The sequence below is a fragment of the Bradyrhizobium sp. i1.15.2 genome (genome assembly GCF_040548425.1).
Classification (GTDB): Bacteria; Pseudomonadota; Alphaproteobacteria; order Rhizobiales; family Xanthobacteraceae; genus Bradyrhizobium; species Bradyrhizobium canariense.
Genome location: NZ_JBEPRQ010000001.1, coordinates 70,001 through 296,739, shown reverse-complemented (window position 1 = coordinate 296,739; position 226,739 = coordinate 70,001). Strand labels below are relative to the sequence as shown.

The window sequence follows — 226,739 nt, the reverse complement described above, 5'->3', positions numbered from 1 at the left end:
TGGCGAGATGACTGATCATGCGCAGCTGCTCGATGAACTTGCGGCCCGCGGGCCGCCCGCCCTTGATGCCGAAGGAGACAATCGAGCCGGCGCCGCGCGGCAGCAACTGTTTTGCCAGCTGGTAGTCCGCGTGATCTTCCAGCGAGGGATGCTGCACCCAATCCACGGCCTTGTTGGACTTCAGTGCTTCCAGCACGAGGTGCGTGTTTTGCATATGGCGGTCCATGCGCACCCCGAGTGTCTCAACGCCCTGCAACAGCTGGAACGCGTTGGTCGGGGATAGACAAGCGCCGAAATCGCGCAGGCCTTCGGTGCGCGCACGCATGATGAAGGCCGCGGTGCCGAACTGCTCGTCGAAGACGATGCCGTGATAACCGCCATAGGGTTCGGTCAGCACGCCGAATCTTCCGGATGAGCGCCAATCAAACCGGCCGCCGTCGACGATGGCGCCGCCGATCGCGATGCCGTGGCCGCCGATCCATTTGGTCGCCGAATGCATGACGATGTCGGCCCCGAGTTCGATCGGACGGCTGAGATAGGGCGTGGCAAAGGTGTTGTCGATCAGCAGCGGAATCTTCGCGTCATGCGCGATCTGCGCGACCTTCGGAATGTCCAGCACCTCGAGCCCGGGATTGCCGATGGTCTCACCGATCACCAGCTTCGTGTTCGGCTTGATCGCCGCGCGGAACGCATCGAGATCGCGCGGTTTCACGAACGTTGTGGTGATGCCGAAGCGCGGCAGCGTGTGCGCGAGCAGGTTGATGGTGCCGCCATAGAGCGAGCTCGATGCGACGATATGGTCGCCGGCGTTCAGAAGCGTCGCGATCGCCAGATGCAGCGCCGCCATGCCGCTCGCGGTGCAGATCGCGCCGACGCCACCCTCCAGCGCCGCGAGCCGCTCCTCGAGCACGCCGGTGGTCGGATTGGAGATGCGCGTATAGATGTGGCCGGCGCGCTCGAGGTTGAACAGCGCGGCGGCGTGATCGGAGTCCTGGAACACGTAGGACGTGGTCTGGTAGATCGGCACCGCGCGGGCGCCGGTCGCGGGATCCGGATGCTGGCCCGCATGCAGGCTCAGGGTTTCGAAGGCGGGCGGTTTTGGCGCGGGCATGCGTGGCCTCGTTGCTCAGTCGGCGGAGGCGGCCCTTGTGCCACAAAAATGCGCGCTGCGTCAGCCCATTGACTGCGTTGTCTAACCCCGGATCGCCTGCTCGATGATCCGCGCCTCCCGCAGCAGGATCTCCGCGGCCTCCTGCTCGCGGCGCGGGCCGAGCCTCGTCCGAACGGCGGAGACGGTCATCGCGGCGGCGGGGCGGCCGTCCGGGGTCTTGATCCAGGTGGAGATCGATTTCGTGCCCTGCACGAGACCAATCTCTCTCATGCCATATCCTAGCCGTCTTGCGGCGGTGACCTGGCCCAGCACCGTCGCAACATCGGTCCGGTAGGCCTCCAGTCTCTTCTCATTGGCAGCGACGATTTTCCGCGCGTCCTGGGCCGGCATCGCGGCGAGGATGGCAACGCCCGCGCTGGAGACGCCGAGTGGTCGGCGCGCGCCGACCTCGATCGACAGCACCTGGATCGGATAGACACCGATCCTGCGGTCGACGCACAGCGTGTCGTTGCCGGTCCGCACCGTCAGGAACAGCGTGTCGCCGATCTCGGTCGACGCACGTTGCAGCGACGGATTGGCGGCGATCAGCAGCCGCGACGGCCGAGCCCGTGCGAGCGCAAGCTCCGGCACCTGGTTGCCGATCGCGTAGCGGCCGGTTTTGTCATGCCGTTCGACGATACCTTCCTCGATCAGCACGTGGACGATGCGGTGCACGGTCGGGCGGGTGAGGCCGGTCGCCCGCACCACCTCTGCCAGCGGCACGCCGTCCTCGCGGCCGGCGGCAAGAATGCGCAGCACCGCGAGCGCGCGGCGGATCGCCTGCGCACCCTGTCGCGGTTCGGTGATGCGGCGGGTGGATTTCGCGGAAGCGGTCTTGTCCATAATATGGACAAGAACGCCACAATTCACTCGACAGGTAAAGCGCGCATCTGGAGATTGCGCTCCGAATCGAGATGCCGTGTACGACGTCAGGCAAATCGACGTAAAATTGGAAGCGCCGCCGGGAGGTTAACATGAGATTAATCTGGATTGCCATAGCTGCCGCAGCGGCGATGCTGGCGGGACCGGCGTCGGGCCAGCAATGGCCGTCGCGCAACGTCAAGCTGATCGTGCCCTATCCGGCCGGCGGCAATGTCGACAGCGCCGCGCGCATCATCGCCGACAAGCTCCAGGAAAAGCTTGGCCAGCCCTTCATCATCGAGAGCAAGGCGGGCGCCGGCGGCATGATCGCGGGCGAGGCTTTCGCGAAATCCGCGCCCGACGGCTACACGCTGTTCGTCGGTGCCAACGGCCCGGTGCTGTTCGCGACCGAAATCAACAAGCGCGACGTCTACAGCTGGAAGAAGGACTTCCTGCCGATTACGACGATCTCGATGACGCCGCTGGTGCTCGAGGTGCATCCGTCGGTGCAGGCGACGAATTTCAAGGAATTCATCGACCTTGCCAAGCGCGAGCCGGGCAAGTTGACGATGGCCTCGCCCGGTCCCGGCACCACCAACCATCTGCTCAGTGAGCTGATGCAGTCCAGCCTCGACCTGCAATGGGTCACCGCGCACTATCGCGGCAATGCGCCTGCGGTCAACGATCTCTTGGGCGGCCAGGTACAGTTCGCGTTCGACCAGCTCACGGTCAGCCTGCAGCACATCAAGGCCGGCCTGTTCCGGGCGCTGGCCGTCACCAGCCCGCACCGCCTGAAGTCGCTGCCCGATGTCCCGACGTTTGCCGAGCTCGGCTACAAGGATTTTGACGGCCAGACCTTCACCGGCCTGTTCGCACCGGCAGGCACGCCGGCGCCCGTGATCGACAAGCTGCACGACGCGTTGACCGCGATCCTGAAGGACCCCGCCGTGGTCGACAAGTTCGAGAAGCTCGGCGGCGAAGCCGTCGCGATGACGCCCGATGAATTCAGGGCCTATCTCGAGCGCGAGGACGCCAAATGGATTCCGATCGTGCGCAAGGCCAACATCAAGGCGGATTGATCGATGCGGATCGACCCCACCGAGCTCGGCGCCGAGCGCATCTACCGGCTGATGACCGGCATCGTGGTGCCGCGTCCGATCGCCTGGGTGACGAGCCTGTCCCGCGCAGGCGTGCTCAACCTCGCGCCATTCAGCGCCTTCACCTTCGTCTCGCAGAAGCCGCCGATGCTGGCCATCAGCGTCGGCCGCAAGGGCGCCGACTACAAGGACACCGCGCACAACATTCTCGACACCGAGGAATATGTGATCCACATCGCCGATACCCCGCTGATGCAGGCCGTGCACGACTCGTCGGTAGAGCATCCGCCTGAGATCAGCGAGGTCGCGGAGCTTGGCCTCGAGACGCTCCCGAGCGAGCGCATCAAGGTGCCGCGGCTCAGCATTGCACCGGTTGCGATGGAATGCCGCTTCCGGCAGTGCCTGGAATTCGGCGACGCCCGCAGCCGCCTGATCGTCGGCGAAGTCGTGATGTTCCACCTCCGCGACGGCCTCGTGAACGACGGCAAGGTCGAAACCGCGGCGCTCGATCCGATCGCGCGCATCGGCGGACCGCGCTACGCCCGTCTCGGCGAGATCGTGACGCTGCGCGGCGTGTTCCAGACTCCCAAATCGAAAGACTGAGCGCGCTGCCCCGGCAGCACCTCAAGACCATTGGAGAACGACCATGCGACTCCTAAGCTATCTCCTGGACGGAGAGCCGCACTATGGTGCCGCCATCGAAGGCGGTGTCGTCGATCTGACCCGGCGGGTCGGCCGCGACTTCTCCGATTTGAGGGCGCTGATCGCAGCCAATGCGCTGGCCGACGCGCAGGAAGCCGTCGCCGGACAAAAGCCGGATTATGCGCTCGACGAGCTCGTGCTGCTTCCGCCGGTGCTGGCGCCGGAAAAGCTCTGGTGCATCGGCGTCAATTATGCCGAGCGCAATGCCGAGTATAAAGACAGCTCCGACCTGCCCAAATATCCCAGCCTGTTCGTGCGCAGCATGTCCTCGATGACGGGCTCCGGTCAGCCGCTGGAGAAGCCCACGGTATCCGATCAGCTCGATTATGAAGGCGAACTCGTCATCGTGATCGGGCAGGGCGGCCGTCACATTCCGCGCGAAAAGGCCTGGTCACACATTTTCGGCATGACGCTGTGCAACGAGGGCACGATCCGCGACTGGCTGCGCCACGGCAAGTTCAATGTCACGCAAGGCAAGAATTTCGACCGCTCCGGCAGCATCGGTCCGTGGATCGTCACGTCGGACGAGCTCGATCCGCGCGGCCCTCATGACATCGTCACGCGCGTCAACGGCGAGGTCCGGCAGCAGGACACCACCGAGCGGCTGATGTTTCCGTTCGACTTTCTGATCTCCTATCTCTCCACGTTCGCCACTCTCAAGCCCGGCGACATGATCGTGACAGGCACGCCGACCGGCGCCGGCGCCCGCTTCGACCCGCCGCGCTGGCTGAAAGTCGGCGATGTCGTCGAGGTCGAATCCAGCCGCATTGGCGTGCTGCGCAACACCGTCGCGGCGGAGAGTTAAACCATGCTGGATACCGCCACGATCGAACGCCTTGCCGCGCGCCTTGACGAGGCCGAGCGCACCAAGACGCTGATCACGATGTTCACCAAAGACTATCCCGATTTCAGCATGGAGGATGCCTATGCCGTTCAGCGCGCCTGGACAAAACTCCAGCTCGGACGCGGCCGGGTTATCAAGGGCCACAAGATCGGCCTGACCTCGAAGGCGATGCAGAACGCGGTCGGCATTTCCGAGCCGGATTACGGCGTGCTGTTCGCCGACATGTTCTATGCCGATGCCACGCCGATTCCGTTCGACCGTTTTCACGCGCCCCGCATCGAGGTCGAGCTCGCCTTCGTGCTGAAGGCGCCGCTGCGCGGGCCGGATTGCACCATCTTCGACGTGCTCAACGCCACCGACTACGTCACCCCGGCGCTGGAGATCCTGGAGACGCGCATGCACCGCGTCGATCCCGACACCGGCAAGGCGCGCAAGGTGATGGACACGATCTCGGACAACGCGGCGAATGCCGCGCTGGTGCTCGGCGGCCGGCCGTTCCGCCCGATGGACGCGGACATGCGCTGGATCGGCGCGCTGTTGTTCCGCAACGGCGAGGTCGAGGAGACCGGGCTTGCGGCCGGCGTGCTCAATCATCCCGCCAACGGCATCGCCTGGCTCGCCAACCGCCTCGCGCCGCATGACGAGCATCTCGCCGCCGGCGAGGTGGTGCTGGCGGGGTCGTTCACGCGTCCGGTCGATATCCGCCGCGGCGACACGTTTCATGCCGACTACGGCGCGTTCGGCTCGGTGTCCTGCCAGTTCGTCTGAACCAACAATAAACGGGAGCGCATCATGACAGGCCAAACGCGGCGCAAGAGCATCCACATCGGCGGCTTCAAGCACGCCAACCCGATTCCGAACGCCTGCCGCATCGGCAATCTCGTGATGTCAGGCGTCATCCTCGGCCGCGATGCCGCCGGCGCGATGCCCGAGAGCCTCGATGCGCAATGTGCCAACATGTTCGCGCATATGAAGGCCACGGTCGAGGCCGCCGGCGGCACCACCGACGACATCATCAAGATGACCGTGTGGTTGAAGGACCGTACGCAGCGCGGCCCGGTCAACGTCGAGTGGCTGAAGATGTTTCCGGACGAGCATTCGCGCCCGGCGCGCCACGCGCTGCCGATGGACAACATGGACGGCGGCGCACTGGTGCAGTGCGACTTCACCGCCATGATCGACTAAAGGAGTTTGCGCATGCCGACCTATCTGCCGTTCGACCCGAACCCGCGCCGCCCGGTCAAGGCGCCGCCGCCCAAAACCGTCGACAGCCAGTTTCACGTGCTCGGCCCCATCGACAAATATCCGGAACGTCCCGGCGCGGCCTATCGGATGCCGACCGCGACCTGGGAAGCGGCGCTGCGCGTGCACAAGACGCTCGGCATCGAGCGCGGCATCATCGTGCAGACCACGACCTACGGCGCCGATCATGCCGTCGTGCTCGACGGTCTCGCCGCGATGGGCCCGAACTATCGCGGCTGCGCCAACGCGCTGGTGTTCGCGGAGGCGAACGACACTTATCTCGCCAAGCTGCATGATGCAGGTGTCCGCGGCGCGCGCTTCAGCTTCCGCCAGGAGCTCGGCGCCGTGCTGTCGGATGCCGATTTCGCCCGCGCGATTGCGCGCATCCGCGAGCTCGGCTGGTACGTCAAGATCCAGCCCGAGAAGGACGGCATCGTTTCCAGCGTCGCCAAATACGAGAATCTCGACGTGCCCGTGCTGATCGACCACATGGCGCGTCCCGATCCGGAAGCCGGCAGGAACGATCCGAATTTGCGCAAGATGCTCGAACTGCTCGCCAGGGGCAATTTCTGGGTGATGCTGTCGCTCGGCGAGAAGACCTCGAAGCGCGGTGCTCCTTACGACGACGTCATCCCGATCGCGCGCGCCTATATCGAGGCCGCAGTCGACCGCTGCGTCTGGGCCAGCGACTGGCCGCATCCGGTCTCGGTCAAGCAGCCGCCCAACGACGCCGATCTGCTCGAGCTGATGTACCGCTACGCGCCTGATCAGTCGACGCTGGAGAAGATTTTGGTGCACAATCCGGCCAAGCTGTTCGGCTTTCCGGATTAGGGCGAGATGAGCTGAAGCCGAGTCGAGTTTAACCGCGAATACCGCTCTCTCCGTTCCCTCCCCCCTTGTGGGGGAGGGGCAGGGAGGGGGGGTGCCACGCGGGGATTCTTTCCTTCGCGCACCGGCCCTGAGCGCATCATCTACAACCAGCACCTTTTCCTGGGCTACCCCCCTCCCTAGCCCTCCCCCACAAGGGGGGAGGGAACGCACCTTTGTCGGGCGACAAACTCTGCGCTCACCCCGCCAGCCGGTCCATTACCCCAGCCGCGATCTCGAACGAGTGCAGTCGCGCAACGTGATCGTAGATCTGGCCCGTGGTCATCAGTTCGTCCGCGCCGGTCTCGGCGATCAGAGCCTTCAGCTTCGCTTCGACCATGTCAGGCGAGCCGACCGCCGAGCAGGACAGCGACTGCCCGACCATGGCCTTTTCCGCCGGCGACCACAGCGCGTCCATGTCGTCGACCGGTGGCGGCAGCGGGCCGGGCGTGCCGCGGCGAAGATTGATGAACTGCTGCTGCAGCGAGGAGAACATGCGTTGCGCGTCCGCCTCGCTATCGGCGGCGAACACGTTGACGCCGACCATTGCATAGGGCTTGTCCAGCTGCGCCGACGGCTCGAACCGCGCGCGATACTCGCGCAGCGCCGGCATCATCATCTGCGGCGCGAAATGCGAGGCGAACGCGAACGGCAGACCGAGCATGCCTGCGAGCTGCGCGCCAAAGGTGCTGGATCCCAGGATCCACAGCGGCACCTTCGTCCCCATGCCCGGCACGGCGCGGATGGTCTGGTTCGGCTTGACGTCGCCGAGCAGCGCCTGCAACTCCAGCACGTCCTGCGGAAAATTCTCGGAGCTGGTGGCGAGATCGCGGCGCAGCGCGCGTGCGGTGAACTGGTCGGTGCCCGGCGCCCTGCCGAGCCCAAGATCGATCCGCCCGGGAAAGAGCGAGGCCAGCGTGCCGAACTGCTCGGCGATGACCAGCGGTGAATGGTTCGGCAGCATGATCCCGCCGGAGCCAACGCGGATGGTTTTGGTGCCGCCCGCGACATGCCCGATCACCACCGACGTCGCCGCGCTCGCGATGCCCGTCATGTTATGATGCTCGGCCAGCCAGAACCGTTTGTAGCCCCAACCTTCGGCGTGCCGGGCGAGATCGAGCGAATTGCGGAACGCTTGTGACGCGTCGCCACCCTGGCGGATGGGCGCGAGGTCGAGCACGGAGAAGGGGATCATTTCGGTACCGAAGTGGAGGAGGATGACGCGCGGCGGCTGAGAATACATGTAGTGTCGGCGCGTAGGATGGGTAGAGCGCAGCGAAACCCATCATGCGTCTTCATCGAACAAGGCTCGATGGGTTTCGCTTCGCTCTACCCATCCTACAAAGCTGTTCGAGCGGCCTAAACCCCATTCACAACACCGTCATCGCGCCCCGTTCCACCCCTCGCCCCAACTGGGCGTCTCGCGTCTGTTGTTGTACCATTCCCGGAGCCACTGCTCTGTTGCAGGAGGAACCGACATGACCACGGTCCTACTCAATCGCCGCAACCTCCTTGCCGCTGGCGGCTCGATCGTCGCCACCGGGATTTTGGCAACCGGCGTTCCCGGCCTGCTGTTGCCCGCCCGTGCGGACGGCCTCGCGCCGACCGAGACGATGTCGGGCGGCGCGAACAATTACCGCAAGGGCGCAGCGATCGTGGAGCGGATCGGCAAGGGCGGCTTCTGGATGAGCGGCACCGTGCGCCGCGCCGGCGACGGCGCGCCGCTCGCAAGCCAGCGCATCCAGATCTGGGCGCACACCACCGAGGGACAAGAGCACGAGCCGCAGAGTCATGGCGCCACGCTCACCGACAAGGACGGCAAGTTCCGGCTCGAGATGCCGCAGATCATTCCCATCTTCGGCCAGCCGCATGGACATCTCGCCTATGACAGCGGTGAATTCAAAACCGTCTTCCTGCGGCCGGTGATGCGGAGCCCAAAGGAAACCAGCCTGGAAGCGCATTTCGTGCTGCAGCCGGCCTGACCGCATTGCGAATGAAAGGGTGGCGATCGGCGCCCCTGATCTGGGTCGCCCTTGCCTTGGCCATCGGCGTGCCGATCGCCGCCGCCGCAACAAGCGAGCAACTCGCATGGCGCGGCCCGCTCTACATCCTCGCCGGCTTCGCGGGCATCGTCGCGCTCGGTCTCGTGCTCGCTCAGCCCCTGCTAATCGGCGGATATTTGCCGGGCCTGTCGGCCTATCGCGGCCGGCGCGCCCATCGCTGGATCGGCGGCGCGCTCGCTCTGGCGGTGGTGATCCACGTCGCCGGCCTCTGGATCACCAGTCCGCCCGATATGATCGACGCCCTGACCTATACCTCACCGACGCCGTTCTCCCCCTTCGGCGTGACCGCGATGTGGGCCATCTTCATCGTTGCGGTCCTGGCCGCGTTGCGCCGCCGCCTGGGACTGCGGCTGCGCACCTGGCGCATCGTCCACATTCCCCTCGCGATCGTCATCGTCGCAGGCAGTGTGGCGCATTGCCTGCTGATCGAGGGGACGATGGAGACGATCTCGAAGGCGGTGCTGTGCGCGCTCGTGCTCGCAGCGACCGTCAAGCTCATGGCTGACCTCTGGCGAAAGCGGACGCTGCGCGGTGAGAGTGCGTAGGGGTGGTAAGCGTAGGGTGGGCAAAAGGCGCGTAGCGCCGTGCCCACCATCTATCTACCTATCACAGTGGTTGGTGGGCACGCTTCGCTTTGCCCACCCTACGAGACACGAAACTTCCGCTGACCTCTTTATTCCAACACGTCGGCGTCGTCAGCGCCCGCATCTGCCCTGCTTGCCGCGGATGGCGGTGAAGATTATCCTCGCGCGATGGCCGTCAGTGTCCCCGACCTGAAAGCATTCCTGCTCGCCACACCGTTCTTCGGCGGTATCCCGGATCAAAGTCTCGACCTCCTGATGTCGATGCTGGTCGAGTGCCGATTTGATACCGGAGCAACCGTCGTGACGGAGGGCGAGCCCGGACGCTCGCTGTTCATCGTCAAATCCGGCCGGCTGGCGGTGAGCAAACGGGCGAATGCGGGGCGCGTGATCCCGATCTCCGTTCTGGAGCCCGGCGATTTCTTCGGCGAGATGACGCTGATCGAAATGCAGAATCGTTCCGCCACGGTCATCCCGGAGAGTCCGACGGTGCTGTACGAGCTGACGGCCCAAAAGCTCTACGCCTGCTACAAGGCCGATATCCATGCCTATGTGATCGTCCTGCAAAACATTAATCGCGAGCTATGCCGACGGCTTCGCCGGTCTGATGATCGGTTTACCGGGCACAGTGCGTAGGATGGGTAGAGCACTGCGAAACCCATCATATTTCGTCACCGAACGAGGCCTCGATGGGTTTTGCTGCGCTCTACCCATCCTACGAGCTGAGATGTTTTCATGGGCACGTTCTATACCGACGAGCAGATACAGGAAGCCGTTGCTGCCTTAGAGGACCACACTCCCGGTATCTTCGAGAGAATGAAGAAATTGGCCTCAGTCAACGATCCGTTTAGCGATGAGCAAGAAGCAGAACTAGGAGCCGTCGTAAGAGTTCTCACTATCGTTCTGCCGAAAGTGTCGTACGTGGTGCAAGCTGAAGACAAAAATGAAGCGAGAGCGCGCCTCAGCATAGACCTGGGCGACGTTGTTCGCGCTGCACTCGCATCAGATGAAGACGATTCCCAATAACGCCCGCCATGGCCGCCTAAGGCTAACGTCGGTCATGCCAATCTGACCCGTCGGACAAAACACCCACCTTCCGCAAAATCCCGTCAATCCCCTCTCACAAAAATATTCCACTTTACCGAAATTCGGAATCGCAGTATCAATCCGCCATCCCGGTCCAGGGAGAGGGGCGATCGTCCGTCGTAACGAACGTGGATCGGGGGGTGGTGGACGCGGCAGCGTCGGGCACGAAGGCGGGGACCAGGGCGAGATGAACCTCGTGAGGTCTTGTCTAGCGTGCGGACGAACGGCGCCAACGCCCTGCGAAGTCCTTTTGGGCGAAGCAGGACGTGTCCGGCGAAGCCTCTTGGCGAAGCCGGATCGCTGCGTACGGCAAAATCGTGTGGTCCTGGCCGTCGTTGCTACGGTCAAGCCTTGCGGAGATGGATCGGGGCTCTACCGGGTCTTTGTCCATCGTCAATTCGCAAGGCGACGGTGACAAAAAGGAACTCGTCGCCGGGGAGAGCGCGGCATAAGCCGTCAACCCACTGCGCAGGGAAGGCCGAGTGTTCGGCGTCACCTGTATGCTGCTGTGCGGTCTCTTTGCGCTACATCTTTGCGCAGCGGACCGCGGGTGCCAGCCGGCACCCGGTCTTCCCTGCGCCCTCTTCACAGAGGAGGGCTACGAAAAAAGCAAAACTCGGGCATTTGGTGCCGCGAGAAGGCTGCTTCATGTGCGATTTGAGCGAGGGAATGGTGCTGCCAGACAGGATTGAACTGAGATTGCAACCCTGGACGATGTTGATTTTACTGTGTTTTTCGGTCCGGCGATCTTTTTTTGTGTGGCACTCTTGGGCGGCGCCGCGCGCTACAGACTACTGCATTCAGGACGAGATCGCCACCATGTAGATTCCTCATGCCTCCGCCCGCTAGTGGACGGGTTTCGGCGGACGAGTTCGGAAGCGCGGCGATGGGTAGAGCCGGGGCGCCGGCCGGCTAATAGTAGCGATGCAGCGTTACTTGAGTATGACCCCCGCTGGCAGTGCCAACGCCACTGTAACGCCCCAAAAACTGAAGACCGCCACCTGTATCGATAGCCACAGGTTCTTCTTCGTCAGGATCTTCTGAAAGCTTTTCATAGGTCTTTACTCCTAGTTCAGTGAGCCGATAGAAATTTTTGACGCGTTCGAACAGGCCAAAGAATGCAAACGTCTTCATAAGGCGTGTGATCGACATGCCAATCCGGTTCAGCGCTCGATCACGGCCGTCGTCGGAAAGATCAGCAGATTTGAATCCGAAGGGTGCTAATTCGGCTTCGAGTACCGCGTCTGCAAAATCTGATGGGTTGAAGTGGCCGTAATCGCGAGCACGCTTGGCTATCGTAGCGAAGGCAGTCCCGGAGTCGATCGTCACGATCTCACGGAAGGCTCCTTGCGGAGCGAAGTCGGGAGTGGGCGGAAGCTGGAGTTGTCGCCGTTCTGCTTCCGGGAGTTGCTTCAAGTACTCGACCCTCTTTGCGATGAGGTCTTTGCAGATCGCGGTCCACAGCTCCGAAAAACCGTTTAGACCGACGAGATAGCCTCTCGGGGGGGACGACCCTTGTCAGCCACGACACGTTCCTCCGTTTGCAGGCTAAGGATCTACACTTTCTTCCCAGCGTTTGAAGTCCTCCCTGGACCATCATTTGTGGCTCTCCCACGTTTTGTGGCGCCACAGATTGTTTCCTTGAACAGTCTCTGTGCCTTGCGATGGTCGCCCGCACTGAAGTCCATTGCACGGAGCAAACGTCATGAGTCTCTTGTTTCAGATGGTCAAGCCACGGTCGCCGTCGGCGGCTTGCTGGCGGTGAGCCTGTCGGCTCACGCACAGAGCGCGAGTGTCGGCCACCAGATCGTGGTGGCGTGCCCGGCGGAAAGGCCGCACACGCGGATCAGGCTGATGTCAGCGTTGACGACGGAAATCTGAGTGTCAGCGGCGGCCTGGCCGATGGTGCTCGCGTTGGCGACACCGCAGGCCAAGCGGCATCAACGGCACGATTTCCGTGCCGATGCCCACTCGCTCTCGTCCGGTGCCTGTGCCGACGCCGGAAGAGGCCGCCGCGCCGATCATCGCGCCAGTCGTCGCGCCGATCGCCGTCGCGAAGAAGATTTTTCCCCACTGGTAGGCGCTACCGGCACTCATCGATAATTCAAACCTGAACTGCATGGAGAGTAAGATGACTAAGGTGAAGAAAATTGCCGTGTTGAGCTTGGGCTTGCTGTTTGTGTATGCCTTGGCTCACGCCAGACGGTTCAAGTTGGCAGCAACGTCGAACTCCACATTGGTAAGGATGTTGCTGCGGCCCATGCCTCGCATGGCAAAGCTGGCATCGAGAACGGCAATGTCGAGGCGGGCGGCGAAGTTGCCGAGGGCACGCGCATTGGTGATAGCACGTTCCAGAGCAGCGTGCACGGCAAAGCCTCTGTGCCGGCAGCTTTGGTCGCCGGTGCCCTGACCAAATAGTCTTACGAGATCGATCTAAAAGAAGGCCGCGCTGATCGCGCGGCCTTTTCTGGCGTTGGACGTCGTCTCGTCCTTTCGACGCCGCCGCATGGCGAGCCAGCCGGCGAAACCGAAGCGTTTGCCGTGCTCGCCGTCGGGATGGACGAGAGCCTCGCCGGCCTTCGTCATCCGAAGCGGGTGCATGGCGTAGGCGACTATCACAGCCGCTTCGGTCAGATGGTGTTCGAACTCTCCACCGCACTCTTCGACCCGGTTGGGCGACGGCGCCAGTGCCGAAAGCACCAGACCGTCGAAGTCCATTTCGGCCTCCCGTTGCCGGTCGATGTTAGGCCGGACCATTCCATCCGCTAATCAGGGACCGGGGTTGCCAGAACAGTCGCTCGACTGGCTCAACTCGTGCGTGTATACGTGCGACGGGTAAGCTTGGGTTCGCCAGGTTTAAGCTCTGCTCGCTGGATAAAGACTGCAGTCCGACGCGTGGCCGCCCAAGCGAGGGATGTAACGGAATGAGTACGTCTTTTCTCGTCAAGAAATTCGACATTGCGGTCGACGATAGTACTTGGCCGAAAAACATCGTCAACCAAAAGCTGAAGTCGGGTTCGGGCAGGATCGATATCGACTTGGGAGAGGCGCTCCACGAGCTTGGCACGATTACGATGCCGAGCATTCTGTCGCCCGCGTCTCCAGCGTTGTTCTGGGCTTGGCTTCGATACTACCTCGTGCCGTCGAAGCATTCGGATCTGCGAATCACGATGGATTTCTCAGATCTCGACCCCCATCAGAAGGGAATCCTGAGCGACGATTTCGGCGTAGCGCTTGCAACTCATTGGGTGCGAAAGCGTCTCGGTCCATTCACGCAGATCGTCGACGGCCGCAAGTTCGCGAACCAGTTCAAGGATCTCCAGCGCAAGCGGCACAAATCCAAAGCGAAGGTCGGCATGAGCAAAGCTCCCGACTTCGTTATGCAGGACGCCACAGGCAAGTGGCACATACTCGAATGCAAAGGAACGCAGTCGAGTCGCGAATATCAGAAGAGCGTCTTAAAGACGGCGATCGCACAAAAGCACGCCATCCAACTGGTCGGTAGCGTAAAAGGCGAGCAATTAGCTTCATCGGTGTATTTGACGAACGAGAAAGGCCAGCCGAGATCGCATATGCTCGTCGTCGATCCGGACGAGAACGACCCCCTGATCCGTCTGAGCGGACAACAGGCAGACGAGATGGTCGTGAAGGCGAGCCGATTGACCGTGGCGAGAGCGATGGGGGCCATTGGTCTTAACGAGATCGCCATCGAGATGAGCTTGCCGCCTGACATCAATGCCGACAGCGAGCTACTTCTGCCGAGCGAACGCGCGAGACTTCGATCGGCGCGGGGTGACCGGCTGGCGCGCGCGACGGAGCGTGCCCGCGCCAGCACGCTCGAGGGATTCGAACATGATGGTAGGAAGTATGAGGGCCGCGTAGGTCTGTTCGACTTGCCACTGGTCGGACCCGAATTTCCGTACCGCAAGGTTCGCGTGCGGCAAGGAGTTACGCCGGAACTCATCCGTGAGGTATCTGTATCGGAGGTGCATATCGAGGAAAGGATCGACGATCTGATTCGGCCGTTTGTTCACTCGGCTCGGTTGGGAGTGCAGGCAGTTCAAGATCAAACTTCGGTGGTGTATGGGGAAATGTTCTATTCTGATGTGGAGTGGATCAGGTGACTGGGCGAGCGTCGATGTTCACCCCCGCGCAGAGGATTCGACGAGGGCTTCCGCGCATTCATCGCGGAAAACGGTCTCGATGCGGAAGATTTCGTTAAGTCTCTCTCACCGATATCAAGAAGGGCTCCGTCGGCCAGCATATGTTCCCGTCAACGACGCACTCGATATTGACGATTGTCTTATCGGCGCAGGATGGAAAGCCGCCCCCTTTGCGGGAAACCTTAGAAAAATATTGAGAAGCACTTTTAGACGGCTATGTCCTTCATGTGTATGACAAAATCACAGAAGAAATCACTTGAGACGGAAGTGGTCTCGAACGACGCGCGCCTTAAGCTTACTCGGCTAACCTTCGACGCGTCGCTTCTCGATGGTGGCGGAAAGCGCGATGGGCACCGGGTCGAAATCGATCGGCAAGGCGAAGCGCCGGCGCAAGCCGATGGAGGAGATCGTCGACTATGTCGTCGGAATCGAAAGCTGGGATTTCAGCTATTGGGTGGCGCTGAACAGCCTGCGGGATGCTCTCGATCCGTACCACGAACACCGGCACGTCGTGATCAGCGGCCGGCTACTGCGGCCGGCGGGGTTGAAGTCCGACCGATGGAGATGTCGCTGCTTCCGTCGCTGAACCTCATGGAGGAACGGCGAAGGGATCTCAAGCCGATCGCGATCGGTGCGTTCGAGACTTCCGGACAGGCTGGACGCGAGCATCGGCATCCCTCTGGATGCGTCGGCGCCGATCCTGCAGATGCTGATCGGCGAACGCTTCAGGTTCGTCATGCTCAGGGGATCGAAATTTCGCTGCCGCAGCGCCAGCCTCGTCAGCTTCAGCCTGCGGTCCGAGCTTTGGGAGGACGATCTGCCGGAGGAGGCGGTTTAGTCTCGCACTTCCGAGCCGGTTCAGTTCGGCGACCCGACCCGACGGCAGACCTGCCCCAAGCCGATTGGTTGCCATGGGTGGTAGGTGCTGCCACGAACGCCAGCGCTGACGTTCTACGCGCGATGTCTGAGCGAGCTCGCTCAGGGCGAGCAGCTTTTTTTAAGGCAGCCCGTCGCGTCGCAAAAAGCAGCCCAACCGCTTTGTGGGAGGTCTTGATCCCGCGTGCGGCGAGTTCGTCTGTGAGGGCGTGAAACGTCAGATGCGGCGTCTGACTGATCCGTTCCTCGATGAGGCGCGATACGGTTTCCACGGACAGGCGGCGCGCCAGGGATTCGCGGTGGCTGCTTGCCGCTGTGCGTTAGGAGGATCGGTATGAGTAGAGCCCACGCACCCGAGATCCATTTACCCAGGCAGGGATCGCCAATTCTGTATCCTCCAATACCTATCGGCGTGCTAGAACGTTCAGCGACATTTGCTCTAAGCACCACTATGAAGCAAATCTCACGATGCGAGTGTTCTGACGATGCTAGCGGAATTTCGCCCCATCTTTGTGCTTTGGACGTCGTTCTTGGCGCAGCTTCCGCTACAGCTTTTCTTTGCACTTTGGGCCGGAGGTTTCTTCGGCGGCCTATTGAGCGTAATACTTCCGGCAGGCGCGACAGTTCGCGTCGGAAGCCCCTTCGTGTTAGTCGGGATCGCCGTCCTCGTGTTATTCCCGGCAGTGACGCTTGCGGCGAGATGGTTGAACTACGGTAATACGATTTATCGCGTCTATTCGGACCGGATCGAGATTGAAGAGGGATTTCTGACGCAGCATCGCAAGGAGATCCTTCTAGCATCGGTTCGAGAAATCAACCTTAGGCGCGGAATCCTCCAGCGACTTGTCGGACTTGGATCTATTTACCTCGCCACTCCGGCTACCGGCCAAGGGCCGTGGTGGAGCACCTCCGCGATCGTTGGCGGTACGAGCACGTTCGGAAGTGGGGCCATGCTAATGGATCTAGCCAATCCCAACATTGCTTATGAACAGCTGCGTGAACTTGTCGAACGCGCCCGACCAACAGGACCAACGCTGGCTACATAAACGCGAGACACCTTCGGCTTCCCTTCCAGGATGCCCGCGTTCCTTTCCGATTTGAACACTGAACTGGCTGCTGGCTACGGTCGGTTCAGAGCAGCTTCGCACGCGCTTGCGCGGACGTGGCCCATTCGAACTTGTCGGCCCAAATTGTATGGGATTGAGGTGCGGCCTGAGTGTTGATCGCCCTATTAGCAGGAGCAGCGTGTTGCATCGCACTAGCAAACGTTTTCAAGGCCTGCGAGTTCAAATTGTAAGGTATCCGTAGACAACCAGTAATTATATGGCCTATCATACTATGTGTATTGAGACCGCTGCTGGCATTTCAGGGCACGCTCATTATTCTTTTTGTTGCGAGTAGGGCTGATTGCGCTCAACGAGCTCCGCGTATGCCCCACGAACGTCGTTCGTAGCCGAAGCTAACGTCTTGGGGGAACAAGATGTTCAGGAAAGCGATCTCGACGGGAACGGCGATTCTCTTTCTTCTTCAATTAACCTCTCCCGCCAGGGCGCAGGCGGTCTCGGATCGACCAGCAAGTCATAGTAATTCAACGTCATCTGGCGACAAGATAGCCGTCCTAGACGCGCGCGATCGCCGCATGTCTCTTGGCGGGCTCGATGTGTTCTTGGCTGATGATTACCTCTATGAGTCGCCGGTTCTCGTGCGAGTAGCGTGTTTGGATCGTAACGCTACGCCGTCGCTCGCCGTAAATGCGACGGCGTACGGGGGCAATGCAAGACTACTGAATCTGACGCGTCTCGCCGAGCATGATTGCAGTTCTTATCAGGTTAGCACCGTTCCGCTCCGGGTAGCTCAAGCGGGAGGAGGCGTGCTGGCTGCCTCAGCTAATTCAGTCGTCCAGGGTATCGCGATCAGTGTGCACTATTCAGGACCTATCCCGACGGATGCGCAAACGAAGGCGCCCGCGATTTTTGTGTTCAATCCCGTTCATGGCAATTGGACGGAGGCGAAGTCTTTTGCGCCCCCAACGCAGGACCCCCAAAGAGTCTACGCGACGCTTTCGGAGCAGCACCAGCGTGTAATTAGCGGCGTGATCGTATTGCCGGAATCCACGCAAAACGAGCCAGCGAGGAGCGGTCCCTCCTCACTGGCGAAGCCTATTGAGGAGGTAAATCCAGCTAGCGGCTATCTATCGGTGGATCGTGTTGAGCCGGACAACAAAGGTACTCATGCGTTTAATCTGCCGATGTTGCTGCGTCCTTCTCGCGGACCTGGACCAAGCTTTTCGATCAGGTACAGTTCGCAAGGGGCGCCTGGAGTGTTGGGCCGCGGCTGGGATTTGGTGGTTAGCACCATCGAAGTCCGCGGTCCCGCACCGGTCTATCATCCAGCTTACGAGACCGAGGATTACTTACTCGACGGCATGGATCTGATTGCGCTGGACGCGAACGGCAAGGACATCCCGCCGCTCTACAAAGGCGGCCCGATTTTGCCACGGGTCGGAGACCTGCGGTTCTTTCGCTTGCGCAACAATTCCGGCGGATTGATTGTTCGTCGTTACGGCAAAGGTCCTGGCAGCTATTTCTGGGAAGTATGGGACCCGAACTCCCACGTCACAAAGCTATACGGCGGCAAAGTCGTAGCCGACGCTCGTCCAGAGTTTGACAAGGGCAACGGCGTTCTGCTCGGCAGCGTTCCATTCAGCGACGGGGTGCGCCGGACCGCAATCGGCCAATGGGCCCTAACGCAGGAATATGATCGTCAGCCGGCGCGCAATGGCGCTAAATACTCTTACGTTCAGGCAGACCCAAAAGGACGTGCGTGCCAGCAATTCACGGGTGGCGAATGTGCGGCTGCACTACGCCTCGATGAGATTACGTATAATGTCGCTTTCAGCAATGTGCCGATTTCTGACGCCGGTGTGACGCGCATTAAGTTCGACTGGAAGCCGCGTGCGCCGGAGCGGATAAACAGCGATGGCCGACTTGGCTTCTTCCGCGCGTATGAATATTGGCTGACTCGAATCGATGTGTTTTATCGACCGGACCCGAACAATATCTGGCTCTCTGCCGCTTCGATTAAGGATGGGAATAGCGACATTAAGCCTGAAACGGGGTGGGCCTTCTTTGCGCAGCATCGGTTCATTCCGGGAGGTGAGAACGATGCATGCATGAACTTCGATCGCGTGTTGAAGGCGTACGAGGTTGAGCCCAATCCGCTATACGATGGCGCGCGCGGTCCAGTGAAAATTGGCGATGAAGGGGAAATCCCGCTTGCCACGCAAAGATTCACCTTCTCTTACGAGGGAGAGAAGTTTCAAACCAAAACGACGCAGGGTGGTGAGCCGACCGATGCTTGTCGCGCGTTTTGGCCTGACCCACAGACCGTCACGCAGCTTGGCGATTGGAAAAAAGTGAACGGTAATTTGGCGTTTCCGCGCGAACTGATCTCAAGTTTGGGATTTGGACTCCTGGGGGAACGTTCACTGCTTGGTACAGGGCGCACGGAGGAAACCGGAGCATCGTTATACGTAGGCTTCGGAGTGGGCAACGTGTCATCGAAGGAGCTCTCGGGCGGCGTAAAGGGCGCCGTACACTTCGCAAAATCCGAAGTAAACTCGACCCTTATCGACATAACGGGCGATGGCATCGATGATATCGTTTATCGCGGCGACGATGGCAAGTTGTACTACTGCCCCGGAAAGCGAGAACAGGATCCGGCCACAGGTGTCTACAAGGTCACATATCCAGAGAAAGATCGGGAAGATCAAAGTCGCTGCGGATTCATTGACGGCATTTCGGATCTACCCGTCTCGAGTAACGTGACGAGCAGCATTGGTGTGGAAGGCTACGGTCCGGCCACCATGTTCGGCGGCGTGGCTCTCAACAGCTCGACCAACGACTCATATGTTTATTTTGTTGATCGCGACGGAGATGGACTCGTCGATTTGGTGTCCTATGGTCAGGTCTTCTACAATCAAGGAGAAACTCGAGAGTCGGGCAAGTATATTGTCAGGTTTTCGCGTCAAAGCGCACTGACGCCGCCCATTCCCGGCAAGATCGCCGACAAGATCTTGCTGAACCGCTCTCCCTCGGATATGCGCGATGTGATCCAGACGATAGAGGCTCGGCTAGATGCAACGAGCCGCCGTCTGCAGGCGCTCGAATTTAGCCAAACGATGATAGCCTGGGAGGCGCCACTCACGGGCAGAATCACTATTGAGGGCGCGCTTCGGCGTGGCGTGTCGAAGCCGGATCCCAGCAACGCTGGTGCCCTTGGTACGAAGTTCACGCCTGAGGAGTTCGAGAAACTTTACAAGGACGTACTGCCCTATCAAGCCTATATAGATAAAAAAGCTCGTTGCGAGATCTGGGAAGGCGATGAGCATTGCCACGGCCTCTATTCGGATCCACTGGGACCGCACTACCAGTACCGCCCGGCCAAAATCGAATTCATCAAAACTCCCTCAGCGCTCCTTCAGATCTGGATGTACGATCGAGAAGCGCGCTCGGTCGCGTCGTGCGCACAAGCGCCCCTTGGCGGCGTGTCCTTCGATTTATCTTCGCTGAGCTTTGCGGTTGCCTGCCGGCCGAACAACGCGCCGGCGCAGCAGATCGACGTTAAAGCGGGTGACGTGATCTACCTCGGCTACAGTGTCCATCCACATCTTTCGGCATGGTTGAGGCCATCAGCGAAGATTGCCTATACTGAAGTCAAAGACGACACAGCTTTCAACCTGTTCAAGGCGGGCGATCCGCAGAAGCTGACGGAGTCGCTGCAGTGCCGATGGAAGGATCAAATTGTAGCAGGCGGAACGACCGAGTGCCTCCTCTCCAAGCAGACACGTTATGAGTTCGATTTGCGTGCTGGCACGATTGCGTCCACGCCCGCCGCCACGGTGCAGCTTCCTGCCGGGACAGCTCGCCTGTTCGGTGGCCGGTTCGAGATACCGAGCGAATTGACCAAGGACTATCAGGTCTATTTCGATGTGCACGCGGAACCGAGGCCGGAGCCGGATCCTCCGCCAGCTGGCTTTACGCCACCGGATTCCACCGCCACTCTGCCGGCCTCTCGGCTCCGGCGATTGTTCCGACAAGACGTTTCGGCGCTCTGCGGGACCACGACTGGATCCTGTACTGTAGATATCGCACCGGTGTGCGACCCGACGCGGTCGCAGGCCGACTGCAATGCATTTTTTGCCGGCCAGAACGTGCCGTATGTGCTCGCGACCCGCGTCACAGTTCTGCACAAACTCTCGGGGGCCACGCTGCCGGTGCGTAACATCAGCGCCCGTCTGAGCGAGCTGACATGGCGGGCCCCACCGCATATTGGATCGATCTTCACCGAGAAGCCTGATCCGAATGCCGTGCCAGGCATCGTCTTCACCCCGACGACCCCGTACGACAAGACGATGGTTGTCTACCTGCCGGTTGCGATGGGCGAGCCGGATCTTGAATATGTGCGTGTCGAGCAGGGTACGTTCGCCAATCCCGATACGGCCCTCGACGATGGAGATTCCGAACCAGCTCAAATCGATTTTGCCGATATTCTGAAGGCGGAGCCCGACAACGTTGCACTCGGGCGTATTCGGCAGACGCTCGCGCTCTGCGGTTTCCGTGCCGAGATCCTAGAGTTTATGCGGGCGCTCTACTCCCCCTATGGCTCCCCGTTTGCTGACGAGTACTTGCGTTATTGGCAGAGCAAGATCGACGCGTATAACGCGCGCTGCACCGCGGCGGAAACGGCTTTCAAGGGCAAGAGCTTTACCATGTCAAAGTTGAGCGGAGCCGAGGTAAGACCTGCGGCTTCCGAGACAAACGCACTGCGCTTGCCATTTTTCCTGCGCGATCTGCCCTATGCGGAACAGATCACCAGCGCCGAGACGCTGCTCGAGCGGGTACTCGCGAACCTTGCGCGCGGCGAGGAGTTGCTCACCGACGCGCCGCGCTTGACGCGGCGCGGATATCGGCTCCCTATGAAGGTAAACCCGTTGGATTGCCAGACTTTGGCCAATGGCAAGCCATTGACGAGCCCGATCGTCGGGCCGGACAGCGCCGATTGCGCCTATCGCCTGTCGCTCAATTTCGCCATGCAGGAGTTCGAAGAGGTAGTCGCTGCCGAAGCCGCGAATATGCGCGAGGTCCTGGCTCGGTTCGGGACTCACCCGAAACCTGCTTTTAACGTGCATCTAACCGCAACCGTCAATGGACGACCTATCGCATTCCGTCAGTTGAGCGGAGAAGACGCCGGGAATGATCATTGCACTCCAACATTGCCGAACACGAACACGTGTCTCGGACAATACGGGACACGCGAGCTGCTGCCGCAGGAGCCGATCGATCTGCACTTCTATCCCAAGCGTAAAGGCGGCCCGGGTAGCCCCCATGGGGACGTGCTGCAGCGCATCACGGTGAACAAGCGTTCGGGGCGTGCGACGGCCTTTACCAACAATACCATGCGGGTCGGCGGACCAACTGTTTGTGACGGGAGGTTTTCCAACTACCAAAATCTTGGTCAGATGGAAACCAAACAGGACTGCAAGCTCGGGGAGCTCCAAAAATACGACGGGCCGGAGTTCTACGAAAAATCATTTACTATCGGGGAGGACAATCAATTTCACGGACGTAATCGCGTTCTCGAATTCCGGGCTAATCCGCTCGACGTTCTGGAGCTGCATATCCGCCTTGAGGGCGTGGACCAGTCGGTCGACCGAAATCCGAATGATCCGATCACAGGCAAGTTCTCCGTATTCGACGGCGCTTCGCCTCCGCCCGTCGGGATCCACAACGATCGTTATCTGATTCCGCGTTCGCCATCGCAAATCCTGTCGCGGTCCGAGACCCCAAAGGATAGTTCAGTTAAGGACCTCAAATGTCCGCAAGTCCCCAACCCCCCGAGGTTTGGACCTGCGCTGCCGTCAAGCTGCAGGCCTTGGACGCGCCTGGGTTGGACCGAGGTTCTGCTTGGAGCCCAATACCGCACTTACAGCGACGCGCAGAAGGCCGGGGATCGATTCTCGATCCTGCGCCGTCGGGAGGTTCTTCGGCTGCACCCTGAGATAGAAGTTGCGGCAGATCAATTCGTGCTTGATCGCGAGGAGGCGGTTTTTCCGATCGTCAGTCAAGCGAAGGGCACTTTTGTTTTCTACACTCGCGGTCCGAATGTCACGAAGACCGGCGGGGACTGGTCGCTGTTTGCCGGCAAAGCCAAATCCGATGGCACGCTGCAGCAGCCGATCGCTTTCGTTGCGCCCGCCACCACCACCGCTAACGCGCCGACCGACCGATCGCTCCGTTATGGCAAGCGGATCTTCCCGCCAACGCCTGCCCCCGGCGATCCGGTTGACAACGCCAGTAAAGCGTGCGGCGTGACGATAAAGCCTCCTCATACGACTCCGCCCGACCATGCAGCCTGTGACGATCATTTTGCCTCGCGGCCAGAGGATAATGTCAGCCTAAAAGGTATCGACTATTTCCCGCTGCTTCATCAATTCGTCGGACCAGCCACCAAGGCCGCCTTCGATAAGGCACTTGCTGATGTACCGGCACGGCCGGAGACATCCGTCTGCTCTGCGGAGGCGCCGCGCCTGATTGCCGGTTGCTGGAAGGGCGCAGACGACACCGTGTTCATGGAAAGTGCCGTTTCGCCGCTCGGTGGATCCGGTCCGCCCGTTTACTCAGTCTCTGCGCTTGCGGGCTTCGAACGCCCGCCGATCGCTCAGTTTCTGTTCCAGTTTGATTCCTACAAGAAAATCGCCTGCATCGATCCGCAGGGCCCATCGATCGAAGATGATAAGAAACGACCAGAGGATGCGAAACTATGTGCAGGGTTCGGATCTAAGCCCGCCGATGGCACCGTAAAGCTGCCAAATCGACCCATTCCACCGGCCATTGACCGCGCTGTCGAGGTGTTCGCGCCGGTGCAAAGCAGCAGTTCCAGCTCAGTGTCCGTAAACGCGGGTGTGGCATACCTTAACACCGATTACATTCACACCATCGTCGATACGATCAGCCAGTTCCGTGACGTAAACGGAGATGGCTACCCGGATACGATTGCGAACGGCGTGGTCACGCTTACGTCACCGGTAGGGCTTTCTCGACGGGATTGGTGGACCTACTTTCGGGCAACTGACAATTTCCCAGATCTTAGTTCCGAACTGACGGCGGGAAGCGCAGATCAGTCTTCGACTTCGAATAGCCAGGGGGCCGGCATCGGGCTCACCGCATCGACGGCGGCCCTTTTTCGTAGCAATGGGACCAAGCCGAACAAGAACACCGGTTCGTCGGATCCGAACGTCGATCCTGGATTCAACTTCAGTTTGGAGCGCGGACAAGACGAGCGGTTTATTGAGCTGCGTGATTTTAACGGCGACGGCCTCGCCGACAAGCTCACCAAGAACACCGACTCCGATGTACTTACGTTGCAGCTCAATGCGGGCAATAGTCTGCGCGCTAGCAACAATGTCAGCACGAGCATGGTGGCGGGCGTCCCCTTCAACACTAGTCATTCCCAGGGATTCGGTGTCAGGCTTGGCTTCTCGTGGGGCGCAGGCAGCTACGCGACCGGGCTCGGGCTCGCACACCGCGACGCCGGGTCTCAAGCTGCTCTGATTGATTTTACAGGTGACGGCAGACCCGACATCGTGCTGCCGCTGGACGATGGGACCTTGAAGGTGTTTCCGAATCTCGGCAACGGGTTCGGTCCCGGTAAAATTCATAAGCTCAAAGACTGGCAGCATAGTCAACAAGCGAAGCAGGAATCGGGAACGGCCCTGTCCGAAACGACCCTGCTCGATGCCGGCTTCCTCTTTACTTATGGCATCCCACTTCCTTACGACCTCAAGATCGTGTTCACGCCGGGCGTGAAATGGGCTCGCAACCAGACGCGCGAGCTGCTGCAGATCCGCGACCTGAACGGCGACGGTGTGCCGGACGTGGTGGCGGTCAGTGGCAGCTTTCTCTTGGGCGGCATGCTCGATCCCACGGATCTCAAGGCTGAGGTTCACTACAATCCTGAGGCCAAGTATCATTTGCTGACTGGCCTGACGAACCCCTCCGGCTCGCAATGGGTTTTCCAGCACGGGCTGTTCGGCAATTCGGGTCCCGAGCATGGGCGCGCAGTTTGGGCCGTAACAGGCGCAGCGCGCTTCGACGGTTACGCGCCGCAGTGGCAAACTCGGCCCGGCCTCACGCTCCACGGCCAAAATGTACTCCTGACGACATACGACTATTCCCAAGGTTACTATGATCGTGCCGAACGCCAGTTCTACGGCTTCGCGGAGCGCACCAGCACCACCTATGGCTGCAGTCTTGGCAGCCCGGGCAAACCGGATACCCCCAGCAAACCGGACGACATCGAGAAAGACCCTTGCTTGGCTGCCCTGAAAAATCCCGTGCAGCTCAACTGGGCCACGCTCAACTCGGCCGGATACCGGCAGTTGCAAGTCAGTTCGGAGACCTTTGCCAATCGAGATTTCCTCACTCAAGGAATGGAGCTGTCGAGGACCGTTGCTGGCGCTGAATCGTTTGCGCTCACGCTCATCCAGGGCATCCAGCTCACCACCTCCGCCGTCGGTAACCCGAGTGCAACCGCTACGACGCTGCTGTCGGGTCTTCAGTCCGCGATCGCGCCTGTCGACGCCTTGACCGTCAACGGTAGGACCATCACGTTCGAAGCCGGCGCCAACGGCCTCGTTGGTACAGGCATCGCCTACACAATGGGCGTCGACACCGCGCTGAGCGATTTGGCCGCGGCGATCGACACGCTGTCGGACAATACGAATCCGGCCAACGCGTCGATTGCAACCGGTGGTAGGTTTACGCTGAACGCTGGCACGGCTGCCGACCTCACGATAGCCGGCTCGGGTACCGTGCTCGCCAAGCTCGGCATCAACGTGGCCGTAACTGAGCCGCCGCCGCTATGGGCCCTTTCCAGGACGGAGTTCAGCTACTCGATTGATGACCTGCAGACCCTCCCTGTCCAGTTTGCCGGTCAGTGCTCGGCGTTACAATTTGATCGGCTCGGTGACTCGTGGGACGCAACCTCGTTCAAGATAGACGGTTCCAAGCTGCCGGCAATCGCGGACGGCACGCAGTTCGATCGCAAGCCGAGGGTTTTCGGTAACAACAGTATATGCCTTGCCGACGTGAAAGGTTGCGCCGCGCAATTGCACCGGAATGCATGCGAGGAGGGTTTTGTCCGCGAGCAGCGCACCTTCTGGGCCCAGAAGAGCGGCTCTGTTCGGCAGCGCTTCATGTCGCTCGAAACGTTCGGCGGCAATGTCCCCCTTAGTGCGCTCTCAACGCACCCCGACCAGCAGCCGTCGCGCCTGATCTCCGCTGTCGCCTTCGACCATGATCAATGGGGGCAAGTACGCGGGTTCGACAGCATCGGTGAGACGGATTCGCAGTGGAACCCCTCACCCGAATCCTCGGTTAATGCAGCGATCGAGTACGCGCCGAGACAGGCATTGAACATCGATGGCTCTGGGGCGGCAGTCGGCTATCCATTGCTCGGTCTCGCCAAGGAGATCCAGATTTTCCGCGGGCCGTGGGAAGATCCGCTAGCTCCCAATGTACCTTTGCGCGTCCGCGAGGCGATCTATTCAGGCGACAACGGCGAAGACAAGGACAAGAAAGCGGTCAATCTCACCGATATCTGCCTCTACCCAGGCGGCAGTGGATTCCACTTCGTTCCCGGAATGTGCAGCGCCTTCAAGGAGAATATGCGCACGGCGCTGGCCGATGGCTATTCCACCATGCAGACGGCGCTGCGCGCCGCCTATGAGAATACGGATGGATTGCCGAAGGGCACATCGAGCTTCGATGCTGTGATGCACCATCAGATCGCGGAGTATGACCCCTTTGGCAATATCACTCATACGATCTCGCCGCTGTCATACAACAAGGAATGGATTGAGCGTCGATTCGATTACGCTAAAGATCCCTTCCGGCGGACCGCGACGTCCACAATGCTCACCCGGTGCGTGAACGAGGTTCCCGGCGCCGGCACCGACTCGCGGGGCCTCGACCCCGAGAAGAAGCCGCGGTGCACCTTTGGTCAGCGCGATCTTTCGCAGGCTGTGCTGCGCAAGCCAATCACACACGCATCCACGAGTCGCGTTGACACGCATTTCGGCGCGGTGGTCGAGACGATCGATATTAACGCCAATAGAATCCTTCATGATCTCGATCGGTGGGGTCGGTTGAGCTTGTTGGCGCGGTCCTGGGGCAACGCACCGCGCGAGAATGCAACTTTCCAATCAAGGCTCAAGCTTGCGGTTGCAAAGGATGAGTCGCGTCCGCCCAAGCCGGACAAGACCCCGTACACCCCCGAAACGTTGCCGGAGGTGAAAAACTGGCACATTCTAGCGGTGGCCGACTACGAGCGCATTTCGGCTGGATTGTTGCGGAGCAATCTACGGCGCATCGACCCGTCGGACAACTACTCGGGCCTTCTCGGAAAAGATCAGACCATACGCGAAACTGCGAATTTTGCGGACGGACGGGGACGGCCGATCCAATCCCTCCGTGAAGCGGATGTGTGCCTTGGAATCGCCGACGACCTTATCGAGGCGGGCAGGAACAAAGCGCCCTCGGCTGAACTCGCGGCGCGCTGCAACGGAATTGCGACTGCCATAGTGACACCCTCCACTAGGATCGACGCGCTCGGGCGAGACCTGCAATCGTTCGAGTCCTACGTAATTCCCCCTGCTGATCCGCAATTTCCGGAGGGTAAAGTACGAGAAAGCACCGCGCGGCGCTTCATCAATTTGACTCCACCATCGGCGAAGCCCATCCGACCCTTGGTTACAACGGAATATGATGGCGCCGGCCGGCCGTTGCGCGTCAAGTCGCGGCTCGCCGACAGCAACCCGCAGCCAGCGGATCCGGTAAAAGGAACGGCCCAATACAACTATCGCATCGTTCCTGAGAATGGTCAGCGGCTCGCTCGCTTCGAAGCACTCACGCTCTCTCCGCGTTGCACGGCGAGCGCCGTCTGGTCCGACGCACGCGGGCTCAAACGCACCGTGTTCGAGGATCAAAGCCATTTCTATCTGTCGACTTCGGGGCTTCCTCCCGACGTCCCGCCGGCTACGGGAGTGTACAAGCGCAAGCACAACAAGACGCGCGGCTTCTGCCAGCAAATTTCGGATGTGTTCAAGGACAATGCCCCTCGGAACTGGGAAAAGATTGCAGACGACCAAAAACTTGGAGGACAGCCCGCACGTGTCTCGTACGAGTACGATCCGCTGCAGCAGCTCAGTGGTGTCAACTATCCGCTCGACGGCAGCGAGCGCAAGGGGATTACGGCGCGATATGATCTCCTGGGCCGTACGCTGGAGCTGCGGGAGCCGAACTCGGGCTGCACCGCTTATGGGTATGACGGGCTCAATTCGCTTATCCGCGAGACCAGTCACAGCTATGCCGACCTCGGCAAGCCTTGCGACAGTGCGTCGAAAGTTCGCAATGAAAAGACATACGAATACTCCGCTGGCCGGCTGGTCCGCATGTCCTACCACTCGCTGGAAGAGCAGGGAGGCGCGCCGGATGAGGGCGACACGGTGCGATTCTACTACGATCGCTCTCCCTACGCGATCAACTTTGGTCAGGTGCTCGAGACGCTGCGCTTCGTTCGCAACGATCAGGCCAATCAGCGCTTTGTCGACGTGGCCGGCCGCAAATGCGACAACTGCATCGGGCAGGCGGCCGTGGTCACGGACCGATCAGGCGCGCGCAGCTACTCATTCAACGAGCTCGGGCTGGCGCGTCGCGAGGTGCGCTCTATCGTTGCGCCCATCACTGAGATTGAACGGGGCGATAGCGGAAGCGAGACTTATCTGCCGGAGATCGCCTTCTATGAGGCCGAGAACGCCTATACGGCGTTTGGCGATCCGGTGCAGGAAAGGTTTTCCGAGGGCGCTCCGATGAATCCCGCGAAGGCGTGTGTGACAGCCGGCGTAAATACATGCCTTTCGCGCTTCACTATCGGGCGCAAATACGCGCCGGATGGCGCGGTCGCGCAGCTTCTGTTCAACGGCAAGCCGCTGGTCAATGCCGCACAGGACGCCCTCGGCCGTCCGACGGTGCGTTGGACCGCCAGCGGAATCGCCTCGGGTTATCGGTACGATACGGAGGACCTTCGGCTCAATCAGATGTCGACGCTAACCGGCGCTCAGCAGCCGGTGCAGCGGAACGGGTATCAGTACGACGGTGGCGGCAACATCGTAGCATACGCCAACAACTCGAGCATGCTGGAGCACTACTCCAGCGGTTTCGAATTCAAGTATGACGCGGTGAATCGTCTGGGCGATTTCGACGCTACGGTGAGTAAGGATGAGAAAAAGCTCACGAGCGCAGGCGCTTACACCTACGACCCTGGCCACCGCTTCAAGACCCGCAGCCTACGTATCGCTGGGGACCCGGGACAAGTTTTCCAGCGGAGCTGGGCCTATCACTATCGCACCGATCCGCTGACGGGCCCGCTGCACGCGCCCCGTAGGATCGATTTTTCGATTGGCGAATCTACACGCCGCACGTGGTTTGACTACGACGATGTCGGGCGCATGACGCGCATCTGTACGAACAACAGCGACAACGATCCAAGCGTCTGTTCCGTGGAGAAGCCCGAAAATGACCGGCGTGCTGGACTGCTTTCGAACCGGGCGATGACGTGGGACGCCGAGGGACGGCTGACACGCGTGCGCGGCGTCGTGGATCCCTCCGTTCCGCTCAATGCGGAGCTGATGCGTGAGGATTACGTCTACGACGCCGGCGGCAACCGTACGCTTAAGATCCACCGTCCGCCGCGAACCGATAACGTTCCGGAGGGCGCGCGGGAATCGGCGACCATCTACATGACGCCGTATTACGCACGGCCGTATGACCGCCGCGGCAGCGTTCAGGTTTCGGTCGGCACATTGCCAACCGCGAGCATGACCGCGCCAGCTGATCCGAGCGAACAGCCGCGCGCAACCTTTCTCTATTCCGATCTCCCGGTCGGCTCGATGACAGCGGCCGTCACGGTGTTCGGCGAGCCGACCCAGGCCGACGCAACGCTGATCGCTCGGCGCGAGTACAGTCCTTATGGCCTCGAGCTCACGGTCGACGAGCTGGCGCAGACCAGTCGCGACGGCGTCGCGCCCATGTCGGTGTTCCACGGCAAGGAGCTTGAACGGCTGACGAAGTTTTCTTCATTTGGCGCGCGCTATTATAACCGCGATGTCGGGCTTTGGCTGAGGCCGGATCCCGCTTTGATTGATTATATGAAACCCGGCGGTCCCGGTCAGATCTACTCGCTAAGGAGCATTTCGCCCTATCAGTTTGGATGGAATAACCCAATCATCAATGTAGATCCAGATGGGCGCGCTCCGGCGAGCGCGACTAGCTCCGAATGGCAATATAGCATCCAGGTATCAGGCGCAGCCGCATTGGGGTTGTTCTATCCGATAATGGGATTTGGGCCTTACCTTGGCCTGGGGCTGTCAGCGGGGGTAACATCCCGAGGTACCGTTTTCGCACAGGTTCAAGGAACGGCGGGCGGAGGCGTTGGCACATACTTAGGCGCTGGCGTGTCACTTCAGGCCGTTCGCGGTAAGCCGATCGAAACCGGTGCTTCGTTTGGCGCGCAGGCTGAAGCAAACATTGCACTGGGAATAAGTGGGGGAGTTACTGCACAAGTTAGTGAAACATCGGTTGGCGTTGGGACGGCGATAGATAGCCTTCTGGAGAAAGTGGCTAACAAGAAAATTGGTGTTGGTCTCGGGGCACACGTGTCAGTCGGCGCCACTGCTTCAGGAACGGCCGCATTGTCGATTCCCGCTCGAGTCGAAGTCTTAGAAAATAAGATGGATCAAATGCTATTTGAACTAGACCGCCAAATAAAGAATGCAGTTTCTACCCGGGGGAGCGGGAGTGGCGACTAGATGAAATTCTTCCGTGGGGGCCCACGTTTGAACCATCAGCGCGGCGATAGTTCAGGTATGGGCAATCATCCTTTGGAGTAGGGCAGCGAATGGTTCGGAAAAGGTGGCATATGATGCACAGATCATGCAGCTTTTCTAGCTTCTTATTCTTCAAGTTATTCCGTTTCATGCTTGGTTTTGTAGTCGGTTCTAATCTGCTCCCTACCTTTGCCCAAGCACCGGTCCGCAAAGACATCGCTGTCTTCGATCTCACCAAGTCGATCGATGATCCCAAGAACTTCAATTGGTTTACTCGAGGTACCAAGCGGGAGCATGGCGCGCACCAAGCGATGTGGGAGCCGCTGTTCCTGCTTGATTATGAGACAGGAGAGCTTGAGCCATGGCTGGCGGCGAACCCCATGACAGCCAATGGTGCGCAGGACGTGTGGACACTCACTTTGCGCAAGGACATCAAGTGGTCCGACGGCATGCCGTTTACGGCAAACGACGTCAAGTTCACTGTCGAGATGGCGCGCGACTACGATACGCTGACGGCCATGGAGGCCGCCACGATGCGGTCGCAGGTGGAGAGCGTGGCTGTCACGGCAGCCAAGCCGCTTGAGGCTGTGTTCAAGTTGCGCAAGCCGAACCCCCGGTTCGCGTTGGAAAACTTCGGCGGCAGTCTATTTGGCTCGTTTCTCATCATGCCGGCGCATATCTGGAAGGATGCGATTGGGAAGGACGCGCTCGGGAAGGAGAGGGATCCGGCGGACTTCAAGTTTCAGAATCCCATCGGCACTGGGCCGTACAAGCTAAAGGATGCGACCAAGACCGCGGCGACCTGGGTTCGTGATAGCAATTGGTGGAGTTTGAAAGGGGGGACCCCTCCATTCAAGAAAAAGCTGCCCGAACCGCTGCAGCTCGAATGGCATGTGATCGACACCGAAGCTCAAAGCAAGACCGAACTCGTTTCGAACGATAATAAGATTGACGCGGCCCGCGAATTTACGCTGGCGAATTTTACGGACGCCAAGAGTCAGAATCCGAAGATCGTCGGCTGGGATGCGGCAGGCCCGCTCGCGTGGAATGATCCGTGTGCCCGCCAGATCGATATCAACGCGAAGCGAGAGCCCTGGAGCAATCCCAAGCTGCGCCAGGCTCTCTCGTTTGCAATCGACCGCAAGGCGCTTGCCGCCGGCGCGTATGGCAATACCGCGGTGCCTTCGCGCAGCATGTTTCCCGAGTACGGCGCCATGAAGCCGTTCATCGATGCCGTCGTCAACGCGGGGTTCGGGTTGCCGCCGAACGCTGATGTGGCCAAGGCGAAAGCCCTGATCGAGGGCCTAGGGTATGCCAAGGCTGGCGATTTCTACAAGAAAGGCGGGCAGACGTTATCAGCCGTGATTACCGTGAACGGAGGTTCGCCCAACGATGTTGACGCCGCGAAGGCGGTTGCGCAGCAACTCATTCCAATTGGCATCGATGCTTCGGTCCAGTCGATCATCAACGAGCAGTACTGGGGCAGCGCGGTGCCGAAAGGGGAGTACGAGATGGTGTTTGGCTGGCTGTCGTGCGGCTCGATCGCCGAGCCCTACACGTCAATGGCACGCTACGCCAAGGCCGCCGTGCCGATCGGAACGCGTAGCCCTGGATTTGACAATACAGGGCGCTGGGAGGGCCAGCCTCAAAAAGATTATGCGGATGTCGTACTGAAGGAGATTGGTCCGCTGCCGCTCGGACATGCGGGTGTGCCGGCGCAGGTTGCCAAAGCATACAAATTCCTCAATGACGAGATGCCGTTCATCCCGCTGGTGCAATCGCCGCGCATCATTCCGTCCAATACCACCTACTGGGCGATGTGGCCCGCGAAGGGTGGCTCGAGGGTGCCGATGCACAGTTGGGGAGCGGCCCATCGCATAATCCACGGATTGAAAAAGGTACCGTAGGTACGATTGGATAATTATGACGATGGCCGCCTGCAGGATGCTGGGCGCTACAATCAGTTGTTGCGCGTCCTAGAAATTCACCAGTAGCGCCGCGTTGCTGCGGTAACGATCGGATCAAATTCCGATTAGCCAGACGCAAGTCAGCTGTTGTGAAGGGTTTCGGACGCTCGCCGCCCGGAGCGCGTGGTCGTCAGCCGAAACACATCCCGTGTGGCTATTGAACGGTAGAATCGTTTGGCCATCGAGTGCTATGCCGGACAGGGTTGAACTTAGGCTCCAACCCTGCTTCGCATTGATTTTATTTGCATTTTCGATCCGGCGATCTGTTTTTGTGTGGCACTTTTGGGTGCCACTAGTCGAACAACTACACGACTGCTGCGAGATGCGCGAGAGACAAATTGGACACTGGTTGCCGACGACGGGGAAATGAGCGGACCACGCGGTCAAAATCAGCACAGCGCTCGGAACAACGCGAATGGATCACGCTGCAAATCCGTTTCACAATCAGAAGCCCACTAGCCATCAGCTTCTTTGTCCGCCGGCTCGTGTTCGACGATAAAGCGAGCGCGCTGCAACAGTTCGTCAAAAGTCAGTATCTCCGGTCGCCAAGTATTCTTGCGATAAAGCTCAAACGAACGAAATTTGGAAATGTTCACGCCGTTCTCGGTCTTGAACTCATCGAGACTGCCAACAACGAGGCAAGATCGCGGCTCGATGCTGAAAACAATTTCTCCCGTTGGATCGCCCAACTCGTCTTCGAGCGATAACTTGTGACCAATTGCCTCCACAGCTGCATGAACGGTCGTTTGAGTCTGAGCCACGCCGCCCACCAATTCGGATGAAGGCGGCCATGCTCCTGAGCGGTACTCACTTGGTCCAAGCAGCGGCGTGTCGTTCCGCTTAATCTCAACAAAGCAGAGAGAGCTTACGATGCCGCGCGTTTTCATCAGCGCGTCTGCTCGCTTGCCAGGTCCGGTTAAGTCTCGTCCCCTCACAATTCGCTCAAGCTTGCCTTCATCGAGTTTCGAAGCGAACTGGTAGGATAGGCCGTACCCAAATATCCAGGTGTTGGCTTCGAAAAACTGTTGCCACAAAGCCTCGGGCTTGCAGTCGAGCCGATCTTGCTCGGCAGCAAAAAACTCCCGATCTCTTAGCAGTCTCTCGAAGTAACTAAGTTGCTTGCGTCTGTATCCGATGGCCACCAAGTCACGTGTCAGGTCTTCCTGCTGAGCAAGTTGCAAGAATACCTCCGAGTTCTTGGCGAAGATGCGTCGAGCCTGCCCTTGATCAAGAATGATGTCGCGCAATAGGTCATCGGGAAGATGCACCTTCGATCCATCATCGAATGGCACCGTCTTCAGGCCTGCCACGAAATTCAAGAGTGTGGCGATTTCCGATCCGACAAACGAGAAGGACTGCTTTTCAATCGGGCCGGTTCGATTGCTGTACTTCTGAATCGTCAGCGTTCTTACCGACCTGTCGTCCTCGACAAAGGTCGCCTTTATTTCGTATCGTCCAGACGGCGTCTGCCGCAGGACAACCTCGTCCTTCACCTGCGCGAACGCGAGGCCGGAATCGCCCTGCACAATGTGCGTAGCGATGCGGAGCATCTGTCCCGAGGGGGCGCTGGGAAAGCGCTTGCTGATAATCGTCTTATCAGTGCGCCTTTCGAAGAACATCTGCCTTTCGTCATAGTCGTCGGACACGGCGCTCCCCCGCGAGTTGGGAGTCCATCCCATACCACAAGTTGAGAGCACTCTCCATGGTTTACGGAGAACCGGCGCTCGCGGAAGCGCTGGGCAAAGTTTTGGACGGTGCGGCCCGACGTCCGGTAAAGTCTTTGCATGCGTCTGATATGGTCTGCAGGAGCGGTTCGAAACCGGAGAAGTTGATTGTAGCTCGCTCGGGCTTCACAACCTCAGTTGCGAACTCGACCTTGGAATACCACTTGCTGCGATCCTTCTCCTTGCCGGTTCTATCGAAGTTTCTGCCCTTGATGGTCCTGGCAAGAAGCGCCGGCTCGAACAGGTCCTCGATGGCTGCTTCAAGGGTTGATATGGCCTTCGGGACTGGCACGACATAAAGGTTTGCGCAAACGTAGTAGAATGGATCGAGCCCGCCGACGACCCTGCCGAGCATCTTGGTCAATTTCCTAAACAGTTCGGCTGATCCCTTGTCGTTGTCGACGATCATGATAACGGGTTGGTCTGGCGAGAGCTTGAAGGGCGACACTCTTGCGACATAGTGCGACAGGAGCTTGGATAAGTCGTTGGTGCCACCGGATAGATCCTGAAAGGTGGCTGCCGCTTCGGTGTAGTTGAAAAGGTCGACCGTGAGACCCACCCGGGGATCTGGATGGATAAAAGCCGGAAATCTTGCTCTCAGTCTCTGGAGCGCGCATCGCAGATAGATATTGTCGGTCTTTCCCTCGCAGATGATTTTGGGGCGTGTGATTCCGTGGAACGCCCTGTAATCCAAGAACTGCCGATATAGCTTGAAGAAGCTGTTCTGCTCACTCTGCCAATCTTTGGTCTTGAGTCCGCGTATTTGGCGAATGAAACCCATCGTCCCGTCCAAGGCGTCATCGGACATGGGCTTTCGATCTTTATCTGAGAAGCAGAAGCCGTTTTTGAACAAATGGTCGCACTTGGCGCGGGCTGTCTTATAGTATTCGTTGCGAACGTTGACCTTCTTGTTGACGATGAGACCCGTCGTGTCCTGGCGCGAGTCCCGTCGCTGCATTCGCGTCTTGTCGTAGTTCAGCGAATAGCCAGATGAATACACGCGCTTGACGAGACTGTCCCCCGGAACCCACTTGTCTGTCGAACCACGCACCAGCCTCGCGATCGAGGACGGGAATTCCTTTTCGTTCGTTGAGAATGTGATGTCGTCCACGTAGCGGGTGTATGTGCACCTACCGGCCCGAGCTAACCTATTGAGATGAATATCAAGGATATGAGCTATCAGATTTGATATCACTGGCGAGCACGGGCTTCCCTGAGGCAGCTGATTGTCGCGGCAAGCGATCTGCGCGATTATAGTCGCGACCTTTGGATCGAGTGAAAAGTTATTATTCCACTGGAAGAAGCCGCGAACTCTGCCGAAGTTGATTGAGGGAAAGAAGTCTTTCAGGTCGGCGTTGAACACGAACCGCTTGTTTCGGTGCGCCGTGGCGTTCGTGACAATCGAAAAGCCCCTCTTAAAGCCGTGTGCCAGCTGGCACTGACTTCGGGAGCGGGACTGTTCCAACTCAACATGAATGTCCAAAAGAAGATCAGCCAACTTTGTCTGAATCATCTTGAGGCGCGGCTTGGGGGCCGTGATTAGTCGCCAGCCACCTCCTTTCTTGGGTATAGTGAACTGTTCGTACTTCTGCTGATCAGGGAGCCAGTACAAAACGAACGACAAGGATGCTGGTTGGACTCCCAAAACTCGTGCCAGTTGGGGGAGCGTTCTGACGCCTCTGAGTCTAGCCAGCTGTGTCATGAGGAAAAAGGCTTGCGGATACTCGTACGCCAGATCGGACGCATAGTCGCAGCGAACTGCAGGGAGCGCGCATTCCTACGCGCATTCATATCAACCGTCGCGAAGCACAACAGCAAAATCTATCCGCAAGCCTTAGTTGCAGTTGATCAGCGCACTCTTGCTAGGACAAGGCTTGCGGCTACTTATCAACAAGAGCATCAAGCTGTCTGAGCGCTCCCTAAATCAGGCGCGAGGGGCAACGACGTTGCTATCCAGGGGGATTCATGGCGATTTTTCGAGGCGCGCGGCCCAATGCGAGCGACGCTTGATGGCGGTGATGCACCGCGGCTTTGTACCGAATGAAGGAGATTTGAACGTCGCGCTAGACGTTGTCGAGGGTGATGGCTCCCCATCTTTGGACATGCGAAGGAAGCGCGCGGGCTGGCCGGGTGTGTGCCACCCAGGAAGAACTAATTCAATGGTGAGGCAGCTTGAGGTTAGGATGGATAGGGTGCTTGATCAACGGGGGTAGAATGTCGGAACCACTTTTTGAGCCGATACCTATTGCGTCCATCCCATCGTTTGAACCGCGAATGCCTGGTGGACTGTGTCGGTCTCGCCGGCTGCCGTGTCGTTACTCGGCAAGCTCCGTTCTGACGATGCGCCGCCGTTCAAGGTGGCAGCAGGAATGCCATGCTCGACGTGTTTAAGAGCGACGGCGGAAACGGTTCACGGTGCACGGCTTCCGCTCATCGTTCTCCGACTGGGGCCATTGATGCGACCAGCTACAGTGCCGATCTCGCTGACATGTGCATCGCGCATCTGACGCGCGAGAAGGTTCGCGCGGCCTATCAGCGGTCGCCGCAACTGGAGAATCGGCGCTAGATCATGGACGGTTCGTCGGACTTCGTCACGCCTTTGCAACCTAAACGCTTTTGACCTATAGACTTGCGCCTGCGCATAGCGCTGATCCGACCAAGCCGTTCGGTTTAATAAGCGGCAGAGGGGGAACGAGTTGAGCAGCATCAACATCAAACGAGCGGTTGAAAACATTCGCTCGGGCACGACCGTTTACACCCCTGTTATCGAACTCATCGTGAATGCGATCCAAGCCATTCGGGCGGTTAAGCCAAAGGGTGGATCGGTCGGGGTTACTGTCCTTCGGCACGACCAAGCGGACATGATCGACAAGATTGCCCCAGTTGATGGGTTCATCGTTGGGGACGATGGCATCGGGTTTAACGAAGAGCACAGAAACTCCTTCGACACTTTATATACGGCTCTCAAGGCCGGCGACGGTGGTAAAGGTTTCGGACGGTTCACATGCCTCAAATACTTCCATCGGCTCACAGTTGAGAGCGTGTTCGAAGACGGCTCAACGCGGAAGAGACGTTCGTTCGGCATGGGGCACGGCAACGACATCATAATCGATGAGAAGGTGACAGATGCGGGAGTTGCTCCGACCGGATCAGTGGTCACCATCTCCGGCACGCAAGGTGTCAAGTTTCCGGACAAAGGGCTCGATGTGATCGCGAGGGTCTTAGTTGAAAAGCTACTTCCCTACTTCATCGATCCAAATTCAGAATGCCCCCAGATCGTAGTACGAGATGAGCACGGAGACGGCCGTGTCATCCTCAATGACTACCTTGGCCAAACCAATCGACAGATCGTTGAACTGTCTGTGCAGAACAACGAGCTGCGCCTCAAGTCTCTTGATAAAGACGAAGTGTTCGCCGTCCGCGTGTTCAAATTCTACGCTCCTCGAGCGAACAAGAGCAAGATAAGCTTGGTGGCCCATCGGCGAGAGGTCACTGACGTGACAATGCAGACGTATATTCCCGAATTCGCGGACGAGTTCTATGACAAGACTGACGAAGGTGAGAGTGCCAAGGATAGGAATTACATCATAAAGGCGTACGTCTTCGGCGATTATCTCGATAGAAACGTCTCGCTGGAGCGTGGAGCCTTTAGCTTTGGAAAAGACAATGATTTGGTCTATGGAATTTCGCAATCTCAGATCGAGGCCCAAGCGGCAACCATTGCTCAAGAGGCAGTCGGTCAAGAAATCTCGGCGCGAAGAGAGCGCAAGCAGGCACGCATCAGAGATTACATCAATGATGAAGCCCCATGGCACCGAGGCCTGAGCCGAGACACTGACTTCTCGTCATTATCTATGAAGCCAACGCCTCAAGAGATCGAACTCCATCTCCAAGCCGCGAAGTTTCAGATGGAAACGCGCGTCCGAGCGGAGGTGAAGCAAATACTCCAGAGCAAAGATACCGAAGATCTGAGAGATCGGGTGACGGAGGTCGTCGGAAAAATTTCTCAAACGAGCAAGAACGATCTCATTCACTACGTGTCGTTGCGAAAATGCGTTCTCGAACTCTTTGAGAAATCGCTGCAACTCGGCGATGACGGAAAATACAAGTCCGAAGGCGACGTGCATGACATCGTGATGCCGCGCAAGAAAGACACTGATCAAATTGATTATGACCAGCACAATCTTTGGATACTCGACGAGCGACTAAATTTCACTGAATACGTCGCGTCCGACAAGCCCTTGGATGAAAAGAACGGCGATCGAACGGACCTGTCGATCTTCGGCAAGCGCGTTGCATTTCGCGGAGATAATGAAGCGTCTAATCCGATTACGATCTTCGAATTCAAAAAGCCTCAGCGTCACGACTTCGTCAATCCCTCATCCGACGAAGACCCGATTGAACAGATCGTCCGTTACGTTAACGACATAAGAGACGGAAAATATAAGACGCCCTATGGTCGCGATATCCTGGTTAGCCCAAACACGCCGTTCTACGGGTACGTGGTGTGCGACTTCCCCCAGAAGGTGAAGAACTGGCTGGAGCGAGAGAAGGACTTTACGGTTATGCCGGATGGCCTCGGCTACTTTCGATGGTACGGCAATATCAAACTTTACATCGAGGTCCTAAGTTGGACTAAGGTACAGCGGGATGCTGAAATGCGGAACAAGGTGTTCTTCCACAAGCTGGGTATCTGAGATCGTACGCCGTCGCTACCTCGCAGCTCACCTAAAAAGCGATAGCTGCCGCTACGGTCGCTTTAGCTGTAAGCAACCAGTTCACAGCTCGTCAAGGATCGATCCGGTCTCGCTGCCGAATCCAGTCTTCGCTCGGCAGCCCCTCCCATGCCTTCGTGCCGCGACCGATGTCGTAAGTCAAAAGCAGGTCGACTTCTTGCATTTCTCAATCGAGCGTCACTTCATTTCGCAGCGTCAGTGATGCATTGAAGTGCTCATAGGGCATCGGGCACGCTCGCCAGAGCCGGTCGACGTCGCTTGGGGCTAGGCCGATGGTGGCTTCGAGCAGGCCGGATCGAGACATGCGGAACAGCGAGTGCGGGCTTGCCGAATACCCGCCCCCGGCGCGGGGCTAAGGCACAGAGACCGCACGGCGGTCTATAGAGATGCCGGTTACAAGGATATCTTCCGCCAGTCCAGACAGTGTCCCAGCGGTGCAAAGGTCTGTCGTACCTCATGACACCTGTAACTCTTGCAGTTACAACCAGCGACAGACACCGGAGGAATCATGACGCCGCACGAGTTCATAAAGAAGTGGCAAAACTCCAAACTTAAGGAGCGAGCTGCGGCGCAAGAGCATTTCATCGACCTGTGCCGGGTTCTCGGTGAGAAGACACCGGCTGAAGTTGACGCGAGCGGCCTTGATTACGCATTCGAGGTCGGCGGAACGAAAACGACCGGCGGGCGCGGATTCGCGGATGTCTTCAAGCGCGGGCATTTCGGCTGGGAGTACAAGGGAACTCACGCGAACCTAGAGACAGCATTTTCCCAGCTTCAACGTTATGCTGTCGCCCTCGACAATCCCCCGCTCCTTATCGTGTCGGACATCGGAACCACGATTCACATTCATACGAACTGGACGAACTCGGTCTCACATACCTACGTCATTCCGATCGCAGAGTTGGGTGATGCGGAGAAGCGAGGATGGCTGAAGTCCGCCTTCGAAGACCCAGAAGCTCTGCGACCCAAGAAAACACGCCAAGAGTTGACCGAAGAGGTCGCCGGCGAATTCGCCAACTTGGCACGATCGCTTCGCTCTCGCGGGAACCCTGCCGAAGAGGTGGCTCATTTCATCAACAAGCTCGTGTTCTGCATGTTTGCAGAAGACGTGAAGCTGCTCCCTGAGACTATGTTCAAGCGGATGCTAGACCGCGCCATCGACGATCCGACCGAGTTCGAGGATTTCGCGCGGACGCTGTTCTCGGCGATGAAAACTGGCGGACGAGTCGGATTCGAAAAGGTCGCTTGGTTTAATGGCGGACTCTTCAACGATGATCGCGTCTTCGCGCTAACGCAGGATGAGATCAAGATCGTCCGCGATGCAGCCGCCCGATATTGGGGCGATATCGATCCATCGATATTAGGAACGCTTTTCGAACGAGGCTTAGACCCTGACAAGCGCAGCCAGCTTGGTGCTCACTACACCGATCGCGAGAAGATCATGATGATCGTTCAGCCTGTCGTGGTTGAGCCGCTGGTTGCTGAATGGGAACGCGCGAAGGCTGATATTGCAGCATTGATAGAAAAGGCCCAGCGCCTGGACAACGAGGCTAAAACGAAGGGGGGCCGTTCTGCCTCGGCAGCTTTGGGCCAGGCGACAGTAGCCCGCAAAGACGCGCAAGCGGTGCTTGATCGGCACTTGAAACGCCTCGCTGACTTCCGCGTTCTCGATCCTGCCTGTGGTTCGGGCAACTTTCTCTACATCGCGCTTCGTGAATTGAAGGATCTAGAGCACCGCGCTCAGGTCGAGGCCGAGGCTATGGGACTTCCGCGAAGATTTCCCTCGATCGGACCCGAGGTCGTGAAGGGCATCGAGATCAATCCGTACGCCGCGGAACTTGCACGGGTGTCGGTTTGGATTGGTGAAATTCAGTGGATGCTGAAGAACGGCTTCCCGGCGGCTCAGAACCCAGTTCTGAAGCCCATGGAGACAATCGAGTGCCGAGACGCGCTCCTCACGCTTAAGCCCCCTCAAGAGGGGGGCGCCCCCGTATGGACCGAGGCGGAGTGGCCGGCTGCCGACGTCATCATTGGCAATCCACCATTCCTTGGCGCCAAAATTATGAAGCGCTCGCTGGGAGTAGAGAATACGGAACGTGTCCGTACTGTCTTTGGCGACAGACTGCCGGGCTTCACCGATCTTGTTTGCTACTGGTTCGAAAAGGCACGGGCTGCGGTTGCCGCAGGCACTACCACCTTTGTTGGCTTGGTTGCGACTAAGTCGATCGCGAAGAACACGAACCTTCCGGTCATGCGTCGCATCACTGATGAATTCGTCATTTATAACGCCTATGCAAACGAGCCGTGGGTGGTCGACGGTGCTGCGGTGCGCGTGGCGCTGGTCTGCTTTGGTCGTAGGAATAACACGCCGAGCCCTGCCAAACTTAATGGACGCGAGGTGCCTGCCATCAATGCGAGCTTGACGAGCGGGACGGACTTTAGCACCGCTCCTCGGTTGGCAGAGAATCGCGGTCGTAGTCTCCTCGGCATTCAGAAGAGCGGGCCGTTCGACATCGACGGAACGACCGCGCGCCGATGGCTTAGAATGCCGCTGAATCCGAATGGCCGGCCAAATGCAGACGTCCTAAAACCTTACATGAATGGAGATGAGATTGTCAGCGGATCGACCGACCGCTGGTTTATCGACTTCCCGCTTCTTCTCCGTGCAGAGGATGTTGCGCTTTGGCAGGCCCCATTCGAATACCTTAGCTCCGCTCTCTACGATCCGGATGACGTCGCATCCAAATTGCTTCGTGAAGAAAGGCAGCAAGCGCGTGATCAACACGCCCGGGAGCGCTGGTGGGAGCCCTACTGGCCAAGACCCGATATGCGTTCAAAAATATCAAAGATTGATCGATATCTTGTCACCCCGGAGACGGCAGAGCACCGCGTCTTTGCTTGGCTTTCGTACCCGGTACTGCCAGACAAAAATCTGATCGTCTTTCCGGGCGCGAATGACACTACCTTTGGCATTCTCCAGTCGCGCTTTCACGATCTCTGGGCAACGGCAATAGGTAATCGGATGGGAGCAGGTAACCAGCGCCGCTACAATAACCTGACCTGTTTTGAAACCTTCCCATTCCCGGATGGACTCTCACCAGACATACCCGCCGCTGACTACGCCACCGACACTCGCGCAAGAGCCATCGCTGCCGCGGCGGCTCGCTTGAATGAGCTTCGCGAGAACTGGCTGAAACCGGCCGATCTAATTCGACGCGAACCGGAAGTCGTGCCTGGCTTTCCAGATCGCATTCTGCCTGTGAGCCCCGAAGCAGAGCAGATACTCAAGAGGCGCACGTTGACGAATCTATATAACGAGAGACCGGCATGGCTGGATCAGGCTCATAGGGCTCTTGATGCCGCAGTCGCACAGGCCTACGGCTGGCTGGCAGATATCTCCGATGATGACGCTCTAGCCAACCTCTTCGCTCTTAATCAACGGAAGGCAGCGGAGCGCGGCGGAAGTCTTCTCGCGGGGGCTGAGACGAGTGATCCTTGATCGTGCCGCAGGAAGGTCAAACGGCGGCGTGCGCGGAAGACTTGACGAAGTGAAGAGAAATGAAGTCAGGATCAGAACTACACCGTTTCGCGAACCTGATTGCGGAGATACATGAGAGCGAGTCGGCGCCCGGATTGCCATCATCGGGACACGATCGATGCGCACCGCGCCGCGCTCGTCGCTTATCGGCAATCTGCCAAGATGATCCCCAAAGCACCGGAGGCGTTTGCGTCGAGCTGGGAGAAGGGGCAGGTCGAGAACCAGGTGACCCGTAAGATCAAAAATTTGCAATTTGCCGGAGCACTCACTACCTTATCTTCACATCGCTATTTAATTGAACATAGGCCCCGCCAGAGGTGGGGCCTTATCCGTCCGCCCATGGCCGTAGCATCCGCTGCGGCCTTTTTGTTTTTAGGAGAAGAACCCGATGGGAACTTACATGCACTTCAACCCCGACACCGCTCGCGGCTATGTCGGATTCGTCATGCCACTCGACCAGCTTGCAGAGCTGGACCAAGTGCGTACCGAACTGCGGCTCTCTAGGTCGCAATTCCTACGGCAGGCAGTGGCCGCGTACTTGGGACAAAAGCGTCATTCCGACGCGGAGTAACTGCCAGCGGAAAGCCCCAGCGTTCGCGCGCCGGGGCTTGGAAGTCCGTAACCGAATGAGAATGAGAAACAGACAGTGTCATACGACGAGAAAAAAAGCAACTTTAAGCCGGCTCTCATCATCGAGTCACCGGATGGAGTCCCCTTCCGGGTCACACAAGGCAACAAGGCAAAGTTCAATCGCGCTGTTCAGCGAAGCGCTCAGCGTCTACCCGGATCGAACGTGCCACTTTACTCTAAGCTGCAGAAGCAGCTGATGACGATCCTAATAGACTCGACCAACGAGGGATTTGGCGACGACCGCTCGAAGTGGGGCTACGCCTACCTGAGCTTCAGGAAGTTGGCGGCTGAGTGTGCATGCAGCGAGAAGGCGGCTAAAGAGAACGTTCAGAAGCTTGAGAAGAAGGGAGTGCTGACCGTGCTGCGAGATGCCGGCCAGCGTGCTTCCGGCAAGAAGGGGTGCGGCGGTGGAGGCGGTCGCAACAAAACCAACCGCTATTTTCTACGCGGATGGAGCGAGTTCGGCCGCGTAGAAAACGGTAACCTGGAAACGGTAACCGCGGATCACCGTATGGAAAAAACGGTAACCGCCACGCTCGGAAACGGTAACGGCGATGCAAGGAAGGGTAACGGCGACGCCGGAAACGGTGAACGGCGGTTACCCGACTCTTCCTCTCTACTCACCTCACCACCCCACCTAAAGAACACGCATGTGCAATTCGCTTCGCTCATTGGCGCTGGCGCATTTGTTGATGAGGCTGACGGGCATTCCATATCGACATCCGCCTGTATGTCGGCACGGCAGCAGTTTCACTTCCTGAAGAATCTCTATGAGGGCAAGTTCGGCCGGCCGGTCGCGGAAAACCCAGTACTTGAGGGCGACGAAGATGAAGATCGGGTCTTGGTGGATGGCAATTGGAAGGCCTTCCAAGAAGCATCAGGCCAAGTCGACTTCACACTGGCTGTGATGAACATCGACCAAGCCGGCCCCGATCACTCGTTTGCCGACTGCGTCAGCGGAAAGGTCTGGACGCCTTCCGACGATATCGACGCAGAGGAGAAGCAACAGGACGAAGAGGCAGAAGAGGCGTATTTTTAATCTGCCAGCATCGAAGGACCGGCAGCCGTCCACTGCGCTGCCGGTCGCATCATCTCCATCCTCACAATTGCCGAATCCCATGCCGGTGCTGCGCCGTAGAAGCTCCACCGTTGCCAAGGAATGACCATGACCATCACCCCTGCCACGACCATCAACCAGGTCAGCAAGACCTTCCGCAGCTCCGATACCGACGCTACGCTTTGCTGGCTCGACCATGGCGCCGAACTCGCCCGCGACCTGAGGGGCGACAAGGCGAAGCACCGGGACGTGATCTGGCAGCTGATCGTCGAGGCCGTCGAGGTCATCGACAAGACGCCCGATCAGGAACGGCGCTGGCTCACGTCTGGCCTGCGTTCGAACTGGAAACACCCCACCGGTATGTCACACGCGGAGCTGATCGCCCTTGAACGGGTCCGGGTTCTGAGTGCCATGAAGCCATTCGACTCCGATCAGACGAAGTATTCGTCCCGCCGCGACGACGAAGAACGCGCCATGGGCGTCCTGGCGTGGATGCGCTGGGTTAGGGCAGCGAAATCCGGAGATCGGCTCAGTAAGGCCGCCGTCGTCCTCGCCCGTAGCGGTGACAGCGAGATCGTACAGAAGATCTATTGCCCGAACCGCAAGCCAAATGCCCAGAACGTTCATGAGGTCAAAATCCGTACCGCGGGCCTCATCATGACCGGGCTCAGGGATGACCTCGGCGTCGTGAGAGGTGAGGGCATCAGCTTCCGATGAAGGGCTGCTCAAGGCCAGCAGGGCGTCGCACAGGCGTTGGTCTGGACGGGGGCAACACCAACAGGCCCCCGTCGCTCAAATCGCACTAGCGGCCTCGCCATGGCTCCCTTGGAGCTGTTGCCATTCAGTAACTCCAGGAACCAAGTATGGCATGACAATCGTCATTGAGCATGATGGGCATCATGTTTCGAAACAGCATACGGGAAGCTGCCGCCTGGAATCTTCGCTCTTCAATAAAGAGCAATTACAAATGTGCCACTTTCGCCGAAACAACCCAGAATTTATTGATTTTGGCCAGGGACTGTGGTACACAATAGCCTACAATGCCCGCCGAATAACATGGAAAGACAGGGCAACATCGCAAGGGGCCAGAGCGGCCCCTGTTTCATTTTCACCACCACCCGTCCACCCGCCCGCTGCCTTCACTGGCACGCGGGCTTTTCCGTTTTGGAGACCCTACGTGAAACAACAGTTTGAAGCCCATGAGCTTCTGACGAGTCCGATGCAGCACGTTTCGATGCTGCTTCCGAAAGTCCTGATCGAACACATCGACCGGGCCGCACAGGCAGACGACCCGAGCGCGCCGAACCGATCAAGCTGGTGCCGGCGCGCCCTGATCGCTGCCCTTCGCCGTGAGGCAGCGTGATGACCGTCCTCTCAGTCCATGGAGAGACAAACGCCGCCGTCGTCGTCAAGGGACTCCTTGAGGAAAACGGCTTACCTCCACTCACGCCAGAAGGTGTCGATGCACTCGCAGCACGGTTCTCAACGGGGCTGGTGCTTGGACATGGCACCGTCTCGCACAATGGCAAGCCTTTGATCGACGAACTGAGAGCCCTGTACGCCGACCCCGAGAGCAATCGGCTCTTCAGCCAGGACAACGACCAGACGACGACGAATAAACCGGTCGGCAATCTGACCGCCTCAATGACGGCCGAAGTGAAAGCGAGCCGGAGGCAGGTCCGAGCGCCGGACGATTGGCACGAAGTCCGCCGCCGGTATGCCGCAGATTCCATGACCGGCAAGATGCTACGCGAGCGTGAGAGGGAATGGCGATGACCGCCCGATACCTACCGCAGATCGACCTGCAACCATCATCGCATCAGCGGCGCGTTGAACGCCTGCAAGAACGCCTCGCCGCAGCCAAGCTGGCCGCCGTCACCGTCAAGACCCCCGAGCGACTTCAAGAGGTCGCCGATGAAATCGCCAGCGTTGAACTTGAATGGAAGGAAATCAATACATGAAACGACCCGCTGCAATCCGAAATTCCGAGTATGACGTTGGGGCCAACGTCAGGGCCGCTCGCGGTCAGGCGCTGGCATTATTCGATCTGCGCCGCAGAAAATCCGAGATCGATCAGCGAGTCGAAAAAGCACGGGACCGCCTCGAGTCCGTCGATCTTTATGGGCTCCGGGCTGAACTTGAAGCTGCTCTTGCCGAGCAAACCGACATTGATGCAAAGTTGGTCGAGTTGCAGGGCGAGAACGTCCTGATGGCAGGGTAACACCGATGGGACGGCAGCCATCGCCGTCCGCAGGGGAGCGCGACACGATGAGACCTCTCGCAGGACTAGTGTTCGCATTGATCTTCGCTGGCGCGCTCCCCGCTCTTGCCGGCCCGTACTGCCAGCCGACCAATGGCCGCGATCAGATCACCAAGACGGGCAGCACATGTCCGGTCAACTATCTGGCGTCGGGGCCGTGCTGCATCGCGCTCCATCAGGACTCGCCACGGGCCTTTGCCCGGCTTCCCGGCCGTGCGTGTCCGACCGGGTCATTCGCCAGCGCTGGCGACTATTGCGTCAGCCTGCGGTAGCCCGCTCCAGAACACGCTGGACCTGCACCGCCTGCCATTTGCCGCCGCGTGGCGTCGGAATGCCCTGATCGTTGAGACCAGCGGCGATGCCGGTCAGAGACGTTACGCCATCCGCCTGTAGCTCACGAATGGCCGGCATGATCCGTGCGGCTTTGTCGTCGGCACGCTTTGCAATCGTCTCTCTGCCTTTCGCTATGGCATCCATGGTCAGAGTGACTGGCCTGCCGTCTGCATAGGTACGCTGACCGCCAAGCTTCACGTTACGGGCCTTCGCGGCCTGTAGGGCGGCCTTGGTGCGTTCGGAGATCATGCGCCGCTCTTCCTGAGCCACGACGGCCATGATGCCAACTGTCATCCGGTTGGCGTTCGGCATGTCGGCGGCAACGAAGTCAACGCCTGCCTTCTCAAGACCGAGAAGAAAATGAGCATCGCGGCTGAGACGATCCAGCTTGGCGATGACCAGCGTCGCGCCGAACAACTTGCATGCGGCAATGGCCGCTTGCAACTTGGGCCGGTTCTCGTCTCTCTTGCCGCTCTCGACTTCCTCAAACTCCTTAACCAGAGTCCAGTCACCGCCATTCAAGAACTGTCTGACTGCTGCCTTCTGAGCAGCGCTACCCAACCCAGACGCACCCTGCCGCTTGGTAGAGACCCTGTAGTACGCAACCCATTTGCCCGTGGCGATCATCTGCAAGCCCTATTTACATTCTAGCCTACGTTCGTTGACTAGTTTGTAATATCACCCGGGGAGCGATTGCAAGCGGATTTTGAGCACCCGTAATTTTCCCAGGTTCGGCGCCCGCCTCTCTGCAACATCGGCTGCGCGGTGGTCCTGCCTGCCCTTGTGCTCCCCACGCTATCGCGAGGGCTGCCGCGAGACTGCCGGTCGGTGCGCCCGCATGCGCTTCACGCTCGCAAGGGCAGCGAAGGTTTCCCAGCGGTCACGAGCGCGGGGTGAAGCCGCGAGTTTTTTATGCGGCATAGCCCCTCGGTCGGCCAAGCCCCTCCTACTTCGAATCTCCAAAAGGCCATTTTCAGCACCCCCACCCCCGAAATAATCGGGCGTCACCATTCCAAGCGCCGCATGAGCGCATTTTCGAAAAGGCGATTTACTCGCCTCAACCAAGAGACCCACTCAATGTCCGAAACCCTCGACGTTCGCGCTAGACTCACGGCCATCAACGAAATGTCTCCGGCACTCCGCAAGGTCATCGCGGATATCAAAAAGCTGGAGTCCGCCGCAAAGAGTTTCAACGCTTCGTTCAGCAGCGTTGGTCGCGCCGGCATGCAATCCTTCGACGGGCTCAGCCGCTCGACGAAAGCGGCAGCAGACCAATTGCGAGGCATGGCCAACCTCAGCCGGTCCGCCGCCCGTAACTATTCGACCGATTGGAGCAAGGCCAGCGCGCAGCGCCTGAGCGACGCACGGAGAACCTATGCTGCGCTCGAACGTCTCGAGTCCAACTACCTTCGCCAGATTGAACGCCGCGCTGCCGTGGAACGTCGTGCCGGTTCGGGTCGGTCATACGGCGGTGGAAGCGGCCTACTGCCCGCCCCTCGAATCCGTACCATTGCAGCCGGCGCCGCCATCACAGGGGCTGGTATAGCGTCTGCACTCCGCAAGCGCATGGAGACCCAGGCAGCGGAAGTCCGTGCCGAGATGTTCGGTGACTTAACTAAGGGCGAGGTCGCAAAACTTCGCCAGGACTTCGGGGACAAGGCCGGCATCAAGTACGGAGTCGGAAGCACCAAGGTCATCGACACAGCGGTTGAAGGGCTGAAGGCCGGAGTGGCAAAGCAATTCGCTGGCCAGTTCGCTGAGTTGGCCCTGAAGGCGCAAGCCGGTCTCGACGTAAACCCGGAAGCAGTCGGCAAGTTGCTCGGTCGTCTATCGACGCAGATGCCGTGGGACACCGGCCGCTTCAGCAAAATCTTGAACGCGGTCGCGGTCGCGAACAACTCGACCGCAGCTGATGGAAACGAGATCATCGAGGCGATGCGCCGCAGTCTGTCTGCGCTTGCAACTACAAAGATGACGCCGGAGCAATTGGCTGCCCTCGACGCAACCGGTATTTCGCTCGGCATCCAGCCATTCAAGGCCGGCACCTTCATATCCTTTCTCACCTCGCAGGTGGCCGGTGCGGATAGCGCCCACGGACAGCAAGCCAAAGACCTAAGCGCCGCCGGCAACGCGCTTGGTTTCGGCGGACGCTCCGGCATGGCGGTGGCCATGCGGAACAACCCGATGCAAGCAATCCAGCAGATGCTGGATAAGCTCGCTTCGATGCCGGAGAAGCTTCGCACTAGAGTCGCGAAGCAGATCGCTGGTCGCGAATTTATGGATGAACTCCTGACCATGGTTCTCGGTCGGGACAAGCTGCGAGACGTGCTGAAGGACGTCGAAAACAAACCCGGCTTTCTCGATAAGACAGCGTTGCAGAAGATCCGTTCGATGCAAGGACGATGGGCGTCAATCAGTGCGGCGCTGGGTCTGGTCTGGGAAAAGATTGGCGCCGGTCTTGAGGTCTGGTTTGACCAAATCTCCGACTCCGTCATCAATCTGGCGGACTCTTTCGACTTCAACACGATCAAAGAACACTTCGCATCGCTGATTGATGGCGCTCGCGAGGGCTTCGGACTCAAGGATTGGGGCGAGGTCGTCAAATCCGTGGCTGACAACTTCGATGCCGGGACTGCCGCGAAGTGGCGCGAGTTCGGCAAAGGATTCGCGGAAGGCATTCGCGAGTTTGCCAGCGGGCTCAAGACCGCGTTCTCTGCGCTTGGATTCCTCGCTGGGAAGAATCTGGCCGATGCACGCGAGATGGGCAACCTTGTCGCGCAACTGACCGGACTGACCGTCGCCTTGGCGGCATTATCGCCCCTCCTGTCCGTTCTGGCCGCTGTCACGTTGGGGCTGAGCGGGTTGGGCAATGCCCTCGCGTTCATCGGCGGCATACCGGCCGCAGTCGCATTGTTGAGCATGTTCGCTGTGCGTCATCAGAATGATGGTGTTCCCGACGCCAACGTGAAGCAACCTGGGGAAACCACCAGCCAGTGGCGTGAGCGCCAGCGAAATTATCGGAGTAATCTGTACAAAAAATCGAGCTACAGCGGCTCGACTGACTTCACCGGCATGCGCCGCACCGGAGCCGATGATCTTGCTGACCAGCTTGGCAGATTCGGCGGCAAGGTCGAGCGTGCTGCATTCATCAACGGCGGCATGGTGGGTGGTCTGCAATACGCCGCCATCGGTGGAGCACGCGGCGGTCCCGGCTCCTTTGGTCTTGGCGGACGCGGCTACATCGGTGGCGTCCCTAACCTGATGAAGAGCGTGCCCGGTCAGACGCTCCCCGCCGTCGGAGTCGGCCGCAGTGGCAGCATCATCGGCCGTGACGAGGTCGCGGCGATCACCGGAGCGAACAAGGTCCCATACATCGGGCCGGCTGCCGGTGGCGTCGCAGACATGAGCGTCGGGAACGGCCTGCAAAGCTCTACCTACCTCGCTGGCCGTCGTGCTCGCTTCAGGGATGACATGGATAAAGACCCGGCTCTCAGAGAGCGGGTCGCAGCGATGCTGTACCTTGAAGGGGCAAAAGACCCTGTTCCCGTCGCGGAATCGCTGTTCAACAGATTGGACATGACTGGCGGCAGGATCGACGATCACCGGCGCGGTTCTGGGGGGCTCTTCAGCGGCTTCTATGGTCCCGTCAACCGTGGCCAGTTGCCTGGAGCCATCGCCTATCTCAGATCGCATCCGAAGGTCGCGGCCAAGATGTACGGCGCAATCGACACGGCGGCTAGTGGTTCGCACATCATAGGCGGCTTCACTGACCAGGGATTGCCGACTGATCCGAACGGAAGCCTGAGAGGCGGTCGCGGTCGCCAGATGATCAAACGCGGCGGCAATGAGTACCTCGATTGGGGCGTCAGCAACTGGGGCGGGAAGCGCGGCCATGCTGGTTCCGAGGCCTATCGCCGCGATGTTGAGGAGCACTTAAAGAGCGAGTCCGCTATCGGCAACGTACCGACGCCAAGCGAGATGATCCAGAACGTCCCGTCTCCGTCAGCCGTGAGACCTGGGGCGGGTGCTGGCGACGCGCGCTCTGTCCCGGGCAACGTGGCGATAAACATCCACGGCTCCTCTCATGATCCGGAAGCGCTGGCCACGCTGGTGCAGCGCCGGATTGACGAGTCGATGAACTGGCGAACCCACGACACAGCAAGCGAATACACCTGACCACAGGACAAGATGATCCCGGACCTAAGGGTCCGGGAAAACTACGGAGAAAATGCAAACGGATTGCTGTGGAATGCAAATGAGGTTTCGGTCACAGTTGGTTTGCATCACTTAGGCAGGGAGCGAAGCAAGTGACGAATCTTTTCTACCGCGGATACACGATTGAGCGGCTTGACGAAGTCTACATCGCCAAGCCGACACACGACGATGGGCACCCGTTTGAACTTTTCTCCACACAGATTCGCCGAGTACTTGAGGCCATCAACGCCTTATGGCTGACCGCTTCACAACTTTCCGGATGTGAGTTCGAGACAGATCACCTCATATCTCCGAGGTGGGCTCGCGACTGGCTGAAGTCCCCGACCGACAGTGTCGATCTCGATCAAGCCTATCGGCGTGGCGCTTGCTGACGCAGCATCGCGATTTTGAAATGACGAACTATATATGGCCCTCGACGATGGTTACACGCCAGGGGCTTTTTTACTGATGGGACTACTTCTCGACAGACACCGAATTATCGCGGCCTCCGAAGATTTTAGCTTGACTAGCCAGAGCGTAGATCCCGATCTCGCGCAGTTTAACGACAATGAAGGGGCGTGCTATCATGAAGCTGGACATGCTGTTGCAGCTATAGTTTTAAACGTGCGCTTTGATCATGTGTCTGTAATCCCCAGCGACAAACACCTAACAGACGGGCGTGTCGCCTTTGGTGAACATCCTTGTGATTGGCGACTCTTAAACAAAGCAAGCAAAGTTCAAGCCTTAAACTATTGTATCTTTCTAATGGCTGGGATGGCGGCTCAGCTTCGATGGCAAGGTGAGGAAGCCGATCTGAACGCCTGCGGCAAGAACGATCGCGAGGCGTTGGATACGGCCTGCATGTTCGTTGCTGCAAAGTTCTCAATTGCCACTGGAACGAACTCGAAGGAAGCGAAGATCATTAAAACGTTCGCTTGGCGCGAAGCCTGCCTCATGATGGCTAACCCTCGTGCATGGCGGGCGGTCTGTTCTTTAGCTAGACACCTCTACGTTTCTGAGCGAGAAGCCGCCACCGAGAACGAGGTTGCGCAAATCGTGGCCGCAGAGAAAGTCTGCTACAAGACAACTCGCGGAATAGCAGAGATCACGCGGGCCATGGCCATCACCGTCACGTCCCCGTAGTCCTCGCCGGAGGTTCGCGCCGCGTGCCCTTGGATGCAATCAACGACTCGGTGATCCAGCCCAAGGTTACGGGCAATCGTTTTGAGGCGGTGCCTCCAGGCATGGTTAGGTTGGACGCGCTTGTCGGCTACGACCGCTCGAACAAAATCCACGACACGCTTGTAACTGCCCCTCGCAAATAGCGGGCCGTCGTCGGAGCCTTCAACAAAGCGCAGAAATCCCAAATCGATCAGGTGTTGATGCACTGGCACAATTCGATACGAGCCTGATTTGATGCTGCCAGCAGCCGGGTTGAAATCGAACGCGCGATGGTTGGACTCTTCGCGGATATCCTCTTTGCGAAGCTGTAGCGCCTCAGCAATCCGGCAACCGGTGTAACACGCGATGAGTGGACCCCATTTCTTGGCGGCGGCGGTGCGTGCATCCTCTTTCGGCTTCCGGACGTATTCAAGGCATGCAACGAATATCGCCTTGGCTTCCTCATCCGTGAAACCCTTCGATCGGGTGCGGATTTTCTTTTCCGATTTGACTTTGATTGCGTCCGCCGGATTTTTTGTAAGCTTTCGATTATCAACTGCCCATCCGAACACAGACTTTATTCCGGGTAGGTCGCCGTCTTTCAATGTCTTGGCGCTCACCACCTTGAGTCGGGCATTCTTGAACGCAAGCATATCGTCCTCAGACACGCGGCCGGCATCGTCGTGTCCGAGGTGTTTAATCAGCCTGTCGATTGCGCCCTTGTAAGTGTCGTGGGTGCTCTGAGAGCGGCCAGTGGCCTTGGCTTCTTTCCACCACAAGTCAAATAGGCCGCTGATTGTCTGATTCGGCTTGAGCGCTGCAACGGATTCGATCGGCGGGAAGCGCTGCGCCATGGGATCGGGGCGGTAGTCGCCTTCAGCATTCCGACGGAGTTGCCAAGCGGCATCCAATGAGGCTGCTGCGACGAGTTTAAGGAAGTGCTTCCGTTGATCGGGAGCAAGGCGGACGCGGTGTCTGATCAGAGCCCAGTCAGCCAACAGACCGAAGCGACCCTCAAGTCCGTCATACTGACCGGCGGGCAGGGCATTGATAGCTTCTGTCAAATCGCCGGAGCCAAATATGACGAGGCCGGTACCTGCATCGTCAACCTTCAGCGTGGCTGGTGGTGCGTCTCGTATGCGGCCTTCATAGATGGCCCGCGAAAGTCCCTTGTGCCACGCCCATCTTCCAGGCTCCCCAGGATTGTCTTCGTGGACCCAAACATAGGTGTGATAGACGGCACCGGCTAAGGCGACCATCTCGCGATGAGACAGCTTGATTGGCGCCGCTGCGGTTAGATCGAACAGACGCTGCAAGTGCTCCAGAGCGTCCGCGTGACGCGCGCCGGCAATCGTTTCATCGGTGGTTTCAAGGCTGAACGCCACGTCGGTGCCGATTGTCACGACCTTGATGCAGGCCGGTTCAGTCCGACGCGACAGATGCAGCAAAATCCTCTTACCGCGTAGCTGATCAACCAGCTTAGTCGGGACGCGACAACGAAATTGAGGAACGGTAGAAGCGGCGCGTTTGTCCATGCGAAGTTTTAGGGAAACCATTGGTCTGTGTGGCACTCTTGTGTGGCACTCAGGACCGAATTTCCAATAAAATCAATGCATCCAATAGGATGACTGGTGCTGCCAGACAGGATTGAACTGTCGACCTCTCCATTACCAATGGAGTGCTCTACCACTGAGCTACGGCAGCATGTGCTGGGGTAAGAATCGGCCGCCACGAGGGGCCTACCAAGCGGGCCGATATCTGCCACAAGCCCCCCTCCTGTGCAAGCTTGCTAGCTCCGCCAAAGCGATAAAATCGGGTCGATATCGGGGCCAAAATGCCTGTTTTGGCTCGAAACGGCCGACTTTCCGCGGATTCGGTTCCGATATCCCCACCCAACTGGCCAGTTGCCCGATGCGCCGGATTCGATCCATTTCGATTTTCGCACGATCGGATCGCGCGGGCCTCTTGAGCTGCCTTATTCCTCGGGCATGTTATCGCCGATCGCTGTAATGGACCCCGATGGCAGACGAGAACGACAAGAGCACGAGGCAGGACTCCAGACAGGCGAGGGCGTCCCGCGACGACCGGCTCAAATCGGCGCTGCGCGAAAACCTGAAGCGGCGAAAGATGCAGGCGCGCGAACGGGCCGCAAGTGGCGGCCCCTCGCAGAACGAAGATGATTCCCTAGATGAGGGGCCCGCCGGCGAGATAACCGGCAAGACCGGCGACTAGAATTTTTTGGAGTGCATAGACGTGGCAATGGGGCAGGACGAGCAGCAACGACCCGAGAGTGACGCGCAGATGTCGCGGTTCACCCGCCCTGAGCAGACCTTTCCGGCGCTGACATCAGCCGAGATCGAGCGTGTCAGGCATTTCGGCGAGGTCCGCAACTATGCCGATGGGGAATTCCTGTTCGAGACCGGCAAGCCGGGACCCGGCATGTTCGTCGTGCTGAAGGGCCACGTCGCCATCACCCAGCGCGATGGCCTTGGTCATGTCACGCCGTTGATCGACCAGGGGCCGGGGCAATTTTTGGCCGAGCTGAGCCAGCTCTCCGGACGGCCGGCGCTGGTCGACGGCCGCGCCGAAGGCGATGTCGAGACGCTGCTGTTGCCGCCGGAGCGGCTGCGCGCGCTGCTGGTCGCCGAGGCCGAGCTCGGCGAGCGCATCATGCGCGCGCTGATCCTCCGCCGGGTCAATCTGCTGCAGGGCGGCGTCGGCGGCGTGGTGCTGATCGGTCCGTCGCATTCGGCCGGCGTGGTGCGGTTGCAGGGCTTCCTCACCCGCAACGGCCAGCCGCATCATCTGCTCGATCCCGCGCGCGATCGCGACGCCGCCGACGTCATCACGCGTTATTCGCCCAAGCCGGACGACTGGCCGCTGGTCGTCACTCCCGATGGTGCGGTGCTGCGCAATCCCGGCGAAACCGAGCTTGCGCGCGCGATCGGCATGATCGGCGGCCCGCGCAACGACCGCATCTACGACGTCGCGATCGTCGGCTCCGGTCCGGCCGGGCTCGCCACCGCCGTTTATGCCGCGTCCGAAGGCCTCTCGGTCGCCGTGCTCGACACCCGCGCCTTCGGCGGCCAGGCCGGCGCCAGCGCGCGCATCGAAAATTATCTCGGCTTTCCGACCGGAATTTCCGGCCAGGCCCTGACCGCGCGCGCCTTCAACCAGGCACAAAAGTTCGGCGCGGAGATCATGATCCCGGTGACGGTGAAGTCGCTCGACTGCACGCGCAAGGACGGCGCGTTTTCGGTGGCGCTCGACGGCTGTGATCCCTTGCATTCGCGCGCGGTGGTGGTCGCAAGCGGCGCGCGCTATCGCCGGCCCGAGATCGAGAACCTCGACAAGTTCGAAGGCCGCGGCGTCTGGTATTGGGCCTCGCCGGTCGAGGCGAAGCTGTGCGCCGGCGAGGAGGTCGCGCTGGTCGGTGCCGGCAACTCCGCGGGACAGGCCGCCGTGTTCCTGTCGGGACACGCCAAAAAGGTGCTGATGATCATCCGCGGCGGCGGCCTCGGCGCCAGCATGTCGCGCTATCTCATCGAGCGCATCGAAGCCACGCCGAACATCGAACTGATGTTCAACACCGAGATCACGGCGCTCGAAGGCGACGAGGCTTCGCTGCTGCGGCGCATCCGCTGGAAGAGCCGGCTCTCGAGCGACGAGGATTTCGCCGACATCCGCAATCTCTTCCTGTTCGTCGGCGCCGATCCCGCCACCAGCTGGCTCGACGGCTGCGGCGTGACGCTCGATCGCGGCGGCTTCGTCGTCACCGGCGCGCAGTCCGAGCAGAACCAGGGCCGGCTGGTCGCGCCGCTGGAGACGTCGGTGCCCGGCGTCTACGCCGTTGGCGACGTCCGCTCCGGCTCGGTCAAGCGCGTCGGCGGCGCCATCGGCGAGGGCGCGCAGGTCGTGGCCTCCCTGCACGGCTTCCTCGGCGACGCCGCAAAACCGGCGCTTTAGTCAGGGACAAGGCAAGTAAATGGCAAGTCGAATGAGGCTTGCCATCCTGCGGTGTGATGCGGGACTATCTCCCCTCATCCTGAGGAGCGGCCGAAGGCCGCGTCTCGAAGGATGAAGGCCCAGCTGCAAAAGCCGGGCCTTCATGGTTCGAGACGCGTGCTTCGCACGCTCCTCACCATGAGGATCGACAAAGAAAACTATTAACGGGAGGACTAAATGGCCGAACTCGTCGTGCTCTACAAGACGCCCAAGGATGTTGCCGCTTTCGACAAGCATTATGCCGAGACCCACATTCCGCTCGCCAAGAAACTTCCCGGCTTGAAGAAATACGCCGTCAGCACGGGCACGGTCGGCTCCCCCGCCGGGCCTTCCGGAATTCACCTTGTTGCCATTCTCACCTTCGACAACGTCGCCGCCATCCAGTCGGCCTTCGGCAGCGAAGCAGGCAAGGCGGCCGCCGGCGACGTGCCGAAATTCGCCACTGGCGGCGCCGACCTGTTGATCTTCGACACCAAGGAAGTGTGAGCCGCGACTTTCGTCGTGTAGCCCGGATGGAGCGCAGCGTAATCCGGGGCTATGCATTTGCATGCGAAAATCCCGGATTACGCTATCGCTCCATCCGGGCTACGCACTACAAACTGTCGTCGTTCGTGACAGCGTTGCAAAAAATTCAGCCATGCGTTTTTCGATTCGCACGATGACGCATGGCTGCGCACGCATGTGTGACGTCGCGCAGGTGGCAATCCGATGAGGACCGTAATATCAATCCGATCCCAATGCGGAGATTAGGAGAGATGTCATGGTTCTTGGGTTGAGCTTGCCCGCCTTCACGCTGGTTCATGTCATCATCAGCCTGATCGGCATCGTCGCCGGCCTCGTCGTGATGTTTGGCCTGCTCGGCTCGAAGCCGATGCCGGGCCTCACCGCGATCTTCCTGCTGTTCACGATCCTCACCAGCGCCACCGGCTTCCTGTTTCCGTTCAAGGAGCTGCTGCCGTCGCATATCATCGGCATCATCTCGCTGGTCCTGCTCGCGATCGCCTGTCTCGCGATCTACGGCATGAAGCTCTCTGGCATCTGGCGTCCGGTTTACATCGTGACCGCGATGATCTCGCTGTATTTCAACGTCTTCGTGCTGGTAATCCAGTCGTTCCTGAAGGTGCCGGCGCTCGCCGCGCTCGCACCTGCCGTGGCACCAAATCCACCGGGAGGTCCCGTGTTCGCCGTGGTGCAGGGCCTCGTGCTGGTGTTCTTCGTGGTGCTCACCATCGGCGCCTGGCGCCGCTTCAAGCCGATGGCGTTCGCCTGATCATTCAAGGAGCCTAGTAATGCCCACCATCACCACCGAGGACGGCGTCGAGATATTCTACAAGGACTGGGGCTCGGGCCAGCCGATCGTGTTCAGCCACGGCTGGCCGCTGTCGGCCGACGACTGGGACGCGCAGATGATGTTCTTCGTGACGCACGGCTATCGCGTCATCGCGCATGACCGTCGCGGCCATGGCCGTTCGTCGCAGGTCGCCGACGGCCACGACATGGATCATTATGCCGATGATCTCGCGGCCGTAACGGCGCATCTCGATCTCAAGAACGCAATCCATGTCGGCCACTCCACCGGTGGCGGCGAAGTAGTGCATTACATCGCGCGCCACGGCGAGAGCCGGGTGGCGAAGGCCGCGATCCTCTCCGCGGTGCCGCCGCTGATGGTGAAGACGGAGGCCAATCCCGGCGGCCTGCCGAAGAGCGTGTTCGACGATTTCCAGGTGCAACTCGCTGCCGGCCGTTCCAGCTTCTACCGCGACATCGCGGCCGGTCCCTTCTATGGCTACAACCGTCCCGGCGCAAAGCCGTCGGAAGCGGTGATCCAGAACTGGTGGCGCCAGGGCATGATGGGCGGCGCGAAGGCCCATTATGACGGCATCGTCGCGTTCTCGCAGACCGACTTCACCGAGGACTTGAGGAAGATCAATGTGCCGGTGCTGGTGATGCACGGCGACGACGACCAGATCGTGCCTTACGCCGACTCCGCGCCGCTGTCGGCCAAGCTGTTGAAGAACGGCACGCTGAAGACCTACAAGGGCTTCCCGCACGGCATGCCGACGACGCACGCCGAGACCATCAACGCCGACCTGCTGGCGTTCTTCAAGGAGTGAGCGGCCTCACGCCAAGATTGCCCTGATCGCGTCGAAGGTGCGCTTGACGAAAGCTTCCGGCTTCTCCCGCGCTCCTCCGGCGATCCAGCTCTCGCCGCCGACGCGCATCGCGCCGGTGGCGATCATGGCGACGAGCCGCGCCTTCAGCTGGTCCGATTTGGTTCTGGCGCGCTGGGCGAGCCCTTCGGCCAGCGCCCGCTCGAGCTTCTCGTATTTGAGTTGGTCGCGCGCCCGAAGCGCGGGATTATCGCGCTTGAGCCGCGACATGGCCGCAGCCTCCGCCGGATCGATCCGCTTGAGCGCCGCCGCGATCGCGTTCTCCGCCGCCGTCAGCATGGTTTCGCCCGCCGGCCGCGCCACGACCTCCGCGACCAGCGCGGCGGCGGCGCCTTCCTGCCAAGCCGCGACCACGTCCTCTTTCGAGGCGAAATAATGGAAGAAGCTGCGTCGCGACACGTCCGCCGCGGCCGCAATATCGTCGATGGTCGTGGCCTCGAAACCGCGCTCCAGGAATAGCGCCATCGCGGCGCGGGTCAACCGCTCGCGGGTCGCTTGCAATTTGCGCTGGCGCAGACCGGGGCCATCAGCGGATTTTGCTCCTGCCGGCAATGGCTTGGTGCGCCTGTTGACTGATTTCCCGGCAACTTTCGAAAGCTTCAAATCACTTCACCACTTGCAAAGTTGCACCCAGTGCACATTTAGACCCGTCGCGAGGCCTTTCCCAGCCCCGACGGAGCTATGGCATGACCGACTGGACCACGGCAGACATCCCCTCCCTCAGCGGCAAGACTGCCGTCGTGACCGGAGCGACGGGCGGCCTCGGCTACGAGACGGCGATGGCGCTGGCGGGCGCCGGTGCCATTATCATACTCACCGGACGCAACGAGGCAAAGGGCCTGCGCGCGATCGAGGGCATTTGCGAGCGCTTTCCCAATGCGCTGATCGCCTACGAGCATCTCGACCTCGCCAGCCTCGCTTCCGTCGCCGATTTTACCAGGCGCTTCGCCGCCAGCAACGAGCAGCTCGACCTGCTCGTCAACAATGCCGGCGTGATGGCGCTGCCAACGCGGCAGCAGACGGCGGATCGTTTCGAGATGCAGCTCGGCACCAATTATCTCGGTCATTACGCGCTGACGGCGCGGCTGTTGCCGCAGCTTCGCCGGGCGAAGGCGGCTCGGGTCGTCAACCTCTCGAGCCTTGCGCACCGCTCCGGGGCGATCAATTTCGACGATCTGCAGGCTAGGCATTCCTATCGTCCGTGGCGGGCTTATTGCCAGTCCAAGCTGGCGATGCTGATGTTTTCGCTGGAATTGCAGCGCCGCAGCCTCGCCGCAGGCTGGGGTCTGACGAGCCTTGCCGCACATCCCGGCTACGCGCGGACCGATCTGATTTCGAACGGTCCGGGTGCGAACACGTTCCAGTGGCGTGTGAGCCGGTGGCTGCAGCCCTTCATCAGCCAGTCTGCCGCGGAAGGCGCGCTGCCGACTTTGTTGGCGGCGACCTCGCCGGCAGCAGAGCCGGGCGGCTACTATGGTCCCAACTGGTTCTTCGAATTGAAAGGGCCGCCGCGGCCGGCGAAGGTCATGCCGCATGCAAAGGATTTCGCCTCGTCAGCCATGCTGTGGGATGTTTCGGCGACGTTGACCGGTATATCCTTCGACGAGATCGCGGCCGCCGCATGAGCCGCGAGCCTGTCGGGGAGGTCCCGATGCAGATCATCATCTTCGGCGCGACCGGCATGGTCGGGCAGGGCGTCTTGCGCGAATGCCTGATCGATGCCGGCATCGATCGCGTGCTCGTGGTCGGCCGCAGTCCGACCGGCGTCCGCCACGCCAAGCTCACGGAGATCACGCACGGCGATTTCACGGACTACTCGGCGATCGAAGCGCAGCTCACCGGCTTCGATGCCTGCTTCTTCTGCCTCGGCGTCTCCTCGATCGGCATGAGCGAGGAGCGCTACCGCCATCTCACCTATGACCTCACGCTCGCAGCGGCGACCGCGCTGGCACGGCTCAATCCGCAGATGACATTCGTCTATGTCACGGGCGCCGGCACCGATTCCACCGAGCAGGGTTCGCGGATGTGGGCGCGGATCAAGGGCAAGACCGAGAACGATCTGCTCAAGCTGCCGTTCAAGGCGGCCTACATGTTCCGCCCCGGTGCAATCCAACCGCTCCACGGTGCCCGCTCCAAGACCGCGTGGGTGCAGGCCGTGTATGCAGCAAGTTGGCCACTGTGGTCGGTACTGCGCCGGGTCTCGCCGCGGCTCGTCACCTCGACGGAGCAGATCGGCCGCGCGATGATCCGGGTCGCGCGGGAGGGGTATCCGCGAAAGGTGCTGGAGATGGAGGATATCAATAGCCTCTAGTCCAGTGGGGCGTTAGTTCTAGGGAAATTTCGCCGCCCGCGCGCGTTGAGCCCTGTCCGCCCGAAGCAGAAAGCGCCGTCGATGTCTCCCCAGCTCAAACTGATCGCACTCGACGCCGACGACCTCTCCGTGATCTCGGCCCACGTCCAGGACGCCCGCGTGCAGCCCTCGGACATCATCTGGCGGCAAAGCGAAAAGCGGCTGGTCGTCGGCATGAGCCGGTTGGACTGGGAGCAGACACTGGACGGCGAGGCCGAGCCGCGCAGGCTGGTGGCGGCCCTCCGTTTCGACCGCGTGCTCGCCTGCAAGTCGCGCAACATCGACCTCGACGCGCCGGACACTGTCCTGGATCTCGTCGGCATCGAATTCCACGGCCAGGACGCCCCCGGCGGGAGCGCGCTGCTCCTGTTTGCCCAAGGCGGCGCCATCCGCCTCGACGTCGAATGCCTGGAATGCGAACTGACTGATCTGGGGGCGGATCAGCTGGGAGCGGGGTTGGAGGCTGAAGGGGAGGGGTGAGGTGGCATGCCAAGGCCACGCATTCCGCTTTCGCCAGGACGACGCCGGAGGGGAACGGCCCGGCCCAAGGGTTGACGCAGCTTCCCCGCCGCGCCATTGAGCAGGGGCCTGGTGAGCCAAACCGCGCCCCCAAAAACCAGTTAGAAGCCAAGATGCCCGTTCGTCTCGACCGCAGCAGCGCCGATTTTGACCAGCGATTCGGGGCCTTCCTCGCCGCCAAGCGCGAGGCCTCGGCCGACGTCGAGGCGGCCGCGCGAGCCATCGTCGACGACGTGGCGAAGCGGGGCGATGCCGCCCTGCTCGAGGCCACGGCAAAGTTCGACCGGTTGACGCTCAATGCATCCGGCCTGCGCGTCACCGCCGCCGAGATCGAGGCCGCGGTGAAAGCCTGCGACGCAGCGACCCTGGATGCGCTCAAGCTCGCGCGCGATCGCATCGAGACCTATCACAGCCGGCAACTGCCGAAGGACGAGCGTTTCACCGATTCGCTCGGCGTCGAGCTCGGCTGGCGCTACACCGCGATCGAATCCGCCGGCCTCTACGTGCCCGGCGGCACTGCAGCCTATCCGTCTTCGGTGCTGATGAATGCGGTGCCGGCAAAGGTCGCGGGCGTAGCGCGCCTCGTCATGGTGGTGCCCTCGCCCGACGGCAAGCTCAACCCGCTGGTCCTGGCGGCAGCAAAGCTTGGCGGCGTCACCGAGATCTATCGCGTCGGCGGTGCGCAGGCGGTTGCCGCGCTCGCGCATGGCACCGCGACGATCGCGCCCGTCGCCAAGATCGTCGGACCCGGCAACGCGTATGTCGCCGCGGCAAAGCGGCTGGTGTTCGGCAAGGTCGGGATCGACATGATCGCCGGTCCCTCGGAGGTGCTTGTCATCGCCGATGACACCGGCAATGCCGACTGGATTGCCGCCGACCTGCTGGCACAGGCCGAGCACGATTCCAGCGCGCAGTCGATCCTGATTACCGATTCCGCGCGCCTTGCCGCCGACGTCGAAAAGGCCGTCGAGGCGCAGTTGAAGACGCTGCCGCGCGCTGCGATCGCCAGCGCCTCGTGGGCCGATTTCGGCGCCATCATCATGGTGCAGAGCCTCAATGACGCCATTCCGCTCGCGGATGCGATTGCCGCCGAGCATCTCGAGATCATGACGCATGATCCCGACGCGCTCGCCGCAAGGATCCGCAACGCAGGCGCCGTGTTCCTCGGGCCGCACACGCCGGAGGCGATTGGCGATTACGTCGGCGGCTCCAACCACGTGCTGCCGACGGCGCGCTCGGCACGATTCTCGTCGGGGCTCTCGGTGCACGATTTCCTCAAGCGCACCTCGATCCTGAAATGCGGCCCGGATCAGCTGCGTGCGCTCGGTCCGGCCGCGATGATTCTCGGCAAGGCGGAGGGGCTAGATGCCCATTCGCGCTCGATTGGATTGCGCCTCAACCTGTCATGACCCAGCCGCCCGAACAGGACGACTCGACCAATCGCATCGTCGGCGTCACGCTCGACGAGGACTCGATCGGCCGTTCCGGCCCCGACATCGAGCATGAGCGCGCGATCGCGATCTACGATTTGATCGAACAGAACCTGTTCGCGCCGGAGGGCGCCGACGGGAAGGGGCCGTTCACGCTGCATATCGGCATCACCGGCAGCCGCCTGATGTTCGACATCCGCCGTGAGGACGGCACGCCCGTGGTCGCACATCTGTTGTCGCTGACGCCGTTCCGGCGGATCGTGAAGGACTATTTCATGATCTGCGACAGCTACTACCAGGCGATCCGCACCGCGACGCCGGACAAGATCGAGGCCATCGATATGGGCCGCCGCGGCATCCATGACGAGGGCTCGCGCACGCTGCAGGAGCGGCTGAAGGGCAAGGTGCGGGTCGATTTCGAGACCTCGCGCCGGCTGTTCACGCTCATTACTGTCCTGCACTGGAAGGGTTAAGCGCGATGGCGGGTCCGCCACGCGCACGCGATCCGCAATCGGTGCTGTTCGCGTGCGCCATGAACAGCGTGCGCTCGCCGATGGCCGAGAGCCTGCTGCGGCACATGTTTCCGCAAGGCCTCTACGTGAAGTCGGCCGGCGCCAGGCGCGGCGAGCTCGATCCGTTCGCGGTGTCCGTGATGGCCGAGCTCGGCCAGGACATCTCCACCCACAAGCCGCAGACTTTCGAGGAGCTGGAGGATTGGGAAGGGCTGAATTTCGACCTGATCATCACGCTGTCGCCGGAGGCGCATCACAAGGCGCTGGAGCTGACCCGCACACTTGCCGCCGACGTCGAGTATTGGCCGACGCTTGATCCCACCACCATGGAAGGCAGCCGCGACCAGAAGTTGGCGGCTTACCGTGACGTCTGCGACCAGCTCCTGCTGCGCATCCGCCGGCGGTTTTCGAAGGTGGGCGCGGCGAACGGGTAGCATTCGGCGCCCGTAACACCCGCGTCACAGACTGCGGGCACACGCATCCCGTACCCGTCGAATCAGTAAAGTCCGGGTTCCCGGGTTGTGAAATCAGCCCCCGTCCGATAGGTTCCGCGCGCAATTCACCCCCTGCTTCATTCCCCAAATCACCTGATGCTCGGCCGCCCCAAATTCGTTCTCGCCTCCGGTTCGCCGCGGCGCCTGTCGCTGCTCAACCAGGCCGGCATCGAGCCGGACGCGCTCCGGCCCGCCGACGTCGACGAGACGCCGAAGCGGGGCGAGCTGCCGCGCGCCTGCGCCAACCGGCTCGCGCGGGCCAAGGCGGATGCGGCGCTCAAATCAGTGCAGCTCGACGACGAGCTGCGCGGCGCCTTCATCCTCTCCGCCGACACGGTGGTGGCGGTCGGCCGCCGCATCCTGCCCAAGGCCAATCTCGTCGACGAGGCCGCGCAGTGCCTGCGGCTGCTGTCGGGCCGCAACCATCGCGTCTACACCGCAATCACCCTGGTGACGCCGCGCGAGGCCTTCCGCCAGCGCCTGGTCGAGACCCGCGTCCGCTTCAAGCGCCTCTCGGAGGACGACATCCAGGCCTATATCGGCTCCGGCGAATGGCGCGGCAAAGCCGGCGGCTACGCCGTGCAGGGCATCGCGGGGTCGTTCGTGGTCAAGATGGTGGGGTCCTACACCAACGTGGTCGGCCTGCCGCTCTACGAGACCACCACGCTGCTCGGCGGCGAAGGTTTCCCGATCCGCTTCGGCTGGCTCAATGCCACCGCCGTCTGAGCCGACAAGCCGCTCCTGTAAAAATCGCGAAAACAACCCCATGCACAGTAGAATTGCCCCGCGGGAATCTGGCCGGAACGCCTGCACTTCCGCCGGAGGAACCCCTTTGGCGACAGGCTCTTGAACTCTCTCACCTCGTGCAAGCTGAGCACCCTATGGACGACCAGGTGAAAAAGCCCGCAAACCCCCTCAAAACCTGCCCGATCTGCGGCAAGCCGCAGTCCGAGGCCACCCGCCCGTTCTGCTCCTCGCGCTGCCGCGACGTCGATCTGAACCGCTGGCTGAAAGGCTCCTACGTCATCCCCGGCCGGGATGACGAGGCGGATGGAGAAGAATAAACAAGTAATATCAACATTCTAAGTGAATGATGCCCGCGCAGCACGCCAGCTCCAGCAAGCCCGCCCGACCTTGTGCACAGCCGGGCCGCGCCCGGCGAAGCCTCTTGGTGAAGCCGGGTGGACAGGCAGCCTTCAGCCCACTATAAACCGCCCGCTCGATGGGCTTTGGCCCCTCTTTGGAGCACGCCCAGGTAGCTCAGTTGGTAGAGCATGCGACTGAAAATCGCAGTGTCGGTGGTTCGATTCCGCCCCTGGGCACCAAATCCACGATTTTGTGCGCTGGGGCACAATTCGTACGGCTACATTCACCAGATGATCGGCGCGAAGGCCCTCGCAGATCTATCTCTCTAGCGCTCGCTAAGTGTACGTACGATCAAGTCCAGCCCGCCGCGCTCTGGGGCCCCGCTGCATCGACCCGACATCGAGACGCCTAGAAATACGACCGGGCCGATTGCTCGATCAAGCCGGATCGTTGCACCATCTGCTCAACTACGGTGAGCCAGATCTCGTAGTAGTCCCAGCTTGGGTCGGTCTCGTCGTGGGTGGCCTCCCAAGCGGCGATGCTTGATATCATTTCCGAGCGGAAATCCTCCCATTCGAACAAGCCTTGTTTGGAGAGAGCAAGCGCCAGGCCGAATGCCTGACGCTCCCAAGGCGCGCCGAAGCAAAGGCTTCCGTTATCCTTGGGTGGCATGTCGGTCTTCCCCAACATGCTTCCCAGGGCGAAATGCTCGAAATTTGTTTGCATCGCTTCAGGTGCTCGGCGGCTTGACGATCGCGACGCCCATCATCGACTCGGGTGTGACAAGAGCTGCCAACTGCTCTTCGCTGAAGGTATCGGTGCCCGCCGGTCGTTCCGGGACAACGAACCAGCGGATCTGGGCGCTGCTGTCCCAGGTCCTGATTTCCTTTTCCGGCCCAATGTTCAGACCAAATTCGCTCAGCACTTTGCGGGGCTCGCGTGCAGCTCGCGCGCGGAACGAAGGATCCTTGTACCAATAGGGCGGCAGGCCCAGAATCGGCCAAGGATAGCAGGAACAGAGGGTGCAGATGATGAGATTGTGCACCTCCGGCGTGTTGATCGCCGCTCGCATATGCTCGCCTTCGGCGCCGGCTCCCCCGGTCACGAACTTCATCTGTTCGACCGCAGCCATGGTGTCTTCGGCCAGAATCTTCTTGAATGCCGGATCGACCCACGCTTTCGCAACAAGCTTGGCGCCATTGAACGGGCCCATTTCAGTCGCGAAGATTGCCATGATCTTGTCGACAGTCTCGCGCGTGATGACTCCCTTCTCGATGAGCAGAGCCTCCAGCGCGCGGACGCGCGCCGCGTTCACCGTTTCTCGATCCGTGGAATACTCGAAACGTTGCATCATGTGGCTCCTCAGGATGCGATGGCCGGTTCGAGATAGGCCTCGAACAGGTCTGCGTAAAAAGTAAAATTCTGCTCGGTATTTCCTGGCCACAGAGTTTCGGGATCGAATTTGACGCAGTAGACGGGCATTGCTTTGCCGATCCCGTCCGGCCCGATCTCGCAAAGATAAGTGTAAGCGTCAGGATACACGCTATCGATAATGCCCGCCTTGTTCCGAAGATGCCCTGGCAAGCGAGTGTGATCGACCGATTTCGGATCGGCGACGCAAACCGCCTCGCCGGCCGCGAAGCGCGGTTGGGTCGAGCGCTCCCGTTTCGGATCGTCGCCGATCAGCAGATATTTCCGCACGCGAGCGTCCACAGCCGCGTCTCCGCCTTTCGGCATGACTGGGGCTGACGTCAAGAAGGTTTCGGTTCGCGCGTCGAGTTCGATCTGAGTGATGTAACCCTTCGCGACGAAATACGCAGAGATTCCGCCCAGCCACTTCTCATAGTAGCGGAATTTGAAGTAATCGAACGGATTCATCGACTCTGCGCCCTTGCGCAGGTCGGCCCAGGTCCATTCGGTGTTGAATGTACTCGGTGTTGCTTCGAGATCGAGTTGCGAACTCAGTGCCATCATCGCCGTGTGGATGCCGAAGATCCTCTCCTCCCAAGCTTCCACGAACACCCGCATTTCAAGCGAGATCGGATCGAGACCTTCGAGGCCTCCTAGATAGTGTTGCAACTTCATTGTTACAGCGCCCCTCTTCTGGCTTTGATCACGTGACCAGACTGGTATCCGACGAGGTCAGATCCGAAATTTCATTTCGAATTCGCGTTGCGTCGAGCCCTCTTCCGATGAAGACGATCGCGCTGGCGCGGTGCTCATTCGAGGCCCAGGCCCTGCCTGGTCGACCTTCGAGCGTCATATGGACTCCATGGAAAACCCAACGCCGGGCCTCGCCTGCCAGCGACAGGACACCCTTGCAGCGTAGAAGGGTCTCACCATTCTCCAGGACGAACACATTGAGCCACCGGAAGAATCGAGGCCCGTCGAGGGCGCGTTCTGCGCGTACTTCGACGCTGACCACCGAGAGATCATGCTCGTGCTCGAGCTCAGAGAGCAGCAGCGGTTCAATGGACAAGCAGTTTTTCAGATCGAAGGCCTTGACGTCGACGATTGAGGCGACGTCAATCCGGCTGTCGATCGCTCGGACCATCGGAGCCATGGGATTTATGGTCCGAATAGTCGCCTCGCATCTGGCGCGTGCGTCTTGGTCGACAAGATCCAGCTTGCTTATCACCAGGACGTCGGCGAAGGCGATCTGTTCGGCCGCGACGTTTTCGCCGGAGCCCTGATCGGCGAGCCACCGGTCTATATTGATGGCGTCGACCACGGTCACGACTGCATCGAGCGCCGTGACTTCAGAAAGCACCTCGTCGACAATAAAGCTTTGAATAATGGGGGCTGGATCGGCCAACCCTGTGGTCTCGATGAGGATGCGGCGGATGGGCCTTGTTCCTGAGAGAAGATTGGTGATCGTCGAAACAAGATCCGAGCGGACCGTACAGCAGATGCAGCCGTTGTTGATCTGCAGAATCTCCTCGTCAACGCCGACGACCAGCTCGGCGTCGATGCTGATGGCTCCGAACTCATTCACGATGACCGCTGACTCGGCCATCAAGTCGCTTTCGAGCAATTGATTCAGCAGCGTCGTCTTGCCGGATCCGAGGAAGCCCGTGAGGATAGTGACCGGAATTTTTTGTGATATTGCCATTGTTGCCGCCAGATTGTTCCAACGCCTGTCGCATGTCTGATGCAGTGGAATGCGCCGCTCGAGTGGCGCATCCCAACGAAGACCTGCGACGGCGAAACTCGGCGCCGCAGGTATGCGATCGCGCTATTGCCCTCGGATATCGCGACCACGGGTTTCCGGCAGAAAGAGTGCTCCGATGATCGCGGTCAAACCGGCAAACGCGATCGTGTACCAAAGCCCGCCGAAGATGTCGCCGCTCGCGATGACGACCGTCGTTGCGACGAATGGAGCAAAACCGCCGATCCAGCCGTTACCGAGCTGCAGTGCGACGGACACGCCGCTGTAGCGGATATGGACAGGAAAGAGCTCGACCAGAAGAGCGCCCAGCGGCCCGTAAACCATGGTCGCCAGGAAGACCAAAGCGAACAAGATGGCGATCACCATCGGACCGTTGGGTTGAGCCGGCGCCTTCGCCGATGGGAGGCCTCGTTCGGTCAGCTCCTTTAGAAGCTTGGCTCCATCGAAGGCGGTCGCCGGATCTTCGTTGATCTGGACGCTAAGGGAAGCAGTATCGGCCTTCACGACGTATGGAACGGCATTCGCAGTCAGGAATGCCTTCACGCGCGTACATTCCTTCGTCGCTTGCGGGCGGAATAGCTGGCCAATCCAGGACTGATCCTCGCTGCAGTCGTTGCCGTGCACGACCACAGAAGTCTTGGCGCGGAATTCTGCAAGCGCAGGGTTTCCGTAAGTCGCCAGACTCTGGAATAACGGCATGATCAGCAGGGCTGATAGCGCGCATCCCGTGACGACGATCCACTTGCGCCCCACCTTGTCGGAGAGCCAGCCGAAGAACAGGAAGAACGGTGTGCCGAGAATGAGCGCGACCAGAAGGTAGAAATTGGCCTGATCCTGGCTCATCTTCAATGCGGTGGTCATGAAATAAAGGCTGTAGAAATGCCCCGTGTACCAAATCACCGCCTGCCCCGCTACGACTCCAAAGATGGCCACGAGCACCAAACGCAGATTACGCCTGTCACCAAATGTGTCAGCGATAGGATTTTTCGAGCCTTTGCCCTCGGCCTTCATCTGCTGGAACACCGGCGACTCGTGCAGCTTCAGCCGGATGTACAAAGAGAGGATCAGAAGCGCGATCGATCCGATGAATGGAATTCGCCAGCCCCAGCTCGAGAAGCTCTCCGCCGACATCGAAGAACGGCAAAGAATGATCACCGCCAGCGAGAGAAACAGCCCAAGCGTCGCCGTGATCTGGATCCAGCTTGTCGTGAAGCCTCGCTTGTCCGGATCGGAGTGCTCGGCAACGTAGGTCACCGCACCCCCGAATTCGCCGCCAACGGCGAGCCCTTGCAGCAGGCGTAATCCGACCAAGATGGTCGGCGCCCACCAGCCGAAAGTCTCGAATGAGGGCAGCAGGCCGACCGCCGCGGTAGCGAGGCCCATCACCAGCATGGTTACGAGGAATGTCTTTTTGCGGCCTACGAGATCGCCGAGGCGTCCGAACACGATGGCGCCGAGCGGGCGAAGAACGAACCCCGCGCCGAAGGTCGCCAATGCTGCGAGCAATGCCGCGGTGTCATTTCCTTTCGGAAAAAACAGCGTGCTGAAAAACGCTGCCAACGAGCCGTAGACAAAAAAATCGTACCACTCGAAAACGGTGCCCAGGGCGGCCGCGAAGACAATGCGTTTGGTATCGCGATCGAGGCCGTTGGACGCGAGGATGGTTTCTGATTCGATAGCTTGAATGGACATTCGATCCTCCAGCATCAAACGGCTTGGTGTGTGTAAGACGACGCGTCTTCGGTCGGGCGTGGCGGCACGTCCTGCTGCGCCAGAAATTCGTTCAGCAAGCGATTGAAAGTATCCGGTTGCTCAAGCATCGGGAAATGGCCCGCCGATGGTATGATGTGAAGGCGACTATTCGGAATGCCGTCCGCCAAGGTTTGCGATTCTCTCGGTGGGGTGATGACGTCCTCCTCGCCGACGAGGACCAGCGTTGGCACGCAGATCTCTCCAAGCTTTGCGCGGCTATCCGAGGCGTTGAGCGAGGCAATCGCCTGGCGCGCGACAAAGGCCGGAGTCTGCGTGACCTCGTTCCTGGCAAAGTCGATGAGCTCGGCGCTCGCGGCGGAGCCGAAGGATCGTTCGATCACCTTTTGGCTCGCCGTCGCCGCACCCAGTTCCTCAATGGCTTTGCGCACGTTGTCGACATTGACGTCTACGCCCAATCCATGAGGCGTGGCTCCCACCAGCACCAACGCCCGCACGTACTTCGGGTGGGCGAGCGTGAGGCTCTGGGCCACAGTTCCGCCCATCGAAAGGCCGACGAGAATGGCCGACTCGATGGACAATGCGCAGTACACTCCGAGCACGTCCTCGACGAAGGCGGCGATCGTATATTTTCGATCTACAGGGCGTGGTGAGCGACCGTGACCGGGCAGGTTGATGCGAATCATCTGGTAACCGGTCGAGAACGGCTCGACCTGCTCACGCCAGAATTCCGCTGTTGTCGTAAAGCCGTGCACGAACACCATCGGCATTCCGGCTCCGGACACCTGCACGACGGTATCGCCGACTGCGATGGTTCTTATGGTCGTCATTTCGCTCCCTCCCGAGGTCGATTCCATCACAGTAAGATCGCAAGCGCCGTGCCATGTCGGCGCCCCGCTGCACGGGGGCACCTAATGAATTGTTCTCGTTGCCAAAACGCGTGTGGCGGGGAGCGGCCCTTCCGGTTTGACGCTTTCCGAACGTGACGCTAGTGTCGCGTTTATGAGACAGTATGTCGCGCAAGTGTAACGCTTGCTGATCTGAGGTTTCCGTAAAATGGTTCTGTCCCAGTGGATCGCCGGCTCGTCCGAGGAAGCGAGCTTCCTGAAGCTTGTCCTCGATCATGTCTCGGACTGCTTGGTCGCGGTTGATACGTCAGGCACAATCGTATTGATCAACCAGCCGTATTGCAGATTGCTAGAAGGCCAGGCGGACGACTTCATCGGGCGACATATTACCGATGTCGTTGGTCCACAAACCAAGCTCCATCTCGTGGCGCGCGGCGAAGGCAGCCATATCGGTTATCCCCTGAAAGTGCGTGGACACCAACTCATTACGCGACAGGTCCCAGTGCTTCAGGATGGCCGCATTATTGGCGCGGTCGGTCTGGCCCTGTTCTCGAATCTCGGTGCTTTGAAGAGGACGTTTCGCCGGGTCGCGCAAGCCGAACTGGCACTGCCGCAGGCGAACAAGCAATGGCGCTCCCGCTTCAGCATGCGCGACATCGTTGGCCAAGGCGGGCTCATGGACGCGTACCGGCACTCGCTCGAGATCGTCGCCGGCCACGACCTTCCCGTGTTGATCTCGGGAGAGACCGGTTCCGGCAAGGAACTGGCCGCCCACGCGATTCACACGAATTCGAGCCGATCCGAGGGCCCCTTTGTCTGGATTAATTGTGCTTCAATCCCGGGCGAACTGATTGAAGCTGAATTGTTTGGCTATGAAGGGGGCGCGTTCACGGGCGCCCGAAGCCGGGGAAAGCCGGGAAAGTTCGAGCTAGCCTCCGGGGGCACCCTGTTCTTGGACGAAATCGGAGATATGCCGCTGCATCTGCAGGGCAGTTTGCTGCGGGTGCTTCAGACGAATGAGATGGTGCGGGTAGGCGGCACAACTCCGGTTGGGGTCAATGTCCGAATTGTTTGCGCAACCAATCAATCACTTCCGGAACTGGCCCAGGTCGGCCGCTTTCGGCAGGATCTCTATTACCGCCTGAGCGTGTTGCCGATCAACGTGCCATCGCTCCGTGAGCGGGACGATATCGAATTTCTCGCCCGACAATTGCTCACCCGGATCGGAGAGCGGTTGGGCAGCGAGACCAGGGACCTATCGCGAAAACAGTTAGCGTCGCTGGGTGCGCATGGGTGGCCTGGAAATGTGCGGGAGCTGGAAAACGTGCTCACTCGCTTCATCGTGACCGGTCAATTGTCGGTGCTCACCGCACATGCTTTGCCAACGCCGGAAGCGGAGAAGGTGTCCGGATTGTTGAAGGAACGCATCCGGTCTCAAACCGCGGCGGAAATTCGAGCCGCGTTGGAGAGATCCGGCGGTAACAAGCGCCAAGCAGCAGGGCTGCTCGGCATCAGTCGCGGGCATTTGTATCGGCTTATGAAAGAGCAAGCCTCTGATTCCAATCAAGCGCGGGACTAACGCGGTGGCGGATTGGCGATGAAGCGAATCTAGGCCACCGCTGCCAGGCACTCACGCCACCATATTGAGGACAAACAGCAATTCGTCCCGTCGGTGGTTGCGTATGATACCCTCCCTGGGCACCATTTTCGCTCGGCACGGGCAACATCTTCCCCAGCGCCAAGCCTTGAGCGCCAGGTCTTGACCAGCCGGTTCGCGCAGCAATCCCGTTCCGGAACCAGATCGCGCCCGCCCATTGCTGGCACTCTGCTTGCTCAGCCAGGACCAAAGTCTGGCCTTGGAAGAGAGGCCGTTTCAGGTTGAGGCAAGTGATGCAGGAAGTGTCCCGTTCTGATGCTGCTGGCGAACTCCGGCTCGATGCGTTGGTCGCCGATTTGTGGTGGCGCGTTCGGCTCATGAACACAGACATTCTCGAGGAAGAGGCGAGAGCAGGGGTGTTTGACGTGCTGCAGCCGACATACCCGCTTCTTGCGCTTAATCTTCGCGCGCGACGCGACAATTTGGTCTCGACGATCGGCGTGCTCGAGCAGCGTGCGCGATCAACGTCGGAAGCGGCTTGAGCGCGGTCTTCTGTTACACCGGGAACGTCAGCGATTTCGCGAGCCTGACCAGATCGACCTGGCGTCGGCAGCCCGTCTTTTCGAAGACGTGAATGAGGTGGCTCTTCACGGTGCTGACGGTAACGCCGAGCAAGGCCGAGATCGCGTCTCGTGTGTGTCCCTCGCAGATGAGCTCGAAGATGCGAATCTCGGCCGGCGTCAGGTCATAGAGCTGGTTGAGCGCATCGTGAGGCAATCGCGGTGGCCCGGAGGCTGACGTCACGAACACGGCGGCAGCGGCGCTTTGGATCAGGCCGGATCGCGTGTGGCTGCGTCGCAACGGCAGAACGTGAATGACGAGAGCGTCACCGCCTTGGCGAGGGATCGGGATGCCGATGCCTTTTTGCCCGAGCTTCGTCTCGTCCCTTGCCGCCTGCGCGACGGCCGATTGCAATGTGGCCGTGGTCGCCGCGGATTGAACCGCGATCCTGCCATGCCTTGCCATGATCGGATCGCCGGCCGCGAGCATCGCCGCGGCTGCGGCGTTGGCGTGAACGATCTTCGAATCCTCGTCGGCCAGGACGACGCCCACCGTCAGGGCCTCCACCGTCGCCGCGAATGTGTTGGCCTCCACCGCCTTCATGTCGAACAGATTGCTGATCGTCACGGCGCGGCGGATGTGAGGCGCCAGAAGGCGCAATCCGTCGACCTGCACATCGTCAATGCGGCCTGCCGACTCATGCTGGCTGAATATCGCATTTCCAACCATCGTCCTGTCGCGTACGAGGCCGACGGCAACGGCGTCGAACAAGCCCTTGGGCAGGGCCCATTCGCGATAATAGCGGTTGCTGGAAATGATCTCCGACCGGACGGCTTCGGATTGAACGATCGGCTCGCCGAGCGGATACTGCTGAATGCGCTCGGCGCCGCCCCAGAGCTCGATGATGTCGGCGCCGTAGCCGACCCCGTTCTGGGCCATCTGGGCCAGGTCGGACCCGGAGACCGCATTGACGACGGCCTTCATATTGGTGAGGCTGGCGACCGAGAGCGCGCCGGTGGCAAAGCCGAACTCGGCGCAGATCTCATCCAGAACTTCGGTCCAGCGTTCCGGCGCGATCACACAATCATAGATACTGCCGATGAGGTCCGAGAACTTCTCGACCGAAGCCTGGTGCATTCCAAACCACTCACTTGAAAATAGCGGACGTCACTTGAAAGCTAGTTTAGGAGTGGCTTCATCGCCTATGACGTATTTCACAATCCCGAGGCAGCGATCCTATCACCGCGATTCGGGGGCGCAAACGGGAACACCGAACCCAAATGCTCGGAGTGGCTTGTTGGCGACCGCGCCGCATTTCGCGCTCGTGCTTTGCTGCCGCTAAGTCGAGTGTCTGTTCTGCTCGATGCCTGCTCAAAACTGCGGCAGATGCGATGCGGAGCGCGTCGGCAGGCCGTGTCAAGTTGCATGGTACCTCTCCATGCAACCTGGATCAGGGCGTGATATCCTGGCCCTCGGGACGGAATTGACCGTCCCGCATCTGGAAGGACATGGCCATGACGTTGTCATCACGCTTCGGTACGCGTCCCGCTGTCGCCATCTCATCGATTGCACTGCTCCTGTGCGCACTCGGCGGCACCGCGATGTCGCAACCGACGCCCACCACGACCGCCGCCGACACTCAGCTTCCCGGCGTCACGGTTGAGGCGCCGAAGCATGTGGCGCGGCCACACCGGTTGGCGCATCACGCGACAGCTCGCGGGCCCGCATCGCGCACGCCAAGCGCTTCGACGGCGTCACTGGCGCCGAACTCGGACGCCGCGAAGCTTGCCAAGCTCGCCGCCGCCACGGGCAGCTGCGTCGGCGGTTGTCAATCGAGCTTCAAGGCGGGCGACAAGCCCTGGGTTGGTTGCAACGTTTCGGGTGGCGTCTATTCGTTCACGTGCCGTAACGTCGCTAACTACAAGACCTATGACGAGTGCAAGGAAGCAGGACGGATCACCGGCTGGCGCTCCGGCGAGACCTCGGCATATTGCAGCAGCCTTGCGTTGAAGTAGCAGTGCGGATGGCCTCTCCTCCGATTGCACGAGGCAAGTCGCAAGCGGGTCGACGATCAGCGCGTGATTGACGACACATATCATTCCAGCCGGTCAGTCCAGCCTGTTGTCAGGTGGCTCGCGTCATGGATCGTCTGCGCGTGGCGCCTATGTCCATTCGCGATTGTGAGGCTTGCGAACGAGCCACGCCCGCGCTCTCATGCTATTGCTGCCTCCGCAATGACGCGAGGACACCCATGCTCCCCCTTCCCGCCGATATCTTCACCGAGCCCGAGGACGTCTCGCCCGACGGGCTTGCCAATCTCGGCCCGCTCCGCCGTCTCGCAGGCAGCTGGCAGGCCGACAAAGGTATCGATATCAATCCGAAGGCGGAGGGGCCGGAGCGGCGGACCTTCATTGAGCGCATCCGGATGGACCCGATCGATCCGCAGGCCAACGGGCCGCAGCTGCTCTATGGGCTGCGCTATCACATCCACATCAACACGCCCGAGGAAGACATCACCTTCCACGACCAGGTCGGCTACTGGTTGTGGGAGCCTGCGACCGGGCTGATCATGCAGACGCTGGCGATCCCGCGCGGGCAGGTGCTGCTGGCGTCGGGCAAGGCCGGGGCGGACGACAAGGAGATCTCCGTGACCGCCAAGCGCGGCGACACCGCATACGGGATCTGCTCGACTGATTTTCTGGAACAAGCGTTCCGCACCGATGCTTACCGCTGCGACATCACCTTCAACGACGACGGCAGTTGGACCTATCTGATCCAGACCGAGTTGTTCGTGCGCGGCGCGCCGTTCAACCATCGCGACACTAACACGCTGAAACTCGTCGCGCCGCCAAAGCTCAATCCCCTCGCGGTGATCTTGAACGATCGCGCCACGGGGAATAAGGGCAATGAGCCGGCAGCCTGAGCGCGGCCCGGAGATACGCATGAAGCCTTACGTCATCTGTCTGATGCATTCGAGTCTGGACGGCCGCACCCATCCGAGCCGCTGGCGCCCGAAGGGGGCAGGGACGGACTGGTTCGAGAAGATCCACGACGAGCTCGGCGGCGATGCCTGGGTAATCGGCCGCGTCACCGGCTCGGAGTTCGCCAAGGGCAAGCCCTATCCCGCGACGGCGGCCGCGAAATTTCCGCGCGAAAATTGGTTGGCACGACGTGACGCGATAACCTATGGCGTCGTGCTCGATGCGAAGGGCAAGATCGGCTGGGGCCGCTCCGATATCGGCGGCGATCCGATCGTCGTCGTGCTGACCGAGAGCGTCTCCGATTCGCATCTCGCGGGGCTCCGCCGCGAGGGCGTGTCCTATATCTTTGCCGGAAAGTCCGAGATCGACCTCGCGCGGGCGGTGGACATTCTCAACCGCGAGCTCGGCGTGAAGCGCCTTCTGGTGGAGGGCGGGGGCGTCGCCAACGGCGCGTTCCTTCGTGCCGGCCTGATCGACGAGTTCGATCTGATCCTTAGCCCCGCGATCGACGGCGCCAAGGGCGCGCCCTTCGTGTTCGATTCCACGGATGCCGATGGCGACCGGCGTGCACCGCTGAGCGCGATGACGCTGGAGAGCACGCGGGATCTCGGCGGCGGCGTCCTGCTGCTGCGCTATCTGATCCAGAACGATCCGCAGGCCGTGGGCAAGTAAGCACCGACATGTCGGCAACATCAGAGCATATCGTCATCGTCGGTGCCGGCGCGGCCGGCCTGATGGCGGCGCGCGAGCTGGCGTGCGCGGGCAGAACGGTGACGATCCTGGAGGCGCGCGAGCGCTGCGGCGGCCGCATCCATCCGCTGTCTGTTTCGGAGTTCGGCTACCCCGCCGATGGCGGCGCCGAATTCGTCCACGGCGAGGCGCCGGTCACGCGCGCGCTGCTGCATGAGGCCGGGCTGTCCCTTCAGGAAATCGAAGGCGAGCGATGGGGCTTTGACGGCGCAGACATCGTGCGCGAGGATCGCCACGATCCGCTTGAGGCCAAGCTGCACGCCGTGGTTCGGGAATTGAATGACGATCTCACCATCGCCGATTTCCTGCGCCGGCATTTTGCCGGCGATGAGCATGCGGGGCTGCGCCATTCGATCGAGCGAATGGTCGAGGGCTACGATGCGGCCGATCCCGAGCGCGCCTCCACGCTGGCGCTGCGCGAGGAATGGATGGCTGGCGGGCACTCTCCGCAGGCGCGCATCAAGGGCGGCTATGGTGGGATGATCAACTTCCTGGCAGCCGAGTGCCGCAACCTTGGCGTGATGTTTCGCTTCGGCTGCGTGGTGTCGGCGATCGAGGAGGAGGGCGGCGCGATCGCCGTTCGCTGTATCGGCGGCGACGTGCATGGCTGCGGTCGCGTGATCCTCACTGTTCCGTTGCCGCTATTGCGCGAGATCGGGCTGCCGAGCCGCGCGCGCGCGAAGGCGGCGGCGGCCGACGACATCGGCTTCGGTAACGTGATAAAAATCCTGCTGCGCTTCAGGCGGCCATGGTGGCGCGAGCGCAAGGAAGAGCTCGCGGACATGAGCTTCATTTTGTCCGACCAGGTCATCCCGGTGTGGTGGACGCAATATCCGAACCGGCATCCCGTGCTGACCGGATGGTTCGGCGGCCCGCGCACGGCAGCGCTGTCGCACCTCGGCCCGCAAGCGCTGATCGATGCCGGGCTCGATTCGCTTGCGACCGTCTTCGGCCTGTCGCGCGAAGATCTCGCGCGCGAGCTCATCGCGGCCGCTGCGACCAACTGGGCGCACGATCCCTATGCCCGCGGCGCCTATTCCTGGGCGACGCCGCGAACGCGCGAGGCGCAAACGATCCTCGCGCTGGCCGACGGTCCAGTGCTGTTCTCCGGCGAGGCGCTCTATCGCGGAGCCGACATGGGCACGGTCGAAGCGGCGCTGGCGAGCGGCCAGCAAACGGCGGGGCTGATCTTGCGGGGATAGCTGACAGTCAAGAAAAAGGCCCGCATCCCGCGGGCCTTCGTCTTACCAGCGACCGTCTTACCAGCGGCTGCCGCCGAAGCCGAACGTCACGCTGGGACCGCCGCCGCCGTAATATCCGTACGGTCCGCCGCCGTAATAGCCGTGGTGCCGCGGGTAATAGCCGTAGCTCCGGTAGTGCGGACGATGAAATCCGTGATGGTGGTGAGGACGCCAGTGATGGCGATAGCCGTGATGGTGGTGCCTGTGCTGCGCGCTGATATCGGCCGACTGGCCGGCTGGCGCGTTGTGTTTCGCGCTTGAATTGTTGGCCGCGTTCGCCGCGGATCCGCCTGCAAGCGCCGCAGCACCGACGGCCATCGCGACAATGAGATACTTCATGTCATTACTCCAGTTGAATGTCGTGTGACAACACGTGGTCATCCGGCGCGTTCCGGTCAGTGCGGGCGTCGAAACGACGCAGTTTCATTGGCGTTCGATTTGCGCGGCTGCGTGCGTCTCGTGAGATTTATTGTCGCATCGCGGGCGTCGATCGCAACTCTGCCATCACTCTGCCGCGAATGACGCAATCACGTCATCGGTGGAGAGTCGCGAAAGGCCGCCATGCCGGGGGCTGATCAGTCAATCGCTCAACTCAACGTGATCCTCATGCGCGTTGCGCTTGATCCAGCGCAACTCCGGCCAGTGTCTCCCCATGCAATGTCGCCGCGACAATTCGAATTGCAGATCGAGGCAAGACATGAAGGCGTATTTCATCGGTGGCGGCATTGGATCGCTCGCGGGCGCGGCGTTCCTGGTTCGTGACGCGCAGCTGCCGGGGCGGGACATCGTGATCTACGAGGCGCAGCCGCTGCTCGGCGGCAGCCTCGACGGCGCGCTGCTCGCGAACGGCGCTTATTCGCTGCGCGGCGGACGCATGCTCACCACCGATCACTACGAATGCACCTGGGAGCTGCTGTCGAGCATTCCCTCGGTCGAACATCCCGGCCTCAGCGTGCGCGAGGAAACCGTCGCGTTCAACACCGAGAACCCGGCGCATTCGCAGGCGAGGTTGGTCGATCGCAACCGCTTCAAGCTCGACGTCTCGCATATGGGATTTTCCGCGCGCGACCGGCTCGAGCTGCTGCGGCTCACGGAGGCCTCGGAGGAGACGCTCGGCAACAGCCGCATCACCGACTGGCTGTCGCCCAAATTCCTCGAATCCAATTTCTGGTTCATGTGGCAGACCACTTTCGCCTTTCAGCCCTGGCACAGCGCGGTCGAGCTGAAGCGCTATCTGCATCGCTTCATGAACGAATTCCCGCGCATCGAGACGCTCGCCGGCGTCAAGCGCACCGTCTACAACCAGTATGACGCGATCGTGCGGCCGCTTGCCGACTGGCTCAAGGGTCAGGGCGTGCAGTTCGTGCGCGGGACCGCCGTCACCGACATGGCGATCGAGAGCGAGGACGGACGCTTGCGGGTGCGCCAGCTCGTACTCGACCGCGACGGCCGCATCGCCACTGTCCAGATCGAGGACGGCGACCTCGTGTTCTTTCAGAACGGCTCGATGACGGATGCCTCGAGCCTGGGCTCGATGACCGAGCCGGCTCCGCGCCTGACCAAGTCCGACAGCCGGGGTTGGGCGCTGTGGGAACAAATCGCGGAGGGACGTCCCGAATTCGGCAAGCCGTCCGCGTTCAACGCGTCGATCCCGGAATCCTATTGGCTGTCATTCACGGTCACCTGCCGCGATCCGCGCTTCTTCGACAAGATGGAGGCGTTCTCCGGCAACAAGGCCGGCACCGGCGGCCTCGTCACGTTCAGGGACTCCAACTGGCTGATGTCGGTGGTGCTGTATCACCAGCCGCATTTCGCCGGACAGCCGAAGAACGTGCAGGTGTTCTGGGGCTATGCGCTGCATCCCGACCGCGTCGGCAATTTCGTGGCCAAACCGATGTCCGATTGCAGCGGCGCCGACATCCTGAAGGAGCTTTGCGGGCATCTGAATTTCGACGTTGGCGTCTTCGAGGATGCGATCTGCGTTCCCTGCCGCATGCCCTACATCACCAGCATGTTCATGCCGCGCAGCGCGACCGACCGGCCGCTGCCGGTGCCCAGGAATTCCGTCAATCTCGCCTTCGTCAGCCAGTTCGTCGAAATCCCCGATGACGTCGTGTTCACCGTCGAATATTCGGTGCGCGCGGCGCAGACGGCGGTCTATCAGCTGATGAAGATCGATCGCCCGGTGCCGCCGGTGACGCGGCACGACAAATCGCTCGCAGTGATCTTCGCAACGCTGGAAAAGGCGTTCACGTGACGGGTCGAGTTATTTGAACGGATCCTGGATCGATGGCGCCGACTGCCTGATACGACGCACGCTCACGGGCGTGCCGTCGGAAACGAACAGCAGTTCGTAGCGGCGGCCCTCGCTGTCGGTGGCGGAGCAGGTGACATCAGTCACCTTCTTGGCGGCGAAATTGCCGGTCTGGCGGCAGAGGCCGGTGGAGGTCTGCTCGGCCGGCACTGGCAACCCGTCGACCTTGGGGCGGTCCTTGGAGTTGAGCAGCATGCGATCGATCGGCAGCTCGTAGGAATTGTCGTCGGCGCGCTTGCCGTTCTCGCCGGAGAACGACACGACGTGATTGTGATCGGCGGGATCGTCGACCGCGACCGCGAAATTGACCCGGCCCTTGTCACCGTGGGCGTAGGCCACCGTCTTGCAGGCGAAGGTGCGCCCGGCGACCTTCAACGTCTTGCAGTGGCCGGACATCAGCGCCAGCAGGTCGACGTAAGCGTTTGCGGCCGGAGGGTTGTTGACGGGAATCGACAAGGAAGACTCGGCAAAACAAGGGCTTGCCAGGCTGATAAGGGCGGCGGTGAGGACTGGTCGGCAGAGGCGCATCGGGAGGCTCACATGCCAGGGAACCACGGAAAAGTTCCGTCCGATAACCAGCGAACCGCAAATTGGTTGCGATCCCGTTTGTTCTGCCGGATCCGTCTGAAATACCACCGCGCCACCCCAACGGCGATTCGCCCGTATCGCCCAACCCATTCCCGGCCGGCACTTGCCGCCCGGCCGGTGTTTTTTTCGTGGCGGAGCTACCCCATTGCCGCCTGCCAGCGCGTATCGCGCAGGGAGGGACGGCGGTGCAGGCGCGCGTCGAGCAGCGCGCGGGCGCGCGGCAGGTCGCCGCTGCGCATGAGGGCAACGACAAAAGTGTCCTCGATCAACTCGCGCTGGGCATGGCTGCCGCCGACGCGCACGACCTCGCCGAGGACCGGCGCGAGCATTTGCACGCATGCCGCGTAATCCTCTTCCGCAAAGGCTGCCAGCGCACGGCAGACCGCGGGCACCACGGGACCGGCCGGAAGCTTGCCATCGGCGAGCCGCTGCTCGATCGCGGCAAGACGTATGGCGAGCGCCTCGCGATTTTGCGTCGCAGCCGCGAACAGCGCCATGTGGATGTCGGCGAAGGGCAGGCTCGATTTCGGAAACAGCTTTTGCGCGGTGGCATCGGCTTCGACCCAGAGCGCTTTCGGCACGGCGTGGCCGTAAGCCGACAGGCGCCAGAGCAGGGACGCGGCGTCGGTGACGACGTTGAGCGGCGGCGCCTGCGTCGCCTGCGGCTGCAGCACGTCGGCATAGATCGCGAGCGCCCGCGCGGCATCGCCATGCTCCAGCGCGCCGAGCGCCTGATGCCAACGGATGTGGCCGTGCAAAATTCCAGCCCGGTCGTAAGAGGGTATCCAGTCGTCGACGAGTCGGTCGGCCGCCTCGATCGAACCGTCCTCGAACATCGCATGCAGCACGGCGTGCGCGGCGTGGGCATTCTGCCGGCGCAGGTCGAAGCCGCGCTCGGTGATACCGCGACCGCGACCGACATTGCCGTTCTCGGTCATCGCCCAGCCGTACATGGTGAGGAACCACCAATCCTCGCCATAGTGATGCGCCACGCGCTCGCACAGCTCCTGCCGCGCGCGGTCGTGATCGGCCATGCCGGAGAATGCGAACAGGCCGAAGGCGCCGAGCGGCAGCGACAGCACCAATGCATCGCGCGGCCACGCCTCGACGTGCTTCATCGTCGCCGCGATCGCCTCGGGCAGCCGGCCCTCGATTGCGAGCGCCAGCGTCTCGACATGCGAACGCTCGCGTTCCGTGCCGCGTGTCGCCACGAGCTCACGCGCGAGTGCCGCCTTCTGCCGTGCCAGATCGCCTTGCTGATAGAAGCCATGCAGGCGGCCGCGGGCGATATGGGCCAGCGCAAAATCCGGATCGGCCGCAATCGCGCGCTCCAGCGTTTCCGCCGTACCGGTCCAGCCCGCGAGCATGAGGTCGACGCCCTCGCGATAAGCGGATGCCGCCTCGGGCGAAGAGGTAGAGAGCGGCAGGCCGTAGCGATCTTCGAGGGCCATTCTTGTCTCCGGCTCAGGCCGTCCGCGCGCGACGTCCTTCAATCGGATAGGCCGGGTCGTTGTAGCCCGGCGTCGAGGGATGCCCCGGCACGACGAGTCTGTCGATCAGCGCCTCGTCTTCCGCAGTGAAGCGATAGTCGAGCGCGCCGGTGTAGCCGTCCCATTGCTCCTCGGTGCGCGGCCCGGCAACGATCGAGGAGACAAAGGCGGAGTTCAGCACCCAGGCGACCGCGAACTGGCCTGCGGTGATGCCCTTTTTCTCAGCGTGGGCCTTGATCTCCTGCGCCAGCTGAAGCGATTCCGGCCGCCATTCGGTCTGCATCATGCGCGTGTCGTTGCGGCCTGCGCGCGTCTCCTTGTCGGGAGCCGCGTCGGGCTTGTATTTGCCGGTCAGCACGCCGCGCGCCAGCGGGCTGTAGGGCACGATGCCGAGGCCGTAATAGGAGCAGGCCGGGAAGTGCTCGACTTCGGGCATGCGGTTCATGGCGTTGTAATAGGGCTGGCTCACCGCGGGCCGGTCGATGCCGAGCCGGTCGCAGATGTTGCAGATTTCGGCGACGCGCCAGGCGCGGTAGTTCGAGACGCCGAAATAGCGCACTTTGCCGGCGCGGATCAAATCGCCCATCGCGCGCACCGTCTCTTCGAGCGGCGTCGCATGGTCTTCCTTGTGCAGATAATAGATGTCGATGTGATCGGTGCCGAGCCGCTTGAGGCTCTCATCCGCCGCCTGCAATACCCAGCGTCGCGACAGGCCGACACGGTTGGGATCGTCGCCCATGGGATTGGCGAGTTTCGTCGCGAGCACCCAGGCGTGACGGTTGTTGCCGATCGCGCGTCCCACGACCTCTTCGGATGCACCCTTCGAATAGGCATCCGCGGTGTCGATGAAATTGATCCCGGCCTCGTGCGCCTTCGCGATGATCCGCTTTGAGGTGGCTTCATCGGTCGGCCCGCCGAACATCATCGTGCCCAAGCAGATCGGCGACACTTTGATGCCGCTGCGGCCGAGTTGGCGATATTGCATGGGCTGTTTCCTCAACGCTTGTTGACACGCCAGCATAGCCGTCTCACTCCGTCATTGCGAGCGCAGCTAGGCAATCCAGAGATGCGTCTGCGGAAAGATTCTGGATTGCTTCGCTGCGCTCGCAATGACGAGGTTGGGGGAGCAGCTTGCTACGCTCTCAGCTGTCATCGCCCGGCTTGACCGGGCGATCCAGTACGCCGAGAGGATAGTGATGACCGGAGAAGCCTCGGCGTACTGGATTCCCCGCCTTCGCGGGGAATGACAGCGTTGGGTGTGGAGTTACCCCGGCCCCTTCAAAATCTTGAACACACCATTGGCCATCACCACGCAGCGGCCGTCCACGCTGACCTCGGTGCTCATGAAGATCAGGCTGCGCGTCGAGCGCACCACGCGCGGGCGGGAGATCAGGATGTCGCCGATCTGGCCGGCTTCGACGAAATGGGTGTCGAGCTGCACCGTCGCCATGAACTCCTTGCCGGAGACGTAGCGGGCGGTCATGCCGCAGGTACGGTCCGCGAACGTCATCATCACGCCGCCCTGGACCATGCCGCGGCGGTTGTGGTGCTTGTCCTCGGTCGCAAGTGCGAATTCGTGTTGGCCGTCGATCTTGCGCTCCCATAACGGGCCGATCAGATGCATGAAGCCCGTGGTCTCCAGGATGGTCCAGCCGTCTGATTTCAGCCGTGCGGCGGCTCTGTTGGTCATGTCTCGTCCATTCCTGAGCGGGTCGTGCGATCTCATTTCATCGGGGCCGGACGTGGTGTAGTCAAGCATCATGAGATCGTTCGACGATGCCACACGGCGGAATATCGCGGCCGCCTGCGCGGCCTTCACGCGGCTGCCGGAGGACGAGGCGCCGGCGGCGTTGAAGCGCGCCGCGGTGGCAGTTGCGCTGACTGCGGCCAGCGAGAGCGATGACACAGCGTTGCTGCTCACGCTGCGCGCATCTCATTTGCGCGCCCATCGCGGTCAATGGGCCTTGCCCGGTGGACGCTGCGATGCCGGCGAGACGCCGGTCGAGGCGGCGCTACGCGAGCTCGACGAGGAGCTCGGCCTCCAGCTCACCGGCGCGGAGGTGCTCGGGACGCTCGATGATTATCCGACCCGCTCCGGCTATCTGATCACGCCGGTCGTGGTCTGGGCCGCCGACAGTGCCGCGATCAAACCAAACCCCGACGAGGTCGCCTCCGTCCATCGCATCGCGCTTGCGACGATCGAGCGCGAAGATGCGTTTGATTTCGTCGGGATCCCCGAGAGCACGCGCCGTGTGATCCGCTTCCATCATCAGTCGAGCTTGATCCACGCACCGACGGCGGCGTTGATCTACCAGTTCCGCGAAGTGCTGGCAGGACGGCACACCCGCGTCACCGAGCTGGAACAGCCGGTATTCGCCTGGAAATGACGCGAGGGGCGAAAACGAGGTAAACGGCGCGTTAACGTGACAGTTACCGGATGCCTGCTAAGAGGGCAGCATGCATCGATCGATTCGAAATGCCGTGAGACTGGTTCCACTCGCGCTCGTCCTGCTCGCGCCTGCCGCGCGCGGGGGCGAATCCGACGCGCTGCCGCCAGCCGTCCGCAATGCCAAAGCCCAGCTGTTGTCGCAATTTTTCGCGCAAGGCGGCGCGTCGCCGGCCGTGCTCGAATATCGCCGCAAGCTGCAGGAGTATCAGGCGGCGCGTGCTGCGTTCGACGAGGAAGCCGGCGCATATTGGAGTCAGATCTCCGAGAAGCGGAAAGGTCGCAACGCCAAGCGGCGCAGCGGGCAGCAGATCACGCTCGACGATTACGTGCTGGAGCATCCGCCGCTCTATAACGGGCCGAAACGGCCGGTGAATCCGGAGCCGGAGGAAACCCCGGACCGCCCGACGAAAAAGCCGATCCCCGTGGCCGCCGATCTGCTGCGCGCGGCGCAGGAGCTCTATCAGTTCACGCCGCAGCGGCCGTCCAGCGAAGCCGAGTTCAAGCGCGTCTATGCACGCTACGCGCTGGCCTCGGGGCTGACGCGCGAGCAGGCGGTGCGGGTCTATGCGTTCGAGACCGGCGGCACCGGCAGTTACGACGTGCAGGCCGGAATCGAGCATGGCGGCAAGCGCGCCATTTCGACCGCGATGGGCTACAACCAGCTGCTGACGACCAACAGCGTCGAGCTGCTGGCCGAGCAAGGCCATGAATTCATCCGCGCGCTCTCCGACAGGGTCGCGCGGACCTCGGGCCCGGCGCGCCAGTCGCTCGAGCACAAGCTCGCCGTTCTGAAGAAAATGGTGGCACATGCCAAATCGGTGCCCGACACCTGGTCGGAGCACGAGAAGATCGGCAACACCGCGCAGGGCTGGGCCATGCATGCCATGGTGCTCGACATCGACATCGGACCGATGCTGCAGACCCACAAACTGCTCACCTCGGTGCTGTTTGCGCGCGCCAAGGGCTATAGCCGCCCGCTCAGCGCGGCCGAGCTCGAGATGATGAACCTCACCGGCGACGGCACCGGCCTCGACATGGTGACGATGCCGCAGGCGATGCGCGAGCAGGTGCCGACCTCGAACTTCTTCCAGCGCGGCGGCTACGAGCGCAACCCTGTCGCGATCCGCCACAACACGGTGGCGAAGCTGCTGGCGGTGACGGATACGAGGATGGACAGCAACAGCAACAACGCCGGCGCGCGCGAGCTGGCGGGGGCGTTCTAGCCGTTCGCCCTGCCACACCTTCCGCTGTCATGCCCCGGCTTGACCGGGGCATCCAGTACGCCGCGGCCTCTCGATTCAATCACGACGGCCTCTTGAATACTGGATCACCCGCTTTCGCGGGTGATGACACCGAGTGTGTGGTGGCGCCGTCGCCCGCCATCCCCGCCCTACTGATCCGACCCGAACTTGAACTTGCCGTCGCCTTCCAGATACGGGCCGCTGCGCATGTAGAGCTGGCCGTTGTGGCCGATGAAGAACAGCGTGCCCTTTGGCACCTTCTTGGCGCCCTTCAGAAGTTCGCCGGCATTGCTGGTGCCCATCTTGTAGGAAAAGGTCTTGCCGTCCTTGTCATAGGCGTAGCCGGTGTCAGGCTTGAGCTCCCAAGGTGTTGCAGCGGTCTGCGCCAATGCGGGCGCAGCGAACGCGCCGAGCACGGCCGTCACCAGAAAAATCCTTGTCGAAAATGCCATCACCCTATCCTCCCCATCGAGGCGCCCCGGCTTGAACAAATCACGAACGGCGCTTCCAGGTCAATTTGCGAAAGCGCCGCAGCGCATCACGTCTTGCCGAGCAGTTTGTGATTTTCCCTTCGTCCCCGCGCGACTATGTTCCGCTTTCCGTCTAGAACGCAATTCGACAAAAACATTGGGTAGGGGATGATTCGAATGAACCTCGTCATTAAAGCTTGCTGGGCCGCCGGCCTGTTGCTGACGGTGCTCGCGCCGGCCGCCCGGGCCGATGATTACCAGCTCAGCCACAACCAGAGGATTTCGTGCAGCCGCGGCCTGGCCCCAGGCAAGCTGAACACCGCGACCTGCAAGTCCTACACATATCTCTTCAACACCAAGACCTCGGAATATTTCCGTTGCCAGGTCTCGCTGGCGCTGACCCGCGACAACAAGGAAGTCATCAACGTCCAGACCGACGGCGCCTGCACCAAGAAGCCGCGCATCTTCGAGACCGACGGCCATTACGATTTCGACGCCACCGAGACCGAGCCGCCGAACACCAATTCGTTCTTCGGCCCCGGCGGTTACTCGGTCTGGGCCGCCGACGTCGGCGCGCAGAAGGTGCGCGGCTGCATCATCATCTCCTCCGGCCTCGGCTCCGACATCTCCAAATGCCTGGACATGACTTTCCAGTGAGGGGCTGTCCACGCCTGGCTGCGCCACCTCGCCGCACCCGCCGAGTTCCCCAAAAATCGAGCCAGGACAGCCATTTACCGCAGTCCTGTTTTGACTTTTGGATGGGTTGACCCGCCCCCCTCATCCGGCCAACTTCCCGGCCGGTTTGGGGAGTAGAAAGATCATGAAACGAACGATTTTCGGCGTGGCCGCGGCTGTTGCTCTGGCGGCGTCGGCGCCTTGCGCGCAGGCGCAATCCTTCATCAACGTGCTGACCGGCGGCACCTCCGGCGTCTACTATCCGCTCGGGGTCGCGATCGGAAAGATCTACGGTGACAAGATTCCGAACGTGAAGACGCAGGTGCAGGCCACCAAGGCGTCAGTCGAGAATCTGATCCTGCTCCAGCAGGGCCGCGGCGAGCTGGCGTTCACGCTGGGCGACTCGCTGAAAGCGGCCTGGGACGGCGAGGAGGAGGCGGGCTTCAAGTCCAAGCTCGACAAGCTCAGGACCATCGGCGCGATCTATCCGAACTACATCCAGATCGTCGCGACCGCCGAGAGCGGCATCAAGACGCTGGCGGACCTCAAAGGCAAGAGCCTGTCGGTTGGCGCGCCGAAATCGGGCACGGAGCTGAATTCGCGCGCGATTCTGGCGGCGGCGGGTATGAGCTACAAGGATCTCGGCAAGGTCGAGTATCTGCCGTTCGCCGAATCCGTCGATCTCATGAAGAACCGACAGCTCGGCGCGACCCTGCAATCGGCCGGGCTCGGCGTGGCCTCGTTGAAGGATCTGTCGACCTCGAGCCCGATCACGGTGGTGTCGGTACCGAAGGAGACCGTCGACAAGATCGGCCTGCCCTTCATCGCGGCGACCATTCCCGCCAACACCTACACCGGGCAGGACAAGGACGTGCCGACCGCGGCCGTGGTCAACTATCTCGTCACCAGCTCGGCCGTGTCGGACGATCTTGCCTACCAGATGACAAAACTGGTCTACGAGTCGCTGCCCGAGCTCGCCAACGCGCATGCGGCCGGCAAGGAGATCAAGCTCGAGACGGCCGCCAGCGGCAGCCCGGTTCCGCTGCACCCCGGCGCGATCCGCTACTACAAGGAAAAGGGGCTGATCAAGTAAGGTCGGCCGTCACTATCGGACGTCATGGCCGGGCTTGTCCCGGCCATCCACGTTCTAAGGCCAGGCGAGAAAGATCGTGGATGCCCGGGACAAGCCCGGGCATGACGGTCTGAATACGCGGCGCCAATGCTATAAGCGCTGGACGGTTGGGGACATATCGATGTTGCAGGCAGAGGGCAGCGAAGCGCCCATCAAGGTCGAGTTCGACAATTTCGAACACGGTTTTCCGGAAGGCTTTGGTCCGGGCTGGTGGGGCACGCTCGCGTACTGGATCGGCATCGCCTTCGCGACCTTCCAGCTTTATGTCGCGGCCTTCAACTATCTGCCGAGCCAGGTGGTGCGCGGCGTCCATGTCGGATTCCTCATCCTCCTCACCTTCGGCCTGATCGGCAACTTCACCGCCAAAAGCAATGTCGGCCGCGGGCTCGGCTGGCTGATCGGCAGCGCGGGCTTTCTGTGCGGGCTCTATCAATGGATCTTCTATGCGGATCTGATCGCACGTGACGGAGATCCGACGCGCCTCGATCTTGTGGTCGGCACGCTGCTCGCCGTCCTGATCTTCGAGGGCACGCGGCGGCTGATGGGCGCGGCGCTCCCGCTGATGTGCGGCGCCTGTCTCGTCTACTGGTTCTTCGGCCAGTATCTGCCGTCACCGCTGAACCATCGCGGCTATGATTTCGACCAGATCGTCACTCATCTCTCCTTCGGCACCGAGGGCTTTTACGGCGTGCCGATCTACGTCTCGGCGACCTACATTTTCCTGTTCATCCTGTTCGGCTCGTTCCTGGAGCGCGCCGGCATGATCCAGCTCTTCACCGACGTTTCTCTTGGGTTGTTCGGCAGGACCCGCGGCGGCCCGGCCAAGGTCGCGGTGTTCGCCTCGGGCATGATGGGCACGATCTCGGGCTCGGGCGTCGCCAACGTCGTCACTGTTGGCCAGTTCACGATTCCGCTGATGATCAGGTTCGGCTATCGCCGCGCGTTCGCGGCCGGTGTCGAGGCGACGGCCTCGATGGGCGGGCAGATCATGCCGCCGGTGATGGGAGCGGTTGCCTTCATCATGGCGGAGACGCTCGGCGTCCAATATTCGGAGATCGTGAAAGCGGCGGCGATTCCCGCGATGCTCTATTTCGCCTCCGCCTTCTGGATGGTGCATCTGGAGGCCGGCAAGCACGGGCTCACCGGGATGAAGAAGTCGGAGACCCCGAGCGCCTGGAAGGCGCTGGTGACGCGCTGGTACCTCGTGCTGCCGCTCGCAGCGCTCGTCTACATGCTGTTCGAAGGCTTTACGCCACTCTATGCCGGCAGCATGGGCCTCGCGCTCACAGTGGGGCTGATCCTCGGCACCGCCATCACGACGGGCGCACCTTCGATGGCTATCCGCTATATCTTCTGGATCGGGCTTGCGCTCGTGGTCGCGGCGCTCTCGCGCGACGGCCTTCAGATCGTGCCGGTCGCAGGCGTCGTCGTCGCGTTGATCGTGATCACTGCGTTCGTGCGCGGCGGATTTTCCGCCCTGCGCGCCTGCCGCGATGCGCTGGCCGAAAGCGCGAAATCCGCCATCACCGTCGGCATGGCCTGCGCCATCGTCGGCGTCATCATCGGCATGATGTCGCAGACCGGCGTCGGTACCATCTTCGGCGGCTGGGTGATCGGGCTCGGCGAGAAGAGCCTGTTCCTGGCGCTGATCATGACCATGCTGCTGTCGATCCTGCTCGGCACCGGCATCCCGACCATCCCGACCTACATCATCACGGCGGCGCTCGCGGCGCCCGCGCTGGCGAAACTCGGCGTACCGCTGATCGCGAGCCACATGTTCGCGTTCTATTACGGCATCATGGCCGACCTCTCGCCGCCGGTGGCGCTGGCTGCGTTAGCCGCGGCACCGATCGCGAAGGAGAATCCTGACAAGATCGGCTGGGAGGCGATGCGTATCGCGCTGGCCGGCTACGTCATCCCCTTCATCTTCGTCTATTCGCCGGCGCTGATGCTGCAGGCCGGCGATCCCATGGCCGCCAAGCTCGGCTTCTACGGCGCGGTGGCGTTGGCGACCTTGAAGGCCCTGGTGGCGATCGCCCTGTTCGGCATGGTCGCCATCGGCTTCCTGTTCACGCGCCTGACGTTCCTTGAACGTTTGGTCGCGTTCGGTGCCGCGATCTGCCTGCTCGGCGATTTCCCGTTCAGCGACACCGCCGGCTTCCTGTTCGCCGCGGCAATCGTGCTGTGGCAGTGGCGGCGGCGTCCGCCGTCGCCGGTCGAGGCGGTGTGAGCCTCTGCTTCGTCACAGCCTCAGGCGTGAAGGCGCTGGCGCTGTCCGCGTTCACTCTGGTGTGGACGCATTCCATCGCGAAGGTCGACTGGCAGGAAGACTGGCGCGTCACCCCCGCCGGGCTCGAACTGACGCAGGCACGCGTGAAGGGCACCGGCCCCGGCATGGAGCCGCCGCCCGAGGCGCGCCTCGTCGACGGCTGGTTTCAGTGGAGGCCTGCGCGTGCGCCGATGCCGGAGGTGGTGCTCGGCAATTCGGGCGCGGCTGGCGAATGGCGGCTATGCCATGACGGCAAGTGCCGGACGTTGTCCGAGATTGTCGGTCATCCCATTGGTGCTAACGTCACAAAGATGAGCGTCTGCAAAGATCGGTAGCCCGGATGAGCGAAGCGACATCCGGGAGCGGCGGCCCCGGATATCGCTACGCTCATCCGGGCTACAAGAAAAATAAAGGAGAAACGCGATGGGTCGGCTCAAGGGCAAGGTTGCGATGGTGGTGGGCGCCGGCTCGATCGGACCCGGTTGGGGCAACGGCAAGGCCACCGCGGTCACCTTTGCGCGCGAGGGCGCGCAGGTGTTTTGCGTCGATCGCAACGGCGCGGCCGCCGAGGAGACCGTGAAGATCATCACGGACGAAGGCGGCCAGGCGATCGCGTTCACGGCCGAGGTCTCGCGTGCGCACGAGGTCGAGGCGATGGTCGCCGCGTGCCTGCAGGCCTACGGCCGCATCGACGTCCTCGACAATAATGTCGGCATCGCCGAGATGGGCAGCGTGGTCGAGGTGACCGAGGAGAGCTGGGACCGCGTCTTCAGCGTCAACCTCAAGAGCGCGTATTTCGCCATGAAGCACGTCATCCCCGTGATGGTGAAACAGGGCGGCGGCTCCATCATCAACATCTCCTCGATCGCTTCGATCCGCCACATGGGTATCTCCTACGTCACGTACGGCACTTCGAAAGCGGCGATGAACCAGATGACGCGCACCACCGCGATCGAATTCGCGCGCCACCATGTCCGCGTCAACGCGATCCTGCCCGGCCTGATGAAAACGCCGATGGTGGAGCATTCCGCCGGTCTCGCCGCCAGTTACGCCAAGGGCGATGTCGAGGCGATGTGGCGGGCGCGCGATGCGCAAGTGCCGATGGGCCACATGGGCGACGCCTTCGACGTCGCTAACGCCGCACTGTTCCTGGCCTCGGACGAAGCGAAATATGTGACGGGGATCGAGCTCGTGGTGGACGGCGGGATCACGTGCAAGGCGGGGGCGTAGCTCCTTGCTCGTCGCCCTGGCGTAAGCCAGGGCCCATTACCACAAGGCTCGGTTGGCGAAGACTGCCGGCTCCAGCTTCTTCAACAATCAGCATTCGGGGTAATGGGTCCTGGCTTTCGCCAGGACGACACTATTGCGCCAGCGCCAGAATCCCGCCGGCGAATGAATGCCATGCCGCCGTTTCGCTGATCGGCCAGTTCAGTACCTTCACCGCCAGCATCGCGAGCGTGCCGGTGATGTAGACCGGGTGCACGCGGCCTTCGGTGCGCCAGTCGCGTACCATGGCGACGACGAGCAGCAGCGAAGCGACCATCGCGGGTGCGATGGTGACGGTCACCGGCGGCGGCCCGGGCGGTCCCGGAGGCGCGAGGAAAGTGAGAAACCAGCGCGCGATCGCGGCATCGAGGATGGAGACCCCGGCGAGCAGCATCAGGCGTTTGTGAATCTCCGGCTTTCGCGTGTTCATGATCGCGAGCACGAACACCATTGCAAAGAACGCAATCCCGCTCATCGGTACGATCGAGAAGGCGATGCCGGCCTGTTTCTGTCCGAGCGCCGCGGAATGCTGCATCACATGGACGGAGGCGAGGAAGCCGAAGATCGTCATCGCGGTCGCGAGCGAAACGCCGGCGATGCCGAGCGCACGGTGATTGACCACGCGGCCTGAGGCGGCGAGCCAGGTCTGGATCACGAAATAGAGAGACCAGGTGAAGAACAAGAGACCATGGAAATGAATGACGGGGCTTGCGGACAAGGTCCGTTGCGCGAGCGGCACAAAATAGGTCGGTGCGAAGCCGAGAAAGGCGGTGGCCGCGCAGGCCAGCGCCATGTGGAGATAGAAATATCGTGCGGGCGACGCATCTCGCGCGCGCACACGACGGTCGTCGATCAGGGTCGTCATGAGGGATGAGTCTGGAGAGGCGGCGTTTGGTTCAAAGCAAACCGTCCCTGCACCGTCGTCCCGAGGCGCGCACAGCGCGAGCCCGGGACCCATAATCACAGGGCGCGGTTTGGCGCGAAGCTGGTAACTCCGAATCTTCGCAAAACACTTGCTGCGGCGTATGGGTCCCGGATCTGCGCTTCGCTTGTCCGGGACGACAGCGGTGTTTGCGGATCTAACCCCCCGCGCTCAATTCCGCGCGATCAAGCTCCTCCTCGATTCTGTGAAACGCGTCGTCGCCGATCACCTCGGTGGCGCGGAGTTCGAAGATCGACTTGCGCGCGGCCGCGATGCCGCGGCGGCGCAGGGGATCGGCCGGCAGTTCGCCGTTGGTGATGCCGCCATGGGGATCGTCGTCGGCCTGCATCAGGATGGCGCGATATTCGAGCCGCAGGATTTCCGCTTCCTCCGACGGATCGTCCTCGATCGCGTCGAGCGCCGCGCGATAGGCGACGGCGCGGGCACGCGCGACCTCGATGCCGACGGGATCGTCGTCCTTGAGGCCGAACGCCAGGATCAGCGGCCGCAACGTCAGGCCCTGCACGACCAGCGTGCCGAGCACGACGGCAAACGCCGAGAAGACGATGAAGTCACGATGCGGAAAGCTCTCCGGCAGGGCAAAGGCGGTGGCGAGCGTAACCAAGCCGCGCATGCCGCACCAGGAGATGATGAGGCCGCCCTTGGCCGAGGCGACCTGCTTCGGATCCTTGGGGTGATAGATGCCGTGCGCCACCAGCGTGCGCAGCGTCGTGCGGTAGAACGTAATCCAGGCCAGCCGCACCAGGACCACGGTGAGCAGGATCCAGGCGGCCGCCACGCAATATTCCCAGCGCACGTCCGCATCGAGGCGCGTCCAGATCGGCCGCATCTGCATGCCGATCAGCATGAAGGCGAGCACGTTGAGCACGAACACCATGGTTTCCCACACCGCATAGGAAGGTACTCGCAGCCGCGCCGGCATGCGTGTCCCAGCCGTGCGGGCGATGGTGATGCCGTAGACTACTATGGTGAGGATGCCAGAGAGACCGAGATGCTCGGCGGCAATCCAGACCATGAAGGTCGTGGCGAATTGGATGATGATCGAGCTGGGGGCCTCCTTCACGCGTTCCATGAACAGCGGAATGATGCGGCCTGCGACCAGGCCCGCGACGACGCTGCCGACCAGGGCCAGCGCCATGGTCGGCGCGACCTGGCTCCATGCCAGATGCTCGGTTGCGATCGCTCCGACCGCGATGCGATAGATCAGGAGCGCGGTCGCGTCGTTGAGCAGGCTCTCGCCCTCCAGGACCTTCACCATGCGGTGAGGCAGCTTCACCTGGCTCAGGATCGCGACCGCAGCGGCCGCGTCCGGCGGGGCCACGATGGCGCCGAGCGCAACCGCGGCGGCCCAGGGCATGTCAGGCATCAGCCGGTGGGCGACGTAGGCCACAGCGGCCGTGGTCAGGCCGACGGCGGCGACGACCAGAGTGGAGACCGGAACCCAATTGTTGCGGAGATCGCGCAGCGAGGTGTCGAAGGCGGCATCGAGCAGGACCGGTGCGACAAAAAGAGCCAACGCCAGGTCGGGCTCCAGCGTCCAGGACGGGCTCGACGGCACAAACGCGATCAGCGCGCCCCCGATCGCGAGAAAGGTCGGATAGGGGACCTTGATCCGCCGCGCCAGCGCCGATAATCCAACGGCGCCGAGCAGAAGCACGATGATCCATTCGAATGTCGACACGTTGATCCCCGAAACCGATTTGAGCGGCGCCACAAGCTAGCACCAATCCGGCCGTATGATGGATAGTGCGGCCCCCAGGCAAGACCTCAACCCGGACCTTAACCCAAGATTTTCCGACTGTGACGAGCATGCGTTTTCTCATTCAATGGTCCGGCGCCGGGGTGCTCTTCGCGCTCTCGTTCGTCGTGGCTCATGCCGCGACCGGCGGCGAACCGGCCGCGGTCCCGCAGGTCGACATCGCGCCGTGCCTCGCGGCTGCCGCGGCCGACGACATCGACAAGGCCGCCACGGCCTGCGCCGCCGTGATCGACAACGAGAAGACGGCGAAAGGCGATCTGATCAAGGCGCTGATCGCGCGCGGCGGGCTTTATGCGCGGCACGACCAAGTCGACCGCGCGATCGCCGACGACAGCCGCGCTCTGGAGCTCGATTCCGGTCTCGCCGATATCTTCAACGCGCGGGGCGAGCTCTGGCTGAGGAAGGGCGACAAGCCCAAGGCGGTGCAGGATTTCGGCGCGGCATTGAAGATCGATCCGAACCACGAGCAGGCCAAGGCCAATCACAAGGCGATGGCGCGCGAGATCGAGCGGATCGGCGCGCAGATGGCGGTCGCGGGCAAGCCCAGCTTCATTTGCAAGGGTGCGCGCCGCCCCGTCGAGAAGGCGATCTGCGTCAACCGCGAGCTCGCTGATCTCGACCGTGAGGTCTTTGCCGCCAACGCGCGCGTGTTGCGCGAAGCCCGCAATGCAGGCGAAGCGAAGGCGCTTCAGCGCGAGCAGGACGATTTCATCGCCCGCCGCAACGCGGGGTTCGGCCGGCCGGGGTACGATTTGAAGAAGGCGATGCAGGAGCGGCTGCAGCGGCTGAACGGAGTGGACGGGTATTGAGGCTGCTCATCTCGCCCGTAAGAGCGGGTCGAAAAAGGGAAGGATCGGTGCGCCGCTGGCACGCCTCGATTTGAACCGATTCTTTGGCCGCCGCGACAATGGTGAAAGCCTGATGTCCCGGAGCTCTATGCCATGTGCGGCACGCATCCTTCCGCGCAAATGCTCTCGTTTGCAAAAATCTCGTTTCGCTCGCTCCTGCTCAGCGCGGCAATGAGCGTCGTCCTCGTCGCTCCTGCCTTGGCCGGCGTCGATTGCGTGATGGAGAGCAAAGCCGCTCCGGCTGAGCTGATCCCGGCCTGCAGCGCCACCATTGACCAGGCCTCAATTCCATCCTCCGATCGCGCCGCGGCGTTGCTGGTGCGCGCCGACGCCAATGCGCGGACCTCGGGCGGCCTCACGCAGGCGCTGCGGGACATCGACCGCGCCATTGCGCTCGATGGCAAGAACGCAAAAGCCTGGCGCCTGCGCGGCGATCTCCTCCGCGAGGCCGGCGGCGATCTCAACCGCGCCGCGGCGGACCTCAGCAAGGCCATCGAACTCAATCCGCAGGATTCGGAATCTTACGAGCTGCGCGGCGTGGTCTACACCAACCAGCGCCGGCTCGACCGCGCGCTTGCCGATTACGACCAGGCGATCAAGCTGAAGCCTGACAATGCACAGGCCTGGTCAGACCGCGGCGTGACCTATTATCTCGGCGGCGACAACGAGAACGCGATCCGCGATCTCAGCGAGGCGTTGCGGCTCGATCCGAATCGGCCGCGCAGCTACACCAATCGTGGCGCCGCCTACAAGAAGCTCGGCCAGCTCGAGAGGTCGGTTGCCGACGACGGCGAGGCGATCAGGCTCGATCCGAGGGTGCCCGAATATTACGACAATCGCGGGCTGTCCCTGGCCGCGATGGGCGAGTACGACAAGGCGATTGCCGATTACGATCAGGCGCTGCGGCTGGCACCGCGCCCGAACTTCTTCGCTGACCGCGGCGACTCCTACCACCTCAAGGGCGAGCTTGGCGCGGCGCTGAGCGATTACGAGGCCGCGCTGAAACTCGAGCCGAATTTCGCGCAGACCTACAATAACCGCGCCGTGCTCTACAAGAAGATGGGCGAGCGCAAGAAGGCGCTGGCCGACTACGAGACCGCGCTGCGGCTCGATCCCGGCAACGACAACGCTGCCGCCGGCCGCCGCGCCATGATCGCGGAGATCGTGAAATTCGGCGGCGAGCCGCTGCGGCCGCTCGCGGCGAATTCCGGCAAGGGCCCGTCGTTCGATTGTGCCACTGCGAAGCGCGAAGTCGAGAAGGTGATTTGTGCCGATCCGCAGCTGGGTGTGCTCGATCGCCAGATCGCCGAGACTTATGAGCGCGTGCTGAAATCGGCCGGGTCCCGCTCGGCCGGCGACCTCCGTCGCACCCAGCGCGACTTCCTCGCCACCCGCAATACGAGCTTCGGCCGCGCCGGCTATGATCTGAGCAAGGTCATGCAGGACCGCCTGCAGCGGCTGAACGCGATGGATAGCTGAGCACTGTTCTTTTCAGCTTGAACCGCGGCCCATTCCCGGGAAAATAGCCCTCAAACATGGCCGGTACTTGATCCCTGTCATGGCGGGGCGTTTGTCCTGCCACAAGGTCAAGGCCAGGCGAATAAAAGGGAACGGGAGCGCGGGAATGAACGTCCGAGGAAACGTCCAAGGAAACATCGACGGAAAGAGCCTCTATCACGAGGTTTATGCGCGCTCGCTGGCCGACCCTGAGGGCTTTTGGGCCGAGGCGGCCAAGGAGATCGACTGGATCGAGCCACCAAAAAAGATCTTCGATCCCTCGCAGGGCGTCTACGGCCGCTGGTTCAGCGGTGGCATTGTGAACACCTGCTACAACGCGCTCGACCGCCACGTCGAACGCGGCCGCGCCGACCAGATCGCGCTGATCCATGATTCGCCGCTGGCAAATAGCGTCACCAGATTCACCTACGCCGAACTGCTGGCCGAAGTGCAGGCGCTCGCCGCCATCATGCAGGACTTTGGTGTCGCCAAGGGCGATCGCGTCGTCCTCTATATGCCGATGGTCCCGGAGGCCGTCGTTGCGATGCTCGCCTGCGCGCGCATTGGCGCGGTGCACTCCGTGGTGTTCGGCGGCTTTGCCGCGAAAGAGCTCGCCACCCGCATCGACGATGCGCAGCCAAAGTTGATCCTGTCGGCGAGCTGCGGCGTCGAGCCCGGCCGCATCGTGCAGTACAAGCCGCTGCTCGACGAGGCGATCAGGCTTGCGGGCGCAAAGCCGAAGGCCTGCATCGTGCTGCAACGTCCGCAGCTCGTCTGCGCCCTCACGCCCGGCCGTGACTATGATTGGGCGGGCCTGCGCCGCAAGGCGATGAACGACGGCAAGCAGGCGCCTTGCGTGCCCGTCGCCGCCACCGATCCGCTCTACATCCTCTATACGTCAGGCACGACCGGCATTCCCAAGGGCGTCGTGCGGGACAATGGCGGCCATCTCGTCGCAGTGAAATGGTCCATGTTCAACCTCTATGGCGTCAAGCCGGGCGAGGTCTGGTGGTGCGGCTCCGACATCGGCTGGGTGGTCGGCCACAGTTACATCGTCTACGGCCCGCTGCTGCACGGCGCGACCTCGATCATGTATGAGGGGAAGCCGGTCGGCACGCCCGATGCAGGCGCGTTCTGGCGCGTGATCAGCGAGCACAAAGCTGTCGCCTTCTTCACTGCGCCGACCGCGTTCCGCGCGCTCCGGAAAGAAGATCCGGAAGGAAAATTCATCCGGCAGTACGACCTCTCGACGTTCCGCACGCTGTTCCTGGCCGGCGAGCGCGCCGATCCGCCGACGGTGGAATGGGCGGAGCAGCAGTTGAAAGTGCCTGTCATCGACCATTGGTGGCAGACCGAGACCGGCTGGTGCATCGCCGGCAATCCGGTTGGCTTAGGCCAGCTGCCGGTGAAGCACGGATCGCCGACGGTGCCGATGCCGGGCTACCAGGTCGACGTGGTCGACGAAGCGGCAAAGCCGGTCGGTCCGAACACCATGGGCTCGATCGTCATCAAGCTTCCGATGCCGCCGGGCTGCCTGCCGACACTGTGGAATCAGGACGAACGGTTTAAGGAAGCCTACCTCACCGAATTCCCCGGCTACTACAAAACATCGGATGCCGGCTACAAGGACGAGGACGGCTATGTCTTCGTCATGGGCCGCACCGACGACATCATCAACGTCGCCGGCCATCGGCTCTCCACCGGCGGCATGGAGGAGATCCTGGCTTCGCATCCCGATGTCGCCGAATGCGCCGTGCTCGGCGTCAAGGACGCGATCAAAGGTGAGGTACCCTGCGGCTTCCTGGTGCTCAAGGCGGGTGTGAAGCGGGCCCCCGCCGAGATCGAGAAGGAGATCATCGCGCTGGTGCGCGACAAGCTCGGTCCCGTTGCCGCGTTCAAGCTCGCCATCACCGTCGGGCGCCTGCCCAAGACGCGCTCCGGAAAGATCTTGCGCGGCACCATCAAGAAGATCGCAGATGGTGAAGCCTGGACCATGCCGGCGACGATTGAGGACCCCAAGGTGCTCGACGAGATCGGCGATGCGCTGAAGGGGCGGGTGTGAGGTTTGCAATGGGGCTTGAATAGGCCGCATTTTTCCGCTCAATCCTCATCCTGAGGAGCGCGCCTGGCGCGCGTCTCGAAGGATGAAAGGCCCCGCTGCTCCAGCTTGGCCTGCATGGTTCGAGACGCCCGCTGCGCGGGCTCCTCACCATGAGGATGAAGGGCCTGCCATGAATTCGAAGCCGTTCCTAGCGATTGCATTTGCGGGCCTCATTCTCTCCGCCTGCTCCGCGCGCTACCAGACGCCGGTGGCGATGGGCGGCGATGATGACGACGCGGTCTGCCAGAGCCGCGGCTATGCGGCCGGCTCGCCTGAATACGTGGCCTGCCGCAAGGACCGCGACGTCCAGCGCAGCGCCGCGACCACCCGCGCCGACCGCCGCCAGCGCGACCTCGGCGAATACATGCTGAACCATCCGGACCGGCCATGATGTAAGCCGTGGCATTATCCTGCCGCGACAGATCTGCAACGCCGCAGCCAAATCGCAATCGCACTTGTCCTGATTTGATCGGCATCAAATCCTTCACCACTGCCTTTCTGCTCTGACGCTGATGTCGCGCAACGAAGCGCGCAAATGGCTGAAGGGGAATGCAATGGACGGAATAATAAGAAACGTGGCGCGGCTCGCGGCGCTAGGTGCGGCGCTGGCGGGGGCTTTTGCCTCGGCACAGGCCGCCGATTTGCCGATCTACAAAAAAGCGCCGCCGCCGGTAGAAGCCTTCAATCCCTGGATGGTACGCTTGCGGGTGCTAGGCGTGTTGCCGGATGCGGGCGGCTCGACCGTCAATGTCGCCGGCGTTCCGTCACTGTCGTCGCCGAATTCGGGCCTCTCGATCAGCGACCAGGTCGTGCCTGAGCTCGACATCAGCTATTTCTTCACCAGGAACATCGCGGCCGAGCTGATCCTGGGCGTAACCCGGCATTCGATCAGCGGCACCGGCTCGCTCGCAAATCTGCCGATCGGCAAGACTACGCTGCTGCCGCCGACGCTGACCCTGCAATATCACTTCGACAATTTCGGCGCATTCAAGCCGTATATCGGTGCCGGCGTGAACTACACAATGTTCTTCAGCAACTCCGCCGCCAATACGCCGGCCGTCATCGCAGGTCCGCCCGCGATTGTCGCCACCACCACGAGCCTGCATGTCAGCAACGCCTTCGGTGGCGCGGTGCAGCTCGGCTTCGACTACATGCTCGATCGGCACTGGGGCCTCAACGTCGACGTCAAGAAGCTCTGGTTGCGGCCGGACTATTCGGCGACGGTCAGTGGGCTGCCGGTTACCGGCACTGCGCATATCGACCCGTGGCTGGTCGGCGGTGGTGTGACGTATAAGTTCTGAAGTTGTTGTTGCCTTAGGGAGGCACACTGTCGCCCTAACGTCGTCCTGGCGAATGCCAGGACCCATACCGCGGAATCTATCGACTGAGCGCGGTAGGAGAACCGAGCGACGAGTCTTCACCAAATTCCTCCTTGGGGTAATGGGTCCTGGCTTTCGCCAGGACGACGCCGGAGGGTATGCGTTGTCAGTCGTTTTGCAGATGCAAAATAAAAACGCGGCAGGTTTCCCTGCCGCGTTTTTGTTGGGTTCACGAATGAGGAGCGGAAGGATTACTCCTCCTCCTGGTCCTGCTTCTTGCCGCCGAGTGTCTTCAGCTTGGCGAACACGGCATCGACGTTGAGATCGTCGCTGGACCTCTCGGCGGGTTCGTACTCGTCCTTCTTGGTGGTTTCGGAGGCCGGCAGCAGGGTGGCGCCGCCATAGGCCGCGTCGATCGGCTTTTCCTTGGCCGCGCGCGCGACCTCGAAATCGAGCTCGATCTGCGAGCAGAGGCCGAGAGTGACGGGATCAATCGGCGTCAGCTGAGACGTGTTCCAGTGGGTGCGATCGCGGACACTGGCGATCGTGCTCTTGGTCGTGCCGACCAGGCGCATGATCTGGGCGTCCTTGAGCTCGGGATGGTTGCGCAGCAGCCAGAGGATGGCGCTCGGGCGTTCGTGGCGGCGCGAGACTGGGGTGTAGCGCGGGCCCTTGCGCTTGGGTTGCGGCGGCAGCACCACCTTACTCTCCTGGAGTCGGAGCCGGTAGTCCGGGTTGTTCTCGCCCTTCTCGATCTCCTCGCGGGTCAGCTGGCCGTTGGAGAGGGGATCCATGCCCTTGATGCCCTGGGCGGCGTCGCCATCGGCGATCGCGCGCACCTCGAGGGGGTGCATTTTGGTGAAATCGGCGACCTGATCGAAGGTCAGCGCGGTGTTGTCGAGCAGCCAGACGGCGGTCGCCTTGGGCATCAGAGGTGCGTTGCTCATGGCAAATCTCCTTTGTGCTTCGCCCACCCCTTTGGAGGCGAAACCGGTGGTCATCAGCGATGACTGGGAATTCGCGCTATATAAGCCCGGAGGGGGTAGCCACGCAATGGTTCTGCTATAGATAGTGCCTTGACAGCGCCCGAAAGGGGGCCCAATTCCCTCTGAAGTCCCTGTAAGACCGTACCCAAGCCCTATTCATTCATCGACCGCTTCCCGCCCATTTGGCGAGGTGATTCGGTCCCGAGATCGCTCAATGTCAGCCAAACCAGACCTCAAGATCGTGCTTTGTTCTCCCCGTGGCTTCTGCGCCGGGGTGGTCCGGGCGATCGATACCGTGGAACGGGCGCTCGATAAATACGGCGCCCCCGTCTATGTTCGCCATGAGATTGTGCATAACAAATACGTCGTCGATGGGTTGAAGAAGAAGGGCGCGATCTTCGTCGAGGAACTCGCCGAGATCCCGGAAAACACCACCGCGCCGGTGGTGTTCTCGGCCCATGGCGTGCCGAAATCGGTTCCGGCCGACGCCACGTCCCGCAATTTGTTCTCGCTGGATGCGACCTGCCCCCTGGTCACCAAGGTCCACCGCGAGGCCGCGATCCACTTCAAGCGCGGCCGCGAGATCTTCCTGATCGGCCATTCCCATCATCCCGAGGTGGTGGGCACGCTCGGCCAGCTCCCGACCGGCGCCGTGACCCTGATCGAGACCGCCGAGGACGCGAAGACCATCGCCCCGAAGGACCCGAACAACCTCGCCTTCGTGACCCAGACCACGCTGTCGATCGACGACACCGCGGAGATCGTGGCGCTCCTGAAGGAGCGCTTCCCGAACATCAACGGGCCGCACAAGGAAGACATCTGCTACGCCACCACCAACCGCCAGCTCGCGGTGAAGAAGGTGGCGCCGGTGGTCGACGCCCTGATCGTGGTCGGTGCGCCGAACTCGTCGAACTCGCAGCGCCTGCGCGAGGTCGCCGAACGCGAGGGTTGCCCGATCGCCGTGCTGGCGCAGCGCGCCACCGAAATCGACTGGAAGCGGTTCGAGAACATCACCAGCCTCGGCATCACCGCGGGGGCCTCGGCACCGGAAGTGATCGTCGAGGAGATCATGGACGCGTTCGCCGAGCGCTTCACGCTGCATGTGGAGACGGTCTCGGCCGCGGAAGAGAACGAGTTCTTCCCGCTGCCGCGTCAGGTGCGCCCCGAAGCCGCCGCCGAGTAGATCTTCATGGCGGTCTACACCGACGTTGCCGCCGACGAGCTTGCGGACTTCCTCAACCAATACGATCTCGGCGAGTTGCTCTCGTACAAGGGCATCGCCGAGGGCGTCGAAAATTCCAACTTCCTGCTGCATACGACCAAGGGATCGTTCATCCTCACGCTCTATGAGAAGCGCGTGGCGAAGAACGATCTGCCGTTCTTCCTCGCACTGATGGCGCATCTGGTCGAGCACGGCGTCAACTGCCCGCTGCCGGTGAAGGGAACGGACGGCGAGGCGTTGCGCGAGCTGTCGGGCCGGCCGGCCGCGATCATCACCTTTCTCGAGGGCGTCTGGCCGCGCAAGCCGAACGCGGCCCATTGCGCCGGCGTCGGCGAGGGGCTCGCCAGGATGCATCTGGCGAGCGCGAATTTCGCGATCAGGCGTGCGAACGCGCTGTCGGTCCCGGGCTGGCGGCCGCTGTTCGATGCCGCGTCACAGCGGGCCGACGAGGTGCAGCCCGGCCTGCGCGCGTTCCTGAGCCACGAGCTCGACTACCTCGAGAGCGGGATCTGGCCGACGCAGCTGCCTGAAGGCGTGATCCACGCCGACCTCTTCAACGACAACGTCTTCTTCCTCGGCGACAAGCTCTCCGGAATCATCGACTTCACTTTCGCCTGCAATGATATGCTGGCTTATGACGTCGCGATCTGTCTCAACGCCTGGTGCTTCGAACCGGATCATTCCTTCAACGTCACCAAGGCGCGGGCCTTCCTCAACGCCTATGGCCGTGTGCGAAAGCTGTCCGAGGCGGAAGAGGCAGCGCTGCCGCTGCTCGCGCGCGGCGCCGCGATGCGGTTCCTGCTGACGCGGCTGGTCGACTGGCTCAACGTTCCGCCCGGCGCGCTGGTTCGGCCGAAGGATCCGCTGGAATATGTCCGCAAGCTGCGCTTCCACCAGAGCGTTTCCAGCGTGCGCGACTACGGGCTGATGCCGTCGGGGCTGGTGGCGTGAGCGAGCTTCCGATTGTCACGATCTACACCGACGGCGCCTGCTCGGGAAATCCGGGGCCCGGCGGCTGGGGCGCGATCCTGAAGTTCGGCGACAAGGAAAAAGAACTGAACGGTGGTGAGCGCCACACCACCAACAACCAGATGGAATTGATGGCGGCGATCTCCGCGTTGGAAGCGCTGAAGAAGCCGTGCACGGTCGATCTCTATACCGACAGCCAATATGTCCGTCAGGGCATCACCGGCTGGATTCACGGCTGGAAGCGCAACGGCTGGCGCACCGCCGACAAGAAGCCGGTGAAGAATGTCGAGCTATGGCAGCGCCTCGATGCTGCGCTGAAGGCTCATGACGTGCGCTGGCACTGGGTCAAAGGCCACGCAGGGCATCCCGAGAACGAACGCGCCGATCAGCTCGCGCGGGACGGCATCGTGAAGGCGCGGTTGCAGGCGCGGGTGGCGGAGTAGCGCGGATCCGCGCTCCTTCCTCATGTTCCGCCGTCATCGCCCGGCTTGACCGGGCGATCCAGTACGCCGCGGCCTCTCGATTCAACAACAACTGTCTCTGGAATACTGGATGCACCGCTTTCGCGGGGCATGACAGTGTCGTTTGTGGCTGAAAGCGGTGGCCGCTTACAGCTGCCCGAGCAGCGTATCGCCGCCGGACACCTCGACCTTGCCGGGCATCGCCTCGAGGTTCAGCTTCTTGACCACGCCGTCCTCGACCAACATCGAATAGCGCTTGGAGCGGATGCCGAGACCGTTGCCGGAGGCGTCGAGCTCCATGCCGATCGCCTTGGCGAAGTCGGCATTGCCGTCGGCGAGGAAGATGGCCTCGTCGCGCTGGTCGGTGTCGCGCTTCCACGCGTTCATGACGAAGGCGTCGTTGACGGAGACGATGGCGATGGTGTCGACGCCCTTGTCCTTCATGGCGTAGGCGTTGAGGAAGATGCTCGGCAGATGCATCTTGTGGCAGGTGCCGGTATAGGCGCCGGGCACCGCGAATAGCGCCACTTTCTTGCCCTTGAAGATGTCGTCGGTGGTCTTCACCTGCGGGCCTTCGGCCGTCATCACGCGGAATTTCGCCTCGGGCAGCTTGTCGCCAGTCTGGATCGCCATCGTCAGTCTCCCTGAAAATCGGTCCCGCTTTTTAGACCGTGCGGCGGCGCTGCACAATGTTGCCGGTAGGGCAGGCGGTGAGGGCGGGACCCTTCACCATTATGTCATCAGCCGGCGAACCCGCCGCCGTCGAGGAAGGCCTGCTCGTCCGGGGTGGTGTCGCGGCCGAGCAGGCGGTTGCGGTGGGGGAAGCGGCCAAACCGCCGGATGATGTCGGCGTGCTCACGCGCGTATTTCAGGTTTTCGGTATTCTCGGTGTTTTGAAACAGCGCGACGCAGTGCAATTGGTCGGGCAGGTGCTCGGAATGCATGAAGGGCAAATAGAGGAATTCGAGCAGGACCGGATCGATCCTTTGATCTGCACCCCGCGCAATGGCGCGGCGGGCGACGTCGCGCGCGAGCGCGTCGCTGGCAAAGGCCTGCGCCGTGCCCCGGAACATGTTGCGCGGAAACTGGTCGAGCACGATGACGAGCGCGAGTGCGCCCTCGTCGGTCTCCTCCCACGACGAGAGCTCGCCGGCGACCGCCTTCTGCCACAGCGCGAGAAAGCGGCGCCTGACCTCCGCGTCGAATGCGTCGTCGCGCTCGTACCAGGCATCGCGGCCGGCCTCGCGCCAGAAGGCGAGGATGCCGGCCGGACTGATGATGCTGTCGTCGGTCATGAACGAAAGAGGCGCTTACGCCGCCTCCGCCTTCTTCTCGTCGCGCAGCTGCCGGCGCAGGATCTTGCCGACATTGGTCTTCGGCAGGTCGGTGCGGAATTCGATGTGCTTGGGCACCTTGTAGCCCGTCAACTGCTCCTGGCAGAATTTGACCAAGGCCTCCGCCGTGAGGTTCGGGTCCTTCTTGACCACGAACGCCTTCACCGCCTCTCCCGACTTGGAATCGGGAATGCCGATGACGGCGCATTCGAGCACCCCCGGGTTGCTCGCGATCACTTCCTCGATCTCGTTCGGATAGACGTTGAAGCCGGAGACCAGGATCATGTCCTTCTTGCGGTCGACGATCTTGGTGTAGCCTTTCTCGTCCATGATGCCGATGTCGCCGGTGCGGAAATAGCCGTCTGCGGTCATCACCTTGGCGGTCTCCTCCGGCCTGTTCCAATAGCCCGACATCACCTGCGGACCCTTGGCGCAGATCTCGCCGGGCTGGCCGAGCGGCATCTCGTTGCCGTCGTCGTCGCGGATCGAGATCCAGGTCGAGGGCACGGGGATGCCGATGGTGCCGTTGAACTCGGGATCGGTCGTGGTGTTGCAGGTCAGCGTCGGAGACGTCTCCGACAGGCCGTAGCCTTCGGCGATGGAGCAGCCCGTGATCGCCTTCCACTGCTCGGCGACGGGGCGCTGCACCGCCATGCCGCCACCATTCGAGATCTTCAGCTTGGAGAAATCGAGCTTCTTGAAGTCGGGATGATGCATCAGGCCGTTGTAGAGCGTGTTCACGGCCGGGAAGTTGTTGACCTGGTACTTCGCCAATTCCTTGATGAAGCCCGGGATGTCCCGCGGGTTGGGGATCAGGAGATTGCAGCCGCCGGCGCGCACCGCGAGCAGATAGCAGGCCGTCAGCGCGAAGATGTGATAGAGCGGCAGCGCGCAGACGACCATGAGTTGATCGACATGCGGCGGCGCGGCCATCGCCGGCTGCAGCCAGGCGTCGTTCTGCAGGACGTTGGCGACGATGTTACGATGAAGCAAGGTGGCACCCTTGGACACGCCGGTGGTGCCGCCGGTATATTGCAGGAAGGCGACGTCGCCGGGCGACAGCTTCGGCTTGTTGAATGCCAGAGAGCGGCCGGCGGAGATCGCGTCGTTGAAGGACACCGCGCCTGGCAGCGACCAGGCCGGCACCATCTTCTTGACGCGGCGGACGACCAGATTGACGATCACGCCCTTGAAGCCGAGCAGGTCGCCCATGCTGCCGACGATGACGTGCTTGACTTGCGTCTTCGCGATCACCTGCTCGACGGTGTGGGCGAAATTCTCCAGCACGATGATGGCTTCGGCGCCGGAATCCTTGAGCTGGTGCTCGAGCTCGCGCGGCGTGTAGAGCGGATTGACATTGACCACCGCGAAACCGGCGCGCAGTACGGCTGCGGTCGCGACCGGATATTGCAGCACATTCGGCATCATGATCGCGACGCGGGCGCCGCGTTGCAGGCCTCGCCCTTGCAGGTAGGACGCCATCGCCAGCGACATCTGGTCGAGGTCGCGATAGCTGATCGACTTGTCCATGCAGATGAACGCCTTGCGGTCGGCGAACTTGGCGAAGCTCTCCTCCAGGAGGTCGACCAGCGATGAATATTGCGTCGGCTCGATATCGGCGGGGACGCCGGGCGGATATTGCTTAAGCCAGATGCGCTCCATGGAAACTCCCCTCATTGACCAGAGCCCGTTGTGTCTCGGGCTTGCCTCATTGCCGTCAGTATCGAGCCTGCCGGAACGGGTGGCAAGCGGTCGAGGCTTAGGATAAACGCCAGGGAGTGGCTACCGGAATCCTCGCAAACGGCGCTGCCGCAAGTGCGAAGTGCGGCGCGGTCTCGTCTCGCGTCGGCCGTTAACTGTTGTTGGCCGGCTTGGCGGGCTTGGTCGCGGCCTTGGGCTTGGCGGGCTTGGTTGCCTCGCCGCTCACCGCAGGCTTTGCCACCGCATCGGGCTTGGCTGCGGCATGCTTGGTGCCGGCCGGCTTGACTGCGGACTTGCCGTCGGCCGGCTTGGCGGCCGCCACCGGCTTGGCATCGGGCTTCGCCGCCGCCGTCTTGGCATCCTTCGGCTTGTCTGCTGGCTTGTCTGCCGCGTCGGGCTTTTTGGCGACGCGCGACTTCTTGCCACGCGGCTTTGGCGTGGCCTGCTGGTCGGCATCGGCCGCGACCGCCGCGATCAGGGCGGTCCCGGTGCGGGTCGGACCGGTATACACCAGCACGGGCTCGGCCGCCGCCGGGGCCGAGGCCATCAGCTCGGAGGCCTTCATCAGGGGCGGCTGAAGCCCGGCCGTGAAGAAGGTGACCTGGGCTTCGCCGCCCGTGGCCGAGGCGGACCCGGACGTGCCGCCATTGGTCGCGATCAGCGCGTCGTCATCGTCGCTGGCCGGCCGCTTGCGATGGCCGCCGCACATGTCGTCACGCAGGTTCGGCGGCGAGGCGTCGACCGGCACCAGCTTGTCGACCGTGCCGAGCGAGGGGCGGAGCCAGGTGAGATTGTCTTGCGAGAAGCCGCGCTCCAGCAGCTGCGCTGCCTTCACCGCGCGCGCGGTCCCGGAGTTGGCGCCCAGCACGACGGCGATCAGCCGGCGGCCGTTGCGGGTGGCCGATGCGACGAGGTTGTAGCCGGAGGCGCAGATGAAGCCGGTCTTGAAACCGTCGGCGCCGGGATAGCGGCCGATCAGCTTGTTGAAATTGCCGGTGACACGCTTGCCGAAGCGGATAGCCGGAATGTGCACGAAATACTCGTACTCGGGCAGGTCGCGCAGGAACGAGCGCGCGAGAATGCCGAGATCCCGCGCGGAGGTGATCTGTCCGTCGGCGGGCAGGCCGTTCGGATTGACGTAGCTCGTCTGCGTCATGCCGAGCTTCTGCGCGGTGTCGTTCATCAGCGCCGAGAAGCCGTCGATCGAACCGCCGACGCCTTCGGCGAGCACGACGGCCATGTCATTCGCCGATTTCACCATCATCATCTTGAGTGCGTTGTCGACGGTAAGCTGCGTTCCCGGTCGAAACCCCATCTTCGAGGGCGACTGCGAAGCTGCCGTCGGCGACACCGTGAGCAGTGTGTCGAGTGTGAGCTTGCCGTCCTTGACCGCCTTCAGCGTCACATAGGCGGTCATGATCTTGGTGACGGAAGCCGGATACCAGGGAATGGTCGCGTTTTCCGCCTGCAGCACCTTGCCGCTATCGGCCTCGATCAGGAGCAGCGCTTCGGCGCTCGCCGCGCGCGGCACGAGCAATGCGCCGCATGCGAGTGCCGCGGCGAGCAGGTTGAACAAGGATTGACGAAGCAGCGGGCGAAGAGCGTGCACTATCCGATTCCGGTCCTTGGAGACCCGCCGGTTCCGGTCGGCTCTCGTGATCTGATGTTCGGTTCTGAAATCCAGCGCCGCCGCTTGCGGCGCCGCAAACCTATACCGGCTGGTGCGTCGGGAATAGGGGCATCAGCGGGGTATTCCGCAATGAAATGGGCCGAATTTCGACGATACGATGGGGACTTGCCAAGGCTTGCTAAGGCGATTTGGCGGCAGTCGCAGCAGCCTCAGCCGCTGTCACGCTGGCCCGTGCGCTCTCCTGAACCATGAACTGGGCCCTGGCGAGGTCGGCGAAATGGCCGCCTTTGGCCACGAGTTCATCAAAAGTTCCGCTTTCGATCACACGCCCGTTCTCGAATACCAGGATGCGCGTGGCATTGCGGATGGTGGAGAGACGGTGGGCGATCACGAAGGTGGTGCGGCCCTTCATCACTTCGTCGAGAGCGGTATTTACCTTCGCCTCGGTGACGGCGTCGAGTGCGCTGGTCGCCTCGTCCAGGATCAGGATCGGCGGATCCTTCAGCAGTGCACGGGCGATCGACAGCCGCTGGCGCTCGCCGCCGGACAGCATGCGGCCGCGCTCGCCGGCATTGGTCTCGAAGCCGCCGCTGCGCTCGATGAATTCGAGCGCCTGCGCACGCTCCGCCGCCTTGCGCATCTCGGCCTCGGTGGCATCAGGCTTGCCGACGCGCAAATTCTCCGCGATCGAGCGGTTGAACAGCAGCGCCTCCTGAAAGACCACGCCGATGTTCCGCCGCAGCGATGTCAGCGTCACCCCGCGCACGTCCATGCCGTCGATCCTGATGAAGCCGGACTGCGGATCGAAGGCGCGATGCAACAGCGCAATCGCGGTGGATTTTCCGGCGCCGGTCGCGCCGACCAGCGCGATGGTCTGGCCGGGAAGCGCGGTGAAGGAGAGATCCTCGACCGCCGGCCGCTTGCCGTCATAGGAGAAGGTGACGTCGTTGAATTCGACGAGGCCGGAGAGCCGACCCGCATCGATCGCGTCGTGCCGGTCGTGCACCGCAGGCACCGCATCGAGCACGTTGAAGAACTCGCGCAGGCGCGGGGCTTCCATGAACACGTTGTTGATGAAGCTCACGACCTGCTCCAGCTTCTGGATCAGAAGCGTCGCGAAGCTCACGAACATCACGATCTCGCCGACCGAGGTCAGCCCCTGGTCGTGCAGCGCGATGCCGAAAGCGAAGATCGCGAGCACCGTGATCGTGGTGGAGGCGCGCGTGATGACGGTGACGAGCGCCCACCACGACAGCACCGGCATCTGGGCTGCAAGCAATTGGTCGGCAACGGAGCGCAAACCCTGTACCTCGGATTCGACGCGGACGAAGCTCTGCACCAGCGCGACATTGCCGAGCGCATCCGAAGCGCGTGCGGAGAGCTCGCTGTATTGCTCTTCGACGTCCATCTGCATGCCGAATGTCTTGCGCACCACGAAGGTGGTCAGCGCGGTGAAGACGATGCAGAGCACGAACAGCAGGATTGCAAGCCGCCAGTTGAGGTAGAGCGACAGCGGCAGCAGCACCACGACTGAGAGGATCGCAGCAAAATGCTCGCGGAAGAAGCCCAGCCACAGCCGCCACAGCGCATCGGTGCCGTTGAGCATGACCTTCATCAGCCGGCCCGAATGGGTGCCGGAGTGGAAGGTCAGCGGCAGTTGCAGGATGTGCTCGAAATAATCCGTCAGGACCGCTTGCCGCTGCCGGTGGGAGAGCCGGTCGGCCTGCAACGCCACGAGCGCGCTGCAGGCGATGGTGAACAGTCCGAACGCAACCCATGCAACCAGGAACGGCCAGGCCGAGTTGGAGCCTGCGACCGTCTTGCCGGAGAGCACGTCGACGATCCGGCCGAACAGCACCGGCTCGGCGAATTGCGAACCCGCAAGCAGGAGATTGACGATCGCGAGCAGCCAGCCCAGCCGTGCCTCCTTGCCGAGCAGCTCGAGAACACGGGTGTAGAGGCGGAGAATGGGCATGGGCGAGGAGCTCGGGCGGCTGGAGTGAGCCCATACTCTAATCAGGGATCGGCTGCGAGATATAGCGGAAGCTGTCGGTTTTGCTCAGTTGATCAACCGCCCTGCGAGCGGCGGCAGGAAGCCGCCGTCGAAGATATCGTCCGCCGCCGGCCGTTTGCGGAATTTGAAATCCTGCCCGATCTGGTCGATCGCGCGATCCATGCGCGCCGGGTCGATGTCGCCGAGGCCGTTGCGACGGACCTCGTCGGTCAGGATGTTGTCGACGAGGACGGTGCGCAGGCGCTCCAGCTCAAGATCGCGGTCGCCGTCCTCAATGCGGCTCGCGGCCTCGTCCGCCGCGCGCGCCGGGTCCTTGACGGTCGCGTTGATGCCGGCAATCAATGCGCGGACGAATCCCTTCACGCTGTCCGGCCTGGACGCGGCGAAAGCCGGGTTGACCACGACGGCAAAGCCATAGGCCTCGCAACCATAATCGGCATAGCGAAGCGCGACGAGATCGCCGCCTGGCACGCCGCGGTCGCGCAGGTTCACTGCCGAGAGATAGCTGAAGCCGGCGACGGCATCGACCTGTCCCGCGGAGAGGATCGGCTCGCGCACCGCGGCGCTGATCTTGTGGAATTTCACGTGAGCCGTGTCGATGCCGTTCTGCTGCGCCAGCGCCGGCCACAGCCGCATCGACAGATCGCTATCCGCGACGCCGACGGTCTTGCCGTCCAGGTCGGGCATGAGGTGGATGCCACGGCTCCTGCGGGCGACGATCGCGTAGGGCGCGCGGTTGAACAGCACGAACACCGACTTGACCGGTGCCGGATCCTTGTCGCGGAAGCGGATCAGCTCGTTGATGTCGACGAGCGCGAACTCGCTATCGCCCTTGGCGACGCGCGCAAGCGCCGCCGGCGATCCGGCCGCGCTGCTGAAGGAGACGTTGAGACGTTCGGCGCTAAAGCTGCCGTCCTTTGCGGCAAGAAAAAACGGCGCCATGCTCGCATCGATCGGGCGGTCGAAGGTGAAGTGGATTGCAATGGAGGGCGCGACGGTCTCGGCCGCGGTAGCATCGCGCGCAGTCAGCGCCGCAAGCAAGATTGCAAGGGCCGGTAGGCAACGAAGGGCAGTGGTCCTGAATCCGAACATCAGTGGCGCCGGTCCCGCATTGTGGTTCGTGACGCTCGCAGCGCCGGCGGGCGTAGCAGTCTGTTTGCGCCAATATGAACGGCGGATGAGCGGCGGTTGCGTCACGATCACGCAACTCCGTTCAGCTTGTGTTGGGGTTGGGGAACCCAACATGGGATGCAGGTGTTTGAGAGACACGAGCCTGTCATCAGGCACCATTCGAGGTCCCAAGGAGGGTCCAGGACATGTTTGACAGATTTTCAGGATTTGCCGGCCGTAAGGCCCTTCTCGCTACCGCCGCGGTGCTGGCGCTGACCGCAATGACCCCGACCGCTTCATACGCGGGCGGCCGCCATTGGCATGGTGGCGGCGGCGCGGCCTTTGCCGGCGCGGCCATTGCCGGTGCTATCGGCACCGGCCTCGCAATCGCCGCGACCCGCAATGCCTACGCCTATGACGACGGCCCTTATTATGGCGGTCCCGCCTATTACAGCGGCCCTGCCTATTACGGTGATGGCCCGTATTACGGACCCGGCCCGAACTACCAGTATCAGCGCTACGGCGGCACCGCTCCGTCGGAGCTTTGCGGCCAAGGCTACCACACCAACTGCTACTAGGTTTGGCCGCAAAAGGTTGACCACAAACGGGCCGTCGTGCTTGCCGCGGCGGCCCATTTTGGGCTTTTACTATCGCGCGTTAACGCGCTCGCCATGGGTTTAGAGTAGTTTCGAGTACCATGAGTGATTCGCTTGAGCGGCTATATCTGGCTGTGCTCGCGGCCAGGGACCTTGATCCGGCAACATCGCGCACCGCGCGGCTGTTTCAGCGCGGCCCGTCAAAAATGGCGAAGAAACTGGCTGAAGAGGCCATCGAGGTCGTCATCGACGCGGTCAACGGCGATAGCGAAGCCGTGATCCGGGAAAGCGCCGATCTACTCTACAATCTGATCGTGCTATGGGCCTCGGCCGGCGTGCGCCCCGAGGACGTCTGGCGCGAGATGACGCGGCGTGAAGACATGCTCGGCATCGCCGAGAAGCTGCCGAAGTCGGCGATGAAGCTGCCCAAAGTTGCGTCACCGCGGGTCGCCGCCAGGCGGCCTATCGTCGCGCTCGAAGGCCGCAGCGCGCGCAAGCGCCACTAGTATTGGCACAAATCGGTCCCATCTCGGCATGGACAAATCCGTCCCATGGTGCTTCATCGCGGCGCCATGCTGAAACGTATCTACGACTGGTGCATCGACGCCGCTCACAAGCCTTACGCGCTCTGGATCATGGGCGCCGTGGCTTTCGCTGAAAGCTCCTTCTTTCCCGTCCCGCCGGACGTGATGCTGATCCCGATGTCACTGGCGCGCCCGCAGCGCGCCTGGGTCTATGCGGCGATCTGCACTGCGACGTCGGTGCTGGGTGGTCTGTTGGGCTACGCCATCGGTGCGCTGCTCTTCGACTCGGTCGGCCATTGGCTGATCGAGGTCTATGGCCTCGGCGGCAAGGTTGACGCCTTCCGCGCCTCCTATGCCGAATGGGGCGCCGTGATCATCCTGCTCAAGGGCCTGACACCGATCCCCTACAAGCTCGTGACCATCACGTCCGGCTTTGCCGGCTACAATATCGGGCTCTTCATCCTGTGCTCGATCGTGGCGCGTGGCGGGCGCTTCTTTATCGTGGCGATCCTGCTCAACCGCTACGGCGACTGGATCCGGGTCAAGATCGAGAAGCATCTCGGATTGGTGGTGGCAATCGGCGCTGCGGTGCTCGTGCTCGGCTTTGTCGTCGCAATCAAGTTGATCTAACTCCAAGGCGCTTTGCCGCCGCGCCTCGTTCGGCTACGGTTGCCGTCATGATGCTTCGATCCGGCAATCCGGTCCTGCGGCTGGGCACGCTGACATTTGCGGTGCTTTCGCTCCTGCTCGTTGCCGGCGGCACCGGATGGCCGCAATCCGCGCCGCCGGCGCTCGGCTTGCAGGAGCAAGGACCGCAGGCCGCACCGGCGCCCTCGACAGCTCCTTCGTCGCCGCCGGCGCATGAGGAAAATCCCGGGCTGATCAACGAAATGGGCAAGCTGTTCGACAAGCTGCCGTCGATCCTGCCGCCGATCAAAAGTCCGAGCGAGACCATGAACGATTTGTCGCGCCTGGCGAAGCCGTCGACCATGGTGTCGGGACGCGTCGCCTGTCCGGCCTCGTCGAACGGCGCGCCCGACTGCAAGCTCGCCGCCGACAAACTCTGCCAGAGCAAGGGCTACACGGAAGGCAAGAGCCTGAATGCCGATTCCGCGGAAAAGTGCTCGGCCAAGGTTCTGATCCCGGGCAGGCAACGCAAACCGGATGACTGCCGCACCGACACCTTCGTCACCAGCGCGCTGTGCCAGAACTAAGGACGTCGCGCGAGCAAGCAAGGAGCGCCCATGAGTCGCACGGAGCAGGACTTCCTCGGACAGCGTGAGATCGCCGACGACATCTATTACGGCGTCCAGACCATCCGCGGGAAGGAGAACTTCCACATCACCGGCATTCCGATGAACCAGGAGCCTTACTTCGTAAAGGCGCTTGGTTACGTCAAGAAGGCCGCCGCCATGGCCAACCGCGATCTCGGCGCGGTGGACACCAAAGTCGCGGAAGCCATCATCGTGGGCTGCGATCGCGTCATCGCCGGCGATATGATGGACCAGTTCGTCACCGACTTCATCCAGGGCGGGGCCGGCACCTCCACCAACATGAACGCCAACGAGGTGATCGCCAATCTCGCGCTGGAATCGCTCGGCTTCGCCAAGGGCGACTACCAGCACGTCAGCCCCAACGATCACGTCAATTACGGCCAGTCGACCAACGACACCTATCCGACCGCCTTTCGGCTGGCGCTGATCCTGCGGCTCGAGAGCTACATGACGGCGCTGCGCCAGCTCCAGGAGGCGTTCTTCGCCAAGGGCAGGGAGTTCGAGCGCGTGCTGAAGATGGGCCGCACCCATTTGCAGGACGCGGTGCCGATGTCACTCGGCGCCGAATTCCGCGGTTGGGGGACCACCATGGGCGAGGAGGTCGATCGAATCTCCGAGGCCCGTGCGCTGCTGCGCGAGATCAATCTCGGCGCCACCGCGATCGGCACCTCCGTCACCGCGGCGCACGGTTATCCCAAGCTCGCGGTCCGGCATCTGAGCGCGCTCACCGGCGTCGACTTCATCCTCGCCGGCGATCTCGTCGAGGCGACGTCGGATACCGGCGCCTATGTGCAGCTCTCCGGCGTTCTCAAACGCACCGCGAGCAAGCTAACGAAGATCTGCAACGACATCCGCCTGCTCGCCTCGGGCCCGCGTGCCGGCTTCAACGAGATCAACCTGCCGCAGCTTCAGCCGGGTTCCTCGATCATGCCCGGCAAGGTCAATCCTGTGATCCCCGAGGTCGTCAACCAGACCAGCTTCCTCGTGATCGGGCTCGACACCACCGTGACGCTCGCGGCGTCCGCCGGTCAGCTCCAGCTCAATGTGATGGAGCCGGTGATCTCGTTCGCGCTGTTCTTCTCGATCCGCACCATGGAGCGCGCGGTCAACAGCCTGCGCGAGAATTGCGTCGTCGGCATCACTGCCAACGAGGAGCACACCCGCAACATGGTGCTGAATTCGCTCGGTATCGTCACGGTGCTGAAGCCGCTGCTCGGCTACAAGCAATGCGCCGAGATCGCGCGCGAGGGCTACAAGAGCGGCAAGTCGCTGCACCAGATCGTCGTGGTCGAACGCAAGCTGCTGACCCAGGAGAAATGGGACGAGATGTTCTCGTTCGAGCGGCTGATCAATCCGGATTTGCTTGCATAGGCGCCGCTCTCTCCTCCCGTCATTCCGGGCCCGCGAAGCGCGAGCCCGGAATCCATTTCGCCATTCGTGCCGAGGCCCGATGGATTCCGGGCTCGACGCTACGCGTCGCTCCGGAATGACGGAAGCAGGAATTCCGCTGTTTGGAATTGCGGTAACGGCGTCCTCCACGGCGCCAAAACGCAATACTTGACAGTGGAAAGATTGCCTTGTTGGTATGGCTCCCAACTTCGATGTGACCGCCAACAGAGGATCGTCTCGCAATGTCCATGCCTGCCTTGTTTAGGGGACGCCTGTCGATCCCCGTGATCGGCTCGCCGCTCTTCATCATCTCGGTGCCCGATCTCGTGATCGCGCAGTGCAAGGCGGGCGTGGTCGGCTCGTTTCCGTCGCTGAACGCGCGTCCGCCGGAGCTGCTTGACGAGTGGCTGGCGCGGATCACTGAAGAGCTCGCGGCCTATGACCGCGCGCATCCGGACAAGCCGTCGGCGCCGTTCGCGGTCAACCAAATCGTGCACAAGTCGAACAACCGGCTCGATCACGACATGCAGCTTTGCGCCAAGTACAAGGTGCCGATGATCATCTCGTCGCTCGGCGCGCGCGAGGAGCTGAACCAGGCCGTGCACGGCTGGGGCGGCATCGTTTTCCACGATGTGATCAACCAGAAGTTTGCGCACAAGGCGATCGAGAAGGGCGCCGACGGCCTGATCCTGGTCGCGGCGGGCGCCGGCGGCCATGCCGGCACGATCTCGCCGTTGGCATTCGTCGCCGAGACACGAAAATGGTTCGACGGCCCGATCGCGCTGTCGGGCGCGATCGGCAACGGCAAGGCGATCCGCGCCGCGCGCATTCTCGGAGCCGACTTTGCCTATATCGGCTCGGCCTTCATCGCCACCAAGGAAGCCAATGCGGTCGAGAAGTACAAGGAGATGATCGCGGGCGCGACGGCCGACGACATCGTCTATTCCAACCTGTTCACCGGCGTGCACGGCAACTATCTGAAGCCGTCGATTCTCGCCGCCGGCATGGATCCGGAGAACCTGCCGACGTCCGATCCCTCGAAGATGAACTTCGGCACCGACGCCTCCGGTGAGCGCGCCAAGCCGAAGGCCTGGAAGGAGATCTGGGGCTCCGGCCAGGGCATCGGCAGCGTCGACGGCATTCTTCCCGCCGCCGAGCTGATCGCGCGCTTCAAGAAGGAGTACGACGAAGCGATCGATCCGCCGTTGTAATGGCCCTCCCAATGACGGCCATCTACCGCGTCGACGGCAACAGCGTCATCACCAGCCCGGATGCCGCCGGCCCGTGGGACCGGCGCATGCAGCACGGCTCGGCGCCGGCCTCGCTGGTGACGTGGGCGGCTGAGCGTATTCCGACGCCTGTCGCGATGGACATCGCGCGCGTCACCATCGACCTGATGCGCCCGGTTCCGGTGGCGCCGCTCACGATCGCGACCGAGGTCTTGCGCGAGGGCCGCAAGATCCAGCTCTGCGGGGTCAAGCTGCTCGCCGACGGCGTACAGGTGGTCGGCGCCACCGTGCTCAAGATCAAGCGCCAGGCGCTGACGCTGCCCGATGACATCAAGGCACTGCCGGTTACGCTGCCGTCGCCGGAGGACTCGCTGCTCGAGGACGGTCATGCCGCCACCAGCCCGTTCGTGCGATCGGTGTCGATGCGCGCCGCGCGCGGCCGCTTCGGGCAAGCCGGCGCCGGCGCGATCTGGTTTCGCGTCGACCATCCCCTGATCGCAGGCGAACCGCTCTCGCAGGCGATGCGCGCCGTGGTCGCGGCCGATTTTTCCAACGGCACCGCCTCGTCGCTCGATTTCCGCGCCTGGACCTACATCAACGCTGACCTCACCGTGAGCTTTGCGCGCCAGCCGGTCGGCGAATGGATCCTGCTCGACGGTGATTCCTGGATCGGCCCCGATGGTGCCGGGCTTGCGATGTCGCGGCTGGCGGACCGGACGGGGTATTTTGGCCGCGCCGTGCAGAGCCTGGTGATCGAGAAGCGGTGAGGGGCTGCGTGAGACTGCGCCGCGGCCGGGGCAGGAGCTACCCCACCATCCGGTCCCGCCCGCTCCAGAATTCCGCGCGCAGCACCTTCTTGTCGACCTTGCCGACGCCGGTCATCGGCAATTGCCTGACGAACTGGATATGCTTGGGCGCGTGAGCCGAGCCCTTCCGCGTTCTCACCATGTTGATCAGCTCGTCGGCGTCAGGCGTAGCGCCCTCGCGCGGCACGACGATGGCAGTGACGGCTTCGTCCCATTTCTCGTCAGGGATGCCGACGACCGCGACCATGGCCACGTCGGCGTGCTGTGACAGCACGTCCTCGATTTCCCGCGGAAAGATGTTGAAGCCGCCGGAGACGATCATGTCCTTCTTGCGGTCGAGGATGAACATGTAGCCGCGTTCGTCCCTGCGCGCGATGTCGCCGGTATGGACCCATCCGTTCCGAAGCGTCTCGGCGGTGATGTCGGGCCGCTTCCAGTACTCCGCCATCGCGTGCGGGGCGCGCACGCAGATCTCACCGGCTTCGCCCGTCTTCACTTCTTGATCGTTGTCGTCGAGGATCCGGACCTCGCAGGCCGCGATCGGGAAGCCGCAGGACAGGAACAGTTCGGGCGTCCTGGGATCGTGATCCGCCTTGCGCAGCACCGAGATTGGATAGCATTCGGTCTGGCCGTAAAGCTGCGAGAACACCGGCCCGATCCGCTCGATGCCCTCGATCAAGCGGCTCGGCGACATCGCGGAGGCGCCGTAGAGCACCAGTTCGAGCGAGGAGAGCTTGGTCCTGCTCAATGCGGGATGATCGAGCAGCACATAGATCATGGTCGGCACGAACAGCGTGAAGTTGATGCGCTCGCGCGCGATCGTCGCCAGCACCGCCTCGGGATCAAAACCCTTCAGCATGTGCACGGTGCCGCCACGCATCAGGGTCGGCAGCACCTTCGTGCCGGCGACATGGCTGATCGGTGCCACCGCGAGGTAGCGCGCGCCATCGGGGATCTCGAAGTCGGCGAGGATCGCGGCCGCGGCCCCGGCATTTTCGCGGTGGTAGCGCAACGCGCCCTTGGATTTGCCGGTCGTGCCACCGGTATAATTCAGCGTGGAGAGATCGTCGGGGCCGGCGAGGCAATGCGCGCTGGCATGGCCTTCGATCTCGATCGCCTGCAACAGGTCGACGCCATAGGCGGCCGGTCCCATGGTGAAGACCGCCTTGAGCCACGCCGCCTGCGCGGCGAGTTCGCCGCCGCGATCTCGGAAGGCGGCCGCATCGACCACCAGCACCTCGGCCTCGGAATCCTCGAGCTGAAACAGCTGGTCTGCCCGCGATCCCAAAGGATGCAGCCAGGTGACGCAGAGCCGCGACAATTGCGCGGCGACGCCGGTGCACCATGTGTCGGCGCGGTTCGCGGTGAGGAAGGCGACCCGCGCGCCGGGCTGCAATCCAAGCCGCATGAACACGCCCTGGATGCGCCCGATCAGGTCGATGGTGCCCTGATAGCTCAGCGATCCGCCGGGCCACGCGAACGCGGTGCGGCCCGGATAGCGCGACAGCGCCCGCAGCGCCTGCGCGCAAGTCGGGGACGATGCGTAGAGCGGATCGGACATATGTTTCCTCGCTGCTTTGTCATCGGCTTCTGGCGTGCCAATGTTTATCGCGACGCTAGCACAGGGAATGCGGGATGGAACGACTAAGCCCGCGCGAGGGAGGCATGCGTGACGTCAGATCGGCTGCAACATTTCCACGGTCGTCTCGCCCTGCCGCTGATTGCCGCGCCGATGTTTCTCGTGTCGGGCGTCGAGCTCATGGTAGCTGCCTGCCGCAACGGCGTGATCGGCAGCTTCCCCAGCGCGAATTGCCGTAGCACCGAACAACTCGATGAATGGCTCACCGACATCGAAACGCGGCTGCTGCGGCACGAAGATCAAACCGGCCGCAAGGCCGCGCCGCTTTGCCCAAACCTGATCGTGCACCGCTCCAATGCACGGCTGCAGCAGGATCTCGCCGTGTTGCTGCACCACAGGCCGGAGATCGTCATCACCTCGGTCGGCTCCCCCACGCCGGTGCTGAAGCCGCTGCACGACGCCGGCGCATTGGTGCTTGCGGATGTTGCCTCGATCCGCCACGCCGAACGCGCGGCGGAAGCAGGTGCCGACGGGCTCGTGCTGCTCACTGCGGGCGCGGGCGGCCAGACCGGCTGGCTCAACCCGTTCGCCTTCGTCCGCGCGGTGCGCGCGTTCTACGATGGCATCATCGTGCTCGCGGGGGGCATCAGCGACGGCTACGCATTGCGCGCGGCCGAAGTGCTCGGCTGCGATCTCGGCTACATGGGTACAAAGTTCATCGCGACCCACGAGAGCATGGCGGATGATCGTTACAAGCGGCTTCTGGTCGAGAGCAGCGCCGCCGATATCCTGCTGACCACCGCATTCACGGGACTTCAAACCAGCATGCTGAAGCCGTCGATCGTCGCCGCGGGTCTCGATCCCGACGATCTGCCGGCGCGCGGCGCGATCGACATCGGCAAGGACATCGACGTTACCGCACGAGAGAACCGGCCAAAGCGCTGGCGCGATATCTGGAGCGGTGGGCACTCGACATCCGGCGTGACCGATGTTCTCGCGGTTGACGACCTCGTCGCATCAACGCTCGCGGAATACCGTGAGGCGGTGGAGCGGTAGACCCGGCCCCCTTTTCCGGAAGAACCGGGAGAGGGAAGGAGATACCGTCGCATCGGTCACAGTTAATCCCGCATGGCTCCGCAGCCCCACACTTAACGGCAGATTAACCATCGATCGCCCAGAATCCCCCTCAGGCGCCAATCAGGACCGAGAGGGACAGGCGATGGACTTCGACTTTCTCAACACCAAGACGGCGGCTTCGCTGGACGAAATTCGCATTCGCGTAGCCCATGCGCTGGCCCGCCATCCGCTGTGCCGCAACGTGCGCTTCGACATCGTCAGCGTCCCCCGCACCCGCCGGGGCGGCAATTGGACGGTGGCGCTGCAGTCGGTCGAGCCGCGTGGAGTTTGGGAGGCCTCGGAGATCGTGGCCGACATCCAGGACGCTTACGATCTGGCGCTAGCTGCCTGATTTTGTTGATCCTTCTAGGTGATGTCGCCGCAGTCCGCGCGATTGCCGCCGCGATGGCACGGTTAAGCCTTAATTTTCGCCCAGTTTCCGGGCAGTGATCACGTGGACTTGAAGCCGGTTGCGGAGAGACGTTTGTCGAAAGCCATCACCATCGTCGTGCTGACCTGCTTCCTCGTCCTCGGCGCCGCCACCACCGCCATTCTCGGCCGCGACAGCGTGCCCAGCGTCAGCGCCGAAATGATCACGCAGGCGCCGGCACCCAAGCCGCTTGCAACCAATCGGGCGGCCAAGGCTGACCGTCTGGTTCCGACGCTGGCGCTGGCCTCGGCCGCCATCGACCCGGTCCACGTTCCGGCCGACAAGCTCTCGCAAATGCCCGTGCTGACCGAGCCGCTGCGCCAGGCGTTTGCCGCCGCCACGCCATCCGATTTCCCGATGCCCAAGGCGAGCGTGAACGAGGCTCCGGCCGCTGCAGAGATTCCTGCCGTCGAAGTCCCGGCCAAGCCGAAGGTCGTTGCCAAGCCGCAGCCGCAGAAATCCTATTCGCTCCTGTCCGACGTGCAGATCGCGGGCATCAGGGACCGTCTGAAGTTGTCGTCGTCGCAGGAATATTACTGGCCCTCGGTCGAAACCGCGCTGCGCAACGTCGTCCGCAAGATCTCGGCAAACAAGCTGTCCAATCCGAACGTGCAGGGCGTGCCGATCGATCCCAATTGCGACGAGGTCCAGCAGTTGAAGTCGGCCGCGATGCCGCTCCTGTTCCAGCTGCGTGACGACCAGAAAGAGGAAGTGCGCAAACTCGCCCGCATCATCGGGCTCGAGAAGGTCGCGCAGCAGATCTGACGCGCAAGTTCCTTCCGGAACTGCGCATGTATCGGGAACATCAGGCAATCGAGAAGCGTTGCCCGCTCCAAAGAGGGAGTGGACCAATGCGCGCCTCGACAGCCTATTTCGTCGGTGCAGGAACCATCGTCGCAGCCATCGCCATTGGTCTCGGCGGCGGCATTGTCGCCGGCAATATCATGAATCCGGTCTCGCCCAAGCAGGGGCCTGATACCAGCAAGATCGCGCAGCGCGCTGACGCCAAGCCCGCCACGACGGACGCGCCATCCGAGCGCCTGCAATATCTCACCGGCTCGCAAGCATTCGGCGCCATGGTCGCCGCGCCAGCGCAGGCCGAAGCCAAATCCGACGCCAGATCCGACGCGAAGGCCGAGTCCAAGCCTGAGGCAAAGTCCGAAGCGGTGAAGCCCGACACGCAGACCACTCAAGCCAACGCTGAACAGCCAGCGCAACAGCCTTCGCAAGCGGCCGCGGTGGAGCCCCCGAAACCGCCACCGGCGTCGCCTCCGCAAGTCGCAAAGCCTGCCGAGCGACAGGCATCGACAGAGCCGTCATCCGACAACGCCTATGCCAAAGCCAGGGATTCTGACGTCAAGCGCGCCACGTCTGAACGGCGCCGGACGGAGCGCCGTGAGCGCTGGGCCGAGCGCCGTCATTACGATTTCCGCGAGCCGCGTGGTATGCGCGACCGCACCGATTGGGACGACGTCGCGCGCAACATCCGCGAAGATGCCGATGCACGCGAGGTCCCGAGCAGGCCGCACGGCGGTTTTCCGCAGATCAGGCTATTCGGAGACGACGATTAGCGTCCATCCTCTATGACCGGCGCATCGAGTCTATTGGCCTGACGGCATTGGCGCCGGCGAGGTTTGTGCTGTGGATGGCGAGCACTTACCCGCCGTGTGACTCCACGACCTTGCGGCAGCCGTCCGAAAGCTTCGACTTGTTCTCGCGCAGGCAGGCATTCATCTGCGGCGGCTTGCCGATGTGTTCGGCGCAGAATTTGCTCGCGTCGCTTCGGCAGGTCATCTGCTCCTGCGGCGTCGGACCGGATTGCGCAGCGGCGGTCTGGGCGGTAGCGGCGAGCAGCAGCACGGCAAGAACCGAAATCTTCATAAAACACCTCCTTGGGAATGTCGTTGGTCCCGCCTGGGATCAAGTGGGCCGGACCATCTCGCGAGCCCCGGGCGCAGGTCCATGCCATGTTCATGGCATCGGCCAGCCCGTCCCGCCGCCGTACCCCCATTTTCATGGCATGTATCAGCGCGCCGTCTTTTGTCATTCAGGCTGCACGTCGGCTGCGAGACCCGGTGATTGCATCGGGCCACCGAACGGGAAGCAGGAGAGCAAGATGTCGAAAAGAGCGGGAGCGCTGAGCGCCGGGCTGACGATTTTGGCGCTGGCAGGTGCGGCGATGGTTTCGTTGGGCACGAGCCCGGCGCAGGCGGTGGTCTATTGCAAGACGGTCGGCATACCCAAGGGCTGCGTGGTGCGGCCGACAGCGGCAGTGGTTGTTGCGCCGGCCGCCGCGGTCGCGGTCGCGACACCCGGGGTCGGTGCGCCCGGTGTCGGCGTGCGCGCGGGCACGCCGATGAATCGCGGTGGTCCGGTCAATCGCGTCGGCGTGCGCTGAGAAAGACAAAGAGTTCGGGCGAAGGAGCATTGCGGACGACCCCCCGTCCTCCGCAGGCAAATCATCCGGCCCGTCCCTCTCTCCGCGCGTCCCACACGTTCGGAGAGGGGGCTTTTCAGCCGACGGCGGCATCGCTGTCGGGGAAAACCTGCGGCAATTGCAGCCGCACGCGCGTGCCTGAGGAATCCGAGCTCAGATCGAGCATTGCCCCGCAGCGCGCGGCACGGCTCCTCATGTTGCGAAGGCCCCGCGCGGTCTGGCTCGCGTCGGTGGCTCCGCCGCTGCCGACCGGCACAGAACCGTTCGCAAAGCCCTTGCCGTCATCCGCGACCTTGATCACACCGTACGGTCCCTGACCTTCGTCGACCGTCTCGATGGTGACCGCGATGCGGCGGGCCTCTGCGTGCTTGACCGCATTTGTCACGGCCTCGTCGAGGATGCGCACGATCTGGATGACATGCCATGGCCTGAGCTCGGGATGCAGCGGTAGCCCCTGCGGCATGGCCACGTGCCAGTCGAGTGCGATGTCGTGCGGTCGCAATTGCGCGGTCGCGCGCTCGCGCCAGGAGCCGAGTGCGAGCATCAGGTCGCCGCCGATGTCGTCCATGGAATCGATGACGAGGCGGAGGTCCTTCAGCGCCGCACGGGCGGCGTCGGTGATGGTCGCGCCCTCGTGCCCGCGCTCGGACAGTGCCACGATGCTGATGAGCTGGCCGCCGAGGCCGTCATGCAGGTCGCGCATCAGCCGCGTGCGCTCATTGGCGAGCGCGGCGGCCCGTGCACGCTCCTCCTCGCGGGCAAAGCTCGCCTTCAGCCGCTCCTCAGCCTCGCGTACGCGCGTCACGAGCTGGTCGGCAAAGCTGTCGACCTGGTTCAGCGCGCGCGCGAACCGCCAGGTCAAGCCGGCGCCGATCGCGACCAGCATCGCCGAATAGGACAGGCGCGAGAGGAAGATGCGCTCGTTGGTCACGATCTCGAACACCGACAGCATGTCGTGGACCCAGCAGATCAGCACGATGGTCACCGCGCAGCCGAGCGTGAAGCTTGCCGCGTCCTGCCGCCGCACCACCGCGGCAGCGGTGACGCAGGCCATCAGGAGCAGGCAGAGACCGACGGTCGGAATGCCAAGCAGGAGAAACAGAATGCGCGGCAGCGGCGGGCCGGCGATCAGTCCGACACCGAACACGACGAGCCCCGGTGCGAACAGCAGCATGCCGTAACGCGGCCAGCGCCAGCCGAAGAACAGCACGCCGAAGACGACGACCAGGGCGCTCTCGATCGGTGCGGACGCGAGCAACACCGCGGCGAGCCGGGACGTGTTGACGGGGGGCACCGGTGGCGGCGCGAAGGCCTGCACCACGCCAAGTACCATCGCCACGGCGAGGACGCCGTAAACCGGCTCGCGGCGGCGCATCAGCCACATGATCGCCAGGATGACGGCGAGGATCGACTGCCAGGCGGAGAACACCACGGGCAACGTGACGAACATCAGCGTGCGTGTCTCGTAGGCCGGCCGCAAGGCCGCATCCGGGCCGACATAGACGGTGTCGAGAAAGCCCTTGAGCGGTCCCCAAACCAACAGCCGCACCGTGATCTCGTTCGCGCCCTCGCGCAGCAGCGAGGACGGGATTGACGCGATCTGGGGAGTGTTGCGGTCGGGCCGGTTGGCGTTGGCATCGCGTCGGGAATCCAGGATGACGACGCCGTTGATTGCGACTTCCACCGCGTTGCTGAAGCGCGGCAGGAATACCGACCATCCCGACGCCACGTCGCCGCGGCGGAAGGTGAAGGTGCCGGTGTAGAGCGGCGGGTCGGCCAGGGAATAGCGTGACGACGTGAAATGCGGCAGCGTCACCGGACGTGCCACGCCGTCCTCGCGCAGCGAGAATTCGCTCAGGGCAAAGTCGTCGGGGTCGCTGGGCTGGAGCAGCCGCAGCCCGAGGACGGTCGCGACAACTATGAGCGCCTGGAGCAGCAGATAGGGTACGAGGCGCGAGACCAGCAGCCGGCGCCGCGCGGGTTTGACCGGTGCCTTGGCCGCGATCTCGCTCACAGCTTGATCAGGCCCTGCTGCACCGCTTCGAACACCGCTTCGCTGCGGGTGTGCACTTCTAGCTTGCGATAGATGTTCTTGATGTGGCCGGGCACGGTCTGCCGGGACAGGCCGAGATGGCTCGCGATCTCGGCGTAGCTGAAACCTTTGGCGATGCCCCAGAGGATGTCGATCTCGCGCGGGGTGAGCCTTGCGGTGTTGAGCGCGGGACCAGGCGGAGGCTCGGCCGCATTCTGCGCGGAACCTTGCGTTCTGCGCACGATGAAGCGGGCGATCGAGGCCGAGATCGGCGAATGGCCGGCGACCAGATCGCGCACGGTGGTGGCGATATCAGTGGGGAACGCATCCTTCAGGAGATAGCCGGTGGCGCCGACCGTGATCGCGGAGATCACACTCTCTTCGTCACCGAGCGCCGAGATCACCATGATCTCGGTGTCGGGAAAGCGTTGCCTTGTCTCGCGGATCAGCTCGACGCCGTGGCCGTCGGGTAGCCGCAGATCGGTGAGCAGCACGCGCGGTGCCCGCTCGCCGAGCCCGGCGCGGGCCTCTGCGAGCGTGCCGGCGCTGCGCACCTCGTAGCCGGCCTTGACCAGCGCGTCGTGGAGCCGCCAGCAGGTCGGCGCGTCGTCCTCGACGAGGAGGATGGTGATGGCCTCACCCGTCTCGCCCTGTTCGGTCATGATCATCGCCCTGCACCGCGTGTCCCCCGCGGCGCACGGCCAAGTTTAGCCGCGGTGCCGGCGCCGCGACACCCATAATCATGGGGGCGCATTGTCACTCTTCCGCACCCTCGCGGACGCCGCCTACCGCTTTGCTGCGGCCGATAGCGTCGGCGGCGCGGGCAGATGCTGCACCCTGACCCGCGCCGTGCGGCGTTGCTCGCCCTGGGTTGAGGGGCTGGTGAGATCCTCGCGTCCGCCCAGGATGGCCCCTCTACGAAGCCTCTCCCCGCGGCGGCGGATATCGCCGGGCCAGCGCCGACAACGGCAAGTGTCGCTCGCCCTCCGGCAGCTCCAGATAGGCGAGCACGAGCGGCCGTTTCCAGTCACCGACGCCGAGATCCATCGTCATCCATTTCTGCGGTTCGGGGCCCTCGAGGCCGCGCACCCAGACGAAATAGCGGGGGAGATCGTCGGCTTCCGTTTCGGTCGCGCGTCTCCTGGCCATCAAAGCTGCTCGCTGCATCGATGCGTGTTGCCACACGATATAGGGACTGGCCCGGCGAAGTCGAACCGCCGAGCGTGGGCGTGCCGGAAGCACGCGGTCCTCTGGCGAAGTGTCCCAAGGATGCGGATGCGAGCCGTACGCCGCCCGCGCTTGTCACTGCCAGAGTTCGCAGGTCGCAACCCGGTTGATGTCCGCGAGCCGCCGGCTGGTGTCGCCCTCGAGGTCGAGGCTTGCGACCAGCGTCAGCAGGCGATGATAGGCGTCGTCAGCGACCTCGACGGGCAGCGGGGCCTCATCGAACGTCTCGACATAGCTGCCGACGAGGCCGCTCAACAGACGGCACAGGCCGCGCTGTTCGGGGTCGTCGCGGCCGAGCGTCTCGAGCTTTTGCTGAAAGATCCGGAACGTCCGCAGGCCGTGGTGCTGTTGCGAAAGCCAAGTGTGCAGGTCGTTCATATGAGCTCCTTCGAGTTGCGGAAGAAGCTACCGGTTTATACAGGCGGGATGTGACGATTGCTAGGGAGGGCGAGGGACTGGACGCGTTGACCCAGTCCGCTAGCCTCCGCGAGGAAGCTCCGATTTGATCTTTCGATACTGTGCTTCTAGCCTCACGGTAACGTCTCCCTCGCACGGGTGGTGCGAACGCAAGGGTTTGTTCAGTGAGGATTCTGATTGTCGAGGACGATGCCGCCATGGCGCGGGGCCTTGCCGAGCGGCTCAAGCTGTCCGGGTTCGCCGTCGATATCGAGTCTGACGGGGCTTCGGCGGCGCAGACCGCCTTGCTGGAACCCTACAGCCTCATCATCCTGGACATCAACTTGCCGAACGTGTCGGGTTTCGGTGTCCTGCACAAGATACGGCAAGCCGGGTCGACCGTTCCGGTCATGATTCTGACTGCCCGTTATGCGACCGGCGATAAGGTCAGCGGGCTCGATCTCGGCGCCGACGATTATCTCTCCAAGCCATTTGATATCGCCGAATTTGATGCCCGCGTTCGCGCGCTCGTGAGAAGGGGACAGGGGCTTCCAAATCCGACCTTGATCTGTGGCCCGCTCGCGTTCGACCGCGCCGCGGGCACGATTACATTGAGCGGCCGGCCGCTTGAATTGCGACGGCGCGAGTTCGCCGTGCTGGAGGTGCTGATGACCCGCGTCGGCAAAGTCGTCTCCAAGGAGCGCCTGATCGCGGAGGTGTTTGGCTTCGACGAGGCGGTAGCGCCGAACGCGGCGGAACTCTATGTTGGTCGCGTTCGCCAGAAACTCGGTCCCGACGGGCCGCGGATCCGCACCGTCCGCGGGCTAGGGTATCTGCTGGAGGTATAGTGATCGCCACCTGGCGGCCGTCGTTGAGGCGAACACTCCTCACCAATCTGGTGGCGCCCGCCATTGTATTGGCGATGGTGCTTGGAATCGGCGGTATGTTGCTGATTCAGCGGGTTGTCCAGACAGTCCATGACCGGTTGCTCGATGGGTCGATTCTCGCCATCGCCGAACGTGTCGGCGTGGAAGATGGCGAACTGACCGTCGACTTGCCGCAGGTTGCGCTCGGCATGCTGGAGAGCCAGTCGCACGATAGCATTTACTACAGCGTGACTTACCTCGGCGAATTGATCACCGGTTACAAGGATCTTCCGCTCGCCGGGTTCGATCGATTGAAGGCTGGCGAAACCGGACATCGCGATGGCGCGTACCGCGGCAAAACGGTTCGTATCGGCGCGCAGGCGCGGCAGGTCTACGGCAGGCCAGGGCTGGTCCTCGTCGCAGTGGCCGAAACGGTGCAGGCGCGCCGCGTCGTCGAACGTGAAATGCTGATCGGACTGGCGATGCTCGAGGCAGGCTTGATTAGCCTCATCGCTTGCCTCGGCTGGTACGCGGTCGATCGAGGCCTGAGGCCGCTTGGCGAACTCAAACAAGAAATCGACGCGCGCGGCATCCAGGGCGGTCCAAATCTCAGTCCGCTTGACCTTTCCCGGGTGCCGCAGGAAGCTTTAGCACCGGCGCTCGCGGTAAATTCCCTGCTACAGCGGCTGGATCTGGCCATTGGACTGGTGCGCCGATTCACCGCCGATGCCTCGCATCAGATGCGAACGCCGTTGGCGATATTGCGAACGCATCTCGATCTGGTGCGACGCCTGGGGTCGGAGACGCCGGCGGGCCAATCTGCCCTCGACGAGGTCGATAACGCCATCAACCGCCTTGAACGGCTGCTCGAGCAGCTCGTGACACTGGCTCGGGTCGACGAGCAGAACATTGCGCAACCGGCCGCGGAGAACGTTGACCTGAACGAGGTCGCCTTCAATGTCCTGTCGGAGCGTGCCCCACAGGCGTTCGCGCGCGACATCGACGTCCAGTTCGATCGATTTGACGGTCCCGCGGTCATCGCCGGCAATACCGTCCTGATTGGCGAATTGCTGGCAAACCTGATCGACAATGCCATCCGCTACAACCGACCCGGCGGGTTGGTCCTGGTTCGCGCGGTTGTTGACGCCACGACCGCGCGGATTGAAGTCGAGGATACCGGTCCGGGAATTCCGGAGGCCCATCTGGCCCGTGTCTTCGAACGCTTTTATCGGATTCCGACGGCGAACGGCCCTGAGGGTAGCGGCCTTGGACTGGCCATCGTGAAAGCGTTGTCGGACCGTCTCGGGGCTCAAATCGTGCTTGCACCTGGCCCGGAAGGCCGGGGCCTGCGGGTTTCCGTGAGCTTTCCTCTTGCCAAGCGTGATGGTGAAAGCTCAAGTTGAGGCCTGATTGTGCGCCGCTGTAGAAGTGGCTGCAGTCCTGAACAAACTAAAGTCCGCAAAGCGGCTCATGGACGAGGACACGTCACGATGGGGGCTGCCAAAGCCTTGGCCTTGTGCGTTGGAATCTTGCTGGCGTGGCCTGCCATGTCGGAGCAGGCGCAGCTCGGCCCTCTCAAGGGGCAAGCATCAGTTCCCGCCGCAACTCGAGAGCAACTCAACATCGTATCGACGACCCAAGACGCGGACGTCGCCGACTTGCTTGCCGATTTCCGGGCAGGTCATCCGGACATCGAGATCGTCCATACAAAGATCAACTCGAACGAAATCTACAATCAAGTCGTGGATCCCTCGACCTCCAGCGCAGCACCCGGAGATATTGTCTGGAGCTCCGCGATGGATCTGCAGATCAAGCTCGTCAATGACGGCTATGCCCAACCCTATGTCTCGAAGGAAATTGCGCATATCCCGGATTGGGCAATCTGGAAAGACGAAGCCTATGCCATCACGGCGGAGCCGATTGTCATTGTTTATAACAAGAACCTCGTCGCGGAGGGCGATGTTCCTCGAACCCGCGCGGATCTGAAGAGCCTTCTGAGCCGGAAGCCCGATACCTATCGGGGCAAGATCGCAACCTATGACCCGGAGCAGAGTGGGACCGGTTTCCTGTTCATCACGCGCGATGCCGGAATCACCAGGACAACGTGGGATTTGGTCCGTGCCTTTGGCGGCGCCGGTATCAAGCTTTACTCGACCACCGGAACGGTGCTTGATCGAATTTCATCCGGCGAACATCTGATCGCCTACAATATGATAGGGTCTTACGCGATCGAACGGGCCAAGGAAGATGCCTCTATCGGAATCGTGTTTCCTGCCGACTACATCACCTTGATGTCGCGAATAGCCTTCATACCTGTCACTGCGCCGCACCCGGAATCCGCGAAACTGTTTCTTGATTACTTGCTTTCGGAGCGCGGCCAGAAATTTCTCCTGGCCCGGTCGGTTGGTCCTGTGCGCCTCGGTCTCGGCGCACAAGGCGTGATACCTGCGGATCGCAGCGGCGCGGTCAAGCCGATCCATATTGGTGCAGAATTGCTCACCTATCTCGATCAGTCGAAACGAGCGAGCTTTCTCAAAGAGTGGCGCCGCGCATTGCAGGATCGATAGAGATCCAGGGATTTGGATTTCAAACGGAATAGCATCCGAGAGAAATCCCCATATCTGCCGGCTCGCCAAGCGCGCCGTCTTCACCTCCGGCTTCGACCAAATTTCCTGCAGGGTGCATCAGCGACAGGTTGATGACAGGCAGCTGATATACGGTGAGGCAGCCTAGCTTGAACGATAGCGCCTCGCGTATCGGTCAATCCGGCCGCGATCAAGTTTGCAACACCTGCCTGACAGGTGAACAAGACAAAGAATCACAAACGATAAAAAGGGAGGACGGCATGACGGCTACCACCGGACAGTCGAAGCTTGGCATGGTGCTCCGCGTCACCAGTGGCAACTTTCTTGAGATGTTCGACTTCTTTCTGTCGGGCGTCTACGCATCGTACATCGCCAAGGCATTCTTCCCGCTTGAAAATGAATACGCGTCACTGCTGCTGACGTTTGTCGCGTTTGGCGCAGGCTTTCTGATGCGTCCACTCGGCGCCATCATCCTCGGCGCCTACGTGGATCGGATCGGGCGGCGCCAAGGCCTGATCGTTACATTATCCATCATGGCTGCCGGAACGGTGCTCATCGCGTTCGTGCCAAGTTACGCAACCATTGGCATCTTGGCCCCGATCCTCGTCTTGATTGGGCGCCTGCTGCAGGGCTTCTCGGCTGGCGTCGAGCTTGGTGGTGTTTCCGTCTATCTCTCGGAAATGGCCACACCGGGAAAGAAGGGTTTTTACGCCAGCTGGCAATCGGCTAGTCAACAGGTCGCGATCATCGTCTCGGCCTCGCTGGGGTTTGCTCTGAATGCATGGCTTGCACCTGCACAACTTAACGATTGGGGCTGGCGCATTCCGTTCTTCATCGGCTGCCTGATCGTTCCTTTCGTGTTCTTCATTCGACGCTCGCTGCAGGAAACCGATGAATTCCTGGCGCGGAAGCATCATCCGACACCCCGCGAGATCTATCGCTCCATCCTCGCAAACTGGAGCATTGTTCTTGCCGGGATGATGATGGTGATCATGACCACGGTGTCGTTCTACCTCATTACCGTCTACACGCCGACATTCGGCAAATCGGTCCTCAAACTGACCGCGGCCGATGGCCTGATCGTGACGATTTGCGTGGGAATATCGAATTTCATCTGGCTTCCCATCATGGGCTCGTTGTCCGATCGGATTGGTCGTCGGCCGATCCTCATCGCCTTTTCGACTTTGGCATTTCTGACTGCATATCCCGCGCTTTCCTGGTTGGCCGCAGGCCCGACGTTCCCGAAGATGCTGACGGTCCTGCTTTGGTTGTCGTTCATCTACGCCAGCTACAACGGCGCGATGATCGTCGCATTGACCGAAGTCATGCCGGTAGGCGTACGAACGTCGGGATTCTCCCTCGCATATAGTCTGGCAACGACGTTCGGAGGGTTTACGGCAGCGATCTGCACCTGGCTGATCGCTGCCACTGGTGACAATGCATCGCCGGGATATTGGATGAGCGCGGCAGCGCTCTGTGGTCTGGCCGGGACGTACCTCGTTTACAGGCCGCAGGAACGACGCGCGCTATCCGGCGCTAGTTCGGTTGAGACGGCGATAGGGACGTGACCACCAAAGTGCTCGATGATTTCGACCGTCAACGAGCAAGCACAGTCCCCGAATAATAGCATCGAAGGAAATTGCCGATGAGCGTGACGATCGTCGTGCGCAGGCTAGTTGCGCTGAGCTTGCTGATTGTTTTGACGGCCGCGGCGGGAATCGCCGGGGCGTCCGAGGTCAGGGTCATGATCTCGGGAGGCTTGGCGACGCCTTACAAGGAGCTCGTACCGCAATTTGAACGCGCGACGGGAAACACGGTCGTCACGGCCTATGGCCCTTCGATGGGTACGACGGAGAACGCTATCCCAGTGCGACTGGCACGTGGGGAGGCAGCGGACGTGCTCATCATGGTCGGCGACGCGCTGGGCGAGATGATCAAGCAGGGCAGGGCGGTCAGAACCAGCCGCGTCGACCTGGTGCGCTCGCCGATCGGGATCGCGGTACGCGCCGGGACGCCAAAGCCTGATATCAGTACGTCCGACGCATTGAAACAGGCACTGTTGAACGCGAAGTCGGTTGCATACTCCGATAGCGCCAGCGGCGTCTATGTCGGCAACGAGCTGTTCAAGCGTCTCGGGATTGCGGCCGAGATGAAGGACAAAGCCAAGATGATTCCGGCCGAGCCGGTCGCCAGTGTTGTTGCACGCGGTGACGCCGAACTCGGCTTTCAACAGATCAGCGAACTCCTGCCGATCGCTGGAGCCGACCTTGTCGGGCCGCTCCCGTCAGACGTCCAGAAAATTACGATCTTTTCTGCAGGCATAACCTCCAGCGCCGATCAGCCAGAAGCCGGACGGGCTCTCATTGCCTTCCTCGCTTCAGCTGCAGCCGCTCCGACTCTGAAAAAAGCGGGTCTCGATCCCCTTGCCGCATCGGAGAAATAGACCGGCTTCAGATCTGCGGGACGCGCACGATTGCAGCGAAGGGGGGACTTGATCATGAAGCAGTATCTCAACAGCTTCGGCGCACGCCAGACACTTGTCGTCGGTGCAAAGACCTGCGCCTACTATTCGCTTGCCGCAGCGGAAAAAGAATGGCCTTCCCAGCATCTCCAGAAGCTCGCGATCGAGATCCGCGAGTCCGATGGTGCGAATAAGGCCATCATTCCCTTGACCTGCCGCATCGATACGCTCGACGAGCTCGAATATTTCCGCAACGGCGGAATTCTTCAATACGTCCTGCGCCAACTGGCTGCCTGACCGTCAACCCGAAACGAGGACGCCATGCCAATGAATTCCGCGCCGCGACCGAGGATCGAAGCGGAAACCATGCGCCGCATTACATGGCGCCTGCTTCCGTTTTTCATGGTTTGCTATTTCATTTCGTACGTCGACCGCGTCAATGCCGGGTTTGCGGCCCTGCAAATGAACAAGGATCTGGGCCTGACGCAGGCTGCTTTCGGGGCGGGCGGGGCGCTGTTCTATATCGCCTACATTATTTTCGAGGTCCCCAGTAATCTGGCGATGCAGAAAGTTGGCGCGCGGATCTGGATCGCGCGCATTATGATCACATGGGGGATGGTCGGTATTCTCTCCGCTTTTGCGGTAGGGCCGGTTACTTTTTATCTGAGCCGGTTTTTGTTGGGTGCAGCGGAGGCCGGGTTCTTTCCTGGTGTGATCCTGTATCTGACCTTCTGGTTTCCGGCGGCTTATCGCGCACGGATCGTTGCGGTTTTCATGGTGGCCATACCGCTATCGAGCTTTCTGGGATCGCCGATATCCGGCGCCTTGCTGGCGATGGATGGCTTGCTGGGTCTGCGTGGTTGGCAGTGGCTTTTCATCGTTGAAGCCATCCCAGCCGTCCTGCTCGGCCTGGTCTCGTTCTTCGGGCTTCCGAACAAACCCGCTGATGCAAAGTGGCTCGAGCCGGAGGCGCGCAATTGGCTCGACGCGCGCCTGCAGTCCGAGCGATCGATGGCGAAGCAGGGCGGCCACATGTCGCTGTGGCAAATCCTGACTAATAAATATGTGCTCATCCTCGGTTTGATCTATGCGGGGAGCTCGGCCACGAGCAACGCGTTGTCGCTGTGGCAGCCTCAGATCGTGAAATCGTTCGGGATGTCCGACATGGAGACCGGATTCCTGAATGCCATCCCGTTTGGCATTGCCTCCGTCGCGATGATCTTTTGGGGAAGATATTCGGACAGGTCGAACGCCCATGCTCAAAACACCGCAATACCGCTTGCGTTATGCGCAACCGCGCTGCTTGCGACCATGCTCACGAGTTCATTACCCGTGACGCTCGCTATTCTGAGCGTAGTCTTGATCGGCAATTATTCGATCAAGGGACCATTCTGGGCCTTGGCGACGGGGACACTTTCTCCGGCTACGGCTGCGGCCGGAATTGCCGGCATTAATACCCTGTCGCACATCGGTACTTCGGGCGCGGTGTGGCTGCTCGGTGTCATCAAGGAGGCGACGGGTAGCTTCCCCATGGCCTTGATTCCGCTGGCTCTGCTTCAAATCGCGGGAATCGTCGCGGTGCTTTGGATCAACAAGCAGGAAATGCTCCCCGCCACTTCCGCCGCAAGCCCCGTACATTGAGCGCAGGCAACATGTCTGACATCCACAAATCCCCGCGGCTCTCCACCAGGATATAAAAATGTCTGCTCAATCCAAAACGAAGCGGCCCGCCACGCTCATTCCAGGCGATGGTATCGGCCCCGAAATCGTGAAATCGGCCGTAGACATTCTCGAAGCGCTCGGCTCTCCATTCGAATGGGACATCCAGCAGGGGGGCCTGGCCGCGATCGAGGCAAGCCGTGATCCGCTGCCGCAGGCGACGCTGGACAGCATCCGACGCACGCGGCTCGCCCTGAAGGGCCCGCTGACGACGCCGGTGGGGGGAGGATTCCGCTCGATCAATGTTCGTCTGCGCGAAGAATTCGGCCTTTACGCCAATTTGCGGCCGGTTCGAAGCATGGTTCCCGGAGGACGATTCGACGACATCGATATCGTGCTGGTGCGAGAGAACCTCGGCGGCCTCTATGTCGCTTTCGAACACTACATCCCGATCGGGGACGATCCGCACGCGGTCGCCATTTCGACCGGGGTCAACACCCGCGAAGGATCGCGCAAGATCATCGAATTCGCATTCGACTACGCGCTCAAGAACGGTCGCAAGAAGGTGACCGTCGTGCACAAGGCCAACGTGCTGAAGGCGCTGACCGGCATCTTTCTCGAGGTCGGGCACGAGGTTGCAAAGAAGTACGAGGGCAGGGTCAAAATGGACGATCGCATCGTCGATGCCACGGCGATGCAGCTCGTCATGAATCCCTGGCAGTTCGACGTCATCGTCACCACCAATTTGTTCGGCGACATCCTGTCCGATCAGCTCGCCGGCCTGGTCGGCGGTCTCGGGATGGCTCCCGGTGCCAACATTGGACCGGATGCGGCGATCTTCGAGGCCGTGCACGGCTCGGCGCCGGATATCGCCGGCAAGGGAATCGCCAATCCGCTGGCTTTACTGCTGGCGGTCGGGCTGATGCTGGAGCACATTGATCAGCCTGATCTTGCAAACCGTCTTAGAGCGGCAATTGATCAGGTCCTGCGCAAGGACGGCGTTCGCACGCCCGATCTGGGCGGCAAGGCGTCCACTGGCGACTTCACGCAAAGCATCATCCGTCGATTGGGAGGGTAAGCAATGACCGCTATTGTTGCATCGCACGCGGCAATCCCCGCTGATAGCACGGCGCAAAAGCTCTCGCGTATCAAAGCGATCGTGGCAGCCTCATCGGGAAATCTTGTCGAGTGGTACGACTTTTATGCTTACGCATTTACCTCGATCTATTTCGCCGCCGCGTTCTTCCCGTCGGGCGACCAGACCAGCCAGTTGCTGGCGACGGCCGGCATTTTCGCCGTAGGGTTCTTCATGCGGCCGCTCGGTGGCTGGCTGTTCGGTTGGATCGCCGACGCGCATGGCCGCAAGAATTCGATGGTGCTGTCGGTGCTCCTGATGTGCGCCGGATCGCTGATGATCGGGATGCTACCCACGTACCAAACAATCGGCGCCGCAGCGCCGGCTTTGCTGCTGTTTGCGCGCATGGCGCAGGGCCTGTCGGTCGGCGGCGAGTATGGAACGGCGGCAACTTATATGAGCGAGATTGCCGGCAAGGGCAACCGCGGGTTCTATTCGTCCTTCCAGTATGTCACGCTCATCGGCGGGCAACTTCTCGCGCTCCTCGTGGTGGTGGTTCTGCAACAGACATTGTCCCTCGACGAGCTGAAGGAATGGGGCTGGCGAGTTCCGTTCCTGTTCGGAGCCGTCGCAGCGGTTGTGGCGTTGTATCTCCGCCGCTCGTTGCAGGAGACGGCGTCGGCCGAGACCATGCATCGCAAGGAGGCTGGTTCTCTCTCCGGTCTCTTGCGTCACAAGCGCGCGCTCCTGATCGTTCTCGCATTTACCATCGGCGGGTCGCTCTTCTTCTATACGTTCACGACCTACATGCAGAAGTTCCTTGTCAACAGCGTGAAGCTCGATGCCAAGGTGGTCAGCTCGATCATGACCGTGGCGCTGATCGCTTTCATGCTGCTGCAACCGGTGTTCGGGGCGCTCTCGGACCGGATTGGTCGCCGCAACAACATGCTTCTGTTCAGCGGATGCGCGACGCTCGCCGCGGTGCCGCTGTTGATGATGTTGTCCGGCACGACCAACGTCTATGCCGTTTTCGGCCTGATCATGGTCGGCCTCATGATTGCATGTTTCTACACCTCGATCAGCGGCGTCGTGAAGGCCGAGCTGTTTCCGCCCGAGGTGCGCGCGCTTGGGGTCGGGCTTCCTTACGCCATTGCAAATGCGATGTTCGGCGGAACCGCCGAATATGTTGCGTTGTCACTGAAATCGTCCGGATACGAAACGGTATTCTTCTGGTACGTCGCGGCGATGGCTTTCGTCGCCTTCATTGCCTCGCTCTGGATGCCAGATACGAGGACGCGAGGCTATCTCGAAGGCGATGGCCGGATCTGAATCGAACACCACGGGCTTCGTCCATGCGTGGGACGGTGTCTGCTGAGAAGTGAATTGAAAAAGGAGACGCGCTAATGCCGAAGGGGTCAGATCTATTGGTTGCCGCACTCGAGAACGAGGGCGTCGACCGAATTTTCGGCGTTCCCGGTGAAGAGAATCTCGATGTCGTGGAAAGCTTGCGCAACTCGTCGATCAAGCTGATCCTGACGCGCCACGAGCAGGGCGCGGCCTTCATGGCCGCGACTTATGGACGGCTGACCGGCAAGCCCGGCGTGTGCATCACCACGCTAGGCCCGGGCGCATTGAACCTGACGACTGGCGCCGCCTACGCGTTGCTCGGCGCCATGCCCATGATCATGCTCACGGGTCAGAAGGGCATCATGAGCAGCCGGCAGGCCAAATTCCAGATCGTCGACGTCGTTAGCGCATTCAAGCCGTTGACCAAGCTGTCGCTCCAGATCGTCAGCACAAGCGGCATTCCGACAATCGTTCGCGATGCCTTCCGGATCGCCATGGAAGAGCGTCCGGGTCCGGTTCTTCTGGAACTGCCCGAGGACATCGCGGGCGAGGAAGCCGAAGACGTCGCGATGGTGGCGCCGCATCCGATCGAGATCCCGGTCGCTCATCGCGCCTCGCTGGACCGCGCCGCCGACATGATCCTCAAGGCCAAGCGGCCCTTGATCATGCTCGGCGCTGCCGCGTCCCGGCCGCGCAGCACGGCTGGCATCGGCGGCTTCGTCCGCCGCACGAAAATTCCGTTCTTCACCACACAAATGGGCAAAGGAACGGTACCCGGCGGCAGCAATCTCTACATGGGAACGGCGGCGCTCAGCGAGCGCGATTACGTTCATGAAGCGGTCGACCGGGCCGATCTGATTATCGCCATTGGCCACGATACCATCGAAAAGCCGCCATTCATCATGGGCCCGAAAGGTCCTCAAGTCATCCACGTCAGCTACACGCCGGCCAACGTCGAGCGGGTCTACTTTCCGCAGTGCGAAGTGGTCGGCGATGTCGGGCCGAGCCTGGAGTTGCTGGCCGATCGCCTTGAGGGGCGGCTGCATCATGCCGGCGCGCTGTTGAGCCTGCGCGAAAGCATTTTGGCCCGGATCGGCGATCGCGCGACCGAGGAGCGCTGGCCCCCGACGCCGCAACGCATCGTGCACGATGTGCGAAAGGTCATCCCCGAAGACGGCGTCGTCGCGCTCGACAACGGGATGTACAAGATCTGGTTCGCCCGCAACTACCGCACCTATGTGGCGAACACGCTGCTGTTGGACAATGCCCTCGCGACAATGGGCGCCGGGCTGCCATCCGCCATGATGGCGGCGATGCTGCATCCGGAACGTCGCGTGCTCGCGGTCTGCGGCGACGGCGGCTTCATGATGAATTCGCAGGAGATGGAAACCGCGGTCCGCCTCAAGCTCAACCTCGTCGTGTTGATTCTGGAAGATTCGGCCTACGGCATGATCCGCTGGAAGCAGGCGGTAGATAGCTTCCCCGATTTTGGCCTGACGTTCGGCAATCCGGATTTCGTCAAATATGCCGAGAGCTACGGCGCCAAAGGCTCGCGGGTCGAAAGTACGGATTCATTGATTCCGACACTTGAAAACGCGTTCAAGGGCGGCGGTGTGCACCTCGTCGTGGTGCCGATCGACTACAGCGAGAATACACGCGTGCTCGTGGATGAACTTCGCGAGAAGCTGAAACAGGTTGTTGAGCCGACCGCGTGAGCCGTCGGCAAGGGTCAATTGATTGGCTGAGCTGAAATTGGCGCAGTCGCAAGCGCTGGCGATGGAGAGTGCAATGAGTGAGCAGATCAACGAGCAGGCCGAGAAGATGCGGGAAATGGCGCAGACCACGCTCGACAAGGCGAAAGAGGCTGTGTCGAAATACATAACGGAATCCCAGAAATTGAGAGAGAAGGCCGATTCCAGCGTTCGCTCAACCTATTCGGCGGCGAAGGAGATGAACGAAAGGGCAGTCGCGTTCGCCGAGGAAAATGTGGCTTCGGGCTTCGAGCTTGCGCAACGGCTGTTGCATGCCAAGGACCCGCAGGAAATGAGTGCGGTTTACCAAAGCCATCTCAAGGAGCAGATGGACAAAATGAACGCGCAGTTTCGCGAGCTTGCAAGTGCGATGAGCCCGCCGTCGACCGTTGACCTGAATAAGTAGGACCGCTCGCCTCAAAGCGACGATCGTATCGCTTGATAACAGGATGGTGCCTGCACGCGGTCGGAGTGCGGACGGTGCATCATTCGCTCAAGACAATCGCATCATGATGCGTCGGGAAGGGCTGCAAAGTGGGCGTAGACAAGTCGGATACCGCGCCGACCGCCATCCGTTCGTTGATGGGTGCGGGCGAAGGGCCGGTTAAACAGACCAGCCGTGCATCGCTGCGGTTGCTCGGCTCGGTCGGCGAACCGATCAATCCGGAGGCCTGGGATTGGTATCACCGCGTCGTCGGCGATGGACGTTGTCCGATCGTCGATACCTGGTGGCAGACCAAGACCGCTGGCATTCTGATCTCGCCGCTTTCCGGCGCGACCGCTTTGAAGCCAGGTTCGGCAACCCTGCCGTTCTTCGGGGTGATGCCGGAAGTTGTAGACGCAAATGGCGCCGTGCTGACCGGCGCGTGCGAAGGCAATCTCGTCATTGCCGATTCCTGGCCGGGCCAGATGCGCACGGTCTACGGCGATCACGAGCGCTTCATGCAAACCTATTTTGCGACCTATCCGGGCAAGTATTTCACAGGCGATGGCTGCCGGCGCGACGCCGACGGCTACTACTGGATCACCGGCCGCGTCGACGACGTGATCAACGTCTCCGGCCACCGCATGGGGACCGCCGAAGTCGAAAGCGCGCTGGTGGCACATCAGAAGGTTTCCGAAGCCGCTGTCGTCGGCTTTCCGCACGACATCAAGGGGCAGGGCATCTACGCTTACGTCACCTTGATGTCCGATGCGGAGCCATCCGGGGAATTGCGCAAGGAGCTGGTGGCCTGGGTCCGCAAGGAGATCGGACCAATCGCCGCACCCGATGTCATTCAGTTTGCGCCGGGCCTGCCCAAGACCCGCTCTGGAAAGATCATGCGTCGGATTTTGCGCAAGATCGCCGAGAACGAAGTTGGCGCGCTCGGCGACACCTCGACCCTAGCCGATCCCGCCGTGGTCGATGATCTCATCAAGAACTGCCATAGCCAAAAGACGGGGCCGAAATGAATATCGAGGCGATCTCGATCGGCGACAATCCTCCTGAAGACGTCAATGTCATCATCGAGGTCCCAATCGGCGGTGAACCGATCAAATACGAAATGAACAAGGCTGCGGGCGCGCTGTTCGTCGATCGCTTCCTGTATACGCCAATGCGCTATCCCGGAAATTATGGCTTCGTGCCGCACACGCTTTCGGATGATGGGGATCCGATCGACGTGCTCGTGGCCAACTCGCGGCCGATCGCTCCTGGTGCCGTGATCAATGTCCGGCCGATCGGCGTACTCAAGATGGACGACGAGGGCGGCGGCGACGAGAAGATCATCGCCGTGCCGATGCCAAAACTGACAATGCGCTACGCCCACGTCAACGGGATCGCCGACATGCCGCAGATCGCGATCGAGCAGATCCAGCACTTCTTTGAGCACTACAAGGATCTGGAGCCGGGAAAGTGGGTCAAGGTGGTCGGCTGGGGTGACAGTGCTGAAGCGCGCCGACTGATCGTCGAGGCAATCGCCCGGGCAAAGAGCTAAAACCGAGATATGGGCAAGGATATGAGACTGGTTCTGTTGGGGCCGCCAGGCGCAGGCAAGGGCACGCAGGCGACGAGGATCGTGACTCGATTTGCGATTCCGCAATTGTCGACCGGTGACATGCTGCGCCAGGCGGTCGCGGAAGGCACGGCTGCGGGATTGCGCGTCAAGCACATCATGGATCGCGGTGAACTTGTGCCCGACGATGTCGTGGTGTCCGTGATCGCCAACCGTATCGATCATTCCGACGCGGCAAACGGCTTTATCCTTGACGGCTTCCCGCGCACGGTCGCCCAGGCCGAAGCGCTCGATCGGGAACTGGCCAGTCGGGACATTAAGCTCGATGCGGTACTCGAGCTCAAGGTCGATGAAGATGCACTGCTCGACCGCATCAAGGGGCGCGCCGACGAGGCGGCAAGCCGAGGCGCGCCGGTGCGCCGCGACGATAATCCGGAGGTCTTCAAGACCCGGCTCGACGTTTATCGCGAGCAAACCGCGCCGGTCACGGAATACTACCGGTCGCAGGGACTGCTCAACATCGTCGACGGCTTGCAGCCGATTGACGCCGTGACCGAACAGCTCGCCGCGGCGCTTGCGGCAGTAACGTCCGATCAGATCAGGAGTGATGTCAGATGAAAGCCTTTACGTTCCAGGCACCGCCCAACATCCTGTTCGAGGCAGGCGCATCGAAGAAGTTGGCGGAGTTGGTCGCGGGATACGCGGCAAAACGTGTCCTGCTGGTGACCGACAAGGGTGTACGCAATGCCGGCCTGACGAAAAACGCCGAGGCTGGCCTGGTTGCCGGCGGCTGCGAACTGACAATATTCGAAGATGTGGAGGCGGATCCGCCGTCGCATATCATCGAGCGGGCGGTCGCACTTTGCCGTGACAAGGACATCGAGCTGGTTGCCTCGATTGGCGGCGGCAGCGCGCTCGATACCGCGAAGCTGGTGGCCTATCTGGCCAAGACGCCTGATCGCCTCGAAGATATCTACGGCGTCGGCCTTGCCAAGGGCGAACGCCTTCCGCTGCTGCTGGTGCCGACAACGGCCGGAACGGGCTCGGAGGTGACCCCGATCGCGATCGTCACCACGCCGACGACCGAGAAAAAGGGCGTCGTTGCGCCCCGCCTGCTTCCGGACTGGGCGATCCTTGATCCGGAGCTGACGCTCGGCCTGCCCGCGCATGTCACCGCGGCGACCGGCATCGACGCCATGGTCCATGCGATCGAAGCCTATACCAGCAAGCACCGGAAGAATCCGATGTCGGACCAGTTGGCGCGGCAGGCTCTCGCCCTGCTGTCGGCGAATGTCCGGACGGTCTGTGCGGACGGATCCAATCTCGAAGCGCGGTCGCAAATGCTGCTGGGTTCGATGCTGGCCGGCATGGCGTTCGCCAATTCCCCGGTGGCCGCCGTGCACGCGCTGGCCTATCCGATCGGCGCGCTGTTCCACGTGCCGCATGGCCTGTCGAATGCCCTGGTGCTGACCCAGGTGCTGCGCTTCAATTTGCCGGAGGCCGAAGGGCTATACGCCGAACTGGCGCCGATCGTCGATCCCAAGTCGGAAGGAATGAGTGTCAGCCAGCGGGCACGGCTGTTCGTCGATGCGATCGCGGCGATCTGCCGGGATTGCAACGTGCCGGCCTCGCTGGCCGATGTCGGCATCGCGAGGGGCGACCTGAAGAAGCTCGCCGAGGACGCGATGAAGCAGACGCGGCTTCTGGTCAACAATCCCAGGGAATTGAGCTTCGACGATGCGCTTGCGATCTACACCGAGGCGTTCGGCAACCGCGCGGCAGCCTGAACGGGCACAAAGAGTGAGCAGCATGAGCGAGAACGACAAATCGGCTTCCGTTGATTCCGATCCCGGCCTGGAATGGGCGAAGCTTTGGCAGACGATGGCCGAATCCTCGAACCGCATGGTCGAGGCGTGGTCAGGGTCGATGGCACCGTTCATGCTGGCGCGTCTGTCGGAGAAACCGGGTGGTTTTGGCGACGGCAACGAATTGTCGGCAGCGATCGAGCGAATGGCGCAGGGGCCGCGGCTTGCCGATTTCTGGGACATCGACCGGAAAATGGCGTTGGCCTTTGGCGCCTGGATCGAGATGCGTCAGCGGCTTGCGAGCTACAATGCGGTCGCTGCCGCGCCGTGGCCTGAAGCGTCGAAGCGGTTTTACGAGACGATGTCCGCAACGGCTAGCGGTGGCTCCCCGCATCCGGAGTGGCGCGAGGCGTTCGCCAAATGGAGCGAAATCTCCAACGAGGAACTGATCCGTAACCAGCGCACCGACGGGTTTTTGCAAGCTCAGAAAGAGCTACTCCAGGCGGGGCTCAAATTGCGGAGTCGGCAGGATGACGTAGCTGAAGCGGCGTCAGCCATGTTGGGCCTGCCGACTCGCAAGGATTTCGACGACGTGACGCGGCAATTGACCGAACTCCGCCGAGAAGTCCGTACGCTCGCCCGCCAGATCCGCGACCAGAAGAGCGAAGGCGCACGATGAGCGATCAAGAGGATCAGACCTTGCGCGTCGCCCGCGACATGGCGGCCAATGCCGAGAAAATGTTCAAGGCGGCACAGCTGATCGCCAATACGCGGGATGAAGACGTCGCCATCGGCACGACGCCGAAGCATCTCGTCATGCGCCGCGACAAGGTCGAGCTGTTCCATTACGAGCCGATGGCGGAAGCGACCGCGAAGACGCCCGTCCTTTTGGCCTACGGCCTGATCGGGCGGTATACCATGGCCGATTTACAGCCCGACCGTTCGCTGGTGCGCAGCCTGCTCTCAAAAGGGCTCGATCTCTGGCTGATCGACTGGGGCCAGCCGGGCCGAACCGAGCGATGGCTGAAAATTGATGATTACGTCGATGACTACATCGATGCCGCAGTCGACCGCATCGCGCAGGAAACCGGCCATGACAAGATCACGCTGCTCGGCATCTGCGAAGGCGGCGTCTTTACGACGTGCTACGCCGCTCTGCATCCGGAGAAGGTAAAAAATCTCGTCATCACCATCACCCCGATCGACTTCCATGCCGATGTCAAGGACAAGGCCGCGCACCACGGCTTCCTCAACCTCTGGACCCGCAGCCTCGATCCTGATGACATCGACAAGCTGGTCGATACCTACGGCGTGCTGCCGGGCGAGTTCATGAGCTCGGTATTCTCGATGATGACGCCGATGCGCTCATTGACGAAATACAATGTCGATCTCATCGACGTCGTCGATGACGAAGCGAAGTTCATGAATTTCCTGCGCATGGAAAAGTGGCTTGCGGGCCGTCCGCATCATCCTGGCGAAGCGGCAAAGCAGTGGCTGAAGGATCTCTACCAGGAGAACCGCCTGGTCGATGGCAGCTTTGAACTGTCCGGCCGTCGGGTCGATCTGAAGTCGATCACGGCTCCCGTGCTGAATGTTTTTGCGCTGGACGACCATATCATTCCGCCGGACTGCTCGCGTGCGCTCGGCGCGAAGATCGGCAGCACGGATTATACCGAAATTCCGCTGCCCGGCGGCCATGTCGGCCTGTTCGTCTCCAGCAAATCGCAGGGCAAGCTGAGCCAGAGCATTGCCGACTGGCTGGTCGCCCGCGACGCCAATCCCGGAAGTGAAGCCTGATGCGCAACAAGATCGTCGACGCCGCCGAGGCGGTGGCCATCATCCGTTCCGGTGACACCGTCGCCTCGTCCGGCTTCGTCGGCGTGGGAACGCCCGACGAGATCATCAAGGCGCTGGAGCGGCGCTTCGTGCAGACCGGAGAGCCGCGGGACCTTTCGTTGGTGTTCGCGGCGGCGCCGGGGGATGGCGCCGATCGCGGTCTCAACCGCCTGGCGCATCCCGGCCTGATCAAACGCCTGGTCGGCGGACATTTCGGCCTGGTTCCGAAGCTCGCACGGATGGCGGTCGACAATCACGTCGAGGCCTATAATCTGCCGCTCGGATGCGTATCGCATCTGTTTCGCGAAATTGCGGGGCGCAAGGCCGGGCTTCTCTCCAAGGTCGGGCTCGGCACCTTCGTCGATCCGGCCAATGGCGGCGGAAAGCTGAATGCGCGCACCACCGAAGAGCTGGTGCGGCTGATCGAAATCGATGGCGAACAATGGCTCTTCTACAAGGCATTTCCGATCAACGTTGCGATCATCAGAGGTACCACCGCCGACCACAACGGCAACATCTCGATGGAAAAAGAGGCCTTGACCCTCGACAATCTGGCGCTGGCAACGGCCGCCAAGAACTGCAAGGGGTTCGTCATCGCGCAGGTGGAGCGCATCGCCGCCTCCGGCTCGCTCAATCCGCGTCACGTCAAGATTCCGAGCGTCTTGATCGACTGCGTCGTCGTTGCGCAGCCCGAAAACCATGTCCAGACTTATGCCACTGGTTACAACGGCGCATTCTCGGGCGAATTGCGCGCGCCGGCCGATCGCAATGTTCCGATGGCGCTGGATAACCGCAAGATCATTGCGCGCCGCTGCGCCCTGGAATTGCCGATGGGCGGCGTGGTCAATCTCGGCATCGGCATGCCCGAGGGCGTTGCGTCGGTTGCCGCCGAAGAGAAGCTGTTCGACTTTGTGACGCTGACTGCCGAGCCCGGCATCATCGGCGGTATTCCGCAAGGCGGCCTCGATTTCGGTGCTTCGATCAATGCAGAATCGATCATCGATCAGAACCAGATGTTCGATTTCTACGACGGCGGCGGGCTCGATCTGGCCTGTCTCGGCATGGCTCAGGTCAATGGCCGCGGCGACGTCAACGTCAGCCTGTTCAATGGCCGCCTGGCCGGCGCCGGCGGCTTCATAAACATATCCCAGAATGCGCGCCGGCTGATCTTCGCAGGCACCTTTACCACCGCTGGGCTCAAGACGTCGGTCGTGGATGGTCAGCTCAAGATCCTCAGCGAAGGCAAGTCCTCGAAATTCGTCGGCAAGGTGGATCAGATCACGTTTTCGGGCCAGCTTGCCGCAACCAACAGGCAGCCCGTTCTCTATGTGACGGAGCGATGCGTGTTCCGCCTCACTCCCGAAGGTCTCGAACTGATCGAGATCGCGCCGGGTATCGATATGGAGCGCGACATTCTCGCGCTCATGGGCTTTCGGCCCATCATCCGCGCGCCGAAATCCATGGATGTTTCGCTGTTTAGCGAAGCGCTGATGCAGCTCGACGACCGGCTGCTCAACAGGCCGCTGGCGGAGCGGCTGTCGTACGATGCCGATCGCAACACGCTGTTTCTCGGACTTGACGGCTATCGGGTCCATAGAGATGCCGACGTCGAGGTAATCCGGGCGTCGATCCTCGAACTCTTCCATCGTGTCGGACGCCGGTTTTCCGCAGTCGTCAATTACGATTCGTCTTACATCGCTCCCGACATGGCGGAGAAATGGTTTTCAATGGCCGCCGAGGTCGAGCGGACCTGCTACGATCATGCCTCGCGCTACACCACCAGCGCATTCATGCGCCTGAAGCTCGGCGACGCGCTGGCCCGCCGCGACGTCGCGCCGCATATCTTCGAAACCTCGGCCGACGCCCACCGGTTTGTCGAATAGACCGATGGGGCTGAAATCCACCGAGTTGCGCCCCGCGGACTGGCCTGAAGGACGGCAGAGGGCGCCCGACCGCACCGGATCGGTGCGCGGGCTGACCCGGCGCAGCTTCCATCGCATCGCATTCACGGATTGGGGGCCCGCGCCCGCAGTGCGGCCGGTGCTCTGCGTCCATGGGTTGACCAGAAACGGCCGGGACTTCGATCACCTCGCCGCAGTTCTCGCAATGGCAGGGCGGCAGGTCGTCTGCCCGGACTTGCCGGGCCGCGGACAAAGCGAGCGGCTGCATGACAGCAGCGATTATGCGTTGCCGCAATATTGCAGCGACATGACCGTGCTGATGGCAGCGCTTGATGCAACGGAAATCGACTGGGTTGGAACGTCGCTGGGCGGCTTGATCGGGATGGTGCTGGCTGCCCTTCCGGGCAGTCCGATCCGTCGCATCGTCATCAACGATATTGGGCCTTATCTGCCCTGGACCGGATTGCTTCGCCTCGGCGCCAATCTCAACGATGCGCCAAGATTCTTTGAGACGATCGAACAGGCCGAAGGCTACTACCGGCGGGTTCTGGCTCCGTTCGGGCGATTGGAGGATGCGCACTGGCGGCATCTGACAACGCATAGTGTGGTCTGGAGCGCGGAGGGACGCTGTTTCAGGCCGCTGTGCGATCCGAATATCGCCCATGCCTTTCGAAATCCTTGGCACTACAGCGTCGATCTCTGGAAATACTGGGACGCGATCGACGTCCCCATTCTTGTGATACGCGGGCAGCAATCGGATTTGCTTTCAGAAGGCGTCCTCAAGGACATGATGCGGCGCAATCGCAATGTCCGCGTTCACACCGTCGCGGACTGCGGCCATGCGCCGGCCCTGATCGCTGACGAACAGATCGAGGTCGTGACACAGTTTCTGAGCGGCAACGACCCCACTTAACGCTGAGCGCTTCAGGTGTTGGCGGATGCCACGTCGGACATGTTGGTCTTCCGCGAGGAAACTTTCGGCCCGGTCGCGCCTGTATTCCGCTTCAAGACTGAAGAGGAAGCAATCAGGCTTGCGAACGATACCGAGTTCGCACTTGCGGCCTATTTCTACGGCCGCGATATCGGACGGGTCTGGCGCGTTGCCGAAGCGCTCGAGTACGGCATCGTCGGTATCAACGAAGGCCTGATCTCGACCGAGGTTGCACCGTTCGGCGGCAAGGAGAGCGGCAACGGCCGTGAGGGTTCGAGATACGGCATCGAGGACTATCTGGAAATCAAGTACCTCTGCATGGGTGGAATCCAGAGTTGTGCCACTTGAGCGGCTGCCGGCATCGCGGATCACGCAAGGGCGGCAAAATTCCCGTTTCCGGCCCTAGCTTGAGTGAGGAGCGAGCAGCCACCTAGGGAATTAGTCGCAACATTCAGCGGTCAGTTTTCTTCATTCGGAATATCAAAATTCGCGGCGAAAATTTTTCCGAGAATCCGGAATCGAGGCTGCCGAATAAGTCATTGTTATAATTTATATTCTAGACTTGGTGCCCCTGGCCGGAATCGAACCAGCACTCCTTGCGGAACTCGATTTTGAGTCGAGCGCGTCTACCAGTTCCGCCACAGGGGCCCTCGGTCGGCCCTAAGCAGGCGTCGCGAAGCCGGCGGACTATAGCCATGGACAAAGCGGGGTCAACCCGCGCCAAAGTGATCCCGGCCGTTCTCGACAGCCGCATGAGCCGGCGTTACAGCCTTGGAAAGCGACCCATCGAAAAGAGGCTGCCGTGACGACCCAGAGTGCCGCAATACCTGCATTCAAATCGGCGGCCACCAGCCCGGCTCTGACTGCCTCGCTCGCTGTGACCCTGATTGCGGCCGCCACGATCGCGGGCGCCTGGTTCTTCCAGCTCGTGCTCGGGATCGTGCCCTGTCCGCTCTGCCTGGAGCAGCGTTACGCCTATTACCTCGCGATCCCCCTCGGCCTGCTCATCGCACTCGCGGCGCGGGGCGGTGCGCCGAGGCCGCTGCTGCTCGCGGGCCTTGCGATCCTTGCGCTGGCGAGCCTCGCCAATGCCGGGCTCGGCTCCTATCACGCCGGCGTCGAATGGGGCTTTTGGAAGGGACCGACCGACTGCTCCGGTCCCGTCGTCAATCTCGGCAGCGCCACCGATCTGCTGTCGCGGCTCGACACCGTGAAGGTGGTCCGCTGCGACGAGGTGCAGTGGCGCTTCCTCGGCCTCTCGCTTGCCGGCTACAACGTGCTGATCTCGCTCCTGATGGCTGCGATCGCCGCATGGGGCTTCGTTGCGACGGCGAAGCGCTGAGGCTCAATCATCCACATCGTCCTGCGTCCGGCCGAACAGGTGCACGATGCCCGGCGTCGCGATCGTCACGAAGACGAAACGCGAGAGGTGATGTGCGCCGACGAAGATCGGGTCGATGTGCAGCGTCAGGGCCAGCGCCAGCATGGCGTCCATCGCGCCGGGGGCGTAGGCGACCACGACATCAGAGAATTTCACCTGCGTGGTGAGCGCCACGATGCCGACGAAGATCGCGGAGACGGCGATGGCGACGGCAAACGAGCCCAGCGCCGCGTTGATGTGGCCGGCGAGCGTCTTGATCCGCATCCGCGCGAAGCGGCTGCCGATCAGGGCGCCGATGCCGACCAGCGCCACGCCGCGTACCCAGTCCGGCAGGCCGCCCTCGACCCAGCCGGCGCCATGCAGCACGCTTGAGCCGATCATCGCACCGAACATCCAGCTCGCCGGAAACCTGATCAGCCGCAGGAGGAGTGCCGCGGCCAGCGAGGCCGCGACGAGTTCGACCAGGTCGAGCGGCGAGGCAATCGTCGTCGTCAGCGACGGCGCGACGGAGGGTGCGACGCCGGCGAACGCCAGCACCATGGGCAGTGCCGCGGTGAGGATGATGACGCGCATGGTCTGCACCACCGCGATGCCCGGCAGGTCGGCGCCGCGCTCGACCGCCAAGATCGTGATCTGCGACAGCGCGCCGGGGCTGCCGGCGAGGAAGGCCGAGGTGCGGTCCCAGCCGTGGATGCGCTGGAGATAATAGCTGGAGCCGAAGGTCGAGCAGAAGGTCGCGAGCGCGAGCAGCCCGATGGTGAGCGGATAGGCACTGACCTGTTGAAGCAGGTGGCGCGAGACGACTGATCCTAACGAAATGCCGAGCAGCACCAGCACGGTCTGAGTCAGGATCGGCGGCAGCGTCAGCTGGCGACCGGCGATCGCGGCGACCCCGACCGCGATCATGGAGCCCGAGATCAATCCCCCCGGAAGGCCCGCGAGCAGAAACACGAGGCCTCCGGCGGTGCCAATGACGAGCGTTTCCACCGTGCTCAAGATCTTGGCACGGCTCGGCCATTCGAACGGCAGGGAGGCGGTGATTTGCTTCACACCACCTTATCGCAAATCAGCGAGAGGCGCACAATTGCGGCCACGTCATGCCGCAATGCGCGCGCCTCTCGCCGAAGCCGCGAGCAGGGGGGAAGGACTTACTTCTTGTCCGCAGCCGGCGCGGCCATGCCGGCCTTGGCGGTCTTGATGCATTCGGAGCGGAATTTCTTGCGCTCCTTGCCGTGCAGGCCCTTGGCGTCGGCCTGCTTGGAGCATTCGAGCGACTCGGCCGAGTGCTCCTTCGGTGCCTTCTTGTCCATGGGGGCGGCGGTTGTGGTCTTGGTGTCGGTCTTTGCTGCCGGCGCGGCGGTCTGCGCGAAGGCAGTGCCGGTGGCGAGAAGGGAGGCGAGAGCGACGACGGCGAGGCGAGATGTGAAGGTCATGGTGCTGCACTCTTCTTGCGGGAATTGCGAAGGGCGCGAAAGTCGGCTGGCGTTGCTGAACGCGACATGAATAATTCGAACGTGGAGGGTCACTATATTTTGGCGGCAGCAGCCATCGCTTCCTTGTCGCGAGCGGGCAGCACGCTAGGATAGCAATCCTCGGTTCACTTCCCTCGGGGGAAGATCAAGGAGGAGACAAGGATGACCATTCAATCAAAGTTGCTGTGTGCAGTTGCGCTGTCGGGCTTTGCCGCGCTGGTGGCAAGTGCGCCGGCGCAGGCGCTGACCTCGCAGGAGTGCAGCGCGAAATACCAGGCCGCCAAGAAGGACGGCTCGCTCGGCACCACGAAGTGGAACGACTTCCGCAAGGCCCAGTGCGGCGCGGACGCGACGCCAGCGGCTGCGCCGACCGCGGCCGCTCCTGCTGCGCCCGCCGTTCCTGCCGAGCCGAAGCAGGCGAAGAAGGAGGCCGCCCCGGCTGCTGCGCCGACCCTGCCGGCCGGCCCCGCGATCTATCCGAACGCGGTCGATCCGAAATACGCCAAGGAGACCCCCGGCAAGGGGCGCCTGCACACCTGCGTCGACCAGTACAACGCCAACAAGACCACCAACGGCAATGGCGGCATGAAGTGGATCGAGAAGGGCGGCGGCTATTACAGCGAATGCAACAAGAAGCTGAAGGGCGCCGCCTGACGCTTCAAGACGACACAGAGGCCGGGGCCAAGCTCCGGCCTCTTGCTTAATCCAGTAGCTTCTCGGCCGACTTCGCCACGAGCTGCGATCGCTTGCGCGGGCCGCGCTCGACGAACAGCAGGCTCTGGCCGAAGATGAAGCAGTAGAACAGGAAGGCCTGCGCTTCGGCTGCCTCGGTATCGAGGCCGGTCGCGCGATAGAGTTCGGCGACGTGCTTCAGCCGCGCCGCGTCCACGTTCGCCACCGCTGTCGCGGCGCCCTCGTCCGAGCGGGCCCATTGCCGGATCGCAAGCTCGATTGCCATCCCGTCCGGATTGAGCCGCTCGGAATAGAGTTGGATCACCGCCCGCAGCCGTTCACGGGGGTCTTGGCCATCGAGGCTCGTCTGCTGCGCGATCGCCGTTGAGCGCCCCTCGCGCCAGCGTTCCAACATGGCACCGAGCAGCGCGGCACGGTCGGCGAAGCGGCGGTAGAAGCCGCCCTTGGTGACGCCGAGGTTCTTGGCGAGCACCTCGACCCGCACCCCCTCGACCCCCGATCGGGCGAGCTCGGTGAGCCCTGCCTCGACCCAGACATCGCCTTTGCCGTCACTCATGCGGGAAGCCTCGCCGATTCTTGATACGGTGCCGTATTGCTAACGCGGGAGGAGGTTGATACGCTACCGTATCAATAACCAAAGGTGGGAAAGAGCCAGGGAGAATTGCGATGGAGCAGGAGGCGACCTATCGCGGCACGGTCTATCCGTGGCAGTGCGATCACGTCGGCCACATGAACATCATGTGGTATGTCGGCAAGTTCGACGAAGCCAACTGGAATCTGTTCGCCCGCCTCGGGCTCACGCCGAGCTACCTGCGCGGCTCCGGCCGCGGCATGGCCGCCGTGCAGCAGAACATCACCTACAAGCGCGAGCTGCTCGCCGGCGACATCGTCGAGATCCGCAGTCACCTGCTCGAGATCCGCGACAAATCGATCCGCTTCCGGCACGACATGACCAATGCCGAGACCGGCGAGATCGCCGCGTTGTGCGAGATCACGGGCGTGCACATGGACCGCAGCCTGCGTAAATCTGTGCCGTTCACGGATGCCATTCGCGAGCTCGCTTTGAGGCATCTCGCCGAGCCCGCGGAGGCCTGAGCCATGGCCGCATACGAGCCGAAGAACCCGGGTTATCGCGCGGCTGCCATCGCCATGTTCGACGGCCAGCCGGCGATGCACACGCTCGGCATCGTGATCGTCCGCCTTGCGCCGGGCGAGGCTGAACTCGCCATGCTGCATTCGCCGGCCCTCACACAGCAGAACGGCTTTGTCCACGCCGGCATCATCACCGCAGGGCTCGACAACGCCTGTGGTGTCGCTGCCTTCACCTTGATGCCGCGCGAGGCCGATATCCTCACCGTCGAGTTCAAGACCACGCTGCTCGCGCCGGCACGGGGCGAGCGTTTCGTCTTCAAGGCAGAGGTGGTCAAGCCCGGCCGCACGCTGACCTTTTGCGAGGCGAAGGCGTTTGCCGAGCACGAGGGCAAGGTCACGTTGATCGCCACGATGACCGGGACGCTGATGGCGATGCTGCCGCGCGTTGCCGCTTCGCACGAACCGCGCACGCCCGCTGCATAGCGGTGATTGACAAGGCGGCCGGCGCATCCCTTGATGCCAAAATCATGCTTGCAAGTCTTGGTCTCATTCTGCTCTGCCAGTTGATCGGCGAAGCCATCGTGCGCAGCCTCGGCTTGCCGATGCCGGGCCCGGTACTCGGCCTATTGCTGCTCCTCATTCTGCTGCTCGCGCGCGACCGCTTTGCGCTTCTCGCGCGCGGGCCGCTGCGCGATGACGGTGTCGAGACGGCGAGCAAGGGTCTGTTGGCGCATCTGTCGCTGCTGTTCGTGCCGGCCGGGGTCGGCGTCGTGCAGAAGCTCGATCTGCTCGCGTCCCACGGCATCGCCATCATTCTGGTGCTCGCGCTGTCGGTGGTCGTCACGCTGCTCGCAACCGTACTCACCTTCCGCCTCGTCAGCCGCCTGTTGAGGCAACAGGACGCGCGATGAAGGACAATCCGTTCTCGCTCTGGGTCTATCTCTCGCAGTCGCCGCTGCTTTGGTTGACTGTGACGCTGCTGGTCTATGCCGGCACGGACGCGGTGTCGCTGGCGACGCGGCGCCATCCGCTCGCCAATCCCGTGCTGCATGCGATGTGGATCGTCGGCGCCTTCCTGCTGCTAACCGGCACCTCCTACACGACCTATTTCGCCGGCGCGCAGTTCGTACATTTCCTCTTGGGGCCCGCGACGGTCGCGCTGGCCGTTCCCCTCTACGAGAACCGCAAGCGCGTCCTCGCCTCGATCGCGCCGATGCTGGTGGCGCTGGTCGCGGGATCGGTCACGGCCGTGGTGTCCGTGGTGTTGCTGGCCGAGCTCGCCGGTCTGCCGCGCGACGTGGTTTTGTCGCTCGCGCCGAAATCCGTCACGGCCGGCGTTGCCATGGGCATCGCCGAATCCCTGCACGCCGATCCCTCGCTGGCCGCGGTTGCAGTCATCCTGACCGGGATCATGGGCGCGATCATCGTGACGCCGTTGATGAACCGCACTGGGATCAGCGATTTCCGCGCCCGCGGCTTTGCCGCCGGCCTTGCCGCGCACGGGATCGGGACCGCGCGAGCGTTCCAGGTCGACGAGATCGCCGGCGTCTTCTCCGGGATCGCCATGAGCCTGAACGCTTTGGTGACCTCCTTCCTGGTACCCTTGGCGGTCACGCTGCTGGTGCGATGACATCGGCTCTGCGACACTCTATATGAGCTGTAACAACTCCCAGCCTCGAACCGTATCGACGGAGATGGGACCGAAATGGAACGAGATATGGCTGGATTCAGGAACAAGGGCCTTGTGCCGACGCGGCGCGCGGCGCTGACGCTGATCGGGGTGGGTGCCCTTGTCGCGGGTGGGGTCACCGCGGCACGCGCGGCGACCGACGAAGACGAGGTGCTGACCGAAGCCAAGGTGCTGCGCGACCCAGATGTTCCCGTCGCCGGCAATCCCGACGGGAATATCAGCATCATCGAATGGTCCGACTATAACTGCCCCTATTGCCGCAAGCTCGAGCCCGAGTTGCGTCAGGTCATCCAGGACGACGGCAAGGTCAGGCTGGTGATGAAGGACTGGCCGATCCTCGGGCCGGTTTCGGTCACGGCGGCGCGGACCGCGCTCGCGGCGAAATTCCAGGACAAATACCACCAGGCCCATGACGCCATGATGGGCGTCAGCTCGCGCCTGACCGATCCACGCATCAACGAGTTGCTCGCGGCCGCCGGCGTCGACATGGATCGGTTGACGCGCGATCTCGGAGACCACGCCAAGGACATCGACGCCGTGCTCAAGCGCAACAACGAGCAGGCTGAAGCCTTCGGTTTCCGCGGCACCCCGTCCTTCATCGTCGGCAAGTACCGCGTGCCGGGCGTGCTCAGCATGAACGAGTTCGAGCAGGTTATCGCCGACGCCCGCAAGGCCAAGATGAACTGAGCCGAGCGATATTCACCGCATACGAAGGCGCCGCCGCGGACCCGCGACGGCGCCTCATTTCATTCATGATACCACGTCGTTACTTCGAGGAGATGCGGACCCAATCTTTGTGCGCGCGATCGCGCAGCGCTTCCCAATCGGCCTTTGCGACATCCCAGTTTACGATGGTGCGATTGGTCGTCGCAACCTCGCCATTAGCAACCGACGACGTCTGCATGGAGTCATAGACATACACGCTGCAGGCAAGCAGCAGCGCGCCCAAAATCATTCCAAGAAACATCCGCATGGCGAAACCTCCGATGACGGGCGATAACGTCGGCCCGGAATGATAGTTCCGCGGCAGTACGGCGCAGGTAAGGACGATCCGTTCACGCTTCATTCAGCCACTGCACCAGCTCCGCGTTGATCTCGCGAGGATAGGTGTGGCTGAGGTCGTCGATCTCGCGATAGGTGACATTCGCGCCGGCGGCGGCGAGGGCCGCCTGCGTTTGCCGCGCGGTCTGTACCGGAAACATCCAGTCGAGCTTGCCGTGTGCGATGAAGATCGGCAGGCGCTGCAGGCGTGTGGCGTCAGCCATCTCCGCCATCAGCGGATGGAAGGTGGCCGACACCGGCGCGAGATGCGTGAAGGGCGAGGCGCCGTCGAGCCCGGTGACGTAGCAGAAGGTGCCGCCGTCGCTCATGCCTGTCAGCAGCATGCGCGAGGCGTCGACGGTCCAGCGGCTGCGCACCGTATCGAGAATGCGCATGAAGTTGGGCGTGTCGGAATCGTCGCCCATCAGGGCCCAGGTCGGGCCGGTCGCGGTCGGCGCCACCAGGATCGCACCAAGACTGCGGGCATCGCGCAGCCAGCTCCACAGAAAGCCGCGGCCATTGCCGCTGCCGCCATGCAACGCCATCACCAGCGGCATGGCGCGATCGGGAGTGTAATATTCGGGCACGTAGACCGAAAAGCCACCGCGGCTGCCGGGCTCGTTGTCATCGTGGATGATGCCGGTGTGCGCGTCCGCGCCGGCTTCGAGTCGCGACAACAGGTCGGCATTCTCGCGATTGGCGGAGTTGAGGAAGAAGCTGCTCACGGGCGGAAACTGCACGGCCAGCGGATAGAGTGCCTCCTGCGCGCGCGGGACGTGGCGCAGCGCGCGGAAGACCGCGACGAGATCGCCGTTGCCACGCTCGACCTCGCGCAGGCCGGTAAAGGCGGCGAGCGTCTCGTCGCAGGCCCGATCGAGCCGCTCGCGCAGTCCGGCGAACTGTTCCGGCCATTCTCCGATTGCCGCGCGCACCGTTTGCAACGCCTCGTCGGGAGCGCCGATCGCGTTCATCACCGAGCCGAAGGCCGGCGGGTGCAGGTTGCGCTGAAAGAAGGCGAGCGCCTCCAGCGCATTGAGCAGCGGCGGCAGCACGGCCACGATATCGTCAACGACGGCCTCGCTCATCGTCGTTTCCTTGCTTCAGTTCGGCTTGTCAGTGCAGCTTCGGCGCCTTCAAGAGCTTGAAGCGATCGGTCGAGGTTACCGTGACGTCGAAGGTGACGCCTTCATGATGTACCGTCAGCGGCACGTCGACGCCGGCAGCGCCGAGGCTCCACAGCTTCTTGTAGAAGCCGGTCTGGCTCGTGACCTTCTCGCCGTCGACCGCGAGGATGACGTCGCCGGTCTTGAGCTCGGCAAGGGCCGCCGGACCGTTGGCGGAGATCCCGATCACCACCACGCGGTTGTCGATCTCGGTCGAAAAGAGTCCGAGCCACGGCCGTGCCGGCTTGTTGATGCGGCCGAACTTGCGCAGATCGTCCAGGATCGGTTTCAACAGGTCGATCGGCACGATCATGTTGACGTGCTCGGCCTTGCCGTCGCGCTCGCGTTCGAGCTGGAGCGAGCCGATGCCGATCAACTCGCCGCGCTCGTTGAGGAGCGCCGTGCCGCCCCAGTTCGGATGCGCGGGATGGGTGAAGATGGCCTCGTCCAGCAGATATTCCCAGTAGCCCGCGAATTCCTGCTTGGCCACGATCTGGCTCGCGACCGAACGCGTGCGTCCGCCGGCGCCGCCGACCACGACGCGGTCGCCGAGCCGGGTCTCGGCCGAGATGCCGAGCGGCAAGGGGTCGACCTCGAGCTGGCCGAGCGCCTGCACCAGGCCAAAGCCGGTGACGGCATCGAAGCCGAGCACATGTCCCTCCACCACGCGCCCGTCTCCGACATGCAGCCACACCGACTCTGCTTCGGTGATGAGGTAACCGATGGTGAGCACCAGCCCGTGGTCGATCACGACGCCGTTGCCGGCGCGCTCGGTCCCCAGCGTCTCGGCACTGAAGGCGTCCGGCGGGATGATGGCATGCAGGCCGACGACGGAGGCGAGCGCGCGGTCGAGATCGAAATCATAATCGCTCGCCCGCGGCTGATTGGCCGGCGGCACTCTCCATTCGGTCAGAGCGGGCATGGAGTTCTCCTGGCTGAGAGCATCGCTCCGCCGTGGCTAGCGGAACGACACGCGAAGCACCGATAATTTAGGCCGGAGGAGGCCGTCTTGAAAGCCTCGTTCCCAACTATTCCAGAGAACGCCGTATGAAATCTTTGAAAGGCACAGGACCGGTTCATGCACGGGTCGGTCGGGCGGCTCTCCGGCATTGACCGCATGGCTGCTGTCCGGCGAGGTGCTAGGCGCCGTACATTGAAGCTGCTAACCATTGCCGCTTCGTTTGACCCAGGGATCACGGACCGAAGCATGGACAACCGCAGCGACATCTGGCGTGGCATCGACACGATCAAGGCACGTTTCATCGACCTCAGCGACAAGGTCTGGGGCATGCCCGAGGTCTGCTACACCGAGGCGCGGTCCGCCGCAGAACATCTCGCCGAGTTGCGTCATCAGGGTTTTCGCATCACCGAGCAGCTCGCGGGCATTCCGACCGCGGTGATGGGCGAATGGGGCGAGGGCGGACCGGTCATTGCCTTCATGGGGGAATATGACGCGCTGCCGGGCCTGAGCCAGGAGGCGGGCGTCGCGGAGCATCGTCCGGTCGAGACCGGCGGCCACGGTCATGGCTGCGGCCACAATCTGCTCGGTTCCGCAGCTCTCCTCGCCGCGACCGCGGTGAAGGACTGGCTCGCCGAGAACAAGGTGCCGGGCCGCGTGCGCTATTACGGCTGCCCCGCCGAGGAAGGCGGCGCGGCAAAAGCGTTCATGGTACGCTCCGGTGCATTTGAAGACGCCGACATCGCCATCACCTGGCATCCGCACAGCTTCTGGGAAGTCGCGGTGACGCCGTCACTCGCCAACACCCGCGCCGATTTCATCTTCACCGGCCGCACCTCGCATGCGGCAGCCTCGCCGCATCTCGGCCGCTCCGCGCTCGACGCTGTGGAGCTGATGAATGTCGGCGTGAACTATATGCGCGAGCACATGCCGAGCGACGCGCGCGTGCACTACGCGCTGCTCGACACCGGCGGCATCGCCCCGAACGTGGTGCAGGCGCATGCACGCGTGCGCTATTCGATCCGTGCCCGTGATCTGCCCGGCATGAACGAGCTGGTTGGACGCGTGAGCAAGATCGCGGAGGGCGCGGCGCTGATGACCGAGACCAAGGTCGAGATGAAGATCATCTCCGCGGTCTCCAACATCCTGCCGAACACGCCGCTGGAGCAGGCGCTGCACCGGGTCATGGAAGAACTCGGACCGCCGCATTTCGACGACGCGGACAAGGGCTTTGCCACGGAGATCCGCGCGACGCTGAGCGACAAGGACATCGAGTCGGTCTATTACGCGATCGGCATGGAGCCGACCGACCGGCCGCTGGCTGACTTCCTGGTGCCACTCGATGCCAAGCGCAATCCGCTGGTCGGCTCGACCGACGTCGGCGACGTGAGCTGGGTCGTGCCGACCGTGCAGGTCCACGCACCCACGGTTGCAATCGGCACGCCCTTCCACACCTGGCAGGTGGTCGCGCAGGGCAAGAGCGCGCATGCGCACAAGGCCATGGTGCAGGCCGCTAAGGCGATGGCCGGCATCGGCATCAAGGCGCTGACGGACCCGGAACTGATCAAGGCTGCCAAGGCTGACCTCGAGAAGCGGACGGCCAAGACGCCTTACGTCTGCCCGCTGCCAGACCACGTCGCGCCGCCGCTCGACATGTCCGTGGCGTAGAATTTCGCCTCGATACTTCGTCTGATGCGGCGACCAAATTTTCTGCAGTGCAGCGCGGAATTCAGCGTGTTTTGATGCTGGATTGCCGAACGGATGGGCTGCGGAATATGGTTTTGCCCAACAGACAGTCAGAAGACCGTTTGCATACACACGGTCGCAGTTGACGCGCACCCCATTCGGTGTGCCATCTACCGCCAGCCAATCCCGGTGGTCGCCTCGCGCGACCGCCTGCATCCATACGGGAACCAGACGGGGACAACCATGCTGGATAAAGAACTGCGTTCGATGATCGGTGACGTGAAGGACGGGCGGATGGATCGCCGCGGCTTCATTCAGCGCCTGGCTGCCGTGGGTCTCACCGCGCCTTTGGCCAACCAGATCCTCGCGCTTGGTGGCGTCGCCATGGCTGAGGGCGCCTCGACCTACAAGCCGACCAAGCGCGGCGGCGGTGGTGCGCTCAAGCTGCTGTGGTGGCAGGGGCCCACCCTGCTCAATCCGCATTTTGCCACCGGCACCAAGGACCAGGACGGCGCGCGCCTGTTCTACGAGCCGCTCGCCTGTTGGGATCCCGACGGCAACATGAAGCTGGTTCTGGCCGCCGAAATTCCCTCGATCCAGAACGGCGGCCTCGCCGCTGACGGCAAGTCGGTGACCTGGAAGCTCAAACCCGGCGTCAAATGGCATGACGGCACGCCGTTCACAGCCGACGACGTCGTCTTCAACTGGGAATATGCCAAGGATCCGGCGACCTCTGCACTGACCATCGCGACGCTCCGCGACATCACGGTCGAGAAGGTGGACGACCTCACGGTCCGCATCCTGTTCAACAAGCCGACGCCGTTCTGGGCCGACGCTTTTGTCGGGGCTCCCAATACCATCATCCCAAAACATCTGTTCAAAGACTATATGGGGTCCAAGTCGCGGGAGGCGCCGACCAACCTCTCGCCGGTCGGCACCGGCCCCTACAAGTTCGTCGAGTTCAAGCCGGGCGATCTTGTCCGCGGCGTGATCAATCCCGATTATCACATGGCGAACCGGCCCTATTTCGATTCGATCGAGATGAAGGGCGGCGGCGATGCCGTCTCTGCCGCGCGCGCGGTGATCCAGACCGGCGAGTATGATTTCGGCTGGAACATTCAGGTTGAGGACGACGTGCTGCTGCGCCTGGAGAAGGGCGGCAAGGGAAAGACCGTCTACGCCGTCGGCGGCGACACCGAATTCATCGCGCTGAACTTCACCGACCCCAACACCGAGGTCGATGGCGAACGCTCCTCGATGAAGACCAAGCACCCGCTGTTTTCTGATCCAGCGGTGCGCAAGGCGCTCTCGCTGCTGATCGATCGCGAGTCGGTCAAGAAGGCGATCTACGGCCGCGCCGGTCGCACCACCGCCAACTTCCTCAATGGGCCCGAAAAATTCGTGTCCAAGAACACCTCGTGGGAGTTCAGCGTCGAGAAGGCCTCGAAGATCCTCGACGATGCCGGCTGGAAGCCGGGCGCCGACGGCATCCGCGAAAAGGACGGCAAGAAGCTCAAGCTCGTCTATCAGACCTCGATCAACGGGCCGCGCCAGAAGACGCAGGCGATCGTCAAGCAGGCCTGCCAGAAGGCGGGCATCGACGTCGAGCTGAAATCGGTCGTCGCCTCCGTGTTCTTCTCCTCCGACGTCGGCAATCCCGATACCTATTCCAAGTTCTACGCCGACATGGAGATGTTCCAGATCCCGCTGAGTCAGCCCGATCCGTCGCAGCACATGCGTCGCTACCTTTCGAACCTCGTTGCCACCAAGGAGAACAAGTGGCAGGGCACCAACTTTCCGCGCTGGGTCAACAAGGAGTACGACGCGACCATCCAGGCCGCCGACGGCGAGATGGATCCGGTCAAGCGCGCGGCGCTCTACATCAAGGCCAATGATCTCATGTACCAGGACATCGTTTTCATCCCGGTGCAGCACCGCCTGAAGGTCGAGGCGGCCGCCAACAATCTGCGCCCGGTGGTTTCGGGCTGGGCCAACGAGACCGACAATTTGTTCGACTGGTACCGCGAAGAATGATCACGCACGCCTAGAGCGGTCCTTCTTCATGAGCCAGTATGTCCTGCGTCGCCTCCTGATCGCGATTCCGAGCCTGCTCGGAATTTCGCTCGTGCTGTTCGTCGTGCTCGCACTAGCCCCGGGCGATCCCTTCTCGGAGCTGGCGACCAATCCGAACGTGCCGCCCGAAGTCGCTCTCGCGCTTCGGGCGAAGTTCGGCCTCGACGATCCGATCTACCTTCGTTACCTGCACTGGCTCAACGCCATGCTGCACGGCGACTGGGGTTTCTCCTTCGTCAGCCGGATGAACGTCGACACGCTCATTCTCCAGCGACTGCCAACGACGCTCTATGTGATCGGCTCGGCGCAGATCCTGGCGCTCCTGATCGCGATCCCGGTCGGGGTCTATGCCGCAACGAAACCTTATTCGCTGTTCGACCAGGTCGCCAACACGCTCGCCTTTGTCGGCTTCTCGCTGCCGACCTTCTTCACCGGCATCCTGTTCATCCTGATCTTCTCGGTCACGCTGGACTGGCTGCCTTTCGTCTACACGACCGACATCAAGGGCACGGGTATTCACTGGGTGCTGGAGATGATCCGTCAGGCGATCATGCCGGTGGCGGTGCTCGGCCTGTTCCAGGCTGCCTCGATGACGCGTTTCGTGCGCTCGGCGATGCTGGACGTGATCCGGCTGGACTACGTCACCACCGCGCGCGCCAAGGGCATCGGCCAGCGGCGGGTGATCATCAAGCACGTGATGCGCAACGCGATGATCCCGGTCGTCACGCTGATTGCGTTGCAAATCCCGGCGGTGTTCGGCGGCGCCATCGTCACCGAGCAGATTTTCCGCATTCCCGGCATCGGCTCGCTGCTGATCTCCTCCATCCTTTCCAACGACACGCCGGTGGTGATGGCCGTCACCTTCGTCTTTGCGTGCCTGGTCGTGCTGTTCAACCTCATCGCGGACGTTCTTTATGGCTGGCTTGACCCTCGCATCTCCCTCCGCTGAGCGGCGCGTCTACTCGCCCTGGCGCGAGACGTGGCGGCGCTATAGCCGCCACAAGCTTGCCGTCGTCAGCGCGTTCCTGCTCCTCGTTCTGATCCTGGCGGTGGTGGTCGGCCCCTTTATCTGGCGGGTCAAGATCGACGACATCGACATCGTGGCGGGCATGCAGGGGCCGTCGCTGGCCCATCCCTTCGGCACCGACGATCTCGGGCAGGACATCCTCGCCCGCATGATCTATGGCGGGCGCATCTCGCTTGCGGTCGGCCTCGCGGCGATGCTGGTCTCGGTATTTGTCGGGGTGCTGATCGGCGCGCTCGCCGGCATGTCGCGCGGTGCGCTCGGTCATGGGCTGATGTGGCTCACCGATCTCTTTTTGTCGCTGCCGCAATTGCCCCTGCTGCTGCTGCTGATCTATCTCTTCCGCGATGGGCTGAAGGCTGCTTTCGGCCCCGAGGGCGGCATTTTCATCCTGATCGTGCTCGTGATCGGTGGCTTGCGCTGGATGCCGGTCGCGCGCCTCGTCCGCGCCCAGTTCCTGTCGATCCGGGAGAAGGAATTCGTCGAAGCCGCGCGCGCGCTCGGGGCAAGCCCGGTGCGGCAGGTGGTGCGCCATATCCTGCCCAATGCGCTGGGTCCGGTGATCATCGCCGGAACCATCGACGTGGCCGCAGCCATCATCGCGGAATCGACACTGTCCTTCCTCGGCCTCGGCTTCCCTCCGGATACGCCGACCTGGGGCCGGCTGCTTTATGACGCGAAAGACTTTCTCGACATCGGCCCGCACTGGGCGCTGTTTCCGGGCGGCGCGATCTTCATCGCGGTGGTCGCCATCAACTTCATCGGCGACGGCCTGCGTGACGCGCTCGATGCGCGGCGGGTGATCTGATGGCGCCGTTGCTCGAGATCAAGGGACTGAAAACCCACTTCTCCACCGACGACGGCATCCTCCAGGCCGTCGACGGTGTCGATATCTCCATTAACCGCGGCGAGACGCTCTGCGTCGTCGGCGAATCCGGCTGCGGCAAGACCGTCACCGCGATGTCGATCCTGAAGCTGATCGCGATGCCGCCGGGTCGCATCGCGGCAGGCGAGATCATTTTCGAAGGCCGCGATCTCGTGCCGCTGACGAGCAGTCAGCTCGACGAGATCCGCGCCAAGGAGATCGGCTTCATCTTCCAGGAGCCGATGACCTCGCTCAATCCGGTGCTCACCATCGGCGAGCAGATCGCCGAAAGCCTGCGCCGCCATGAGAACGTCACCAGGAAACAGGCGCTCGAGCGCACCATCGAGATGCTCAAGCTGGTGCAGATACCCAATGCCGAAGGCCGCGTGCACAACTATCCCCATCAGTTCTCCGGCGGCATGCGCCAGCGCGTGATGATCGCGATGGCGCTTGCCTGCAAGCCGAAGCTGATCATCGCCGACGAGCCCACCACGGCCCTCGACGTCACCATTCAGGCGCAGATCCTCGATCTGCTCCAGGACATGAAGGAACGTTTCGGCATGGCGGTGATGCTGATCACCCATGCCATGGGTGTCGTCGCCGAGACCGCGCAACGCGTCGTCGTGATGTATGCCGGCAAGGTCGTGGAGGAGGCGTCTGTCGACGAGCTCTTCGGTAATCCCGGCCATCCCTATACCCAGGGACTGATCCGCTCGATCCCGCGCATCGATCTCGACAGCGAGCACAAGGTGCGGCTGGAGGCGATCGGCGGCTCGGTGCCGATCCTGATCAATCCGCCGGTCGGCTGCCGCTTCGCTCCACGCTGCCGCCACGCCATGAGCGTCTGCACCGAGAGGGAGCCGCTGCTGCGCGAGATCGCGCCAGGCCACCGCATGGCCTGCCATTTGGGAGATACGCAGTTGGGAGGCACAGCATGACCGAGCCCTTGCTCCGCGTCAGCGGCCTGAAGAAATATTTCCCCGTGCACGGCGGCCTGCTGTCGCGTCAGGTCGGCAGCGTTTATGCCGTCGATGGGGTCTCGTTCTCGGTCAACCGCGGCGAGACGCTCGGCCTCGTCGGCGAATCCGGCTGCGGCAAGTCGACGACCGGACGCTGCGTGCTGCGCCTGATCGAGCCGACCGACGGCGAGGTCGTTTTCGACGGTCAGGATGTCCGCCAGCTCGGCGGCAACGATTTGCGCGCGATGCGGCGGAACATGCAGCTTGTGTTCCAGGATCCGTTCGCCTCTCTCAATCCGCGCATGACGGTCGGCGCCATCCTCGGCGAAGCCCTCGTCATCCATAAGCTCGGCTCATCGGCCAAGGAGCGTGAGGATCGCGTCGCGAGCCTGCTGGTGAAGGTCGGGCTCAAGGCCGAGCACATGCGCCGCTATCCGCATGAATTCTCCGGCGGTCAGCGCCAACGCATCGTGATCGCGCGTGCGCTCGCAGTCGAGCCGAAACTGATCGTCTGCGACGAACCGGTGTCTGCGCTCGACGTCTCGATCCAGGCGCAGGTCATCAACTTGCTGGAAGATCTCCAGGCCGAGCTGAACCTCACCTATCTCTTCGTCGCGCACGATTTGTCGGTGGTCGAGCACATCTCCGACCGCGTCGCGGTGATGTATCTTGGCCGTATCGTCGAGCTCGCCAAGGCCAGCGACCTCTACCGCAATCCGCAGCATCCCTACACGAGGGCGCTGTTATCAGCGGTGCCGGTGCCCGATCCCAAGCTCAAGCGCGAGCGCATCCGCCTCAAGGGCGACGTTCCGAGCCCGATGAAGCCGCCGTCGGGCTGCCACTTTCACACCCGCTGTCCCATCGCCCAGCCGCGTTGCGCAGAAAGCGCACCGGAGCTGAAGGAAGGAGCGGGCGGGCACTTCGTGGCGTGCCATCTCGCCTGACGCCTGACGCCGAGAAATGCGGAGCACGCATTCATGCGTGAAGCAGGCCGTGCCCCGAAAGGGCCTGCCTGAAAGCCTCAACCGAGGTGTGGTGATGCGCGAACAGGCCCGCCTCTCGCGCGCCGGCGACATTGGGCATGAGATCGTCGACGAACAGGACGCTCTCCGGTTTGACGTCGAGCTCCGACAGACAAAGGCGGAAGCAGCGCGGGTCCGGCTTCGCCGTCTTGAACCGGGCCGAGGCATAGATTCGGGAGCCGAACAGCGGCGGCAATTCCGGCAGCAGCGCAGCGATATGGTCGGCGACCAGCGTGGTGTTGTTGGTCAGGACGGCAATGTCGATGGTTTGCCGCAAGCTGCCGGCAATCTCCAGCATCGCACGATCGGCTTGCATCGAACGGCGTCGCGCCTCGATCCACTCGTCCAGTGACAGCGGATAGCCGATGCGGTCGCCGAAGCCCCGCAAATAGTCCGCGGCGTCGAGAGTGCCGGAATCGCCGAGCAGCTCGAAGCCGCTGTCCCAGATCGCCTTGTGGACGGATTCGCTCGTGGTCCCCGCAAGCTTCGCCAGCCATGCGACACGCTTTGCCCTGTCGTAGTCGCAGAGGACATTGTCCATGTCGAAGAGGACGAGTTTGATTTTACCAGTCACAGCAGCACTCTCGGATTGGCCGACCATCCGGCCGTGATCCAAGCCATACCGCGCTGGAGCGCGGGCGACAAATCCGGGGCAACGGTCGATCCGTCACGCGCTCCTGGCGGGCCAGGGAACGACCTGTCCCGACATCACCAGCCGGTCACGGCCGTTGTCCTTGGCGGCGTACAGCGCGCGGTCGGCGGCGGCGACCAGCGTGCTGCAGTCCGTCGTGGTTTGGGATGGAAGGCTCGTCGCGCCGCCAATGCTTGCAGTCACCAGGCGGGAGGGGGGACTTTGCGCATGCAGCATGGCGAGATCTTGCAGGGCCTTGCGAATCCCATCGCCGACCTCGGCGCAGCCCTCGGGACCGGTGTTCGGCAACAGCACGGCGAATTCTTCGCCACCATAGCGCGCCGCGAGATCGGCCGGGCGCTTGGTGTGCGCTGATAGGATCCGGGCCAGCGCGCGCAGGCATCCGTCACCCGCCAGATGGCCATATTGGTCGTTGAATTTCTTGAAATGATCGACATCGATCAACAGGAGCGAGAGCTGCGAGCCGTCGCGCCGGGCCCGCGCCCATTCATCAGCGAGGCGCTCGTCGAATGCGCGTCGATTGGCGAGCCCGGTGAGGCCGTCAGTCGTCGCAAGCGAGGCGAGCTTGTCCTGAAGGTCCTTCTGCTCGGTCATGTCGCGCACCACCGCGACGACGCCGTCGATCTCGCCGCTGTCCGATGCCAGGGTCACGTGCAACGCCGCCTCCGCCCAGATCTCGCCCTTGTCGCGATGACGCTGGCGATAGACGAACCGCGCCTCCTCGGCCTCGCCATTTTTAAGCGCGGCGATGGCCTGCTCGACCCGCTCGATGTCGTCGGCGTGAATGCCGGCCAGGGCCGAGGTGGCCAGCAGTTCGTCAGAGGACCAGCCCGTGATGCGTACGCAGGAGGGGGAAACGTAGAGCAGCCGGTTGTCGAGCCCGATCCGGGTCACCATGTCGCTGGATTGCTCGGCCAACAGGCGGAAGTTTGCTTCGTTGACGACGAGGGCCTGGGCCATGCGCTGCCGCTGCACGAGTTGACGGACCAGGTAGAAGCCAATCACCGCGATCAGCAGCACGAGGCCTAGGACGAAGGTGCTGCGCGCAGCCGCGGCTTGCCGCCAGGGCGCCAGCACGTCGTCCCGCGACTTGCTCGCCAACACCATCAGGGGATAGCGGCTGCTGCGTTGGTAATAGCTCAGCCGCTGGACGCCATCGAGCGGCGACTTGAAGTAGTAGACTGCTGCGGCGGGACGGCTTTCCCATCCCTTGAATAAGGGCGCATTGGACAGGTCGCGTCCGACAAAGGCGCCGCTCTCGTCGCGGCTGCGCGCCAGCATGATGCCGCTATCGTTGAGCAGCGATGCCGAGCCGTTCGTACCGATGTCAAACCGCTCGTAGAACGTAACGAAATAGCTGACATCGATCGTGAGCAGGGCAACGCCGGCGAAGCCGCCGTCCGCATCGTTGATCCGGCGGGACGCGGTGACGACCCATTGGCCCCCGGCTCGACTCTTCACGGGCGATCCGATCAACGTGCCCATCTCGGGCGAGTCACGATGACGCTGGAAATATTCGCGGTCGCTGTTGTTGAGCTTGGAGAAATCGAGGTGCTCGGTCGTAGCCAGCCACTGCCCGGTCGCGTCATAAACGAAGATGCCGCGGATGCGGTCCGATGATTTCCGTGTCGGCAGATAGGCCTGAAGCTTGGTGATCGTGTCCGGACCCGTCCCGTCGAGTTCGAGCCGATGGACCAGGCCTACGAGGATCGTATCAACGAGTTCGAACGTGTCGTCCGCATGCTGGATCAGCGAATGCGCCAGATTGGCGACATCGATCTCGGCGTTCCTGAGTTCGGCGTTGCGGGTTTCCCATTCGCGCCAGCCGCTCAAGCCGAGGATGGCGAAGCAGGTCAGGATGACGAAACCCGCCGCCCAGAGCGGAAGGCGCGTCTTTCCGAGTTCTCGGCCCGTGGTCATCAGGCTTGCTCCATTTCGGCGCAAACCTCTCACTTTGGCCTTAACGGGCTGTTGCAACATCCGCGCGGATTGTGCGCTTCCGGTCGGAACAGTCCTCGACAACTGACGGGCTATTGTCGAGCTAACCAGGCTGGCCTCAGGTGTCGGCTTCGCCCGGGCTTTCTGCCTCACTCATCCAGCGTGAAGCCGACGCGCAGTGTCACCTGGTAGTGGCGCACGGCACCGTTCTCGATATGGCCGCGCGTTTGCACCACCTCGAACCATTTCATCTCGCGAACGGTCTTGGCGGCACGGCTGACCGCGTTCTTGATCGCATCCTCGATCGAGGTCTCGGACGATCCGACCAGTTCCAGGATCTTGTAGACGTGATCCGTCTCGCTTGTGGCCATGACTATTCTCCCCTCGTGCTGTGGCGGGACCGGATATGTCTGTCGCGGACAACTGGCGCCCGCGCGACATCCGGCCTCAACTCTGAACGGATGCCGGCGCTCCGAGTTCCGTCCCCGGCAGGAGGCTGCCGCTCGCCTTCCGCGCGCTGCCTAGGCGTCCCATTTTGTAAGTGCACGAAAATCTGGATCGCGTGTGCAAGCGGCGCTCCCGAATTGGCGCGCGGTCGCGGGCCTGCTCTTGCCCGTCCCGACATGAGCGAGCTAACCTCAGCCTTTCCTCTGGCATCTTCGAAGTGCGGTGATGATGGAGCGTTTGACGAGGGGCGCTCTGGCTGCGATCGGTCTCTGTATTGTGCCTGCGCCGGGCATCGCGCAGGACGATCTCGATGCTGCCCCGGTGAGCATGTCGCTGCAGGTCACGACTGATCCGCTCCACCATCGAGTGCCGCCGGCTGGAGACGGTCAATCCGGCCTCGCTGGTCTTCTTGCCGCTGCGCCGGACCTTCAACGAGGATTTTGACGAGCATCCGCTGGCGAACGGACGCTGGGTGTCGCACTACGCCGGTGGTGCGGCCTGGCCGGAGGCGCGCTACTGGGGCGGCGACGGCTCCGACTTCAAGCGCAAGACCAGCGCCAATGGCGAGCAACAGATCTATGTCGATCCGCGCTACGCCGGGCGCGCCTTGGCGCCGCTTGGGCTCGATCCGTTCAAGGTCAAGGACGGCGTGCTGTCGATCGTCGCCAGCCGTACCCCGCCGGGGTTGAAGCCGGTGCTGTTCAACAACGAGTACATCTCCGGGATCCTCACGACCCAGGGCACGTTCGCGCAGAAGCACGGCTATTTCGAGATTCGCGCCAAGGTGCCGGTCGGGCACGCGGTGTGGCCGGCGTTCTGGATGCTGGCGGATGACGGCGGCTGGCCGCCCGAGGTCGACGTGCTGGAAGGCCGCGGCGAAAAGCCGGGTGATCTCGTGATGACGACGCATTGGCGGATTCCCTCGACCCAGAAGATCCAGTCCTGCGGCTTCGACTTCGCGGTCGGCGACGCTTCGAGCGCATTCCACACTTACGGTGTGCTGTGGGAGGAGGATCGCCTGGTCTATTTCATCGACCGCAGGCCGGTGTCCGACATCAAGGTGCCGATCGGATTCGACGATCCCATGTACATGATCGTCAATCTCGCGATCGGATCGAAATTCTTTCTCGGGGTCGGACCTGTCGACGCGGAGTCGCCGCCTACCGTCGCATTCGAGATCGACCGGATTTCCGTCTACCAGATCGATTTGGAGCAGGCCCGGAGATAGCAATGCCAGCTGGTTTCTCGCGGCGCGATCTTGCAAAGCTCGCGGGCCTTGCGGCGGTTGGCGCAGCGGCTACGCGCGGGCTCCACGCCGGCTTCGTTGGTGTCGTAAGGCCAGACGTCAACTTTACGGATCCAGCTCCGTATCCCAATAGAGATAGTCCAGCCAGCTGTCGTGCAGATAGTTCGGTGGGAACAGGCGGCCGTTGCGGTGGAGCTGGTGCACCGTCGGCGCGAACGCGTGCTGGCGTGGAAACATCTTGGCCTGCACCGGCGTCAGATTACCTTTGCGCAGATTGCAGGGCGAGCACGCCGCAACCACGTTCTCCCAGGTGGTCTGGCCGCCTTTGCTGCGCGGGATGATGTGGTCGAAGGTGAGGTCTTCGGGCGAGCCGCAATATTGGCAGGCGAAACGATCGCGCAGGAAGACGTTAAATCGGGTGAAGGCAGGGTGCGTGGTCGGCTTGACGAACGATTTGAGCGAGACGACGCTCGGCAGCTGCATTTGCAGCGTGGGACTATGGACCGCCTGATCGTAATGCGCGACGATGTTGACGCGGTCGAGGAATACCGCCTTGATCGCGTCCTGCCACGACCACAAAGACAGTGGGTAGTAACTCAGCGGCCGGAAGTCCGCATTCAGCACCAACACCGGCCAATGGCCTTGCGAGACATGTGCGTTCAAGTAACGCTCCTGGCCTCCAATGTACGCTGCGAAGCAGCACGTACTGACATACTACATGCAGCGTGACGGGATTGTGAAGCCCGTTGAGCGACTTATTCCGGCACAAGCAATGCGGCCGGGGGTGGCAAACCGCGCAAAACGCCGTGATTTCCAGGTCCGAGGCTATGGAGGCCGCGTCATCCTGACAGCGCGACGTGGATGTGCCGAGGCAGCTACTCCCGCACCCGCTCCAGCTTCTGCAAACATCGCGTCGCCCGCACCGCGGCCGGCATCTCCTCATCCGGAAAGCTGGTCTTCCAGTCGGTGACGCCGACCTCGCCGACATAGATGTCACCCCTGGAATCCAGCGCGATGCCGTGCGGTGCCAGGAACTTGCCGCTCGCAATGCCCGGGCCTGCCTCGCCGCCAAGCCGCGCGATGCGGTTGCCTTTGGCGTCCACGATCGACAACCGCGGGCCGAGATTGGGCACCTTGCGGTTGACCGCCAGGCCAGGGCCGAGTTCCCCGATGACGAAGGTCGGGCTCTTAGCCCCACCGCAACAGCACAGCGCACAGGGGCGGTGCAGATTGTTCCACTGCGTCTCGTACCTGCCGTTGCCGTCGAACACCTGCACGCGGTGGTTCTCGCGGTCGGCGACATAGACAAAGCCGTCGGCGTCGGTGGCGATGTTGTGCACGATGTTGAACTGGCCGGGATCGGTGCCGGGCTCGCCCCAGCTTGTCATCAGTTCGCCATCGGGCGTGAACTTGTGCACGCGCGCATTGCCATAGCCGTCGGAGACGTAGATTTCGCCCTTCGGCGACAGTGCAGTGTGGGTACAGCGGTGGAACGGATCGCCGCTCATGAACGGCGACGGTTTTTCGGGGATGCCGATCGTCAGCAGCACCTTGCCGTCGGTGGTGCACTTGCGCACGGTGTGGTCGCCGTCATCGGTGCAATAGAGATTGTCGTCGGCATCGATATGCAGGCCATGGGCGCGCGAGAACAGGCCTTCGCCCCAACTGCGCAAGAAATTGCCGTCGCGGTCCAGCACCACCATCGGATGGGCCCCGCGGTTGAAGACGTAGACGCGGTCCTTGCTGTCGACTGCGACCGAGGCGACGTCGGTGAGCTGCCATCCGTCCGGCAGCTTTGCGAAGTTCTCAACGACGCGGTAGCGGTGCTCGCCGGTGCCGAGAATGGCTGGCATGGGTGTTCTCCTCTTATTCGTATCGGCGATGCGCGATCGTCTCCACACTGTCATTGCGAGCGCAGCGAAGCAATCCAGACTGTCTCTGCGGAAAGATTCTGGATTGCTTCGCTGCGCTCGCAATGACGAGGCTTAAGCCGTGCCCGCCTCACGCCCCAAAATCCCTTCCTCGATCGCCTTGATCTGCAGCGCGAGATATTTCGAGTTGATCCGGCATTGTGCGAGGCTGCCGGCGATGAACCAGAGGCCGGGTTGCCTGGTGCGCGCATACATGTTGCGCAGCTCGAGGCCGTCGCCAAAACCCCAGATCGGGCCGACTCGCTCGGCGACGCGGCCGCCGAACAGTTTCCGCACCAGATATTCCTGCGTCTTGTAACCGGTCGAGAGCACGATCAATTCGGCCGAAAGGCTTGCGCCGTCCTTCATCCGGACGCCCTCGGTGACGAAGCCCTCGATGTCGGAAAACTGCCTGAGCTTGATCGCACCCTCGACGATGAGGTTGGAGCAGCCGACATTGAAATAATAGCCGCCGCCACGGGTGAGATATTTGAACTGCCAACCGGTGCCGGCCTCGCCGAAATCGAGTTTGAAGCCGACGCGCCGCAATCCGTCGAGCAGCTCCTTGTCGAGCTCCTTCGACTGCTCCGTCAGCATCACATGGGTCTTCTTCGCCAGCGGCGTCGGCATCGAGGTGGCGATCAGATCATTGTCCTCGAGCGTGCCCTCATTGTAGGTCGCATAAGCGAGTTGGGCCGACGGCTCGATATTGGTGACGAGCGTAGGTGAACGCTGCACCAGCGTCACGTCGGCGCCACTGGAGTGAAGATCCTGCGCGATATCGTGACCGCTATTGCCGGTGCCGATGACGATGGCGCGTTTGCCCGTCCAGCTCTCGCCGTCCTCGTAGCGGCTCGAATGCAGCAGCGTGCCCTTGAAGTTTTCGAGGGTCGGAATAACAGGCACATTGGCGATGCCGCTGACGCCGGTTGCCATCACCACATGGCGGGGGTGCATGATACGCTCACTGCCGGCGGTGTGCCGCAGTGTGACCGTCCAGTGGCCTTTCGCATCGTCGTAGGCGCCGCCCTCGAATTCGGTGCCGGTCCAGAAGTTCAGCTCCATCGCGTCGACGTAAGCTTCGAACCAGTTGGCGAGCTTGTCCTTGGGGATATAGGTCGGCCAGCTCGGCGGAAACGGCATGTAGGGCAAATGATTGACCTGCACCTGGTTGTGCAGGGTCAGCGCGTGATAGCGCTTGCGCCAATTGTCCCCGATCCGTGCCTCGCGATCGACGATCAGTGTGTCGATCTTCAACTGCTTCAGCCGCGCCGCAATTGCGAGCCCGGCCTGGCCGCCGCCGACCACCAGCACGGTGGGATCGCGATCGGTGTAGTCGCGCGAGGCGCTGCGCAGGTCGAGCCAGTTCGGTCCACGGAAGTCGCGTGAATAGGCCTGGCCGCGCGGCCGCGAGGTGCCGAGCTGCTCCTCGAAGCCCTTAAGCTCGTCGAGCGCGGTGAGGAGCGTCCACGCTTTCAGGCGGTCGCCGTCGTTGGCGTCGGGCACAAGCCTGACGATGCCGCTGCCGCGCCCCAGTGCGGTTTCGAAATTGAAGATCGCTTCGATATTGTTGGTCCCGGCACGCGTCACCCAGCGCGGTGGCGGGCGGTTCGGCGCGATCTTGAAGCTGCCCGGCGCGACCTTTGCGGCGAGCGTTGTCAGCTCCCGCTCGATCGAGCCGCCGCCGGCGATCGTTTGCAGGTTCCAGCTGAATGCCAGCGCGTCGCGCCAATAGCAGTCGGCGAGGAACAGACGATCCAGCCCAGCGCCATCGGGTGCGCCAAGCGTGCGCTCAAATTCATCGAGCCAGGCTTGCGCGGATGCGGCAATATCCTTCGTCCTGTCCAGCATGCGCGACCTCGTGCCGTCTTCGCGGCGTTTCCTCTAGGGTCGAAAGCTATACTGTTTCGCAGACGGCCAATAGCCGATTACCCGAGCAGTGAGAACATGTGCCCCTGCTTCAGCGGAATGCACCCGTTGAGAGAGACCTGCGGCACCCTCGTGGTTTCAAGGAGGGGCACGCGAAAAAGGCTCCACCTTGGTGGAGCCTCCCTCGCGCTCTTGGGATTCACAGCCGCTCGCGTAGCGGCGAGCGAACATCCCTACCTACCCCGCATCCCAGTGCCGTACAGCTCGCGCTCACGGCCGATATCGTCAGGAGACAGCGGTGGGCTTGCGGCATCGAAGCCATTCCAGCCGGACTTCTGCCAGGCGGTGCTCCGTTCCTGCAGGTTCACGGCCTTCTCGTGCAGAAGGGCATCGAGACGCGTGCGGTCCTGGTCGGGTACCCGGGCCGATACCAGCGTTCCGCCACGACGGACGCCTTCCGCGTAGCGCGACGCATCATCCTTGGAGACGCCGGCTTCGGTCAGCGCGCCAACGATGCCGCCCGTCGCGGCGCCGGCCGCGGCACCAACTGCGGTCGAAGCCAGCCATCCGGCGGCAACTACCGGTCCGAGCCCCGGAATGGCCAGCAAGCCGAGTCCTGCAAGCAGGCCCGCCGCGCTGCCGATTCCAGCGCCGATGCCGGCACCCGTGCCGGCGCCTTCGGCGCGATCGTCGACGCCGTCGCGATCGCGGTCGACCTTGGCGGTGGAGGAGCCGTACCAATTATCGGAATTGTTCGCGACGATGCTGATGTCGGAGTGCGGCACGCCCGCGGCCTCCAGACGCCTGACCGCACGTTCCGCATCCGGATAGGTGTCATAGAGTCGAGAAATGGTGGTGGTCATGTTTGATCCTCCTTACTTGGCGGGGTTCACGTTGCCCTGGAAGTCGACGCTCACGTCCGCCTTGGTCCCGGCCTTGTCGGCCTTGCCGCGCCAGACGCCATTGTCGTCCTTTTGCAGGCCGGAAACATTGGAATAGCCCGCGCCCTCGATCTTCGACTTCGCCTGTCCCTCGGTGAAGCTGTTGCGGCCTGCAACCGGTGCGTTGGAGTTGTTGTGATCAGAGCTGTTGACGGCGTTGTTGCCCGGGCCGCTTTGTGCCTTTTGCGACTGTGCGCTTACGGGCATTGATCCGAGCAGCAGGACAGCTGCAGCGAGCGAAACTAGACGTGACATAGTTTATCCTCCGGCAGTGATTGTGCCGGTCGACAACAGACGAGATTCGAATTGGTTGCTCTGCCATTTGCGACGGAAGCGCGGGTCTTCAAACTGGTCGATATTGAAGAGGCCCAGGAACGATTGCCACTCGTTCCCGTTTATACGGTCGCGCTCTCTCGGACGCGTCGCCTGCTTTCACGCCGCCCAATAGGGCTCCCGCAGTTTGCGCTTGAAAATCTTTCCCGTTGCCTCGCGCGGCAGAGCGTCGCGGAATTCGACGTCCTTTGGCACCTTGAAATTGGCAAGCCGCTCGCGCAGGAACGATCGGACAGCGTCGGCCGAGAGCTCGGCATCGGATTCAGGCTCGACAAAGGCGCACAGCCGTTCGCCGAATTCCGCGTCCGGGATGCCGAACACGGCACAGTCGCGCACGCCGGGCATTCCGATCAGCACGTTCTCGATCTCCGCGGGATAGATGTTGACGCCGCCGGAGATCACCATGTCGCGCTTGCGGTCGCACAGGAACAGATAGCCGTCCGCGTCGAGGTAACCGACGTCGCCGACGCTGACGAGGCCGTCACGACCGGCCTCGGCCCTTGCCTGCGACCTGCCGTGATAGTCGAAATCGGGCACTGCCGTCTGGCGCATGTAGATTTCGCCGACTTCGTTGGCACCGCACTGGCTGCCGTCATCGCGGAAGATCCTGACGATGCCGCCTTCGATGGCGCGGCCGACCGTGCCGGGCTTCTTCAGGGCTTCCTCGGCCGAGTGCCACACCGGGATCCCGGTCTCCGTCGAGCCGAAATATTCGTTGATGACCGGTCCCCACCAGTCGATCATAGCGCGCTTGACGTCTGGCGGGCAGGGCGCGGCGCCGTGCACGACGAAACGCAGGGACGACAGGTCGTAACGTTGCCTGACCGCTTCGGGCAACCGCAGCAGCCGGACGAACATGGTCGGTACCATGTGAATGTGCGTGACGCGGTGGCGCTCGATCAGCGCCAGCAGCTCCTCGGGATCGAACCGCGCCTGGAGGATGATGGTGCAACCGCTGCGGAACGCCAGCATGCCGTAGGAATGCGGCGCCGAGTGATACATCGGCCCGTTGATCAGCACGATTTGGTCTTCCCGCGGCTTGATGCCGTAGGCGATCCCGCCCACACGTTCCGAGGCGGCCGCCTGTTCGGGCTGTATCGGCATGCGCCGCACGCCCTTCGGCATGCCCGTTGTCCCCGATGTGTAGATCATTGCTGCCGCGCGCCGCGGCGGCTCCTGCGCTTGCGGATGGTCGTCGCGCCAGCGGTCCCAATCGGTCAGTCCCACCGGGATCTCGGTCAGCTCCCGAGGGATCGAGAAGGTCGCTGCGGGTTCGGGCGGGGTCGCGACGACCAGGAGAAGGACATCGGCAGGTATGCCTTCACGGATCTGCGGCAGCAAATCGGCATGGCAGACCAGGATCTTCGCCCCGCTGTCGGCCAGAATGTAACGGACCTCCTCGGCTTTCAGATGCCAGTTGATCGGCACCACCGGACTGCCCAGCGCGGCGGAGGCCGCAACCACCTCGAAGAGGGCGAAATCGTTGCGTAGCATCATCGCGACCGGCGCGGCCTCGGCGAGCCCCAGGGCGCGGAAGCCGCTCATCGCCCGCTTGATCCGGGCCCGGATGTCGTCATAGCTGATCTGGCGTTCGCCGCTGATGATCATGGCGTCTCCTCATTCCGCTCGTCTAGCGATCATCCAGCACGTCGCCGAAGCTGACCCAGCTCTTGCCATTGAAGCGCCGGAGCTGAAGCTGCTGGAACGGCAGATAGTCGTCGGGGCCGGTCGCAACAGCCATTCCCGGCAGCAGCAGCGGCAACGTCACGTCCTTCAACGAGGCCGCCTGGCGCATGATGTTGTCGCGGCTGATATCATCCTTGCACGCCTTCAGCACCGTCATCAGCAGCGTGGCATAGTGATAGCCCGCGGCGTAGTTGGAGTTGGAGAGGTCCGCGGTCGGCATGTAGCGCTTCATGAAGGCGAAGTATTCCTTCACGCCGGGATCGTCGGCCCATTGCGGATCCATCGTGTCCTTCTGGTTGCTCGACGAGATCAGACCAACGGCGTTGTCGAGGCCCGCCGGCTCCAGAAACGAGATCGACGACGCCGAGGTCGGCACGAAGAACAGCTCCGGCTTCCAGCCGATCTCGGCCACGCCCTTGACCATCTGCGAGGTGAACTTGCCGAGCACGACGCCGAACAGCACGTTGGCGCCTGACGCCTTCAGCGTCGAGAGCTGCGAACTGATCGTCGGCGCGCTGGTCTCGTAGCTCGCCTCCGCGATGATCATGCTTGCGGCCTTGGGCCCGAGCGCTCGCTTGAACCCCGCCACATAATCGCGGCCGAAATCATCGTTCTGCGACAGGATCGCGATCTTGGCGTCGGGCTTGGCCTGCAAAATATATTTGGCGTAGACCACGCCCTCGGATTCGTAGGCCGCCATGCCCGGCATCGTCCACGGGTTCTTCTGTGGATCGGCCCATTTGGTGGCGCCGGAGAGCACGAATAGCTGCGGCACCTTCTTGGCGTTGAGATAGCGCTGCACGGCGCTATTGGTGGCGGTGCCGAGCGAGCCGAACATCATCAGCACCTCCTCTTGCTCCACCAGCTTGCGGGTCTGCTCGACGGTCTTCGGCGGCGAATATGCGTCGTCCAGCGTGATGAACTTGACCTTGCGGCCGTTGATGCCACCTTCGGCATTGACCTTCTCGAAGAACGCTTCCTGCGTCCGTCCGATCGCGCCGAAGCCAGAGGCCGGACCGCTGTAGGGCAGGGTCTGCCCGATGCGGATCTCGTCGCTGCCTTCGGCGTGGGCGCTGCCGCCAGCGAGCGTCAGCAGCGACATGCCGATCAGTGCGGCTGCGAGCTTCATGGTGTCCTCCCGTTTTATTGTCGGTCCGAGACGTCAGGCGCTGACGCGCATCAGAAAATCCTGTCGGGCCTGGTCGAATTCCTGTTTCATCCGGTCGACGAGCTCGGCGACCGGCGGCGCGTCGGCGATCTGGCCGATACCCTGGCCGGAGCCCCAGATGTCGCGCCACGCCTTGGACTTCATGTTGCCGCCGGAGCCGAAGTTCATCTTCGTCTTGTCGGCGGCAGGCAGATTGTCCGGATCGAGCCCGGCCGCAGCGATCGAAGGGCCGAGATAGTTGCCGTGCACGCCGGTGAAGAGGTTGGTGTAGACGATGTCGTGCGCAGCGTGCTGGGTCAGGGCGGATTTGTAGGCTTCGTCAGCGTTGGCTTCCTTCGTCGCGATGAAGCGCGTGCCCATATAGGCGAGGTCGGCGCCCAGTGTCAGCGCGGAAGCGATTGCGAATCCGTCGCTGATTGCGCCCGACAGCAGGATCCCGCCGTCGAACCATTGCTTGACCTCACGTACCAGCGCGAAAGGCGAGAGCGTTCCTGCATGTCCTCCAGCGCCTGCGCAGACCAGAATCAGGCCGTCGACGCCTTGCTCGGCGGCCTTGCGCGCGTGCTTGACGTTGACGACGTCGTGGAAAACGAGGCCGCCGTAGGAATGCGCGGCCTCGACGAGTTCGGCGGGCGGCCGTAGCGAGGTGATGATGATGGGCGCCCTGTGCTTCACACAGGTCTCCATGTCCTTCATCAGCCGGTCGTTCGAGGCGTGGCAGATCTGGTTGACGGCGTAGGGCGCGACCTTCTTGCCGGGATTGCGCGACTTGTATTCGCCGAGTTCGTCCTCGATGCGGTTCAGCCACTCGTCGAGCTTTTCCACCGGACGGGCATTGAGCGCCGGAAACGAGCCGACGACACCGGCCTTGCACTGGGCGATCACCAGCTCGGGACCGGAGACGAGGAAGAGCGGCGAGCCGACCACGGGCAGCTCGAGCGACTCCTTCAAGAGAGCGGGCAGCGCCATGATGTCCTCCCGGAAACGCAGCCCGCCGGCAGGCGGATGACGAGGCGTTTCCCTGTTGGTCGTCGCGGGCGAGTTGCCGCCCATGTTTCATTTGACGCCATTATAGGGGTTGGAGTGCGGCCTCCGATCGTTCAATATTGAACGGACGACTATTCAGATTTGAACAGAGGCCGCTTATGGACTGGGACCTTTGCAAGACCTTCGTCGCCGTCGCCGAAACCGGCAGCTTCACCGGCGCGGCACGCCGGCTGCACAGCAGCCATCCCACCGTCAGTCGCAAGATCGCGGCGCTGGAAGCCCAGCTCGGCACCAGGCTGGTGGCACGCGCCGCCGACGGCCTGGCGCTGACCGCGGATGGACGGACATTGCGCGAGCACGCCGAGGCGATGGCGGCGGCCGCGCTGCGGGCGGAGACGGCAGTCTCGGCCGGAGGGCATAAGGCGCGCGGGACCGTCAAGCTGTCGATCGGGGCGACGCTGGCGTCGCATTGGCTGATGCCGTGCCTGCCTGCTTTCCTGCGCGCGCATGATCACGTCCAGCTCGAGATCATCACCCATCCGTTTCCGGCGAGCGTGCGCCGGCGCGAGGCGGACGTGGTGCTGCGGCCCTTCGACAGCGGCGAGGAAAATCTGGTCGGCCGCAAGATCGGCCGTCTCGGCACCGGGTTCTACGCCTCGCGGGACTACGCCGGCGGGCGGTCCTTGCCGGAACGGCGCGGCGAGTGGAAGGGGCACAGCGTCATCGGTTTCGCCGACCAGACCTCCAACATCCAGCTTGCGCGCTGGAGCGACGTCGTCACGCGTCAGGCCAGGGTGGTGATGCGCTGCTCGTCGCAGGGCGACATGCTGGCGGCGGTCCACGCCGGACTCGGAATCTCCGCCCTGTCGTGCTTTGTCGCCGAAAGTTATCCCGATCTCGTGCGCGTCGCGCCGCAGAAGCTCGCCAGCGTGGCGGACCTGTGGCTGCTGGCCCATCCCGACCTCGTCGAGCTGCCGGCGGTGCGGGCCGTGGTCGACTTCGTCGCCGATTGCGCCCGGACCGATCGCGTTAGGCTGCGGGGCTAAGCTGATCCGGCGAGCACGCCTTCGCGTTTTTTCACCGCGCGATAATAGCTCCACCACAGATGCGCCGCCGCACCACGCAGGGGACGCCAGGGTTCGGCGAGCGGCGCCATCTGCTTCTCCGTCGGCCGCGCCTGCAAGCCGAGCCCGATGCGGATGCCTTCCTGGACGGCGAGATCGCCGGCCGGCCAGGCGTCGCCATGGCCGAGGCAGAACAGCAGATAGACGTCCGCAGTCCAGGGTCCGATGCCGGGCAGTGCGATCAGCGTGTGATGCGCGGCATCGGCGTCTTCTTCGGCGAGCACGTCGAGGTTCAGCCGCTGTGCGGTGATCTCGCGCGCGAGATGTTTCAGCGTCTTGATCTTGGCTGCGGACAGGCCGAGCCGCCCCAGCCGGTCGGTGCGGGCGCGGCGGACCGCGTCATGGTCGAATGGATCGAAAGCCGCCGACAGCCGCCCCCAGATCGCCGCGGCGCTGTCTGTGGAGAGCTGCTGCCCGCAGACGATATGGGCAAGCCCCGCAAAGCCCGGCTCGCGCCGCCGCAACGCCGGCATGCCGGCGATTGCGAGCACGGGCTTGAGGCGCGGATCGCGCTTGACCAGCGAGTGGACGGCTTCTTCGAGGTCGGACTGGGTCTCGAGGTGGATGGTCATCGCTTGCTCAACTTGTCATGCGCGGGCTTGACCCGCGCATCCATCTCCTATCGTAACAGAGTGTTGGAGATGGATGATCGGGTAAGTCCGGCCATGACGAGATTTGTGCATATGTCGCCACCCGTTTTCCGATTTGCCCCCAGTCCGAACGGCTACCTGCATCTCGGCCACGCCTATTCAGCGCTGTTGAATTCCGACCGCGCGCGAGAGACTGGCGGGCGGTTGCTGCTCCGCATTGAGGACATCGACGCGACGCGTTGCCGGCCGGAATATGAGACTGCGATCTACGAAGACCTCGCCTGGCTCGGCATTGCCTGGGAGACGCCGGTGCGGCGGCAGTCGGAGCATCTCGACGCGTATCGGACGGCGCTGGACAGGCTCTCGGCGCTCGGCCTGGTTTATCCCGCCTTCGAAAGCCGCGCCGAGATCGCAAGGCAGGTTGCGGCGCGTGAAGCGGATGGGCCGTGGCCGCGCGATCCCGATGGCGCGCCGCTCTATCCCGGCGCCGCCAGATCGCTGTTCGCCAACGAGCGTGACCGCCTCATCGACACCGGCGCGCCTTATGCGCTTCGGCTCGACATGGCGGCCGCCTGCCGCCGCGCCGCCGGCCTGAGCTGGAACGAACTGGGCGTGGGGCCCGATGGTGAGCGTGGCGTCGTCCCGGCGCGGCCAGAAGCCTGGGGGGACGTCATTCTGGCCCGCAAGGAGACGCCGACCAGCTACCATCTGTCCGTCGTTGTCGACGATGCGCTCCAGGACGTCAGCGAGATCGTGCGGGGCCAGGACCTGTTCCACGCCACTTCGGTCCACCGTCTGCTTCAGGTTCTGCTCCGCCTGCCCGAACCCGTCTACCGTCACCATGGGCTACTTCGTGACGAGGCCGGCCGGAAGCTGTCGAAATCAACCAGCTCGACCGGCCTACGTGAATTGCGCGCTGCCGGCGCCATGCCGGCCGGTATCCGCCAGCTGGTGGGATTAGGTTAAGTTTCTCTGGGGGTTAGCCAAACGCCGCCGTGACTCCGGGTGTTCCGCCGTGCCATGCTCACCTCACGGCCCGGGTTCGAAGGGGGATACTTCGAAGGGGAGTTATGGCGGCGAAAACGCGCGGAGCGCGCACTACGGGGACGTCCAAGCGAGTGGCTCGGAAGCGCTCCGGGCCGACCGCCCGGTTGCGCAAGCGCAGCATCAAGCGGGCCGAGCCGGACGTCGTCCAGGCCGCGCTTGCCGCCTTCGCCCATGAGGTCCGCACCCCCCTGACCGGCATTCTCGCGATCAGCGACTTGCTCGCGACTTCGGATCTCGGCGAACGGGAAAGACGCTGGGCCGACACGATCAAGGCCGGTGCCGAGCATCTGGCGAACCTTGCCACCCTGTTCGTCGATGCCGCCAGAACCGGCAAGGGGACCGGCAAAAGCGTCGGAGGTGGAAGCTCGCTGCGGCAGGATTTGTTCGACCTGCGGACCCTCGCCCGCAACGCCGGCGATTCGCTGGCCGGTCGCGCCGCGGCCAAGGGTCTCCAGGCCGAGGTCGATATCTCGGAGAAGCTGCCGGGGCTGGTAGTCGGGGATCCCGTCCGCCTGCGCGCCGCGCTCGAGAACCTGATCGACAATGCCGTGAAATTCACCGAGCACGGCGGCGTGGCGCTCACGGTCGCGCCTTGGCGTTCCGTCAAGAGCAAGACCAAGACCAAGACCAAGAGCCAAGGCAAAGCAAAGGGCAAAGGCAAGGTCGGCGTCGCCTTCGCCGTGTCCGACAGCGGCATCGGCCTCACCATGGCCGAGATCAAACGGTTGTTCCGGCCGTTTACCCAAGCCAATGTCACCATTGCCTCGCGCTTCGGCGGCGCCGGACTGGGCCTGTCGTCGGTGAAGCAACTGGCGCGCGCGATGGGCGGCGACATCACGGTCGCCCCTCGGCCCGGCGGCGGCGCCACCTTCACGTTGACGGTGTCGGTGTGTGCCACGGGATCGGGCAAGTCCCGCAAGTCGAAGGGCGAAGCCGAGATGGATGCGGTCCCGGCGCTGCGCTTGCTCAGCGTCGAGGACAATCCGTTCGGCCGCGTCGTGCTCAACACCATCCTGACCGAGCTCGGTCATCATGCCGAGTTCATCGGGCGCGGCGAGGACGCGGTGAACCGGCTCGCGCAGGGCGCCTTCGACGCGGTGCTGATGGATATGGTGCTGCCGGGCATTAATGGCGTCGAGGCGATCAGGCGGATCCGCACCATGGCGACGCCGCTGGCTCAGATCCCCATCATCGGGGTGTCAGGTCGCGGCGAAGACGAAGTCGCCTCACGCGAGGCCGGCGCCGACGCCTTTCTGGTCAAGCCTGTGTCTCCGCGGGCGCTAGCGACTGCGCTGCTTGCAGCGACACGCCGTGAGGAAGCCGCGACTTGATGATCGCGGCGTTGAGCTCGCCGCCGAAAACGAAGATCGCGGCGATGAAGTACAGGAACACCAGCGCGATAATCACCGAGGCGAGCCCCGCATACATCGTCACGTAATTGTTGGCGAAGCGCGCGAGGTACTGGCCGAACACGATGCCCGAGATCAGCGACGCCACGATGGTGAAGACGATGCCGGGCAGGATCTGGAGGAACCGGCGCCGTCCCGCCGGCAGCCAAGTATGCAGGATGATCAGCGCCACCACCAACGCGGCGACGGTGATGCCGTAGCGCAGCCAGGTGAGGATCCTCTCGTTGGATTCAACGAACAGCGGAATGTGCGCACGCGCGGCCTCGATGAGCAGCGGCCCGAGCACGATCAGGAATGCCATGGCGAGCGCGGTGAAGGCCGCAATCAGCGTGTAGGCGATCGATTCCAGCCGTAGCCAGTACCAGGGCCGCATCTCCACCACCGCATAGGCGCGGTTGAGCGCGACCCGTAGCGCCTCGACGCCGTTGGAGGCGAAGTAGACCGACAGCACCGCGCCGATGGTGAATAGGCCGGTGCGGGTCGTGGTCAGCACGTCGTGGACTTCCCCCGAGATCGAATCCGCGACCTGCTTAGGCCAGACCTGGAGCATCAGGCTTGCGGCCTGGTCCGCGAGTTCCTTGGAGCCGAAGAAGCCGGCGAGTGAGGTCAGCACGATCAGGAACGGGAACAGCGCCATCAGCGTCGACAGCGCGATGTGGCTCGCGATCGCCCAGCCATCGTCGGCCAGGAACGTGTAGAACGCGTCCATCACGACGACGTAGATGGTGCGGATTGCCTTCACGCGCCACCTGCACTGCTGTTGCCGCTTCCTCTTCCCGCGTGCGGGGAGCGCATTCCGACCTCTCGCCGCGGGCGGGGAGAGGTCAAGAGGATGGGCAATTCGCGCAAATCGGAAATCATCCAGCTAGCTTCTGATATTATTGGCTTAAAAGCCAGATCGGGAACGCCATGGCGGACCGGCGCGGAGGGTGTTATTTACCCTTCAATGGCATCTCTCCTGAGTACTTTCATCCTGCCGATCGCAGTCGGCGCCGTGGCGTTGGTGCTGCTGCTCGGTCTCATCAACATGATGCGCGGCGGCTCGCCCAACACCTCGCAGAAGCTGATGCGCTGGCGCGTGCTGCTTCAGTTCGTGGCGATCGTCATCGCGATGGTCGCCGTGTGGGCGATGGGGCGTTAACATGGTCGTGCTCAACCGCATCTATACGAAAACCGGTGACGACGGCACGACAGCGCTCGGCTCGGGTGAGCGCCGGCCGAAATATGATCTGCGCATCGAGGCCTATGGCACGGTCGATGAGACCAATGCCGCGATCGGCGTCGTCCGTCTGTACACAAAGGATGCGCCCGAACTCGACGCAATGCTCGGGCGGATTCAGAACGACCTGTTCGACCTCGGCGCGGACCTCGCGGTGCCCGAACGTGAGGGCAAGGCGGAGCGGTTGCGGGTCGTGGCGAGCCAGGTCGAGCGGCTCGAGCGCGACATCGACGCGCTCAACGACAAGCTGGCGCCGTTGACCTCCTTCGTGCTGCCGGGCGGCACGCCAGCCGCCGCCACCCTCCATGCCGCCCGTACGATTTGCCGCAGGGCGGAACGCGTGATGGTGGAACTCGCGGCCCGGCCGGAAGAGCCTGTGGGTGCCGCTGGCATCCAGTATATGAACCGCCTGTCAGACTTCCTGTTCGTCGCGAGCCGCGCCAGTAACGACAACGGTGCCGGCGACGTGCTCTGGGTTCCGGGCCAGAATCGCTGACCCATTGGGCCGCGCATTTCTGAGCGCTAAAATTAGACCCCTTCGCGCGTTGACCGGGCCGGATCAGGCCTTTAGGTTCCGCGCCAGTTGATAACCCCCTCCCAGATTGAGTGAAAGAGGATCGATGAAGGTCTTGGTGCCGGTAAAGCGGGTGGTCGATTACAACGTCAAGGTCCGCGTCAAGAGCGATGGATCGGGCGTTGAACTCGCCAACGTCAAAATGTCCATGAACCCGTTCGACGAAATCGCGGTCGAAGAAGCGCTGCGCCTGAAGGAAGCCGGCAAGGCGACCGAAGTCGTGGTGGTCTCCATCGGACCGGCGCAGGCGTCGGAAACGATCCGCACCGGTCTCGCCATGGGCGCCGATCGCGGCATCCTGGTGAAGGCCGAGGGCGCGGTCGAGCCGCTCGCCGTCGCCAAGATCCTGAAGAAGATTGCGGACGAAGAGCAGCCGGGCCTGATCATTCTCGGCAAGCAGGCGATTGACGACGACAGCAATCAGACCGGCCAGATGCTGGCCGCGCTGCTCGGCTGGTCGCAGGCGACCTTCGCCTCGAAGCTCGAGGTTGAAGGAAGCGACTTCAAGGTCACCCGCGAAGTCGACGGCGGCTTGCAGACCGTGAAGCTGAAGGGACCGGCGATCGTGACCACCGATCTCCGTCTCAACGAGCCGCGCTACGCCTCGCTGCCCAACATCATGAAGGCCAAAAAGAAGCCGATAGCGGACAAGACCGCCGCCGATTACGGCGTCGATCTCACCGCGCGCCTAGAGGTTCTCAACACGACCGAGCCGGCGGGCCGCAAGGCGGGCGTCAAGGTCAAGGACGTCGCCGAGCTGGTGTCGAAACTCAAGAACGAAGCCGGGGTGCTCTGATGACGACGCTTCTGATTGCCGAACACGACAATGCGTCGCTCAAGGATGCGACCAACAAGGCCCTGACCGCAGCGGCCGCGCTCGGCGCGGATGTCGAGGTTCTGGTGGCCGGCGAGAATGCGAAGGCCGCGGCGGACGCGGCCGCAAAGCTTGCCGGTGTGAAGAAGGTGCTGCTCGCCGACGGCGCGCTTTACGCGCACGATCTGGCCGAGCCACTGGCCGCGCTGATCGTCTCGCTGGCTCCCGGCTACGACGCCATCGTCGCGCCCGCGACCTCGCGCTTCAAGAACGTGATGCCGCGCGTCGCGGCCCTGCTTGACGTCATGCAGGTCTCGGAAATCACCAAGGTGGTCGCCCCCGACACCTATGAGCGTCCGATCTACGCCGGCAACGCCATCCAGACGGTGAAGTCCAAGGACGCCAAGAAGGTCATCACGGTGCGCACCTCCACCTTCGCTGCAGCGGGCGAAGGCGGCAGCGCGTCGGTCGAGAGCGTCGCGGCGGCGGCCGATCCGGGCCTGTCGTCCTTTGTCGGCGAGGAAGTCGCAAAGAGCGACCGTCCCGAGCTGACCTCGGCCAAGATCATCGTCTCCGGTGGCCGCGCCATGCAGAGCCGCGAGAACTTCGCAAAGTACATCGAGCCGCTCGCCGACAAGCTCGGCGCCGGTGTCGGCGCTTCGCGTGCCGCGGTGGATGCGGGCTATGCGCCGAACGACTGGCAGGTCGGCCAGACCGGCAAGGTCGTGGCCCCCGAGCTCTATGTCGCGGTCGGCATTTCCGGCGCGATCCAGCATCTGGCCGGCATGAAGGACTCCAAGGTGATCGTCGCGATCAACAAGGACGAGGACGCGCCGATCTTCCAGGTTGCCGATTACGGCCTGGTCGCCGACCTCTACCAGGCGGTTCCGGAGCTGACCGCCGAACTCGGCAAGCTCGGCAAGTAAAACGCGCTAAAACACCGGCCGGAGCTATAAACTCCGGCCGGTGTTGCTTTTTGAGGCGTTTTCTTTGGCGTGGGACACGCCTTCGAAGCGATCCAATCTAGGTTTCGAGGCCGGGTTCTGATTAAATCGGATCTCCCGGCTCGGGGGATAGGCAGGCGCGGTTGATAGCGCGCCGTTCCGGTGGATGACATTATGGCGGCAGTAATCAAGAAGGTCGGCGTGATCGGCGCGGGGCAGATGGGCAATGGCATCGCGCATGTCGCTGCGCTGGCCGGCTTCGACGTGGTGCTCAACGACATTTCGACCGACCGCCTCAAGTCAGGCATGGCCACGATCAACGGTAACCTGACGCGCCAGGTCTCCAAGAAAGCCGTTAGCGAGGACGACAAAGCCAAGGCGATGGCGCGTATCGTGGCCGGCGAAAAGCTGGACGATCTCGCAGACTGCGATCTCGTGATCGAGACCGCGGTCGAGAAGGAAGAGGTCAAGCGCAAGATTTTCCACGATCTCTGCGCCGTGTTGAAGCCGGAGGCGATCGTTGCCTCCGATACCTCCTCGATCTCGATCACCCGGCTCGCCGCCGCCACCGACCGGCCCGAACGCTTCATCGGCATTCACTTCATGAATCCGGTGCCGTTGATGGAACTGGTGGAGCTGATCCGCGGTATCGCCACGGACGACCAGACCTTCGAGGCGTCAAAGGAATTCGTCGGCAAGCTCGGCAAACAGGTCGCGGTCTCCGAGGATTTCCCGGCCTTCATCGTCAACCGCATCCTGCTGCCGATGATCAACGAGGCGATTTACACGCTGTACGAAGGCGTGGGCAACGTGGAGGCGATCGACGCGGCGATGAAGCTCGGGGCGCACCATCCGATGGGCCCGCTGGAGCTCGCCGATTTCATCGGTCTCGATACCTGCCTGTCGATCATGCAGGTGCTGCATGAGGGCCTCGCCGACTCCAAGTACCGCCCGTGCCCGTTGCTGGTGAAATACGTCGAGGCGGGCTGGCTCGGTCGCAAGACCCAACGCGGTTTCTATGACTATCGCGGCGCCAAGCCGGTTCCGACGAGATAAGCGGTCTCGTGCCCCGGCTCTGCGGTGCGTCACTTCGTGCCGCCCGCGTCCGGAACACGGACAAAGCCCCCTACAGCGCTTCGTGACAATTCATGTCCCGTTAACCGCTCGCCTCTAGGTTACGCGCGGTACGAGGGTTTGCGTAATGGACATGATGGCGATGGTCAGCAGCATGCTGGCCTCTCAGCAAGGCGCGCTGCAGTCGAATATCTCGGCGACGCTGATGAAGCAGAACGCGGATGCGGAGAAATCCACCGTCCTGACGCTGCTCGGCGCCGGACAGCCCTCGCTCGCCAATGTCGGCGCCGGCGTCGGCGGCAACATCAACGTCACCGCCTAAACATCATCGCTTAGAACGACGCGGCGGCTTTGCCCGTCGCAGCCCGGATCAGCTTGAGCGCATCCTCGCTCGCCCATTCCGCCGGCCCCGCGATCGTCGCGATCTCGCAGCCTTGAGGATCGACCAGCACCGAGGTGGGCATGCCCAAGGCCCGGCCTATCGCCTTAAGATCCTGAAAAACCTTGGCTTTCTGATCGTTGAAATAGCCGAGCCTGATAAGATTGGCCTCTTTCAGAAACGTCTTAGGCTTCTCGGGGTCGCGGGTATCGATATTGATCGCCACCACCTCGAAATTCGGGCCTGACAGCTTGCCCTGGAGCTCGTCCAGCGCCGGCATCTCTTTTCGACATGGCACGCACCAGGTGGCCCAGAGGTTCACCAGCAGCGTCTTGCCGCGGAAATCTGACAGCTTCTTCGGCTTGCCGTCGGCGTCCTCGAAGGCCAGGTCCGGCAGCTTCAGCGGTGCGGTCGCCATGGTCAGCGCCGCTACCTCGCCATGGGCGAGCGGGGCGATCTTCTGTGCGGTGTTCACCGCCGTCCGGCAGGCGGGATCGCCGGATGGGGCCCGGCCCAGGCCCAGCCCGTACAGCGCGGCAAAGCCAGCCAGGCCTCCGACCACCACGGTGGCGATGACGGCGGGGATACGGCGCGTGGCCGACCGTGCTGTCCGTTGGTCGAGCCTGTCGTTGGGGTCGAGCATATCGTTTGTCATCCGGTCGCAGATATGGCTATCAGAGGCCTCTTAATACGGCTGGCAGCCGTCAGCAAACGTGCGGCGGCGACAGGCAAGGCGTGAGCAGGGGATCATGAGCAACAAGATGTGGGGCGGCCGGTTCTCGGAACGCCCCGACGAGATCATGGAAGAGATCAACGTCTCCATCGACGTCGATCGTCACCTCTTTGCCCAGGACATTGCCGCGTCCAAGGCCCACGCCGCGATGCTGGCCGCGCAGGGCATCATCACAGCCTCTGATGCGAAAAATATCGGCAAGGGTCTAGACACGATTTTGTCAGAGATCGGCAAGGGCGGCTTCGAATTCAAGCGCGCGCTCGAGGACATTCACATGAATGTGGAGAGCCGGCTGTCCGAGCTGATCGGCCCCGCCGCCGGCCGCCTCCACACCGCGCGCTCGCGCAACGACCAGGTCGCGACCGATTTCCGTCTCTATGTCCGCGATGTCCTCGATGAGACCGACGCCTCACTCGCCGCGTTCCAGCAGGCGCTGGTCGAGCGCGCGCTGGAGCATGCCGGAACGGTCATGCCCGGCTTCACGCACCTGCAGACCGCGCAGCCGGTGACCTTCGGCCACCATCTGCTCGCCTATGTCGAGATGGCCGCGCGCGATCGCGGCCGTTTCCAGGACGCGCGCAAGCGGCTGAACGAATCCCCGCTCGGAGCTGCGGCGCTCGCCGGTACCTCGTTCCCGATCGATCGTCACGCCACGGCGAAGGCGCTCGGTTTTGATCGTCCGATGGCCAACTCGCTCGATGCGGTTTCCGATCGCGACTTCGTGCTGGAGACGCTGTCGGCGGCCTCGATCTGCGCCGTGCACATGTCGCGCTTCGCCGAGGAGATCGTGATCTGGACCTCGCCGCTGGTCGGCATGATCCGCCTCAGCGACAAGTTCACCACGGGATCCTCGATCATGCCGCAGAAGCGCAATCCTGACGCCGCCGAGCTGGTGCGCGCCAAGACCGGCCGCGTGATCGGCGCGCTCAATGGGTTGCTGATCGTGATGAAAGGCCTGCCGCTCGCCTATCAAAAGGACATGCAGGAGGACAAGCAGGGCGCCATGGAAGGCTTCGCCGCGCTGTCGCTCGCCATCCGCGCCATGACCGGCATGGTCCGGGATCTCGTGCCTGATGAAGCGAAGATGAAGCTTGCTGCAGGCGAGGGCTACGCCACCGCGACCGATCTTGCCGACTGGCTGGTGCGGACGCTGAAGATGCCGTTCCGCGAGGCCCACCACGTCACCGGCCGCATCGTCGCGAAAGCCGCCGAGGGCGGCGTGGCGCTGCACGAGCTCCCGCTCAAGGAGATGCAGGCAATCGAAGCGAAGATCACGAAAGACGTGCTCGGCGTGCTCTCGGTCGAATCGTCGGTGAAGAGCCGGACCAGCTTCGGCGGCACCGCACCGAAGAACGTGGCATCGCAGGCCAAGGCCTGGCTGAGGCGGCTGGAAAAAGAGCGAAAATTGGGCTGAGGGGCAAAATTTCGCTTATGTTTCATGATCATCCGGGTCTCGCCAGAGCGCGCCAATCTCTGTATGGTGCGCCGCGCGTAGTGGGGATTTCGTCGTGACGTCAAAGTTTCGCCCGGCCGGCTCGGGGTGGGCCATCATTGTCTTGAGCCTGACGGCGCTCGCGCTTGCCGGCTGTGGCCGCAAGGGCCCGCTGGATCTGCCGCCGACCGCCTCCAGCGCGTCCACGGCGAACATCGCGCCACCGACCGACACCGAGACCGAAGCCGAGAGGACGCCGAGCGTGTTCAATCCCACCTATGGCGCGGACGCCGCACCGGCGGCGACCAAGGGCAAAAAGAGACCGTTCATCCTCGACCCGCTGCTGGACGAAAGACCCAGCCGATAGGCTGGGGCAACTGAGCCAACGCCATGAACCATTTTGACTATCGCAACGGCGTGCTGCACGCCGAGGCGGTGAATCTGTCCGAGCTGGCCGCAACCGTCGGCACGCCGTTCTATTGCTATTCGACCGCGACGCTCGAGCGGCACTATCGGGTTTTCACCGACGCTTTCGCCGGCGAGAAGGTGCTGGTCTGCTACGCCATGAAGGCGAATTCCAACCAGTCGGTACTGCGCACGCTGGCCAGGCTCGGCGCCGGCGCGGACGTGGTCTCCGGCGGCGAATTGAAGCGCGCGCTGGCCGCCGGCATTCCCGCCAATAAGATCCTGTTCTCCGGCGTCGGCAAGACGGAAGCCGAGCTGCGCGCCGCGCTGGCCGCCGACATCCTCTGCCTCAACGTCGAATCCGAGCCCGAGCTCGAGCTGCTGTCGCGCCTTGCGACCGAGACGGGCAAGACCGCGCGGATCTCGATCCGTGTCAATCCTGACGTCGATGCCGGCACGCATGCAAAGATCTCGACCGGCAAGTCCGAGAACAAGTTCGGCATCCCGATTACGCATGCCCGCGAGGTCTATGCCCGCGCCGCGAAGCTGCCGGGCATCGAGGTCACAGGCACCGACGTGCATATCGGCAGCCAGATCACTGACCTCTCCAAGATGGAGATCGCGTTCCGCATCCTCTCCGAATTCGTGCAGACGCTGCGCGCCGACGGCCACAACATCTCGCATGTGGATTTCGGCGGCGGCCTCGGCATTCCCTATTACATGGACCGCGAGGCGCCGCCGGCGCCCGACGCCTATGCCGCCATGGTCAAGCGCGTCAGCCACAATCTCGGCTGCACGCTGATGTTCGAGCCGGGGCGCATGATCGTCGGCAATGCCGGCATTCTGGTCGCCAAGGTGATCTATGTGAAGCACGGTGACGGCAAGAATTTCGTCATCATCGACGCCGCCATGAACGATCTGATCCGTCCGACGCTGTACGAGGCCCATCACGACATTCTGCCGGTGACGCAGCCTGCGAAGGGGGCCGCGACCATCATGGCCGACGTCGTCGGCCCGGTCTGCGAGACCGGCGACTACCTCGCGCTCGACCGCACGCTGCCGACGCCAAAGCCCGGCGACCTGATCGCCATCATGACCGCCGGCGCCTATGGCGCGGTGCAGGCCGGCACCTACAATACGAGGCCGCTGGTGCCCGAGGTGCTGGTGAAGGGCGACCAGTACGCCGTCGTGCGTCCGCGCATCGAGGTCGAGCAATTGATCGCGATGGATACGCCGGCGCCGTGGCTGTGAGGCTGTGATTGTCCACGATGAGCGCAGCTAGCGCTGCGCCCATCGCTGCATTGACCCCTACTTCTTGAACCGGTCCCTGATCGCGGCGAGGCCGGAATCATAGACGCCGCCGAGGGCATCGACCGCTTCCTTCTCCCGCCCCGGGTCGGGCGTGTAGATGCCGGTCCATGTCACCACCGACGCGCCTTCACCCTTTGCTGTGACCTTGATGGTCGACTTGTACTGGCTCACCGGCAATGGACTCGACAGGAACGCGTAGGAATAGCTGAAGTCCTTGTCGTTCCGCGCAGTCTGCGTCTCCACGAACGAAGCCTTGCCGTCCCTGGTGACGAGCGTCCGGGTTGGCGGCGACTTGCCGTCCGCAATGCACTGCCCCACCGGCGGCAGCCAATCCTTGATCGCGCAGAACGGCCCGATGACGGACCACACCTCGGCCGCAGCACTGCTGACCTCGATGCTCCTCGTCAGATTGGCTGCGGATGCCGGCATGACGCCGACGCCCAGGCCGAGGGTGCAAATCGCGGCGCTGCGAACCGAAACGAGCAATCTGGAAGCCGCTGAATCGTATTTCTTCATGGTAATCTCCTGTGTCCGGCGGGCCGTGATTGCGGCGGCCGGCTTGCCAATGCCGGTCGAATAGACGCTCACCACGGTCCGCGGCCAGTTCAGAGAATGAATCGCTGCTGATACAGAAACTGAACTAGGAAGCCGCGCGCCGCGGCCCTAAGCTTGCGCCTTCGCTTGTCACGGAGGCCCGCATGACCATCGGCAGCTACAGGCAGTTCTGTCCGGTCGCGATGGCGGCCGAGATATTATGCACGCGCTGGACCGTCGTACTGCTACGTGAACTCGTCGCCGGCTCGACCCGGTTCAACGAGTTGCGCCGCGGCGTTCCCCGCATGTCGCCTGCGCTGCTTTCCCAGCGCCTGAAGGAACTCGAAGCTGCAGGCATCGTGATCCGCCAGCCGTCGACTTCCGAGCGCGGCGTGATCGAGTATCAGCTGACCGCCGCCGGACGCGAACTCGGCCCCATCGTCGAGGCGTTCGGCATCTGGGGCCAGCGCCGCATCGAGTCGCATCTGTCGCTTCAGCATCTCGATGTCCAGCTGTTGATGTGGGACATGCGGCGGAATCTGAACACGACCCCGATGCCGACCCGCCGCAGCGTGCTGCAGTTCGCCTATCCGGAAATGCCTTCGACGCAGCGATTGTGGTGGCTGATCGTCGATCCCGACGACGGCGTCGACCTCTGCTCGATTGATCCCGGTTTCGACGTCGACCTTTACGTGTCGGTTGATCTGCGCACCATGACGGCGATCTGGATGGGACTCGATACCGTGCGCGCGGCCGTCGCAAGCCGGCGGATGCTGCTCACCGGCGACCGGCAGCTTGCCGCGGCCATGCAAAGCTGGCTGGGCCTCAGCCCGTTCGCCAAGGAACGCAAGCTGGCGAGCTGATCCAGGGCGGCGCAATTCAGTATTTGTATCGCCCCGCTACAGTTCCCGTACTGGCGAGCCCGCGCCGTGTTCTGGCACCCAAATGATGCCCGCCTGTATCAACGCGGAGCTGAACTCGAGCCAGGAGACACGACATGACAGCGTATCTGATCGCGGACATCAAAGTGACTGACGGAAAGTGGGTGCCGGACTACGGAGCGTCCGTCCACGAGTTGGTGCACAAGCATGGCGGCAAGTATCTTTCCCGCAGCGGCAATGTGAAAACCCTTGAAGGTGCCCCTCTCGACACATCGCTGATCGCGATCATGTCGTTTCCAACCGCGAAGGCAGCGGAGTCCTTCGTCGCTGATCCCGCCTACGGCCGCTTCGCGGCAGCGCGCAGGGGCGGCAGCGAGAGCCGCTTCCAGTTGATCGACGATACGGACTTGGCCGGCACGATCCCCTATCTCGCCAAGGCTTGAACTGCGTCTTCGTCAAACACTCGGCCGCAGGCGCAGACGTGCCCGGCCAACACAGGAGATTGGAATGAACGGTTCACTCGCCGGCGCTGGCCTGCTTCGCATGCTTTTCGTAGCTTGCAGCGTGGCCTTCCTGCTCGGACTTTCCGGCGTCGCGTCGGCCCGGGTCACGCGGTGCGACATCACATGGGTCAGCTGCAACAACACCTCTGCGAAATGCTCGAGCGAGAGACGGTGCATGCGCAGGTGCGACGAGAAGTACATCAAATGCAGCGGGGGCTCGGCCTCCCTGCAACTGGAGCAGCCGATCGACCTTCCGGACCTTGGCAGACGCCGCACGTAGCAGATCGATCCAAGGAGGACAGCGCAGCGCCGGTCGTCGGCGCTGCGTTCTCGTGTTGGCGCTAGCTGGGTGGCCTGCCGCCAACCACGACGCCCGCCTTCTTCTCGATCGGCTTGATCGCCGCGGTGAAATCGGACTCGGCGCCTTCCGCGCTGAGGACCGTCTCCCACAACCGCCCGACCGCATCTGCGACCTCCATCGACAGGCCGAGCTGCTTCATCTCCTCCAGCGCCAGCCGCACGTCCTTCACCATCAGTCCCGTGGCGAAGCCGAAGTCGAAGCTGCGCGGCAGCACCGCGCGCGGAAACTTGTCGCGGCTTGCGGTGTTCATGCCGGAGCCGGCATTGATGACGTCGATCATCACGGCAGGATCGAGCCCTGCCTTGACGCCCATCACCACCGCTTCCGAGGTCGCCACGATCGCGGTGGCCGACAAGAAGTTGTTGGCGAGCTTCATGGTCTGCGCCGCGCCGGGCTTCTCGCCGATGAAGAACACCTTTCCGATGATGTCGAGCGCGGGCTTGAGCAGCTCGAACTCGGTCTTCGGCCCCGAGACCATCACCGCGAGCGTGCCCTTCTCGGCGCCGCCGACGCCGCCGGAGACGGGGCAGTCGATCTGCACGATGTCATGCTTGGCGAGCAGGCCGTGAATCTTCACTGCCATCGCCGAGCCGACGGTGGAGAGATCGATGAAGCGTTTGACGCGGCTTCCCTCGATCACGCCGTCCGGTCCCGTCGCAACCGCGAGCGACGCCTGCAGCGAAGGCAGGCTCGCCATGACCGTCTCGACCTGGTCGGCGACCTCCTTCGGCGACATCGCCGCGATGGCGCCGCGCGCCACCAGCTTGTCGACGGCCTCCCGGCGCGTGTCGAACACGACGAGCCGGTTGCCGGCCTCGATCAGCCGCCGCGCCATCGGGAAACCCATGTTTCCGAGGCCGATGAATCCGATGTCCATGGTGTTTCCTTGTGTTGAATGTTCGTTGTTGTTGATCGCGCGCATCCATCCTCGGTGTCGTCCTGGCGAAAGCCAGGACCCATTACCCCAGGGAGAGGTTGTGGCGCGAAGTGGCAACTCCGAGTCCCCGTAACCACACCTGCCGGGGGCTATGGGTCCTGGCTTTCGCCAGGACGACGTGGGAGAGGGACGTCGCGTCCCCGTCCCTCACGCCGGCACCGCTCACGCCTTGCCGTCGATCTCCGCGAACACCTCGCGCGCGATTCGAAAACTGTCGACCGCGGCCGGCATGCCACCATAGATTGCGACCTGCATCAGGATCTCGCGGATCTCGTCGCGGCTGACGCCGTTGGTGAGGGCGCCCTTCAGATGCGCGCGGAATTCGTGCTGACGATTGAGGATCGCGATCATCGCGATGTTGAGCATGCTGCGGGTCTTGCGCGGCAGCTCCTCGCGGCCCCACACGGTGCCCCAGCAATATTCGTTGAGCATCTCCTGGAACGGACGGTTGAAATCGTCGACGGTCTTCAGGGCGTTGTTGACATAGGCCTCGCCCAGCACCGCTTTGCGGACTTCCAGGCCCTTGTCATGCATCTTCTTGTCCATGGCGTTTCCTTTGCTTCTCTTGCGTTTTTCTTGGCTGGCGGCGCGGAAATTACGGGGTTGCGGCGGGTCAGTCACGTCCTCGTGTTATGCGGGAAAAGGGGTGTCTCCCGTACAGGAACGGATGCCTCAGTGCTGCCGTTGTGGTACGCTTCTCTACCGGGCAACCTGGAGAGTTGATTGAACGGCGTCACCCCCGACCCGTCAGACCCGATCCGCGATGGCGACGCTCTGTCGCGGCTGAAGCTGGCGCAAGCCCTGCAGCGGGCCACTTATGCCATCGCGTGGGAGCGTGCCTGGCCGAATTTGGCGCGGCTTCTCACTGTCGTCGGCCTGTTCCTTGTGGTGTCCTGGGCCGGCCTCTGGCTGGCGCTGCCCTTCATTGCCCGCGCTATCGGGCTCGTGGTTTTCGCCGGCATCGCGATTGCCGTCCTGTTCCCGTTGAGTCGCTTTCGCTGGCCGAGCCGCGAGGAGGCGCTGGCCCGGCTCGATCGCGGCTCCGGCATCCGTCATCGGCCGGCCACCACGCTGACGGACACGCTGAGTTCGCAGGACCCGGTTGCGCAGGCATTGTGGCGGGCGCAGCGTGAGCGCACGTTGGCTTCGATCAAGCGCATCCGCGCCGGTCTGCCGAGGCCCCGGCTCGCTCTGCATGATCCCTGGGCGCTGCGCGCGCTGGTCATGGTGATGCTGGTTGCGACGTTCTTCGCCGCCGGCGACGAGCGTGCGATGCGGCTCGGAGCCGCCTTCCACTTGAACGGCATGCTGGCCCCGGCGAATGTTCGCGTCGATGCCTGGGTCACGCCGCCGCTCTACACCGGCAAGCCTCCGGTCATCCTGTCGGCCGCGAACAAGGAGGCCGCGGCGCTGCCGGCCAGCGGCCCGCTTGCCGTTCCCGCTGGTTCGACCCTGATCGTTCGCTCCTCCGGCGGCAGCCTGGATGTTGCCGTCTCCGGCGGCCTCAAGGAGGTCGCGCCTACCGAAGCTGCGCCCAAGGGCACCAACGAGAAGCATTTTACCATCAGCGGCGACGGCACCGCGCATGTCCGTGCGCCCTCTGGCCAGCCGCAATGGGCGTTTGCGGCAACGCCGGATCGTGCGCCGACGATCGCGCTGGCCAAGGATCCCGAGCGCCAGGCCCGTGGCGGACTCCAGCTCACCTACAAGGTCGAGGACGATTACGGCGTCACCGGCGCCGACGCACAAATCGGCCTGCGTCCCGCCGACGCCAAAGATGGTGTCAAGGATGGCAGCAAGGAGGCCGACACCAAGGCTGCCGCGCGGCCGCTATTCCAGCCTCCGCAATTCCCGCTCGTGCTGCCGAATGCGCGCACCCGCAACGGCGTCGGCCAGACGGTGAAGGATCTCAGCGAGGATCCCTATGCCGGCGCCGATGTCACGCTGACCCTCACCGCCAAGGACGAGGCCGGCAACGAGGCCCGGAGCGAGCCCTTCAACATGCGCCTGCCCGAGCGACTGTTCACCAACTCGCTCGCGCGCGCGCTGGTCGAACAGCGCCGCATCCTCGCGCTCGACGCCAACAAGAATTCGGATGTCTACGCCGCGCTCGACGCGCTGATGATCGCGCCCGAATTGTTCACGCCGGATGCGGGCTGCTATCTCGGCCTGCGCAGCCTGGCGCTGCAGCTGGAAGCCGCCCGCACCGACGACGCGCTGCGCGATGTGGTGGGAAGCATGTGGGCGTTCGCGGTCACCATCGAGGACGACGGTGTCGCCGGCAGCGTCAACGCCGCGCTGCGCTCGGCCCAGGACGCGCTCAAGCGGGCGCTGGAACGCGGCGCCAGCGAGGACGAGATCAAGGCGCTGACGCAAAAGCTTCGCGAGGCGATGGCCGGCAAGGTGCGCGATCTCGCCCGGCGCGCCGAGCAGAATCCGCTTGGACCGCGGCAGCCTTTCCCGGCAGAGGTTCAGCTCATCCTCGACAAGTCTGTCGAGCTGAAACAAAAGACCCAGAACGCCACGCCCGAGCAGCTCGAAGAGCTGGCGAAGCAGCAGGACGCGTTGCGCGAGCAGCTTCAGGCCTATCGCAAGTCGGCGAACAACCGGGCGAAGCCGGGCAACGACGGTGCCAACCAGTCGACGCGAGACCGTAAATGCGGAAGCTAGCACGCGTGCCAGTCTTGAAGGCGATCTCGATCGCCTGCCTCGCCTTCCTGTTGGGAGGCGTCTCGCCCGTGGCTGCCCAGCAGGATCAGGATGTCGATGCCCTGCTCGATGGCGCTGAAAAGGCGATGCAGGATTCCGGCGACAGCCTCAGGCAGAAGGAATCCGGCAAGAGCCTCAACAATCAATCCGATGCGATTCAGAAGCTCGAGGACTACAAGCGCGCGACGGAAAAGAGCCAATCCTCCAATCGCGATCGTTCCGTCATCACGCAGCGCGACCTCGACGAATTGCTGAAGCAAATCGAGAAGGCGGCGCGCGAAGGCAACAAAGAAGCGGCTCAGCGCATGCTCGAGCAGCTCGCGCAGATCATGGAAAATCTCCAGATGGCGCAGCCCGGGCAATCCGGCGACAGCGACATGGAGCAGGCGCTCAACGAGCTCAGCGACATGATCCGCAAGCAGCAGCAATTGCGCGACAAGACTTTCAAGCAGGGCCAGGATTCCCGGCGTGAGCGCTCGCGCGGCAAGCAGCAGGGCGACCAGTCGATGTCGGACCTCCAGCAGGATCAGCAGTCGCTGCGGGATCGCCTGAAGAAGCTGCAGGACGAACTCGCCAAGCGCGGCCTCACGCAGAAGGGGCAAAAGGGCCAGAAGAGCCAGGGCCAGAAGGGGCAAAAGGGTCAGCAGGGCGAGCAGGGACAGCCGGGCCAGGATGGCGATCAGGACGGCGACCAGGGCGATGACGACGGCAGTCTGGACGCCGCCGACGGGGCCATGGGCGATGCCGGCTCGCAGCTCGGCGAAGGCAATTCGGATGGTGCCGTGGACGCGCAGGGGAAAGCGCTCGAGGCCTTGCGCAAGGGCGCGCAGAAGATGGCCGAGGCGATGCAGCAGGGCGATGGCGACGGGCAGGGCGATGGTCCCGGCAACCGGCCCGGCCGCCAGCAGAGCGGCGGCAATCAGACCGATCCGCTCGGCCGCCCCCTTCACGGCCGCGATCTGAGCGACGACTACACGGTCAAGATCCCCGGCGAGATCGACGCCCAGCGCGTCCGGCGCATCCTCGAGGAGCTCCGCCGCCGCTTGGGGGATAGCTCGCGCCCGCAGATCGAACTCGACTACATCGAGCGGCTGCTGAAGGATTTTTGAGGTTGTCGCAGCTTTCGTAGCCCGGATGAGCGAAGCGATATCCGGGGCCGCCGGTCCCGCACGTCGCTGCGCTCATGCGGGCTACAAGCTACGACCCCGCCTGCTACCCCTTCTTCGCCGCCAGCGCATCCGCCACCGCCGTGCGGATGTCGGCGACCGAGAACGGCTTGGTCACGACGTCATGCACCAGCGCATTGAGATTCGAGGCGCGCTCGCGCTGGTCGGCAAAGCCGGTCATCAGCAGAATGGTCAAATCGGGGAAATCGCGTGCGACGGAAAGCGCCAGCGCGATGCCATCCATCACCGGCATCTGGATGTCGGTGAGCAGCAGGTCGAACTGGCCGCCCGCGCGGGTCAGGATCTCCAGCGCCTCGGCGCCGTCTTGTGCGGTGACGATCTCGTGCCCGTCCATGGCGATGGCGCGTGCCACCAGCTGGCGCATCGAATCCTCGTCGTCGGCGATCAGGATTTTGGACATGAGACGAACCTTGACCTGCGAAATCGATTATACGCTGCCGCCGGCGATGTCGCGCCGGTTGAAGAAGCGAACGTCGATATTGCGGCCCTCCGGGGGCGGCGAGGCCAGGCGCGAGCGGAAGAAGGCGCGCTCGCCGGGCTGTAGCACGGTCTGTTCCAGAACGGTGTTCCAGGCGTAGATTTCCGCGCCTTGCGCGTCGCGCACCGCGAAGCGCAACCGGGGAATGTCGAGCGGCTTCTTGCCCTGGCCCACGATCACGCCCTCGATCACCAGCACCTGCTTACCGTCCACGGTCTCGCTGGAGAGCTTGACGTCCTTGAAGGCCAGTGCGCGCAGGTTAACTTCGAGGCCGACCATCCTGTAGAAGGCGGCCGTCTGCGGCAGCAGTCGCACCATATCGCCGCGCCAGATCACCAGCGCCAGCACTAGCGCGCCCATGGCGGCGCAGGCGGTTGGCAGGCCGAAATGGGATTTTCGCGGGGCCGCGGTGGCGACTTGACGGCGCACTCGGGCGCCGCGGCGACGGCCGAACAGGCCTTGGAACCAGGACTGGTGCTGTTCGCCGACGACTTCCTCCTCGACGGACCGGGCAGCCGCCGACCATTCGTCTTCGGTGTCGCTGGTCTCCTGGTCCGGCCAGTCGCTGGCGATCGAGGGGCTGTCAACGACAGGCGCGTCAGCTGCGCCGTCGTCCTGGGCAAATGAGTTCCACTGCTCGGCGAGATCGGACTGGTCGTCGGCCCGGCTGGCTGCGGCCATGGCCGGGACAGATGCCTCCTCGATGGCATCCTCGGCATGGGCGACCCAGGTTTCCTTGCAACGGGAACAGCGCACGGTCCGGCCGTTCGCCCCAAGGCTCGCGGGCTTGATGGCGTAGGATGTCGTACAATGAGGGCAGACGATATGCATGGACGAGCCTTGATGCATGGACAAGTCTTGACGGTGACACGGTCGCGGAGAACCGAGAGGGAAAGATGCTACCAATTATGCTACAGGACGACCGTTAACGAACCGGAAACCATAACGGCCGCAAAACCCGTTGATCGCGCGGAGCGGAGCACAGCCGTGCGGCCCGCGGTCTCTCTCGAACGGAGCTGAGCTTGGTTCGGTTCGAAAATGTCGGATTGCGTTACGGCCTGGGGTCCGAGGTCCTGCGCGACCTCAACTTCCAGATCCCGGCGCATTCTTTCCAGTTTCTCACTGGCCCGTCCGGCGCCGGCAAGACCTCATTGCTGCGCCTGTTGTTCCTCTCGCATCGACCGACGCGGGGCCTCGTCAATCTGTTCGGTCACGACATCTCGCAGCTCGGCAAGGACGAAATCGCAAACTTGCGCAAGCGCATCGGTATCGTGCTCCAGGATTTCCGCCTGCTCGACCACATGACGACCTATGAGAACGTCGCGCTGCCGTTCCGCGTCATGGGCCGCAGCGAATCGAGCTACCGCAAGGAGGTCATCGACCTCCTGAAATGGGTCGGGCTCGGCGAACGCATGGACGCGCTGCCGCCGATCCTGTCCGGCGGCGAGAAGCAGCGCGCGGCGATCGCGCGCGCGGTGATCTCGCGACCGCAGCTGCTGCTGGCCGACGAGCCGACCGGCAGCGTCGATCCGACGCTCGGCCGCCGCCTGCTGCGGCTGTTCATCGAGCTCAACAAGTCAGGTACCGCCGTCATCATCGCCACCCACGATATCGCCCTGATGGACCAGTACGAGGCGCGACGCTTCGTGCTGCACCAGGGACGGCTGCACGTCTATGAGTAGGCCCGACGAGCGCGGCGTGCTGGTCGATCTCGGACAGGAGGGTCCGCCGCTTCCGGCTAGGGCGCGCAACATGTCGCCGATCGTGCCGCGCGCCTCGATCCACGGCCGCGCGCTGGTCGCCGTCGTCGCCATCATGACCTTCCTGGCGTCGATGACGACCGGCACGGTGCTACTGGTGAGCGCCTCCGCCGCCGAATGGCAGTCGGATGTCGCGAGCGAGATCACCATTCAGGTCCGCCCGCAGACGGGCCGCGATCTCGAACGCGACACCGCGGCGGTGACCGAGGCCATGCGCGCGCAAGCCGGCATCGTCGAGGTCAAGCCGTTCACGAAGGACGAGAGCGGCAAGCTGCTCGAGCCCTGGCTCGGCACCGGCCTGTCGATGGACGATCTGCCGGTGCCGCGCATGATCATCGCGCGCGTGCAGCCCGGCACCGCGCTCGATCTCGGTGCTCTGCGGGCCCGCGTGACCCAGGTAGCGCCCAGCGCCAGCGTCGACGATCACCGCGCCTGGATCGAGCGCATGCGCTCGATGACCAACGCCACCGTGCTCGCCGGCCTCGGCATCCTCGCGCTCGTCATCGTCGCCACCATCATCTCGGTGTCGTTCGCGACCCGAGGCGCTATGGCGGCGAACCGTCCGATCGTCGAGGTGCTGCATTTCGTCGGCGCCGGCGACCGCTATATCGCCAACCGCTTCCTGCGTCATTTCCTCAGGCTGGGGCTGGAGGGCGGCGTGATCGGCGGCGGCGCCGCCATGCTGGTGTTCGGCTTCTCCGAGTCGATTGCAGGCTGGTTTTCCGGCACCCCCGTCGGCGACCAGTTCGCCGCGCTGCTCGGCACCTTCTCGCTGCGGCCGTCCGGCTACATCGTGCTCGCGGTGCAGGCCGTGCTGATCGGCGCCATCACCGCGGTCGCCTCGCGCCAGACGCTGTTCGCGACGCTGAATGATGTCGATTGAGGCTGACAAACCGGACTCCACTTCGCCTCAAAACGTCCTAAAATCACCTCTGGGAAGGGATCACCGACATCGCATGACCGCGCCGACCGACGATCGATCGCCGAAACTGCCGCGCGGCTGGCTGCGCGCGACCGTGATGTCGACGATCGCGCTCGCCTTCGTTGGCGCGGCGGCGGGCTTCATCGCGTTTCTGTCGCAATTGCGCGGCGCCGAAATCGCGCCGGACCGCAAGGCGGACGGCATCGTGGTGCTGACCGGCGGCTCCTCGCGGGTGTCGGATGCGATGGAGCTGCTCGCTGCAGGTTACGGCAGGAGGCTCCTGATCTCCGGCGTGCACCCGACCTCGACGGCGAGCGACATCTCCCGGACGCTGCCGGAGAACCAGTCCTTCATGCGTTGCTGCGTCGATCTCGACCGCACCGCGGTCTCGACCCGCGGCAATGCCGCGGAAGCGCGGCGCTGGGCCGCGGGGCGCGGCTTCAAATCGCTGATCGTGGTCACCTCGAACTATCACATGCCGCGCGCGCTGGTGGAATTCTCGCATGCGATGCCGGAGACGACACTGATCCCGTTCGTGGTGGTCGGCGACAAATGGCGCGAGGAGCCGTGGTGGACCTCAGCGTCCACCTTGCGGCTGCTGCTGTCGGAATATGTCAAGTACATCGCGGCCGAGCTCAGGGTGCGGCTGGAGGATTTCGGGATTGACCTTTCGCCCGAGATGTCGGAGCAGCCTTCCGGGCTGCAGCCGAAGCGGCCCGCCACCGCACAGGCCAATTGATCGGTAACTGATCGGCAATTGATCGGATCCTTGATGTTCTTGATTTTCCTGCGATCGCTCGTGTTCAACGTGCTGTTCTACACCGTGCTGGTGTGCCTCGCGATCGTGGCGCTGCCGACCTTCGCATTGCCGCCGCGCGCCATGCTGAGGGTCGCGCAATGGTGGGCGAAGGCGACGCTGTTCCTGATGCGGGCGGTCTGCAACATCAAGGTGGAATTCCGCGGCCTCGAAAAGATTCCGACGGGACCATTGGTCGTCGTGGCGAAGCACCAGTCGTTCTGGGAGACGTTCGTCCTGCCGGGTTTTTTCGACCGTCCGATTTTTATCCTCAAACGTCAGCTCATGCAGATCCCGGTGTTCGGTCAGTTCCTGGTCAAGACCGGGATGATCGCGATCGACCGCAACGCCGGCGTCAAGGCGCTGCTGGACATGACGCGGCGTGCGCGGGAGGCGGTGCGCAGCGGCGGGCAGCTTGTGATCTTTCCCGAAGGCACGCGCCGCGCCCCAGGCGCGCCACCGGACTACAAGAGCGGCTTCGCGCAGATCTATTCGTCCTGCGGCGCGCCGTGCCTGCCGATCGCGCTCAATTCCGGCCTGTTCTGGCCGCGCCGCACCTTCATGCGCTATCCTGGCACGCTGGTGGTGGAGTTCCTCGATCCGCTGCCGCCGGGCTTGCCCAAGGACGAGTATCTTTCCCGTGTGCAAACGGCGATCGAAGACGCGACCGGCCGCCTGGTCGAAGCGGGTCGCAAGGAGCAGGAGCAGCTGATCGGCTCGGCGCCGAGCTATGCGCCGTCGGAGAGCTAGCGGTTTTCCCGATCGTCCACCGGAGCCGGCGCGTGCTGAGAATGCGCATCACCATGCAGCATCATGGCAAGCTGATGCAATGGCGCATCGCGAAAACCTTCGGCCTCGATCGCCTTCACCGTCGCGGTCACGTAGTCGCGGTTGGCGCCCGACTGGCCGTGGCCCTGGAGCACGTGCCGATGCTGGTCGGTGAGCGACAGCCGGCCGGCATATTGCACATGGCCGCGGTCGACGACATAGGCGAGCGCGGAGACGCGCTGCCGCGCGTCGTTCTCCAGCCAGACCGAACGCATGACTTCGCGATAGACCGACGTCACCTGCTCGCGCGCGCGCAAATAGGCGACGACGTCGGCGCGGTTCTTTTCGGCGACGCGGAAGGCGATGCCGCGGCAGGCGCCGCCGCGGTCGAGGCCGAGCACCAGACCCGGCTTCTCCGGCGTGCCACGGTGGACGAAGGAATAGACACAGAGCGCGCGATGCTCGCCGACCAGCCGCGCCGGGACGCGCTCCTCGAATTCGAAGCCCGGCCGCCACATCAGCGAGCCGTAGCCGAACACCCAGAGGTCGCCTTTGGCAGTGGTGACGGAGGGAAGGGTGATTTCCGACATTTCGGGCACGGCTACCAGAACCGCGCCCTCAAGCGAAGCGAATTCTCCGCCTTTCGTCGCAGACTTACCTCGCTTACATTTGACAAAATCAGGGATCAAAGGGTCGCCGCATGTCCGATATGACCGTTGCCGCAGGCCGGCGCTCCCGTTGGGGCCTTTTCATCGCCCCTGTCATCCTCCTGATCCTCGCGGTGGCGTGGAGCGGCTTCTGGTTCTATGCGGCGTCGCAGGCCGAAATCGCCGCCGACGCCTGGCGCGCGCAGGAGGCCAAATCCGGCCGCATCTATGATTGCGCCAAGCGCTCGATCGCGGGCTTCCCCTTCCGCTTCGAGGTCCAGTGTTCGGGCGCCAGTGTCGCACTGGTGTCGCAGAACGCCAGCAAGACGCCGTTCACGGCGAAGCTCGACAACATCCTGGTCGTCGCCCAGGTCTACGATCCCAAGCGCGTCATCGCCGAATTCACCGCTCCCGCGACGCTCACTGACGGCGTCACGCAAAGCACCTTCATCGTGAACTGGAGCAAGGGTCGCAGCAGCGTGTTCGGTCTGCCCGCCGTGCCGGAGCGCGCCTCCATCGTGTTCGAGGAGCCGACCGTCAATCGTGTCGACGGCAGCGTGCAGGTGCCGCTCGCACGCGCGAAACAGGTCGAACTGCACGGACGCCTCGCGGATGGATCGCCGTCCGATCATCCCGTGATCGAGACCGTGCTCCAGATCGCGCAGGGCAGCATCCAGGGCGTTCATCCGCTGCTTGCCGAGCCGTTCGAGGCCGACACGCGGGCGAAGATCACCGGACTGTCCGACCTCACGCCAAAGCCGTGGCCGCAGCGCTTCCGTGAGATCCAGGCCGCCGGCGGCCATATCGAAATCGTGCAGTCCCGCATCCAGCAGGGCGAGATGATCGCGGTTGCGGCCGGCACGCTCGGGCTCTCGGCCAACGGCCGTCTCGACGGCGAATTGCAGATGACGGTGACGGGCCTCGAGCGCGTGATCCCCGCGCTCGGCATCGAGAAGATGCTGGAGGAGGGAGTGCCGCAGGCAACCCTCGATCGCGTCGCGCCCGGCGTGAAGTCGCAGGACCTCAACAATCTGTTCGGCGCGCTCGACCGCGCCGTTCCCGGCCTCGGCAAGGTCATCAAGCAGAACGCCAATGCCGGCGTTGCCGCCGGCATCAATTCGATCGGCACCGAGAGCACGCTGGAAGGCAAGAAAGCTCGCAGCTTCCCGCTGAAATTCGTCGACGGCGCTGTGCTGCTCGGCCCGGTCAAAGTCGGCCAGATCCCGCCGCTTTACTAGTTCGTGAATTCATCAATCTGCCGGGCGGACAGCTTGGTCCGCCTGACGCGCTCGAAGCTGTGAACAGATCGCTTCCGAAGGGCCTCTTGTTGGTGCCGGTGACGCAAACCGCGAGGCCCTCTCCGGCGTCGGCCGAGGAGTGCGTCAGCGGCGTCTGGACAGGAAGCGTTCTGCCGCCCTATTGAAGGCCAACTAGCCGGCTCTAGGGTCGCGCCCAATTATCTGGGGTTCGGGGGAAGCAATGAACGCGTTGAATTGTCTCGTGGCAGCATCGCTGCTCGTCGCCTCGCTTCAGACCGCAAGCGCCAAGGACGGCGAACACTGGGTGGTGTCCTGGACGGGCGCGGTTCAGGGCCCATACCCCGTGGGCAATCCGTCTGCCCAGCCCGAACAGAAATTCGCGTTTCCCGAGCCTGCAGCCGGTGCGCGGGACCAGACCTTTCGCCTGATCGTGCGGCCGGATATCTGGGGCCGGCAGGCCCGCATCCGGCTCAGCAACGCCTTCGGCACCAAACCCGTTACGTTTGACGGCGTTTATGTCGGCCTGCAATCGGGCAGTGCCGCATTGATCGGCGGCTCCAACACCCCGGTTACGTTCGCCGGCACGACTTCCGTTACGGTGTCTCCGGGCAATTCGGTCTGGAGCGATGCGATCGCGCTGCCGTTTGCAAAGCGACCGGATGACCTGGTCGGCCGCCGGCTTGCGGTCAGTTTTCATGTCGCCGGCCAGAGCGGTCCGATGACCTGGCACGCCAAAGCGCTAACCACCTCCTATGTCAGTGCGCCCGGCGCCGGCGCAAAGGGCGCCCTCGAAGACGAGGCTTCCTTCCCCTATGCGACCGCGTCCTGGTTCTTCCTCGATGCGATCGAGATGATTGCGCCTGCCGATGCCTTCGCCATCATGGCGTTTGGGGATTCGATTACCGACGGGACCGCCTCGACCATGAATGGCGACGATCGCTGGCCCAACGTGCTGTCGCGTCGCCTGAAGGCGGTCTACGGCAACAAGGTCGCCGTCGTGAATGGCGGCATCGGTGGCAACCAAATCGCAGGCCCCGCCGAATATGGTCCCGACAAACCGTACGCGGGCGGCCCCGCTTCGGGCCAGCGGCTCGATCGCGACGTGCTGTCGCTGTCCGGCATATCCAGCCTGATCTGGCTGGAAGGCATCAACGATTTCAGCAAGAACGGCAATTTCACGGCCGACCAAGTCATCGCCGCGATGAAGGATGGTGTCGCGAGGCTACGTGCGAAATGGCCGCAAGCCCGGATCATTGGCGCCACCGTCGTTTCGGCATTGGGCAGCACCAGCGCGGCACATGGTTTCCCCGAGCAGGATGACAAGCGCAAAGCGCTCAACGCATTCATCCGTAGCTCGGGGACATTCGACGGCGTGATAGATTTTGATCGTGCGACGCTCGATCCGGCCTCGGGTGGCCTCAAGCCGGAGTTCGTTCCCGAAAGCACGACCGGCGGCGCCGGCGACAAGCTTCATCCCAACCGCACCGGATATCTGGCGATGGGACAGGCCATCGACCTCGATCTGTTCAAGCCGGGAAAGTTTGATCGCAGCGCGAAGCAGTAGGGTGAATTCAGAGTTGCCTGTCTCCATTCATCGCCCTCAGCTGTCGTAACTCCCTCCATGCAGGTTACGAGCTGAACTCACGGCCGCTTCGCCGGATCGTGATGACCCGCCGGGAATGCGGAGCCGCAAAGTCCGCTCTCTCTCCATGTCGGCCGCACGTTGAGGCGGTCGCCCAGGCAGGAGAGATATCATGACGAAGTCCAGGCTGTTCATTGCCGCTATCGCCATCTCGACCACGCTCGCGACGCCCGCGTTCGCGCAGTGGGAATGGCAGTCGCAGGAGCCGGCCGCATACGCCTCGATGTATCCTAATGGTGATCGCAACATCTCGAATCCCACGACGCGGGAGACGATGGCATTCGTCCCCTCGCGGAAATCACCGCGCCCCACGGTGATGCGCGCGAGCAGGGGCAAATAGTCGCCATCCACCACTTGCCCGTCGCGAACTGGGCCCGGTCATGTCCCGGCCGGGCCCAATGCGCATTACCTTGAACGTTGCCTTGGACAATCGCGACAGTCGCGCGTACGGATCGGCGGCCAACGAAAATATTCCGAACAGGATCGTCAGGAAAACGTGATGCAGAAGATGCACCTCGCCGCGAATAACCGCAGCCGCATTCAAATCACTCCACACCAGGGAAGCATGCAGGCGCCGGAGACGGCGCGCGGAATCCAATCCGCTTCCCAAATGGAGGAAGCTTCAAGTGCGGATCATCAATTGCGGACTGATGCTGGGTATTCTCGCTGCCTGTTCAGGGCAGGCGCGTGCCGACGACAATGTCACAACCGAAATCCAGTCGCTGAAGGCGAAGCTGAAGGAGCTCCAGCAGCGCGTGGACTCCGAGGCGCGCAAGACGCGGCAGGTTGAAGCGCAGGCGAAGGCCGTTCAGTTACCAGCAAGTTACAAGGCGCTCGCCGCCGATCCATGTGCGGCCGGCAAGGTCTGCTACAAGGGCGTGACGTTGACATTCGGAGGCTGGGTCGATCTCACCGGCATCTACCGCTCACGCAATCTCGCTTCCGATACCGGCTCGGTCTACAACTTCATCCCCTATCAGCAGAGCCGCAATTTCAACATCCCGGAAACGCGCTTCTCCGCGCGCCAGAGCAGGTTCTCGGTGTTGGCCGAAGGCAATGCCGATGCCGACACGCACCTCGCTGGTTACGGCGAGATCGATTTCGAAGGTGCGGCTCAGACGGCGAACTCGGTGGCGACCAACTCATTCAATCCGCGCATGCGGCAGCTCAGCCTGGAACTGGACCGCACCGATCTCGGTCTTCACTTCCTCGCCGGGCAATCCTGGTCGCTCAACGCGCCGACCAAGTCGGGCATCGATCCTCGCGGCGTCGATGCGCCCGGCGTGATCGACTTCGAATCCGTCCCGGGATTTCTTGCGGCACGGCAGCCCGGGCTGCGCGTCTGGCAGGACATCGGACCGGAGTTCAAGCTGGCTGCGTCGGTCGAGAATGCCCAGACCGCGTTCTTCGGCGGCAACGTCCCGGCTGTCGGCACACCCGCCATTGGACCCCAGGGCGTGCTGAACCCGAACCTTCAGGTCAATCTGACCGGTCCCGGCGGCAGCTTCTTCAACAACCTCAACAATGTCAGTCTGAATCAGGTGCCCGACGTCACCGTCAAGGCAGCCTGGGACCCACGGCTCGGGCCCACCAAGCTGCATGTCGAGGCGTGGGCGCTCTACCGCCAGCTGTTCGATCGCTTCAACAACGCCAACCACACCTACGACACCGGAAGCTTCGGGGGACACATCTTCGCCGAACTGATTCCGAAAACCCTCGATCTTCAGCTCTATGGCTCGCACGGCGTGCTGGGCCGCTTCACGGCAACGCCGTTCCCCGACGCGGCGGTGGCGCAGGACGGCACCATCCTCCCGCTGACGATCACGGCGGCCGCCGTCGGCCTGATCTGGCACGCGACGCCCAGCCTCGATGTCTACTCCTATGCAGGCCTCGAAAAGGCCAAGGCGAATTTCGCCAATGTTGGAACGGTGCCCTTCGGCTACGGCAATCCGCTCTACAACAACACCGGCTGCTTGACCGAGAATTCGCCGGCCGCGACCTGCAACGGAAACACCAGGGAGGTCCGGCAGATCACGGCCGGGATCTACGACACCATCTACCAGGGCAATTTCGGTACGCTCAAAGCCGGCCTGCAATATTCCTACACGCAGCGGTTCGCATTCGCCGGCGTCGGCGGCGCCCCGAAGACGGACGACAACGTGGTCATGACGCAGATCCGCTACTATCCGTTCTAGTCACGGAGCCACGCGGGCTCGTAGCCCGGATGGAGCGAAGCGCAATCCGGGAATCTTGCCTCAAGCGACGGAGGTCCCGGATTACGCTTGCGCTCCATCCGGGCTACTTCAGTGCTACGGCTTGTTGCCGAGCTGCGCATGCGGCCGGCCGAAGTCGGGCGCCGCCGAATCCTGGCCGATCTCGACAATGCCGCGGCGGATGGCGCGGGTGCGGGTGAAGTGGTCGAACAGCGCCTCGCCGTCGCCGCGGCGGATCGCGCGGGTGAGCTTTGCCAGATCCTCGGTGAAGGTGCCGAGCATCTCCAGCACGGCTTCCTTGTTGGCGAGGAAGACGTCGCGCCACATCGTCGGATCGGAGGCGGCGATGCGGGTGAAATCGCGAAAGCCGCCGGCGGAGAACTTGATGACCTCGGACTCCGTCACCTGCGCCAGTTCGTCGGCGGTGCCGACGATGGTGTAGGCGATCAGATGCGGCAGATGGCTGGTGATCGCGAGCACGAGATCATGATGATCCGGCGTCATGATTTCGACCTTGGCACCCATCGCCGCCCAGAACGCACGCAGGCGATCGGTGGCAGCCGCATCGACGCCCTCCGGTGGGGTGAGGATGCACCAGCGGTTGATGAAGAGCTCGGCGAAGCCCGAATCGGGGCCCGAATGCTCGGTGCCTGCGACGGGATGCGCCGGCACGAAATGGATGCCTTTCGGCAGATGCGGCGCCATATCCCTGACGATGGCGCCCTTGACCGAGCCGACGTCGGAGATGATCGCGCCGGGCTTGAGATAGGCGGCGATTTCCTGCGCCACCGGCCCGCAGGCGCCGACGGGAATGCAGAGGATGACGAGATCGGCATCCTTCACCGCTTCCGCATTGGTCGCCACGACCTGATCGACAATGCCGAGCTCCATCACGCGTGCGCGCGTCTTCTCCGAGCGCGCGGTGGTAACGATCTCGCCAGCCAAGCCCTGGAGCTTCGCAGCGCGCGCGATCGAGCCGCCGATCAAGCCGAAGCCGATCAGCGCGACGCGCTCGAAGTGCGAGGTCGCGCTCATGTTCCGGCCATGAAGTCGCGCAGGCCCTCGACGACGAGGCGGTTGGCCTCCTCGGTGCCGATGGTCATGCGCAACGAATGCGGCAGGCCGTAGTTCTTCAAGCCGCGCAGCACCAGCCCGCGCTTGGTGAGGAAGGCGTCGGCTGCGTCCGAGGTCTTTCCCTCCGTCGGGAAATGGATCAGCACGAAATTGGCGACGCTCGGCGTCACCTTCAGGCCGAGCTTGCCGATCTCCTCGGTCAGCCAGTTGCGCCAGGTCTCGGTGAACTGCTTCGACATCGCCTGATGCGCGGTGTCCTCGATCGCGGCAACGGCAGCGTACATCGCCGGCGTCGACACGTTGAAGGGACCGCGGATGCGGTTGACCGCGTCGATGATGTGTTCGGGGCCGAACATCCAGCCGATCCGCAGCGCCGCAAGACCATGGATCTTGGAGAACGTGTGGGTCACGACCGTGTTCTCGGTGGTCGCCACCAGCTCGATCCCCATCTCGTAATCGTTGCGCGAGACGTAGTCGCAATAGGCTGCGTCCAGCACCAGCAGCACGTGCGAGGGCAGGCCGGCGCGCAGGCGCTTGACCTCGTCGAACGGCAGATAGGTGCCGGTCGGGTTGTTGGGGTTGGCGAGCCAGACCAGTTTTGTGCGCGGCGTGACGGCTTTCAGGATGGCGTCTACATCCGCGGTGAGGTTCTTCTCCGCCGCGACGACGTTCCTGGCGCCGACCGCCATGGTTGCGATCGGGTAGACCAGGAAGCCGTGCGTGGTCGAGATCGCCTCGTCGCCATGGCTGAGATAGGTGTGGGCGAGCAGATTGAGGATCTCGTCCGAGCCGGCGCCGCAGATGATGCGGTTGGGGTCGAGCCCGAAGGTGCGCCCGATCGCTTCGCGCAGCACGCGCGAGGTCCCTTCCGGATAGTCTTCCAGGTGATCCGCCACGTTCTTGAACGCCTCGATCGCCTTCGGCGAGGGCCCGAACGGCGTCTCGTTGGCCGAGAGCTTGAACACCTTGCGACCGGGCTCCGCCACCGGAGTCTTGCCGGGCGTATAGGGCGCAATATCGAGAATGCCGGGATTCGGCACTGGGCGGGACATCTTCAACTCCGGAGTGGCTTAAGCGGTTCGCGACTTACGATTTCGGCCCGGTCGGGGGCACCGTATAGCGCGTTGCGTGGCTGCCGACGAGGGCCGTGGAGCGCACCGAGGCCCCCGCTTCGATCAGGGCAGCCTTGATCTTGTCGAGGCTGCTCGTCGCGGTGACCGAGACCAGCAGCGCGGCGCCGTCGAAGGCGGTGTCGGGCACCGCCACGATCTCGGCGAGCGGCGACAGGGCGCGCGCAACTTCGGCGTTCCACCCTGACACGCGTACGCTGAAGGTCTCGACCTCCGTCACCAGGGCGCTGTCGGCGACGCGCGAGACCGCGAACACCGGCAACGCCGCCGGATGGTCGGCGCGCTCGACAAAGGGTAGCCGCGCGATGATCTTTGGCGCGCCGGCTTCTTCCAGCGACAGCCACCACGGCGTGCGGCTCGAGGTTGCCGAGACCAGCGCAAGGTCGCCCTTGGATTTCGCGACGGCCTCGACCGCCGCCTGCGCGCTGAAATGCGCGACGTAAGGCACGGTGAAGCCGAAATGGAATCGCGCGGAATCGCGCATGGCCGGCTCGCTTGCCGAGATGTCGGCGTGCACCGAGAATGGCGCCTGGACGTAAGTGAACGTCGCGATGATCACGCGCCAGATGCTCTCGACCGTGTCGAGCGGCAGGATGCCGCGATGGCGCTGGACGAGGTCACGCATCATGGCGGCCTCGCGCGCGGGACGGAACGCCGAGCCGACCTCCTGGGTCTGCTTCACCTGGATCAGGCGGTCGATGATGTCGCCGCGCTGCATCAGCAGGCGATGCATGCCCTCGTCGATCGCGTCGATCTCCTTGCGCAATTCCTGGAGCGATGGTGGCGCGGGCGGACGTTGGGACATGTCTGACAGGTGCTGTTGAGGGGCGTTCCAATGCGGATCAGTCGAGCCGTCACCGCTACGATGGATGTCCTGATTAGGCAGTCGGGGCTGCGAAAGCAAAGAGAAATGCAAAGGGAAATCGGGCCCTTTCCGCCGGCGGCGCGGCAGGCGAATTTGGTCGATCCGGGCCGCGACTTGACGAAAACCGTCCAAGACGGTAGTTTTTATCCGTTCCGTGGTCATTTGAGCCGGCCGGCTTGCAGCCACGTTAAAAAACTCGCTAAACAGGCCGGGGACCCTTTCGATCCCGGCCGAACCTATCGTTCAGGCCGGGTTTTTCATGGCCTGATGTCAATGCGGTCACTTCTACGATCGCAAACGAGGTCGATGGTCAGATGGTTGGCGTCCAGTCAATTCCCAGTCCCGCGATCACTGCCGACGAGCGGTCGCACGAGGTGGATCGTCCGAGCTCGCAGGTTGCGCAGTTCGGCACGAAGCAGCCGCTGCAGCTCGATTGCGGTGTCGATCTCAGCCCGTTCCAGATCGCCTACCAAACCTACGGCGAGCTCAATGCCGATCGCTCCAATGCGATCCTGATCTGCCATGCGCTGACCGGCGACCAGCACGTCGCCAATGTGCACCCTGTCACCGGCAAGCCCGGCTGGTGGGAGACCTTGGTCGGCCCCGGCCGACCGCTCGATCCCAGCGAGTATTTTATCATCTGCTCCAACGTGATCGGCGGCTGCATGGGCTCGACCGGTCCGGCTTCGATCAATCCCGCGACGGGCAAGGTTTGGGGCCTCGATTTCCCCGTCATCACCATCCCCGACATGGTGCGCGCGCAGGCGATGCTGATCGACCGGCTCGGCATCGACACGCTGTTCGCAGTCGTCGGCGGCTCGATGGGCGGCATGCAAGTGCTGCAATGGACTGCGGCGTATCCGACTCGGGTATTCTCCGCGCTGGCGATTGCCTGCTCGACACGACATTCGGCGCAGAACATCGCGTTCCACGAGCTTGGCCGTCAGGCGGTGATGGCCGATCCCGACTGGCACCAAGGCGGCTATGCCGATCACGGCATCCATCCGCATCGCGGGCTCGCTGTCGCTAGGATGGCGGCGCACATCACCTATCTTTCGGACGCCGCGCTGCATCGAAAATTCGGCCGGCGCATGCAGGACCGCGAGCTGCCGACCTTCTCGTTCGACGCCGACTTCCAGGTCGAGTCCTATCTGCGCTACCAGGGCTCATCCTTTGTCGAGCGCTTCGACGCCAACTCCTATCTCTATCTGACCCGCGCGATGGATTATTTCGACATCGCCGGCGACCATGGCGGCGTGCTGGCGAAGGCGTTCGCGGGAATCCAGACCCGCTTCTGCGTGGTTTCTTTCACCAGCGACTGGCTGTTCCCGACCTCGGAATCGCGCGCGCTGGTGCACGCCCTGAATGCGTCGAGCGCGCGGGTGTCCTTCGCCGAGATCGAGACCGATCGCGGTCACGACGCGTTCCTGCTCGACGTGCCCGAGTTCTTCGACATTGCCCGTGCCTTCCTGCAGTCGGCAGGCAAGGCGCGCGGGCTCACTGCCAAGACTGCTTAACAAGGACGGCTAGTCATGTCTGTACAGGAAGCGCTGCCGCTGGGCGGCCTTGCGACCGGGCAGCCCGGCGATTTTCGCGCCGACCATGTGCTGGTGGCCGAGATGGTCAAGCCGGGCTCGAAGGTGCTCGACGTCGGCTGTGGCGAGGGCGACCTGCTCCAGCTGCTGGAGACCCGCGGCATCGACGGCCGCGGCATCGAGCTGTCACGCGAGGGCGTCAACCGCTGCGTCGCCAAGGGTCTTGCGGTGGTGCAGGGCGATGCCGACACCGATCTCGTGAATTATCCCGATGACGCCTTCGACTACGTGATCCTGTCGCAGACGTTGCAGGCGACCCGGCAGCCGAAAGTGGTGCTGGAGAATTTGCTGCGCATCGGCCGCCGCGCCATCGTGTCGTTCCCGAATTTCGGCTTCTGGAAGATGCGGCTCCAGCTCCTGATCGGCGGCCACATGCCGCGCACGGAGAATCTGCCGGCAAGCTGGTATGACACCGCCAACATCCATTTCTGCACCATCAAGGATTTCGTCGAGCTCTGCGACGCGATCGACGTCAAGATGGAACGTGCCGAGGCGCTCGACCTCTACGGCCGCCCGCTGCGGCTGCGGATGCCCTGGTGGGTGTGGAATCTGTTCGGCGAGCAGGGCGTGTTCTTGCTGACGCGAGGCGGCAGGAAATAGGATTCCCGTAGCCCGGATGAAGCGTAGCGCAATCCGGGATTCTATCCGCGGAGGCGAAGGCCCCGGATTACGCTTTCGCTCCATCCGGGCTACGCGACGGAGCCTGTGATGACGTCTTCGCGCTAATGCGCCGGCAACGACCGCGCATCGCGCGCCGGCCATCGTCCCGCTTCTACCAGCGTGACGAACCGTTCCACCGTTTCGTTGAACAGCGCGGGCTCTTCGAGATTGAGCACGTGGCCGGACTTCGGAAACATGGCGAGCCCTGCCGCAGGCAGGTGCTTCTTCAGGAACAGGCTTGCGCCGACGCACGGATCGTCCTCGTCGCCGCAGATGATGAGTGCCGGCGTCGTGGCGGCTCTGATCGCGTCTGTCATCGTAAAGATCGAGGGACGGCCGGCCTGGAAGCCGCGCATCGTCCGCGCCGATCCCTTGGCGTCGTGCCGCGCCAGGGCGGCGTAGAAATCGGCGTGGCCGCGCGGGTCCTTCACCAGGAAGGGAATCCGGCTCGGCGCCTCGCGCGTGACCTTTGCGACTTCGGCCGAGCCGAGCATCTCGAATTGCTCCGCGTTGGCGCGGCACTGCTGGCGCCAGGCGTCGAGGTTCTCGATCTCCGAGCCTGAGCCGACGCCGGCGAGCGTCATCGACAGGGCACGTTGGGGCGCGTTGAGCCCGATCTGGAGCGATGAATAGGCGCCCATCGAGAGGCCGACGAAGTGCGCGCGATCGATCTTCAGATGATCGAGCACCGCGAGCGCATCGGTGTAGAAATGCGTGTAGCCGTAGACCTCGCCATCAGGCACGTCCGATGGCGTGTAGCCGCGCGCGGAATAGGTGATGCAGCGATGGCCGCGCGAGAAGTAGCGCATCTGCGGCTCCCAATTGGTGTAGTCGGCGGCGAATTCGTGCAGAAAAAGTATTGGCGTGCCCGTGCCTGCTTGTTCGAAATAGAGGCGGCAATTGTCCTTCGTGAGGGCGTGAGGCATCCGGTTTTCTCCCAGAGGTGGCTGCGACATTGGAATGCCGTCCTGCGGTTAGCGCATACGAACCTAACACTTATTAATCATCTTAATCATCGTCCAAAATCTCCGCGACCGCGTCTTGTTCTCGCCACATCAGGATACTGATACAGCCCGCGGATGTCGGCCACCGCACGGGCCGATTGGGAAGTGGGGGTGTCAACGAAGGATGAAGAATGTTCGAGTTGTTTGCGTCTCGCCTGTCGCGCTGTGTCGTCGCGCTGGCTGTTTCCTTCGCGGCGGTCGCCGCGCTCATCTCTCCGGCGTCAGCACGACCTCATCGTCATAGCGCAGAGCGGCACGCTTACGCGCATCACGCCAGCAGACATCATCATTACCGGCATGCACGCAGTTCGCGCTTCGAGCGCGGCGCGGCGCAATTGCAGGCGAGCGGCTTCGGCAACACCTTCGCCAGCTATGACCCGAACGCCAATAGCGGCGGCATCGCCACGAGCGGCAGCGGTGGAATGGCTATGAGCGGCGGCGGTGGAATGGCCAAGAGCGGCAACGCTGGAATGGTTACCAGCGATAGCGGTGGGATGACCACGCGCGCCAGCCGTCGAACCATGAGGCGTGGCGGTGGGATGACCACTAACGCGAATGTTGGCGGCGTGGCCAATACCGCGACGAGCAGCGGCGGCTTCGGCGGCGGGTCGGGCCTCGTGTCCGAGGCACGCCGCTATGTCGGCGGCAATCCGACCGGCCGCGGTAGCCTGTGGTGCGCGCGGTTCATGAACATGGTGCTTGAGAAAACCGGTCACCGTGGCACCGGCTCCGACTTGGCGAACTCGTTCGCGCATTACGGCACGCGTGTCTCCGGTCCTCAGGTCGGCGCCATCGCGGTCATGTCGCGCGGCGGCCGGGGCGGTCATGTCGGCATCATCACCGGCGTCGACGCGCAGGGCAATCCGATCATGATCTCCGGCAACAACGGCAACCGCGTCCGCGAAGCGCCGATCTCGCGCGGCCGGATCTACGCCTATGTGATGCCGAATTGAGGTGCGTCATTGCGAGCGCAGCGAAGCAATCCAGAATCCCTCGCGGAGACAGTCTGGATTGCTTCGTCGCTTCGCTCCTCGCAATGACGGAGTTTGCCGAGAAAGCGCCCCGTCACACCAGCTTCGGCTGTTCCACCGCAACCGCGTCGCCCACGCCGATGTCGCCGTCGGCGATCACCTCGGCATAGATGCCGCAGTCCATGTGGCCGAGATTGCTCGAGAGCGTGGCCGGGATTTCGAGATCGCGCCTGGCGGTCTGAGGATCGACATTGGTGGCCGGGCAGCGCTTGATGCGCTTGACCACTTTCAGCCGGGCCTGTCCGATCGCCAGCGTCTGGCCGACGAGGTCGAGCTCGGACCAGGCCGGCCAGCTCTTCACGTAAAGATTGGCGCGGAAGCGTAGCGGGTGGACGGCTGCGCCGCCGAGCATGGTCTCGAGCGCGCGGACGCTGTCGAGATTGATGATGGACACGACCTTGCGGGCGACGTCGGAAAAGCTGTGGTCGCGGCCGGACAGGACCTTGGGCGGGCCCTTCAGCTCCGGCTGAAAGTTTTCCCTGAAATAGTCCTCGATGGCGGCGCGTCCGGCGGCGGTCTCGAGATCGCCGCTGGCGACGATCTGGCCGTCCTTGCGGATGGTCAGGCGATGGGTCGCGTCCCCGAACCGGCTGTCGAGCGAAGCCAGCCGCTCATTGCGCGCCAGCATCAGGAACTGGATCTTTGGCTTCCACTGCGGCTCTTCCGGGTCGAAGCCGCTGGGGCCGTTCTCGATGGCGTAGCGGCGGTCGGCGGGCAGGGTCTGGCCGGTCCGCAGGGAGACGCGGGGCAGGGGCTCCGGCGTCAGGCCCTTGATCGGATAGCGGTAGAGGCCGGCGATCTCGGCAGTCTGGCTGGCTGTCATTGCGCTCGGTGTCATGCCGCTACTTAGGGGATTCGGCCCACCGGCGCCAAGCGGGCGGATCCGCGCACGAAATTGTGAACTCGCCTCTTCCGGTCCGAGGCCTCGCTTCCCACATCTGGGTCAGGCCGGCGCCAGCGCCGGCTGATAACGACCGTTGCCGGTTGAGAAACGTCAATGCGGTCATCGGAAACCCAATGAAGATGCCGTTTGGAGTGCCTTAGAGGGCTCCAGGGGCAGGCCGAGGGACAGAGAAGATATGAACATCGAGAAATATACCGAACGCTCCAGGGGCTTCGTCCAGTCTGCGCAGTCGCTTGCGGTGCGCGAAGGGCACCAGCAGTTTTCGACCCTGCACGTCCTGAAAGTGCTGCTGGACGACAATGAAGGCCTCGCTGCCGGCCTGATCGACCGCGCCGGCGGCAATTCCCGCGCAATCCTGAAGGCGACCGAGGACGCCCTGAACAAGGTGCCGAAGGTCTCTGGCGGCGGAGCCGGCCAGATCTATCTGGCGCCCGAGCTCGCCCGCACCTTCGACGCGGCTGAGAAGGCCGGCGAGAAGGCCGGCGACAGCTTTGTCACGGTCGAGCGGTTGCTGCTCGGCCTCGCGCTGGAGAAGACCAGCGAGGCGGGTGCGATCCTGGCCAAGGGCGGCGTCACCCCGCAAAACCTCAACGCGGCGATCGAAGCGCTGCGCAAGGGCCGCACCGCGGATTCCGCGACGGCCGAGAACGCCTACGACGCGCTGAAGAAATATGCCCGCGACCTCACCCAGGCGGCGCGCGACGGCAAGCTCGATCCGGTCATCGGCCGCGACGAGGAGATCCGCCGCACGATCCAGGTGCTGTCGCGCCGGACCAAGAACAATCCCGTCCTGATCGGAGAGCCCGGCGTCGGCAAGACCGCCATCGCCGAGGGTCTGGCGCTGCGCATCGTCAACGGGGACGTGCCGGAGAGCCTGAAGGACAAGAAGCTGCTGTCGCTCGATCTCGGCTCGCTGATTGCAGGTGCAAAATATCGCGGCGAGTTCGAGGAACGGCTGAAGGCCGTGCTGCAGGAGGTGACCGGGAGCGAGGGCAATTTCGTCCTGTTCATCGACGAGATGCACACGCTGATCGGCGCCGGCAAGGGCGACGGCGCGATGGACGCGTCCAACCTGCTCAAGCCTGCGCTCGCCCGCGGCGAGCTGCACTGCATCGGCGCGACCACGCTCGACGAGTACCAGAAGCACGTCGAAAAGGACGCGGCGTTGGCGCGGCGTTTCCAGCCAATCTTCGTCAGCGAGCCCTCGGTGGAGGATACGATCTCGATTCTGCGCGGGCTGAAGGACAAGTACGAGCAGCACCATGGCGTGCGGATCACCGATTCCGCGCTGGTCGCCGCCACGACGCTGTCCAACCGCTACATCACCGACCGCTTCCTGCCGGACAAGGCCATCGACCTCATGGACGAGGCGGCCGCGCGGCTCAAGATGCAGGTCGATTCCAAGCCGGAAGAGCTGGATTCGATGGATCGGGAGATCATCCGGCTGAAGATCGAACAGGAAGCATTGAAGAAAGAGAGCGATGCCGGTTCGAAGAGCCGCCTGCAGACGCTGGAGAAAGAGCTCGCCGACCTCGAGGAGAAGTCCGCGGCGCTCACCGCACGCTGGAGCGCGGAGAAGAACAAGCTCTCCGACGCCCAGAAGCTGAAGGCCGAGCTCGACGGCTTGCGGGTCGAACTTGCCAACGCACAACGGCGCGGTGAATTCCAGAAGGCCGGCGAGCTGGCCTATGGCCGGATCCCCGAGCTCGAAAAGCAGCTTGCAGACATTGAGGCCAAGGAGAACTCCGGCGAGATGATGGAGGAGGCGGTCACCGCCAACCACATCGCGCAGGTGGTCTCGCGCTGGACCGGCGTGCCCGTCGACAAGATGCTGGAAGGCGAGAAGGACAAGCTCCTGAGGATGGAGGACTCGCTCGGCAAGCGCGTCGTCGGCCAGGCCGAGGCCGTGCGTGCGGTCGCGACCGCCGTGCGCCGTTCGCGCGCGGGGCTGCAGGATCCGAACCGGCCGACCGGCTCGTTCATGTTCCTCGGGCCCACCGGCGTCGGCAAGACCGAACTGACGAAAGCGCTCGCCGAATATCTGTTCAACGACGAGACCGCGATGGTCCGCCTCGACATGTCCGAATACATGGAGAAGCACTCGGTCTCGCGGTTGATCGGCGCGCCTCCGGGCTATGTCGGCTATGACGAGGGCGGTGCGCTGACCGAAGCGGTGCGGCGCCGGCCCTATCAGGTCGTGCTGTTCGACGAGATCGAGAAGGCGCATCCCGACGTCTTCAACGTCCTGTTGCAGGTGCTCGACGACGGCCGCCTCACCGACGGCCAGGGCCGCACCGTCGATTTCCGCAACACACTGATCATCATGACCTCGAACCTTGGTTCGGAGTTTCTGGTGAACCAGCCGGAGGGCGAGGACACCTCGGCCGTGCGCGAGCAGGTGATGGGAATGGTGCGGGGACATTTCCGCCCCGAATTCCTCAATCGCGTCGACGAGATCATCCTGTTCCATCGCTTGCAGAGAAGCGAGATGGGCCGGATCGTCGAGATCCAGTTCGCGCGGCTGCAAAAGCTTTTGACCGATCGCAAGATCGTGCTGACGCTCGACGCCGCGGGCCGCGACTGGCTCGCCGCCAAGGGCTGGGATCCCGCCTACGGCGCACGGCCGCTCAAGCGCGTGATCCAGCGTCACGTCCAGGATCCGCTCGCCGAGATGATCCTGGCCGGCGACGTCAAGGACGGTGACAGCGTTGCGATCTCGTCCGAAGGCAACGTGCTGACCTTCAACGGCAAGGCGCCGCAGACCGCGGAGATCGCCCAGTTCGAGGCGCCGGTGTCGAAGCGGAAGTTGAACTGAGCGCCGGTATTCGAAGCCTGAAGCAACAAGCCGCCCCGGAGAGGTCAATCTCTCCGGGGCGGTTTCTTTTGTGGGTTATTGACGATCTTGCTGCAGCCGGAGTGTGGTTTGTCTAGGTCGTGCAATCTTTACGGTGGGGCCCTACCGGCATATGCAATCCAATCCACATTTTTGAGCGCGGGGACTTATTTCTTCGTGACCTTGTAGATCGCGTTCTCGATGTCAGACGAGAAATAGATCGTGCCGGATTCCCCGATGCCGACGCCCGTCGGAATATGCGTTGGCAGTCCTCCGGGCGCGCCCACCAGGCCGATCGGGAGATTGGCCGCGATCTCGGTGACCGTGCCGCTCTCAGGTGCGATCTCGATCAATCGCTTGGCGCCGACCTCCGCCACGATCAGCTTGCCGTCGCCGGCGCGTGCGATCCCTTCGGGCATTTTCAGGTCCTTGGCGACCACCGTCTTTTCGCCGTTGCTCTCGATCATCGAGACGACGCCGGAAAAGGCTTCGGTGACGTAGACCTCGCCACGCGATCCGGCGACGAGCCCGACCGGGCCCTCGAGGCCGCCGATCAGTGTGGTGCGGTCCTTGCCGTGCTCGCCGCTGACGCGGACCAGCGATTTGGTGCCGAGCTCGGCCACCAGAATGCTGCCGTCCGCGAGCACGATCGCGTCGTGCGGCGCCTTGAAGCCGTGCAGCATGTCGCGGGTCGCGCCGGTCTTGCCGTCGATCACCTGCACCGTGCCGGTGAACCAGCTCGACAGGACCACGTCGTTGCCCTTCGCCGTTGCGCTCATCGGGTATTCGAGCGCGACGCCGGCGGCGTGCATGCGGGCCTTCTCGGTGACCTCGCCAGTAGCACCGTCCACTGTGCGATAGGCGAACACGTCGGCGGCGTGGATCGTGTCCTTGCCGTTCTCTGACGTGACGCCGATGCCGCCGGGCAAGGCGAGCTTGCCAATGATGACCTGCCGCGCCTGGCCGGTCGCCGGATCGACCTCCTGGATGCCGTTGTCGGCCATGTTGGAGACGTAGATCCGGTCCTTGCCGTCGATCGCGAGATTGTCCAGCGACGGCTTCAACTGCGCGACCATGGTCTTGGTGCCCGACTTGGGATCGACCTGAACGAGCTGGCCGAGCGCGGTGTCGACCACCCAGAGATTGCCCTTGGAATCGAAGTTCACCGCGGCCGGGACCTTGAAGCCGTCCGCGACGACGGTCAGCTCGGCCTTGTCGACGTCGACCTTTGCGACCTGTCCCTTGAACCAGAGCGGACCGTAGAGCTTGTCGTCGGGACCGAACTCGAAGCCGTTGAGGCCGCCCATCTTCTCCATGATCTGGCGCGGCGGTTTGACGCCCTCGACGTCGATCTCATAGAGCGTGTCGCCGAGAAAGACGGTGGTGGCGTAGAGCCTGCCGTCCTTGCGGAAGGCGAGCGAGTTGATGCCGGGAAGGCCGGAAGCGAGCTTCGTGATCGGGCCGTCGCCCTTGCGCGAATAAAGATCGCCGGCCAGAAATCCGGTCCAGGCCATGGTGCCGTCGGGGGCGAATGCGATGTCGTCGGCCATTCCGATCGGGGCGGGGATTGCAACCTTGGCGGTACCGCCGGCGATGTCGACCTCGTAGAGCGCCGCGCCCGCGACGCTGCCGGCAAACAGATGGCCGGCCTTGTCGATCGCAAGCCCGTGCACGCCGTGGAACGCCGAGCCGGGGACGAGCCGGGTGACCTCCCAGTTTTCGGCCGAAACGCTGGTGGCGGAGACAATCGCAGCGACGAAGGCTGCGCAGGCGAGCCTGTTCTTCATGGCGAGACCTCCTGTTTTTTGGAAAGTATTCGCTCCCCACGCCGCTTTGGCAAACGAAACTTGACGTTGTGATGGCGCCAAGCGGGCCTCGCGCATCGACGTCAAATCCGGATCGTGTTTGAAGATGACCGGCCGATCTCGGCCGGTTCGCCGGCTTTACCGGTTGGTGACCTGCAACGGTCCGCCGGTTGCGTCCGACATCCGGGCGATGGCGCCGGCGCGGCCGCTCATCATGCCGTCGAGCCGGTCGCGCTCCTTCTCGAAGCCGGCCAGCATCGGGCCTTCCAGTGAGCGGCCGCGCGGCAATTTCACACGCAGCGGATCGACGAAGCGGCCGTTGACCAGGATTTCGTAGTGGACGTGCGGGCCGGTCGACGCGCCGGTCGAACCGACGAAGCCGATCACCTGGCCCTGCCGCACCTTCTTGCCGGGCTCCATGCCCTTGGCGAAGGCCGACATATGGCCATAGGCGGTCTCGTAGCCGTTGTTGTGCTTGATGCGGATGTACTTGCCGTAGCCGCCCTCGGGGCCGGCCTTCTCGATCACGCCGTTGCCGGAGGCGAAGATCGGCGTGCCGTAGGAGGTGGCCCAGTCGACGCCAGTGTGCATCTTCACAAAGCCGAGGATGGGGTGACGGCGGCCGCCGAAGCCGGAGCGCATGATGGCGTTGTTGACCGGCTTGCGCACCAGGAACTTCTTCGCGCTCTTGCCGGTCTCGTCATAGTAGTCGACGACGCCGTCGTCGGGGCTCTGGTAGCGGTAGTATTTCTTGGTTTCGCCGCCGAGCGTGAGCGAAGCGAACAGCACGTCGTTCTTTTCGCTCGCGGTCACGCCTTCGTCTTCGCCGGCGTAGAACACGTCGAATGAATCGCCCGGCGCCACCTTGCGCTGGAAATCGACGTCGTAGGAGTAGATCTTGATCATGTCGTCGATGACGGGCATCGGCACTTTGTTGCGCATCGCGGTCTCGTAGATGCTCTGGTAGAGCCGCACGCCCGTGCCGTCATCGTCGTCATCGTCGTCGCTGTTGGCGTTAGCCGCCGCATCGGCGACGGTATTCATGCTGGAGACGTCGACGGCGACGTATTTGCCGAGATCGGACAGCGCCGCGATCGCCTCGACCATGGTCTCGTTGGCGATGACGACGCGGTAGGGCTGCAGACGGGCGCCGGGGCTTGCGGGCGCCATCAGGATGCGCAGCTTCTCGCCTTCCTTCACGCCGCCGTCTCGGCCGCGCGGACCGAGCGTCGCGGTGATCGCCTTGATCTCCTCGGCCGTGGCGCCGAGATCGCGCAGCACGCCGGCGACGCTGTCGCCCTTCTTGACCACGTGGACGCGTTCGCCGTTGGGATTGCCGCCGGTGATCTGTTCCTTGGTCTTCGGCAGCAGCGTGACGTTTTCCGGCACCACGCGCGTCTCGAAGCCGGCATAGGGATCGGACGGCGACACTTCGGTGGCGTAGGCGCTTCTGATCTCGGACGGGGCGGTCGCGCCGGAGACGTCGGCCGCAGCATTGGAGAGAGCGGCATAGCGCACCCCGCCATTGCCGCGCCAGTTGGCGGCATCGCGCACCCGCATCAGGATGTCGTCCAGCGCCACCACTGCGGTAATCTTGGCTTTCGGCAGCACCTGGGAGAGGTCCTTGGTGACGAAGGATACCTCGGCGTCGGGTTCGACGGCCTCCGGATTGTTCGGATCCTCGGATGCCGTCTTCGGATCGGAGCCGACATCGGTGAGAAGGCGCTGGGCGTTGAACGGCGGGATCTTCGCCGACAGGTCGCTCGTCGTCATCGACAGATTGCCGGCAATCCGGATGAAGGGACGCACCCGCATCACGTCGCGGTTGCCGACGCGGGCGACGGTCGAGACGCGCACGATGTTGCGCGAGGCCGTGGCTTCGTTCGGCGGCGGCAGGCGGTCGCTCTTGTGCAGCGTGGCGGCGCGGTCGGCTGCGCCGAATGCGCCGCGCAGCGCGCCTTCGACGCGCTCCGGCACCTTGGCGAAGGTCATCTCGCCGTCGAGCGAAGCGAAAACGGCGCCGCCGATCAGGGCTGCGCCGCAAAGTCCGGTTAGAATAGTCCCGCTGAACCATTGCACCGAGACGCGGCGCCGATCGATGACAGCGGCTTCGGAACCATCGACGGACAGCGGCGGCTCGTGGCCGAGATCGATGATCCCGGTCTCACGCCCGTAAGCGCCGCGTGACGTCCTGTGGTTCAACCCAAGTCCCCCAATCAACGACCCGAGAGCCCGATTTCGAGCAGCCCGTTCCGGACAGTCCTGTTTCGAGCCCCTCCTTACGCCGCCCTCTCTGGGGCGTCTCTGGAAAAGGCAAGCCGCATAGGCGTCCGCGGTCAGAAGGCCCAGATGACGGACCGGCCGAAATTACGAACAGCTAAGCGGAAAAAGATCTCTCGATGTGTCTCGAATGTCTGAAGAAGGCTGCTTCATCGGATGATCGCCTTCCTCTGACCCCACACAAACCGCCGGCAGCCCCCACTGGCATCCATGCGATTCAAGCTTCGTCTGTACCAGAACGCCGGGGGATTGTGGCTCAAGTACGGCGCCTAATATGGAAAGTTTCCGGAACGGCAGGGGGGCCGAGGCCTTCCAGGGGCGGGCGCCCCAAGCCGCGGCCAAGCCGCGCCAAGTCACGTCCAAGTCACGTCCAAGTCACGTCCAAGTCACGTCCAAGCCGCTTCCGGAGCCCGCTCAGGCCCAATCTTTTCTTGGGTTTTTTCTCAGCGTCGGCCCGATCCATCCGCGCAGCGCCTTTCTAACATACTGTAATCACGTGTATTTTTTGAATAATCCACCGTGCGACGATTTTCTGACAATCGGCGTTGACAACCCCGATGGGTGGGGCCTATAACCCGACCACTGAGCGCGGCGCCGCCGGGTCACTGACCAAGGCGAGCGAACGCGCCACTGATGCTCCTCACCTTGTTGAGTGACACAACAGTCGACGTAAGTCGATTGGAGTTCATCCATCGTCGGTAAGGGTGTCGGAACCCTTCCTCTCTGGAAGGTTGGGGCCTCCTGGTCCCGGGCTGTTTGACAAGTGAAGATGAAGAAAGAGAAACGTGGACGGCGGAGTCCTTGCGGGTCTCGCATTTAAAGAGCTTCGGCTTTTTGGATCGGGACCGGACGAAAGACTTCGGCGGTACACGTTTTAAGGTTACACCATCGTTGCCAGCGATGTGAATCGCGGGCAGCTCATCGACTTCGGTCGATGAAAAATGGTGGGACCTCGTCAAAACGTTGTGATCAGCCGGTTCAAAGTTCAAGTCCAACTTGAGAGTTTGATCCTGGCTCAGAGCGAACGCTGGCGGCAGGCTTAACACATGCAAGTCGAGCGGGCGTAGCAATACGTCAGCGGCAGACGGGTGAGTAACGCGTGGGAACATACCTTTTGGTTCGGAACAACACAGGGAAACTTGTGCTAATACCGGATAAGCCCTTACGGGGAAAGATTTATCGCCGAAAGATTGGCCCGCGTCTGATTAGCTAGTTGGTGAGGTAATGGCTCACCAAGGCGACGATCAGTAGCTGGTCTGAGAGGATGATCAGCCACATTGGGACTGAGACACGGCCCAAACTCCTACGGGAGGCAGCAGTGGGGAATATTGGACAATGGGCGCAAGCCTGATCCAGCCATGCCGCGTGAGTGATGAAGGCCCTAGGGTTGTAAAGCTCTTTTGTGCGGGAAGATAATGACGGTACCGCAAGAATAAGCCCCGGCTAACTTCGTGCCAGCAGCCGCGGTAATACGAAGGGGGCTAGCGTTGCTCGGAATCACTGGGCGTAAAGGGTGCGTAGGCGGGTCTTTAAGTCAGGGGTGAAATCCTGGAGCTCAACTCCAGAACTGCCTTTGATACTGAGGATCTTGAGTTCGGGAGAGGTGAGTGGAACTGCGAGTGTAGAGGTGAAATTCGTAGATATTCGCAAGAACACCAGTGGCGAAGGCGGCTCACTGGCCCGATACTGACGCTGAGGCACGAAAGCGTGGGGAGCAAACAGGATTAGATACCCTGGTAGTCCACGCCGTAAACGATGAATGCCAGCCGTTAGTGGGTTTACTCACTAGTGGCGCAGCTAACGCTTTAAGCATTCCGCCTGGGGAGTACGGTCGCAAGATTAAAACTCAAAGGAATTGACGGGGGCCCGCACAAGCGGTGGAGCATGTGGTTTAATTCGACGCAACGCGCAGAACCTTACCAGCCCTTGACATGTCCAGGACCGGTCGCAGAGATGTGACCTTCTCTTCGGAGCCTGGAACACAGGTGCTGCATGGCTGTCGTCAGCTCGTGTCGTGAGATGTTGGGTTAAGTCCCGCAACGAGCGCAACCCCCGTCCTTAGTTGCTACCATTTAGTTGAGCACTCTAAGGAGACTGCCGGTGATAAGCCGCGAGGAAGGTGGGGATGACGTCAAGTCCTCATGGCCCTTACGGGCTGGGCTACACACGTGCTACAATGGCGGTGACAATGGGACGCTAAGGGGCAACCCTTCGCAAATCTCAAAAAGCCGTCTCAGTTCGGATTGGGCTCTGCAACTCGAGCCCATGAAGTTGGAATCGCTAGTAATCGTGGATCAGCACGCCACGGTGAATACGTTCCCGGGCCTTGTACACACCGCCCGTCACACCATGGGAGTTGGTTTTACCTGAAGACGGTGCGCTAACCAGCAATGGAGGCAGCCGGCCACGGTAGGGTCAGCGACTGGGGTGAAGTCGTAACAAGGTAGCCGTAGGGGAACCTGCGGCTGGATCACCTCCTTTCTAAGGATGGTTCTTCAGAAGCTTGCTTCTATCGAACCGTTTTAGAAACATCAGTGGCCAACGGTCGTCAGGATCGTTGAGCTGCATTGGCGGGATTTCGCCGTCTTCGTTTCTCTTTCTTCGCGGACGAACACGCGCTGGGGCTGCAACCTTGCAGAATCCCTGGTCCTTGACTGGATATGCGTTAGGGGCTTGTAGCTCAGTTGGTTAGAGCGCGCGCTTGATAAGCGTGAGGTCGGAAGTTCAAGTCTTCCCAGGCCCACCACACTCATCGAGTGAGCATTCGTCTTCTGGTTACGGGGCCATAGCTCAGCTGGGAGAGCGCGTGCTTTGCAAGCATGAGGTCGTCGGTTCGATCCCGTCTGGCTCCACCAGATGGTTTGATCACCGACTACTTGTACCGTCGTCCGCGAAACATCACTTCGCACTTACTAGTCCGGATGGACAGTAAGCTGCGTGATTTCTGACATCGTAAAGAGGAGATCGATCCGAGTTGGATCGGGCAACAAGTAATTGTTGCGCGATACTTCATTATCTCCGGATCATTTCGGCGCTCGTGCGTCTTCCAGGGTAGCTCACAAGGCTGCGTCTGAAGGACACGCGAGTTGTAAATGATCCTTTTAGCGAAGCTTGACCGCCTCGCTATCGGAACGATCTTACGAAGCAAGCTGGTCTTTCTAATCATTGTCCGGCTGCAGATAGCGTTCATCGAGGGCGCGTGCCTTAGAGACTTAGGTTTCTTGGCAATTCTGCAGACAACATTCTGCCGAGTGTGTGGACATTGATAATGAGAGCAATCAAGTGCCTTAAGGGTGTTCGGTGGATGCCTTGGCGCTGAGAGGCGATGAAGGACGTGCTACGCTGCGATAAGCCGTGGGGAGCTGCGAAGAAGCTTTGATCCATGGATTTCCGAATGGGGAAACCCACCTTCGATAGCCGGAACTCCAAGACCTCAGTCGAAAGACTGTGGTGTGGGGTTCGAACAGAAATGTGAGATGCCTAAGCCTTTAGATTTCGATCGAAGAGGTTTTGGATTTCCGGTTATCAAAAGAAGGTATGAGACTTCTGAATACATAGGAGGTTTCAAGCAAACCCAGGGAACTGAAACATCTAAGTACCTGGAGGAAAGGACATCAACAGAGACTCCGTTAGTAGTGGCGAGCGAACGCGGACCAGGCCAGTGATACATCAAAGACAATCGGAACCAGTCAGGAAAGCTGGGCCTTAGAGGGTGATAGCCCCGTACGAGTAATGCGATGATGTATCCACGAGTAAGGCGGGACACGTGAAATCCTGTCTGAACGCGGGGGGACCACCCTCCAAGCCTAAGTACTCCTCAGCGACCGATAGTGAACCAGTACCGTGAGGGAAAGGTGAAAAGCACCCCGACGAGGGGAGTGAAATAGACCTGAAACCGGACACCTACAAACAGATGGAGCCCAAGATACGTTCTGGGTGACATCGTACCTTTTGTATTATGGGCCAGCGACTTAATTTAACGAGCAAGCTTAAGCCGATAGGCGAAGGCGTAGCGAAAGCGAGTCTGAATAGGGCGTCAAGTTCGTTGTATTAGACCCGAAACCTAGTGATCTAGC

The 226,739-nt window shown here is 62.6% G+C and carries 208 protein-coding genes, 5 tRNA genes, 2 rRNA genes, 3 pseudogenes and 1 riboswitch (2 of these 219 running past the window's edge); of the genes and pseudogenes, 143 read left to right on the top strand and 75 right to left on the bottom strand.

Annotation, left to right across the window (positions count from 1 at the left end):
- Positions 1 to 1,111, bottom strand: the 5' portion of a protein-coding gene (locus tag ABIB80_RS01445; protein WP_354126925.1) for an O-acetylhomoserine aminocarboxypropyltransferase. Its footprint begins 185 nt before the window's first position; only the first 1,111 of its 1,296 coding nucleotides appear in the window; the start codon lies at positions 1,109 to 1,111; its stop codon lies off the left edge, out of view.
- An 81-nt stretch (positions 1,112 to 1,192) separates the two neighbouring features.
- Complete coding sequence (locus ABIB80_RS01440) at positions 1,193 to 1,993, bottom strand: IclR family transcriptional regulator (protein WP_007597598.1); 801 nt, start codon at positions 1,991 to 1,993, stop codon at positions 1,193 to 1,195.
- A gap of 131 nt (positions 1,994 to 2,124) precedes the next feature.
- On the opposite strand from ABIB80_RS01440, the gene ABIB80_RS01435 reads away from it, so the two are divergent.
- From ABIB80_RS01435 to ABIB80_RS01410, 6 genes are read left to right on the top strand one after another with little or no spacing between them, the layout of a single operon-like run.
- A complete protein-coding gene (locus ABIB80_RS01435) occupies positions 2,125 to 3,090 on the top strand; it encodes a Bug family tripartite tricarboxylate transporter substrate binding protein (RefSeq protein WP_354126924.1) in 966 nt (321 codons plus the stop codon).
- 3 nt (positions 3,091 to 3,093) lie between these two features.
- Positions 3,094 to 3,711 (top strand): flavin reductase family protein, encoded by a 618-nt coding sequence (locus tag ABIB80_RS01430; RefSeq protein ID WP_007597595.1) that lies wholly within the window; start codon positions 3,094 to 3,096, stop codon positions 3,709 to 3,711.
- A 43-nt stretch (positions 3,712 to 3,754) separates the two neighbouring features.
- Entirely contained in the window at positions 3,755 to 4,615 is an 861-nt protein-coding gene (locus ABIB80_RS01425; protein WP_354126923.1) for a fumarylacetoacetate hydrolase family protein, read from the top strand.
- A 3-nt stretch (positions 4,616 to 4,618) separates the two neighbouring features.
- The gene (gene hpaH, locus ABIB80_RS01420) at positions 4,619 to 5,422 is read left to right on the top strand and encodes a 2-oxo-hept-4-ene-1,7-dioate hydratase (RefSeq protein ID WP_354126922.1); all 804 of its coding nucleotides are present in this window, start codon (positions 4,619 to 4,621) and stop codon (positions 5,420 to 5,422) included.
- A 24-nt stretch (positions 5,423 to 5,446) separates the two neighbouring features.
- Positions 5,447 to 5,839: a RidA family protein gene (locus tag ABIB80_RS01415; RefSeq protein WP_007597590.1), complete on the top strand. Its 393-nt coding sequence runs from the start codon at positions 5,447 to 5,449 to the stop codon at positions 5,837 to 5,839.
- Positions 5,840 to 5,851: 12 nt separating this feature from the next.
- A complete protein-coding gene (locus tag ABIB80_RS01410; RefSeq protein WP_354126921.1) occupies positions 5,852 to 6,727 on the top strand; it encodes an amidohydrolase family protein in 876 nt (291 codons plus the stop codon).
- Between the two features lie 235 nt (positions 6,728 to 6,962).
- Here the strand turns inward: ABIB80_RS01410 and ABIB80_RS01405 are convergent, their stop codons facing one another.
- Positions 6,963 to 7,958: an LLM class flavin-dependent oxidoreductase gene (locus tag ABIB80_RS01405; protein ID WP_354127102.1), complete on the bottom strand. Its 996-nt coding sequence runs from the start codon at positions 7,956 to 7,958 to the stop codon at positions 6,963 to 6,965.
- Positions 7,959 to 8,241: 283 nt separating this feature from the next.
- Between ABIB80_RS01405 and ABIB80_RS01400 the strand changes: the two genes are divergently transcribed.
- The 4 genes from ABIB80_RS01400 to ABIB80_RS01385 all read left to right on the top strand — a co-directional run bounded on the left by ABIB80_RS01400 (position 8,242) and on the right by ABIB80_RS01385 (position 10,433).
- Complete coding sequence (locus tag ABIB80_RS01400) at positions 8,242 to 8,745, top strand: peptidase associated/transthyretin-like domain-containing protein (RefSeq protein WP_354126920.1); 504 nt, start codon at positions 8,242 to 8,244, stop codon at positions 8,743 to 8,745.
- Positions 8,746 to 8,756: 11 nt separating this feature from the next.
- Positions 8,757 to 9,371: a ferric reductase-like transmembrane domain-containing protein gene (locus tag ABIB80_RS01395; RefSeq protein WP_354126919.1), complete on the top strand. Its 615-nt coding sequence runs from the start codon at positions 8,757 to 8,759 to the stop codon at positions 9,369 to 9,371.
- Positions 9,372 to 9,578: 207 nt separating this feature from the next.
- Positions 9,579 to 10,043, top strand: a complete 465-nt coding sequence (locus ABIB80_RS01390) for a Crp/Fnr family transcriptional regulator (protein WP_354126918.1) — start codon at positions 9,579 to 9,581, stop codon at positions 10,041 to 10,043.
- Positions 10,044 to 10,142: 99 nt separating this feature from the next.
- Complete coding sequence (locus ABIB80_RS01385) at positions 10,143 to 10,433, top strand: hypothetical protein (RefSeq protein ID WP_007597584.1); 291 nt, start codon at positions 10,143 to 10,145, stop codon at positions 10,431 to 10,433.
- 972 nt (positions 10,434 to 11,405) lie between these two features.
- Here ABIB80_RS01385 and ABIB80_RS01380 read toward each other — a convergent pair.
- From ABIB80_RS01380 to ABIB80_RS01365, 4 genes are all read right to left on the bottom strand, one after another.
- On the bottom strand, positions 11,406 to 11,909 hold the full coding sequence (locus ABIB80_RS01380; protein ID WP_354126917.1) for a hypothetical protein: 504 nt from the start codon (positions 11,907 to 11,909) through the stop codon (positions 11,406 to 11,408).
- Between the two features lie 359 nt (positions 11,910 to 12,268).
- On the bottom strand, positions 12,269 to 12,427 hold the full coding sequence (locus ABIB80_RS01375) for a hypothetical protein (protein WP_354126916.1): 159 nt from the start codon (positions 12,425 to 12,427) through the stop codon (positions 12,269 to 12,271).
- A gap of 259 nt (positions 12,428 to 12,686) precedes the next feature.
- On the bottom strand, positions 12,687 to 12,860 hold the full coding sequence (locus ABIB80_RS01370) for a hypothetical protein (protein WP_354126915.1): 174 nt from the start codon (positions 12,858 to 12,860) through the stop codon (positions 12,687 to 12,689).
- 66 nt (positions 12,861 to 12,926) lie between these two features.
- Positions 12,927 to 13,211: a hypothetical protein gene (locus ABIB80_RS01365; RefSeq protein ID WP_354126914.1), complete on the bottom strand. Its 285-nt coding sequence runs from the start codon at positions 13,209 to 13,211 to the stop codon at positions 12,927 to 12,929.
- A gap of 206 nt (positions 13,212 to 13,417) precedes the next feature.
- Between ABIB80_RS01365 and ABIB80_RS01360 the strand changes: the two genes are divergently transcribed.
- From ABIB80_RS01360 to ABIB80_RS01335, 6 genes are all read left to right on the top strand, one after another.
- The gene (locus ABIB80_RS01360) at positions 13,418 to 14,617 is read left to right on the top strand and encodes a hypothetical protein (protein ID WP_354126913.1); all 1,200 of its coding nucleotides are present in this window, start codon (positions 13,418 to 13,420) and stop codon (positions 14,615 to 14,617) included.
- Between the two features lie 385 nt (positions 14,618 to 15,002).
- Positions 15,003 to 15,242, top strand: coding sequence for a hypothetical protein (locus ABIB80_RS01355; RefSeq protein ID WP_354126912.1), 240 nt, complete (start codon positions 15,003 to 15,005; stop codon positions 15,240 to 15,242).
- A gap of 45 nt (positions 15,243 to 15,287) precedes the next feature.
- Positions 15,288 to 15,494: a hypothetical protein gene (locus ABIB80_RS01350; RefSeq protein WP_354127115.1), complete on the top strand. Its 207-nt coding sequence runs from the start codon at positions 15,288 to 15,290 to the stop codon at positions 15,492 to 15,494.
- A gap of 568 nt (positions 15,495 to 16,062) precedes the next feature.
- Positions 16,063 to 16,578, top strand: coding sequence for a PH domain-containing protein (locus ABIB80_RS01345; protein ID WP_354126911.1), 516 nt, complete (start codon positions 16,063 to 16,065; stop codon positions 16,576 to 16,578).
- A gap of 434 nt (positions 16,579 to 17,012) precedes the next feature.
- The gene (locus ABIB80_RS01340) at positions 17,013 to 30,458 is read left to right on the top strand and encodes an RHS repeat-associated core domain-containing protein (protein ID WP_354126910.1); all 13,446 of its coding nucleotides are present in this window, start codon (positions 17,013 to 17,015) and stop codon (positions 30,456 to 30,458) included.
- A gap of 110 nt (positions 30,459 to 30,568) precedes the next feature.
- Complete coding sequence (locus ABIB80_RS01335; RefSeq protein WP_354126909.1) at positions 30,569 to 32,383, top strand: ABC transporter substrate-binding protein; 1,815 nt, start codon at positions 30,569 to 30,571, stop codon at positions 32,381 to 32,383.
- Between the two features lie 515 nt (positions 32,384 to 32,898).
- Here ABIB80_RS01335 and ABIB80_RS01330 read toward each other — a convergent pair.
- Positions 32,899 to 34,089 (bottom strand): Shedu immune nuclease family protein, encoded by a 1,191-nt coding sequence (locus ABIB80_RS01330; RefSeq protein WP_354126908.1) that lies wholly within the window; start codon positions 34,087 to 34,089, stop codon positions 32,899 to 32,901.
- 61 nt (positions 34,090 to 34,150) lie between these two features.
- Complete coding sequence (locus tag ABIB80_RS01325) at positions 34,151 to 35,869, bottom strand: retron Ec67 family RNA-directed DNA polymerase/endonuclease (RefSeq protein WP_354126907.1); 1,719 nt, start codon at positions 35,867 to 35,869, stop codon at positions 34,151 to 34,153.
- 994 nt (positions 35,870 to 36,863) lie between these two features.
- On the opposite strand from ABIB80_RS01325, the gene ABIB80_RS01320 reads away from it, so the two are divergent.
- The 10 genes from ABIB80_RS01320 to ABIB80_RS01275 all read left to right on the top strand — a co-directional run bounded on the left by ABIB80_RS01320 (position 36,864) and on the right by ABIB80_RS01275 (position 46,660).
- Entirely contained in the window at positions 36,864 to 38,864 is a 2,001-nt protein-coding gene (locus ABIB80_RS01320) for an ATP-binding protein (RefSeq protein ID WP_354126906.1), read from the top strand.
- Positions 38,865 to 39,411: 547 nt separating this feature from the next.
- A complete protein-coding gene (locus ABIB80_RS01315) occupies positions 39,412 to 42,402 on the top strand; it encodes a class I SAM-dependent DNA methyltransferase (RefSeq protein ID WP_354126905.1) in 2,991 nt (996 codons plus the stop codon).
- Positions 42,403 to 42,829: 427 nt separating this feature from the next.
- Complete coding sequence (locus tag ABIB80_RS01310; protein WP_354126904.1) at positions 42,830 to 43,012, top strand: ribbon-helix-helix protein, CopG family; 183 nt, start codon at positions 42,830 to 42,832, stop codon at positions 43,010 to 43,012.
- 75 nt (positions 43,013 to 43,087) lie between these two features.
- Positions 43,088 to 44,110, top strand: coding sequence for a helix-turn-helix domain-containing protein (locus tag ABIB80_RS01305; RefSeq protein WP_354126903.1), 1,023 nt, complete (start codon positions 43,088 to 43,090; stop codon positions 44,108 to 44,110).
- Between the two features lie 126 nt (positions 44,111 to 44,236).
- Positions 44,237 to 44,845, top strand: coding sequence for a hypothetical protein (locus ABIB80_RS01300; protein ID WP_354126902.1), 609 nt, complete (start codon positions 44,237 to 44,239; stop codon positions 44,843 to 44,845).
- A 151-nt stretch (positions 44,846 to 44,996) separates the two neighbouring features.
- Positions 44,997 to 45,491, top strand: coding sequence for a hypothetical protein (locus ABIB80_RS01295; protein ID WP_354126901.1), 495 nt, complete (start codon positions 44,997 to 44,999; stop codon positions 45,489 to 45,491).
- The gene (locus ABIB80_RS01290; protein WP_354126900.1) at positions 45,491 to 45,904 is read left to right on the top strand and encodes a hypothetical protein; all 414 of its coding nucleotides are present in this window, start codon (positions 45,491 to 45,493) and stop codon (positions 45,902 to 45,904) included. Before ABIB80_RS01295 ends, ABIB80_RS01290 begins: the two co-directional genes overlap by 1 nt.
- Positions 45,895 to 46,089, top strand: a complete 195-nt coding sequence (locus tag ABIB80_RS01285; protein WP_354126899.1) for a hypothetical protein — start codon at positions 45,895 to 45,897, stop codon at positions 46,087 to 46,089. The genes ABIB80_RS01290 and ABIB80_RS01285 overlap by 10 nt, the downstream gene beginning before the upstream one ends.
- Positions 46,086 to 46,349, top strand: a complete 264-nt coding sequence (locus tag ABIB80_RS01280; RefSeq protein WP_354126898.1) for a hypothetical protein — start codon at positions 46,086 to 46,088, stop codon at positions 46,347 to 46,349. Before ABIB80_RS01285 ends, ABIB80_RS01280 begins: the two co-directional genes overlap by 4 nt.
- Before the next feature lie 47 nt (positions 46,350 to 46,396).
- A complete protein-coding gene (locus tag ABIB80_RS01275) occupies positions 46,397 to 46,660 on the top strand; it encodes a hypothetical protein (RefSeq protein ID WP_354126897.1) in 264 nt (87 codons plus the stop codon).
- Here the strand turns inward: ABIB80_RS01275 and ABIB80_RS01270 are convergent.
- Positions 46,647 to 47,345, bottom strand: coding sequence for a recombinase family protein (locus ABIB80_RS01270; protein WP_354127101.1), 699 nt, complete (start codon positions 47,343 to 47,345; stop codon positions 46,647 to 46,649). The genes ABIB80_RS01275 and ABIB80_RS01270 overlap by 14 nt on opposite strands.
- Before the next feature lie 453 nt (positions 47,346 to 47,798).
- On the opposite strand from ABIB80_RS01270, the gene ABIB80_RS01265 reads away from it, so the two are divergent.
- From ABIB80_RS01265 to ABIB80_RS01255, 3 genes are all read left to right on the top strand, one after another.
- Positions 47,799 to 50,897, top strand: a complete 3,099-nt coding sequence (locus ABIB80_RS01265; RefSeq protein ID WP_354126896.1) for a phage tail tape measure protein — start codon at positions 47,799 to 47,801, stop codon at positions 50,895 to 50,897.
- Between the two features lie 131 nt (positions 50,898 to 51,028).
- The gene (locus tag ABIB80_RS01260; RefSeq protein WP_354126895.1) at positions 51,029 to 51,307 is read left to right on the top strand and encodes a hypothetical protein; all 279 of its coding nucleotides are present in this window, start codon (positions 51,029 to 51,031) and stop codon (positions 51,305 to 51,307) included.
- A 34-nt stretch (positions 51,308 to 51,341) separates the two neighbouring features.
- A complete protein-coding gene (locus ABIB80_RS01255) occupies positions 51,342 to 52,058 on the top strand; it encodes a hypothetical protein (protein WP_354126894.1) in 717 nt (238 codons plus the stop codon).
- Here ABIB80_RS01255 and ABIB80_RS01250 read toward each other — a convergent pair.
- Together ABIB80_RS01250 and ABIB80_RS01245 are read right to left on the bottom strand one after the other, a co-directional pair.
- Positions 51,992 to 53,611 (bottom strand): hypothetical protein, encoded by a 1,620-nt coding sequence (locus tag ABIB80_RS01250; protein WP_354126893.1) that lies wholly within the window; start codon positions 53,609 to 53,611, stop codon positions 51,992 to 51,994. The genes ABIB80_RS01255 and ABIB80_RS01250 overlap by 67 nt on opposite strands.
- 94 nt (positions 53,612 to 53,705) lie before the next feature.
- Positions 53,706 to 53,780: transfer RNA gene (locus tag ABIB80_RS01245), tRNA-Thr, on the bottom strand.
- 315 nt (positions 53,781 to 54,095) lie between these two features.
- Between ABIB80_RS01245 and ABIB80_RS01240 the strand changes: the two genes are divergently transcribed.
- From ABIB80_RS01240 to ABIB80_RS01220, 5 genes are all read left to right on the top strand, one after another.
- On the top strand, positions 54,096 to 54,308 hold the full coding sequence (locus ABIB80_RS01240) for a hypothetical protein (protein WP_354126892.1): 213 nt from the start codon (positions 54,096 to 54,098) through the stop codon (positions 54,306 to 54,308).
- A 27-nt stretch (positions 54,309 to 54,335) separates the two neighbouring features.
- Positions 54,336 to 56,042, top strand: coding sequence for an FAD-dependent oxidoreductase (locus ABIB80_RS01235; RefSeq protein ID WP_354127100.1), 1,707 nt, complete (start codon positions 54,336 to 54,338; stop codon positions 56,040 to 56,042).
- A 216-nt stretch (positions 56,043 to 56,258) separates the two neighbouring features.
- A complete protein-coding gene (locus ABIB80_RS01230; RefSeq protein WP_354126891.1) occupies positions 56,259 to 56,567 on the top strand; it encodes an EthD family reductase in 309 nt (102 codons plus the stop codon).
- A gap of 274 nt (positions 56,568 to 56,841) precedes the next feature.
- Positions 56,842 to 57,351: a hypothetical protein gene (locus tag ABIB80_RS01225; RefSeq protein ID WP_354126890.1), complete on the top strand. Its 510-nt coding sequence runs from the start codon at positions 56,842 to 56,844 to the stop codon at positions 57,349 to 57,351.
- Between the two features lie 19 nt (positions 57,352 to 57,370).
- Complete coding sequence (locus tag ABIB80_RS01220) at positions 57,371 to 58,195, top strand: alpha/beta fold hydrolase (protein WP_354126889.1); 825 nt, start codon at positions 57,371 to 57,373, stop codon at positions 58,193 to 58,195.
- 6 nt (positions 58,196 to 58,201) lie between these two features.
- On the opposite strand, the gene ABIB80_RS01215 is transcribed toward ABIB80_RS01220, so the two are convergent.
- Positions 58,202 to 58,855 (bottom strand): TetR/AcrR family transcriptional regulator, encoded by a 654-nt coding sequence (locus ABIB80_RS01215; RefSeq protein WP_354126888.1) that lies wholly within the window; start codon positions 58,853 to 58,855, stop codon positions 58,202 to 58,204.
- 83 nt (positions 58,856 to 58,938) lie between these two features.
- Here ABIB80_RS01215 and ABIB80_RS01210 point away from each other — a divergent pair, with 83 nt between their 5' ends.
- From ABIB80_RS01210 to ABIB80_RS01170, 9 genes are all read left to right on the top strand, one after another.
- On the top strand, positions 58,939 to 59,877 hold the full coding sequence (locus tag ABIB80_RS01210) for an SDR family oxidoreductase (RefSeq protein WP_354126887.1): 939 nt from the start codon (positions 58,939 to 58,941) through the stop codon (positions 59,875 to 59,877).
- A gap of 26 nt (positions 59,878 to 59,903) precedes the next feature.
- Positions 59,904 to 60,563, top strand: a complete 660-nt coding sequence (locus ABIB80_RS01205; RefSeq protein ID WP_007597567.1) for an NAD(P)H-binding protein — start codon at positions 59,904 to 59,906, stop codon at positions 60,561 to 60,563.
- 81 nt (positions 60,564 to 60,644) lie between these two features.
- Positions 60,645 to 61,082: a DUF2948 family protein gene (locus ABIB80_RS01200; protein ID WP_007597561.1), complete on the top strand. Its 438-nt coding sequence runs from the start codon at positions 60,645 to 60,647 to the stop codon at positions 61,080 to 61,082.
- 152 nt (positions 61,083 to 61,234) lie between these two features.
- The gene (hisD, locus tag ABIB80_RS01195; protein ID WP_035993721.1) at positions 61,235 to 62,530 is read left to right on the top strand and encodes a histidinol dehydrogenase; all 1,296 of its coding nucleotides are present in this window, start codon (positions 61,235 to 61,237) and stop codon (positions 62,528 to 62,530) included.
- Positions 62,527 to 63,024: a UPF0262 family protein gene (locus ABIB80_RS01190; protein WP_018453111.1), complete on the top strand. Its 498-nt coding sequence runs from the start codon at positions 62,527 to 62,529 to the stop codon at positions 63,022 to 63,024. Before hisD ends, ABIB80_RS01190 begins: the two co-directional genes overlap by 4 nt.
- Before the next feature lie 5 nt (positions 63,025 to 63,029).
- Positions 63,030 to 63,497: an arsenate-mycothiol transferase ArsC gene (locus tag ABIB80_RS01185; RefSeq protein WP_219682453.1), complete on the top strand. Its 468-nt coding sequence runs from the start codon at positions 63,030 to 63,032 to the stop codon at positions 63,495 to 63,497.
- A 156-nt stretch (positions 63,498 to 63,653) separates the two neighbouring features.
- Positions 63,654 to 64,283, top strand: a complete 630-nt coding sequence (locus ABIB80_RS01180) for a Maf-like protein (RefSeq protein WP_007597557.1) — start codon at positions 63,654 to 63,656, stop codon at positions 64,281 to 64,283.
- Positions 64,284 to 64,438: 155 nt separating this feature from the next.
- Positions 64,439 to 64,621 (top strand): DNA gyrase inhibitor YacG, encoded by a 183-nt coding sequence (gene yacG / locus ABIB80_RS01175; protein ID WP_354126886.1) that lies wholly within the window; start codon positions 64,439 to 64,441, stop codon positions 64,619 to 64,621.
- Between the two features lie 185 nt (positions 64,622 to 64,806).
- Positions 64,807 to 64,882 (top strand) — tRNA-Phe (locus ABIB80_RS01170).
- Between the two features lie 169 nt (positions 64,883 to 65,051).
- Here ABIB80_RS01170 and ABIB80_RS01165 read toward each other — a convergent pair.
- The 6 genes from ABIB80_RS01165 to ABIB80_RS01140 all read right to left on the bottom strand — a co-directional run bounded on the left by ABIB80_RS01165 (position 65,052) and on the right by ABIB80_RS01140 (position 70,352).
- Complete coding sequence (locus ABIB80_RS01165; RefSeq protein WP_007597553.1) at positions 65,052 to 65,369, bottom strand: nitrile hydratase accessory protein; 318 nt, start codon at positions 65,367 to 65,369, stop codon at positions 65,052 to 65,054.
- Positions 65,370 to 65,373: 4 nt separating this feature from the next.
- Complete coding sequence (gene nthA / locus ABIB80_RS01160; protein ID WP_035993718.1) at positions 65,374 to 65,997, bottom strand: nitrile hydratase subunit alpha; 624 nt, start codon at positions 65,995 to 65,997, stop codon at positions 65,374 to 65,376.
- An 8-nt stretch (positions 65,998 to 66,005) separates the two neighbouring features.
- The gene (gene nthB / locus ABIB80_RS01155) at positions 66,006 to 66,728 is read right to left on the bottom strand and encodes a nitrile hydratase subunit beta (protein ID WP_354126885.1); all 723 of its coding nucleotides are present in this window, start codon (positions 66,726 to 66,728) and stop codon (positions 66,006 to 66,008) included.
- A gap of 28 nt (positions 66,729 to 66,756) precedes the next feature.
- The gene (locus tag ABIB80_RS01150; RefSeq protein WP_007597548.1) at positions 66,757 to 67,755 is read right to left on the bottom strand and encodes a CobW family GTP-binding protein; all 999 of its coding nucleotides are present in this window, start codon (positions 67,753 to 67,755) and stop codon (positions 66,757 to 66,759) included.
- 123 nt (positions 67,756 to 67,878) lie between these two features.
- On the bottom strand, positions 67,879 to 69,504 hold the full coding sequence (locus ABIB80_RS01145) for an MFS transporter (RefSeq protein WP_007597546.1): 1,626 nt from the start codon (positions 69,502 to 69,504) through the stop codon (positions 67,879 to 67,881).
- 14 nt (positions 69,505 to 69,518) lie between these two features.
- Positions 69,519 to 70,352: an alpha/beta fold hydrolase gene (locus tag ABIB80_RS01140; protein WP_007597544.1), complete on the bottom strand. Its 834-nt coding sequence runs from the start codon at positions 70,350 to 70,352 to the stop codon at positions 69,519 to 69,521.
- 226 nt (positions 70,353 to 70,578) lie between these two features.
- Between ABIB80_RS01140 and ABIB80_RS01135 the strand changes: the two genes are divergently transcribed.
- Together ABIB80_RS01135 and ABIB80_RS01130 are read left to right on the top strand one after the other, a co-directional pair.
- Positions 70,579 to 71,949 carry a sigma-54 interaction domain-containing protein gene (locus ABIB80_RS01135; RefSeq protein WP_007597543.1) on the top strand — a complete coding sequence of 457 codons (1,371 nt, stop codon included), beginning with the start codon at positions 70,579 to 70,581 and terminating at the stop codon, positions 71,947 to 71,949.
- 311 nt (positions 71,950 to 72,260) lie between these two features.
- Complete coding sequence (locus tag ABIB80_RS01130) at positions 72,261 to 72,509, top strand: hypothetical protein (RefSeq protein ID WP_354127099.1); 249 nt, start codon at positions 72,261 to 72,263, stop codon at positions 72,507 to 72,509.
- A 13-nt stretch (positions 72,510 to 72,522) separates the two neighbouring features.
- Here ABIB80_RS01130 and ABIB80_RS01125 read toward each other — a convergent pair whose 3' ends face one another.
- Positions 72,523 to 73,665, bottom strand: a complete 1,143-nt coding sequence (locus tag ABIB80_RS01125; protein WP_354126884.1) for a helix-turn-helix transcriptional regulator — start codon at positions 73,663 to 73,665, stop codon at positions 72,523 to 72,525.
- Between the two features lie 377 nt (positions 73,666 to 74,042).
- Between ABIB80_RS01125 and ABIB80_RS01120 the strand changes: the two genes are divergently transcribed.
- The 4 genes from ABIB80_RS01120 (at position 74,043) to ABIB80_RS01105 (ending at position 77,461) form a co-directional block, all read left to right on the top strand.
- Positions 74,043 to 74,543, top strand: coding sequence for a hypothetical protein (locus tag ABIB80_RS01120; protein WP_354126883.1), 501 nt, complete (start codon positions 74,043 to 74,045; stop codon positions 74,541 to 74,543).
- Between the two features lie 236 nt (positions 74,544 to 74,779).
- Positions 74,780 to 75,451 carry an FABP family protein gene (locus tag ABIB80_RS01115; protein WP_007597539.1) on the top strand — a complete coding sequence of 224 codons (672 nt, stop codon included), beginning with the start codon at positions 74,780 to 74,782 and terminating at the stop codon, positions 75,449 to 75,451.
- Positions 75,452 to 75,470: 19 nt separating this feature from the next.
- On the top strand, positions 75,471 to 76,181 hold the full coding sequence (locus ABIB80_RS01110) for a RibD family protein (RefSeq protein ID WP_219682450.1): 711 nt from the start codon (positions 75,471 to 75,473) through the stop codon (positions 76,179 to 76,181).
- Positions 76,182 to 76,189: 8 nt separating this feature from the next.
- Positions 76,190 to 77,461, top strand: coding sequence for a flavin monoamine oxidase family protein (locus ABIB80_RS01105; RefSeq protein WP_219682449.1), 1,272 nt, complete (start codon positions 76,190 to 76,192; stop codon positions 77,459 to 77,461).
- Positions 77,462 to 77,518: 57 nt separating this feature from the next.
- On the opposite strand, the gene ABIB80_RS01100 is transcribed toward ABIB80_RS01105, so the two are convergent.
- Positions 77,519 to 77,839, bottom strand: a complete 321-nt coding sequence (locus ABIB80_RS01100) for a hypothetical protein (RefSeq protein WP_354126882.1) — start codon at positions 77,837 to 77,839, stop codon at positions 77,519 to 77,521.
- Between the two features lie 358 nt (positions 77,840 to 78,197).
- Here ABIB80_RS01100 and ABIB80_RS01095 point away from each other — a divergent pair, with 358 nt between their 5' ends.
- Entirely contained in the window at positions 78,198 to 79,757 is a 1,560-nt protein-coding gene (locus ABIB80_RS01095) for an oleate hydratase (RefSeq protein ID WP_354126881.1), read from the top strand.
- 9 nt (positions 79,758 to 79,766) lie between these two features.
- Here the strand turns inward: ABIB80_RS01095 and ABIB80_RS01090 are convergent, their stop codons facing one another.
- The 4 genes from ABIB80_RS01090 to ABIB80_RS01075 all read right to left on the bottom strand — a co-directional run bounded on the left by ABIB80_RS01090 (position 79,767) and on the right by ABIB80_RS01075 (position 83,582).
- A complete protein-coding gene (locus ABIB80_RS01090) occupies positions 79,767 to 80,342 on the bottom strand; it encodes a hypothetical protein (RefSeq protein WP_007597530.1) in 576 nt (191 codons plus the stop codon).
- 197 nt (positions 80,343 to 80,539) lie between these two features.
- Complete coding sequence (locus ABIB80_RS01085) at positions 80,540 to 81,853, bottom strand: tetratricopeptide repeat protein (protein WP_354126880.1); 1,314 nt, start codon at positions 81,851 to 81,853, stop codon at positions 80,540 to 80,542.
- Positions 81,854 to 81,866: 13 nt separating this feature from the next.
- Complete coding sequence (locus ABIB80_RS01080; RefSeq protein ID WP_007597527.1) at positions 81,867 to 82,877, bottom strand: aldo/keto reductase; 1,011 nt, start codon at positions 82,875 to 82,877, stop codon at positions 81,867 to 81,869.
- A gap of 279 nt (positions 82,878 to 83,156) precedes the next feature.
- Positions 83,157 to 83,582: a PaaI family thioesterase gene (locus ABIB80_RS01075; RefSeq protein WP_354126879.1), complete on the bottom strand. Its 426-nt coding sequence runs from the start codon at positions 83,580 to 83,582 to the stop codon at positions 83,157 to 83,159.
- 67 nt (positions 83,583 to 83,649) lie between these two features.
- On the opposite strand from ABIB80_RS01075, the gene ABIB80_RS01070 reads away from it, so the two are divergent.
- Together ABIB80_RS01070 and ABIB80_RS01065 are read left to right on the top strand one after the other, a co-directional pair.
- Positions 83,650 to 84,279, top strand: coding sequence for an NUDIX hydrolase (locus ABIB80_RS01070; protein ID WP_376707503.1), 630 nt, complete (start codon positions 83,650 to 83,652; stop codon positions 84,277 to 84,279).
- Between the two features lie 70 nt (positions 84,280 to 84,349).
- The gene (locus ABIB80_RS01065; protein ID WP_354126878.1) at positions 84,350 to 85,564 is read left to right on the top strand and encodes a hypothetical protein; all 1,215 of its coding nucleotides are present in this window, start codon (positions 84,350 to 84,352) and stop codon (positions 85,562 to 85,564) included.
- A 167-nt stretch (positions 85,565 to 85,731) separates the two neighbouring features.
- Here the strand turns inward: ABIB80_RS01065 and ABIB80_RS01060 are convergent, their stop codons facing one another.
- Entirely contained in the window at positions 85,732 to 86,034 is a 303-nt protein-coding gene (locus tag ABIB80_RS01060; protein WP_219682443.1) for a hypothetical protein, read from the bottom strand.
- Positions 86,035 to 86,229: 195 nt separating this feature from the next.
- On the opposite strand from ABIB80_RS01060, the gene ABIB80_RS01055 reads away from it, so the two are divergent.
- The 5 genes from ABIB80_RS01055 to ABIB80_RS01035 all read left to right on the top strand — a co-directional run bounded on the left by ABIB80_RS01055 (position 86,230) and on the right by ABIB80_RS01035 (position 91,358).
- A complete protein-coding gene (locus tag ABIB80_RS01055; RefSeq protein WP_354126877.1) occupies positions 86,230 to 86,709 on the top strand; it encodes a hypothetical protein in 480 nt (159 codons plus the stop codon).
- A gap of 163 nt (positions 86,710 to 86,872) precedes the next feature.
- Positions 86,873 to 87,820: a TAXI family TRAP transporter solute-binding subunit gene (locus ABIB80_RS01050; protein ID WP_007597521.1), complete on the top strand. Its 948-nt coding sequence runs from the start codon at positions 86,873 to 86,875 to the stop codon at positions 87,818 to 87,820.
- A 160-nt stretch (positions 87,821 to 87,980) separates the two neighbouring features.
- Entirely contained in the window at positions 87,981 to 90,089 is a 2,109-nt protein-coding gene (locus tag ABIB80_RS01045) for a TRAP transporter permease (RefSeq protein WP_354126876.1), read from the top strand.
- A complete protein-coding gene (locus ABIB80_RS01040) occupies positions 90,050 to 90,463 on the top strand; it encodes a DUF1850 domain-containing protein (protein ID WP_502918722.1) in 414 nt (137 codons plus the stop codon). Before ABIB80_RS01045 ends, ABIB80_RS01040 begins: the two co-directional genes overlap by 40 nt.
- A gap of 88 nt (positions 90,464 to 90,551) precedes the next feature.
- Positions 90,552 to 91,358, top strand: coding sequence for an SDR family NAD(P)-dependent oxidoreductase (locus ABIB80_RS01035; RefSeq protein WP_219682439.1), 807 nt, complete (start codon positions 90,552 to 90,554; stop codon positions 91,356 to 91,358).
- Between the two features lie 130 nt (positions 91,359 to 91,488).
- Here the strand turns inward: ABIB80_RS01035 and ABIB80_RS01030 are convergent, their stop codons facing one another.
- Entirely contained in the window at positions 91,489 to 92,259 is a 771-nt protein-coding gene (locus ABIB80_RS01030; RefSeq protein WP_354126874.1) for a hypothetical protein, read from the bottom strand.
- Positions 92,260 to 92,473: 214 nt separating this feature from the next.
- Positions 92,474 to 94,051 (bottom strand): cation:proton antiporter, encoded by a 1,578-nt coding sequence (locus tag ABIB80_RS01025; RefSeq protein ID WP_088941041.1) that lies wholly within the window; start codon positions 94,049 to 94,051, stop codon positions 92,474 to 92,476.
- 95 nt (positions 94,052 to 94,146) lie between these two features.
- On the opposite strand from ABIB80_RS01025, the gene ABIB80_RS01020 reads away from it, so the two are divergent.
- The 5 genes from ABIB80_RS01020 to ABIB80_RS01000 all read left to right on the top strand — a co-directional run bounded on the left by ABIB80_RS01020 (position 94,147) and on the right by ABIB80_RS01000 (position 99,843).
- A complete protein-coding gene (locus tag ABIB80_RS01020; protein ID WP_007597512.1) occupies positions 94,147 to 94,905 on the top strand; it encodes a tetratricopeptide repeat protein in 759 nt (252 codons plus the stop codon).
- A gap of 132 nt (positions 94,906 to 95,037) precedes the next feature.
- On the top strand, positions 95,038 to 96,423 hold the full coding sequence (locus ABIB80_RS01015; RefSeq protein ID WP_354126873.1) for a tetratricopeptide repeat protein: 1,386 nt from the start codon (positions 95,038 to 95,040) through the stop codon (positions 96,421 to 96,423).
- Between the two features lie 145 nt (positions 96,424 to 96,568).
- Entirely contained in the window at positions 96,569 to 98,503 is a 1,935-nt protein-coding gene (locus tag ABIB80_RS01010) for a propionyl-CoA synthetase (protein ID WP_354126871.1), read from the top strand.
- A 169-nt stretch (positions 98,504 to 98,672) separates the two neighbouring features.
- The gene (locus tag ABIB80_RS01005) at positions 98,673 to 98,933 is read left to right on the top strand and encodes a hypothetical protein (protein ID WP_007597509.1); all 261 of its coding nucleotides are present in this window, start codon (positions 98,673 to 98,675) and stop codon (positions 98,931 to 98,933) included.
- Between the two features lie 163 nt (positions 98,934 to 99,096).
- Positions 99,097 to 99,843 (top strand): OmpW/AlkL family protein, encoded by a 747-nt coding sequence (locus ABIB80_RS01000; protein ID WP_354126870.1) that lies wholly within the window; start codon positions 99,097 to 99,099, stop codon positions 99,841 to 99,843.
- Positions 99,844 to 100,112: 269 nt separating this feature from the next.
- On the opposite strand, the gene ABIB80_RS00995 is transcribed toward ABIB80_RS01000, so the two are convergent.
- Positions 100,113 to 100,808, bottom strand: coding sequence for a DUF1013 domain-containing protein (locus ABIB80_RS00995; protein ID WP_007597507.1), 696 nt, complete (start codon positions 100,806 to 100,808; stop codon positions 100,113 to 100,115).
- Positions 100,809 to 101,061: 253 nt separating this feature from the next.
- Here ABIB80_RS00995 and ispH point away from each other — a divergent pair, with 253 nt between their 5' ends.
- The 3 genes from ispH to rnhA are packed head-to-tail and all read left to right on the top strand — an operon-like array spanning position 101,062 to position 103,481.
- On the top strand, positions 101,062 to 102,030 hold the full coding sequence (gene ispH / locus ABIB80_RS00990) for a 4-hydroxy-3-methylbut-2-enyl diphosphate reductase (RefSeq protein ID WP_007597506.1): 969 nt from the start codon (positions 101,062 to 101,064) through the stop codon (positions 102,028 to 102,030).
- A 6-nt stretch (positions 102,031 to 102,036) separates the two neighbouring features.
- Positions 102,037 to 103,020, top strand: a complete 984-nt coding sequence (locus tag ABIB80_RS00985) for a homoserine kinase (RefSeq protein WP_354126869.1) — start codon at positions 102,037 to 102,039, stop codon at positions 103,018 to 103,020.
- The gene (gene rnhA, locus ABIB80_RS00980) at positions 103,017 to 103,481 is read left to right on the top strand and encodes a ribonuclease HI (RefSeq protein ID WP_007597503.1); all 465 of its coding nucleotides are present in this window, start codon (positions 103,017 to 103,019) and stop codon (positions 103,479 to 103,481) included. The genes ABIB80_RS00985 and rnhA overlap by 4 nt, the downstream gene beginning before the upstream one ends.
- Positions 103,482 to 103,646: 165 nt before the next feature.
- On the opposite strand, the gene ABIB80_RS00975 is transcribed toward rnhA, so the two are convergent.
- The 6 genes from ABIB80_RS00975 to ABIB80_RS00950 form a co-directional block, all read right to left on the bottom strand.
- Entirely contained in the window at positions 103,647 to 104,132 is a 486-nt protein-coding gene (locus tag ABIB80_RS00975) for a peroxiredoxin (RefSeq protein ID WP_007597501.1), read from the bottom strand.
- A 107-nt stretch (positions 104,133 to 104,239) separates the two neighbouring features.
- The gene (locus ABIB80_RS00970; protein ID WP_354126868.1) at positions 104,240 to 104,794 is read right to left on the bottom strand and encodes a DUF924 family protein; all 555 of its coding nucleotides are present in this window, start codon (positions 104,792 to 104,794) and stop codon (positions 104,240 to 104,242) included.
- A gap of 15 nt (positions 104,795 to 104,809) precedes the next feature.
- Positions 104,810 to 106,495: a long-chain fatty acid--CoA ligase gene (locus tag ABIB80_RS00965; RefSeq protein ID WP_219680612.1), complete on the bottom strand. Its 1,686-nt coding sequence runs from the start codon at positions 106,493 to 106,495 to the stop codon at positions 104,810 to 104,812.
- Between the two features lie 190 nt (positions 106,496 to 106,685).
- Complete coding sequence (locus ABIB80_RS00960) at positions 106,686 to 108,143, bottom strand: D-alanyl-D-alanine carboxypeptidase family protein (RefSeq protein ID WP_354126867.1); 1,458 nt, start codon at positions 108,141 to 108,143, stop codon at positions 106,686 to 106,688.
- Between the two features lie 199 nt (positions 108,144 to 108,342).
- Positions 108,343 to 110,139 (bottom strand): glucan ABC transporter ATP-binding protein/ permease, encoded by a 1,797-nt coding sequence (locus ABIB80_RS00955; protein ID WP_354126866.1) that lies wholly within the window; start codon positions 110,137 to 110,139, stop codon positions 108,343 to 108,345.
- Between the two features lie 84 nt (positions 110,140 to 110,223).
- Complete coding sequence (locus ABIB80_RS00950) at positions 110,224 to 111,270, bottom strand: ABC transporter substrate-binding protein (protein WP_354126865.1); 1,047 nt, start codon at positions 111,268 to 111,270, stop codon at positions 110,224 to 110,226.
- 224 nt (positions 111,271 to 111,494) lie between these two features.
- On the opposite strand from ABIB80_RS00950, the gene ABIB80_RS00945 reads away from it, so the two are divergent.
- From ABIB80_RS00945 to ABIB80_RS00915, 7 genes are all read left to right on the top strand, one after another.
- Positions 111,495 to 111,866: a hypothetical protein gene (locus tag ABIB80_RS00945; RefSeq protein WP_007597488.1), complete on the top strand. Its 372-nt coding sequence runs from the start codon at positions 111,495 to 111,497 to the stop codon at positions 111,864 to 111,866.
- 119 nt (positions 111,867 to 111,985) lie between these two features.
- Positions 111,986 to 112,390, top strand: coding sequence for a phosphoribosyl-ATP diphosphatase (gene hisE / locus ABIB80_RS00940; protein ID WP_219680599.1), 405 nt, complete (start codon positions 111,986 to 111,988; stop codon positions 112,388 to 112,390).
- 45 nt (positions 112,391 to 112,435) lie between these two features.
- Positions 112,436 to 113,038: a YqaA family protein gene (locus ABIB80_RS00935; RefSeq protein ID WP_219680596.1), complete on the top strand. Its 603-nt coding sequence runs from the start codon at positions 112,436 to 112,438 to the stop codon at positions 113,036 to 113,038.
- 47 nt (positions 113,039 to 113,085) lie between these two features.
- On the top strand, positions 113,086 to 113,622 hold the full coding sequence (locus ABIB80_RS00930; RefSeq protein ID WP_007597483.1) for a hypothetical protein: 537 nt from the start codon (positions 113,086 to 113,088) through the stop codon (positions 113,620 to 113,622).
- A 30-nt stretch (positions 113,623 to 113,652) separates the two neighbouring features.
- Positions 113,653 to 115,053 carry an aspartate ammonia-lyase gene (locus ABIB80_RS00925; RefSeq protein ID WP_007597482.1) on the top strand — a complete coding sequence of 467 codons (1,401 nt, stop codon included), beginning with the start codon at positions 113,653 to 113,655 and terminating at the stop codon, positions 115,051 to 115,053.
- Between the two features lie 260 nt (positions 115,054 to 115,313).
- On the top strand, positions 115,314 to 116,282 hold the full coding sequence (locus ABIB80_RS00920; protein WP_007597481.1) for an NAD(P)H-dependent flavin oxidoreductase: 969 nt from the start codon (positions 115,314 to 115,316) through the stop codon (positions 116,280 to 116,282).
- Positions 116,283 to 116,293: 11 nt separating this feature from the next.
- A complete protein-coding gene (locus tag ABIB80_RS00915; RefSeq protein WP_035993707.1) occupies positions 116,294 to 117,067 on the top strand; it encodes a thioesterase family protein in 774 nt (257 codons plus the stop codon).
- Between the two features lie 37 nt (positions 117,068 to 117,104).
- Here ABIB80_RS00915 and ABIB80_RS00910 read toward each other — a convergent pair whose 3' ends face one another.
- Positions 117,105 to 118,667, bottom strand: a complete 1,563-nt coding sequence (locus ABIB80_RS00910) for an AMP-binding protein (RefSeq protein ID WP_354126863.1) — start codon at positions 118,665 to 118,667, stop codon at positions 117,105 to 117,107.
- Between the two features lie 108 nt (positions 118,668 to 118,775).
- Between ABIB80_RS00910 and ABIB80_RS00905 the strand changes: the two genes are divergently transcribed.
- The 4 genes from ABIB80_RS00905 to ABIB80_RS00890 all read left to right on the top strand — a co-directional run bounded on the left by ABIB80_RS00905 (position 118,776) and on the right by ABIB80_RS00890 (position 121,802).
- The gene (locus tag ABIB80_RS00905; RefSeq protein ID WP_354126862.1) at positions 118,776 to 119,741 is read left to right on the top strand and encodes an NAD(P)H-dependent flavin oxidoreductase; all 966 of its coding nucleotides are present in this window, start codon (positions 118,776 to 118,778) and stop codon (positions 119,739 to 119,741) included.
- A gap of 163 nt (positions 119,742 to 119,904) precedes the next feature.
- Positions 119,905 to 120,153, top strand: a complete 249-nt coding sequence (locus ABIB80_RS00900) for a hypothetical protein (protein WP_007597474.1) — start codon at positions 119,905 to 119,907, stop codon at positions 120,151 to 120,153.
- A 132-nt stretch (positions 120,154 to 120,285) separates the two neighbouring features.
- The gene (locus ABIB80_RS00895) at positions 120,286 to 120,996 is read left to right on the top strand and encodes a hypothetical protein (RefSeq protein WP_007597473.1); all 711 of its coding nucleotides are present in this window, start codon (positions 120,286 to 120,288) and stop codon (positions 120,994 to 120,996) included.
- Between the two features lie 86 nt (positions 120,997 to 121,082).
- Entirely contained in the window at positions 121,083 to 121,802 is a 720-nt protein-coding gene (locus ABIB80_RS00890; RefSeq protein ID WP_007597471.1) for a hypothetical protein, read from the top strand.
- A gap of 85 nt (positions 121,803 to 121,887) precedes the next feature.
- Here ABIB80_RS00890 and ABIB80_RS00885 read toward each other — a convergent pair whose 3' ends face one another.
- Positions 121,888 to 122,112: a cysteine rich repeat-containing protein gene (locus tag ABIB80_RS00885; protein WP_007597470.1), complete on the bottom strand. Its 225-nt coding sequence runs from the start codon at positions 122,110 to 122,112 to the stop codon at positions 121,888 to 121,890.
- Between the two features lie 235 nt (positions 122,113 to 122,347).
- Here ABIB80_RS00885 and ABIB80_RS00880 point away from each other — a divergent pair, with 235 nt between their 5' ends.
- A complete protein-coding gene (locus ABIB80_RS00880) occupies positions 122,348 to 122,629 on the top strand; it encodes a hypothetical protein (RefSeq protein WP_007597469.1) in 282 nt (93 codons plus the stop codon).
- 115 nt (positions 122,630 to 122,744) lie between these two features.
- On the opposite strand, the gene ABIB80_RS00875 is transcribed toward ABIB80_RS00880, so the two are convergent.
- The 4 genes from ABIB80_RS00875 to ABIB80_RS00860 all read right to left on the bottom strand — a co-directional run bounded on the left by ABIB80_RS00875 (position 122,745) and on the right by ABIB80_RS00860 (position 126,305).
- Positions 122,745 to 124,682, bottom strand: coding sequence for an ATP-binding protein (locus ABIB80_RS00875; protein WP_354126861.1), 1,938 nt, complete (start codon positions 124,680 to 124,682; stop codon positions 122,745 to 122,747).
- Complete coding sequence (locus ABIB80_RS00870) at positions 124,679 to 125,362, bottom strand: response regulator (RefSeq protein WP_219680579.1); 684 nt, start codon at positions 125,360 to 125,362, stop codon at positions 124,679 to 124,681. The genes ABIB80_RS00875 and ABIB80_RS00870 overlap by 4 nt, the downstream gene beginning before the upstream one ends.
- Before the next feature lie 253 nt (positions 125,363 to 125,615).
- Positions 125,616 to 125,849: a hypothetical protein gene (locus ABIB80_RS00865; protein ID WP_354126860.1), complete on the bottom strand. Its 234-nt coding sequence runs from the start codon at positions 125,847 to 125,849 to the stop codon at positions 125,616 to 125,618.
- Positions 125,850 to 126,002: 153 nt separating this feature from the next.
- Positions 126,003 to 126,305 (bottom strand): hypothetical protein, encoded by a 303-nt coding sequence (locus ABIB80_RS00860; RefSeq protein WP_354126859.1) that lies wholly within the window; start codon positions 126,303 to 126,305, stop codon positions 126,003 to 126,005.
- 203 nt (positions 126,306 to 126,508) lie between these two features.
- On the opposite strand from ABIB80_RS00860, the gene ABIB80_RS00855 reads away from it, so the two are divergent.
- The 20 genes and pseudogenes from ABIB80_RS00855 to ABIB80_RS00760 all read left to right on the top strand — a co-directional run.
- Positions 126,509 to 127,171: a response regulator gene (locus tag ABIB80_RS00855; protein ID WP_354126858.1), complete on the top strand. Its 663-nt coding sequence runs from the start codon at positions 126,509 to 126,511 to the stop codon at positions 127,169 to 127,171.
- Entirely contained in the window at positions 127,171 to 128,592 is a 1,422-nt protein-coding gene (locus tag ABIB80_RS00850; protein ID WP_007597459.1) for a sensor histidine kinase, read from the top strand. The genes ABIB80_RS00855 and ABIB80_RS00850 overlap by 1 nt, the downstream gene beginning before the upstream one ends.
- Before the next feature lie 87 nt (positions 128,593 to 128,679).
- The gene (locus ABIB80_RS00845; protein ID WP_007597457.1) at positions 128,680 to 129,756 is read left to right on the top strand and encodes an ABC transporter substrate-binding protein; all 1,077 of its coding nucleotides are present in this window, start codon (positions 128,680 to 128,682) and stop codon (positions 129,754 to 129,756) included.
- Positions 129,757 to 130,034: 278 nt separating this feature from the next.
- The gene (locus ABIB80_RS00840) at positions 130,035 to 131,342 is read left to right on the top strand and encodes an MFS transporter (protein ID WP_219680623.1); all 1,308 of its coding nucleotides are present in this window, start codon (positions 130,035 to 130,037) and stop codon (positions 131,340 to 131,342) included.
- A 77-nt stretch (positions 131,343 to 131,419) separates the two neighbouring features.
- Positions 131,420 to 132,217, top strand: a complete 798-nt coding sequence (locus tag ABIB80_RS00835; protein WP_354126857.1) for a substrate-binding domain-containing protein — start codon at positions 131,420 to 131,422, stop codon at positions 132,215 to 132,217.
- Positions 132,218 to 132,271: 54 nt separating this feature from the next.
- A complete protein-coding gene (locus ABIB80_RS00830) occupies positions 132,272 to 132,532 on the top strand; it encodes a hypothetical protein (RefSeq protein WP_007597450.1) in 261 nt (86 codons plus the stop codon).
- A gap of 24 nt (positions 132,533 to 132,556) precedes the next feature.
- The gene (locus ABIB80_RS00825) at positions 132,557 to 133,876 is read left to right on the top strand and encodes an MFS transporter (protein WP_354126856.1); all 1,320 of its coding nucleotides are present in this window, start codon (positions 132,557 to 132,559) and stop codon (positions 133,874 to 133,876) included.
- Positions 133,877 to 133,934: 58 nt separating this feature from the next.
- Positions 133,935 to 134,972, top strand: a complete 1,038-nt coding sequence (locus ABIB80_RS00820) for an isocitrate/isopropylmalate dehydrogenase family protein (protein WP_007597446.1) — start codon at positions 133,935 to 133,937, stop codon at positions 134,970 to 134,972.
- A gap of 3 nt (positions 134,973 to 134,975) precedes the next feature.
- Positions 134,976 to 136,298, top strand: a complete 1,323-nt coding sequence (locus ABIB80_RS00815) for an MFS family transporter (RefSeq protein ID WP_007597444.1) — start codon at positions 134,976 to 134,978, stop codon at positions 136,296 to 136,298.
- A 74-nt stretch (positions 136,299 to 136,372) separates the two neighbouring features.
- Positions 136,373 to 138,031, top strand: a complete 1,659-nt coding sequence (locus ABIB80_RS00810) for an acetolactate synthase large subunit (RefSeq protein WP_007597442.1) — start codon at positions 136,373 to 136,375, stop codon at positions 138,029 to 138,031.
- A gap of 73 nt (positions 138,032 to 138,104) precedes the next feature.
- Positions 138,105 to 138,473: a phasin family protein gene (locus ABIB80_RS00805; protein WP_007597440.1), complete on the top strand. Its 369-nt coding sequence runs from the start codon at positions 138,105 to 138,107 to the stop codon at positions 138,471 to 138,473.
- A 149-nt stretch (positions 138,474 to 138,622) separates the two neighbouring features.
- Positions 138,623 to 139,519 (top strand): annotated as a pseudogene (locus ABIB80_RS00800) (AMP-binding enzyme); the annotation flags it as partial.
- Entirely contained in the window at positions 139,516 to 140,043 is a 528-nt protein-coding gene (gene ppa, locus ABIB80_RS00795; protein ID WP_219680565.1) for an inorganic diphosphatase, read from the top strand. The pseudogene ABIB80_RS00800 and the gene ppa, both read left to right, overlap by 4 nt.
- Positions 140,044 to 140,064: 21 nt before the next feature.
- On the top strand, positions 140,065 to 140,679 hold the full coding sequence (locus ABIB80_RS00790; RefSeq protein ID WP_035995301.1) for an adenylate kinase: 615 nt from the start codon (positions 140,065 to 140,067) through the stop codon (positions 140,677 to 140,679).
- Complete coding sequence (locus tag ABIB80_RS00785; RefSeq protein ID WP_354126855.1) at positions 140,676 to 141,848, top strand: iron-containing alcohol dehydrogenase; 1,173 nt, start codon at positions 140,676 to 140,678, stop codon at positions 141,846 to 141,848. The genes ABIB80_RS00790 and ABIB80_RS00785 overlap by 4 nt, the downstream gene beginning before the upstream one ends.
- Positions 141,849 to 141,870: 22 nt before the next feature.
- Complete coding sequence (locus tag ABIB80_RS00780; protein ID WP_219680562.1) at positions 141,871 to 142,545, top strand: poly(R)-hydroxyalkanoic acid synthase subunit PhaE; 675 nt, start codon at positions 141,871 to 141,873, stop codon at positions 142,543 to 142,545.
- Positions 142,542 to 143,663 (top strand): class III poly(R)-hydroxyalkanoic acid synthase subunit PhaC, encoded by a 1,122-nt coding sequence (gene phaC, locus ABIB80_RS00775; protein ID WP_354126854.1) that lies wholly within the window; start codon positions 142,542 to 142,544, stop codon positions 143,661 to 143,663. The genes ABIB80_RS00780 and phaC overlap by 4 nt, the downstream gene beginning before the upstream one ends.
- Positions 143,663 to 145,585 carry an acyl CoA:acetate/3-ketoacid CoA transferase gene (locus ABIB80_RS00770; RefSeq protein ID WP_354126853.1) on the top strand — a complete coding sequence of 641 codons (1,923 nt, stop codon included), beginning with the start codon at positions 143,663 to 143,665 and terminating at the stop codon, positions 145,583 to 145,585. Before phaC ends, ABIB80_RS00770 begins: the two co-directional genes overlap by 1 nt.
- Before the next feature lie 148 nt (positions 145,586 to 145,733).
- A complete protein-coding gene (locus ABIB80_RS00765; RefSeq protein ID WP_354126852.1) occupies positions 145,734 to 146,516 on the top strand; it encodes an alpha/beta fold hydrolase in 783 nt (260 codons plus the stop codon).
- Between the two features lie 15 nt (positions 146,517 to 146,531).
- Positions 146,532 to 146,882: pseudogene (locus ABIB80_RS00760) on the top strand (aldehyde dehydrogenase family protein); the annotation flags it as partial.
- A gap of 215 nt (positions 146,883 to 147,097) precedes the next feature.
- Here the strand turns inward: ABIB80_RS00760 and ABIB80_RS00755 are convergent.
- Positions 147,098 to 147,182, bottom strand: a tRNA-Leu gene (locus ABIB80_RS00755).
- Positions 147,183 to 147,336: 154 nt separating this feature from the next.
- On the opposite strand from ABIB80_RS00755, the gene ABIB80_RS00750 reads away from it, so the two are divergent.
- Entirely contained in the window at positions 147,337 to 147,876 is a 540-nt protein-coding gene (locus tag ABIB80_RS00750) for a disulfide bond formation protein B (RefSeq protein WP_007597428.1), read from the top strand.
- Between the two features lie 3 nt (positions 147,877 to 147,879).
- Here ABIB80_RS00750 and ABIB80_RS00745 read toward each other — a convergent pair whose 3' ends face one another.
- Both ABIB80_RS00745 and ABIB80_RS00740 read right to left on the bottom strand, forming a co-directional pair.
- The gene (locus ABIB80_RS00745) at positions 147,880 to 148,965 is read right to left on the bottom strand and encodes an AbrB family transcriptional regulator (protein ID WP_007597426.1); all 1,086 of its coding nucleotides are present in this window, start codon (positions 148,963 to 148,965) and stop codon (positions 147,880 to 147,882) included.
- Positions 148,966 to 149,063: 98 nt separating this feature from the next.
- On the bottom strand, positions 149,064 to 149,348 hold the full coding sequence (locus ABIB80_RS00740) for a PsiF family protein (protein WP_007597424.1): 285 nt from the start codon (positions 149,346 to 149,348) through the stop codon (positions 149,064 to 149,066).
- 201 nt (positions 149,349 to 149,549) lie between these two features.
- Here ABIB80_RS00740 and ABIB80_RS00735 point away from each other — a divergent pair, with 201 nt between their 5' ends.
- Positions 149,550 to 150,041: a hypothetical protein gene (locus tag ABIB80_RS00735; RefSeq protein ID WP_007597423.1), complete on the top strand. Its 492-nt coding sequence runs from the start codon at positions 149,550 to 149,552 to the stop codon at positions 150,039 to 150,041.
- 46 nt (positions 150,042 to 150,087) lie between these two features.
- On the opposite strand, the gene ABIB80_RS00730 is transcribed toward ABIB80_RS00735, so the two are convergent.
- On the bottom strand, positions 150,088 to 150,636 hold the full coding sequence (locus ABIB80_RS00730; protein ID WP_007597422.1) for a TetR/AcrR family transcriptional regulator: 549 nt from the start codon (positions 150,634 to 150,636) through the stop codon (positions 150,088 to 150,090).
- Between the two features lie 110 nt (positions 150,637 to 150,746).
- On the opposite strand from ABIB80_RS00730, the gene ABIB80_RS00725 reads away from it, so the two are divergent.
- The 5 genes from ABIB80_RS00725 to ABIB80_RS00705 all read left to right on the top strand — a co-directional run bounded on the left by ABIB80_RS00725 (position 150,747) and on the right by ABIB80_RS00705 (position 153,549).
- Entirely contained in the window at positions 150,747 to 151,175 is a 429-nt protein-coding gene (locus ABIB80_RS00725; protein WP_007597421.1) for an acyl-CoA thioesterase, read from the top strand.
- Positions 151,176 to 151,178: 3 nt separating this feature from the next.
- A complete protein-coding gene (locus tag ABIB80_RS00720) occupies positions 151,179 to 151,655 on the top strand; it encodes a PaaI family thioesterase (protein ID WP_007597420.1) in 477 nt (158 codons plus the stop codon).
- 44 nt (positions 151,656 to 151,699) lie between these two features.
- Entirely contained in the window at positions 151,700 to 152,083 is a 384-nt protein-coding gene (locus ABIB80_RS00715) for a CidA/LrgA family protein (RefSeq protein WP_007597419.1), read from the top strand.
- Positions 152,080 to 152,802 carry an LrgB family protein gene (locus ABIB80_RS00710; protein ID WP_354126851.1) on the top strand — a complete coding sequence of 241 codons (723 nt, stop codon included), beginning with the start codon at positions 152,080 to 152,082 and terminating at the stop codon, positions 152,800 to 152,802. Before ABIB80_RS00715 ends, ABIB80_RS00710 begins: the two co-directional genes overlap by 4 nt.
- Positions 152,803 to 152,889: 87 nt before the next feature.
- On the top strand, positions 152,890 to 153,549 hold the full coding sequence (locus ABIB80_RS00705; RefSeq protein WP_354126850.1) for a DsbA family protein: 660 nt from the start codon (positions 152,890 to 152,892) through the stop codon (positions 153,547 to 153,549).
- Between the two features lie 79 nt (positions 153,550 to 153,628).
- On the opposite strand, the gene ABIB80_RS00700 is transcribed toward ABIB80_RS00705, so the two are convergent.
- From ABIB80_RS00700 to ABIB80_RS00690, 3 genes are all read right to left on the bottom strand, one after another.
- Positions 153,629 to 153,835 (bottom strand): hypothetical protein, encoded by a 207-nt coding sequence (locus tag ABIB80_RS00700; protein ID WP_007597407.1) that lies wholly within the window; start codon positions 153,833 to 153,835, stop codon positions 153,629 to 153,631.
- 82 nt (positions 153,836 to 153,917) lie between these two features.
- Positions 153,918 to 154,988, bottom strand: a complete 1,071-nt coding sequence (locus ABIB80_RS00695) for a phospholipase (RefSeq protein ID WP_354126849.1) — start codon at positions 154,986 to 154,988, stop codon at positions 153,918 to 153,920.
- 28 nt (positions 154,989 to 155,016) lie between these two features.
- Positions 155,017 to 155,988: a S1C family serine protease gene (locus ABIB80_RS00690; RefSeq protein ID WP_354126848.1), complete on the bottom strand. Its 972-nt coding sequence runs from the start codon at positions 155,986 to 155,988 to the stop codon at positions 155,017 to 155,019.
- A gap of 285 nt (positions 155,989 to 156,273) precedes the next feature.
- Here ABIB80_RS00690 and ABIB80_RS00685 point away from each other — a divergent pair, with 285 nt between their 5' ends.
- From ABIB80_RS00685 to ABIB80_RS00660, 6 genes are all read left to right on the top strand, one after another.
- The gene (locus tag ABIB80_RS00685; RefSeq protein ID WP_035993690.1) at positions 156,274 to 157,692 is read left to right on the top strand and encodes a M20 family metallopeptidase; all 1,419 of its coding nucleotides are present in this window, start codon (positions 156,274 to 156,276) and stop codon (positions 157,690 to 157,692) included.
- A 261-nt stretch (positions 157,693 to 157,953) separates the two neighbouring features.
- Positions 157,954 to 159,744, top strand: a complete 1,791-nt coding sequence (locus ABIB80_RS00680; RefSeq protein ID WP_007597396.1) for a peptide ABC transporter substrate-binding protein — start codon at positions 157,954 to 157,956, stop codon at positions 159,742 to 159,744.
- 28 nt (positions 159,745 to 159,772) lie between these two features.
- Complete coding sequence (locus tag ABIB80_RS00675; protein ID WP_007597394.1) at positions 159,773 to 160,732, top strand: ABC transporter permease; 960 nt, start codon at positions 159,773 to 159,775, stop codon at positions 160,730 to 160,732.
- A complete protein-coding gene (locus ABIB80_RS00670) occupies positions 160,698 to 161,615 on the top strand; it encodes an ABC transporter permease (RefSeq protein ID WP_007597392.1) in 918 nt (305 codons plus the stop codon). Before ABIB80_RS00675 ends, ABIB80_RS00670 begins: the two co-directional genes overlap by 35 nt.
- On the top strand, positions 161,615 to 162,610 hold the full coding sequence (locus ABIB80_RS00665; RefSeq protein ID WP_007597391.1) for an ABC transporter ATP-binding protein: 996 nt from the start codon (positions 161,615 to 161,617) through the stop codon (positions 162,608 to 162,610). The genes ABIB80_RS00670 and ABIB80_RS00665 overlap by 1 nt, the downstream gene beginning before the upstream one ends.
- Positions 162,607 to 163,575, top strand: a complete 969-nt coding sequence (locus tag ABIB80_RS00660) for an ABC transporter ATP-binding protein (protein WP_007597389.1) — start codon at positions 162,607 to 162,609, stop codon at positions 163,573 to 163,575. Before ABIB80_RS00665 ends, ABIB80_RS00660 begins: the two co-directional genes overlap by 4 nt.
- 31 nt (positions 163,576 to 163,606) lie before the next feature.
- Here ABIB80_RS00660 and ABIB80_RS00655 read toward each other — a convergent pair whose 3' ends face one another.
- The 3 genes from ABIB80_RS00655 to ABIB80_RS00645 form a co-directional block, all read right to left on the bottom strand.
- The gene (locus ABIB80_RS00655) at positions 163,607 to 164,254 is read right to left on the bottom strand and encodes an HAD family hydrolase (RefSeq protein ID WP_354126847.1); all 648 of its coding nucleotides are present in this window, start codon (positions 164,252 to 164,254) and stop codon (positions 163,607 to 163,609) included.
- Between the two features lie 66 nt (positions 164,255 to 164,320).
- A complete protein-coding gene (locus ABIB80_RS00650) occupies positions 164,321 to 166,225 on the bottom strand; it encodes a sensor domain-containing diguanylate cyclase (RefSeq protein ID WP_007597384.1) in 1,905 nt (634 codons plus the stop codon).
- A gap of 167 nt (positions 166,226 to 166,392) precedes the next feature.
- On the bottom strand, positions 166,393 to 166,614 hold the full coding sequence (locus ABIB80_RS00645; protein ID WP_018453224.1) for a dodecin: 222 nt from the start codon (positions 166,612 to 166,614) through the stop codon (positions 166,393 to 166,395).
- A gap of 301 nt (positions 166,615 to 166,915) precedes the next feature.
- Here ABIB80_RS00645 and ABIB80_RS00640 point away from each other — a divergent pair.
- A pseudogene (locus ABIB80_RS00640) lies at positions 166,916 to 167,918 on the top strand (glycoside hydrolase family 16 protein).
- Between the two features lie 123 nt (positions 167,919 to 168,041).
- On the opposite strand, the gene ABIB80_RS00635 reads toward ABIB80_RS00640, so the two are convergent.
- From ABIB80_RS00635 to ABIB80_RS00600, 8 genes are all read right to left on the bottom strand, one after another.
- Entirely contained in the window at positions 168,042 to 168,599 is a 558-nt protein-coding gene (locus ABIB80_RS00635; RefSeq protein ID WP_007597381.1) for an HNH endonuclease, read from the bottom strand.
- Positions 168,600 to 168,811: 212 nt separating this feature from the next.
- Positions 168,812 to 169,789, bottom strand: a complete 978-nt coding sequence (locus ABIB80_RS00630; protein ID WP_354126846.1) for a peptidyl-alpha-hydroxyglycine alpha-amidating lyase family protein — start codon at positions 169,787 to 169,789, stop codon at positions 168,812 to 168,814.
- 132 nt (positions 169,790 to 169,921) lie between these two features.
- Complete coding sequence (locus ABIB80_RS00625) at positions 169,922 to 171,697, bottom strand: NAD(P)/FAD-dependent oxidoreductase (protein ID WP_219680515.1); 1,776 nt, start codon at positions 171,695 to 171,697, stop codon at positions 169,922 to 169,924.
- Positions 171,698 to 171,948: 251 nt separating this feature from the next.
- Complete coding sequence (locus tag ABIB80_RS00620) at positions 171,949 to 172,578, bottom strand: general stress protein (RefSeq protein WP_007597374.1); 630 nt, start codon at positions 172,576 to 172,578, stop codon at positions 171,949 to 171,951.
- A 12-nt stretch (positions 172,579 to 172,590) separates the two neighbouring features.
- Positions 172,591 to 172,911: a hypothetical protein gene (locus tag ABIB80_RS00615; RefSeq protein ID WP_219680512.1), complete on the bottom strand. Its 321-nt coding sequence runs from the start codon at positions 172,909 to 172,911 to the stop codon at positions 172,591 to 172,593.
- A 177-nt stretch (positions 172,912 to 173,088) separates the two neighbouring features.
- The gene (locus tag ABIB80_RS00610) at positions 173,089 to 174,597 is read right to left on the bottom strand and encodes an acyl-CoA synthetase (protein WP_219680510.1); all 1,509 of its coding nucleotides are present in this window, start codon (positions 174,595 to 174,597) and stop codon (positions 173,089 to 173,091) included.
- 22 nt (positions 174,598 to 174,619) lie between these two features.
- A complete protein-coding gene (locus ABIB80_RS00605) occupies positions 174,620 to 175,804 on the bottom strand; it encodes an ABC transporter substrate-binding protein (protein ID WP_007597363.1) in 1,185 nt (394 codons plus the stop codon).
- A gap of 33 nt (positions 175,805 to 175,837) precedes the next feature.
- Positions 175,838 to 176,812 carry an NAD(P)H-dependent flavin oxidoreductase gene (locus ABIB80_RS00600; protein ID WP_354126845.1) on the bottom strand — a complete coding sequence of 325 codons (975 nt, stop codon included), beginning with the start codon at positions 176,810 to 176,812 and terminating at the stop codon, positions 175,838 to 175,840.
- Between the two features lie 176 nt (positions 176,813 to 176,988).
- Between ABIB80_RS00600 and ABIB80_RS00595 the strand changes: the two genes are divergently transcribed.
- Positions 176,989 to 177,876 carry a LysR family transcriptional regulator gene (locus ABIB80_RS00595; protein ID WP_354126844.1) on the top strand — a complete coding sequence of 296 codons (888 nt, stop codon included), beginning with the start codon at positions 176,989 to 176,991 and terminating at the stop codon, positions 177,874 to 177,876.
- Here ABIB80_RS00595 and ABIB80_RS00590 read toward each other — a convergent pair.
- The gene (locus tag ABIB80_RS00590; RefSeq protein WP_354126843.1) at positions 177,873 to 178,526 is read right to left on the bottom strand and encodes a DNA-3-methyladenine glycosylase family protein; all 654 of its coding nucleotides are present in this window, start codon (positions 178,524 to 178,526) and stop codon (positions 177,873 to 177,875) included. The genes ABIB80_RS00595 and ABIB80_RS00590 overlap by 4 nt on opposite strands.
- 111 nt (positions 178,527 to 178,637) lie before the next feature.
- Between ABIB80_RS00590 and gluQRS the strand changes: the two genes are divergently transcribed.
- Complete coding sequence (gene gluQRS / locus ABIB80_RS00585) at positions 178,638 to 179,510, top strand: tRNA glutamyl-Q(34) synthetase GluQRS (RefSeq protein WP_354126842.1); 873 nt, start codon at positions 178,638 to 178,640, stop codon at positions 179,508 to 179,510.
- A gap of 104 nt (positions 179,511 to 179,614) precedes the next feature.
- A complete protein-coding gene (locus ABIB80_RS00580) occupies positions 179,615 to 180,922 on the top strand; it encodes an ATP-binding protein (RefSeq protein ID WP_354126841.1) in 1,308 nt (435 codons plus the stop codon).
- Here the strand turns inward: ABIB80_RS00580 and ABIB80_RS00575 are convergent.
- Positions 180,849 to 181,742 carry a YihY/virulence factor BrkB family protein gene (locus tag ABIB80_RS00575; protein ID WP_007615318.1) on the bottom strand — a complete coding sequence of 298 codons (894 nt, stop codon included), beginning with the start codon at positions 181,740 to 181,742 and terminating at the stop codon, positions 180,849 to 180,851. The two genes, ABIB80_RS00580 and ABIB80_RS00575, sit on opposite strands and share 74 nt — an antisense overlap.
- Positions 181,743 to 181,946: 204 nt before the next feature.
- Between ABIB80_RS00575 and ABIB80_RS00570 the strand changes: the two genes are divergently transcribed.
- The 6 genes from ABIB80_RS00570 to ABIB80_RS00545 all read left to right on the top strand — a co-directional run bounded on the left by ABIB80_RS00570 (position 181,947) and on the right by ABIB80_RS00545 (position 185,947).
- Positions 181,947 to 182,141: a twin transmembrane helix small protein gene (locus tag ABIB80_RS00570; RefSeq protein ID WP_027514161.1), complete on the top strand. Its 195-nt coding sequence runs from the start codon at positions 181,947 to 181,949 to the stop codon at positions 182,139 to 182,141.
- 1 nt (position 182,142) lies between these two features.
- Positions 182,143 to 182,715: a cob(I)yrinic acid a,c-diamide adenosyltransferase gene (locus ABIB80_RS00565; RefSeq protein ID WP_354126840.1), complete on the top strand. Its 573-nt coding sequence runs from the start codon at positions 182,143 to 182,145 to the stop codon at positions 182,713 to 182,715.
- 124 nt (positions 182,716 to 182,839) lie between these two features.
- On the top strand, positions 182,840 to 183,589 hold the full coding sequence (locus ABIB80_RS00560; RefSeq protein WP_007597346.1) for an electron transfer flavoprotein subunit beta/FixA family protein: 750 nt from the start codon (positions 182,840 to 182,842) through the stop codon (positions 183,587 to 183,589).
- Positions 183,589 to 184,533, top strand: a complete 945-nt coding sequence (locus tag ABIB80_RS00555) for an electron transfer flavoprotein subunit alpha/FixB family protein (RefSeq protein WP_007597340.1) — start codon at positions 183,589 to 183,591, stop codon at positions 184,531 to 184,533. The genes ABIB80_RS00560 and ABIB80_RS00555 overlap by 1 nt, the downstream gene beginning before the upstream one ends.
- A 192-nt stretch (positions 184,534 to 184,725) precedes the next feature.
- Entirely contained in the window at positions 184,726 to 185,607 is an 882-nt protein-coding gene (locus ABIB80_RS00550) for a 3-hydroxybutyryl-CoA dehydrogenase (RefSeq protein ID WP_007597339.1), read from the top strand.
- Positions 185,608 to 185,752: 145 nt separating this feature from the next.
- Positions 185,753 to 185,947 carry a putative motility protein gene (locus ABIB80_RS00545; RefSeq protein ID WP_007597338.1) on the top strand — a complete coding sequence of 65 codons (195 nt, stop codon included), beginning with the start codon at positions 185,753 to 185,755 and terminating at the stop codon, positions 185,945 to 185,947.
- A 10-nt stretch (positions 185,948 to 185,957) separates the two neighbouring features.
- On the opposite strand, the gene tlpA is transcribed toward ABIB80_RS00545, so the two are convergent.
- Complete coding sequence (tlpA, locus tag ABIB80_RS00540) at positions 185,958 to 186,647, bottom strand: thiol:disulfide interchange protein TlpA (protein WP_354126839.1); 690 nt, start codon at positions 186,645 to 186,647, stop codon at positions 185,958 to 185,960.
- Positions 186,648 to 186,753: 106 nt separating this feature from the next.
- On the opposite strand from tlpA, the gene argH reads away from it, so the two are divergent.
- The 3 genes from argH (at position 186,754) to lysA (ending at position 189,825) form a co-directional block, all read left to right on the top strand.
- The gene (gene argH, locus ABIB80_RS00535) at positions 186,754 to 188,151 is read left to right on the top strand and encodes an argininosuccinate lyase (protein WP_219680488.1); all 1,398 of its coding nucleotides are present in this window, start codon (positions 186,754 to 186,756) and stop codon (positions 188,149 to 188,151) included.
- A gap of 94 nt (positions 188,152 to 188,245) precedes the next feature.
- Positions 188,246 to 188,536, top strand: a complete 291-nt coding sequence (lptM, locus tag ABIB80_RS00530) for an LPS translocon maturation chaperone LptM (RefSeq protein WP_007597331.1) — start codon at positions 188,246 to 188,248, stop codon at positions 188,534 to 188,536.
- 23 nt (positions 188,537 to 188,559) lie between these two features.
- Positions 188,560 to 189,825, top strand: coding sequence for a diaminopimelate decarboxylase (lysA, locus tag ABIB80_RS00525; RefSeq protein WP_354126838.1), 1,266 nt, complete (start codon positions 188,560 to 188,562; stop codon positions 189,823 to 189,825).
- 57 nt (positions 189,826 to 189,882) lie between these two features.
- On the opposite strand, the gene ABIB80_RS00520 is transcribed toward lysA, so the two are convergent.
- Entirely contained in the window at positions 189,883 to 190,401 is a 519-nt protein-coding gene (locus tag ABIB80_RS00520) for an SRPBCC family protein (RefSeq protein ID WP_354126837.1), read from the bottom strand.
- A 182-nt stretch (positions 190,402 to 190,583) separates the two neighbouring features.
- On the opposite strand from ABIB80_RS00520, the gene ABIB80_RS00515 reads away from it, so the two are divergent.
- On the top strand, positions 190,584 to 191,282 hold the full coding sequence (locus ABIB80_RS00515) for a winged helix-turn-helix transcriptional regulator (RefSeq protein ID WP_007597325.1): 699 nt from the start codon (positions 190,584 to 190,586) through the stop codon (positions 191,280 to 191,282).
- A gap of 134 nt (positions 191,283 to 191,416) precedes the next feature.
- Positions 191,417 to 191,743, top strand: a complete 327-nt coding sequence (locus tag ABIB80_RS00510) for a DUF1330 domain-containing protein (protein ID WP_354126836.1) — start codon at positions 191,417 to 191,419, stop codon at positions 191,741 to 191,743.
- Positions 191,744 to 192,144: 401 nt separating this feature from the next.
- On the opposite strand, the gene ABIB80_RS00505 is transcribed toward ABIB80_RS00510, so the two are convergent.
- Together ABIB80_RS00505 and ABIB80_RS00500 are read right to left on the bottom strand one after the other, a co-directional pair.
- Entirely contained in the window at positions 192,145 to 193,041 is an 897-nt protein-coding gene (locus ABIB80_RS00505) for an NAD(P)-dependent oxidoreductase (RefSeq protein ID WP_354126835.1), read from the bottom strand.
- A 222-nt stretch (positions 193,042 to 193,263) separates the two neighbouring features.
- Positions 193,264 to 193,647: a carboxymuconolactone decarboxylase family protein gene (locus ABIB80_RS00500; RefSeq protein ID WP_007597318.1), complete on the bottom strand. Its 384-nt coding sequence runs from the start codon at positions 193,645 to 193,647 to the stop codon at positions 193,264 to 193,266.
- A gap of 177 nt (positions 193,648 to 193,824) precedes the next feature.
- Here ABIB80_RS00500 and ABIB80_RS00495 point away from each other — a divergent pair, with 177 nt between their 5' ends.
- Both ABIB80_RS00495 and ABIB80_RS00490 read left to right on the top strand, forming a co-directional pair.
- Entirely contained in the window at positions 193,825 to 195,771 is a 1,947-nt protein-coding gene (locus tag ABIB80_RS00495; RefSeq protein WP_219680475.1) for a TIGR02302 family protein, read from the top strand.
- A complete protein-coding gene (locus tag ABIB80_RS00490) occupies positions 195,759 to 196,919 on the top strand; it encodes a DUF4175 family protein (RefSeq protein WP_007597314.1) in 1,161 nt (386 codons plus the stop codon). Before ABIB80_RS00495 ends, ABIB80_RS00490 begins: the two co-directional genes overlap by 13 nt.
- A gap of 103 nt (positions 196,920 to 197,022) precedes the next feature.
- On the opposite strand, the gene ABIB80_RS00485 is transcribed toward ABIB80_RS00490, so the two are convergent.
- A complete protein-coding gene (locus tag ABIB80_RS00485) occupies positions 197,023 to 197,397 on the bottom strand; it encodes a response regulator (RefSeq protein ID WP_007597312.1) in 375 nt (124 codons plus the stop codon).
- 27 nt (positions 197,398 to 197,424) lie between these two features.
- On the bottom strand, positions 197,425 to 198,306 hold the full coding sequence (locus ABIB80_RS00480; RefSeq protein ID WP_007597311.1) for an MJ0042-type zinc finger domain-containing protein: 882 nt from the start codon (positions 198,304 to 198,306) through the stop codon (positions 197,425 to 197,427).
- A gap of 191 nt (positions 198,307 to 198,497) precedes the next feature.
- Here ABIB80_RS00480 and ftsE point away from each other — a divergent pair, with 191 nt between their 5' ends.
- The 4 genes from ftsE (at position 198,498) to ABIB80_RS00460 (ending at position 201,703) form a co-directional block, all read left to right on the top strand.
- Positions 198,498 to 199,157 (top strand): cell division ATP-binding protein FtsE, encoded by a 660-nt coding sequence (ftsE, locus tag ABIB80_RS00475; protein WP_007597309.1) that lies wholly within the window; start codon positions 198,498 to 198,500, stop codon positions 199,155 to 199,157.
- A complete protein-coding gene (locus ABIB80_RS00470) occupies positions 199,150 to 200,118 on the top strand; it encodes a cell division protein FtsX (RefSeq protein ID WP_027514144.1) in 969 nt (322 codons plus the stop codon). Before ftsE ends, ABIB80_RS00470 begins: the two co-directional genes overlap by 8 nt.
- A gap of 73 nt (positions 200,119 to 200,191) precedes the next feature.
- Positions 200,192 to 200,896 (top strand): YdcF family protein, encoded by a 705-nt coding sequence (locus tag ABIB80_RS00465; protein WP_354126834.1) that lies wholly within the window; start codon positions 200,192 to 200,194, stop codon positions 200,894 to 200,896.
- Between the two features lie 33 nt (positions 200,897 to 200,929).
- Complete coding sequence (locus ABIB80_RS00460) at positions 200,930 to 201,703, top strand: lysophospholipid acyltransferase family protein (RefSeq protein ID WP_219680471.1); 774 nt, start codon at positions 200,930 to 200,932, stop codon at positions 201,701 to 201,703.
- Here the strand turns inward: ABIB80_RS00460 and ABIB80_RS00455 are convergent.
- Positions 201,700 to 202,311, bottom strand: a complete 612-nt coding sequence (locus ABIB80_RS00455) for a gamma-glutamylcyclotransferase (protein ID WP_219680469.1) — start codon at positions 202,309 to 202,311, stop codon at positions 201,700 to 201,702. The two genes, ABIB80_RS00460 and ABIB80_RS00455, sit on opposite strands and share 4 nt — an antisense overlap.
- 110 nt (positions 202,312 to 202,421) lie before the next feature.
- On the opposite strand from ABIB80_RS00455, the gene ABIB80_RS00450 reads away from it, so the two are divergent.
- From ABIB80_RS00450 to ABIB80_RS00435, 4 genes are all read left to right on the top strand, one after another.
- Positions 202,422 to 203,606, top strand: a complete 1,185-nt coding sequence (locus ABIB80_RS00450; RefSeq protein WP_219680466.1) for a DUF2125 domain-containing protein — start codon at positions 202,422 to 202,424, stop codon at positions 203,604 to 203,606.
- 241 nt (positions 203,607 to 203,847) lie between these two features.
- Entirely contained in the window at positions 203,848 to 205,191 is a 1,344-nt protein-coding gene (locus ABIB80_RS00445; protein ID WP_219680464.1) for a GDSL-type esterase/lipase family protein, read from the top strand.
- A 190-nt stretch (positions 205,192 to 205,381) separates the two neighbouring features.
- Positions 205,382 to 205,609: a hypothetical protein gene (locus ABIB80_RS00440; protein ID WP_219680462.1), complete on the top strand. Its 228-nt coding sequence runs from the start codon at positions 205,382 to 205,384 to the stop codon at positions 205,607 to 205,609.
- A 286-nt stretch (positions 205,610 to 205,895) separates the two neighbouring features.
- Complete coding sequence (locus ABIB80_RS00435) at positions 205,896 to 207,464, top strand: hypothetical protein (RefSeq protein ID WP_219680459.1); 1,569 nt, start codon at positions 205,896 to 205,898, stop codon at positions 207,462 to 207,464.
- A 114-nt stretch (positions 207,465 to 207,578) separates the two neighbouring features.
- Here the strand turns inward: ABIB80_RS00435 and ABIB80_RS00430 are convergent, their stop codons facing one another.
- From ABIB80_RS00430 to ABIB80_RS00420, 3 genes are read right to left on the bottom strand one after another with little or no spacing between them, the layout of a single operon-like run.
- The gene (locus ABIB80_RS00430; RefSeq protein ID WP_219680456.1) at positions 207,579 to 208,517 is read right to left on the bottom strand and encodes a prephenate/arogenate dehydrogenase family protein; all 939 of its coding nucleotides are present in this window, start codon (positions 208,515 to 208,517) and stop codon (positions 207,579 to 207,581) included.
- Positions 208,514 to 209,608 carry a histidinol-phosphate transaminase gene (gene hisC / locus ABIB80_RS00425; protein WP_219680453.1) on the bottom strand — a complete coding sequence of 365 codons (1,095 nt, stop codon included), beginning with the start codon at positions 209,606 to 209,608 and terminating at the stop codon, positions 208,514 to 208,516. Before hisC ends, ABIB80_RS00430 begins: the two co-directional genes overlap by 4 nt.
- A gap of 34 nt (positions 209,609 to 209,642) precedes the next feature.
- On the bottom strand, positions 209,643 to 210,491 hold the full coding sequence (locus tag ABIB80_RS00420) for a chorismate mutase (RefSeq protein WP_219680450.1): 849 nt from the start codon (positions 210,489 to 210,491) through the stop codon (positions 209,643 to 209,645).
- A 204-nt stretch (positions 210,492 to 210,695) separates the two neighbouring features.
- A riboswitch (SAM riboswitch) is annotated at positions 210,696 to 210,775 on the top strand.
- Positions 210,776 to 210,865: 90 nt separating this feature from the next.
- Between ABIB80_RS00420 and metX the strand changes: the two genes are divergently transcribed.
- Both metX and metW read left to right on the top strand, forming a co-directional pair.
- A complete protein-coding gene (gene metX / locus ABIB80_RS00415; protein ID WP_219680447.1) occupies positions 210,866 to 212,068 on the top strand; it encodes a homoserine O-acetyltransferase MetX in 1,203 nt (400 codons plus the stop codon).
- A gap of 15 nt (positions 212,069 to 212,083) precedes the next feature.
- On the top strand, positions 212,084 to 212,746 hold the full coding sequence (gene metW, locus ABIB80_RS00410) for a methionine biosynthesis protein MetW (RefSeq protein ID WP_007597293.1): 663 nt from the start codon (positions 212,084 to 212,086) through the stop codon (positions 212,744 to 212,746).
- Positions 212,747 to 212,868: 122 nt separating this feature from the next.
- Here metW and ABIB80_RS00405 read toward each other — a convergent pair whose 3' ends face one another.
- Positions 212,869 to 213,732, bottom strand: coding sequence for an alpha/beta fold hydrolase (locus ABIB80_RS00405; protein ID WP_219680445.1), 864 nt, complete (start codon positions 213,730 to 213,732; stop codon positions 212,869 to 212,871).
- 209 nt (positions 213,733 to 213,941) lie between these two features.
- Here ABIB80_RS00405 and ABIB80_RS00400 point away from each other — a divergent pair, with 209 nt between their 5' ends.
- Positions 213,942 to 214,763, top strand: a complete 822-nt coding sequence (locus ABIB80_RS00400; RefSeq protein WP_219680442.1) for a TIGR02594 family protein — start codon at positions 213,942 to 213,944, stop codon at positions 214,761 to 214,763.
- Positions 214,764 to 214,875: 112 nt separating this feature from the next.
- Here ABIB80_RS00400 and ABIB80_RS00395 read toward each other — a convergent pair whose 3' ends face one another.
- Positions 214,876 to 215,664 (bottom strand): MOSC domain-containing protein, encoded by a 789-nt coding sequence (locus ABIB80_RS00395; protein WP_354126833.1) that lies wholly within the window; start codon positions 215,662 to 215,664, stop codon positions 214,876 to 214,878.
- 256 nt (positions 215,665 to 215,920) lie between these two features.
- Between ABIB80_RS00395 and clpB the strand changes: the two genes are divergently transcribed.
- A complete protein-coding gene (clpB, locus tag ABIB80_RS00390) occupies positions 215,921 to 218,560 on the top strand; it encodes an ATP-dependent chaperone ClpB (RefSeq protein WP_354126832.1) in 2,640 nt (879 codons plus the stop codon).
- Between the two features lie 185 nt (positions 218,561 to 218,745).
- Here clpB and ABIB80_RS00385 read toward each other — a convergent pair whose 3' ends face one another.
- Positions 218,746 to 220,365, bottom strand: coding sequence for an NHL repeat-containing protein (locus tag ABIB80_RS00385; RefSeq protein ID WP_354126831.1), 1,620 nt, complete (start codon positions 220,363 to 220,365; stop codon positions 218,746 to 218,748).
- A gap of 156 nt (positions 220,366 to 220,521) precedes the next feature.
- Positions 220,522 to 222,585 (bottom strand): M23 family metallopeptidase, encoded by a 2,064-nt coding sequence (locus ABIB80_RS00380; protein ID WP_007597282.1) that lies wholly within the window; start codon positions 222,583 to 222,585, stop codon positions 220,522 to 220,524.
- A gap of 1,070 nt (positions 222,586 to 223,655) precedes the next feature.
- Between ABIB80_RS00380 and ABIB80_RS00375 the strand changes: the two genes are divergently transcribed.
- The 4 genes from ABIB80_RS00375 to ABIB80_RS00360 all read left to right on the top strand — a co-directional run.
- Positions 223,656 to 225,144, top strand: a 16S ribosomal RNA gene (locus ABIB80_RS00375).
- Positions 225,145 to 225,332: 188 nt separating this feature from the next.
- Positions 225,333 to 225,409, top strand: a tRNA-Ile gene (locus tag ABIB80_RS00370).
- 33 nt (positions 225,410 to 225,442) lie between these two features.
- Positions 225,443 to 225,518 (top strand) — tRNA-Ala (locus ABIB80_RS00365).
- Between the two features lie 421 nt (positions 225,519 to 225,939).
- Positions 225,940 to 226,739: ribosomal RNA gene (locus ABIB80_RS00360) — 23S ribosomal RNA — on the top strand; it runs 2,073 nt beyond the window's last position.
- Together the 16S and 23S rRNA genes with 2 tRNA genes alongside form the textbook arrangement of a ribosomal RNA operon.

Coding starts and splice junctions, on each gene's coding strand:
- ABIB80_RS01095 (WP_354126881.1), top strand. CDS start 78,198: ATGAAGGCGTATTTCATCGGTGGCGGCATTGGATCGCTCGCGGGCGCG.
- ABIB80_RS00480 (WP_007597311.1), bottom strand. CDS start 198,306: ATGCATATCGTCTGCCCTCATTGTACGACATCCTACGCCATCAAGCCC.
- ABIB80_RS01210 (WP_354126887.1), top strand. CDS start 58,939: ATGACCGACTGGACCACGGCAGACATCCCCTCCCTCAGCGGCAAGACT.
- ABIB80_RS00605 (WP_007597363.1), bottom strand. CDS start 175,804: ATGAAGCTCGCAGCCGCACTGATCGGCATGTCGCTGCTGACGCTCGCT.
- ABIB80_RS01020 (WP_007597512.1), top strand. CDS start 94,147: ATGCGTTTTCTCATTCAATGGTCCGGCGCCGGGGTGCTCTTCGCGCTC.
- ABIB80_RS00955 (WP_354126866.1), bottom strand. CDS start 110,139: ATGCCCATTCTCCGCCTCTACACCCGTGTTCTCGAGCTGCTCGGCAAG.
- ABIB80_RS00690 (WP_354126848.1), bottom strand. CDS start 155,988: ATGCCCGCTCTGACCGAATGGAGAGTGCCGCCGGCCAATCAGCCGCGG.
- ABIB80_RS00705 (WP_354126850.1), top strand. CDS start 152,890: ATGGCTGGATTCAGGAACAAGGGCCTTGTGCCGACGCGGCGCGCGGCG.
- ABIB80_RS01105 (WP_219682449.1), top strand. CDS start 76,190: ATGTCGGCAACATCAGAGCATATCGTCATCGTCGGTGCCGGCGCGGCC.
- ABIB80_RS01435 (WP_354126924.1), top strand. CDS start 2,125: ATGAGATTAATCTGGATTGCCATAGCTGCCGCAGCGGCGATGCTGGCG.
- ABIB80_RS01165 (WP_007597553.1), bottom strand. CDS start 65,369: ATGCAAACAAATTTCGAGCATTTCGCCCTGGGAAGCATGTTGGGGAAG.
- ABIB80_RS00925 (WP_007597482.1), top strand. CDS start 113,653: ATGAGTCGCACGGAGCAGGACTTCCTCGGACAGCGTGAGATCGCCGAC.
- ABIB80_RS01125 (WP_354126884.1), bottom strand. CDS start 73,665: ATGCACCAGGCTTCGGTCGAGAAGTTCTCGGACCTCATCGGCAGTATC.
- ABIB80_RS01340 (WP_354126910.1), top strand. CDS start 17,013: ATGTTCAGGAAAGCGATCTCGACGGGAACGGCGATTCTCTTTCTTCTT.
- ABIB80_RS01010 (WP_354126871.1), top strand. CDS start 96,569: ATGAACGTCCGAGGAAACGTCCAAGGAAACATCGACGGAAAGAGCCTC.
- ABIB80_RS00455 (WP_219680469.1), bottom strand. CDS start 202,311: ATGTCGGAAATCACCCTTCCCTCCGTCACCACTGCCAAAGGCGACCTC.
- tlpA (WP_354126839.1), bottom strand. CDS start 186,647: ATGCTCGACCCCAACGACAGGCTCGACCAACGGACAGCACGGTCGGCC.
- ABIB80_RS01415 (WP_007597590.1), top strand. CDS start 5,447: ATGACAGGCCAAACGCGGCGCAAGAGCATCCACATCGGCGGCTTCAAG.
- ABIB80_RS00630 (WP_354126846.1), bottom strand. CDS start 169,789: ATGCCAGCCATTCTCGGCACCGGCGAGCACCGCTACCGCGTCGTTGAG.
- ABIB80_RS00975 (WP_007597501.1), bottom strand. CDS start 104,132: ATGGCGATCCAGACTGGCGACAAGCTGCCCGAGGCGAAATTCCGCGTG.
- ABIB80_RS00770 (WP_354126853.1), top strand. CDS start 143,663: ATGCGCAACAAGATCGTCGACGCCGCCGAGGCGGTGGCCATCATCCGT.
- ABIB80_RS00655 (WP_354126847.1), bottom strand. CDS start 164,254: ATGGTCGGCCAATCCGAGAGTGCTGCTGTGACTGGTAAAATCAAACTC.
- ABIB80_RS00710 (WP_354126851.1), top strand. CDS start 152,080: ATGAAGGACAATCCGTTCTCGCTCTGGGTCTATCTCTCGCAGTCGCCG.
- ABIB80_RS00385 (WP_354126831.1), bottom strand. CDS start 220,365: ATGAAGAACAGGCTCGCCTGCGCAGCCTTCGTCGCTGCGATTGTCTCC.
- ABIB80_RS00695 (WP_354126849.1), bottom strand. CDS start 154,988: ATGAGCGAGGCCGTCGTTGACGATATCGTGGCCGTGCTGCCGCCGCTG.
- ABIB80_RS00670 (WP_007597392.1), top strand. CDS start 160,698: ATGGCTGGCTTGACCCTCGCATCTCCCTCCGCTGAGCGGCGCGTCTAC.
- ABIB80_RS00545 (WP_007597338.1), top strand. CDS start 185,753: ATGGACATGATGGCGATGGTCAGCAGCATGCTGGCCTCTCAGCAAGGC.
- ABIB80_RS00890 (WP_007597471.1), top strand. CDS start 121,083: ATGCGCGCCTCGACAGCCTATTTCGTCGGTGCAGGAACCATCGTCGCA.
- ABIB80_RS00885 (WP_007597470.1), bottom strand. CDS start 122,112: ATGAAGATTTCGGTTCTTGCCGTGCTGCTGCTCGCCGCTACCGCCCAG.
- ABIB80_RS01355 (WP_354126912.1), top strand. CDS start 15,003: ATGGGCACCGGGTCGAAATCGATCGGCAAGGCGAAGCGCCGGCGCAAG.
- ABIB80_RS00550 (WP_007597339.1), top strand. CDS start 184,726: ATGGCGGCAGTAATCAAGAAGGTCGGCGTGATCGGCGCGGGGCAGATG.
- ABIB80_RS00970 (WP_354126868.1), bottom strand. CDS start 104,794: ATGACCGACGACAGCATCATCAGTCCGGCCGGCATCCTCGCCTTCTGG.
- ABIB80_RS00625 (WP_219680515.1), bottom strand. CDS start 171,697: ATGCTGGACAGGACGAAGGATATTGCCGCATCCGCGCAAGCCTGGCTC.
- ABIB80_RS01430 (WP_007597595.1), top strand. CDS start 3,094: ATGCGGATCGACCCCACCGAGCTCGGCGCCGAGCGCATCTACCGGCTG.
- ABIB80_RS00420 (WP_219680450.1), bottom strand. CDS start 210,491: ATGTCCCAACGTCCGCCCGCGCCACCATCGCTCCAGGAATTGCGCAAG.
- ABIB80_RS00460 (WP_219680471.1), top strand. CDS start 200,930: ATGTTCTTGATTTTCCTGCGATCGCTCGTGTTCAACGTGCTGTTCTAC.
- ABIB80_RS01390 (WP_354126918.1), top strand. CDS start 9,579: ATGGCCGTCAGTGTCCCCGACCTGAAAGCATTCCTGCTCGCCACACCG.
- hisC (WP_219680453.1), bottom strand. CDS start 209,608: ATGTCCCGCCCAGTGCCGAATCCCGGCATTCTCGATATTGCGCCCTAT.
- ABIB80_RS01410 (WP_354126921.1), top strand. CDS start 5,852: ATGCCGACCTATCTGCCGTTCGACCCGAACCCGCGCCGCCCGGTCAAG.
- ABIB80_RS01255 (WP_354126894.1), top strand. CDS start 51,342: ATGGCCCTCGACGATGGTTACACGCCAGGGGCTTTTTTACTGATGGGA.
- ABIB80_RS00805 (WP_007597440.1), top strand. CDS start 138,105: ATGAGTGAGCAGATCAACGAGCAGGCCGAGAAGATGCGGGAAATGGCG.
- ABIB80_RS01050 (WP_007597521.1), top strand. CDS start 86,873: ATGAAACGAACGATTTTCGGCGTGGCCGCGGCTGTTGCTCTGGCGGCG.
- ABIB80_RS00430 (WP_219680456.1), bottom strand. CDS start 208,517: ATGAGCGCGACCTCGCACTTCGAGCGCGTCGCGCTGATCGGCTTCGGC.
- ABIB80_RS01055 (WP_354126877.1), top strand. CDS start 86,230: ATGAACCTCGTCATTAAAGCTTGCTGGGCCGCCGGCCTGTTGCTGACG.
- ABIB80_RS01060 (WP_219682443.1), bottom strand. CDS start 86,034: ATGGCATTTTCGACAAGGATTTTTCTGGTGACGGCCGTGCTCGGCGCG.
- ABIB80_RS00520 (WP_354126837.1), bottom strand. CDS start 190,401: ATGAAGAAATACGATTCAGCGGCTTCCAGATTGCTCGTTTCGGTTCGC.
- ABIB80_RS01220 (WP_354126889.1), top strand. CDS start 57,371: ATGCCCACCATCACCACCGAGGACGGCGTCGAGATATTCTACAAGGAC.
- ABIB80_RS01140 (WP_007597544.1), bottom strand. CDS start 70,352: ATGACGACCATAAGAACCATCGCAGTCGGCGATACCGTCGTGCAGGTG.
- ABIB80_RS00995 (WP_007597507.1), bottom strand. CDS start 100,808: ATGAGCAACGCACCTCTGATGCCCAAGGCGACCGCCGTCTGGCTGCTC.
- ABIB80_RS00595 (WP_354126844.1), top strand. CDS start 176,989: ATGGACTGGGACCTTTGCAAGACCTTCGTCGCCGTCGCCGAAACCGGC.
- ABIB80_RS01015 (WP_354126873.1), top strand. CDS start 95,038: ATGTGCGGCACGCATCCTTCCGCGCAAATGCTCTCGTTTGCAAAAATC.
- ABIB80_RS00485 (WP_007597312.1), bottom strand. CDS start 197,397: ATGTCCAAAATCCTGATCGCCGACGACGAGGATTCGATGCGCCAGCTG.
- ABIB80_RS00780 (WP_219680562.1), top strand. CDS start 141,871: ATGAGCGAGAACGACAAATCGGCTTCCGTTGATTCCGATCCCGGCCTG.
- ABIB80_RS00930 (WP_007597483.1), top strand. CDS start 113,086: ATGATGCTTCGATCCGGCAATCCGGTCCTGCGGCTGGGCACGCTGACA.
- ABIB80_RS00505 (WP_354126835.1), bottom strand. CDS start 193,041: ATGGACATCGGATTCATCGGCCTCGGAAACATGGGTTTCCCGATGGCG.
- ABIB80_RS01085 (WP_354126880.1), bottom strand. CDS start 81,853: ATGGCCCTCGAAGATCGCTACGGCCTGCCGCTCTCTACCTCTTCGCCC.
- hisE (WP_219680599.1), top strand. CDS start 111,986: ATGAGTGATTCGCTTGAGCGGCTATATCTGGCTGTGCTCGCGGCCAGG.
- ABIB80_RS00450 (WP_219680466.1), top strand. CDS start 202,422: ATGTCCGATATGACCGTTGCCGCAGGCCGGCGCTCCCGTTGGGGCCTT.
- ABIB80_RS01005 (WP_007597509.1), top strand. CDS start 98,673: ATGAATTCGAAGCCGTTCCTAGCGATTGCATTTGCGGGCCTCATTCTC.
- ABIB80_RS01080 (WP_007597527.1), bottom strand. CDS start 82,877: ATGCAATATCGCCAACTCGGCCGCAGCGGCATCAAAGTGTCGCCGATC.
- ABIB80_RS00920 (WP_007597481.1), top strand. CDS start 115,314: ATGTCCATGCCTGCCTTGTTTAGGGGACGCCTGTCGATCCCCGTGATC.
- ABIB80_RS00665 (WP_007597391.1), top strand. CDS start 161,615: ATGGCGCCGTTGCTCGAGATCAAGGGACTGAAAACCCACTTCTCCACC.
- ABIB80_RS00620 (WP_007597374.1), bottom strand. CDS start 172,578: ATGACCACCACCATTTCTCGACTCTATGACACCTATCCGGATGCGGAA.
- ABIB80_RS00865 (WP_354126860.1), bottom strand. CDS start 125,849: ATGGCCAGGAGACGCGCGACCGAAACGGAAGCCGACGATCTCCCCCGC.
- ABIB80_RS00845 (WP_007597457.1), top strand. CDS start 128,680: ATGGGGGCTGCCAAAGCCTTGGCCTTGTGCGTTGGAATCTTGCTGGCG.
- ABIB80_RS00680 (WP_007597396.1), top strand. CDS start 157,954: ATGCTGGATAAAGAACTGCGTTCGATGATCGGTGACGTGAAGGACGGG.
- ABIB80_RS01180 (WP_007597557.1), top strand. CDS start 63,654: ATGCTCGGCCGCCCCAAATTCGTTCTCGCCTCCGGTTCGCCGCGGCGC.
- ABIB80_RS00815 (WP_007597444.1), top strand. CDS start 134,976: ATGACCGCTATTGTTGCATCGCACGCGGCAATCCCCGCTGATAGCACG.
- ABIB80_RS00590 (WP_354126843.1), bottom strand. CDS start 178,526: ATGACCATCCACCTCGAGACCCAGTCCGACCTCGAAGAAGCCGTCCAC.
- ABIB80_RS01440 (WP_007597598.1), bottom strand. CDS start 1,993: ATGGACAAGACCGCTTCCGCGAAATCCACCCGCCGCATCACCGAACCG.
- ABIB80_RS01190 (WP_018453111.1), top strand. CDS start 62,527: ATGACCCAGCCGCCCGAACAGGACGACTCGACCAATCGCATCGTCGGC.
- ABIB80_RS00685 (WP_035993690.1), top strand. CDS start 156,274: ATGGACAACCGCAGCGACATCTGGCGTGGCATCGACACGATCAAGGCA.
- ABIB80_RS01385 (WP_007597584.1), top strand. CDS start 10,143: ATGGGCACGTTCTATACCGACGAGCAGATACAGGAAGCCGTTGCTGCC.
- ABIB80_RS00610 (WP_219680510.1), bottom strand. CDS start 174,597: ATGATCATCAGCGGCGAACGCCAGATCAGCTATGACGACATCCGGGCC.
- ABIB80_RS00735 (WP_007597423.1), top strand. CDS start 149,550: ATGACCATTCAATCAAAGTTGCTGTGTGCAGTTGCGCTGTCGGGCTTT.
- ABIB80_RS01030 (WP_354126874.1), bottom strand. CDS start 92,259: ATGACGACCCTGATCGACGACCGTCGTGTGCGCGCGCGAGATGCGTCG.
- ABIB80_RS00835 (WP_354126857.1), top strand. CDS start 131,420: ATGAGCGTGACGATCGTCGTGCGCAGGCTAGTTGCGCTGAGCTTGCTG.
- hisD (WP_035993721.1), top strand. CDS start 61,235: ATGCCCGTTCGTCTCGACCGCAGCAGCGCCGATTTTGACCAGCGATTC.
- ABIB80_RS00565 (WP_354126840.1), top strand. CDS start 182,143: ATGGTCGTGCTCAACCGCATCTATACGAAAACCGGTGACGACGGCACG.
- ABIB80_RS00395 (WP_354126833.1), bottom strand. CDS start 215,664: ATGACAGCCAGCCAGACTGCCGAGATCGCCGGCCTCTACCGCTATCCG.
- ABIB80_RS00870 (WP_219680579.1), bottom strand. CDS start 125,362: ATGACCGAACAGGGCGAGACGGGTGAGGCCATCACCATCCTCCTCGTC.
- ABIB80_RS01325 (WP_354126907.1), bottom strand. CDS start 35,869: ATGACACAGCTGGCTAGACTCAGAGGCGTCAGAACGCTCCCCCAACTG.
- ABIB80_RS00740 (WP_007597424.1), bottom strand. CDS start 149,348: ATGACCTTCACATCTCGCCTCGCCGTCGTCGCTCTCGCCTCCCTTCTC.
- ABIB80_RS01000 (WP_354126870.1), top strand. CDS start 99,097: ATGGACGGAATAATAAGAAACGTGGCGCGGCTCGCGGCGCTAGGTGCG.
- ABIB80_RS01315 (WP_354126905.1), top strand. CDS start 39,412: ATGACGCCGCACGAGTTCATAAAGAAGTGGCAAAACTCCAAACTTAAG.
- ABIB80_RS01290 (WP_354126900.1), top strand. CDS start 45,491: ATGACCGTCCTCTCAGTCCATGGAGAGACAAACGCCGCCGTCGTCGTC.
- ABIB80_RS00915 (WP_035993707.1), top strand. CDS start 116,294: ATGACGGCCATCTACCGCGTCGACGGCAACAGCGTCATCACCAGCCCG.
- ABIB80_RS01425 (WP_354126923.1), top strand. CDS start 3,755: ATGCGACTCCTAAGCTATCTCCTGGACGGAGAGCCGCACTATGGTGCC.
- ABIB80_RS00820 (WP_007597446.1), top strand. CDS start 133,935: ATGTCTGCTCAATCCAAAACGAAGCGGCCCGCCACGCTCATTCCAGGC.
- ABIB80_RS00560 (WP_007597346.1), top strand. CDS start 182,840: ATGAAGGTCTTGGTGCCGGTAAAGCGGGTGGTCGATTACAACGTCAAG.
- ABIB80_RS01400 (WP_354126920.1), top strand. CDS start 8,242: ATGACCACGGTCCTACTCAATCGCCGCAACCTCCTTGCCGCTGGCGGC.
- ABIB80_RS01335 (WP_354126909.1), top strand. CDS start 30,569: ATGATGCACAGATCATGCAGCTTTTCTAGCTTCTTATTCTTCAAGTTA.
- ABIB80_RS00725 (WP_007597421.1), top strand. CDS start 150,747: ATGGAGCAGGAGGCGACCTATCGCGGCACGGTCTATCCGTGGCAGTGC.
- ABIB80_RS00650 (WP_007597384.1), bottom strand. CDS start 166,225: ATGACCACGGGCCGAGAACTCGGAAAGACGCGCCTTCCGCTCTGGGCG.
- ABIB80_RS01100 (WP_354126882.1), bottom strand. CDS start 77,839: ATGAAGTATCTCATTGTCGCGATGGCCGTCGGTGCTGCGGCGCTTGCA.
- ABIB80_RS01115 (WP_007597539.1), top strand. CDS start 74,780: ATGCTCCCCCTTCCCGCCGATATCTTCACCGAGCCCGAGGACGTCTCG.
- hpaH (WP_354126922.1), top strand. CDS start 4,619: ATGCTGGATACCGCCACGATCGAACGCCTTGCCGCGCGCCTTGACGAG.
- ABIB80_RS00830 (WP_007597450.1), top strand. CDS start 132,272: ATGAAGCAGTATCTCAACAGCTTCGGCGCACGCCAGACACTTGTCGTC.
- ABIB80_RS00720 (WP_007597420.1), top strand. CDS start 151,179: ATGGCCGCATACGAGCCGAAGAACCCGGGTTATCGCGCGGCTGCCATC.
- ABIB80_RS00790 (WP_035995301.1), top strand. CDS start 140,065: ATGAGACTGGTTCTGTTGGGGCCGCCAGGCGCAGGCAAGGGCACGCAG.
- ABIB80_RS00950 (WP_354126865.1), bottom strand. CDS start 111,270: ATGTTCGGATTCAGGACCACTGCCCTTCGTTGCCTACCGGCCCTTGCA.
- ABIB80_RS00935 (WP_219680596.1), top strand. CDS start 112,436: ATGGTGCTTCATCGCGGCGCCATGCTGAAACGTATCTACGACTGGTGC.
- ABIB80_RS01150 (WP_007597548.1), bottom strand. CDS start 67,755: ATGGCAATATCACAAAAAATTCCGGTCACTATCCTCACGGGCTTCCTC.
- ABIB80_RS01200 (WP_007597561.1), top strand. CDS start 60,645: ATGTCTCCCCAGCTCAAACTGATCGCACTCGACGCCGACGACCTCTCC.
- ABIB80_RS01225 (WP_354126890.1), top strand. CDS start 56,842: ATGGTTCTTGGGTTGAGCTTGCCCGCCTTCACGCTGGTTCATGTCATC.
- ABIB80_RS01295 (WP_354126901.1), top strand. CDS start 44,997: ATGACAATCGTCATTGAGCATGATGGGCATCATGTTTCGAAACAGCAT.
- ABIB80_RS01110 (WP_219682450.1), top strand. CDS start 75,471: ATGAAGCCTTACGTCATCTGTCTGATGCATTCGAGTCTGGACGGCCGC.
- ABIB80_RS01275 (WP_354126897.1), top strand. CDS start 46,397: ATGAGACCTCTCGCAGGACTAGTGTTCGCATTGATCTTCGCTGGCGCG.
- ABIB80_RS00490 (WP_007597314.1), top strand. CDS start 195,759: ATGCGGAAGCTAGCACGCGTGCCAGTCTTGAAGGCGATCTCGATCGCC.
- ABIB80_RS00445 (WP_219680464.1), top strand. CDS start 203,848: ATGAACGCGTTGAATTGTCTCGTGGCAGCATCGCTGCTCGTCGCCTCG.
- lysA (WP_354126838.1), top strand. CDS start 188,560: ATGAACCATTTTGACTATCGCAACGGCGTGCTGCACGCCGAGGCGGTG.
- ABIB80_RS01090 (WP_007597530.1), bottom strand. CDS start 80,342: ATGCGCCTCTGCCGACCAGTCCTCACCGCCGCCCTTATCAGCCTGGCA.
- ABIB80_RS01300 (WP_354126902.1), top strand. CDS start 44,237: ATGACCATCACCCCTGCCACGACCATCAACCAGGTCAGCAAGACCTTC.
- ABIB80_RS01135 (WP_007597543.1), top strand. CDS start 70,579: ATGGTTCTGTCCCAGTGGATCGCCGGCTCGTCCGAGGAAGCGAGCTTC.
- ABIB80_RS00715 (WP_007597419.1), top strand. CDS start 151,700: ATGCTTGCAAGTCTTGGTCTCATTCTGCTCTGCCAGTTGATCGGCGAA.
- ABIB80_RS01045 (WP_354126876.1), top strand. CDS start 87,981: ATGTTGCAGGCAGAGGGCAGCGAAGCGCCCATCAAGGTCGAGTTCGAC.
- phaC (WP_354126854.1), top strand. CDS start 142,542: ATGAGCGATCAAGAGGATCAGACCTTGCGCGTCGCCCGCGACATGGCG.
- ABIB80_RS01240 (WP_354126892.1), top strand. CDS start 54,096: ATGGCAGACGAGAACGACAAGAGCACGAGGCAGGACTCCAGACAGGCG.
- ABIB80_RS00785 (WP_354126855.1), top strand. CDS start 140,676: ATGAAAGCCTTTACGTTCCAGGCACCGCCCAACATCCTGTTCGAGGCA.
- ABIB80_RS00405 (WP_219680445.1), bottom strand. CDS start 213,732: ATGCCTCACGCCCTCACGAAGGACAATTGCCGCCTCTATTTCGAACAA.
- yacG (WP_354126886.1), top strand. CDS start 64,439: ATGGACGACCAGGTGAAAAAGCCCGCAAACCCCCTCAAAACCTGCCCG.
- ABIB80_RS00900 (WP_007597474.1), top strand. CDS start 119,905: ATGGACTTCGACTTTCTCAACACCAAGACGGCGGCTTCGCTGGACGAA.
- ABIB80_RS00580 (WP_354126841.1), top strand. CDS start 179,615: ATGGCGGCGAAAACGCGCGGAGCGCGCACTACGGGGACGTCCAAGCGA.
- ABIB80_RS01130 (WP_354127099.1), top strand. CDS start 72,261: ATGCAGGAAGTGTCCCGTTCTGATGCTGCTGGCGAACTCCGGCTCGAT.
- ABIB80_RS00945 (WP_007597488.1), top strand. CDS start 111,495: ATGTTTGACAGATTTTCAGGATTTGCCGGCCGTAAGGCCCTTCTCGCT.
- ABIB80_RS01360 (WP_354126913.1), top strand. CDS start 13,418: ATGAGTACGTCTTTTCTCGTCAAGAAATTCGACATTGCGGTCGACGAT.
- clpB (WP_354126832.1), top strand. CDS start 215,921: ATGAACATCGAGAAATATACCGAACGCTCCAGGGGCTTCGTCCAGTCT.
- ABIB80_RS01235 (WP_354127100.1), top strand. CDS start 54,336: ATGGGGCAGGACGAGCAGCAACGACCCGAGAGTGACGCGCAGATGTCG.
- ABIB80_RS00500 (WP_007597318.1), bottom strand. CDS start 193,647: ATGGACAAGAAGATGCATGACAAGGGCCTGGAAGTCCGCAAAGCGGTG.
- ABIB80_RS01405 (WP_354127102.1), bottom strand. CDS start 7,958: ATGATCCCCTTCTCCGTGCTCGACCTCGCGCCCATCCGCCAGGGTGGC.
- metW (WP_007597293.1), top strand. CDS start 212,084: ATGTCTGTACAGGAAGCGCTGCCGCTGGGCGGCCTTGCGACCGGGCAG.
- ABIB80_RS00440 (WP_219680462.1), top strand. CDS start 205,382: ATGACGAAGTCCAGGCTGTTCATTGCCGCTATCGCCATCTCGACCACG.
- ABIB80_RS01205 (WP_007597567.1), top strand. CDS start 59,904: ATGCAGATCATCATCTTCGGCGCGACCGGCATGGTCGGGCAGGGCGTC.
- ABIB80_RS00645 (WP_018453224.1), bottom strand. CDS start 166,614: ATGGCCACAAGCGAGACGGATCACGTCTACAAGATCCTGGAACTGGTC.
- ABIB80_RS00615 (WP_219680512.1), bottom strand. CDS start 172,911: ATGTCACGTCTAGTTTCGCTCGCTGCAGCTGTCCTGCTGCTCGGATCA.
- ABIB80_RS00910 (WP_354126863.1), bottom strand. CDS start 118,667: ATGTCCGATCCGCTCTACGCATCGTCCCCGACTTGCGCGCAGGCGCTG.
- ABIB80_RS00515 (WP_007597325.1), top strand. CDS start 190,584: ATGACCATCGGCAGCTACAGGCAGTTCTGTCCGGTCGCGATGGCGGCC.
- ABIB80_RS00880 (WP_007597469.1), top strand. CDS start 122,348: ATGTCGAAAAGAGCGGGAGCGCTGAGCGCCGGGCTGACGATTTTGGCG.
- ABIB80_RS01185 (WP_219682453.1), top strand. CDS start 63,030: ATGGCGGGTCCGCCACGCGCACGCGATCCGCAATCGGTGCTGTTCGCG.
- ABIB80_RS01065 (WP_354126878.1), top strand. CDS start 84,350: ATGCATCGATCGATTCGAAATGCCGTGAGACTGGTTCCACTCGCGCTC.
- ABIB80_RS01120 (WP_354126883.1), top strand. CDS start 74,043: ATGACGTTGTCATCACGCTTCGGTACGCGTCCCGCTGTCGCCATCTCA.
- ABIB80_RS00470 (WP_027514144.1), top strand. CDS start 199,150: ATGAGTAGGCCCGACGAGCGCGGCGTGCTGGTCGATCTCGGACAGGAG.
- ABIB80_RS00400 (WP_219680442.1), top strand. CDS start 213,942: ATGTTCGAGTTGTTTGCGTCTCGCCTGTCGCGCTGTGTCGTCGCGCTG.
- ABIB80_RS01280 (WP_354126898.1), top strand. CDS start 46,086: ATGAAACGACCCGCTGCAATCCGAAATTCCGAGTATGACGTTGGGGCC.
- ABIB80_RS01310 (WP_354126904.1), top strand. CDS start 42,830: ATGGGAACTTACATGCACTTCAACCCCGACACCGCTCGCGGCTATGTC.
- metX (WP_219680447.1), top strand. CDS start 210,866: ATGGTTGGCGTCCAGTCAATTCCCAGTCCCGCGATCACTGCCGACGAG.
- ABIB80_RS00465 (WP_354126834.1), top strand. CDS start 200,192: ATGACCGCGCCGACCGACGATCGATCGCCGAAACTGCCGCGCGGCTGG.
- ABIB80_RS00860 (WP_354126859.1), bottom strand. CDS start 126,305: ATGAACGACCTGCACACTTGGCTTTCGCAACAGCACCACGGCCTGCGG.
- ABIB80_RS00825 (WP_354126856.1), top strand. CDS start 132,557: ATGCCAATGAATTCCGCGCCGCGACCGAGGATCGAAGCGGAAACCATG.
- ABIB80_RS01285 (WP_354126899.1), top strand. CDS start 45,895: ATGGCGATGACCGCCCGATACCTACCGCAGATCGACCTGCAACCATCA.
- ABIB80_RS01230 (WP_354126891.1), top strand. CDS start 56,259: ATGGCCGAACTCGTCGTGCTCTACAAGACGCCCAAGGATGTTGCCGCT.
- ABIB80_RS00730 (WP_007597422.1), bottom strand. CDS start 150,636: ATGAGTGACGGCAAAGGCGATGTCTGGGTCGAGGCAGGGCTCACCGAG.
- ABIB80_RS00985 (WP_354126869.1), top strand. CDS start 102,037: ATGGCGGTCTACACCGACGTTGCCGCCGACGAGCTTGCGGACTTCCTC.
- ABIB80_RS00600 (WP_354126845.1), bottom strand. CDS start 176,812: ATGGCGCTGCCCGCTCTCTTGAAGGAGTCGCTCGAGCTGCCCGTGGTC.
- nthA (WP_035993718.1), bottom strand. CDS start 65,997: ATGATGCAACGTTTCGAGTATTCCACGGATCGAGAAACGGTGAACGCG.
- ABIB80_RS00700 (WP_007597407.1), bottom strand. CDS start 153,835: ATGCGGATGTTTCTTGGAATGATTTTGGGCGCGCTGCTGCTTGCCTGC.
- ABIB80_RS01395 (WP_354126919.1), top strand. CDS start 8,757: ATGAAAGGGTGGCGATCGGCGCCCCTGATCTGGGTCGCCCTTGCCTTG.
- argH (WP_219680488.1), top strand. CDS start 186,754: ATGAGCAACAAGATGTGGGGCGGCCGGTTCTCGGAACGCCCCGACGAG.
- ABIB80_RS00810 (WP_007597442.1), top strand. CDS start 136,373: ATGCCGAAGGGGTCAGATCTATTGGTTGCCGCACTCGAGAACGAGGGC.
- ABIB80_RS00510 (WP_354126836.1), top strand. CDS start 191,417: ATGACAGCGTATCTGATCGCGGACATCAAAGTGACTGACGGAAAGTGG.
- ABIB80_RS00555 (WP_007597340.1), top strand. CDS start 183,589: ATGACGACGCTTCTGATTGCCGAACACGACAATGCGTCGCTCAAGGAT.
- ABIB80_RS01265 (WP_354126896.1), top strand. CDS start 47,799: ATGTCCGAAACCCTCGACGTTCGCGCTAGACTCACGGCCATCAACGAA.
- ABIB80_RS00840 (WP_219680623.1), top strand. CDS start 130,035: ATGACGGCTACCACCGGACAGTCGAAGCTTGGCATGGTGCTCCGCGTC.
- ABIB80_RS01075 (WP_354126879.1), bottom strand. CDS start 83,582: ATGACCAACAGAGCCGCCGCACGGCTGAAATCAGACGGCTGGACCATC.
- ABIB80_RS00660 (WP_007597389.1), top strand. CDS start 162,607: ATGACCGAGCCCTTGCTCCGCGTCAGCGGCCTGAAGAAATATTTCCCC.
- ABIB80_RS01035 (WP_219682439.1), top strand. CDS start 90,552: ATGGGTCGGCTCAAGGGCAAGGTTGCGATGGTGGTGGGCGCCGGCTCG.
- ABIB80_RS01250 (WP_354126893.1), bottom strand. CDS start 53,611: ATGGACAAACGCGCCGCTTCTACCGTTCCTCAATTTCGTTGTCGCGTC.
- ispH (WP_007597506.1), top strand. CDS start 101,062: ATGTCAGCCAAACCAGACCTCAAGATCGTGCTTTGTTCTCCCCGTGGC.
- ABIB80_RS00570 (WP_027514161.1), top strand. CDS start 181,947: ATGGCATCTCTCCTGAGTACTTTCATCCTGCCGATCGCAGTCGGCGCC.
- ABIB80_RS01365 (WP_354126914.1), bottom strand. CDS start 13,211: ATGGACTTCGACGGTCTGGTGCTTTCGGCACTGGCGCCGTCGCCCAAC.
- ABIB80_RS00675 (WP_007597394.1), top strand. CDS start 159,773: ATGAGCCAGTATGTCCTGCGTCGCCTCCTGATCGCGATTCCGAGCCTG.
- ppa (WP_219680565.1), top strand. CDS start 139,516: ATGAATATCGAGGCGATCTCGATCGGCGACAATCCTCCTGAAGACGTC.
- ABIB80_RS00965 (WP_219680612.1), bottom strand. CDS start 106,495: ATGGAGCGCATCTGGCTTAAGCAATATCCGCCCGGCGTCCCCGCCGAT.
- ABIB80_RS01145 (WP_007597546.1), bottom strand. CDS start 69,504: ATGTCCATTCAAGCTATCGAATCAGAAACCATCCTCGCGTCCAACGGC.
- nthB (WP_354126885.1), bottom strand. CDS start 66,728: ATGAAGTTGCAACACTATCTAGGAGGCCTCGAAGGTCTCGATCCGATC.
- gluQRS (WP_354126842.1), top strand. CDS start 178,638: ATGTCGCCACCCGTTTTCCGATTTGCCCCCAGTCCGAACGGCTACCTG.